This is a genomic window from Caproicibacter sp. BJN0012 (genome assembly GCF_035986805.1).
Taxonomy (GTDB): domain Bacteria; phylum Bacillota; class Clostridia; order Oscillospirales; family Acutalibacteraceae; genus Caproicibacter.
In genome coordinates, this window is sequence record NZ_CP142518.1 from 1 (window position 1) to 226056 (window position 226056).

Genomic DNA, 226056 nt, shown 5'->3' on the forward strand with positions numbered 1-226056 from the left:
TTGACAGAATCCGATGATGCCAAATGGGAAAAGAATGAAAATGAGGTACTGCAATCAATGGAATCGTTCACCGAGGTTTGGAACCTCGTCTGCGAGTACTGCAAAAGTAAAATAACGGAAATCGCATTTTCCACCTGGATCAGCAGGATTGAGCCCGTCACGCTCGATTTTACCGACGGGGTCGCGGTTCTGAGGGTGCCGAACGAACTGCACCGCCAGACGGTTCTCCATTATTATAACGCAATTCTGGAAGAAGCATTCAGGCAAATTTTCAGCCGCGAGATCCAGATCCGCGTCTGTGTCCCCGGAGAAATGGAAAGCGACGCAAAAAAGGAGGAACTGGCTGAGAACGAGGACAACTATGAATTCACCTTCGACACCTACATTGTGGGGCCGTCGAACAAATTCGCGCACGCGGCCTCCATGGCGGTCGCCAGCAAACCGGCCAGCCTGTACAATCCTCTTTTCATCTATGGAAACTCGGGTCTTGGAAAAACGCATCTGCTCTACGCGATCCGCAATGAGATCGGCAACACCAACCCCGCCATGAAGATCGTCTACATCAAAGGGGACGAATTCACCAACGAGCTGATTGAGGCCATCCGCCGGGGCACGACCGGCGAATTTCATCAGCGCTACCGGAAAGCGGACGTGCTTCTTGTAGACGACATCCAGTTTATCGCGGGCAAAGATTCCACGCAGGAAGAATTTTTTCACACCTTCAATACGCTTTACGAGGCGAAAAAACAGATCGTCCTGACCTCCGACCGGCCTCCGAAGGATATCAAGACTCTGGAGGAACGCCTTCTGACCCGGTTCGAATGGGGCCTGACCGCCGATATTCAGCCGCCGGATTTTGAAACGCGGATTGCCATTATTAAAAGAAAAGCGGAATTGCTGAAGATCACCCTGCCGGACAACGTCGTGGAATACATTGCGAACCGGCTGAAAAACAACATCCGCCAGCTGGAAGGCGCCGTCAAAAAAATGAAGGCGTACTCCCTTCTAAATGGGGAAACCATGAACATACAGACGGCTCAGGCCGCCATCAGCGACATCATCAACAACGACCAGCCCACCCCCTTCACCGTCGAGAAAATCATCGACGAAGTCGCGCGTACATTCGGGACAACCGGCGACGACATCCGTTCCTCCAAACGCAGCGCAAACATTTCCGGCGCCAGGCAGATGGCCATGTACGTCGTGCGGGAAATCACGCAGATGCCTATGACCTCAATCGGAAAGGAATTCGGAGGGCGTGACCACTCCACCGTCGTCTACGCAATCCAGCAGGTCGAGAAAAATATTTCCCGCGACGCTAAAATAAAGGCGACGGCAGAGGATATCATCAAAAACATCCGGGACCGTTGAATCGTGAAGAACCGATTCAACATTCCACAAAGCGGAGGAAAACTGTTCTTTTCCAAATTCAAAGTCCCTTCCGGATTTTAAACTTCTTTTCAACATTTCCCACAGAGTTTTCAACAGCATGTTAAATCCTCAAAAAAAATACATACTGTTAACAAATTTCCAACAGAAGAAAAAGAAAAACAAAAAGCTGAAAAAACCAGTATCCATGCGGATTTTCCAATAATTTCAACTTTTCAGCGCATACTACTCCTATTACTGAAAAAATCCATTTCTATCCATTCATATAAGGAAATGAGCGGTGAGATCATGAAAATAACCTGCGACAAGCAAAAGCTGAACGAAGCCGTGTTGAATATCCAAAGGGCGGTCTCCTCCAAATCTTCCATCCCTGCCCTGGAAGGAATTCTGATCCAGGCCAAGGACAACACCGTACAGCTCTGCGGCTACGATCTGGAGCTTGGCATCACAACTTACTTTGACTGCAATACCGAAGAAAACGGAAGCATCGTCCTGAGCGCCAGACTCCTCAGCGAAATCGTCCGCCGCCTCCCGGCGGCAACCGTCACCATCATGACGGATGAAAAACAAATGACAACCATCCAAAGCGGAGAAACCGAATACTCCATCGTCGGAATCCCCGCTCAGGAATACCCCGAACTCCCGGCCGTCGGCGGAGAAAACACCTTGAAAGTACAAAGCGGCATCCTGCGTAGCATGATTCGCCAAACCCTGTTCGCCGTGGCGGAAAACGACGCGAAACCAATCCACACCGGAACTCTGTTCGAACTGGAAACCGACTGCCTCCGGCTCGTTTCCGTCGACGGTTACCGGCTCGCCATCAGGGAAGAACCGATCAAATGCGAATCAAAAACAAATTTCGTCGTTCCGGGCAAGACACTCGGAGAAGTTTTAAAACTGCTTGGCGACGACGACAACGAAGTGGAACTTCAAATCGGCAGGCGCCACATTTTGTTCAGCATTCAAAACTACACAGTCATTTCACGGCTCCTGGAAGGCGAATTTCTCGATTATCGCGCCGCGGTGCCAAACGAATGCTCAACGGAGCTGAAGGTCTCGACGCAAAGTTTCATCAGCAGCGTGGAACGTGTTTCCCTTCTGATCACCGACCGGCTGAAAAGCCCGGTGCGGTGCATATTCGAAGAAAATGAGATCCGCGTTTCCTGCTCGACGGCAATCGGCCGCGCGAACGACAAACTCGATGCACAGATCACAGGCAGTTCGCTGGAAATGGGATTTAACAACCGCTTTCTTCTCGACGCGCTGCGCAACACGGAATGCGACGAGGTCCGTGTCCAGCTGAACGGACCTCTCAGTCCCATGCGGATTCTCCCCCGGGAAGGGAATGCGTTTTTGTTTCTCGTGCTTCCAGTCCGCCTGAAAAATACCGGAGAATGAAGGCTCGATAGGATGAAAGAAGAAAAGATCATCATACGGACGGAATTTATCCGGCTCGACTCTTTTCTAAAGCTGGCGGGAGCCTTTGAAACCGGCGGGCAGGCCAAATACGCCGTTCAAAGCGGTCAGGTGCTGGTAAACGGAGAGGTCTGCACCATGCGCGGGAAAAAAATGAGGCCCGGTGACCGCGCCCAGGTCGGGCAATCCGTTTATGAGGTATGCTCCCCGTGAAAGTTCAGCGGCTCTCATGGAAGAATTTCCGAAATCTCCCGGCCGGCGAATTTGATCCCTGCGGCGAAGTCAATGTGATTTTTGGGCAAAACGCGCAGGGAAAAACCAATCTCCTGGAAGCGATGTGGCTTTTTACCGGAGAGCGGTCTTTCCGCTCTGCGAAGGATGCCGAGCTGGTCCTCCGAGAAGAACCGTCGGCCCGGCTGAAGATGGATTTTTACAGTGAAGGGCGGGAGCAGACCGCGCAGATCACGGTGGCGGACGGCCGCCGCTCTGCGGAACTCAACGGTGTGCCGAAGGGAGCGTGTTCCGCCCTGACCGGAAAATTCTGTGCGGTCGTTTTTTCACCGGAACATCTTGCGCTGGTCCGCGGCGGCCCGGCCCTGCGCAGAAGCTTCGTCGATTCCGCTCTCTGCCAGATAAAACCGGGCTATGTGTCGCTTCTTTCCGGTTACAACCGCACGCTGTTCCAGCGCAATGCGCTGCTGAAAGATATTCCGCGCCACGCGGAGCTGATGGATACTCTGTCCATCTGGGACGACAGGCTCTGTCAGTTTGGGGAAAGGATCGTTCGCCAGAGGACGGCGTATCTCGACGCACTCGCCTCCCCCGCCGCCGGGTTCTATTCCGGAATCAGCGCGGACCGGGAAACCTTGTCGCTCCGCTATCTCAAAAGCGCGGATGATCTTCGGCAGACGCTCTCCGACAGCCGACGGGAAGACCTTTTGAACGGGCACACCGGAGCCGGTCCCCACAGGGACGACGTTGAAATTACCGTCGACGGGATGAGCGCGCGGGCCTACGCCTCTCAGGGACAGAAGCGCAGCGCCGTTCTCGCGCTGAAGCTGGCGGAGGCGGAACTGCTCAACCGCATGAACGGTGAAAGGCCGGTTGTTTTTCTCGACGATGTCATGAGCGAACTGGACTCTCAGCGGCAGGATTATCTTCTGAACCACCTTTCGGAATTTCAGGTTTTTCTGACATGCTGTGAACCCGGCGCGGCGCGGCTGATGAAAAGCGGAGCTCTGTTTCAGATGGAAAACGGCGTGCTTTCCGTCCGGCAACCGCTCTGAGACCGATCATTTTTCCAATGGGAAAGGAATCACGCCATGTATCTTCATTTAGGACAGGACACCGTAGTTCTCATGAAAAATATCATCGGAATTTTTGACATGGAGACATCGACGATTTCCAGAACAACGCGCGACACGCTCGCGGCGGCGCAGAAATCCGGAAATGTTGTGAATGTTTCGATGGAAATGCCGAAATCCTTCGTCCTTTGCAGAGAAGGGAATAAAACGACGTTCTATATTACGCAGATTTCATCTTCAACGCTGCTAAAACGAACCGGATTCACCGATGAAATTTCAAATCTTTAAAAAGGAGTCCACATGAAGAAGTTTCGAAAACCGCGCTGTCCTCACTGCGGGGATAAAATAGGTCTCGCAAACGCCTGGGTTTTGAAAACCCAGGGCGAATATCTCTGTCCCAAGTGCGGCGGTGTCTCTAATATCGTGCTGGACAGGCTTCTCTATTTGTTCGCGTTTCTCGCCATATTGGTCAGCGGCGTTTTTTTTACATTGGGGTTTGTCGGACTGCTGCCGCTGGATATCTGGCTGATTCTGTTGGTTCTGCTTCCGTTTCTGCTGTTTTATCTGATGTCTGTTTTTCTTGTGCGCCTGAGGAAACCCGCCGTGCGGAAACGTCCGGCTCCCCCCGGCACAGTCCACAAGCCGGACAGAAGAACGGGCGCCGCCGCGCATTGGCGCTAGAAAGAAGAAACCGAAATGCTGAAACTTCCCCTGTGCCCCTATTGCGGCGCGAGATTTCTCTATCCGGAGGTCAAAAAGTCGCGGAATAAAAAAAGCGGGGTCTGCCCGAACTGCGGTAAGACCTTCCGTATTTACAGCCGGACCGGCCGGGCTGTTTTGTACGCCCTATCCTCGTTTTTTTTGGTCGGGCTCGATTTTTTTCTGCTGACGATTCCCGCCATGAATTTGACGTTTCTTCTGGCAGTGACCGCGGCGGGGGTAGCGGGAATCAGGCTTCTGAATCCCTATACCGTCCGATACGGGCCGGATGCGTAGCGCCTTTTTCGCGTCTGCGGCGAACGTGGCTGAGAAATAAGGACGGCTGCCGTGCGTTAGAAAATTTTAAATGATACGATTTGTAGATCAACTGGAGGGTTCAACTTGGAGTTTGGCAAGGTCACACAGACGAACAGCGAATACGACGAAAGTGAAATACAGGTTCTGGAAGGACTGGAAGCCGTCCGGAAACGCCCCGGCATGTATATCGGCTCCACCGGGCCGCGCGGACTGCATCATCTGGTTTACGAGATTGTGGACAACGCGATCGACGAAGCTCTCGCGGGCTACTGCGACAAAATCGAAGTGGGAATCCTTCCCGGAGACGTGATCTGTGTCACCGATAATGGGCGCGGCATTCCTGTCGGCATCCATCACCAGGTCGGCATCCCGACCGTCACAGTTGTCTACACTATGCTGCACGCGGGCGGAAAATTCGGAGGAGGAGGATACAAGGTCTCCGGCGGGCTGCACGGCGTCGGCGCGAGCGTCGTCAACGCGCTTTCCGAGTGGCTGGAAGTTGAAGTTTTCAAGGACGGGGTCGTCTATTTTCAGCGGTTTGAGCGGGGCAAACCGGTCACGGAGCTGGAGCAGCGGGGAAAAACAGATAAAGTCGGCACTCGCGTCCGCTTTCAGGCGGACCCTGAAATTTTCAGGGAAACCACGGCTTATGATTATGAAACGCTGCAGACCCGGCTGAGGGAACAGGCGTTTTTAAACGCGGGGGTCCGCATTGTCCTGGCGGATGAACGGAACCCGGAGAACCGCCGCGAAGACGATTTTCACTACGAGGGCGGAATCAGCAGCTTTGTCGAATACATCAACAAAAAAAAAGCGGTCGAGGTCATCCATCCGGACGTCATTTATTTTTCCGCGATCGCACCGGATGAATCCGCGACGGCGGAAGTCGCCATGCAGTACAACGATTCTTACAACGAGCTGATGCTTTCGTTCGCGAACGATATCCACACGACCGACGGCGGTACGCACGAGGACGGCTTCCGCCGCGCCCTGACGCGCGTGATGAACGATTACGGACGGAAATTCAATATTTTAAAAGAGAGCGACAAGAACCTTTCCGGCGATGACTTCCGCGAAGGGCTTACCGTCATTATCAGCGTCAAGCTGCGGGAAGCTCAGTTCGAGGGCCAGACCAAGGCGCGCCTTGGCAACACCGAGATCGGGACGCTGGTCAACTCGATGGTTTCGGAAAAGCTGTCGGTTTATCTGGAAGAGAATCCCGCCGCGGCGCGCGCGATTTTCGACAAGGCGATGGCGGCTTCCCACGCGCGAGAAGCTGCGCGGAAGGCGCGCGACATGGTGCGGCGCAAGTCCGCGCTGGAGAACGCTTCCCTTCCCGGCAAACTGGCCGACTGCCAGAGCCGGAACCCGGATGAAACCGAGATCTACATCGTCGAAGGCGATTCGGCGGGCGGTTCCGCGAAGGGAGGGCGCGACCGCCGGTATCAGGCGATTCTTCCCCTTTGGGGAAAGATGCTGAATGTGGAAAAAGCCAGGCTAGACAAAGTTTACGGCAACGAAAAGCTGATGCCGATCGTCACCGCGCTCGGCTGCGGCATCGGTGAGGAATTCGACCTGAACAAACTGCGCTACGGCAAAATCATCATCATGGCCGATGCCGATGTCGACGGTTCCCACATCCGCACACTGCTTTTGACGTTCTTTTTCCGGTTTATGAAGCCGCTGGTGGAAGAGGGCCATGTCTACCTTGCGCAGCCGCCGCTTTACCGCCTGACCAAAACAAAAAAGCACTATTATGCCTACACGGACAAAGAACGCGACCAGCTGATGAAGGAATTCATCTCCGGATATGATATTCAGCGGTATAAAGGCCTGGGCGAAATGGACCCGGAACAGCTTTGGGAGACCACGATGAATCCGGAAACCCGGATGATGCTGCGTGTGGAGGTGGAGGACGCAGCCGCCGCGGATGAGGCGTTCACCATCCTGATGGGCGATAAGGTTGAGCCGCGCCGGGAATTTATCGAGCAGAACGCGAAATATGTACAGAACCTCGATGTCTGAGCAGGGCCGCGGGATTTCCCGCGCGGCGTGTCCCCTGTCAGGGGAATGCTGCGAAGCGGCAAAGGGTGCGGCCGCCCACAGCGAGAGCCGCGCCGGAAATTTATCGAGCAGAACGCAAAATATGTACAGAACCTCGATGTATGACACAAAGGTTCACGCAAGCTAAATGTGTGGATACGCGGAGCGTTGAAACGGCGGATGCCGCAGATGCCGCGATATCTGACAAAGTTTGCGGAAGCGCTGCGGTATTGTAAATTCTGAAGAGAAGATGAAATTTTTAGATTGATGCGTCCGACATGATATGTGAAACAGCGGATGTGCAGAAGGAGTTTAACAGAGATGACCAGCCGTTCTACTGAAAACGAAAAAAATTCCAAACCTCCGGAACCGGAAGATTCCGGACCTCCTCAGCCGGATTTTCAGGAATCCAAGCTGGTGCCGGATGAGAGCGAAGCCTATGAGGAACAGCAGACCGGAATCGAGCTTTCCTATGTTTTGAAGAAAGAGGAAGTCTATGAATGTCTGAGATACTCCAGCCGTCTGCACAGAAATCGAAAGACCTTCGTTCTGGCAATGTCCGGCTCGGCGGCTTTGGCGGTCCTCTTTCTGGCCGCCGGCGCCTTTACATACCGCGGTTTCTACTATTTCTGCGCGGCTCTGTGCGCGGCTGTTATCATTGTGCTCGGAGTTTTTCCTTACAGAAAAAACGTGCTCCGGGCGCGGGAGGCCGCAGACGGGAATACGGTCCGAATGACGGTTTATCCGGATCGGATCGAGGTTGACCAAGAGGGCGGACTGTGGGAGATTCCGATGGACGGAACCGCCGGATTTGTACAGATCAAGGATCTTTTTGTGCTGTATGCGGCGGAAAAGATGCTGATGATCCCCGTGCGCTGCATCAAACCCCGCATTCTGCCGGACGTTCAGGCCATGATCGTGGCGGGAACCAGACCGAAGAAGCTGAAATTGTAAACAGGCGGCGCACGCTGAGCGCCGGACGCAACAAAATTGCAGGAGGAAGCCCCTGAAATGGATGAAATAGAAGAAAATAACAGAATTGTCAATGTGGACCTTGAAAAGGAAATGAAGAAATCGTTTCTCGATTATTCCATGTCCGTCATTGTTTCCCGCGCTCTTCCGGATGTGCGCGACGGGCTCAAGCCGGTCCACAGAAGAATCCTCTACACCATGTTTCAAAACGGCCTGATGCCGGACCGGGCTTACCGGAAGTGCGCCGATACCGTCGGCTCCGTTTTGGGCAGCTACCACCCGCACGGCGACGCTTCGGTCTACGACGCGCTGGTCCGCCTGGCGCAGGATTTTTCCATGCGCTATATGCTGGTGGACGGCCACGGCAACTTCGGCTCCGTCGACGGGGACCCGCCCGCGGCTTACCGTTACACCGAAGCGCGCATGAGCAAGATCGCGCTGGAAATGCTTCAGGATATCGACAAGGAAACCGTCGATTTCCAGCCGAACTACGACGACCGCCTGAAAGAACCCGTCGTTTTGCCGAGCCATTTTCCGAATCTTCTGGTCAACGGCTCGACCGGCATCGCCGTCGGCATGGCGACCAACATCCCGCCGCACAACATGCGGGAGGTCATCGACGGCGTCTGCACCCTGATCGACAACCGCGGCGCGACGCTGGACGACCTGATGCAGAGCATCAAGGGCCCGGATTTCCCGACCGGCGGCATCATCATGGGCCGCAGCGGGATCCGCGCCGCCTATGGCACGGGCCGGGGCCGGATCATCGTGCGCGCCCGCGCGGAGATCGAGGAGGAAAAGAACGGCCGTTTCAACATCATCGTGACCGAACTGCCCTACCAGGTCAACAAGGCGAGGCTGATCGAATCCATCGCCGACCTGGTGAAGGAGAAGCGGATCGAGGGCATTTCCAATATCGAGGACCATTCCGACCGCGAGGGAATGCATATCGTCGTCACGGTCAAGCGCGACGCTTCCCCACAGATTGTTTTGAATCAGCTTTATTCCTTCACACAGATGCAGTCCACGTTCGGCGTGAACATGCTCGCGATCGTCGACGGCGAGCCGAAGACGCTGACGCTTCGGGAGCTGCTGCTCGAATACCTGAAATTCCAGGAGGACGTTGTCCGCAGGCGCACGCAGTTCGACCTGAGAAAGGCACAGGAGCGCGCCCATATTCTGGAGGGCCTCAAAATCGCGGTCGACAACATCGACGAGGTCATCCACATCATCCGATCCTCCAAAGCCATTCCGGAAGCGCGCGCCCGCCTGACCGAGCGCTTCGGCCTCGACGACGTGCAGACGCAGGCCATCGTTCAGATGCCGCTCGGCCGCCTGACCGGGCTCGAACGGCAGAAGCTGGAGGACGAGCTTGCCGCCCTGCTGGTTAAAATCACCGATTACGAGGATATTCTCGCACATGAGGAGCGCGTGCTCGCCATCGTCCGGGAGGAAGCCACCGCCGTGCGCGACAAATTCGGCGACGAGCGCCGCACGGAAATCGCGGCGGTCACGGGCGAGGTCGATATCGAGGACCTGATCCCCGATGAGGAATGCATGCTGACCATGACCAGCTTCGGCTATGTCAAGCGCCAGAAGACGGACATCTACCGCACGCAGCGGCGCGGCGGCCGCGGCGTTTCCGGCATGACGCGGCGCGAGGAAGACGCGGCGACGGATATGTTCGTGATCGGTTCGCACGATTATGTGATGTTCTTTACAAACCTCGGGCGCGTCTACCGCCTGAAATGCTATGAGATTCCGGAGGGAGCGAGAACCTCCAAGGGAATCAATATCGCGAACCTGCTGCCCATCGCGCAGGAGGAAAAGGTCACCTCGATGATCCGCGTGCCGGAATTCGACGAGGAGAGCTTCCTCGTCATGGTGACGAGGAACGGGATCATCAAGCGCACGGCGCTTTCCGCCTACGATACCGCGCGCAAGGGCGGCGTCATCGCGATCGACCTGGACGAGGGGGACGAGCTTTCCTGGGTCCGCATGACGAGCGGCGGGGACGATCTTCTTGTCGCGACAAAACAGGGCATGGCGATCCGGTTCAATGAGCAGGACGCCCGCGCCATGGGCCGCGCGACCCGCGGCGTCAAGGCGATTTCGCTCTCGGAGGGCGACTGCGTCGTCGGCATGGTGGTGCTGGTTCCAGGCACGCTGGTGCTGACGGTTTCCGAAACCGGATTCGGCCGCCTGTCCCCGGAAAGCGATTACCGGTCCCAGTTCCGCGGCGGCAAAGGGCTGCTGAACTACCACACGGAGCACTACGGAGATGTGGCGGCGATCCAATCGGCCGGCCTCAGCGACGATGTCATTCTGATTTCCTCCGACGGGATCATCATCCGCATTCTCGCGGAGTCGATCCGCCAGTGCCAGCGCCCGAGCAAGGGCGTCCTGCTGATGCGCCTGACCGAGGACAGCCGCGTCGTCACGGTGGCCTGCACCGCGCACGACGACGAGGAGGAAGCGGAAGAAGCTCTGGACGACGGAAGCGCGGACGAGGGTTCCGACGACGCTTCGGAGGAATCGGAAGAAGAGGGACAACCGGAAAACGGTCCGGAAGAGGAAAAATAAAGGAGGACCGCAGATGAAACACAATCTGCCCGTATCCATTTTCGCGGGGGCATTGGCGCTGGCTGTCCTGCTGCCGGGCTGCTCCCTGTTCCACAAATCCCAGCAGACTTCCGCGACGCCGGAAAGCTCGCCGTCTTCCCTGTCATCTTTCCCGGCTTCCTCCCTGCCCGATTCGTCGAGCGAAGACCCGGTCTCCGGGCACGTCGTAACACCCAACGAGCCGGCGGATTCCCAGCCGGGACGCGTGCTGACCATCACGACCGACAGCGAGGCGTTCAACCAGAAATTCGCGGGCAACCCGGTCGACAAAGCCTATATCAAAGAGTCGGACCAGGCTGTTTCCACCGTCGACATGGTCAACGTATCGCGGAAATACGCCGGGCTGTGGCAGAAAGAAATCGACCATGCGTGGAGCGGGCTTCAAAAGAAAATGAGCGCGGATTCCAGCGGCAAGCCCGCCGAGCTGAAAGCGGAACAGCAGAAGTGGGAGGACGGGAAAGACGCCGCGCTGAAAAAGATCACCAGCAGCGCTCTCTCCGCGGGAGGCAGCATGGCGGAGGTCAACGCGGCTTCTCAGGAGATGGACTTTTACCGCAGCCGCGCGGCGCAGCTCTACCGCGAGCTTTACAATTACGATAAAAATTATTCCTACGCTTTTACAGGCTGAGCGGCGTATCGCTGCATCTACGCCCCGCCGTTCAGAAAGGCAAAAATTTGTTTGCTTTGTTTGGCGGGACGGAGGTTTAATACTCCCGAAAGCTGAAGCCGGGAACGCCGTAGGCCCGGACCATCCGGTCAGGACGGCCCGCAGATTGGAACGGCAAAAATCCGCTTGTTTCGTTTTGCGGGACAGAGTGGAAATCCTCCCGGAAGCCAAAGCCGGGAACGCCGTAGGCGCGAAAGACACTGTGTGTCCGGCCTGAGGACAAGCATTTGTACTTTGTATTGTCTTGAAATAATTCAACGTATTGTTATAAAAAAATCGGGAGCGAAGCGCCGTTCAGGCTAAACGCTCCGTTCCCTGTTTTGCCGGCGGAATTTCTCACTGCGCCGGGTATGGTTGGGTTTTCTTTTGTCCGCATTCTTCTCTCACAAAATTCATTCCGCCGGCGGGCGGCGTGACGCCGCACCCAACGGCCCACCGGTCAGCTGACTGTGAAACGGTCGGCTGAGACGGGTGGGACGGAGGGAAGAAACTCCCGGCAAGCGGAAATCGCGTCCGCCGTTGGCACGTTCGTCCAATGGACCGGCGGGTCCGCGCAAGGGCTTTGCCTTTGGGAGATTCCCCAGACCGTCCTGCCAAACGAAGCCGAAACATTTCACTGTTCTGTATGGCAGGCCGTAGATGCAACGGTACGTTGCCCGCAAGGCAACAAAAAGCGCCGGTACGGAATTTGATCATTCCATACACCGGCGCACGCGCAAATACAGGAGGAAAAGGAGGATCGTCCTTCCCCCCTCTGTACAAAAACAGAAAAAGCAAGTATAATAGGTCCTGCAATGCGCGGTGAATTCCGTGGTATATGGAGGTTGGTTCTCCGTATGCAGGAGGCGGGTGCTTTCGACACCTTGCCTCTGCATTGCACTCTTTATTTACCTTGCAAATCTATTATAATCCTATATTTACCAAAATTCAACTAGTAATCTTTATCTTGATATTTTATGTTTAGGTTTAAGGCCCGGTCCTCTTAACCCAAAATTTATCTTAAGGCCGGATTCCTATGGGCCTATGGACCGGTTCCCCTTATCCCAAATCTCATCTAATTTTCTTTCTTTGTGCTCAGGCCGCGCGGGGACGCACAGCGTCTTACTCGCCTACGGCGGATCATGACTAAGGATAGTAGTCAGAAGCAGTCTTGCACTCACCTTTGGTTTTCACTCAGCGAACTCTGAGTGGAAAACATGCATGCAGGCTCAGCCTGCCCGAAAGGAAGCAAAGTACGGGTGGGGGCAGCGTGCCGCTGCATCTACGATTCACGTTCCCGGAGCGGCGAAAAACAGGGAAGCAACGATGCTTTTTCAGCCGTGTATGCCGTAGGCGCGTCCGGACCGGATGGTCCCCCTAACACCCCCCGGGAGCCGTCAAAAAGATTTTTTCTGTTCTTCTAACAACAGCTTTTCATGGACGACGGGGGCTGAAGAGCCGAAGCCACAGGGTATATAAAAGGAAGCCGAAAATTTTCAGTAAATGATTTTTTCTCACTCAGCTAAAAACCGGGAACGTTCAATGAGAAGAACTCGCCTGATAACAGAACCGTTTTGCATGACAGGTGCCGGGGGGTGTTGGGGGGAACGTTTAGGTGCCCCTCCCGTTGGGAAGTTGAAGTTCTTCGTCTTTGTTTTTCCTGATGCTTCGACCGGGGGACCAAAGTTGAGAGGTCAATTCAACAACTCTGTTTCTTCTTTTCAAGGCCGCGTAGCGTGTAAGACGCTTTGCGTCCGTCTGATTACGAAAGTACGGGCCCGCGCGGCCTGAGCGCAAAGAAAAAGGGATAGAAGAAATTTCGGTTAAGCGGCACTTGCCACAGGTAAAGAAAATAAGAGAAATTTAGTATTAAGAGTCGCCGGGCATCAGGCCCGAAAAAACAGACCCGCGCGGCCTGAGCGCAGAAATAAATAAATTGAACCAGAGTAACGCAGGTCAAAAACGTTTGAAATACATATAGAAATATGATTTTATAAAAATACTGTTTGTAAGGCTGGTACAAAATGAAACTGACCGAAAAGACACTGGATCAAAACTACATTTACCGCGGCAAAATCCTGGATCTCCATGTGGACAAAGCGGAGCTGATCAGCGGGCGCGTCGTAACGCGCGAATGTGTCGACCACCGAGGCGGCGTGAGCGTCGCGGCCCTGACGGATCAAAATGAAATGCTGTTTGTCCGACAGTACCGCTACCCCTACCATGAGGTGGTTCTGGAGGCCCCTGCCGGGAAGCTCGAAAAAGGAGAGGACCCTTTCGAGGCCGCAAAGCGCGAGCAGCGCGAGGAAACCGGGACAACCGGCAGGAACTACCTGGATCTCGGCAGGATGTACCCCTCCCCCGGCTACACCAACGAGGTGATCCACCTTTACGCCTGCCGCATCGAATCCAGCGGGGACCTGAGCCTCGACGAAGGGGAGTTTCTGGAAGTCAAAAAAATTCCTTTGAAGAAAGCCGCACAAATGGTGCTGGACGGCGAGATTCCGGACGCAAAAACCCAGGTGCTGATTTTGAAGACCATTCAAATGGTGAAAAACGGAAAAATATGATACAATATGTATTATAATTTTAGATATTGACGATAAGTTTATTTTCACATCGATCATTCGAAAGGTTTTCAACATTTTTTTCGCTTTCTGTTGAAAAAAATGCGGGAATTTCCGCCGGAAATCAAAAGGCCCGCCCTCCGCGTGACGCGAAAGGCAGGTCTGTGCCGCAGGCGCATTCCGGATAAAATGTCCGTTCAGCCGATCTGGTTCATCACAAGGCCAGTGATCAGCTTTGGATAAAAATAGGTGGATTTCTGAGGCATCTTTTCCCCTGCCGCGGCCACGTCGCGGATTTCCCGCACGCGCGTCGGGTTCAGGAGGAACGCGCACCGGCTTTCGCCTTTTTGCACGGAGGCGACGGCCTCCTCCATCGAGCGGGTGTAGGCGAGGTTTTTCTGGTTTGCCATGTTTTCCCGGTCGATGCCAAGCAGACGCTCCAGAATCAGCGAGTGCAGAACGGAGACGTCAAGCCCGCGGTATGCCTCGCTTTTTTCCGGCAGAAGCTCCGCCATGACGGAATTGTCCTTCAGGATCAGCAGGGTCCACTCCTCCCCGCCGCAGTAACAGGCGAACGCTTTTTTTCCCTGCCGGTACAGCGCGTCGAGGTTTGCGGAGATTTCGCCGAGCGGAGAACGCGGAATCACGTCGAAATAGGCTTTGCAGGCAGAAAGGAGGCGCTCCGCGCTGAATTCCGTCAGGCCGCGCACCATGCGGTGAGTCGGGAATACGACCAGCCCGTCGTTTTCCATGTCGACCAGCATCATCATGACATAGTCTTCGCCTCCGGCCGCTTCGCCCTGTCCGCGGAGGGCGTTGCGGTAGTTGAGGGCGGTTTCGTAGCGGTGATGTCCGTCCGCGATATAGAGCTTCCGGTCCGCGAAGTCTTCGCAGACCGCCCGGATGGCGACGGGATCGTTGACCAGCCACATCCGGTGGGTCACGCCGGCGCCGTCGCGGAACTCGTAGCGCGGCTCCCCGGAGGAAAGCGCGTCGATCCGGCCGCGGGTGGTTTGACTTTCGTCATTGTAAAGCGAATAGATCTGGCTGAAGTTGCAGCCCGTCGCGCTCATCAGGTTGAAACGGTCCTGTTTTGCCTTGGAAAGGGTTTCCTCGTGCGGAAGGATGATCCCCTTTGAAAATTCCTCCAGCCTGACAAGACAGACGATCCCCTTGATCTTTTTGGTTTGTCCATAGGCCGTGAATTCCTCTTCGTAAAGATACAGGCCGGGGTCGGTGTCGCGGCGGAGAATCCCGTCTGAAATCCAGCTTTTCAGGGTCTGTCCCGCCTCGGCGTAGGGGTCTTCCCCCTCCCTCGGCAGCTCCAGGCGGATGACGTTGTAGGGATTTTCCAGGAGAAGCGCCCGGCGTTCCTCCTCGCTGATGATGTCGTAGGGCGGGCAGGTCAGGGAGGAAACAGCGCCCGCTTTGTCCGCGAAGCGCAGGGCGCGGAAAGGTTTGATTTCAGCCATTGCAAAGTCTCCTTGCCATTTTATTTTTTATCGCATTACGACCGTTTTTGACAGCATACCACAGCGTCTTTCTTACCTATGGCGATCCCGGCTTTCGTTTTCGGGAGTTTCCGGTCTCTGTCCCGCCCGCCTCAATCGGCTTTTTACCGACTGCCGGCTGGCGGCCGGCCTGACCGGATGGTCCGTGCCTATGGCGATCCCGGCTTTCGTTTTCGGGAGTTTCCGGCCTCTGTCCCGCCCGTCTCAGCCGGCTTTTTACCGACTGCCGGCTGGTGCCGGCCTGACCGGATGGTCCGTGCCTATGGCGATCCCGGCTTTCGTTTTCGGGAGTTTCCGGTCTCTGTTCCGCCCGTCTCAGCCGGCTTTTTACCGACTGCCGGCTGGCGGGCCGGCCCGACCGGATGGTCCGGTAAGCTATAATGGGGCACATGCGAGTTACGCGCTGAAAATCAGATGCGTTCCAAGTCGTGGACGCCGTAGGCGCGAAGATGCAGCGGTACGCTGCCGGTATGCTGTTATTATACCGGAACGCCGTTTTGATGTCAAAGACGGAATGTTTATAAAAAAACAAGGAATAATTTAAAAAATGTTTACATTTCTCTAATTTCAGATTGCTAGAATGAAAAAGTACGTTTGATATGATGCAACAGGAGGGACATAATGATGATTGAGGTTCAAAACCTCACGAAACGCTACGGGGAGAACATAGCCCTGAGCAACATCAGTTTTTCCGTCGGGGAGAACACCGTCATCGGTTTTCTCGGCCCGAACGGCGCCGGAAAGTCGACGGCCATGAATATCATCACCGGTTACCTTTCCGCCAGCTCCGGCTCGGTCAAGGTGGGCGGGTTCGACACGGTGGACCAGCCGAACGAGGCAAAAAAGCTGATCGGCTACCTGCCGGAGATGCCGCCGCTTTATCCGGACATGACGGTAAGGGAATACCTGAATTTCGTCTATGAGCTGAAAAAAGTGACCCTGCCCCGGGAAAAGCACCTCCGTGAAATTTGCGCGCTGGTGAAAATTCTGGATGTCAGCAAGCGGCTGATCGGCAACCTTTCGAAAGGCTACCGGCAGCGCGTCGGCCTTGCCCAGGCCCTGATCGGAAACCCTCCTGTTCTGATACTGGACGAGCCGACCGTCGGACTGGACCCCAAGCAGATCATCGAAGTGAGGAACCTCATCAAGGGCCTCGGAAAGAACCACACTGTCATCCTCAGCTCTCACATCCTTCCGGAGATCCAGGCGGTCGCGGACCGCATTCTCGTCGTGAACCGCGGCAAGCTAGTCGCGGACGGAACGCCGTTTGAGCTGGAGCACAGCATGTCGGCGGAGCACCATCTTTCAGTCCGCATGGAAGGGGCGTCCGGGGAGATTGAGAAAGCCCTGAACGGCATGAAATTTGTGGAGGGCGTCCGGAATTTCGGCGAAAAGGAACCGGGCGTGTGGGAATATGAGATCTCAGTCAAGGAAGGCGAAGACCTGCGCAGGCCGCTGTTCGCGCTGGCGGCAAAGCGGAACTGGCCGGTGCTTTCCATGACGAGCTCCGACCTGTCGCTGGAGGACGTGTTCCTGCGGCTGACCGGCTCGGCCTATTTACAGGATAATCTGACGAAAGGCGGGGATGCGCAGTGAAGGCAATTGCAAAGAAGGAACTCAAATCTTATTTTCTGTCCCCCATCGGGTATGTGTTTGTCGGGGTCATTCTGCTCCTGTTCGGCTTTTATTACTATCAGGTGCTGCGCATCGGCTCTTCGTCCTATATCCCGCAGGTCTATTCGACGCTGTTCATCTGGAGCATGATGCTTCTGCCGATTCTGACCATGCGCAGCTTCAGCGACGAGATGCGCAACCACACGGACCAGGGATTGCTCACCGCGCCGGTCGGGGTGGGGGCCATCGTGTTCGGCAAATTTCTCGCCGCGTTCCTCGTGTTTGCCATTGCGATGCTGCTGAGCCTGATTCCAGTCGTGATCATCTCGTTTTTCGCCTCGCCGGACTGGGCGACCATCCTGGGGACCGTTTTCGGTTCGCTTCTGTACGGCGCGGCCATGATCGCGATCGGGATTTTTATTTCCTCGCTGACGCAGAGCCAGATTGTCGCGGCGGTCGCGACGTTCGGCGTTTCGATTTTTCTTCTGGTCATCAACCAGATGAGCAGTCTGGTCGCCAATACTTTTTTTTCCAGTCTGATTACGGGGATTTCGTTTGACAGCCGGTACCAGCCGTTTGCCAAAGGGATTTTAAATCTTTCGAGCATCGTGTTCTTTCTCAGCGTCATCGCGGTTTTCTGGTTTCTCACCGCGCGCAAGCTGGAAAGCAAAAGATGGGGTTAAGGGGGAGTTATTGAGATGAATCAGGAAAAAGACCCGCGCACGGGCGCGCTTCTCCCGGAGGAAGAAACCCCCGAAGGGAACACGAAGGCCGAAGGCGAACAGGCCGGGACCGAAAACCGGGAGGAAACCGCCGCGCCGCAGGGTGAAGAACAGGCCGCCGGGCAGAAGCCGGAGGCGGAGGAAAAAGCGGATGGCCCGGCGGAAGAATCAAAGAAAGAAAAGAAAAAGGCGGGAAAACCCAGGAAAGGCCATTCTGAATTCATGAAAAGCAGCAAATTCCGGCACGGCTCCATTTCCACGGCGTTCACGGCCGGGTTTCTCGTCGTGGTCGTTCTGGTCAATATCCTGGTCGGCATTCTCGGCCAGCGCTTCCCGTCCGTCAATTTGGACCTGACCAAGACCGGCTCGAACTCCCTTTCCGCCGAAGGGCTGAAAGTGGTGGATAAAGTGGATCTTCCGACCAATATCACGATCTGCGCAACACAGCAGCAGGTGGAGGGCGACCAGATCTATTCCGACCAGGGGATCCAGTACAGCCAGGTCGGCAGCCTCCTTTCAAAAATCGCGGAGCGCAACTCAAAAATCACGGTCCAGTATGTGGACCTCGATAAAAATCCGACCTTTGCCGCGGAATACCAGAGCGACAGTATCGCGGCCGGCGACGTGATCGTGAAAACGGACAAACGCTATCGGATTCTGGCCTACACCGATCTTTTCAATATCCAGTACTCCAGCGACTACACCTCTTCCCAGGTGTACTCCAATGTGGAGGGCGCGCTGGTCTCCGCGCTGAACGCGGTCATTTCCGACAAGCTGCCGACCGTGGCCTTCGACACGGGGCATTCGGAAAAGCAGGACATGTCCGCTTTTAAAAAGCTGCTGGACAACAACAGTTTTGAGACCAAGGATTTCAGCCTCCTGACAGACAAGATTCCGGACAATACGCAGATGATCGTTCTCGGCGAACCGGCCAAGGATTATACGGACGACGAGATCAAAAAGCTCTCCGATTTCCTCGGCAGCAAGACCCTTGCGGGGGACCGTTCCCTGATGGTGACGTTCGCGCCGAGCCAGGCGGAGATGCCGAAGCTTGCCACTTTCCTGGAGGAATGGGGAATCCAGGTCCCCGCTTCCGTGATTGTGGAATCGGATCAGTCGAAGTTCATTTCAAGCAATCCGATCTACATTCTTTCAGATATTCAAAGCAGTCTGCAGCTGAAACCGTCGAGCGACGGCAGTTCCCCGGACTACGGATATTTCATCACGCCGCAATCCAGCCCGGTCAAGCTGCTGTTTGAAACAAAGGGCGGCAAGACGACTTACCCGCTCGCGAAAAGCTCCGATTCCTGCTATCTGGTGGACAACAGCACGAAATCGACCGACAATCTGCCGAAGCAGTCCAGCAACACGGCCGCCCTTTCTCAGGAAACGGTAAAAAACGGCGATAAGGACTACAACGCCAGCGTGATCGCAATCGGCAGCTCCGCGCTCTTTACGGACGGCATCATCAATTCCAGCGCGTTCGGCAACGGCACCTACATGGTCGATCTTGCCAAATACGCGACGGGAACCTCCGATTCCTCTTCCGAAGTCCAGATCACCGCGAAGCCGCTGAACGCGACGGATATCACGGCGACGGCCCAGGTCAGCACCTTCCTCGGGCTCGGCGTATTCATGTTTCTGATTCCTCTGATCATCGTCGTCCTCGGCATCTGGGTCTATCATAAGAGGAGGCATCTGTAAGCATGAGGAGCAACATCAGAAACTTGATCATTGTCGCGGTCTGCATCGTCGTCCTCGGCGGCGCCCTCCTTACCCTGAAACTGACCGGAAACGACAAGGCGGCCTCCTCTTCCGCCTCATCCACGGCCAGCATCGAGCTTGTGTCGAAAAAAAGTGAAGATGTTGTTTCCATGAACGTGGTAAACGAAAAGGGAAGTTACACTCTCATCCCTGTCAAGACGCCGGCGGCGTCCGGAGCTTCTTCGGCTTCATCGGGAGATTCCGGGCCGGCCTACACCGTCAAGGAGCTCGGCGGCTGCCCGATCAATACCTCCGCGACGGAATCCGTCGTGAAAAACGGATTCAGCCTGGTCGCGAGCAAGAACCTCGGCACGGTCAGCAATCTGGAGGAGTTTGGACTGAAAGATCCGCAGGCGACCGTGAAGGTCCAGTTCCGGGACGGCAGCAGCTATGATTATAAGATCGGCAAGACGTCGGCCACGGATTCCTCCGCCTATTACATGTGCGGGCTGAATTCCGAAAATGTCTATATCGTCTCGGTCGATCAGGGGCTGCTGGAGGACGCGGGCTATTTCGTCAGCAAGGATATTCTCGCCATCACGAACTCCTCGGGGGAAAACAACTTCACCAAAATCGCGCTGAGCGGCGCGAACTACCCGCAGCCCGTCGCGTTTTCCGTTTATAAGACCGACCTGAGGATCTCTTCCCCTTCGGCTTACACCGCGGATTCCACCAAGCTTTCCAGTCTGAAAAGCGCTCTTGCCAGCCTGACGGCCGATTCGGTGGAAGCCGTCAATCCGGACGCGGCGGCGCTGAAAAAGTACGGGTTCGACAGCCCGACGGCGGTTGCGCAGTTTTCGGTCAACGGAGCGAATTATACCATCACCGCGGGGGCGAAAGACGGGGACGGCTATTATGTGATGCTGGGCGGGATCAACGTGGTTTACAAAGCCGCCTCTTCCGGCATCGAGGCCTGGGCGCTGCAGAGCCTGTATGATCTGAGAAGCAAAACGATCCTGGCGCCGGACGTTGAAACGGTCAAGTCACTGACGGTCACCGTGGGGAGCAGCAAAAATGTTCTGAACCTCACGCGGGCCAAGGACGAAAAGCAGTCCACCGAAGACACGACGTACTATACGTATAAAGTGACGGGCAACGCCGGAAAATCGCTGGATTACGACACGAATTACAAGAATTTCTTTACGAAGCTGACCGGTGTCTCCATTTTGCAGGAAGCGTCGGAAAAGCCGGCCGGCAGCCCGGTGCTGACGGTGCAGTACCAGTATTTCGACGGTTCCAGCGCGGATACCGTTGAATTCTACCAAAGCGGCAACCGCCGCTACACCGCCGTTTTAAACGGGCAGGTGTTCGGTATTGTCGCACAGGATGATATTGACGCGGTGACCGAAGATATTGCTGCGCTGGAGAACGGCAAGGCCGTCGGCTGAGAATTCATATGAAAGAGGACGGGCGAATCGCCCGTCCTCTTTCATGATTTTTTCGGTTTCGCTTGAAACGCCGCTGACCGGATGCTACAATCGGAGCAGAGAAACGAATGGGAAAGGAAATGAGATTTTCATTGAAAAAGAGCCGCCTCCTTCCGATCGTTTTCGGCAGTGCCGTGATGATCGCCGCCTGCTGCGCGGTTGCCGCCGCAAACGGAAGTTTTCCGTGGAACGCAATGAAATGGCAAACGGATTCGGGCGAGGCCGTCGAGGCGTATGTCAACGGGGAGCCGATCCTGAAAAAAACGCTTGACAAAGCGATTGGCGACACGAGAAAAATGGAAGAAATAACGGCGCGTCTTTTTCCGTCGAAACAAAAATCTTCAAAGAGTGAATCAGAGGTTCTAGACGACCTGATCAAAGCAAAAGTGCTGAAGCAGGAAGCGGAAAAAGAGGGAATCACCGTCACGGACAGGGACGCGCTGGATTCCCTGCGCGCGACGGACCGACAGATTCAGGACCTGATGGAAAACGGGTCGGAGGAGGAAAAGAAAAATGCGAAGGAGTCGTGGGATACACTGACTTCCGTCGCTTCCGCCCTCCATGAAAGCATGGACCAATATGAAAAGAATGCCGTGCCGACGGAGCGCAATATCCTGATCCAAAACAGGCTTTATCAAAAATACGTTGCCGGACATTCCAGCATGACCGAGACAAAACAGGAGATGTGGGACGGCCATGTTGCCGAACTGATGAAAAAAGCGGATGTGAAGCACAGGGACAGTCCCTAAAATGGATTTGGCGGAGGTTGAACCGATGAGTTTGTCATTTCATCTGACATCCCTTTATGTTTGCGTAAAAGATATGGAACGGGCGATCCGTTTTTATGAAATCCTGTTGGGGCAAAAGGTGACGAAAAAAGATCCGGTTTACAGTGTGTTTGACATCAACGGCTTCCGGTATGGATTATTTGCCAACGAAAAAAGGAACGAACAGCACAGTTGGGGAAACAGCTGTCTGCCCAGTCTGGAGGTAACCGACATGGATTTGGCTTTGAAAAGGCTGGAAGAGCTGCATTGCCCGATTGTCTTTGCACCGACGGTCATCGGAAAAAATCAAGTTCTGGAATTTCTGGACAGCGAGGGGAATCAGGTTGAGCTCACTTGTCCGTTTAACTAAAAAAGAAATAGAAAAAGCCGGCGTCCCTTGACAGGGATACCGGCTCATGTTATACTTTTATTTAGCACAATAATACATACTAATACAATATATAGTATAGCACAAGAGATACCAAATGTCAAGAACTATTTTAAAGGAAAGGAGAAATTTTTTTGGAGTTTCAGCTTTCCTCTTTTTTGAGGCCTTCGGCGCTGGACGATGCCCGGACGGCGGAAAATCTGCTCACATTAAATGAGGAAACGCAGGAATTCGGGCTTGAATTGTCGCGGGAGGACGCGCTGGCGCTGGCGGAAACGAGGCGAATCGCGCTGCAAGCGAGCGGGCGCGTGGAATTCGGTACCCCCGTGCTGGAAAAGATCATCCGGGCGTTCAGCCGGTCCCGCTATTTATACCAATACGATTATGCCCCGGCGCTGCACGAACTGCTCGAAGCGTTTTTTCTGCTGAAGAATGAGACCGAAGACCGCTTTTCGGACGATAACCTGGTGGATTTTCTGTTCGACTGCTTTGAATCCCGCTACCGTGGCTCGCTGGAGATGTTCCAGGGACCGGAGCTGGAACAGCTGCGCAGGCTCCTGCTGTTCGGCGCGGAAGAGGAGAAAGACGATTGGGACGGGGAGGACAAAGATGAATGAATCCTTTCTGGCCCGCGCGGGATTGAGCGCGGAGGAATCGGAACGATTTCGCGCCGGCCTGCTCTGGGCGCTGGCGGATCAGCTAAGCCGCTATACCGCCGGACAGAGCAGTTCCGTTCCGGAGGAAGCGGCCGAAAATGTCCTTGAATCCATGCTGTACTGCGTTTCCGTCGAGCTTTCCTTCCGGCCCGACCCAGCCGCCGCGCTGCGGGCTGTCCTCCCGGACGAGCTGTTCCGCTGCGGCTGCGAACGGGTCAAAGGCATGGTGTCCGACCTGAAGGTTTTGTACCGGGAAGTGCTGAAAACCAGAATTCCCACGGAACTGATCGTTTACAACGCCACGCTGGACGGGGCAGTCCCCGGATTTTTTAAAAGCTATGACCCGGAGTACGCGGCGCATGAAAACGGCGCGCTGACCGGATTCCCGGACTATCCCCTGCTTTGCGGCGACAAAAGCCGCGGCGGCGTCCTGTACATGAGCCATTACCTGGAAGAATTGCTGCGCGAGAACCGATTCTGCGCGCGGTACAAGAAAAATTACATCCGGGCCGTCCTGACGCTGCACGGGCAAAAACATCGGCTGGATTACCGTGAAATGATCGTCAATATCCCGGAGCTTCTTCTGGAGCGGGAACACGCCCCGAAGCCGTACCGGCTGCCGGAGGAGCAGGAATCCGTTACGGATTGAACAGCAGGCCCGCGAGATGATCGGTCCGTTTCCCGCCGAGACGAAGACCCTTGACGCAGTAATGGCAGTATGCGACAATCCGGTCGGTGGTGATTTTTTGGCAGTGCTCCTGCATCAGCCTATTCTGTTCCTCCTCCGGAAGCGGAATGAATTTTCCCTTTGCGTCCATAACGAATCGTTTCGGCGCCAGTTTCAGATTCCTTGCCGGAGAGGGCGCGTACAGGGAAACGCCGCAGAACTGCGTTTTTTCGTAATTTTCCTCCTGCTCCACAATCTCCACGTTCATTTTCCGAAGCAGAGCGCGGACCGCTTTCTGCTCGGCGAGGTTGTCGCGCGAACGCCAGCAATCCTGCACTGTCATTTTTTCATGCGAGTAATCCGGAAACGGGAATTCCTCGTCCTGTAAAATCAGCTCCCACAGGGAGAGCCGTTTCACCTGCGGCATTGTCTCCTGAAAGATGGCCGCGCAGTTGTGGCAGACATAGACCATTGTGTCGCCCTCGGAAAAATTCTGAAAATCCGGCGTCGCCCTCCAGCGGGGACGCAGCCATTCCGGCATCTGCGCCGTAAATTCCTCCAGCTTGTAGTTGGGGACGCAGCACCGTATGATTTCCATATGAAACCGCCGTTCTAAATACTCCTGGATTTTCTCGCTTAATTCCGGTTTCTCCCTGGTAAACACGCAGCTTGCCACATATTTGCAGTTCCCGATGTCCATCATTCTCATTCCTCCCGAATTTTTCAAAATTCTTTTACTATTTTATGATACATCTTTTTTGATCTATGATATAGTTCAAAATACTGATATTTACGATAAACATTAATTTATTATTGAAAATCATTAATATTCGTGCTATACTAAGACCAAATTGAGTGTGGAAGGTGTTTTCTATGAATCAAAACTTTCTGAAAATTGAAAAAAGCGGAAAGATCGTGTTGGCTGCGGTAAGAATCGTGCAGGCAATCATTGCCCTGTCCGTCGCCCTTTCCCTTCTCACTGCTGTTCTGCCCGGCACGTTCTTTGCTCCTCGGATGGACAGAACAGGCGGCTTCTGGATTATCACTTTCTCAAATGTGTTTACGAACGTTGTTTTCCTTGCCGTTTTGTTTTTAATGGGCCGGTTTTTACAGACCCTGAAAGACAAATCCCCTTTTGTGAGGGAGAACGTCAAAAAGCTGAAGCTCGCGTCCGGTTTGCTGATTGCGGTGGAACCGGTCCAATTCATTTTTCAATCGGTTTCCAACGCCGTTCGTCCGGCGGCCAACGGGCAGAAAGAGGTTTTGATTACGTCCTTCGGCGGAATCATTTTTGTTCTGGGCCTGGTCGTGTTTTGCCTCTCGCTTGTTTTTGAATACGGAATCGAGCTTCAAAAGCAATCCGACGAAACTTTGTGAGGGTGTGAAAATGGCGATTATTCTCAGGTTGGACCGGGTGATGGCGGATCGGAAAATCTCTTTAAAGGAACTGTCCGAAAAAGTGGGAATCGCAAATGTCAATCTGTCCAAAATGAAAACCGGTAAAATCAGCGCGATCCGTTTTTCAACGCTCAACGCGATTTGCAGGGCTTTGGATTGCCAGCCCGGGGAGATCCTGGAGTATCGGCGGGATGACTAGAGCTTGTTTGTAAATGGAAATAACGTGATTCGGCAAGTTCTCTGAACCCAAAGAACAGCTAAAATAACAAACGGGAAAACGCGTAAATAGCGTTTTCCCATTTGTTATAAACATGTTTAAAATTGCAATCAGTAGTTAACAGCCCTGCGCTCAAAATAAGCCTGGGGATGTTTGCAGGCCGGGCAAACCTTCGGGGCGGTTTTGCCCACATAAACATAACCGCAGTTGCGGCAGACCCATACGGTTTCTTCCGCGCACTGGAACACGAGGTTGTCTTTCAGGTTTGCGGTCAGTTTTGCGTAGCGTTCCTCGTGCGTCTTCTCGATGCCGGCAACCAGGCGCATCGTGGCGGCAATTTCCTTAAAGCCTTCCTCTTCCGCCGTGTCGGCGAAATTTTTGTACATGTCTGTCCATTCATAATGTTCCCCGGCGGCCGCGTCCAGCAGATTGTCCGCGGTCGGCTTGATCCCGCCGCCGTTCAGACACTTGAACCACAGCTTTGCGTGCTCTTTCTCATTGTTCGCGGTCTCCTCAAAAATTCCGGCGATCTGCTCATAGCCTTCCTTTTTTGCCTGAGACGCGTAAAAAGTATATTTGTTTCTTGCCTGTGATTCTCCGGCGAATGCCGCCAGCAGATTTTTTTCGGTTTTGCTTCCTTTGAGTTCCATGTGTATTTCCTCCTAATACTTTAAATTTAACCGGGCGAATCCGGTTCTTTTCTGATGTTGGCATTAGTATATCACGCCGTGAAAGAAAAATCAATACAATAATAGGAATTATTATTAATTTTTATGAAAAATCTTTTCTAGTGGAACCTGCATATTTGCCGCGCGGCCCGCCGTTCAGAGCGCTGTAGAACAATTTCGTTTGGCGGGAACGGAGGCTGAAAACTTTCCGTTCCGCCAAACCGGGTTCGATAATCGTCCAGCCGGGATGCGGCTCCGCCGGTCACGGTACACATTGAAGCGGAACAAAACCACGTCGCTGTCCCGGGCCGTTCGGCCTTTCGCGGCTCCGCCGGTCACGGCTTACACATTGAAGCGGAACAAAACCACGTCGCCGTCCTGCATGACGTATTCTTTTCCTTCACTTCTTACCAGTCCTTTTTCCTTTGCGGCGGCCATCGATCCGCAGGAGATCAGGGTGTCGTAGGAGACGACCTCGGCGCGGATGAAGCCGCGTTCAAAATCCGTATGGATTTTCCCGGCAGCCTGCGGAGCCAGGGTTCCCTTTTTGATCGTCCACGCGCGCACCTCCGGCTCTCCGGCGGTCAGAAAGGAGATAAGCCCCAACAGGGCGTAGCAGGCGCGGATGAGGCGGTCCAGGCCGGATTCGGACAGTCCCATGTCGGAGAGGAACAGCTCTTTTTCCTCCGGCTCCATGCCGCTGATCTGCGCTTCGGTTTCGGCGCAGATCGGCAGAACGCCCGCGTGCTCGTTTTCGGCGTGCTCCTTTACGACTTTGAAATACGGGTTCTGCTCGATTCCATCGGAAAAATCGCCCTCGCTCATGTTCGCGGCGTAGATGGTCTGCTTGTTGGAAAGCAGCGAAACAGAGGCGAGCAGCGCGGCCTCGTCCTCCGTGCACTCCACGGTCCGGGCGGCTTTCCCCTCGTTCAGAACGCCCTTGACCCTGCGGAAGAAGTCCAGCTCCGCCTGGTATTTTTTGTCGGCCTTGATCATTTTCTGCGTGCGCTCGATGCGCCGGTCCAGCACCTCAAGGTCGGAGAGGATCAGCTCCGTGTTGATGGTTTCGATGTCGCGTTTCGGGTCGATGCCGCCGTCCACATGGACGATATCGTCGTCCTCAAAGCAGCGCACCACATGGACGATGGCGTCGCATTCGCGGATATTTGCGAGGAATTTATTGCCGAGCCCTTCGCCTTTGGACGCCCCGCGAACCAATCCGGCGATGTCCACGAATTCGATGGTGGCGGGCGTGTATTTTTTCGGGTGGTACAGTTCGGCCAGCTTATCCAGCCGCTTGTCCGGAACGGCGACCACGCCGACGTTTGGCTCGATGGTGCAGAACGGATAGTTCGCGGCCTGTGCGCCCGCGTTCGTAATCGCGTTGAACAGCGTGCTTTTGCCGACGTTCGGCAGTCCGACGATTCCCAGTTTCATTGTGTATCCTCTCTCTTTTTCAGTCTTTTTTCACGGCGCAGATCAGGCCGTCCCCAATCGGCAGCAGCGTGCTGACAAGCTCCGGCGAGGCCGCGACCTGCCGGTCGAACTTCTCCATGGGAGCGACAAGATCCTGCCATTTTTCATCGAGGTCCATCGCGGGGAACAGCGCGTCGTCAGCGAGAAAAATGCCGCCCGGCGCCAGGACCCGGATGCACTCCGGCAACAGGCGGGAATACAGGCGTTTGTCCGCGTCCTGGAACACAAGGTCGAACGAGCCGGAGCCCAGCGCCGGAAGCAGGTAGAGCGCGTCGCCCTCCCGGACCGCGGCGACGGAATCGACTCCCGCCCGGCGAAAGTTTTCCCGCGCCTGTGCCGCGGCCTTCGGATCGTTTTCCAGCGTGATGATCCTGCCGCCGTATTCCCGCGCGGCCAGCGCCATATTTGTTGCGGAATACCCGATGCTCGTGCCGATTTCCAGAATCCGCTTCGGCTTCTTCATGGCCAGAACCAGCCGGAGAAAACGCGCGACGTCATCATCCACCACGGGAATAAAATCCTTCCATTCCGTCAGCCGGACGAATTCGTCTTTTGTCAGCGTCTCTTTCCGCCGGTAAAGGGATTCGATGAATTCACCTGCTTTTTCATCCATAATCCTGTCCCCTCTTTTCAACCATATTATAAAGCCTTGTGGAAAAAATCGCAACGTGCGGCGGTACCTTTTGTCCTCGGGCCGGACAGGGACGCACTTATGCGCTCGGGCCGCACAGGCCCTTCCTTTCGGCTCCGTCCGAAAGGAGGCAAAGTTCGCACGGGGGGCAGCGTACCGCTGCATCTACGCTTTCCTTTCCCGGAGCGGCGAAAAACAGGGAAGCAACAATGCTTTTTAAGCCGTGCATGCCGTAGGCGCGTCCGGACCGGATGGTCCCCCTGACCCCCCCAGGAGCCGTCAAGAAGTTTTTTCTGTTCTTCTAACAACAGCTTTTCATTGACGACGGGGGCTGAAAAGCTGAAGCCACAGGGTATTTACCTAAAAGCCGAAAATTTTCAGAAAATTACCTTTTCGCACGTAGCTAATAACTTGGAACGTCCAATGGGAAACTCTGGCTTAATAACAAAACTGTTCTTCATGACAGGTGCCGGGGGGCGTCGGGGGGGGACGTTTAGGTGCCCCTCCCGTTGGGAAGTTGAAGTTCCCCCCGACTCAGGCTTTGCGTACTTTCGTCTGATTACGAAAGTACGGGCCCGCGCGGCCGGAGCGCAAAAGAGAAAATAAGAAGAAATAACAGGTTAAGGGGAACCGGGCCTCAGGCCCGCAGAAATCCGGCCTGAGGACAGAAAGATAAATTAAGATGAATTTTGGGTTAGGGGCATTGGCCAAAAAATTTATAAACAAATATTAAAGAAAGATTTTTAGTTGAATTTTGGTAAATTAAGGATTATAATAGGACTTGTAAGGCACAATAAAAAGTGCAAAGCAGGGACAGGGTGCTGACACACCCCGCCCCCTGCATATGGAACGAGGGTCCATACACAGCGGTTTTTACCGCGCATTTGCAGGTATATTATACCTCTTTCCCCTTGTTTTGTACAGAGGGGGGGAAAGCCGGGGACGAAAAAACGGACCTGCTTTTCACGCGCGCCGGTGTATGGAATGAAAATTTCCGTACCGGTGCTTTTTTGTGCCCTGCAGGCAGCGTGCCGCTGCATCTTCAGCCTGCCGGACAGAACAGCGAAAATTCGCAGCTCGGTTTGGCAGGACGGTTCCGGGACTCTCCCGATGGAACATTGCGCATTTTCAAACCCCGGCTCCCAAAGCGTTGGGAGCCGCAGGCGCGAAAGACACTGTGTGTCCGGGCCGAAGGGAGCGGCGGCACGCCGCCGGGTTTCCTGTTTCCGGCCGGGGGCGGGGAGTGCAGAGCAGAACGCGTGAAAAGGAATTTACATTTTAAAGGCCGGTTAAAGGCCGGTCTTCCGCTTTGCCGAAGCCCCTGACGGGGAACGGTCCGGCGGGGGAAGACGGCGCGCACCATGCCGGTGCATTACAGTGTATGTGAGGAAGTTTACTTGATTCCCCGGTCCATCCCATGGCCCGCCCTCCGGAAAACAGGGGCCGCAGACCAAAGGCCGCGCGAATGCCGATGCATCCGCGCGGCCTGATTTTATTCCCATTTATCCGGTCGTGCCCACGGTGGACACACAGCGTCTTTCGCGGCTCCGCCGTCCACGCCTTTCGCCTTCGGGAATTTCTTCCCGCTGTCCCGCCTGTCTCAGCCGACCGATTCACCGTTTGCTGACCGGCGGGCCGTAGTCCGCGGCGACTCGCCGCCGCGCATGGTCAGGGAGATGCGCTGCTTTTTCACGTCGACCGACAGCACCCATACCTTGACGATATCCCCGACCTTCAGCACCTCCGAGGGATGCTTGATGAACCGGTCGCAGATCTGGGAAACGTGAACCAGCCCGTCCTGATGCACGCCGATGTCGATAAACGCGCCGAAGTCGATCACGTTGCGCACCGTCCCGGTCAGTTCCATGCCGGGTTTCAGATCCTCCAGCTTCATCACGTCGGTGCGGAGCAGAGGCTTCGGCAGCTCGTCGCGCGGGTCGCGGCCCGGGCGCTGCAGCTCCGCCACGATGTCGAGCAGCGTCGGCACGCCCACGCCGGTTTCGGCAGCGGCCTTTTCCCGGCCAATCCGCTCCACCTTTTCCGTGAGGCCGGGGAAACTGCCGCGCCTGATTTCCGCCGCGCTGTAGTCGCACAGCTTCAAAAGCGCCTTTGCCGCCGCGTAGGACTCCGGGTGCACGGCGGTGTGGTCGAGAAGGTCCTCGCTTTCCGGTACGCGCAGGAATCCGGCGCACTGCTCGAACGCCTTCGGGCCGAGCTTCGGCACTTTGAGCAGCTCTTTCCTGCTGCGGAACGCGCCGTTTTCCTCGCGGTACCCCACGATGTTTTTCGAAACCGCGGGCGTGATTCCGGCGATGTGTTCGAGGAGCGACGGGGAGGCCGTGTTCAGGTCGGCCCCGACCGAGTTGACGCAGTCCTCCACCACGCCGGAAAGCGCGGAATCCAGCATCTTTTTCGGCATGTCATGCTGGTACTGCCCCACGCCGACCGCCTTCGGGTCGATTTTGACCAGCTCCGCCAGCGGGTCCTGGAGCCGCCGCGCGATCGAGACCGCGCTGCGCAGCGTCACGTCGAACTCCGGGAATTCCTGCGCCGCCAGCTTGCTCGCCGAATACACCGACGCGCCCGCCTCGCTGACCACCATGTAGGAAACGCCCGCGTCCAGCTCGCGGATCACCCCGGCGGCGAATTCCTCCGTCTCGTGGGACGCGGTGCCGTTCCCGATCGCGATGACCTCCACATGATGTTTTAAGATCATCCGCCGCACGGTTTCCTTCGCCTCCTCCACCTTCGCCTGCGAGTGGGTCGGGTAGATTACCCCGGTGTCGAGCACGCGCCCGGTCGCGTCCACCACGGCGACCTTGCAGCCCGTGCGGTACCCCGGGTCGAGACCCATCGCGACCTTGCCGCGCACCGGCGGCTGCAGGAACAGCTGGCGCAGGTTGACCGCGAACACCCTGACCGCGGACTCGTCCGCCGCCTCCGTCAGGGAGTTCCGGATCTCCCGCTCGATGGACGGGAAGATCAGCCGGTCGTAGGCGTCTTCGCACGCGGCGCGGACCGCGCGGGCGCAGGGCGTGTCCCCCCTGACGCACTCGGAAAAGACGATGGACAGCCCCCGCGCCCGTTCCAGCTCGACGGACAGTTTCAGAAAGCCTTCCTTTTCCCCCCGGTCGGCTGCCAGCACGCGGTGCCCCGCGATTTTATTCACCGGCTCATGAAAATCATAATACGGCGCGTAAACGCTGTCTTCCTCCGGCTTTGCCGCCTTTGAAACCAAAATGCCGTGGGCCGACGCGACCACGCGCAGCCGGCGGCGGATCTCCGCGTTGTCGGAAACGCGCTCCGCGAGAATGTCGAGCGCGCCCGCAAGCGCGTCCTCCGGCGTTTCGACCCCTTTTTCGGGATTCACATAGGATTGGGCGAGAAGGACCGGTTCGCCCGGCCCCTGCTTTCCGATCTGTTCCGCGAGCGGCTCCAGCCCCTTTTCCTTCGCCACGGAGGCGCGCGTTTTGCGCTTGGGTCGGAACGGGCGGTAAATATCCTCGATCTCCGCCAGCGTCTCCGCCTTTTGCAGCTCCGCCGTCACTTCCGGGGTCAGAAGGCCCGTTTCCTCAATCAGCGTTTTGACTTCCTCCCGGCGCTTTTCCAGCGAGCGCAGGTAGTCGAGGCGCTCCGCGATCTCGCGCAGAACCTGGTCGTCCAGCGAGCCGTGCGCCTCCTTGCGGTAGCGCGCGATGAACGGAATCGTGTTTCCGGCGTCGATCAGCTCGACGACGTTTTTCACCTGCCATTCCTGTAAGTTGAACCGGCGGGTCAGTTCGGTGATCGGATCCATGGGAATCCCTCCAAAAATCATGAAATAGCCGTTCTTTTCGGACAGTGAATATGGTAAAATATAGAAAATCGATTTTCCCGCGCGGCGCCGGAAATCCGTCTTTGCGGGCACACGGCGGGAAAAAACGGAGGAGTCTGAGTATGACCATTACCCACGCGGCAATTTACACTCTGAACCTGGAAAGACTGAAAGACTTCTACTGCCGGTGGTTCGGCGGCGAGGCCGGGCCGGCGTATGAAAACCCTGAGAAAGGCTTTTCCTCCCGCTTTGTCCGTTTCGGGCAGGGCGCGGCGCTGGAACTGATGCACCGCACACACCTGAAAGAATCCGTGCGCGGCGAGTTTACCGCGGGCTACGCGCACCTCGCGTTTTCCGCCGAATCGGAAGAAGCGGTGGAAAATCTGACAAAAAAGATGCGGGCAGGCGGCGTTCCCGTGGTGAGCGGCCCCAGGCATACCGGCGACGGCTGCTTTGAAAGCTGCGTGCTGGACCCGGACGGAAACCGGGTGGAGATCACGGCGGAGCCCAAGGTTCAGGAAAAATAGGACGCGGCCTGTTTGAGCAGCAGGCACAGCCCGTAGATGACCGGCTGGTGGAACAGGTACAGCACAAGCGCGTGGCGCCCGAACCAGGAGAGAACGGGGACCTGCGAGCGGTAGGCGATTTCCGGGAATCTGCCCGCCCCGGCCAGCTTGCCGACAAAGGTCCCCGCCGCGAAAACGAAAATCCACGGCAGCATGGGGAAATAATCGGAGCTTTCAAAGCCGGGGCCGGGGAAGCCGAGCGGCGCGAGCCAGGCGGAAGCGTAGAGTCCCTCCGGCAGCGGTATGCCGAGGCCCCGGCCGCAGCCCAGGGTTCCGTACGGAACGCCGCGCGTCAGGAAATAAAGGGCAAAGCAGACGAGGACCGGGACCCACGAAAACCGGAAGCGGTCGGCATAAGGCTTGAGAAGGCCGAACAGGATCATGCACACCGCGAGGAAATGCAGCACGCCGAACGTGATGACGTCCTCCGGCAAAAAAATCCAGGTGACCAGCGTCACGCCGAGCGCGACGGCCAGCAGCTTTGTCCCGCGCGCTAAATTGGAATGCGTCAGGTTGGAGGCGATGCCGGAGATAAACAGGAACATCCCGGCGAAAAAGGGTTCCGCGGGCATGAAGAACCGGAAAAAATAAATCCCGACGTCGTTTCCGAACAGATACCCGAACGTGTAAAAGCCGTGGTAAAACACCATGCAGAACACGGCGAAACCGCGGAGCTCGTCCATTAAATAAATCCTGCCGCGCCCGTTCGGCGCGGCGCTTTTTTCCGGCATTTGGCCGCCTCCCCGTCTTAAAATTGAACCCGTGAAAAGGATGAAATCTTCCGCTGGATATGTTATAATGGCAGCGGAGACGGCCCGGAACAAGAGGCCGTGCGAAAGAATCGTATTATTATATCATGCATCAGGAGGGAATTACAATGCCGGACACCCGATTGACAAAGGAATTCACCGTTTCTCAGGAAATGCTCGCCTCGCGCATGGGCAGCGGGCTTCTGCCCGTATTGGCAACGCCGATTGTCGCGGCCTTTTTCGAAAACACGGCGATGGAGATCGCCGCGGGGTATCTCTCGGACGGCGAAACGACCGTCGGCTCGAAAATCACCGTGGAGCATCTGGCTCCGACGGCGCCTGGCTGCAAGGTCACGGTGACCGCCGAACTGGAAGAGCATGAAAAAAGGACGTTCCGGTTCCGTCTGGAAGCGCGCGACAACGCGGGAGTCGTCGCGACGGGGACGCATGTGCGCGTCAGCGTGGCGGGCGAGCGGTTTATGAAGAAGGCGGAAGAGCGGAAAAACACGGTGGCTCAATGAGCCTTCGCTGTGATCTGATCCTGTTCGACCTGGACGGCACACTGACGGACTCCGGGCCGGGGATCACCAACGGGCTGAGGGAAGCGTTCCGGCATGTCGGCTGGCCGGTCCCCGGGCCGCAGGTGCTGCGCCGGTTCATCGGTCCTCCGCTCCTCAACATGCTGAAGGAACTTTTTCCCCGGATGACGGAAAAGACGACCGCCGAGCTGATCGGCGACTACCGCAGATACTACGCGGAGCGGGGCGCCTTTGAAAACGAGGTATACCCCGGCATTTTCGATCTTCTGGACGAGCTGCGGCTGGGCGGGGCAAAGCTGGCGGTCGTGACCTCGAAGCCCGCGACCCCGACAAAGCGAATCCTGGATTATTTCGGCCTTTCGCCGCATTTTGATTATGTCTCGGCGGAGAGCGACTCCGACCGCGGCAGCGGCAAGGAGTTTCTGATCCGCCCCGCGCTGGAGCACTTCGGCGTTCCCGCGTCCCGCGCCGTCATGATCGGCGACACGAAATACGACGCGGCGGGCGCGCGCAGGGCGGGCACGAACTTTGTCGGGGTCCTGTACGGATTCGGCACGCGGGAGGAAATGGAGCGCGAGGGCGGGGAGCATTTTTCCAGAACGGTGGAAGACCTGCGCGGATTTCTGATTGACAAATAGCGGTTCCTGTTGTATGATGATTTTGAAAATTGAAAAGGGGTGCTGGGTATTTCCCGGCTGAGAGCAGGCGAAGCGACGCCTGAAACCCATAACCTGATCTGGATAATGCCAGCGTAGGAAAACGAAAATCACGCTCCGCGCAGGCCGCGGGGCGTTTTTTTGTTCTCCATAGCGGAATTCCGGACAAAATGGAGGGACAAAAGCAATGACAAATGAAAAGAGCAATTCCGGCATGAACGCCGCCAACCTGCGGCTGGTGGAAAGCGCGATCATGCTGGCGCTTGCAACGGTGCTGAGCCTGATCAAGGTGTACCAGATGCCGCTGGGCGGGTCGGTGACGCTGTGCAGCATGCTGCCGGTGCTGCTGATCGGCTACAAATACGGGTTCAAATGGGGGGTCCTTACGGGATTTACCTACGGCGTGATCCAGCTCCTGCTGGACGTCGCGGCGGTGATGTCCTGGGGCCTGACTCCCGTCGCGGTGGCGGCGTCGTTCGCATTCGACTACCTTCTCGCGTTCACCTGCCTGGGCCTTGCGGGCATCTACGGCAAGAGCTTCCCGAAATTCGTCGCGGGGATGTTCACGGCGGTCTTCCTGCGGTTTTTGAGCCATGTGATCTCCGGCGTGACGGCCTACGCCTCCTGGCTGCCGGACGAATGGCACGGCCACCTGTGGCTTTATTCCATCGCCTACAACGGCTCGTACGTTCTTCCCGACTTCGCCGTCTGCCTTGTGGTCGGCGCGCTGCTCTACAAGCCGCTCAGGCGTTTCCTCTGAGCGGCGTGCCGCCGCTCTCTTCAGCCTACCCCTGAAAACGGAGCAATTTTTCAGTTTTTCCGGGTAGGACTGTTCCGGGAATCTCCCGGCGGCGGGACGGAGGTTGGCAACTCTCCAAAACCAAAGCCGGGAACGCCGCAGGCGGGAAAGACGCTGTGCGTCCGCCGCAGGCGCGTCCCGACCGGAGGTCCGCCGCAGGCAAGAAAGACGCTGTGCGTCTTGACATTCTTCGCCTGCTGGGATAAAATAAAAACAAAGAAAGCCACGAAGGCTTTCGCCCATCGGTAAAATTTCAGTAAAATTTCATAATTGCAATCATAATGAAACCATGAAGGGAAACCGTATGAAACGGTCTTTTCACGGTTTCATTTTTTATTTTATCAGGAAAGAGTTGTGAATCATGAAAAAATCAATGACGGTAAACCTCACCGGCGCGGCGCTCTGCATCGCCCTCGGCCTGATTCTGCCGGTTCTGTTCCACATGGTGGGGGCCGGTTCGGTCTTTCTTCCCATGCACATTCCGGTTCTGCTCTGCGGCCTGCTGTTCGGCTGGCAGTACGGCGCCGTCTGCGGTTTGATCGTGCCGCTGCTTTCCTCCCTGCTGACCGGGATGCCGCCCATTTTCCCGACGGCGGCCGCCATGATGCTGGAGCTTTGCGCCTACGGCCTTCTGACCGGTCTGTTTTACAGAAAGATGCGCTGGAACGTGTACCCCGCATTAATCTGCGCCATGCTGGGCGGAAGAGTGGTTTCCGGCGCCGCGAACGCGGTTTTCCTGGGAATGGCGGATAAGCCCTACGGATTCGCCGCCTTCCTTTCCGCTTCGTTCGTGCAGGCCGTTCCGGGAATCATCATCCAGATCGTCTTTATCCCCGTGATCGTTCTGGCTCTGGAAAAGGCGAGCGTATTTAGAAGGGAAAGGGCTTAGTCGAATTGATGGAGACAGCATCTCAGACCGGGGAAATCAGGGAATTTTTCGACCGCTGCGCGGAGACATGGGACTGCCTGGACCGCGGCAGACCGGAAAAGATCGCGGCGATCGTGACATTGTCCGGAGTAAAAGAGGGCTCCCGCGTGGCGGATATCGCCTGCGGGACGGGGGTCCTGTTTCCTGAAATCCTGTCCAGGAATCCCGCGTTTCTTCTTGGAACGGACCTTTCGGAGAAAATGATCGGCCGGGCGCGCGCAAAGTTTTCCGACGGGCGGCTGCGCACGGTGGCCTCGGACTGCTTCGAGCTCCGCGAATCGGGGTTCGACACCATTCTGATTTACAACGCGTACCCCCATTTCCCCGACAAAAAGCGGCTCGCGGAAAAGATGGCCTCCATGCTGAGGAAGGGCGGAAGGCTGATGATCGCGCACGGAACGGGCCGGGCTGCCATCAACGGCCGCCACAACGGAAAGATGACCGGCCGCATTTCCTGGGAACTGCGGTCCGCGGAAGAAGAAGCCGCGGAATTTTCCGGGCTGTTTCAAATCGATATGACGGCAGACACGGAGGAAATCTATTTCTTTTCCGGTTTCAGAAAATAAAAGCGGCGAGTCGCCGCAGACTACGGCCCGCCGGTCAGCAAACGGTGAATCGGTCGGCTGAGACAGGCGGGACAGCGGGAAGAAACTCCCGTCGGCGTGCCGCCGCACCTACAGCCCGCCGGTCGGAACGGCAAAAAGCCGTTCGCTTTGTTTAGCGGGACGGAGGTTAGATACTCCCGAAAGCGAAAGGCGGCGAGTCGCCGCGGACTACGGCCCGCCGGTCAGCAAACGGTGAATCGGTCGGCTGAGACAGGCGGGACAGCGGGAAGAAACTCCCGTCGGCGTGCCGCCGCACCTACAGCCCGCCGGTCGGAACGGCAAAAAGCCGTTCGCTTTGTTTAGCGGGACGGAGGTTAGATACTCCCGAAAGCGAAAGGCGGCGAGTCGCCGCGGACTACGGCCCGCCGGTCAGCACACAGAAGAAGGCGGGCTGAGACAGGCGGGACGGAGATAAGAATCTCCCGAAGGCGAAAAGCGTGGACGGCGGAGCCGCGAAAGACACTGTGCGTCCTTGTCTGCCAAAAGGCAAATATTTTCATTTTGTATTATAATTGAGGAATACAACGGATTGTTAATAAAAATCGGGAACGGAGCGCCATCAGGTAAGGCGCTCCGTTCCCTGTTTTGCCGGCGGAATCTCTCTCACTGCGCCGGGATGGTCGGGTTTTCTTCTGTCCACATTCTTCTCTTCACACTTACCGGAATTCCGTCGGCGGGCGGCGTGACGCCGCGCAGCCGCCGAGGGGTTCAGCCTCGGCCGGGCGCGGCAATCGCCGCCCGCAAGGCAACAAAAAGCGCCGGTACGGAATTTGTCATTCCATACACCGGCGCGCGCGCAATCAGGTCAGGGGATCATCCTTCCCCCCTCTGTACAAAAACAGAAAAAGGAAGTATAATAGGTCCTGCAATGCGCGGTGAATTCCGTGGTATATGGAGGGTGGTTCTCCGTATGCAGGAGGCGGGTGCTCGTAACACCTTGCCTCTGCATTGCGTTTTTTATTTACCTTGCGATTCTATTATAATCCTTAATTTACCAAATTTCAACAGGTAATATTTGATTTGATATTTTATCGGTTTTTGAGTGCTTGGCGCCCGGGCCTCTTAACCCCAATTTTTTCTATTCTATCTTTTTGTCCTCAGGCCGGATTCCTGTGGGCCTATGGCCCGGTTCCCCTTAACCTTATTTTTTCTTTGGCCGGGGCGCGGGTGGCGATTATATGTTTGCCTTTAGCAAGTGCCTCTTAACCCAAAATTTCTTCTATTTTCTTTTTCTGTCCTCAGGCCGGACAGGCCCTTCCTTTCGGCTCCGGGTGAATTGTCAAGTGAAGTGCAACAGATAAGAAGAAATGACTTCAGCAGGAGTTTTCCAATTCAAACATTTACGCGGGCGGTCGTTGAGACGCTCCATGACAAATGCCACGGCTTCTGGGGTAAGTTCTGTAAAACGGGTTCCTCTGGGGAAAAACTGACGAATCAATCCGTTCGTATTTTCCACAGTTGGCTTCTGCCACGGAGAGGCTGGGCGAGTGTAATAATACAACGCTTCAAAGCGGCTCTCAAATTCACGGTGGCAGTTGAATTCGATCCCTCGATCCGACGTTACCGTGCGGAGCGGAACCTTTCCGCCTTCAAAGAAGAACTCAAAGCCCCGCATGACTTCTTCCCGTCTGATGTTGCGCAGGACGGCCAGGCAGCAGTATCGACTTTTTCGGTCGGTCACATTCAGCAAATAAACGCGTTTTGCTTGTCCGAACACGATCGTGTCAGCTTCCCAGTCTCCAAGTCTCTTTCTGCGTAGAACTTCTTTGCTTCTCTCCCGGATTTCCCGCGCCCCGGCCTTGTACCCACGAGTTTCTCCATGCTGACGGCCATAGTGACGCAGTTTCATCGTAAGTTGTACGGAACGTGGCAGCAAGTCCGCGCGTAGCGACCGATATATGCTGCTGTGCGAGATTTTCATGTCCCGGTCATCCGGATAGTCTAACCGGATTCTTCCGGCAATTTGTTCGGGCGACCATGACAATTCAAGCTTTTCGGATATGTAAGCTGTCAGACGTGGGTTTTGATACAGCCTCTTCCGGCGGCATTCCATTCGCCGTTCAAGGTACCGGGCCCGTGCCGGAACGCTAAGATATTTTTGTCCCGAACGGTTCCTCTTGATCTCCCGGCTGATTGTGCCCGGATCCCTTTGCAACCTGCGTGCAAGCTGCCTCATACTGATCCCGTTATTCCACAATTGGGCTATCAATGCGCGCTCTTTTGGTGTAAGATGGTGGTAGTCCATAAAAAGCCTCTCCTTCAGTGGTGTCTTTTCAACTCCTACTGTATCATGGATTTGGCTTTTTGTGGACTCTTTCTACCCTCCTGTTGCACTTGCTATTTTAATTCACCCTTGAACGAAAGGAGGGGCCTGCGCGGCCTGAGCGCAAGAGTAGAAGTAAGAAGAAATTAGGGTTAAGAGCCACCGAGCCTCAGGTCCGCAAAAGATCAGCCCGCGCGGCCTGAGCGCAAAGAAGAAAATAAGAAGAAATAAAAGGTTAAGAGCCACCGAGCCTCAGGCCCGCAAAAGATCAGCCCGCGGCCCGAGCGCAAGAGTAGAAGTAAGAAGAAATTAGGGTTAAGAGCCACCGAGCCTCAGGTCCGCAAAAGATCGGCCCGCGCGGCCCGAGCGCAAAGAAGGCTGAAGTCGTGACCGCCGTAGGCGCAAAAGACGCTGCGCGTCCGGCCTGAGCACAAAAAGAAAAAGGACCTTTGTCCCATATGATTCAGATAAGGAGAAAACAAATGCTGAAAATCGGCTGCCACCTTTCGGCGGCGAAAGGATACGCCTCGATGTGCCGCGACGCGCTCTCGATCGGCGCGAACACGTTCCAGTTCTTTACGCGCAACCCGCGCGGAGGCAGAGCCCGCGCGCTCGACCCGAAAGATGAAAATCAGTTCCTTCAGCTGATGCGGGAAAACAACATCGGTCCGGTCGTCGCGCACGCGCCGTACACCATGAACGTCTGCTCCGCCGACGAAAAGGTCCGCGCGTTCGGGTGTTCGGTGCTGGCGGACGATCTGGCGCGCATGGAGCGCCTACCCGGCAACTGCTATAATCTTCACCCCGGCAGCCACGGCGGGCAGGGCGCGGAGGAGGGTATCCGGATGATCGCCGGCGCGCTCAACGAAATTCTAACGCCGGAAATGCATACCACGGTTCTTCTTGAAACCATGGCCGGCAAGGGGAGCGAGGTCGGCCGCAGTTTCGAGGAACTGAGGGCGATTCTCGACCGGGTGGAGTGTTCGGAGCGGATCGGCGTTTGCCTCGACACCTGCCATATATTCGACGCGGGGTACGACATCGTCGGCGACCCGGACGGCGTGCTGGGGGAATTCGACCGCGCCGTCGGCCTTTCCCGGCTGCGGGCCGTTCATCTGAACGACAGCAAAAATCCCATCGGCAGCCGCAAGGACCGGCACGAGCGGATCGGCGAGGGGCGGATCGGCTTCGACGCCCTGCTCCGCTTCGCCCGCCATCCCGCCGTGCGGGATCTTCCGCTGATCCTGGAAACGCCGAACGACCTTTCAGGCCACGGAAGGGAAATCGCGGCAATTTCGGCGGCATGGAAAACCTCCGGAAATCCGTAAGGCAGCCGGGCCTGTTCCTGAATGGCATAAAAGACTAAGAAAGGCGGTATGCGGACCAAAAGGAATCTGTCAGCGTAAAGGCCACGCTCATCCCGTCCGAATTGTAGTAGAGGCTGACCACGTCCCCCTTTGTCAGGGAAACAACTCCGGTAAGGGTGACGGCGCTGCTCCCCAGGATGCCTCTGATCGACAGGGCCAGAACGCTGATATTGACAATCGGTAGTAATCCGCTGATCAGCTGGGCCGCGGCGGGGGAAGTCCTCCGGATGACGAAGAAAGGGTTGATGTCGTTTCCCAGCGAAATGGTGATGGCCGTGTTGGTGACATAATTTACCGTCGCCTGCATCGCGTAGAGGCCGGTGGCCGGAGCGGTATAATTCCCGCTGGCGGCGTTGAAGCTGGAACTGCTGAAATAGGGCGATGTGACGGTCCAGCCGGATAATACCGTGCTGGAAGAAACCGCGAACGAGGGCAGGGCGGCGGAGAAACCTTCGGCTGAAGCGTTCGGGCATGTGCAGGCCGGCTTAAAAAGTTGAAGCATAGGTCAAGTTCACTCCGTTTTTCAGAAATCAAGCCCGGCAAAAGGGTTCAATCTTATAGTATTCATCCCGCCGCCCGGGTTCCGCATAAACGCTCAAGGCCTCCGGATTTTTCCGGAGGCTTTTTTACGTTCTGTCCAGCAATTCCCGGATTTTGCCGATGATTTCCCCGTCTGTAGAATCATAATGCCCGCCGCCGCTTCCCTGTGCAGCAGCTCCGTGATACGGCGCTCCATGGCGTTTGCTTTTTGATTTGTTTCAGCCAGGTCAACCGCTTGGGGAAACGCCCGCAGAAACGATTCGGCCAGTTCGTCCCGCCTGCTCAGAAACAGCACGTCGCAGCCGTCGTAAGGAACAATTTCCATCCATGACCGCGCGCGGATTCAGCGGCACCGGCTCGTCCTGACAATAGCGCTGGCTCTCCCATTCCGGGAGCGGGTACCGCCGAAGCTCCTCAACCGGAATCTCCTTTGGGTAGGCGGAAAGGACCGCGGAAATAAAAGTCCTCTTTTCCCCGGCATGATTCCATATTAGCGTATTGTAGGGAAAAATAAAATCAAACGCATAAAACCTTCACATTTAAATATAAATAGTAAAAATTAAATAATTTAAGAATAAACTTAAAAATATTGATTTTAATATTGACATTATTAAGATTTGCCGCTATGATAAGACTGAAATAAAAAGCGGAGATGATCGAATGGAATACGCGGCGCCAACCAAATGCTCGGTCTGCGGGGCGGAGCTGCAGATCACGCGCCTGACCTGCCCGAACTGTTCGTCGGAAATTACGGGCGTTTTTTCTCCCTGCCGGTACTGTTCGCTGAACGAGCGGCAGAAGCTGTTTCTGGACACCTTTTTAAAGTGCCGCGGCAACATCAAAGAGGTGGAGCGGACGCTGTCCGTTTCATACCCGACGGTAAAGAACATGCTGGAAGAGCTGCTTGCGGCGCTTTTCCCCCAGGACCCGCCCGCCCCGGACCGTCCGGACCCGGAGGAAGTCCTCGATCTGCTGGAGCAGAAAAAGATCACGGCGGAGGAAGCGGCAAAGCTGCTTTCCGGAAAATAATCCTATCAAATTTTTCAGGAGGAATCCCCATGAACGGAAACGAGAAAACCCGCATCCTGAACCTGCTCCGCGACGGAGCGATCACGACGGAGGAAGCCGAGCGCCTGCTGGACGCGCTGGAGAGCCGCCGGGAGCCGGAGCCCGGACCGGAGCCGGTCGTTCTGAAGGACAGCCGCGGCCGCAAGCCGAAGAAGCTGCGGATTCTGGTCGACAACGCGGAGGCAAACAACGGAAAAGCGAAAGTCAACGTGAGCATCCCGATCTCCCTGATCCGGTCCCTGGGGCCGATCGCGCTTTCCAGCATTCCGAAGAAGACAAAGCAGGAGCTGGAAGAAAACGGCGTGGACGTCGCCTCCATCCTCTCACAGGTGGAGGAGCTGATCGAAAGCGGCGCGGATGAGGATTTCGTCAATGTCGACACCGGCGACGGAGAAGGAGAAGGTTCTTCGAAGGTCAGGATTTATGTCGAATAGGCCGGCGGTGCTGCTGTGGGTTTCGGTGAAAATCCGGAACGGCCCGGACAAACGGGGATTTTCGTTCGGCGTTCCGGTCCCGCTGTTCCTCCTGTTCCAGTGGACGGATATGGCGGAGGACGCGCTTACGCTCGCCCGTCTGTTCCCCGGCGCGCGGCGGTCCCTGGACCGGGTCCCGGTCTTCGATATTCTGCCCGCGCTCAGGCGGTTTGCCGAAGAGCTGTGCAGGACCGGACCGGAGGAGCTTGCCGACGTCGACGTGGAGGAACCCGGGGGGCGCCGGGTTCGGGTCAGGTGTTTCTTGAGATAAGCTGATGGAAAGTAGGAGCAATATGAGATTATTTGTCAAGTGGCTGGTCTGCGCGGTCTCGCTGTTTCTGGCCGCGAGGCTTTTTCCGGGAGGTTTCGTCCTTTGGGGCGGATGGGCGGCCATGATCGCCTGCGCCACCATTCTCTGGTTATTGAACATCTTTCTGCGGCCTGTGCTGCAGGTCCTGGCGCTGCCGTTCACCCTTGTGACCTTCGGGCTGTTCAGCCTTGTGGTCAACGGGATCGTGGTCGCGCTGGCGGCCGCGCTGATTCCCGGAATCGTCATTCGGGGTCTGGGAGTCTGCGTGTTTATCTCCCTTCTGGTTTCGGCAGGCAACCTGTTGTTTGCCCGGAGATCGCATTGGCGCGCTGATTAAGATACGGAAATACAATTGAATTTTTGAACGAAATAAACGTCGGCTGGGCGCTGAAAAATCAGACGTCCGGCGGACGCCGGGGATCTTTTACGCTTTTTTTCGCTGTCAATTTCGCCGTCCGCCGGCTTTCGGCGTCCGGCGCAAACTCTTTGGCGGGAAGCGCAAGGGGATTTTCGAGAAAGGAAGACAGTCAAGTGAAACATCGGGAAAAGATGTGGAACTCCAGCTTTTTGATCCTTTGGCAGGGACAGCTTGTCTCTACGGCGGGCGATGCGGTTTACAGCATTGCGCTGGGCTTCTGGGTGCTGGCCGCCACGGGCTCCACCGCGCTGATGGGAACGCTGATGGCGGCCTCCACGCTGCCCGGCGTGCTCGTCTCCCCGTTCGCGGGCGTTCTGATCGACCGCTCGCATAAAAAGAGGCTGTTTATTTTGATGGATATCCTTCGCGGAGCCTGCGTCCTGCTGCTCGCGGCCGCGGCCTGGCGCGGCCGCCTCGCCGTGTGGATGGTGTTCGCGGCGGGGGTCATCCTGAGCCTGTGCGGCGCGGTGTTCCAGCCCGGAATCCTGTCCTCCGTGCCGGATCTTGTTCCGAGGGAAAAGATCGCAAACGCCAATTCCGCCTTTTCCGTCGTGACCTCCGGCTCCAACCTGGCCGGCAGCGTCGCGGGCGGATTTCTGTATCAGGCGCTCGGCGCGCCCGCGCTGTTTCTGTTCGACGGGCTGTCCTTTCTGTTTTCGGGCGGCTCGCTGGGTTTTGTCGGCATTCCGGACGGCAGACGGACCGAAAAGGTCAGCTTCCTTGAAGATATGAGAGACGGCTTTCGCTATATTTGGAGGCAGCCCGGACTCCGGCTGATTCTGGCGGCCGCCGCGGTGTGCAATTTCTGCTCGTTCGTCGGCATCACGCTGATCCTTCCGCTCTGCCGCGCCACGCCCTTTCTCGGTTCCGGCGGATACGGCGTGGTGACGGGCAGCTTTATGAGCGGCACGATGCTCGGCTTCATCCTGTTTTCCGTGGTCGCGCTGAAACCGGGGATGATCGTGCCGGCCTACGTCGCGGGATGCCTTGTCAGCAATCTGGGCTTCATCGCCGGGATCAACCAGAATTCGCTGTTTCCCATGGTCGTGCTGGTTGCTTTGGGCGGCTTTGCCAATTCGCTGATCAATGTTCTCTTCATGACCGCCGTACAGAGCTCGACCGCGCAGGAGGTGCGCGGAAAGGTGATGTCTTTTATGGCGATGATGACGCAGGGGCTGACCCCGTTCGCAATGGCGCTGGGCGGGATGCTGGGCGAGGCGTTCCCGCTGCGCGCGGTGATTTCCGCCGCGTTTGCCGGTTCGCTGATTTTTCTGCTGTTCACCGCCTTCAGCCGGAACTGCCGGGAATATATGGCCGGGGACGGAGCCGCCGCGGTTCCCGGAGCGGAAGACAAGCCGGAGCCATAATTTTGAATCCTGATTTTCTTTTCCCCATGAATTTTCCTCCTTTTCTGACGTATCATAAAAATGAGGAAAATTTTGGGAATGGCGGTGGGCGCTTGAAAACCGTTTTGATTCACAGAAAACCGCGCACCCGGCGGGGGGAGACCCTGTTGGGCATTCTGGTTGTTGCGGCCGGGCTTGCCCTTTTCATCCTTTTGACGGCGGCGCTGTGCCGGCCGGTGACGGCTCTGCTCTCGAACCCGGGCCTCATGCGCGCCGCCGTCCAGCAAAAGGGCTTTTGGGGGGTTTTGATGTTTTTCGGCGTCGAAGTCCTTCAGGGGTTCCTGCCGATCCCTCTCGAGGTGACGACGGTCGCCGCCGGCTATATTTTCGGCCCGCTGGGCGGCTTTCTTCTGACTGCGGCCTCCGTGCTCTGCTCCACCGCGCTGGTCTTTTATCTCTCCAAGCTGTTCGGGGAGCGTTTCTTTCAGTTTTTGTTTCCGCGCGGGAAAAGCCCGTGGATTCTGCGGGACGAAAAAGCGCGCGGCTGGGCGACCTGGATCGTGTTTCTGGTGCCCGGCCTGCCGAAACGCCTGTTCATCTTTTCCGCCGCGCTGGTGCCTCAGAGATTTTCGGATTTTCTGGTGATCTCCACCCTGGCCCGCATGCCCGCGCTGCTGGTCTGCTCTTTCGGCGGGCATGCGCTCGGCAGCGGGAACTACGGCCGAGCGGTGCTGCTGCTCTGCGCCGTGGCGGTGCCGGCGGCTGCGGCGTTCCTCATTTACCGCCAGGCGACAGGGAGGAAGAATAGATAGAAAAGAATGAGTATGATAAAATACAAAGCGGAAAAAAGCCAGTAAAGAAATTGAATTCGTTGTGCGGTGCGGCCCTGCGATTTTCTTTCATAATATATTTCTAATATTTTGGTTAATGCCAAAACGAGCAGCCAAAGAAAAAGCATGAAAATCGCAAAATCTTTCAAGGCGGACCACTTCTTTCTGAAAAACTTTTCGTCTTTCCCGGTTCCGCGCAGCGGCTGCGGACCATTTTCCTATTTTTCCGTGTGCTGACTTCCACACCTGTTTTCCCGGTTTTTTGCGCTGCGGGGCGGCGGCATCAAAAACGGGAATCGATGAATGAGGTACTTTAACATGATAGCGGCCGCGTCGAGCGCCGCCACATACCAAAACTCCGGAGGCGGGACCAAAAGCGCGCAGCTGGTCATCGCGAGGATGTTGGATAAAATGAAAACGGCCGTGTGCTTTTCCGTGAAACGGAGGCCCTTTCCACCCAAACGGCCTCGCAAGCCAGAAGTAGAATCGCGGCGGCTTTTGCCATGATGACAGTTAAACCCGGATCGGCCCAGAAGATAGCCTGTTCACCTCATTTCAAATCCCACTAATATACCGATTGGACCCCCCGTTTTGTTACACATTTTTCTGAAAAATTTTATAAATTCAGGTCACCGTGCGGCCGCTTCGGCGGCGCTGCCGTTCCGCGCGCGGCCCGCCTGGAGAAAAGGCGCAAAACACGGAGACTTTTCGCCTTTAGCCGATAAAAGTGTTGACTTGAGTCGGAAACCATTTTATAATGAAAAACAATACATTCAAACGAAAGCAAGGGAGTGGTACGTTTGATCACCGGAGCCGAAATCATGGTCAGATGCCTTGAAAGCGAGCAGGTCGGGCTGGTATTCGGCTATCCGGGCGCGGCCATCTGCCCTTTTTACGATTCTCTGTCCCAGTCGAAGATCCGCCATATTCTGGTGCGGCAGGAGCAGAACGCCGCGCACGCCGCGAGCGGCTACGCCCGCGCCTGCGGGAAGCCGGGCGTGTGCGTGGCGACCTCCGGGCCCGGCGCGACGAACCTGATCACCGGGATCGCGACCGCGTACATGGACTCGATCCCGCTGATCGCGATCACCGGGCAGGTCAACCAATGGCTCTTGGGACGCGACGTGTTCCAGGAAGCGGACATCACCGGCGCGTGCGAATCGTTTACGAAGCACTCCTATCTGGTCAAGGACGTTTCCGATCTGCCGCGCGTGTTCAAGGAAGCGTTTCACATCGCTTCCACAGGAAGGCCCGGCCCGGTCCTGATCGATATCCCGACGGACGTGCAGACGGCTGAGATCGGGTCGTTCGACTATCCCCAGAAGGCGGAGATCGCCGGGTACAGGCCGCGCACGCAGGGTCACGCCGTGCAGGTCCGCCGCGCGGCGGAGGCGGTGCGCAAGTCGAAGCGGCCGCTGATCGTCTGCGGCGGCGGGGTCGTGAGCGCCGCCGCGCGGGAAGAGCTGATCTCGTTCGCGCAGGAAAATCAGATCCCGGTGGTTTCCACCATGATGGGCCTCGGCGTGATGCCGATGGACAGCCCGCTCTACTTCGGCATGATCGGCATGCACGGGCACGAAAACGCCAACCGCGCGATTCACGCGGCGGACTGCATCCTGCTCTGCGGGGCCAGGGTCGGGGACCGCGCGGTCAACGATCCGGAAAAAATCACGGAAAAATCCATGATTATCCACATCGACGTCGACCCGGCGGAAATCGGCAAGAACATGGATGTGGATATTCCGATCGTCGGGGACGTCCGCCTGGTGCTGAAAAGCCTTGCGCAGCAGATGGGCGCCGCGCCGGAGACCGGCGAGTGGGTGCGGCGGCTGGCGCGGGACAAGGCGGAGTTCGTCCCGCACGGCACGCCGCAGAACGGCACGGGCTTTGTGGAGCCGCGGTCGTTCTTCCGCGCGCTTTCCGCCATGATGCGGGAAAACGCGATCCTGATTTCCGACGTGGGCCAGAACCAGATCTGGGCGGCGTCCAGCTTCAACGTGAAGCTGGGGCGGTTCCTCACCTCCGGGGGGCTGGGAACCATGGGGTATTCCCTGCCGGCGGCCGTCGGGGCAAAGCTGGCCAAGCCGGACCGGCAGGTGGTCTGCATCTGCGGGGACGGGGCGTTCCAGATGTCGATGTGCGAGCTTGCGACGCTCTGCGAAAGCGGCGCGGAGGTCAAAATCGTTTTAATGCAGAATTCCCGCCTTGGGATGGTTTGGGAACTTCAGAACAGGTATTACGGGGGGCGCTGCCCCGCGACGGAACTTGAGGGCAACCCGGATTTTGTCGCGCTGGCGGGGGCCTACGGCATCCGGTCGGCGCTGGCGGACTCCAACGGTTCCGCCGAGCGCCTCGCCCGCGAAATGCTGGAAAGCAGAGGGCCGTTTCTGCTGGTGTGCCGGGTCGATCCCGGCGCGCCGACGCTGTGAGGGAGGGGAGCCGCATGAAACACACTCTTTCCGTTCTTGTGGAGAATCAGCCGGGCGTCCTTTCCCGCGTGGCGAGCCTTTTCGCGCGCCGGGGCTTCAACATCGACAGCCTCGCCGTCGGGACGACGCAGAACCCTAAGATCTCCCGCATGACCATCCTGGTCGACGGCGACGATCATCTCGTGGAGCAGGTGGAAAAGCAGCTGAACAAGCTGATCCCGGTCATCAAGGTGAAGGTTCTGGAGCCGGGGGCGTTCGTCAGCAGCGAACTGACGCTGGTCAAGGTCGCCTGCAAGCCCAAGCAGCACGCGGAGGTGCTCAACGTCGCGCGGCTGATGGGCGCGGACGTGATCGACGTGGCCGCCGCCTCCCTGACCCTGCGGTTCGCCGGCGACGAGGAGCGGAGCCGCACCCTGCTGGAGCTGCTGACGCCCTACGGCCTGCGCGAGGTCGTGCGCGCCGGGTCGATCGCAATCGAAAAAGGGTCCGGGGTATTAAAGAACAATAAGGAATAACAGCGGAACACCTATGCAAAGCCATTATTCTTTATTTAATAAATTTATAGCCGAAAGGCCAGGGGGAATGTAAAAATGCCAAAGATCTATTATGAATCCGACTGTGACATCAATCTGATGAAGGGAAAGACAGTCGCGATTATCGGCTATGGCAGCCAGGGCCACGCGCACGCGCTGAACCTGCACGACAGCGGAGTCGACGTCATCGTAGGCCTTTACGAAGGCAGCAAGAGCCGCGCGAAAGCGGAAGCCGCGGGGCTGAAGGTCCTCACTGTGCCGGAAGCGACCAAGGCCGCCGATATTATTATGATTCTGATTCCGGACGAGAGACAGGCCGACATGTATAAAAAGGACATCGAGCCTTATCTGACGGAGGGCAAGGCCCTCGCGTTCGCGCACGGCTTCAACATCCACTTTAAGCAGATCACGCCGCCGAAGAACATCGACGTGTTCATGATCGCCCCGAAGGGTCCGGGCCACACGGTCCGCAGCGAATACACGGCGGGCAAGGGCGTGCCGTGCCTGATCGCGGTGGAGCAGGACTACACCGGCCACGCGCACGACATCGGCCTGGCGTACGGCGCGGGACTCGGCGCGGCGCGGGCGGCCATCATGGAGACGACGTTCAAGATCGAGACGGAGACCGACCTGTTCGGCGAGCAGTGCGTGCTGTGCGGCGGCGTGACCGCCCTGATGAAGGCCGGGTTCGAGACGCTGGTCGAAGCGGGCTACGCGCCGGAAAACGCCTATTTCGAGTGTATCCATGAAATGAAGCTGATCGTAGACCTGATCTACCGCGGCGGGTTCTCGCTGATGCGCTACTCGATCTCCGACACGGCGGAATTCGGCGACTACGAGACCGGCAAGCGGCTCATCACGGACGAGACAAAGAAGGAAATGAAGAAGGTCCTCTCCGAAATCCAGGACGGCTCGTTCGCGTCCAAGTGGATCGCGGAAAACAAGAACGGACGCGCGCATTTCAGCGCCTGCCGCCGCATCGAGGCCGAGCATCAGCTTGAGTCCGTCGGCAAGGAGCTGCGCAAAATGTATTCTTGGAACAACGACCCGATCGACTGAGCAGCGTACCGCTGCATCTTCGGCCCGCTGGTCGGAATCTCCCGAAAGCGAAAGCCGGGAACGCCGTAGGCGCGAAAAGACACTATGTGTCCGCCGTAGGCGCGAAAGACACTATGTGTCCGCCGGGCGCGAAAGACGCTGTGCGTCCACGATTCAGATAGCCCGCCGAAGCGTATGCTGTGGGAATAAAATCAGGCCGCGCGGATGCATCAGCATTTGCGCGGCCTTCTGTCGGCGGCCCCCGTTTGGCGGACCATGGGATGGACCGGGGAATAGAGAACTTTCTTACATACACTGTGCCCAATGCACCGGCATGCCCGCGCCGCTCCCCTCGCCGGACTGTTCCCGTCAGGGCTTCGGCCAATGGAGGAAGGGCGCTCCGAATTTTAAACTTCTTTTCACGCTTCGCACTCGCTTTCCCGCCCGGCCCCGTTCCGGGCGGAGAAAGCCGGCCCGTTTCCCTCAAGGGGAAGAACCGCCGGCGGGCGGCGTGCCGCCGCTCCCTTCAGCCCGCCGATCGGAACGGCAGAAAACCGTTCGCTTTGTTTGGCGGGACAGAGGTTGGGAACTTCCGATAGGCGAAACCGCGTCCGCTCGTTGGCACGTTCGTCCGGAGAACCGGCGCGCACGCAAGGACTTTGCCTTTGGGAGACTCCCTGAACCGTCCTGCCAAACCAAGCCGCAAATTCTCGCCGGTTCTGTATGGCAGGCTGAAGATGCAACGGTGCGTTGCCCGCAGGGCACAAAAAAGCACCGGTACGGAAATTTTTCATTCCATACACCGGCGCGCGTGAAAAGCAGGTTGTTTTTCGCTCCCGCCTTTTTCCCCCCCTCTATACAAAAAGAAGAAAAAGAGGTATACTATTACCTGCAAATGCGCGGTTTTTACCGCTGTGTATGGAGGCTGCTTCTCCGTATGCAGGGGGCGGGGTGTTCCACCACCCTGTCCCTGCTTTGCACTTTTTATTGTGCTCTACGATTCCTATTATAATCCTGTATTTACCAAAATTCAACTATAAATCTCTTCATTGATCTTGTTTATGAATTTTTGTTGGTCCAAGGCCCGGAGCCCCTTAACCGAAATTTCTTCTATTATCTTTCTTTGTCCTCAGGCCGGACGGCCCCGTACTTTCGTAATCAGACGAAAGTACGCAAAGGCTGAGTCGGGGGGGACTTCAACTTCCCAACGGGAGGGGTACCTAAACGTCCCCCTGCACCCCGGCACCTGTCATGAAGTAACAACGAATTCTTACGCAAGTGCTTCCCATTGAACGATTCCCAATCTTACGCCGTATGTAAAAAGGTAACTTTTTGAAGAATTTCAGCTTTTAGGTAAATACTTTGTGGCTTTAATTTTTCAGCCCCCGTCGTCCATGAAAAGCTGTTGTTAGAAGAACAGAAAAAATCTTTTTGACGGCTCCTGGGGGGTTCAGGGGGACCATCCGGTCCGGACGCGCCTACGGCATGCACGGCTTAAAAAGCATTGTTGCTTCCCTGTTTTTCGCCGCTTCGGGAACGTAAATCGTAGATGCAGCGGTAGGCTGCCCCCCGTGCGAACTTTGCCTCCTTTCGTTCAAGGGTGAATTAAAATAGCAAGTGCAACAGGAGGGTAGAAAGAGTCCACAAAAAGCCAAATCCATGATACAGTAGGAGTTGAAAAGACACCACTGAAGGAGAGGCTTTTTATGGACTACCACCATCTTACACCAAAAGAGCGCGCATTGATAGCCCAATTGTGGAATAACGGGATCAGTATGAGGCAGCTTGCACGCAGGTTGCAAAGGGATCCGGGCACAATCAGCCGGGAGATCAAGAGGAACCGTTCGGGACAAAAATATCTTAGCGTTCCGGCACGGGCCCGGTACCTTGAACGGCGAATGGAATGCCGCCGGAAGAGGCTGTATCAAAACCCACGTCTGACAGCTTACATATCCGAAAAGCTTGAATTGTCATGGTCGCCCGAACAAATTGCCGGAAGAATCCGGTTAGACTATCCGGATGACCGGGACATGAAAATCTCGCACAGCAGCATATATCGGTGGCTACGCGCGGACTTGCTGCCACGTTCCGTACAACTTACGATGAAACTGCGTCACTATGGCCGTCAGCATGGAGAAACTCGTGGGTACAAGGCCGGGGCGCGGGAAATCCGGGAGAGAAGCAAAGAAGCTCTACGCAGAAAGAGACTTGGAGACTGGGAAGCTGACACGATCGGGTTCGGACAAGCAAAACGCGCTTATTTGCTGAATGTGACCGACCGAAAAAGTCGATACTGCTGCCTGGCCGTCCTGCGCAACATCAGACGGGAAGAAGTCATGCGGGGCTTTGAGTTCTTCTTTGAAGGCGGAAAGGTTCCGCTCCGCACGGTAACGTCGGATCGAGGGATCGAATTCAACTGCCACCGTGAATTTGAGAGCCGCTTTGAAGCGTTGTATTATTACACTCGCCCAGCCTCTCCGTGGCAGAAGCCAACTGTGGAAAATACGAACGGATTGATTCGTCAGTTTTTCCCCAGAGGAACCCGTTTTACAGAACTTACCCCAGAAGCCGTGGCATTTGTCATGGAGCGTCTCAACGACCGCCCGCGTAAATGTTTGAATTGGAAAACTCCTGCTGAAGTCATTTCTTCTTATCTGTTGCACTTCACTTGACAATTCACCCAAGACCGAAAGGAGGGGCCTGCGCGGCCTGAGCGCAAGAGTAGAAGTAAGAAGAAATTAGGGTTAAGAGCCACCGAGCCTCAGGTCCGCAAAAGATCGGCCCTGTCCGGCCTGAGCGCAAAAAATCCCTCGTCCGCCGCAGGCAGACAGGAAGCATCATAACCGGAAAACAGAAAGGACGGAAAATGAAGATGCAGGCTTTGGATCTGAACAAGCTCAATCAATTCTGCAAGAGAGAAATCGGCCGCTCCGGCGCGCGGGTCTCCCTGCTGGTCCACGACCTGACGGAGGGAAGGGACCTGATCTCCATCGAGGCCGGGCACCGGGTCGTTTCCGCCAGCACGATCAAGACGGCGATCATGCTCGCGGCTTTCCGGCTCGTTCTGGATGGAAAACTGAGCCTGTCGCAGACGGTCCGGGTCCCGGAGGAAGAGGTCCTTGACGACACCCTCGTGTTCGACGCCGGGATGCGGGAATGCTCGCTGGAAGAAATGATTACCTGGATGATCGTCAACAGTGACAACACCGCCACCAACGTTCTGATCGACGTTGTCGGAATGGAGGCGGTCAACGGCTTCTGCGCTTCGCTCGGGCTGAAATCGACCGGCCTTCAGCGTAAAATGCTGGATGGCGCCGCCGTCCGCTCCGGCCGGAACAACTACACCAGCGCCGCGGACCAGCTTCTCATCTACTCCGCCCTTTTCCGGGAGTCCATCCTCACACCGGGGCTGTGCGGGCTGGCGAAAAGCATCCTGCTGCGCCAGAGGGACTGCACCATGGCTCTGCGCTATCTCTGCGGCGGGGAATCCGTTTCCTTCGCGCACAAGACCGGCGGCCTCGACTTCCTGAGGCATGACGCGGGCATTTTCGATCTGCCCGGGCAAGCCTACTATTTCGGCTGTTTCGTGACCGGCTGCATGGAGGAATCGGACGAAAATCCGGTCGCGGAACGCCTGATCGGAACGCTGAGCAAAGCGGTTTACGAATCTTTCGCCGCGAAAAAATGTAATACAATGTAATTTTTATACTTGCTTTTAGGCACTATATAAATGTTCCCACATGATATTATTTATAATTATAGATTTACTTCGCAAGGAAGAGCAAGGGTGCTCGGCTGGCTGCCGGGCACCCTTTTGCTATCAAACGGGTTTTTACAGGAATGAAAAGGAGAGGTTACCTATGAAAAAGAGGAAAAGGCTTTTGGCGTTCCTCCTGTCGGCTGTCCTTCTGGCCGCGGCGGCGACGGGCTGCGGTCAGGCAAATTCCGGCGGAACGTCCTCATCCGCCTCCGGCGGCTCGGCTTCCTCCGCGAAGAGCGAGGCGGGCGACACGATTCTGTACGGGGCTTCCGCCGATCCGCGCGGACTGGACCCCGCGCTGGTCGACGACATCCAGTCGGTCAAGGTCATGAGCAACATCTACGAGGGTCTGCTCAAGTACAAAAGCGATTCCACCGACATCGAGCCCTGTCTGGCGACCTCCTGGGACGTCAGCGACGACGGGCTCACCTACACGTTCCATCTCCGCAAGGGAGTGAAGTTCCAGGACGGGACGGATTTCAACGCCGACGCGGTCGTGTTCAACATCGAGCGCCAGCTTCCCCCGAAGGTGGAAAAGGACATGGGCTACGCCTCCTTTGTCTACGGCTCCGTCAAGGACGTCAAGGCGGTCGACGAAAGCACGGTGCAGATCGGCATGAAGGAACCCTGCACGCCGTTCCTCCGGAATCTTGCCATGAATCTGGGGGCGCCGCTCGTCAGCCCGAAGGCGCTGCAGGACAGCAAGAACAATGTCAACGAAACTCCCTGCGGGACGGGTCCCTACAAATTTGTGAAATGGGATAAGGACCAGGATATCGTTCTGGTGCGGAACGACGATTATTGGGGCGGCAAAGCCAAATGCAAAAACGTGATTTTCAAGACCATCAAGGATAATTCCGCGCGCGTCGTCGCGCTGAACAACGGGGAAGTCGACATCATCGACGACTTCGACCACACGGTGGTGGACCAGATCACCGCTGCCGGAGACAAGGTGGAGAAAACTCCCGGCATGAACATCAACTACCTGATGTACAACTGCACCCGCGCGCCGTTCAACGACCCGAAGCTGCGGGCGGCGGTTTCGGCCGCGATCAATGTGCCGGAGCTGGTCCAAAGCCTGTATCAGGGGTATTCCGAGGCGGCGACCTCCATTCTCCCGACCTTCATGCCGGGCTATGACAAGAGCATCTCCCAGGTAGCCTACGATCCCGATTCGGCGAAAAAGACGCTTCAGGCGGCCGGAATCAAAAAGATCAGCATAACGACCTACTCCAGCGCCCGCCAGTACAATCCGGCGACCGGACAGACGCTCGCGGAGGCGGTCCAGGGGTATCTTTCCAAGATCGGGATCACCTGCACCATTGATTCCTACGACTGGACGACGTTCAAATCCAAGCAGGAGGAGGGCAATTTCGACATCTGCTTCGGCGGCTGGATCGGCGACAACGGCGACCCGGACAATTTCCTCAATCTGCTGTCCGACCAGGACCCGGGCATGAACGTCGCGCGCTACAACGACAAAACCTACACGGACCTGATCACAAAGGCGGTAAAGATGCCGGACGGGGCCGACCGGAACGCGGTCTATGTTCAGGCGCAGAAATATGCCGCGGAACAGGCGCCGTGGCTGCCGATCTCCCACGCGATGATCCTCTACGCGGTCAGCCCGAACGTGAAGGGGTTCAGTCTGCACATGACCGGCATGACGATGCTCGCGAACGTATCCAAGGGCTGAGCAGCGTACCGCTGCACCTACGGCCCGCCGGTCAAAACGGCAAAAATCCGTCTGCCTTGTTTGGCGGGACGGAGATTGGAATCTCCCGAAGCGAAAGCCGGGAACGCCGTAGGCGCGAAAAGACACTATGTGTCCGCCGCAGGCGCGAAAGACACTGTTCGTCCGGCCTGAGGACAAAAAGAGGAGCCGTCCCGCAGCGGGTCGGCTTCTCTTTGTATAAACAAAAAATAAAATTACACCTTGTTATGATTTCGCGGGCAGCCATGCCTTGACGGTGTCCTCGTTGTCGTTCATCCAGGCGCGGGCCGCTTCAAGCGGGTCACTGGCGTCCTCGACGGCGCCCATCAGATCGCCGAGCTGGTCGCTGGTCATCTTGAATTTCGTCAGAAATTCCGCGACTTCCGGCGCGTCCGTGTCAAGCCCTTTGCGGGAGAGCTTGTGGATGGACTCCGCGCTGCCGTAAACGCCTTTCGGGTCGTCGAGGAACTTCAGGTCCCACTTGGCGAACATCCAGTGGGGCTGCCAGCCCGTCACGACGATCGGCTGTTTCTGGTCGATGGCTTTTTTCAGCGCCGCCGTCATGGTCGGGCCGCTTCCCGGCATCAGCTTGTAGCCGAGGCCGTATTCCTTGATCGCCTTGTCGGTCGCCGTCATGATCCCCGCGCCGGAATCGATGCCGACGATGGTTCCGTCGAAATCCGATTTCGCATTGTTCAAGTCTTCGATGCTGTTGATTTTGACATAGGACGGGACGACAAGCCCGATTTTCGCGTTGTCGAAGCTGACTCCGTAATCCTTTAGCTCAGAGCCGTATTTCGCCATATAATCCTTGTGGGTGACCGGTAGCCAGCAGTCCAGGAAAACGTCGGTGCTGCCGTTCGCCAGCGAGGCGAACAGGGGCGCCACGTCCGTTTGGACCTGCTTGACCTCGTATCCCATTTTATCCACCAGGATCGCGTTCATCAGGTTCGTCATCGCGATTCCTTCGGACCAGTTCACATAGCCGATCTGAATCACCGGCTTCGACTTTCCGCCGCCGGAGGTTTTGCTTCCCGCCGCGGAGCTCTCCTCGCCGGGCTGCGAGCAACCGGCCAGCAAACCCAAGCATAGAATTCCCGTTAGGAAGACCGCTGCAATTGATTTTTTCATTTCAATCCCCTTTCTGTATTTTATATCTGAAACCCCAAAGGACGTTTTTTGATGAGGCTATTTCGCGTTGAGCTTTTTGGCATTGGACTTCCCAAGCCCCTGCGTGATGCGGTCCAGAACCATGGCGAGGATGACGACGGCCAGCCCGCCCTCGAATCCCTCGCCCACCTTGAGCTGGGTGATACCCTGCAGCACGATGATGCCGAGGCCTTCGGCGCCGATCATGGAGGAGATGACCACCATGGAGAGCGAGAGCATGATCGTCTGGTTCAGCCCCGCCAGGATGGTCGGCATGGCGAGCGGGATCTGCACCTTGAACAGCATCTGGTTCCCCGTGCAGCCGAAGGAGCGCGCCGCCTCGATCACGTCGCCCGGCACCTGCCGGATTCCCAGGTTGGTCAGCCGGACGGCGGGCGGCATGGCGAAGATCACGGTCGCGACCGCGCCCGGCACCACGCCGAGGTCGAAGAAATAGACCGCCGGGATCAGATACACGAAAGCCGGCATCGTCTGCATAAAGTCCAGAATCGGCCTGACGATGCGGTTGACCGTTTCGCTGCGCGACATCCAGATGCCAAGCGGGATCCCGATGACCAGCGCGATCAGCGTGGAAGTCACCACCAGCGCGAGCGTTTCCATGGTCTCCGTCCACAGGCCGATCGAAACGACGATCAGCAGGCCGGCGGCGGTAAAGATCGCGGTGCCGCGTCCCGCCAGGCGCCACGCGAGCAGCGCCAGGATCAGGATCATGACGTAAAACGGCAGCCAGCCGAACAGCGTTTCAAAAGAGGTGATGACCCAGAGCAGGACCATTTTGATTCCGCCGAAAAATCCGGCCCAGTTGGCCGTCATCCAGTCGATGGCCCTCTCCACCACGTCCCCGATCGGAAGTCTAATCATTTTCATTCTCCTCTCCGAGGATCCCCGAAAGAACGGATACTTTCATGATAATGCCCATTACCTTCCGTTCCCCGTCCACCACCACGATCGGGTATCTGGAATTGATGACCAGAGGAAGGAGCGCCTGGATGGATGTGTCCGGCGGAACGGTCGCTACATTCGTGTCGATGGCGCTCTTGATGCTCTCCGGGTCGTGGGCTCCCGATTTGAGCAGCTCCACCGCGTTGTCGATGGAAAGGATCCCCTTCAGGTGGCGCTCCCGGTCCACGACGAAAATGCTGGAGATGGAAGCCTCCCGCATCTTGCGCACCGCGACCCGGACTCCGTCCTTCGCGTAGGCGATCGGGTCCGGCCGCTTCATGATGGTGGAGGCGGTCACGACCTTGACGCGGTTGACGTCCTGCACAAATTCCCTGACATAGTCGTCGGCCGGGTTCGTGAGGATGTCCTCCGGGGTGCCGGTCTGCACGATGACGCCGTCCTTCATGATCGCGATCTTGTCCCCGAGCTTCAACGCCTCGTCGAGGTCGTGCGTGATGAAGATGATCGTCTTGTGCATCCTGGCCTGCAGCGCCAGCAGTTCGTCCTGCATCTCCTTTCGGATCAGCGGGTCCAGCGCGCTGAACGCCTCGTCCATCAAAAGGATGTCCGGGTCGTTCGCCAGGGCGCGCGCCAGGCCGACGCGCTGCTGCATGCCGCCGGAGAGCTGCGAGGGCATGCGGTCCTCGTGTCCCTCCAGGCCGACCAGGCGAAGCGCCTCAAGCGCCTTTTCCCGGCGCGTTTTCGAATCGACGCCCTGAATCTCCAGCCCGAATTCCACGTTGCTTTCCACCGTCCGGTGCGGCAGCAGCGCGAAATTCTGAAAGACCATCGCGACTTTTTTGCGGCGGATGTTCAGCAGCGCGTCCCTGCCGCAGTCCACGATGTTTTCGCCGTCGATCAGCACTTCTCCCGAAGTCGGGCGGATGAGCAGGTTCAGGCAGCGGATCAGCGTGGATTTTCCGCTCCCCGAAAGCCCCATGACAACAAAGATCTCTCCCTCTTCCACTTTGAAATTCGCGTTGTTCACGCCGACTCCATGCCCCGTTGACTTCAAAATTTCGGCTTTTCCCTTTCCGCCCTCCAGCATCGGAATAATCTTTTTGGGGTTGGAACCGAATATTTTATACAAATTTTTGACTTCAACTTTTGGCATTTTATCACTCCCTTTTTGAACAACTCAAGAACCGTGCGAATGAAACATACAACTCTATTATAGCTTGTAAGTTGCAGGGTGTCAACCTCAGCCCTTTTCTAATGTAAATATTTGGAAAATATTTTCGTGAATTATGAATTGCATCCTCGCTGGAGTTGAGGTAAAATGACTTTTGCAAGCCCGGATGACCGGGGGATGATGCGCATATGATAAGAGCAGGGTACCAAACAAAGTCCTGAGAGGGAATACTGGAGGGATTTTCATGTGGGATCGTTCGATTTTAAAATCAAACGCAAAGGTGGTGCTTCGGGGGCGGTACTGGACAGCGTTTTTGGTCACGCTCCTCTTTGCGGTGCTGGCCGAATGGCTGAACTGGGCAGACAGCGGTTTCCGGCGGCTGTTTGAATCTCAGGCCTGGCACGGCGGGGCGAGGCATCTGTTCCGCTGGTCCCCGCTGGAGGGGCTCGGAGGCTGGCTCTGCATATTCTATGTTATTTTTATCGTGCATCCGCTCCTGATCGGAGCCGCACGGTATTTTGTCCGCAATCATTTTGAGCCGGCCCGCACGGAGACCCTGTTCAGCGGTTTTCAGTGGAATTACGGGAACGGCGTTGGCGTCCTGTTCATCACGCGCCTTTTTATCATCCTGTGGACCTTTCTCTTCATCATTCCCGGCATTGTCAAACTGGTCCAGTACAGTATGGTTCCGTTTCTTCTTTCCGACAACCCCTCCCTGCCCGGCGAACGGGCGCGGGAGATCAGCCGCAGAATGACCGACGGGCAGAAGGGCGCCATTTTTGTGTTCTGGCTGTCGTTTCTCGGCTGGTTCCTGCTCGGGGCGCTTTGCTTCGGCGTGGGGATCCTGTTTATCCTGCCCTATTTCAGCGCGTCTCAGTCGGAGCTTTACCTGCTTCTGCGCGGCCGGGCGCTGGGCCTCGGCTTTGTCCGGCCGGAGGAGCTCTGCCTGGCTCAGTCGGCTTCCCGGCCCTGAATCCGCCTTGATAGAATTCCCTGATTTGCCGGTTTCATGCCGGGGGCAAAATGACGGACAAAAATAAGAAGAAAATGAGAAAAATCAAATTTTTCCTAAAAATCCCAGATTTACTGCCGATATACAATTATCAAGCAGTAAGGCAGGGTTGTCTATGGCGGTGGAAAATATCTCGTCGGTTGCCTCTTCGGGCAGCCTGGTCCCGGACTCCAGCCAGAGCTCAGAGCAGGACCGGATCACCGAACTCGTTCGGCTGGAGCAGGATGTCCAGAAGCTGAAATCCGACTATAAGGATAAAGCGAAAAACAACGGGATGTCGCAAATTGATATCAACAGCAAAATCAGAAGATATGAAAAGCTGATTGCGAAAATCGAGCAGGAAATCCGCCAGATCAAAAAAAGGGTCTCGTCGAAGCCGGTCGAAGTGAGGAAAAACGGCGAAGCCGCGGACGGCGCTTCCGGAAAGAGCGACAGTGCGGTCCTTTCAATGGCGGCCCTGAAAACGTCTTACCGGATGCTGTTCCCGGAGCCTTCCGGCGCGGAACAGCCTGAAGCGGAGCTGGCGGCGCAGACGAGAAACAATCTGGACCAGTTGGTTTAGCGTGAAAAATCCCCCGGCCTTTGGAAATTCCAAAAGCCGGGGGATTTTTTTCGGAAAAAGGTCACTGCCGCGTTTGTTCGTACAGCTCCTGAATCAGGCGGAGAATATTCTCGGCGGAGCGGGACTTGTCAAATCCCCTGCAAGAGGAACGCATGTCGCTCAGCTTCTGGCTGTCCGCCAACAGGGAGCGGATGGTCTCCCCGCAATCGTCGCCGTTTTCCAGCTTTACCGCCATATTGTGTGTCAGGAGAAAGTTGGCGTTGTCCTCCTCCTGGCCGGGGATCGCGTCGAAAACAGCCAGCGGTATGCCGCAGGCGAGCGCTTCCGATACGGTCAGTCCGCCGGGCTTGGTGATCAGCAGGTCCGAGGCGTGCATGTAATTTTCCACTTCGTCGGTGAAAAATACCAGCTTTGTCGGCTTCGGGCTCTCCGGAATCAGCTTTGCAAACTCCTCATGGAGCCTTCCGTTCCGCCCGGTGATGACGATGATCTGGAATTTCATGTCAAGCCGGACGATCTGCCGGTAAATTTTCAGAATATTGGTCACGCCGAAGCTCCCCGCCATCACCAGAATCGTGGGAAGAGCCTGGTCCAGCCCAATGCGTTTCAGAAAGGCCGCGTTATCCCCCTCCGAGAAAAAAACATTTTCCACCGGGATGCCGAACGGATAAATTTTTTCCTTCGGCACGCCCATGGCCTCCATTTCCGAGATCATGTCGCCGTTCGCGACCACGTAGGCGTCCACCCGGTCCGCGATCCAGGCGCGGTGAGGGCCGTAGTCGGTCATCAGGCAGATCAGCGGCGCGGTGACTGCTCCCGCCCATTTCAAATGCGAAATCATCTCGGTTGCGAACGGATGCGTCGAAATGATGACGTCCGGTCTTTTTTCCTCCAGAAGCGGAATGAGCTTCTGGCTGAAAACGCCGCTGAACCGCGACACCAGGCTGGACAGGAGGTTGTCCTCGTTGGTCCTGCGGTAAAGCTGGCCGAACACTTTCGGCGTTTTGGTCGCGAGAAAATGATATCCGTCGCAGACGGTCTTGTCCAGGACGCTGCTGATGCTTTTCAGCGCGTCGACCACATCGACCTCGCATCCGGAGGAATGCTCTGAAATATAAGCCTGAATGGCCCGGGAAGCGCGCACGTGCCCGCCGCCGGTGGCCGCTGTCAAAATTAATAGTTTCACGGAAACACCCCTGAATTTTATCTTATACGAAGCTTTCTTCGGGTTATACCAAGGTGATTATATCATATATTTGGAAAAGATGCCATTCTCAGCCCCGGAAGACGGGCGAAGGGCAAAACAAAACGGTAACAGGACTGTGACTTTACGAGCGGCCGCGCGGGGGCTATAATGGAATCGCGGCCGCATGCGGCCGAAAACAGGGGGTACGAAGATGATTGCGGAAAACAGGGCCGGGCATCCGGGAATATTCGGAAAAACCGGCCCGAAAGCCAAGGCGGCCGTCGCCGCCGCGCTGATCTTGCTGGTCGCCGCGGGCGCCGTGCTGGGGCAGAGAATTTACGCGGGATACCGGCACGCGAAGGAGATATCCGAAACGATCGATACGGACTCTTTTTATCCCGGCATCAAGGTGCAGGGGATCGATCTCGGCGGGAAGAGCATGAGCGAGGCAAAAACCGCCGTGGAGGCCGTCCTTCCGGCCGCTCAGCCGGTGGAGCTTCAGATCACGGACGGCAGCAGGTCCTGGGAACTGACCGAAAAGGACCTGAGCTTTCAATACAATACGGACGAAATCCTGAAAGAAGCATACTCATATGCCCGCAGCGGGGATCGGGAGCAGCGCCTTCAGCTTGTGCGCGGGCTGGAAGCTTCCCCGAAAACCTATTCCATCGCCGCGAAAATCGATGGAACCTCCCTGCGGACGGCGCTGGATAAAATCGCGGACCAGGCGGAATCCGCCCCGAAGGGTCCGAGCGTGACCTCATTCAACACGGGAACAAAACAGTTCTCCTTTGCCGACGGAACGGACGGCGTAACCGTCGACCGGGAAAAGCTGCTTGCCGATGCCCAGGCCGTCATCAGTTCCGGGGGAACGGGGACGGTCCGGCTTTCGACCGGGACCACCCCGTTCAGCGGGACGCTGGCGGACCTGAAACCCCACATGAAAAAGCTGGGCTCTTTCAGCACGGTCAGCAAAAATTCCGCGGACGGGACCTACAACATGACAAAAGCCCTGCTGTCGGCGAACGGCGTCTGCGTGCAGCCCGGCGCCGCGTTCTCCTTTTTCGGCACCGCGGGCCAGTGCGGCCAGGCGCAGGGATACCGGCCGGCCGGCGCGATCCTGAACGGAAAACTGATCCAGGAATACGGCGGCGGCATCTGCCAGGCTTCCACCACCATCTACGGCGCGGCGGTCCGCTCCGGAATGAAAATCACGGAGCGGCACAACCATTCCATGCCCTCCAGCTATTGTCCGATCGGGCAGGACGCCACCGTCAGCTACCCCGGCCTGGATTTCAAATTCGTGAACCCGACCAAATATCCGGTTTATCTGGTCACCTCGGTGAAGAACCGGGTTTTGACGGTTACTTTTTACGGCTATCAGCCGGACGATTACGATGCGATCGATGTCTCGTCAAAGGTGACCGAGACCATTCCGGCCCCGGCGAAGGGACAGTACGTGCCGGATTCTTCGCTGAAAAAGGGAGAGGTCAAGCTGACCTCCAAAGCGCGCACCGGGTACAAGGCGACGGCCCAGAGGATCTTCCGTAAAAACGGGACGGTCGTGAAAACGGAGGAGCTTCCCTCCTCCTATTACAAACCGCAGCCGGCCTACTATTCCTATGGGGAAGGGACCGACCTGGCCGGTACGGCCAAGCCGTCCTCCAAAGCCGCCGCCTCCCCGTCTTCCTCCAAACCGGCTTCCTCCGCGCCGCCGTCTTCAAAGCCTTCCTCCGCACCCGCATCCTCCGCGCCGGCTTCTTCCACGCCCGGCGCCGGGGCTGCTGTTCCGAACGACGACATCACAACGCAGGGCGAGCCGGCAGCGTGACGCTGCATCCACGCCCCGCCGCTTTTTCGCCCCATCGTTTCGGGAGAGTAAAATCCGGGCTTTGTTTGGCGGGACCGCGGGCGGACGATTCCAAAGGGGCTGAAACCGGGAACGCCGCAGGCGCGTCCCGGCCGGAGGTCCAAAAACAGCTTGACTTTTTCGCCGTAATCTGCAAAAATGAGGATGGCGGCACGCGTTGCGTTCCGGCCGTTTCCGTTGCTTTAAAAATTCACAACAGGCTCTGCCGCGGCCGCGGCAGACGCTGTCTTGGAAAGGAAGAACTGATTTGACTGAGACGCATACGCCGATAATCAGTGTTGTGATACCAGTTTACAATGTTGAAAAATATGTGGGCAAATGCCTGATTTCGCTGGAAGAACAAACTTTTCGGGATTTTGAGATCATCGCCGTCAACGACGGCTCTACGGATGCCTCTCCCGAAATTCTTCGCCATTTTGAAAGCAAATATGACAACATCACCGTCGTCGATCAGAAAAACGCCGGTATGTCCCTGGCAAGGAACGCCGGCATGGAAAAAGCGCGGGGGGAATACCTCACCTTTGTGGACAGCGACGATTACGTCGCGCCAACCTTTTTGGAAGAGCTTTACGAAGCCTGCGTGGACCACGATGCGGATATCGCCTGCTGCTACTATTATTACCATTTTATCGACAATGATTTCCTCTTTGAGTACCCTTTCCGGTGCAAGGGGGTCTTTAACCGCGCGAAAGCCATGAATAAGCTGCTGCGGGACGTTCAGATCCAGAGCCTGGTCTGGAACAAGCTGTACCGCCGCAGACTGTTTACGGATTACGGCATCACCTTCCCCTCCATGTGCTTCGAAGATATGGCGACCGCCAACAAGGTGTTCGCGCACGCGAACCGCGTCGTCGTTCTGGACCGGCCGCTTTACTATTATAACCAGCATTCCATGAGCACGCTCGCAACCATGAACGCGAACAAGATCAACGACTTTATCCGCGCGATCGCCATGGTCCGCATCTCCCTCGAGAAAAACGGGCTGTATGAAAAGTACAAAAAAAGTTATCTGGCCCTGACCAGAAAAACCTGCAACTGCTGCTATTTATATGTATTAAAAATGCATGGCGAGAAAAAATGTATGCGTGGGTGCATGACGAACATGCGGCGGATTTCAAAAGCGATGCGGACGTATACCTCCGATAAAACCAATTCCGCGGCGCTGTGCGATTTTTCGGAAGTGGTTGCCTCGCCTGAAACGCTGGAGGAAAACTACTCGGTCCGTTAAGCCCCTGCCGGAGACGGAAACGAGGTGAGCAATGGATGCCGACGGAGCGGAAGGCGGAAGAAAAGACCAGAACGCGGAAAATGTTTCAGGCGTTCCTTTTTGCGCTTACGCTGGGAATGCTGATTTATTTCTGCGTTTCCGGCAATAATCTGGCCGTCCTGATCCAAAGCCTGCCGACCATCAACCTGTTCTGGATCCTCTGCGCCGTTGCGAGCGTGGTCTTTAACTGGATGATGGACAGCCTGGTCCTTCACACGCTGATCTTTCATTCCTCCGGCGGCCGTTACGGCTTTGGAAGCGCGTTCCGGGTCAGCATGGTCGGGCAGTATTTCAATTCCGTCACTCCGTATGCGCTCGCCGGCCAGCCCATGCAGTTCATGGCCCTGGCGGGGCAGGGAATCCCGACCGGCGTGGCCGTTTCCACTCTCGTGAGGAAATTCCTGGTTTACCAGACTTCTTTGACGGTCTATTCCCTGGTGGTCATCCTGGTGAAATATCAGTTTTTCCGCAGCAAGATCCAGGGTTTCATGGCGCTGGCGTTCGTCGGGTTCCTGTATCAGGCGGCGGTGGTCATTGCGCTGGTCCTTTTTTCTTACAGCCCGGGGTTCACCACGAAGATCATCCATGGCGCCGTCTGGGTCCTGACAAAGATGCGAGTGGTCAAAAAGCCGGAGGAAACAGGAAAAAAAGTCAGGGATCAGCTTCAGTTTTTTCTGGAAAACAACCGTGCGATACAGGGAAAGCGCTCCCTTGGGATTAAAATCTACGTCTTTACGCTCCTCCAGCTGACGGCGCTTTTCCTGGTGCCTTTTTTTATTTATAAAGCGTTTCACAATCCCGGAGCGCCGGTATTCGATATGATCGCGGCGCAGAGCTTTGTCACCATGATCTCCGGCTACACGCCGCTGCCGGGCGCGGCGGGCGCGGCGGAGGGCAGCTTCCTTGTGCTCTTCCAGATGTTTTTCGCGCCGGAGGTCATCCAGCAGGCGATGCTGCTGTGGAGGCTGATCGCCTATTATTCCTGTATCGTGGTCGGGGCGTTTTTCGCGGCTCCGGAGCGCCGGGCCGGGAGGAAACCGGAACCGCTCGCCGGGAGGGAAGAACCGGGACCGCAGCCGGTGCCTGGAACCGGACATGCTGCAAACAGCGGAGGAATCAAACATGAATGACGGTTTTCTGAAAATAGCGGCGGTCACTCCGGAGATACGCGTGGCCGACTGCCGGTATAATCTGGAATCGGTGTGGAACCTGATGCGGGAATGCGAACGCGGCGGCGTCGCCGCCGCCGCGTTTCCGGAGCTTTGCCTGACGGGCTACACCTGCGGCGACCTGTTCCGCGACCGGACGCTGATCTCCGGAGCGGAAGCGGCCCTTGCGGAACTGCTGGCCCGCTCGGAGCGGCTTGATCTGCTCACGCTGGTCGGGCTCCCGGCCGCGGTGGGCCCGGACCTTTATAACTGCGCCGCGGTTTTCTGCCGCGGGGAGCTTCTCGGGATCGTGCCGAAGGAGAACATCCCGAATTACACCGAGTTTTACGAGGCGAGATATTTTACTCCAGGTAAAGATTTTCGACAGATCACATTCTGCGGAAAGGAGGTTCCCTTCGGGCCGGACCTCGTCTTCCGCTGCCGCGGCGCAGCCGGCCTCACGGTCGGCGCGGAAATCTGCGAGGACCTGTGGGTGCCGTGCCCGCCGTCGGTTCGCTTGGCGCAGAGCGGCGCTTCGGTGATCTTCAACCTTTCCGCCAGCGACGAGGTGATCGGCAAGGCCCCGTACCGCCGCGACCTGGTGCGGATGCAGTCCGGGCGGCTGGCTTGCGCCTACTGTTACGCGGACGCGGGGGAGGGGGAATCCTCGACCGACCTGATCTATACCGGGCACAGCATCATCGCAGAAAACGGGACGGTTCTGGCCGAGTCGGAGCAGTTTGCCACCGGCCTGACCACGGCGGACGTGGATTTGGAACGTTTATCGCAGGAACGGCTGCGCATGACGACCTGGCACGGAGAGGGACAAGCTCATGAGATTCCGTTTTCCCTCGACGTGCCGGAATTTAAAATGGAACGGAAATTTCCCGCGACGCCGTTCGTGCCGGGCGACGTGCGCGACCTTGCGGACCGCTGCGAGATGATTTTGAACCTGCAGGCCTGCGGGCTGAAGACCCGTCTCAGGCACACCGGGTCCAAGTGCGCCGTGATCGGCGTTTCCGGCGGGCTGGATTCCACGCTGGCCCTGCTGGTCACCGCGCGGGCGTTTGACCTGCTGAAGATGGACCGCCGCGGGATTCTGGCCGTGACGATGCCGGGCTTCGGCACCACGGGCCGCACGCGCGGCAACGCGCAGAGGCTTGCGGAATATCTGAACGCGAAATTTTTGGAGATCCCGATCGGGGACTCCGTTTCGAAACATTTCGCCGATATCGGCCACGACCCGGAAAACCGGGACGTCACCTATGAAAACGCGCAGGCGCGCGAGCGCACGCAGGTCCTGATGGACCTTGCGAACCAGTGCGGCGGGCTGGTCATCGGCACCGGGGACCTGTCGGAGCTGGCGCTCGGCTGGGCGACCTACAACGGGGACATCATGTCGATGTACGGGGTCAACTGCTCGGTCCCGAAGACGCTGGTGCGGCACCTGGTCCACCACGCGGCGGTGACGGGGCCGGAAGAGCTGCGCGCCCTTCTGGAAGACGTGCTGGACACGCCCGTCAGCCCGGAGCTGCTCCCGCCCGAGCAGAACGGCGAGATCGCCCAGAAGACGGAACACATCGTCGGTCCTTACGAACTGCACGATTTTTTCCTTTACTACATGATGCGCTTCGGGTTCTCTCCCGGAAAGATCTACCGCATGGCGCTTTCCGCGTTCGAAGGGCAGTACGACGGCCCGACGGTCAAAAAATGGCTGGGCGAGTTCTACCGCCGCTTTTTCACAAATCAGTTCAAGCGCTCCGCCCTGCCGGACGGGCCGAAGATCGGCTCCGTCTCGCTGTCGCAGCGCGGCGACTGGCGCATGCCGAGCGACGCTTCCGCGGCGCTTTGGATAAAGGAAATCGAGAAGCTATAAATGCAAAATCTTATTTTAGGATAGGAAAAAGGGAATCCGACGTCCAGATCGGATTCCCTTTTTTGTAAGGCTCCCGCGCCGCCGGCCGGGTGCTTACCACGCTTGAAAAGGAGAAAACGGAAATGAAATATAAAGCGGTGATCTTTGACCTGGACGGCACGCTGCTTGACTCCATGAAAGTCTGGGAACAGGTGGACAGGGATTTTCTGCTGCGGCGTGGTCTTCCGTTCACGCGGGACTATACCGAGGCGGTTTCCGCCATGAGCTTTGGGGAAGCGTCGCGCTACACCGTCGAGCGTTTCCGGCTTTCCGAGACCCCGGAGGAACTGATCCGCGAATGGAGCGCGATGGTCTCGGAGGAATACGCGCACCGCATCGCGCTCAAGCCCGGCGCGCGGGAGTGTCTGCGTTTTCTGCGGGCGCGCGGGATCGCACTGGGCGTTGCGACCGCCCTTTCGAAGGATCTGTACGGCCCGTCGCTGCGGAATAACGGCATTTACGGACTTTTCGGCGCGTTCGCTTCCGTGACGGAGACCGTGCGGGGAAAAGGATTTCCGGACGTCTATCTCCTTTGCGCCGAACGGCTCGGCGTTTCGCCCGGCTCCTGCCTTGTCTTTGAGGACGTGCTGCCGGGCCTAAGAGGGGCGAAAGCAGCCGGGATGGACGCGGTCGGCGTGTATGACGCCGGCTCCGGCCTCTCGGAGGAGGACGCGCGGTCCGTCGCGGACGGATACGTCAGAAGTCTTGCGGAGGTGACGGAGCCGGAGTTTTTCAATCGGTTTTTATAGATTTGATTTTGTCCGGCAAGCGGCTCTTAATCCTAATTTTTCTTTACCTGTGGCCCGGTGCCCCTTAACCTTTTTTCTATTCCTTTTTCTTTGCGCTCGGGCCGCGCGGGGACGCACAGCGTCTTTCGCGCCTACGGCGGTCGCGACTTCAGCCTTTTTTGCGATCAAGCCGGACAGGGCCGATCTTTTGCGGACCTGAGGCTCGGTGGCTCTTAACCCTAATTTCTTCTTACTTCTACTCTTGCGCTCAGGCCGCGCAGGCCCCTCCTTTCGGTCTTGGGTGAATTGTCAAGTGAAGTGCAACAGATAAGAAGAAATGACTTCAGCAGGAGTTTTCCAATTCAAACATTTACGCGGGCGGTCGTTGAGACGCTCCATGACAAATGCCACGGCTTCTGGGGTAAGTTCTGTAAAACGGGTTCCTCTGGGGAAAAACTGACGAATCAATCCGTTCGTATTTTCCACAGTTGGCTTCTGCCACGGAGAGGCTGGGCGAGTGTAATAATACAACGCTTCAAAGCGGCTCTCAAATTCACGGTGGCAGTTGAATTCGATCCCTCGATCCGACGTTACCGTGCGGAGCGGAACCTTTCCGCCTTCAAAGAAGAACTCAAAGCCCCGCATGACTTCTTCCCGTCTGATGTTGCGCAGGACGGCCAGGCAGCAGTATCGACTTTTTCGGTCGGTCACATTCAGCAAATAAGCGCGTTTTGCTTGTCCGAACCCGATCGTGTCAGCTTCCCAGTCTCCAAGTCTCTTTCTGCGTAGAGCTTCTTTGCTTCTCTCCCGGATTTCCCGCGCCCCGGCCTTGTACCCACGAGTTTCTCCATGCTGACGGCCATAGTGACGCAGTTTCATCGTAAGTTGTACGGAACGTGGCAGCAAGTCCGCGCGTAGCGACCGATATATGCTGCTGTGCGAGATTTTCATGTCCCGGTCATCCGGATAGTCTAACCGGATTCTTCCGGCAATTTGTTCGGGCGACCATGACAATTCAAGCTTTTCGGATATGTAAGCTGTCAGACGTGGGTTTTGATACAGCCTCTTCCGGCGGCATTCCATTCGCCGTTCAAGGTACCGGGCCCGTGCCGGAACGCTAAGATATTTTTGTCCCGAACGGTTCCTCTTGATCTCCCGGCTGATTGTGCCCGGATCCCTTTGCAACCTGCGTGCAAGCTGCCTCATACTGATCCCGTTATTCCACAATTGGGCTATCAATGCGCGCTCTTTTGGTGTAAGATGGTGGTAGTCCATAAAAAGCCTCTCCTTCAGTGGTGTCTTTTCAACTCCTACTGTATCATGGATTTGGCTTTTTGTGGACTCTTTCTACCCTCCTGTTGCACTTGCTATTTTAATTCACCGTTCTTCTAACAACAGCTTTTCATGGACGACGGGGGCTGAAAAATTAAAGCCACAAAGTATTTACCTAAAAGCTGAAATTCTTCAAAAAGTTACCTTTTTACATACGGCGTAAGATTGGGAATCGTTCAATGGGAAGCACTTGCGTAAGAATTCGTTGTTGCTTCATGACAGGTGCCGGGGTGCAGGGGGACGTTTAGGTGCCCCTCCCGGCGGGAAGTTGAAGTCCCCCTGCATAGTCTTTGCCGCCTTTCTGCTATATCAGAAAGGCGGGGCCTGTCCGGCCTGAGGACATAGAAAAAATGAATAGAAGAAATTTTGGGTTAAGAGGCACTTGCTAAAGGCAAACATATAATCGCCACCCGCGCCCCGGCCAAAGAAAAAATTGGGGTTAAGAGTCACCGGGCGCCAAGCACTCAAAAACCGAAATAATATCAAATCGAATATTACCTGTTGAATTTTGGTAAATTAAGGATTATAATAGATTTGCAAGGTAAATAAAAAACGCAATGCAGGGATGAAGTGTTGAGACCACTCCACCCCCTGCATACGGAGAACCACCCTCCATATACCACGGAATTCACCGCGCATTGCAGGACTTATTATACTTCCTTTTTCTGTTTTTGTACAGGGGAAGGAAGGAGAAACACTTCTTTTTCCTCCTGTATCTGCGCGCGCGCCGGTGTATGGAATGACAAATTCCGTACCGGCGCTTTTTGTTGCCTTGCGGGCGGCGTGACGCCGCTTCCTTCGGCCTGCCGGACAGAACGGCGAAAATTCGCGGCTCAGTTTGGCAGGACGGTCTGGGGAATCTCCCAAAGGCAAAGCCCTTGCGCGGACCCGCCGGTCCATTGGACGAACGTGCCAACGGCGGACGCGATTTCCGCTTGCCGGGAGTTTCTTCCCTCTGTCCCACCCGTCTCAGCTAATCATCTCGCTGTCTGCTGAACGGTGGGCCGTTGGATGCAACGTCATCGTTGCCCGCCGGCGGAATTCCGAATGTATGTGAAAGAAGTATGAACGCGGAAAGTCCAGCCCATACCCGGCGCAGTGAGAGAGATTCCGCCGGCAAAACAGGGAGCGGAGCGCCTGAACGGCGCTTCGCTCCCGATTTTTATCAACAATTTGTTGAATTATTCCTATGAAATACTCTGTGGCTTCAATTTCCGAGTCCCCGTCGTCAATGAAAAGCGGTGCCGGAAAGTTTTTCACTCTTTACATGAAAAGCGGGGAAAACTTTGAGGACGTTACGGCGTTCCCAAAGTTAGCTTTCGGGAGGTTCCAACTTCTGTCCCGCCAGACTAAGCAAACGGCTTTTTCCGTTCTGACTGGCGGGTCGAAGGGAGCGGCGACACGCCGCTTCCGCAAGACAACGCTTTCAATTTTTACCGTGATGAATGGCGGGGCGCGCGTGCAGGCTCAGCCTGCCGAAAGGCGGGCCGAAGATGCAGCGGTACGCTGCCTAGTCGGTGGGCCAGGCGTTGGCCGGGATTTCCGAAGAGGCCTTCGACTGCGCCTCCTCCACGCTGGAGGAAGCCGTCTGCGCCGGAGCCATGGTCAGGGCCCCGCTGTCGTTCCGCCCGAGGGTCGGCTCGTTGGCGCCGTAGTCGTTGCTGTCGAGCTGCCCGTCGAAGCCGGTCATAAAGCCGTCCAGCGCGGGCGTGCAGAGGTCTCCGCCGACCACACAGCCGCCGTAGATCAGCAGCGTGCCCCGCATGATCTCCTGCTCCGGGAAATTCGTGATCTCATACACCCACTGCTCGCAGGTTTTGCCCGCGTAGGAAGTGAGATCCAGTCCCTGCTCCTGCTGGATATTGTTGTACTTCGTATAAACATCGTCGAACGTCTGGGGAATCGTGACCTTGCCGTTGGCGATCGGCTGCGGCTTGACTTCCCACCCGAACTGCTTGAAAAAGGCGATCCTGTCCTCGTTGGTTGAAGCGGCAAGGCTGTATTTTTTGCCTCCGCTGTCGGCGGAAGGCCCGGAATGAAACAGCTTTACCGCGACGATGGCGGCGGTGACCACTACAAGGACCGCCGCCAGAACGGCGATCATCTTTCTTTTTTTCGTCTTGACAGAAATTACAAACATAAATCCGCCCCCTCAGGCAAATACATATGCCCGGGGAGCGGAAATCATGCGCGCTTTTCGGAAAGTCGCCGCCAAATAAAAATTTCGGAACGTCAGGCGTCCGCGGACTGCTCCGCCGACGCGGAGTCGATCACCTTCTGCGCGACCTGCGGCGGCGTCTCCTCATACCGCGCGAAGTCGAACGTGAACGAGCCGCGCCCCTGCGTCACCTGCCGGACGAAGGTGGTGAAGTCGTGCATTTCGGCCTGCGGCACCTCCGCCTCGATGGTCTGCGTGCCCTCGCCCGCCGGCTCCATGCCCAGCACGCGCCCGCGGCGCTTGTTGATCTCGCCCATCATGTCGCCCATGTTGTCGTCCGGCACGGTGCAGCGAAGCGTGCCGATCGGCTCCAGCAGAACGGGGGAGGCCTTCGGCATCCCGGTCTTGTACGCGAGCGCCGCCGCCATCTTGAACGACATTTCGGAGGAGTCCACCGGATGGTACGAGCCGTCGTACAGCGTCGCCCTCAGGCCGACCACCGGATACCCCGCGAGCGGGCCCCGGTCGATGCATTCGCGCAGGCCCTTTTCCACCGCCGGGTAAAAGCCCCTCGGCACCGCGCCGCCGACGACGCGCTCCCCGAATTCCAGCCCGTCGGCCTCGCACGGCTCAAATTCGATCCACACGTCGCCATACTGTCCGTGGCCTCCGGTCTGCTTCTTGTACTTGCCCTGCACCTGCACCTTTTTGCGGATGGTTTCGCGGTAGGCGACGCGCGGCGTCTCCAGCTTGATCTCCACGCCGAACTTCTTCTTCAGCTTGGAGGCGAGAACGTCCAGATGCTGCTCGCCCATGCCGGAGACGATCATCTGGTGCGTCTCGGCGTTGGTCGCGAAACGGATGGTCGGGTCCTCCTCGGTCAGGCGGAGGATGCCCTGCGCCACCTTGTCCTCTTCTCCCTTGGCTTTGGGCAGAACCGCCATCGAGAGCGACGGCGAAGGGTAGACGACCGGCTCCAGTTTCACCCTGCGCTCCGGCGAGCAGAGCGTGTCTCCGGTTTTCGCGGAAAGCTTCGGCACCGCGCCGATGTCCCCCGCCGCAAGGTACGGCACGTCCTCCTGCTTCTTCCCGCGGACAAGGATCGTTTTGCCCACGCGCTCCGCCTGGCCGGTCGTCATGTTGACCAGCCCGGCGTCGGAGGAGATCCTGCCGGAAATCACCTTGAGGTACGACAGCTTGCCGACGAACGGGTCCGCGACGGTTTTAAAGACGACCGCCGCCGGCTGGGCGTTCTCATCCGCCGCCAGCTCGACCGGGTCCCCGTTTTCATCCGTCCCGGTTTCGCCGCTCTTTTCCGCGGCGCTGGGCGCCAGCCAGACAAGGCCGTTCAAAAGCTGGTCGATCCCGTTGAGCAGCACCGCGTCCCCGCAGAACACGGGGGAAACCGCCCCGGACTTGACCCCCTTGCTGATGCCGACGATAACTTCCTCCGGCGTGAAGCTCTCGCCGGAAAAGTATTTGTCGAACATGTCGTCGCCGGTTTCCGCAACGGCCTCGTAGATCGCCGTGCGCAGCCCCTCCAGGCGGCTGCCCATATCCGGCATCTTTACTTCCACCGCTTTCCCGTCATGGTATTCGTAAGCCTTGTACTCCAGCACGTTGACGTAGACGTTCGCCTTTCCGTTCTGGATGTACGGCACGACCACAGGGCAGACCGACGGGCCGAAATACGCTTTCAGGGTCTCGAACACCTTGTAGAAATCCGCGCTTTCGTCGCACAGGCCGTTGACGAAAAAGATTTTGGAAAGCCCTCGCGCGTCCGCGGCGGCGGCCGCCTTTTCGGTTCCGACCGCGATGCCGTCCTTGCCGGAAACGGCGACCAGCATGCAGTCGGCCGCGCGGACCGCCTCGCACAGCCCGCCCTCAAAGTCGAACAGGCCGGGCGCGTCCAGCAGATTGATTTTATCGTTCTTCCACTCGAGCGGAGCCACTGAAGTCAACACGGACGTTTTCCGCCTGATCTCCTCAGGATCGGAATCGCATACGGTATTTCCCTCACCAACCTTTCCCAAGCGGTCGGTGGCGCCGGAAAGATACAGCATCGCCTCGGCGATACTGGTTTTTCCCGCGCCGCCGTGCCCCGCAAGCGCAATGTTCAGAATATGCTTCGCCTCATATTGTTTCACTAATAGCAGCTCCTTTCAGGGGTTGAGAATCCAATTGAAAGCAACATCCAATTGACCAACCGAATTTATGATAATTATAGCGTGTTGCCATAAAAAATACAATGCCGGCGAAAGATTTTGTCTGCTTTGTAAAGCACTTTTCCGCGCCGGAATATTGATCGGAGCCGGATCGAAAAGGCCGTTCTCCGCGTAAAAAAGGGGGCCGCCCCTCCGAACGGGCGGCCCCCTGCGCGCTTTCGCGCTTTTTCCGGTCGTTTGAAGCTCCTGTTCCCTACAGTGTGACGGTAAGGCCGTCGTAGGCAAAAGAAACATCCGGGTATCTGCTTTCCAGGGCGGAATAATCGTCGAGCGATTTCCCCCAGGCCTCTTCGATATGTGTAATCACCAGCCGCTTTGCCCTGATTTTTTCCCTGATGCTCCGGGCATCCTCGAAGCTGTACAGTTCTTCCCGCAGCGGGTGGTCCTTCGCAATCTGTTTTCCGTTTTTAAGCGTGTCGCCTACGAAGGTGTTTCCAAGGATCAGCACATCCGCATCGTACAAAAGCGGCTCGTCGGGAAACGGCAGGCAGTCGCACGGGGCGTAAACCAGCTTTTTACGGTCCGATTCGATGACGAAAACCGTGACCGCCTTCTCCTTCGGCACCTTCACGAAAGAAATTTTGACACCGCCCTGTTCGAAACATCCGGCAATTTCCTGCTCGGCGATGAGATTCATGCTCTGATAGTAGCCAAAGAACGAGCCGTATTTGCTGGAAATGGCGTTGATATCCTTCATGACGTCGGGAGACGCGGCGATCCTCAATGGATTTTGCGGCTTGACGCCGTCGTAATAATCCAGCCACTCCAGCCGGAGCTGTTCTATCACGCGCATCCCGAGCGTATGGTCCGGGTCGCAGTGACTGTACGCAATCGTATTCACTTCTTTGATATCCGCATGATTCAGCGCCGCGCTGATGTCCTCCGGCGTATCGAACAGCAGGCCGATGTCCTCCAGATACAGGCTGCATCCGCATCTCGCGTAAGGAAATCCCTTTTCCCGCGCCTCCCTGCACACGGGGCACTGGCACAACGGCTTTGGAGTGCACACGCACCCGCCGGAACCGGTGACGACGAATTTCATTTTTTCACCGCTTTCAATATTTTCCCTTTTTTTCATTGAATTTTGGTAAATTGAGGATTATAATAGAAATTGTAGAGCACAATAAAAAGTGCAAAGCAGGGACAGGGTGCTCGAACACCCCGCCCCCTGCATATGGAACGAGGGTCCATACACAGCGGTGAAAACCGCGCATTTGCAGGTAACAGTATACCTCTTTTTCCCTTTTTTGTACAGAGGGGGGGAAAGGCGGGGGCGAAAAAATGACCTGCTTTTCACGCGCGCCGGTGTATGGAATGAGAATTTCCGTACCGGTGCTTTTTTGTGCCCTGCGAGCGGCTTTCCTGTTTCCGGGCCGGGGGCGGGGAGTGCAAAGCGAGCAGAACGCGTGAAAAGGAGTAATAAAATAAGCGCCGGTTTTCCGCTTCGCCGAAGCCCTTAACGGGGAACGGTCCGGCGAGAGGGGAACGGCGCGGACATGCCGGTGCGGTGGGCACAGTGTATGCAGAGAGGTCCTCTCGATTCCCCGGTCCATCCCATGGTCCGTCGTTTGGAAAAACAGGGCCGCAGACAAAGGGCCGCGCGAATGCCGACGCATCCGCGCGGCCTGATTTTATTCCCGCGGCAGATGCTTCCGGCAAGCCGACCCGGCCGGACGGTCCGGACACATAGTGTCTTTTCGCGCCTATGGCGGACACATAGTGTCTTTTCGCGCCTATGGCGTTCCCGACTTTAGCTTTCGGGAGTATTTAACCTCCGTCCCGCCCGTTTCACCGATTGCCGAAAGGCGGGCCGACCTGACCGGATGGTCCGGCGGTACGCTGCAATATGCGAAAGAAGGAAAACAGGATGGATTCGGAATCCTTTTATCAGCGGGTCTGCCGCATCGTGTCGGAAATCCCGGCGGGCAGGGTGATGACCTATGGGCAGGTTGCCTTTTACGCGGGGAAACCGCGCGCGGCGCGGCTGGTGGGGCATGCCCTGCACGCCGCCCCTCCGGGACTGCCCTGTCACCGGGTCGTCAGGCGGAGCGGCGAGCTCGCGCCGGAGCATGTGTTCGGCGGGCCTGAGTCACAGCGCGCCCTGCTGGAGCGGGAGGGCGTCGCGTTTCTGCCCGGCGGGCGCATCGACATGGAAAAGCATTTGTGGCGGGACTGAAAGTGTTTTGTGAAACGGCCGCCCGGAAAGATTCCGGACGGCCGTTTTATGATTCAAAACTTTCAGCGGTTCGCCGCCTGAACGGCCGTGATGGCCACCACGCCGACGATGTCCTCGGCCTTGCACCCGCGGGACAGGTCGTTGACCGGGCTGGCGATGCCCTGCAGGATCGGGCCGTAGGCGTCCGCCTTCGCGAGGCGCTCAACCATCTTGTAGCAGATGTTGCCGGCGTTCAGGTCCGGGAAAACAAGCACGTTCGCGTGGCCCGCGACCTTGCTGCCCGGCGCCTTCGACTGGCCGACGGAGGGAACCAGCGCGGCGTCCGCCTGCAGTTCGCCGTCCAGCATCAGGTCCGGGGCTTTTTCCTTGGCGAGCTTTGTCGCCTCCACGACCTTGTCGACCAGAGCGTCCTTGCCGCTGCCGTAGCTGGAGAACGAAAGCATCGCGACCTTCGGCTCCGCGCCGACCAGGGACTGGAACGACTTCGCGGAAGCGATGGCGATCTCGGAAAGCTCGTCCGCGTTCGGGTTGATGTTCAGGCCGCAGTCCGCGAAGATGAACGTGCCGTTTTCGCCGTATTCGCAGTTCGGCACGTTGATGAGAAAGAAGCCGGAGACCATCTTCGCGTCCTTCGCCGTGCGGATGATCTGCAGCGCCGGGCGGAGCGTGTTCGCGGTGGAGTGGCACGCGCCGGAGACCATGCCGTCCGCGACGCCCTTTTTGACCAGCATCACGCCGAAATAGGTCGCGTCCTCCATCGTTTCGGAGGCTTTTTCCGGGGTCATGCCCTTGGCCTTGCGCATCTCGTAAAACGTGTTGGCGTAATCGTCGTGCAGATCGGTGTTTTTCGGGTCGATGATCTTCGCGCCCGAAAGGTCCAGGCCGTCCGCGGCCCTTTTGACCTCCTGTTCGTTTCCGAGCAGGATCACGTTCGCGATTTTGCGCCGGATGACCTCTGCGGCCGCCGCGACGACGCGCGGGTCGGTCCCTTCCGCAAGGACGATCGTCTTTTTATCGCTGATTGCTTTTTCAATCATTTTGTCCATAAAACTCATAATTGCTGACATCCTCTTTTCATCAGGTATAAATGTAACGTCCCATGGAGGGACACATACTAATTGTTATTATACCTCCGTTGCGTGAGGAAAAAAAGGAAAGTTATCTTTTTAACAGGCAGAAGTAAATATTCCTTGACAATTTAAATTGACATTATATAATTATTATAAGCAATAATAAAATAAAAGGAGAGATAAATAATGAAAAGGATAAAAAAAATAGCAGTATGTTTTTTAATTTCTTTGCTTGTCTTTTCTCAGATGGCAGGTATGACGACACCAGCATCGGCTCATACAGTTGTACCCAAGACAAGTGCAAGCCAGTTGTTTAATTATTCGCCCTACCATGTTGTTAAGGCTTTGATCAATCGCTTTGAAGAACATACGAAAAACAAAAGAAAAAGTACTTATGACAAACATACAAAACCCAGACCGGGTAGAAACTCAGAAAAGAAGAAACAGAAAAGCAATTGGAAACCGAGATGGATGTGATTTATGAAATATAAAATAGAAGAAACCAAAGAAAAGCTGAAAACTGCGGCAGACAGAAAAGACCTGGTGGAATTGTATACGCGCAGCGAGGATTCCTTTTCCGCCGGCATCGTCGTAGCACTGGATCAGGAAGGATTCGTTCTGAGGGAAATGGACAGCCAGGGCAGATGGTGCGGCTATTGCTTTTTTAGACTGGGGGCGGTTCGGAATGTTGAAACGGCTACGGATTATCTGAAAAAATTAGAGTGCTATCTTGACTATTGGGAAGGCAGGGGATTGTCCCAAAGCGACGCTCCGAAGCAGGAACCGCCGTTCGATCCCGAACGGAATACGCTGATTGACTTGCTGACCGGGCAATGCCTGAAAAAGCATATCATTACCGTGGGGTACTGCGAAGAGGAGAATTTGGATACCGGATATGTTTTGGCATTGACGGATCGGCTGCTTTCTCTGAAAACAGTCGACGTTTCCAGCGGCGGCTTTCTGGATGCCATAAGAAAACCGCTCGACGAAATTTCCATGATCGAGTTCGAAAGTATTGATAATATCTTGCTGGAATTTGCAAACCGAAAGCTCTTTTCAAATAAATAATTTTATGAGGCCCCGCAGCCGTCCGCGGGGCCTTTTTGCCTAAAACTTCAGGGAATGGAAACAAAAATTGATTCGGATTTTATATTGATAAAAGATATACAATCAATTATAATGAGAAGCATATGCAAGTCCTGCGAGGAAAGATTTTCAGGGGATGCAGAACCGAAAGGAGCACCGATATGAATTATTCCGCAGAAGTGGAAAAGATGTGTGTGGTAACCAAAGGGCCGAAGCACGGCCCCGCGCCCATCCCGGAGGAAGGGAAATGGGTCAAGGCGTATGAGATCAAAGACCTGTCCGGCCTGACGCACGGCGTGGGCTGGTGCGCGCCGCAGCAGGGCGCCTGCAAGCTGACGCTGAATGTGAAGGACGGCATTGTGCAGGAGGCTCTGGTGGAAACCATCGGCTGCTCCGGCATGACGCATTCCGCCGCGATGGCCGCGGAGATCCTGCCCGGCAAGACCCTGCTCGAATGCCTGAACACCGACCTCGTGTGCGACGCGATCAACGTCGCGATGCGCGAGCTGTTCAAGCAGCTTGCCTACGGCCGCAGCCAGACGGCGTTTTCCGAGGACGGCCTGCCCGTCGGCGCGGGGCTTGAAGACCTGGGGAAGGGTCTGCGCTCGCAGGTCGGCACCATGTACGGCACGCTTCCGAAGGGCGTGCGCTACCTGGAAATGACGGAGGGCTATGTGACCAGGCTCGCCCTGGACGAGAACAGCGAGGTCATCGGCTACCAGTTTGTCCGCCTCGGCAAAATGATGGAAGACATCCGCCACGGAGTCAGCCCGGACGAAGCCTATAAAAAGAATATCGGCCAGTACGGACGCTTCGACGGCGCGGTGAAATACATAGATCCGCGCGAAGAATGAGACCAGTGAGGAGGACAAACGAAATGGCTAACGAGGTAAAATTCGAGAACAAAGAGAGAAGAATGGCCAAAATCGAGAAGTGTCTTGCCGAGTACGGGATTGCCGGTCTCGAGGAAGCGCGCGATCTTTGCCTGTCGAAGGGAATCGACGTGGAGAAAATCGTCAAGGGCGTTCAGCAGATCGCGTTCGACAACGCGGTTTGGGCCTATACGCTCGGCTGCGCCATCGGCCTGAAAACCGGCGTGAAAAGCGCCGCGGAGGCCGCCGAAAAGATCGGCGTCGGGCTGGAGTCGTTCACGGTTCCCGGCTCCGTCGCGGAACAGCGCAAAGTCGGCCTCGGCCACGGCAATCTGGGCGCGATGCTTCTGCGCGACGAGACGAAGTGCTTCTGCTTCCTCGCCGGGCACGAATCCTTCGCGGCGGCGGAAGGCGCGATCGGCATCGCCCGTTCCGCGAACTCCGCCCGCAAAGAGCCGCTGCGCGTCATCCTGAACGGCCTCGGTAAGGACGCGGCGTACATCATTTCCCGCATCAACGGCTTTACCTATGTGAAGACGCAGTTCGACTACTTCAGCGACAAGCTCACCGTGGTGGAAACGCGCGCGTTCTCCGACGGCGAACGGGCGGATGTGAAATGCTACGGCGCGGACGACGTGCGCGAGGGCGTCGCGATCATGCAATTGGAGGGCGTGGACGTCTCGATCACCGGCAATTCCACCAACCCGGTCCGCTTCCAGCACCTGGTCGCGGGCACCTATAAAAAATGGGCTTTGGAAAACGGCAAAAAATATTTCTCGGTCGCTTCCGGCGGCGGCACGGGCCGCACGCTGCATCCGGACAACATGGGCGCGGGCCCCGCTTCCTACGGCCTGACCGACTCGCTCGGCCGCCTGCACGGCGACGCCCAGTTCGCTGGTTCCTCCTCCGTGCCGGCCCACGTGGAGATGATGGGCCTGATCGGCATGGGCAACAACCCGATGGTCGGCGCAACGGTCGCCTGCGCGGTCGCCGTCTACCAGGCGGCAGACTGAGTCTGCACGCACGCGCCTACGGCGGTCTCGGCCGCAACGACATGAACTTCCGGGAACATCGTCCGTCTTTGGCCCGCTCCACTTTAGCCCGGAGAAGATTTCGGCGGGACAGGACGGGGGAAACTCCCGGCAGCGTGACGCTGCTGTCGCCGTTCGGCGCTTTTGCCGTACCGTAGAAAAAGCGTCCCAGTGCGAGAGGTTCAGCTAAACAGGCCGCGCGATCACAGTCGTGGCTGCCGTAGGCAAGTGAGGCGTCTTGCGCCCGCCGCGGAGCGAGTTGCATCGGTAGGGGCCCCCGGTTCGCGGAGCGGCATACAGTTCCGGCACGGCGGGTGCAAAGGCCCGTTTGGCCCGGAGGAAATTTTGGCGGGACGGTTCAAAGCCGCTCCCGCTAATTTTATATTTTTTGGATTCAGGTTAAAGTTTGCGCGAAGGTTCCCCGCTTCAGTTTACAGGTTCCTGCCGCCAATGCGCGCAAGGCGGAAACCTGGAGCTGGAAACTCCCGCTCATCTTTTGAGAGGTGAAAAGAAAATGGATCAGGCAATGGAATATTTAACGAAGGACCCGGTTCTGCACGCGGACATGCTCGGGTGCGTCCGGCGCGGCAGCGCGCGCGTCCTGGCGGCTTCCGGCTCCGGGGTCCTTCTCTATGACCGGGACAGCGGAACGCACATGCTCAGCGCGGAGGATGGGGAAACGGCCCGGCGGATGCTCTCGGGACTGGGCGCTTCGGAACTGTTCGTGGCGCATCAGGAATGCTGCGCCGCGGCGGCGGAGGAAAAATTCGGCCTGTGCCACCGCATGCCGGTCTGCAACGCCGCATATCTTCAAAAGGAGCCGATTCAGGAAAGCGCAAGTCCCGCCCTGATCCGGCGGCTGGACGAAGGCTTTCTGCCCTTTGTCAGGGAGCATTATCAGAATGTTTCCGAAGACGGATATCTTCTCGGCCGGCTGAGGGCCGGCGTGATGTTCGGCGCGTTTGTGGAGGGCGAACCCGCGGGCTTTATCGGGATGCATGAAGAGGGCTCGATGGGGCTGCTGGAGGTTTTGCCCCGCTTCCGGCGGCGGGGGATCGCCGTGATGCTGGAGACGTTTCTGGCCAACCGCCTGCTGAAGGGCGGGGCGGTTCCCTACGCGCAGATCAAGGCGGGAAACGAGGTTTCCGTCGCGCTGCACCGCAGGCTGGGCTTTCGCATGTCGGATTATTCCATCTGCTGGCTGATGCGGTAGAGGACAAAAAAATTACAAAAAGTAAACAGGGAATAACACTTTTGTCATTCCCGAATTTTCCTCTTTTACGGACGGCGCGATTGGAGTATAATAGAAAAAGATCGTGACGGTGAACGCAAGGCAGGAAAGGAAACGGTTCGCGTATGCAGCCTATCAGTGAAAAAGTATTGCGCCGGAGAAGAAGACGCAGAAAGCTTTTTCTGTGGCGGGCCGCCGTATGTCTGTGCTTTCTTTCCCTGCTGGTCGCGGCGGCGGAGGGAACCACCGCGGTGATAAAGGACTTTGCGGGTTCCGGCCGTCCTGCTTCGGCGGTGCCGGGCGCTTCTTCCGCTCCGCCGCCCGCTTCTTCCCGCGCCCTGCCCTCTTCTTCCGCATTCCCCGCATCGTCGCAGCCGGCCCCGTCTTCAAAAGCGCCTGACGATCCGCCGTCCGCGGCGGAGGCGCCCTCTTCGGGAACCGGGCTGCCCGTTTCGGCCCCGGCACCGGAGGGCTGGTTTTCGGACGCGCTGTTCATCGGCGACAGCCGCACGGAGGGCCTGAGAAACTATGACGGACTTCCGGGCGCGACGTACTACGCCGTCAAGGGCCTGATGGTCAACACGGTCTACACCAAAGATGAAATCGAAGAAAAAGGAAAAAAAGAGACCGTGATGCAGGCGCAGGCGAAGCATCCGTTCGGCAAAATCTATATTATGCTCGGCGTCAACGAGCTTGGCTGGTCCAGCATGCAGACGTTTGTCTCCGACTATAAAAAAATGGTGGCGGACCTGAAAAAAGACCATCCGAAGGCGCGGATCTATCTCCAGGCGATCTTTCCGGTATCCGCGCGGAAATCGGCGGAAAGTTCCATCTATAATAACAATAAAATCGTCTCTTACAATCAGGCGATTCAAAAGATCGCGAAACAGGAAAACGTCGTCTTTCTGGATGCGGCACAGGCGATCTCAGCCGGCGGCGTCCTGCCGGAGGAAGCCTCGATGGACGGAGTCCATTTGAATTCCGAGTACTGTGCCAAATGGTGCGATTATCTGAAAACGCATACGGAGTGAATACGGGGGAACGGGAATGAAAAAGAGAATTCTCTGCGCTGCGGCGGCGCTGCTGCTGTTGCTGCCGGGCTGCCACGGCGGCGGAAGCACAAAGGCGGCGGATGTGCAGAAAGTGGCGGAAGAACTGATTTCCTCCGTCAAGTTCAAGGATCAGATGTCCGAACTGAATCAGGACATGGCAGTCAAGCTCTACGGGATCGATTCCGGCGACTTGGTCAAGGCCGCCGTTTACGAAAGCACGGGTGCGACGGCGGAGGAAGTCGCCGCGTTCGAGGCGAAGGACGAGCAGGCGGCCGGCCGGGTCAAGGAGAAGGCGGAGCAGCGCATCGAGGATCAGAAGGCGGGCTTTCAGGACTATCAGCCCGCCGAGATGGCGAAGCTGAAGGAACCGGTGCTGGAAGAAAAGGGAAAATATGTGATTCTGTGCGTTTCAGATGAAAACGAAACCGCGAAGAAGACGATCGACGGTTTCTTTTCGTGATGCCCCGGCGGATCTTGCTCTCCGGCTGATTTACTGGAAAGAAAAGATTTTTGATACAGAAAGCCTCCTTTTGTTTGCTCCATGCAGGATAGACCTGCTGCATGGAAAACAAAAGGAGGCTTTGTTTTAAACGCCATACGGAATGAATTCGGGCCGTTCAGGACCGTCCGTGAAAGCATCCGCACCGGGCAAAAGCTCAGTCGAAGCATTGGCCCTTTGAATAATAGGCCGCTCTATGAGCCCATCGGTCCGTGCAGACTTTATATCTGCTGACATAAACAATTCTTTCATTCTCCGTGTAGTTGACGCGTTTGATGTCAAGAATCGGATATCCGTTCGGAATCTCCATTTCCTTTGCAATCCGGCTGTCTGCAACGGAGGCGCGGATTTCTTCTTCCGCTTTGTATAAAGAAATTTGAAAGTCTGCTTCCAGAACTTCGCTGATGAGAAAAAAGTCTGTTGCACGCTTGAATTTCTCTATGTTGAAAGAATCTTTCAGATAGTTGTCTATTAAAAAAATAGGGGCGTTTTTAAAATAGCGCAGACGATGGATGTGGATGACCTGTTGATCGCCGTCCAGCGCAAAAGTCCGCCGGATATCATCGTCCGGCTTCTCAAGCCGAATGTAGAGCACTTTGCTGCTGATGAAGTCGAAATCACGTTCCATGTCGGAGGCAAAACCGCTTGAAAACAGCCAGTGGCTCTGTTTCTTTCTGTCGCAGACAAAGGTTCCCCGCCCCTGGCGCCGGTCCAAAAACGCCTCGTGTTCAAGCATGGAAAGCGCCTGTCTGACGGGGGCGCGGCTTGTGCGATAAAGCTTTTCAAGCTCCGCTTCAGCGGGCAGCTGATCTCCCGGCTTCAGTTTTCCCTGGAGAATCTGGTCTTTGATGTCCTGATAAATGCAATGATAAAGAGAATTTGTCTTCATATCTATTCCCAAGCGCGAGACGACCTCTGGGGTGTAATCTGCTCAGGTCCCCTCCCTCTTTACAACGGATTGTTTATATATTTATAGTATTTATATTCTATAATATCTTAATAATTGCATTTTGTCAAGATTCAGTCCGACCGTAAGGCTGATCTGATGGTTTTCCCTTAAACAAAGTAAGTTTCTTATGCCTGCGGAAAAATCTTTCCGGCTCGGTTTAAAAAAACGTCGTTTTATCTGCCGGTCATGATGCGCAGGATCACCTGGTCCGTCTCACGCATGCCGTCCCTTCCAACCCGGCCGACATTCCGAATGGTATTTTCCACGTTATTTGCTACGATTCCATCTCCGTTAACAAACTGTTTCTCGTTTCGATACATCTCGAATCCCAGCAATCCTGCTTCCACCGCAGTGGAAATCTTGGCGGCGCAGGAGGATTTGGCTCCGTCGCAGATGATTCCGGAAACAATCGCCAGGGCGTTGACCAGAGTGTGTGCGACGGCATCGTAGTCACCGGTTTCCAGCCATGCGATGGCTGCGCCGGCTCCGCAGCCGGCGCTTACGGCTCCGCAGAAAGCACTGAGCCGCCCGATGCTGCTTTTCTGGTGGATGGTAATCAGATTGCTGACCACCAAAGCGCGCAGAGTTTCCTCGTGCGTATGGCTCTTGTTTTCCGCGTAGACAATAACGGGCACCGAAGCGGCAATGCCCTGATTCCCGCTGCCCGAACAGATGACGACCGGCATTTCGCATCCGCTCATGCGGGCGTCGGAACCGGCGGCAGCGGCGGCGCGGCAGCGGATGTTCAGGCTGTCGTCCCTGGATTGGAGTAATACCCGGCCGATACAGGCTCCCCAGTTATGGGTCAGCCCTTCCTTGGAGATGGCCATATTGTAACGTATCTGCTCTTCCAAAATGTCCCGCACGCAGTCCAGTTCCACGGTGGCGGCGTAATCCAGAATCTTTTTTACATTGAGGCAGGAGCGATCCGTCAAACCGCTGTCCGTGTCCTTGTCCTGAAGCTCGTCTTTTTTTAAGATGGCACCGTCTTTTTCTACCAGCACGATATTGGTATGATAATCCACAATGCGCAAACGAACGTAGCCGGAACCCTTGAACAAAGTCAGGCCGATGTCGAATGTGGGGCCGGATTTCGTAGCCTTCACATCAATGGGACAGCCTTGCAGAAAAGCCGCGATCCGTTCCTTCTGCTCCGCCGTTACGCGGGAAAGCACCTGCAGCTGCCGCGTTTCATCTCCCGCGACGATACCGGCCGCCACCGCGGCCCCGATCCCTTTGAGTCCGCCGGTATTTGGCACGATGACGCTTTTTACGTTTTTAATGATGTTGCCACTGACCAGCACTTCCACGCGGTCCGGCAATCCACCCAGGACGGAGCGGGCTTTTGCCGCGCCGTAGGCAAGAGCGATCGGCTCCGTGCAGCCCATAGCCGGCACCAATTCCTCGTGAAGAATCTGCGTGTAGGCCTGATAACAAGGATCTGTCTTCTCCATTCTCATTCTCCATCTTTAAGTTGCGCCGCAAAGACACGGCGCTTCATTTTTCGCGCTCTTCCTGGCCGTTCAATTCAACCCGGATGACGCAGCAGTCGTCGCCGTCCATCGTATTCCGGTCATGGAAGCATTTATAACCCTTCCCGTACGCCTTGTATTTTTCCTGATCGATCTGACAGTACCTTTTGCCCAGACGGACGCCGTCGGGACCTAATTTTTTCCACGCCTCCGCCATGGGGCAATAGGTAATTTTGCTGATTTTTCCCTCCGGCTTATCGGCGGGCATCTCCATGGGAACAAATTTCCATCCCATTGAGGGAAGGTCTTTTCCATACTTAAAGTTTTTCAGCGTTGGCTTGAGGCCCTGCTGTTTAAGGTTCTCCATTACGGATTCGGCCGCAAGCTGTCCGTATTTCTCAATGGCGCTGCGGATCAGCGTTTCCGCCGTCTCCTTGGGCAGCGCATCCTCCAGCGTTTTTGCAAATGCATAATGAAGGAAAGCCAGCCTTTCCGCCATGATCAGAACATTCTCCACGGCCTTTTCCCCGGACACCTGTTCTTCGACCATAATTTCATCTTCCTTAAATTCAATCTATCGTTTTTCCTCATGACCGGACAGCTTGTCGAAAAGCACGCATAAGCTGCGGACGGCTTTCTGAAAATCGCTGATGTAAAAATGCTCGTTGGGAGAATGGGAGCCGTTCTCCGGGCGCCCCCACCCCAAAATCAGCATGGACGGGATTTTCAGTGTGTTTTTAATTTCGCTGATGATATGAATGGTACCGCCCGAACGAATAAAGGCGGGGGCAACACCGAAACCCTCTTCGATGGATTCCGCCGCCAGGCGGACGTTGGGATCGTCGATCTCCGCAAGGACGGGCATGGCTCCGAACAGGTAGCGGACATCGGCTTTTACGCCTGCGGGCAGATGACCGGCGACAAAATCCTTGAAACATTGAAAAATAAGATCAGGCTGCTGGTCCGGCACCAGCCTGGCGCTGATTTTGGCGGAGGCCCGGGCCGGTATCACGGTTTTGGAACCCTCCCCGGTAAAGCCGCTCCACATCCCGTTGATATCCAGTGTAGGCCGGATGCTTTTTCGTTCCATTGCCGAATAGCCGCGTTCGCCGGACAGTTTTGTCATTCCAAGGCTTTTCGCAACGGCCGCCTCGTCATAATTCAGCTGTTCCATCGCGCGCCGCTCCTGCTCGGCGACCGGACGGACGTCCTCGTAAAAGCCGGGAACAAGGATTTTTCCGCTGCCGCTGTCCTTCAGTTTTGCCAGAAGATCCGACAGAACTTCGGCGGCATTCAGGGCGATTCCGCCAAACAGCCCGGAGTGCAGGTCCTTCGCCATGGTCTGAAGCGTGATTTCAAAGGATACAATTCCGCGGAATCCACAGGTGACCGCGGGGATATCTTTCGAGAGCATCGAACTGTCTGAAACGAGAAAAATATCACTGTGAAGCTGGTCTTTTTTTTGATTGAGAAAATGCATCAGGCTTTTGCTGCCGATCTCCTCTTCTCCTTCCGCCAGAACGATAAGGTTCAGCGGAATGACACCGCGGATGCGTTTGTATGTCTCCAATGCTTTCAGGTAGGTGTAGAATTGCCCCTTGTCATCGTTGGCCCCTCTCGCGTAAATGGCGCCGTCCCGGAGAGTCGGCTCAAAGGGCGGGCTTTTCCATTCGTCGAGAGGATCCTCCGGCTGCACGTCGTAATGGCCGTAGATCAGAAGGGTCGGCGCCGACCGGCTGTACTCTTGTCTTGCCATCACAATCGGGCTGCCGCCGGCGAAGTGAATGCCGCCGCGGAAATCAAGCGCGCGCAGCTTTTCCAGTATCCACTCGGCGGACTCTTCCATTGCGCGGCCTCTGCCGGAATCCGAGCTTACTCCCGGAATGCGCAGAAAATCACAGAGTTCTTCCACATAGCGGCCGGAACAGCGGTCAATATCTTCAAAAAATTCCGTGTGATTCGTTTTGTCCATTTGTCGTACCTCATACGTTTCAGCAGCAATGAATATGGTTGGCTGAGAAGGAAAAGGGGAGTGATTCCGTCAAACCACTCCTCCCGTTCCGCTCCGACAGAGCCTATTTGCCCTGAAGATATTTGTTGGCCCAGCCGTAATGGCCGATCAGCTTATCAAGCGTCCAGTACTCCTGGGAGTTGTAGCAGAAAGCGAAGGGCTTGAACTTTTCAATCATGACCTTATCCTTGTCGTCCAGAATCTCTTCGTCGATATGGGTGGCGACAACTTCGGCGAGAAAAATATCATGCGAGCCGAGCGCGACGACATGTCTGACGATACACTCCATATTGACGGGGCATTCTTTAATCATGGGCGCTTTGACGATGGAGGAAGGCTGCGGGGTCAGCTGGGCAAGTTCCCATTTGTTGACGTTCCTGGCGCTGCGTATTCCGCAGATATCGGTTTCTTTCGCCAGGTTTTCCCCGGGAATATTGACCACAAATTCACCGGTTTCCTTCAGCATGGGGTAGGAATAACGGGAGTCTCGGACGGAAATGGACACCATGGGAGGGTTGGCGTTGATGATGCCGCCGTAGGAGATCGTAATGATATTGGCTTCGCCTGCTTTGTTCGCACAGGTTACCATGAACGCGGGAATGGGAGAAACAGCCGTGGCTGCGCCGATATTTTTCTTTGCCATAAGGATACCCCTTTCAAAATCAGATTCAATTTCTGCCGGTATTCAGTCGGGTCTGCTTACTTGCAGGGTTCGCCGTTTACGACCCAGACGCGGGACTTGGAATCCCAGATAGCGATGCCCCCCATCAGGCCCCAGCAGGTCTCCGGAATGTGGATGAAAGTGATGTAAAGCCGCAGGGGATCGATTCCGAACTCCTCCTGCATAATCTTGGTCATGGCGGCGCATACATCGTTGTTGGTTTTGTGGTCGATGCCGTTCATGCTGCGAACGTCGATAAATCCGAATGGCTCATTGGAATTTCCCATCGCGCCGTCTACTTTTTGAAGGGTGACCATCACCGCTTCTTCGTTTTTGTGCGCAACCTCAACCATTACCTTGTTGAATTTGCGAAGTACGGCCTCCTTTGTGCTTTCGGAATAGTCGACATTTGTCTGAATGAATACACCTGGCATACTCATTTCCTCCTAATTATAAATTTTTATGTAGTTTTTAATTGGTTTCAAGTACCGCTTCCTGTTTCGGCTTGGTGAGCAGGCTCACCACAATCAAAGCGGCGACCGAAACGGGAATGGCGATCAGGGAAGAATCCAGCCCGTTCCCAATCGTGTTTTTCAGGAATAGCTCCCAGACGAGGGCGCAGGTGCCGCCCAGCGCAATGGAAGTGACGGCGCCGGCGGGCGTCGCGCGCTTCCAGAGCAGTGCGGCGACCAGGGACGGGGAGATGGCGGCGGCGTAAACGGTATAAGCGTACATAATAATGCTGAGAATGTCCGTAAACTTTGCGATCAGCAGATAGGCCACAAGACCGATCAGGACCACGACCAGCCTCAGGCGGATCATATTCTGCCTGTCCGTCTTCGGCTTCTTAATAAAGTAAGGGACAAGCACGTCGGCGTCCAAGGTCGTCGCGGAGGAAAGCAGATAAGAATCTCCGGTCGTCATCAGGAACGCCACGCAGGCTGAAAGCAGCAGGCCGCCGACGCCGAAGGGCAGCAGATTCATCGCGACCATCATCAGAGCCGTGTCCGGCTTGATGTCCTTCAGGTAAGGAATCGCGTAGGATTCGATCAAAACGACACAAGTACCGAGAATCAGGCAGCCGATGATCATCAGGCCGGCGGATTTCTTTGCGGTTTTTCTGTCCTTGGAAGCCGCAAAACGGATGAACAGATTCTGGTCGCCCATTGCCAGGACACTGGTGGCGATGAGAACGCCCCACGAGCTTGCAGCATTGTTCTGAGCGCCGGCCAGGGTGAAATAGCTGTCGGGGATCTGGGCGGTGAGACCGGCAAAGCCGCCGCTTTTCATCAGCAGGCAGGGGATCGCCAGCATGAAGGACAAGAAAATGAAAAAGGCGCTGATCGAATCGGTGTAGGCGACGGAGGTAAGGCCTCCGGACACGCAGAGGATCACGATGACGACAGCCGCGATCGCCGTGCCGACGGGGACGGGAATGCCGGTCGTGATATTCAGAATATAACCGGCGCCTTTGAATTGATAGGAAGCGGTGCCGATGTAGGAGAGAACAATAAAGACAGCCGCCAGAATGCCCGCCACTTTATTGTACCGCTTGGTGAACAGCCCGGCGACGGACGTTTCCTCCGTGGCCCTGATTCTGCCCGCCAGAAAGAACACGACGATGAGACCGATGGGAGTCGCGTACTGATAGATCAGTCCTGGGATGATGCCGCGGGAATACACGATATTAGCGCACCCGGTAATACTTCCTCCGCCAAACCAGGTGGCGATCAGGGTGCCGAGAACGATGACAAGGGGCAGGCTTTTGCCGGCGTTTGCGAAGTCCTTGCTTTCTTTCACCTTTTTCTTCGTGATGTAAAGTCCATAAATAACAACCACCGCAAGGTAAGCAAAGATGAACCATAAATAGCGCAATTTTATCCCTCCAACTTAACTTCGATACATCACATCATTCACACCAGTGACAGTCCTTTTCTTTTATGTTTCCGTTGTCTCGAGAAATTATAGCAAGCGACGTTCCGCCGTTCGCAAAGGCCCTGCCTGCGTTTCGCAGTACGCCGGACTGCGGTCACCGCTCTGTACGGCAGCGGCGGAATCCAGGACAACCACACCTCCCTTTAAAAATTTTACGGGGCGACTTGTTCAACAAAAACCGGTCAATGGGTAAACATGTGTGACAGGCTGCAGATAAAGTGCATATCATTATTGTTGTCATAATGTATATGTCTTTATAAAGACTGTTGACAATATAACCTAATTTTTTCACGTTGTCAAGACAATTTTTATACTTCCGTTAAATATCAGGATTTGAACGGCTCTGAGTTTGCATTATCGTGTTTATTCCAGTATTCTTGAATCAGCGCGACCAGTCCGCGCATTTGCGGAGTGACCCACTTGTTTTTATGATAGAAGACATGGACGTAAAAGGGCAGCGAAAAATCTTTTACAGGCAGAATGGAAAGGTTACTTTGCAGAAACGGCGATTGGAGCAGATACTCCGGAAGAAAGGAAATCCCCAACCCCTGCTGCACCAGATTTGCAATAATCTGCGAACTTCCCGTTTGTATGCTGTAAATGATGTTTTTATGGCAGCGAGCGGCAATCCGGTTCAGCTCCTGCTGTAAAAACGTATTTTCTCCGGTGAGGATCATGGGGTAATCAAAAACCGCTTCCAGCGCAACGGAGCGACCGTTGGCAAGGGGATGGCCGGGCGAGGAGAAAAACACCGCGTTTTCCTGATGACTCGCAGCGCAGACACAGTCGCCGGCGCCGGTGTTTTCCCCCATTGTCATGATGATGTCCACTTCATTGTGGCGGAGCAGATCCACCAACTGCGCCGTAACGGCGGGAATGATCTTGACGGATACTTTGGGAAAACGGGCACAGTACTCTTTGATAATGTTTAAAAGGAGCGAATTGATGATGGATTCCACAATGCCGATCCGGAGCGTCCCCCTGAGCAAACGGGTGTCATCGTTTCCCAAATTTTGAATTTGAGCTTCAATCTTCAGAATTTCCTTGGCATACGCTTTCATTTGCTGCCCATAAGGCGTTAGTATGACGCGCTTTCCGATCCGCTCAAACAAAGGGAACCCCACTTCCCTCTCCAACTGCTGTATCTGCATCGTTACCGTAGACTGCGCATACCCCAGCTCGTCCGCCGCCTTTGTAAAACTTTCCAGTTCTGCGATGCGCAGAAAACTGTGCAGAAACCGAAATTCCATAAGCTCCATCTCCCATCGGAAAAATTGAACGATACAATTAAATCTATCAATTTTACATTAGGATGTCAATAGTTTATAATAACACATATGAATATACGAATATATTAAAGTCAAAGCAAGCCAATCACAGAGAAAAAGGACGGGATCGTTTTGAAAATCATCACGGTAAACAAGGCATGGTGTAAAAAGTGCGGAATCTGTATCGCGTTCTGCCCCAAACAGGTTCTGGAAAAAGACGGGGATGGATATCCGGAGCCAACCCGTTCGGAAGAATGCATCGGCTGCAGGCTTTGTGAAATGCGCTGCCCGGATTTTGCGATGGCAGTAAAGATGGAGGGTTGAACAATGGGAAAGCTCAGATTCATGCAGGGAAACGAGGCCATGACAGAGGGAGCCATCGCCGCCGGAGCAAGGTTTTACGCGGGATATCCCATCACGCCTTCGACCGAGGTCGCAGAAACATCCGCTGCGCGCCTGCCCCGGGCCGGAGGCCTGTACATTCAGATGGAGGACGAGCTCGGCAGCATGGCGGCGCTGATCGGCGCCGTTTGCGCGGGGAAAAAGGCTTATACGGCCACCAGCGGTCCGGGCCTGTCCCTGATGTCCGAAAATCTCGGCGTCGCCGTGATGGGAGAAATCCCCTGCGTCGTCATCGATGTTCAGCGGTCCGGACCCAGCACGGGCATGGCGACGAAGCCCGCTCAGGGAGACGTCATGCAGGCGAGGTGGGGAACGCACGGTGACCATTCCGTGATTGCGCTTGCGCCTTCCTCCGTACAGGACTGCTTCGACCTTATGATTACGGCGTTCAATTATGCGGAGACCTACAGAACGCCGGTCATTTTCCTGGCGGACGAAATCATCGGGCACTTGAAGGAGCGGGTAATGCTCCGGGATCCGGACGAAATCCGGGTTGTTGAACGCACCGGCCCCGCCTGCGCTCCGGAGAAGTACCTCCCGTACGACCATTCTAACGGGCTGGCTCCTCTGGCATCCTACGGCGGCAAATATGTCTTTAAGGTGAACGGCAGCATGCACGACGAAGCGGGGCGCCCATGCACCAGCCCCCGGAACGCGGACCGCGTCATCCGCCACCTGAGCGAGAAGATCGAGAGCCATGCGGAGGAGCTGACCATCACGAGGGAGTTTCGTATGGATGACGCCGAGTATGTGGTCGTCGCCTACGGAGGCACGGTCCGCGCCGCGCTTTCCGCAATGGAGAAAGCCCGCGCGCGGGGAATCCGTGCGGGTGTCCTGCAATTGGTCACGGTATGGCCGGCTGCGGAAAAGGAAATCGGGAGCGCCATGCTCCGGGCAAAGGCGGTCATTGTGCCGGAGCTGAATCTGGGGCAGTACATCGACGTGATACGCCTGCGGAACAGCCGCGGTATCCCCGTGGTCGGCGTGAATCGCGTGGATGGCCGCCCGATCGAGCCGGCGGACATTACAGCAAAAATAGAGGAGGTCTCAGAATCATGCTGCAGGACTATTTGCTGAAAGAAAAAATGCCCCATTTCTGGTGTTCCGGCTGCGGAAACGGGATTGTTCTCCAGTCCCTTCTGCGAAACGTTGACAAGCAGAAGTGGAGCAGGGAAAACACGGTCGTTGTCACCGGAATCGGCTGCTGGGGCAAAGCGGACGATTATGTAAGGACCAACACGTTTCACGGCACTCACGGCCGTGCGCTGGCCTTTGCCACCGGGATCAAGCTGGCGAACCCCGGCCTGAATGTGATCGCCCTGATGGGGGACGGAGACGGCATCACCATCGGCGGCAACCATTTGATCCATGCAGCGCGGCGGAATGCCGACGTGACCGCCATCATGGTAAACAACCTCAATTATGGAATGACCGGAGGCCAGTATTCCGGTACGACACCCAAACACGCGATTACGAAAACTTCCCCGTACGGGCACGTGGAAAAAGGCTTTGACGTGTGCGGGGTCGTCAGGGCGGCGGGGGCCCCCTTTGTGGCCCGCGGCACGGTTTTCGATGTGGTTCAGCTCAATCGGCTGGTAGAGCTGGCGCTGCTTCACCGGGGATTCTCGTTTGTCGAGGTGATCTCTCCCTGCCCGACGCATTTCGGCCGGTCCAACAGAATGCCTTCCGCTCCGGCCATGATGCAGTGGATCAAGGACCGCACGGTGCCAGCCGCCAAAGCACAGGCCATGTCCCGGGAGGATCTCTGCGGAAAATTCGTCACGGGCGTCTTTGAGGACCGCGAACAGGAAGATTACAGCACCGCCTATCAGCGCGTGATCGACGGTCTGAAGGGGGAAAAATAATGGGGAAACAAACTGAGATCACGATCAGCGGCGTCGGCGGACAGGGAATGATTCTCTGCGGCACGCTGATTGCCGAAACCGCCGTCCTGCAGGAACAGAAAATGGCGACGCTCACTTCGGATTACGGAGTGGAAACACGCGGCACCTTTTCCAAATCGGATGTCATTATCAGCGATCGGGAGATCTTTTTTCCGGACGTCACGGAACCCGACCTGGTCGTCTGCCTGGCCCAGGTTGCTTATGAACGCTATTCCGGCAAGATCGGCGAAAAAGCAATCCTTCTCTATGATTCCGACAGCATTGTGCCCCACCCGGAGCAGGCCGCCCGGGAAAGGGGGATCGCTGTTTCCTCCCTCGCGAGGGAAACGGGCAATCCTGCAACCGCGAACATCCTGACCATGGGACTGATCGCCGGTTTTACCGGGGCCGTTTCTTCCGAGGGGGCCAAACAATCCCTGAAGGAATTTTTCGGACGGAAGGGAGAGAAGGTTCTCCTTCTTAACTATAAAGCGTTTGACACCGGGTATGCGCTGGGGCGGAACCTGAAATAGCATTTTCTGCGGGGCTGCCCGCCGGCAGAAATCCGGAACCTTGAAACAGGAAAGGAAGACACCGATGCTGAATCGCATCTCAAAGGTCATGTCCGCGGAAGAGGCCGTGGCGTCGTTCCTCCGGGACGGCGATTGCCTTGCGGTCGGCGGATTCGTCACAAACCGCCGACCGTACGCGCTGGTCCGGGAGGTGATACGCCAGAAAAAGCGGAATCTTTACGTGGAGGGAGGGCCGTCCGGCGGCGACATCGACATGCTGATCGGGGCGGGCTGCGTGGAGATCATCATGGTCTCCTACATCGCCAATTCCGGCTATACCCAGGTCTGCCGCCGCTTCCGCGATGCCGTGGAACACGGGAAAATCCTTTTTGAAGATTATTCCATGGACGTTCAAACCATTATCTATCACGGCGCGGCGCTGGGGCTGTCCTACATACCCGTTAAGAATATGCTCGGCTCCGATCTGGCGGAAAAATGGGGAATTTCCCGCGAGGAACGAAAAAAGCACCCCAAGCTGCCGGGTGAGAAATTTGTCGTTCAGGAGGACCCCTTCCACCCGGGGAGCAAACTGTGCTGCGTCCCGACGCCTGAAATCGACGTGGCACTGATCCACGCTCAGCTGGCCAGCCCGGACGGCACCGTGCGCATCGTCGGCGCGCCTTTTCAGGATGCCGACATCGCCATGGCGGCCAAACACACGATCGTATCCTGCGAACAGCTTGTGAGCAATGAGGAGATCCGCCGCCACCCGGAGAGGAACACCTTAACGGGCCTTTGCGTGGATGCCGTCGTGGAGGCCCCGGCGGGCGCCCACCCTTCCCAGTGCTTCGGCTGCTATGACTACGACAGTCAATTCTATCTTGACTATGATCGGGCCAGCCGTTCCCAGGAGGATTTTGATTCGTTTATTCGGGAATATGTGGAAGACTGCCCCGCGCACCAGGACTATTTGGACAAGCTGGGTGCCGGCCGTCTGATCAATCTGCGCGTCAAGCCCGGCCTTGGCTATGTGCCGGGCCTCAAGCGACGCTGAGTAGGGGGGCTTTTTTCATGAACTGGACACCGAAACAAATGATGGCCGTGGCTCTGGCCCGCCAAATTGAAGACGGAAAGACATATATCATCGGAACAGGGCTTCCTCTGATCGGCGGCGCCCTGGCAAAAAACACCAGCGCGCCCAATGCCCACCTGATTTTTGAAACCGCACTTTTTGAGGGCAGCCCTCAGGAAGTTCCCACCAGCGTGTCCGACCTGCGCATCAATTACCAGGCTTCCGTCCTGTGGCCGCAGTACCGCTATTTCGGATTTCAGATTCTGGCCGCCCGGCGCGGGAAGATTGCCGCCGGGTTTCTCGGCGGCGCCCAGATCGACCCCTACGGCAACCTGAATTCCACCTGCATCGGGGATTACCCGCATCCGCAGACGCGCTTCACCGGATCCGGAGGCGCAAACGGGATCGCCACTTACTGCGACACGGTCATCGTGATGAAACATCAGAAGCGCCGCTTTGTGGAACACGTGGATTACATCACCAGCCCCGGGTGGGGCGACGGGCCCGGCGGCAGGGCCGAAGCCGGTCTGGATTCCGGCCGCGGTCCCCGCGCGGTGATTACGGATCTGGGGGTCTTGCGGTTCGACGCGGTCTCCAGACGGATGTATCTGTCGGAGTGTTTTCCCGGCGTTGTTCCTGAGAAAGTTCAGGAAAACACCGGCTTTGAGCTGGATGTTTCCCGCGCCGTTGAGGCGGTCCCGCCTTCCGAAAAAATTTTGGAAATTCTGATCCATCAGGTAGATCCCCTGCGGATCATGATTTGACGCCGGTAAGGAGGCAACCAGAATGAACCTTCTGCATTTTGCAGGCGCCGCAGCCGTGCTGCTGCTGATTACCGCTGTTGGAGTCTATTCCGGCAGGAAAGTCAAAAGCGCCGCCGATTTCGCCACCGGAGGCTGTTCCGCGGGGACCGGCATCGTCGCCGGTTCTCTGGTCGGCACGCTTGTGGGCGGCGCGTCAACGATCGGAACGGCGCAGCTTGCTTTCACTTATGGTTTCTCCGCATGGTGGTTTACCCTGGGCGGAGGGATCGGGCTTCTGCTTCTGGCCCTGTTTTTTGCGAAACCGCTTTACAACAGTAAAATCACCACACTTCCGCAGATCTTTACCAGGGAGTACGGGCGGAGAACGGCAACGGTTTCCACGGTCCTCATATCGGTCGGAACGTTTCTGAGCATCGTTTCACAGCTTTTATCCGGCGTTGCGCTGGTCACTTCAGTCAGTTCCGTCAACGCCCTTGCCGCCGCCGCGGTGATTGTTCTCCTCATGCTTGCCTATGTGGTCTTTGGAGGCGTTTGGGGAGCCGGGCTGGTTGGGATCGTTAAGACGATCCTGCTGTACGTCACCACAATCGTCTGCGGCGCCGTCGCTTTAAAACTCGCCGGGGGGCTGGATTCCCTTCGGTCGTCCCTTCGCCCGGAACAATATTTTAACCTGTTTGCCAGAGGCGTCTGGAAGGACGGCGGAGCCGGGTTATCCATGGTGTTCGGCATACTGACCACCCAGTCCTATGTTCAGTCGCTGGTTTCCGCAAAGAGCGCCCGAGTCGCCAAATCCGGCGCGCTGCTGGCCGGGGTCCTGACTCCCGTCATTGGCGTTGCGGGCATCTTCGTCGGCATGTATATGCGCATTGCCGCCCCCGATATCGTGCCGGCGTCCGCCATGCCTGCCTTTGTGCTGCGCTGCCTGCCCCCCCTTTTGGGCGGCGTCGTGCTGGCGACGCTGCTGGTGGCTTTGGTCGGCACCGGCGCGGGCCTTGCCCTGGGGCTGAGCTCCATGATCTGCAATGATATTTATAAGGTTTATATGAATCGCAACGCGGCGGACAACGTGCTGCTGCGAATTTCCCGGACCGTTATTTTTGCGATTTTGGGAGGCGCGTTTCTTTTTACATTTGGAAATATGGGCTCTCTTATCCTGAATTGGAGCTTCCTGTCGATGGGCCTGCGAGGGGCCGTGGCTTTTGCCCCCCTGCTTTTTGCGCTCTTCTTTCCCGGACGCGTCAAAGGCACCGCCGCGCTGGCTGCGGTGATTGCGGGCCCTATCTGCATTTTGGCGGGAGAGTTTGTTCTGCCGGAGCAGATTGATCCCCTTTTCTTAGGAATCGGCGTCTCTCTGTGCATCATGCTGTTTCAGATGCGGCCCCGCGCGGAGCAGGAGAAGGTAAAAACGGAAGACAAAGGTTGACCGTATTCTTTTTCAGACAAGGCTTGCCGCCTCCTTTCAGAATGCCGTTTTGCGACGCTGTTCTGTCCGGAGCACACAGGCCTTGTTTTTTTGCCCATTCGCGGTTCTTTGCGACTTAAGGGCAGCGGCGGGCAACGCGGACAAAGAAAAAGGCGGAAGCTGCGAAAAGCAGCCCCGCCCAATTCAGCCGGTCTTGTTCCGCCGTTCTTTCCGGCGAGCGAATCAGATTTTATTTGCGCAGCCGAGAACCGCAGTAATCTTGTGTTCGACCATGCCCTTGATTGCATCGCGCGCAGGTCCGAGATACTGGCGCGGGTCGAAGTGGTCCGGGTGCTCCGCGAAATACTTGCGCACGGTTGCCGTCATGGCAAGGCGGAGGTCGGAGTCGATGTTGATTTTACATACGGCCATAGTCGCGGCCTTGCGGAGCATGTCTTCCGGGATGCCGATCGCGTCCGGCATCTTGCCGCCGTACTGGTTGATCATCTGAACGAATTCCGGAATCACGCTGGAAGCGCCGTGCAGAACGATCGGGAATCCGGGCAGGCGTCTGGAAACCTCCTCCAGAATGTCGAAGCGGAGCTGGGGCTTCTGGCCCGGCTTGAACTTGTACGCGCCGTGGCTTGTTCCGATCGCGATGGCCAGAGAATCGACGCCGGTGCTTTTTACGAAATCCTGCACCTGGTCCGGGTCGGTGTACTGCGCCTTGTCGTCCGCGACGCTGACCGCGTCCTCAATACCGGCGAGCCTGCCGAGTTCGGCTTCCACGGTCACATTGTATTTGTGGGCGTAAGCGACCACTTTCCTGGTCTCCTCCACATTCTCCTCATAGTGCTTGGAGGAGCCGTCGAACATGACGCTGGTGAAACCGCCGTCGATGCAGTCCTTGCAGACCTCATAGGATGGGCCGTGGTCCAGGTGCAGCGCGACCGGCAGCTCCGGGTGTTCGACGACCGCCGCCTCCACCAGCTTGACCAGATAGGTATGGGTCGCGTATTTCCGCGCACCCGCAGATGCCTGCAGGATCACGGGGGCCTTCAGTTCCGCGCAGGCCTCGGTGATTCCCTGCACGATCTCCATATTGTTGACGTTGAAGGCGCCGATCGCATACCCGCCACCGTATGCTTTCTGAAACATTTCCTTTGTGTTGACCAAAGACATCGGCATTCACTCCTAGAAGTTTATTTTGCCTTTATTATAAACCATTGCGGGGTAAAATGAAATATCGAAAACCCATAGTCCTGACGAAAATGCATCAGTTTCCGAAACTTTAAAATAATTCCGGGTGATTTCTGCTGTAATGAAAAATGTACTGCTGCGCAATGCCCGCGTATTCCCCAAAATCTTCCGCTTTCCGGCCGGGAAACAGCGTTTTCATCGCCCGCTTCATCCAGACGTCCATCGGGAACGCCTCCAGGCGGTGCAGTCCGTAAAGCAGGGCGCAGTCCGCGACCTTTGGCCCGATCCCGGGGAGCTCCGTCAGCTCGCGGCGCGCGTCGGAAAGCGGGAGGCGCCTCAGGCGGCCGAAATCCAGCTTCCCTTCCGCCGCTCTGCGCGCCGCATGGAGGAGATACTCCGCGCGGTATCCGCATCCGAGCGCGCGCAGGTCCCGCTCCGAAAGACGTGCGAGAGCCTCCGGGCGGGGAAACGCGGGGAACGGGCCGGAGGGCTCCCCGTAAGCCCGGCAGAGGCGGGCGACAAGCCCCTTGATCCGTTTGATGTTGTTGCACTGGGAAAGCAGGAACGAACACAGGGCCTCCCACGGGTCCTGGTTCAGGATTCTCAGGTCCGGCGCATAGCGCGCCGCTTCCGCCAGAATCGGGTCCAGCGCGCCGAGCCGCTCCCGGATCGCCTCATAATCCCGGCCCATGTCGAAATAAGAAGTCCAGAAAGGGTCCGCCAGCACGCTTTCCCAGCTTTCCGCCGTGAGGTGCGCGCACCGGTCCCCCGCGGCCCCCTGCCACGAGCCGTCGGGCAGGCGCTCCCATCGGAAACACTGCCCGCAGTCCAGCGTCTGACCCAGCGTGTCCAGATTCATGAGCTTTTCTCCTCCTTTCCTTTTCATTCGCCGCGTATTCCGCCATTGACCGCAAAGCCGTATAAAAATGGAACCGGCCCGCAAGCACGGTTCAATGTTCTCCCAGGCGTCGGAAGCTCTGCTTCCGCTTACGCCGTGAGGTTATTATAACATGCGCCGCGGGCCTCTTCAACCTCCGGAGGAATACGGACGGTTATCGCCGGATGGTCCGGCCGGGGTTTACATAAACTTTTATGCATGTTTATGAATTCACCGTTTCCACAATGGATCTGACTGACTTATTAACATTTTCAACAGAGTTTTCCACACTTTGTTCGCACATATTATGTCAACCAGTGTAAATACGCGGGGTATAAACGGCTTAAGAACGGCTTTCCTCCCTGCCTCCCGGATTGTATATTCTGTATTGATAAATAAAACTTCTGGTAATTTTCTGCTGAATCCTGTAAAATATGGTATAATAACCTCACAGTGTAAACGGGAGCGGAGCTTCCGACGCCTGGGAGAACATCGAACCATGATTGCGGGCCGGCTGAGTTTTCTGCGGCTCTGCGGTTCATGATATCATAACGAATATCAGTACAGTCTGCCATTCGGGATTGGAGAGGTGCAAATGAAAAACGGCGGAGAAGGCCAGGGGGACAGCGGCGTAATCGCCGGAAGGAATGCCGTCGCGGAGGCCCTGCGCAGCGGCAGGGCGATCGACAGGCTCTGCCTCGCGCGGGGAGAACGCTCCGGTTCCGTCGTCGCGCTGATTGCGAAGGCGAAGCAGCGCGGCATCCCTGTCAAGGAGATCGACCCGAAGAAGCTGGATTTTATGTGCGGGGGCGCGGTCCATCAGGGCGTGGCGGCCGTCGCGGCCGCGAAGGAGTACTCGACGGTCGACGAGATGTTCCGGCTGGCGCAGGAACGCGGGGAGCCGCCGTTCCTGATCGTGGCCGACGGACTGGAGGACCCGCACAACCTGGGCGCCGTCCTTCGCGTCGCGGAATGCGCGGGCGCGCACGGGGTGATTCTGCCTGCGAGGCGGAGCGTGGGGCTGACGTGGGCCGTCGGGAAATCGAGCGCCGGGGCGGTGGAATATGTTCCGGTCGCGCGGGTGGCAAACCTGGCCAGCGCGCTGGAGGATCTGAAAAGGCGCGGGGTGTGGATCTATGCCGCCGATCTGGATGGCGAACCCTGGTGCGGGGTGGATTATTCCGGACCCGTCGCCGTGGTGATCGGCTCGGAAGGGACCGGGGTCGGGCGCCTGGTCAAAGAAAAATCGGATTTTGTAATATCCCTGCCGATCAGGGGTAAGATAAATTCGCTTAATGCTTCTGTCGCGTGCGGTGTGATTTGCTATGAGATCGCCCGGCAGCGGCTTGGAATTAAGACAAAATAACACGGGAGAGCGGATCGAATGAACGACAACGGAAAAACTCCGCGAAATGATTATTCGGTCGAAGAAATCCTAGCGGAGGCACGCATCATCAAGGACCGTGAAACCGTCCCCCCAGAAAGTGAAACCGCCCCTGAGAAAAGTCCCGCGCCCACGGCGCCGCACGGCAGCGAGGAAATTCTGCGCGGAGCCCGCCGTGCGCTGAACATGGAGGCGGGTTCCGAGGAGGACCCCGGGGAGACCGGCCCACAGGAGCCGGAACCGGAAAAGGAACGGAAGAAACATTGGTTTTCGCTGTTTGGGCGCCGGAAAAAGAGCGAGGAGTTCCGCGAGGAGGACGACCTTTACTATGGTCTTCAGCTTCGCCCGCTGGAGGAATACCGGAAGGAATACGAAAAAACGATCCGTCCGGAGGGCTCCGAAAATCCGGAAAGCGGAGAAGAAGCGAAAGAGGACGGACCGAAGTTTTCCTATCTGTTCGACGGCAGCGAGGGGGACGGCGAACCGGGAATCGGCGAAACCTTCGACCGCATCCACCGGGAACGCCACGAGCGGCTGGAAAAAATCATGCGGCAGGCGGGTCTCGACCCGGAGGAGATCCTGCCGCAGGAGGAACCCGCAAATCCGCCCGAAGTCCCGCCGCCCGCGCCGTCAGGTCCGGAGATCCCTCAGCCGGAGGCCCCGGAACGCCCCGCGGTGACCCCAGGCCCGCGCCGGGAGCCGGAAGTGCGGCCCCCGGTGACACGGCCCGTTCCGGAGCCGCCCGTCCCGCCTGAGGTTACCACGGAGGAAGACCAGGAGGAAGGGGAAGAATCACAGGCCGATTCCGCTCCGGAAAAGAGCGGCCCCGCCAAAGCGGAGGAAACGCCGCCGGTTCCCGTAAAGGAGCCGGTGAAAACGCCGCCGGAGGCCAAGCAGGAACGGCGCGTCCCCCCGCCCCGGACCGAGCCGTCCGACACACCGAGACCGCAGTACCGCGCCGGCGGCGCGCCCGTGCATGTCATCCTGCCCCGCGGACTGAAAGAGATTCTGGAAACGGAGGCGGCGGAGTACCCGATGCCGGAACCGCCCGGTCCGATTCCGTTCCCAAAAAGGGAAAGCGGGCCGATCCCCGAACCGGAGGAGGAGTCAGGACAGACCCCGAAAAAACCGGAGCCTGAGCCGGAGCTTGCGGCCGGAGACCCGGAACGGCAGGAGAACCGTACTGAGCCTGAACCGCCGGCCGGCGAAAACCCGCCGGAACCTGAGGAACCGCCCGCGCCGCCGCGCGGAGCCAGGCACCGGTTCCGCCTGTTCGGCGCGGAGGAACCGGAGGAATCGTTCGCCGAAGAGCCCCCTGAGCAGGAGGAGCTGGACGATTACACGGACCCGTCCGACGCACCCTCCGTCCGGCACGATCTTCTCAAAAACGTCACGCGGCTCTCGCTCCGCCTGGCAGTCACGGGGATCACGTCCCTGATTCTGCTTCTGGTCGGAATCGTGGCCGAGCATCCGGCGGTCCTTCCGCCGGATTTACATACGATTCTGGACGGGCCGTCCTACCCGTTCATCCAGCTTGTCTTTCTGATCGTCGCGGCGGGATTCAGTTTTCCAACATTCTGGAACGGGATCAAAGGGCTGACCTCGTTTCAGGCAAACGGGGATTCGGCCGCGGCCGTGGCGGTCCTGGCCGCTCTGGTTCAAAATGTCGTGCTGCTGGTTCTCGGGGTTCCCGGAGGGATCCACCTGTACTCTCCCCTTGCAGCCTTCGCCCTGTTCCTCAACGCCGCGGGCAAGTTCAGCATGGCGCGGCGCATGTTCGAAAACTTCCGGTATCTTTGCACCAAAGACCGGAAGTACGCCGTGCGCCTCTACGGCGACTACAACACTTCCCTGCGCCTTGCCAAGGACTGCGTGCTCGGAGAGCCGCACATCGCCTATCAGTCTGAAGCGGCATTCCTGCGCAGCTTCCTGCGGATTTCCTACACGCCGGACCCGGCGGACCACATTTCGCAGGTCCTGGCCCCCGCCGGGTTCCTTCTCAGCCTGGCGCTGTGCGCCGCGGCCGCGTTTCTCACGTCCGGCGGCGCGGTTTCGGCCATCACGGTTCTGGCCGCTTCCTGCTGCGTCTGCGTCCCGTTCACCAACATGCTGTGCGTCAACCTGCCGGTTTCCCGGCTGTGCGGAATTGCCCGCCGCAGCGGCTCGATGGTGGCGGGCTGGTCGGCGATCGACCGCTTCAGCGCCGCTAACGCCGTGATGCTGGACGCGCAGGACCTGTTCCCGCGCGGAACGGTGATTTTGAACGGCATCCGCACCTTCGCGGGGCAGCGCATCGACGAGGCGATCATGGACGCCGCCGCGCTGATGGGCACGGTCGGCGGCCCGCTTTCCGACCTGTTCGACCAGATCATCAAAAGCCGCCGGGAAATCCTGCCGAAAATCGGCGAACCCGTTTACGAGGACGGGAAGGGCGTGAGCGGAACCGTCTCCGGCCGGCAGATCCTGATCGGTACGAATGAACTGATGCGCGCGCACGGAATCGAGCCTCCGTCCCGCGACTATGAGAAAAAATACATCCAAAGCGGAAAAAGGCTGGTTTACCTGGCCTCCGGCGGATGTCTGGTCGCCATGTTCATCATCGACTACACTTCCGATCTGCGGCGCTCCCAGGCGCTGCGGCGGATGGAACGCAACGGGATCAGCCTGATCGTCCGCACCAGCGACCCGAACATCACGCCGCGTTTTCTGGCCGAATGCTTCGGCCTGTACGAGCAGGAAATCTCCGTTCTGCCGGAGCAGCTCGGCAAGGTCTACACCGGTCTTATCTCCGCAGAGCCCGACCGCGCGGACGCGATGATCGCCACAAAAGGGCGCGCCTTCGCGATGCTCCGCCTGCTGACCGGATGCATCCGCCAGCGCGCGAACATTTCCGTCGCCGTCGCGCTGCAGGCCGCGGCGGTCGCACTCGGCTTCGCGCTCGTGGCGTTCCTGTCGCTCACCTCCGGCCTCCAGCACCTCAGCCTGACCGCGCTCGCGATCTACGAGGCCTTCTGGACCGCCGCCATCCTGCTTGTCCCCCGCATCCGCCGCCCCTGACCATCCGGCCGGGGACCATCCGGTCGGGACGGTCCGCCAGTCAGAACGGAAAAAGCCGTTTGCTTAGTCTGGCGGGACAGAAGTTGGAATCTCCCGAAAGCGAAAGCCGGGAACGCCGTAGGCGCGAAAAGAAAGGGCGGAAAACTTTCCGGGTTACGGGGTTGTCCCGGATTTCAACATACTGCAACTCTTCAGGCTATGGCCACAGAATAGAAACCGGTAGGGCAAGAAAAGATCATTGCGTTCACGTCCAGCACAAAGTTAAATATCTGCGATTTGTATTATGATTAAAAAATATAACAGATTGTTGATAAAAATCGGGAGCGGAGCGCCATTCGGGCTGGACGCTCCGCTCCCTTTTTTGCCGGCGGAATCTCTCTCACTGCGCCGGGTATGGGCTGGACAGGCCCGATCTTTTTGCGGGCCTAGGGCCCGGTGGCTCTTAACCGATCATTTCTTCTTGTTTTTTCATTTGCGCTCCGGCCGCGCGGGGACGCACAGCGTCTTACTCGCCTACGGCGGATCATGACTAAGGATAGTAGTCAGAAGCAGTCTTGCACTCACCTTTGGTTTTCACTCAGCAAACTCTGAGTGGAAAACACGCATGCATGCTCAGCCTGCCCGAAAGGAAGCAAAGTACGGGTGGGGGGCAGCGTACCGCTGCATCTACGCTTTCCTTTCCCGGAGCGGCGAAAAAACAGGGAAGCAACGATGTTTTCTCAGCCGGGTATGCCGTAGGCACGTCCGGACCGGATGGTCCCCCTAACACCCCTCGGGAGCCGTCAAGAAGATTTTTTCTGTTCTTCTAACAACTGCTTTTCATTGACGACGGGGGCTGAAAAATTAAAGCCACAGAGTATTTACCTAAAAGCTGAAAATTTTCAGAAAATTACCTTTTTATATACGGCGTAAGATTGGGAATCGTTCAATGGGAAGCTCTGGCTTGATAACAAAACTGTTCTTCATGACAGGTGCCGGGGTGCAGGGGGACGTTTAGGTGCCCCTCCCGACGGGAAGTTGAAGTCCCCCTGCATAGTCTTTGCCGCCTTTCTGCTATATCAGAAAGGCGGGGCCTGTCCGGCCTGAGGACAGAAAAAGAAAATAGAAGAAATAAAAGGTTAAGAGCCACCGGGCCTTAGGCCCGCAGAGACCCGGCCCGCGCGGCCTGAGCGCAGAAGAGAAAATCAGAAGAAATAAAGGCTTAAGAGCCACCGGGCCTCAGGCCCGCAAAAATACAGGCCCGCACGGCCTGAGCGCAATAACAAAATAAGAAAGCGGATCCGGAACACAAGATTCCGAATCCGCCCTTTTTGGCACACGATCAGATTCCCGGAGGACGATTTTTCAGGCTGAGCTTTTTGACCACGCAGCCCCGCTCCGTTCTGCGCGTTTCTGCCGCGCGTATCCCGGACCGCGGGACGCCTGAGCAGGTCCGTCTCTGACCGCTTCGCCGGACAGACGGGAGGGGTTCCCTCGGCGAAGCCATGCGGGCGCCGGAGAATGATTCACAGCGCCCCCAGTCTTATTTTATTCCGAGGGGCCCCCTTTCGTGCGCGATTCCGGCGCTTTCCAGAGGCCGCAGGATAAGTTATTTCATATTTCTATGAACGTAAATGCTAAGCGCCTGAAACAGCTTCCATCCAACGGAGATCAGCGTCATATAGGCGAGTATTCTCAAAAGAGACTCAATCACATTCAAAGCCGGCATCCAGGTGAGGTATTCCATCGGATTTTCCCCCTTTTACCGTGTATCGCACGGAAAGCACACCGATTGCCCGATCAAACGGTTTTTCCGGGGCGGCCGCAGCGGATCTGACGATTAAAAATTGATTTTGTTTTCCAGGTAGGCGGTCAGGCCGTCGATGGCGATGCGCTCCTGCTTCATGGTGTCGCGGTCGCGCACGGTCACGCAGCCGTCCTTTTCACTGTCGAAGTCGAAGGTGATGCAGAACGGGGTGCCGATTTCATCCTGCCGGCGGTAGCGCTTGCCGATGGAGCCGGTATCGTCGTAATCGATCATGAACCGCTTGGCAAGTTCGGTGTAAACCTCCTGCGCGCGGCCGTTCAGCTTTTTGCTCAGGGGAAGCACGGCGGCCTTATAGGGCGCGAGCGCCGGGTGCAGATGCATCACAACGCGGGTGTCTCCGCCTTCCAGCGTTTCTTCGTCATAGGCGTCGCATAGGAACGCGAGCGCCACGCGGTCCGCGCCGAGCGACGGCTCGATGACGTAGGGGATGTAGTGCTCCTTCGATTCCGGATCGAAGAATTCCAGGCTCTTGCCGGAGTGCTCCTGGTGGCGGGACAGGTCGTAGTTGGTGCGGTCCGCGATGCCCCAGAGCTCGCCCCAGCCGAACGGGAAGAGGTATTCGATGTCTGTCGTCGCCTTGGAATAAAACGAGAGCTCCTCCTTTTCATGGTCCCGCAGGCGGATATTCTGCTCCGTCATGCCGAGGTCCATGAGCCACTTTTCGCAGAAATCCTTCCAGAAATGGAACCAGTCGAGGTCGGTGTCCGGCTTGCAGAAAAATTCCAGCTCCATCTGCTCAAACTCGCGCGTGCGGAACGTGAAGTTGCCGGGCGTGATCTCGTTGCGGAAGCTCTTGCCGATCTGCGCGATGCCGAACGGGATTTTTCTTCTGGTGGTGCGCTGCACGTTCGCAAAGTTGACGAAAATGCCCTGCGCCGTTTCCGGGCGCAGGTAGATTTCATTTTTCGCGTCCTCCGTCACGCCCTGAAAGGTTTTGAACATCAGGTTGAACTGGCGGATATCCGTGAAATTTTCGCTGCCGCAGACCGGGCACTTGATGTGGTGTTCGCGGATGAAGTCCATCATCTTCTGGTTGCTCCAGCCGTCTGCGCTCTCGCCGGTAAAATCTTCGATCAGCTTGTCGGCGCGGTGGCGCGCCTTGCAGTCGCGGCAGTCCATCAGCGGATCGGAAAACCCGCCCACATGGCCGGAGGCGACCCAGACCTCCGGGTTCATCAGAATGGCGGAATCCAGGCCGACGTTGTAGGGGCTTTCCTGAACGAATTTTTTCCTCCACGCGGCTTTGACGTTGTTCTTGAATTCCACGCCGAGCGGGCCGTAGTCCCACGTGTTGGAAAGTCCGCCGTAGATTTCGGAACCCGAATAGACAAATCCGCGGTTCTTGCACAGGGCGACAATCTGGTCCATCGTTTTTTCAGTTGCTTGCATGCTGTTTCCTCCAGATCCGGCGGGACGCTGGCTGCGCCCCCCGATTATTTTTTGCGGAATATGACGAGTTTGCTTAAAACATAGTTGATCGCGATGACGATTACATTGTCCACCGCTTTCGCGGCAAGGCTGTTCCACGCGAGAATGTCGATGAAAAGCCACATACAGGCGTAGTCCACGCCGAGCGAAAGAAGGCGCGCCGCCACAAAGCCGAGCAGCTCCCGCCAGAAGACGTCCGCCTGAAAGCTGCTGCTGCGGAACACCCACAGTTTATTGTTGATGAACGCGAACGCGACGGCGAGGACCCACGCCAGCGCGTTCGCGGCCTGCCACGGCCAGCGCAGGGCGCTGTAGCAGAACTCGAAAACGGCGATATTGAGAACGGTGGTCAGAACGCCGAAAACCAGGTACAGGATCATCTCCGGGCTGGTCAGAAAGCGCCACAATTTGAGCAGACGTTTCATTGATGCCTCCATACGGGAACAAGTAGTTATAGTTTACCATTCCCATCGGTTTCTTTCAACCGAAATACAATATTTTCAGCCGGAGCTTCCGATCTTCGGCCGGATATGACGCATATCGGCACGCCGGGGCGGAAATCCGGAAAAAACTGGACGGCTCCCACAAATTGACAGTGCCGCGAACAAAAAGTATAATGAGGACAGATGATTTCATATGCTTGGAGATAAAGGAGAGGTACATAATATGGAAAAAAAGAATCTGCGGAAAACCGAGGGCCTTCCGTTTACGCTCGGCATGGCGGCCGGCGTTGTTCTGCTGCTGGAAACCATTCTTTCGTTCAGCCTGAGTCCGATCATCACCAAAGTGACGGTAGACTACATGTCTGCCAAAATGAACATCAGCGCGGCGGCGTCCTCGGGCAGCTCGATCGGCGGGACGGTCGGCGCCGTCGTATCGTTCCTGGTCATGCCGGGTATTTTCCTTCTTCTTCTTTTCCTGGGCAGAAACAAGGAAAAGAGGGGCAGTACCTTCGCGGTGGTCTGGATTGTCATCGCGGTGCTCAGCATCGTTTCCAGTGTGGCTTCCCTGATGATTTTTCAGAACGGGGAACTGCAGAAGCAGATCGTCGAGGCCGTGAACACGGTGATGCCCGGCGGATACTGGATCGAAAACGGCCTCGCCCTGATCGGCCACCTGCTGATCATCGCTTCGTGCGTCGTATTCTGGAAACGCCTTCACGAGCCGCCGGTATCGGAGGTTCCGGGACCATTCGGCCAGGACGCATAGCGCCTTTCGGGAGTATTTACTCTCCGTCCCGCCCGTCTCAGCCGGCCTTTTACTGTTTTGCAAACGGCGATTTGCCGCCGAGCCAGCCGCGGGCTTCCCAGTACTCCCGGTCGAGCGGGATGTCCGCTCCGTTTTTGTGCATCATCCGGCTGATGAAAAAGAAAAAACGAGTAAAGAGATATGGCGCGCTGTCTCCCTTTCGGACGGCGCGCCAGAATTTTTCGGCGCTGCGGTCGAGCTGGCGGGCGTATTTTTCCTGCTTTTTAGGGGGCATTTCATCCCAGCTCAGCGCGAAAATGCGAAAACCTTTCTGATACACCCGGTTGATTCCCCAGTATTTTAAACTGGTTGCAATCGGCTTCATGGCGGATTTCGTCCCCGCGCCCGCGGCGGTGGAGATCAGGAATGCCTTTTTGTGGAAGAATCCCGGCTTTGGACGGTGATTGATGAACAGGAACGGATAGTGGTCCAGAAAATTTTTCATCCCGCCGGAGGCCGACATCACATAGACCGGCGTCGTCAGGACCAGAGCGTCCGACGCGAGCATGGAGTCGAGGATCGGCTTTGTGTAGGAAACATGGGGGCATCCCTCTTCGCCGCGCGTGACACAGGCGGCGCAGCCGTGGCAGAATTCCGGAAGGTCCTGCGGAAGAAAAAATTCGCGCGCTTCGATTGGCCCGCGCTTTTTCAGCGCTTCCAGAAACAACTGAGCGGCCCGGTAGGTATTCCCCCTGCGCGGGCTGCCGTGGATCACCGTGAGTTTCATTCGAGGCACTTCCTTTCGTTTTGCCGTTCCGGGAGAACGGCCGGGTAGTCCGGGAGATTCCGACTTCTGTCCCGCCGGTCCATCCGGACGGGACGCGGACGCACAGTGTCTTTTCGCGCCTACGGCGGTCGCGACTTCAGCCTTTTTTGCGATCAAGCCGGACAGGGCCGATCTTTTGCGGACCTGAGGCCCGGTGCCCCTTAACCTTTTATTTCTTCTGATTTTCTCTTCTGCGCTCCGGCCGCGCAGGCCCCTCCTTTCGGTCTTGAACGAAAGGAGGCAAAGTTCGCACGGGGGGATTTTCAACTCCCGTAGGGAGGGTTCCAGAGAAAATCCCCCCTGAACCCCCCGGGAGCCGTCAAAAAGATTTTTTCTGTTCTTCTAACAACAGCTTTTCATGGACGACGGGGGCTGAAAAATTAAAGCCACAAAGTATTTACCTAAAAGCTGAAATTCTTCAAAAAGTTACCTTTTTACATACGGCGTAAGATTGGGAATCGTTCAATGGGAAGCACTTGCGTAAGAATTCGTTGTTGCTTCATGACAGGTGCCGGGGTGCAGGGGGACGTTTAGGTGCCCCTCCCGACGGGAAGTTGAAGTCCCCCTGCATAGTCTTTGCCGCCTTTCTGCTATATCAGAAAGGCGGGGCCCGCGCGGCCTGAGCGCAAAGAAGAAAATAAGAAGAAATGATCGGTTAAGGGGAACCGGGCCATAGGCCCACAGGAATCCGGCCTGAGGACATAGAAAAAATGAATAGAAGAAATTTTGGGTTAAGAGGCTCCGGGCGCCAAGCACTCAAAAACCGATAAAATATGAAATCGAATATTACCTGTTGAATTTTGGTAAATTAAGGATTATAATAGAATCGCAAGGTAAATAAAAGGTGCAATGCAGAGGCAGGGTGTACCACCACCCGCCTCCTGCATACGGAGACTCAGGCTCTCCATACACAACGGAATTCACCGCGCATTGCAGGACTTATTATACTTCCTTTTTCTGTTTTTGTACAGGGGAAGGAAGTATAAACACTTCTTTTTCCTCCTGTATCTGCGCGCGCGCCGGTGTATGGAATGACAACAAATTCCGTACCGGCGCTTTTTGTTGCCTTGCGGGCGGCGTGACGCCGCTTCCTTCGGCCTGCCGGACAGAACGGCGAAAATTCGCGGCTCAGTTTGGCAGGACGGTCTGGGGAATCTCCCAAAGGCAAAGCCCTTGCGCGGACCCGCCGGTCCATTGGACGAACGTGCCAACGGCGGACGCGATTTCCGCTTGCCGGGAGTTTCTTCCCTCTGTCCCACCCATCTCAGCTAATCATCTCGCTGTCTGCTGAACGGTGGGCCGTTGGATGCAACGTCATCGTTGCCCGCCGGCGGAATTCCGAATGTATGTGAAAGAAGTATGAACGCGGAAAGTCCAGCCCATACCCGGCGCAGTGAGAGAGATTCCGCCGGCAAAACAGGGAGCGGAGCGTCCAGCCCGATTGGCGCTCCGCTCCCGATTTTTATCAACAATCTATTATATTTTTTAATCATAATACAAATCGCGGATATTTAACTTTGTGCTGGACGTGAACGCAACGATCTTTTCTTGCCCTACCGGCTTCTATTCTGTGGCCATAGCCTGAAGAGTTGCAGTATGTTGAAATCCGGGACAACCCCGTAACCCGGAAAGTTTTCCGCCCGTTCTTTTCGCTTTCGGGAGATTCTAACTTCTGCCCCGCCAGACTAAGCAAACGGCTTTTTCCGTTCTGACTGGCGGACCGTCCCGACCGGATGGTCTCCGGCCGGATGGTCCGAAAGAAACTGGTCCCGGAGGTACCGCTTTCCGGTTTCCGTGCGGAAAATCCGTTCCATGGCCGCGCGGGCCGTTTCCGGCGAACTGCCGTCCTCGTAGAGATTGACCAGAAAATCCGCCTCGACCAGAATCTGGTAATCCATGCCGGAAATCCCGTTGTAGGTGTGGTGATGCCCGATCAGAAAACATACCCGGTCGATAAACCCGCCGGGAAGTCCGAGCGGCTCCAAAATCCGCCTCGCGACGGGAGGCCCTTCCAGCTCCTGGTACCGGCCCGCGCTGGAGCCGTATTTCCGCTCGCTTTCATGGATGCCGATGTCGTGCAGCACCGCCGCGGTTTCCAGGATGTCCCGCTCCGCGCGGGGAATGCCCTCCTCTTCGGCAATCGCTTTGGAAAAAGCGTAAACCTTCAGCGCGTGCTGAATCCGTTTCGGATCGCCCGCGTCACAGCGGAGCAAAGCCGTGATGATTTTAGAAATCGGAACCTCCATGAAGATATCCTCCTTGTCTTTCCGCCGGCTCCGCTATCCCCTGCTCTTCACCCAGCAGCCGGGGGCCAGAACCACCAGAACCGGCAGGATTTCCAGCCGTCCGAGAATCATGCTGAAGGAAAAGACCAGCTTGCTGAACGGGGAGAAACCGGAAAAATTGCCCAGCGGCCCCACCAGCCCGAGACCAGGCCCGATATTCCCGAGCGTGGCGGCGACGGCCGTAAAGGAAGTGACCAGGTCCTTGCCGTCCGGCAGGATCAGAAAGAGCGCGCAGGTAAAAACGGCGATGTAAAGGAAGAAAAAGGACAGAATGGAAGAAATCGTCTCCTCTTCCATAGCCCGCCCATTCAGCCTGACCCGGTAAATCGAGTGGGGATGGATAATTTTGGCGACCTCGCGCCGGGCGATCTTGAAGAGGACGACGATGCGCACTGATTTGATCGCGCCGCCGGTCGAGCCGGAGCACGGACCCAGGAACATCAGCAGGACAAGAATCGCCTGGCTGAAAAAGGGCCAGGTGGCGAAATCGGTGGAACTGAACCCCGTCGTCGTGATGACGGAGCTGACCTGGAAAAACGACTGCCGCAGGGCCTCCGGCACCGGGACGGGCATGCTCCGGCAGAGGTTCAGGGCAATCAGGGCGGTGGAAACCGCGACGGTGCCGAAATAAAACCGGAGTTCTTCGTCGTGCAGCACCGCGCGGAAATTTTTATGGATCAAAAAATAATAAAGCGTAAAGTTGACGCCGAACAGCAGCATGAATACGGCGATGACCAATTCCAGATACGGGCTGTGATAGGCGGCGACGCTGAGATTCTTGTTGGAAAAGCCGCCGGTTCCCGCCGTGCCGAACGTGTGGATCAGCGAATCGAACAGCGGCATGCGGCCGATCCGCAGGAACAGGATTTCAACGACCGTCATGACGCAGTAGATCGCATACAGGATCCTGGCCGCGTGGTCCATGCGCGGAACCAGCTTTTCAGGGGTGGGGCCGGGGGATTCCGCTTTCAGAATGGAAATCGCGCCGTTTGAACCGATTCTGCCGTTCGGATTCAGTGCCAGCATCAGAACCAGAACGCCCATGCCGCCCATCCAGTGGGTGAAGCTGCGCCAGAACAGGATGCCGTTCGGCAGGCCCTCCACCTTCTGCAAAATACTGGCGCCCGTCGTAGTGAAGCCGGAGACCGCCTCGAAAAAAGCGTCCACGGGTGAGGGGATCGCCCCGCTGATCACAAACGGCAGCGCGCCGAAAATGGAGATCAGCAGCCAGCCGATCGCCACGATCGCAAATCCGTCCCGCCCGTACATCCGCTTCTGCCGCACGGGGCAGAGGGACATCACGCCGCCGGCAAGCGTGAGAAGGATGATGGAAAAAAGGAAAGAAGGGGCGTCTCCCTGCTTGTAGTAAGTCGCGATCAGCAGCGGGGGCACCATGCAGCCGGCCTCGACCCAGAGAAGATATCCCAGATATCTGCAGATCAGTGGACAGTTCAATTCGGGACCTCCTCTGTGAGAATCAGCTCGTTGAGGTCGGCGAATTTCCGGTCCTTGGCCAGGACGATGACATTGTCGCCGGAGCAGAGCACATCGTCGCCGTGGGGGATGACGATCTCGTTCCCGTGCACGATCGCCGCGATCAGGGTCCCCGGCTGCATATGCAGGTCACGAAGCGGCACGTTCAAAAAGGAGGTGGAGCCGTCCGCGATGAACTCGGCCGCCTCCGCGTTGCCCCCGCAGATGCGGTACAGCGTGTTGACGGGGTTGCCCTGCGCGTTTGTCAGCCCGCGCACATACCGGAGAATCAGGTCCGTCGTGATCTGCCGCGGATTGACCACGCTGTCGATTCCCATCTTCTGGACGAGTTCGGGGTGGCTCAGCCGGGTGATCTTCGCAATGACCTTCCCGACGCCGTGCTGCTTCGCCAGAAGCGCCGCGATCAGGTTGTCCTCGTCCCGTCCCGTGGCTGCGATCAGCGCGCCCATGTCCTCAAGGTTCTCGGAAAGGAGCAGCGCGTCGTCGGAGCCGTCGCCGCAGATGATCAGCGACTGCGAAAGCAGCTCGGAAAGCTCCATGCACCGCTCCTTCCGGATCTCGATGATCTTGACCCGGATCCTGGCCTCTTCCAGCGAGCGGGCCAGATAATAGGAAAGGCGGCCTCCGCCCAGGATCATCACGTTCTTGATTTTCTGCGCCGGCATTCCGATCTGCCGGCAGAATTCAAAGACGTTCGAAGGCTTGCCCACCAGATAGACCGTATCGCCCGCAAGGATGCGGAACGAGCCGTCCGGAATGAAGACGCCTCCCTCCCGCATCACCGCGCCGACCAAGATCGGCGTGGGGAAATGGGCCGCGGTTTCCTTCAGCGTCAGGCCTGCGAGGGGCATCTGGCCGGTGACTTTCAGCTCGACCAGCTCCACCTTTCCCCTGGCGAACGGCTCCACGTTCACGGCGGGTGGGAACTGCAAAATCCGCGCGATTTCCTCCGCGGCGGCCTGCTCCGGATTGATGACCATGTCCAGGTCCAGGTCGGCGCGGAGCATGGAGATCTCCCCCGCGTATTCCGGGTCGCGGATGCGGGCGACGGTCTGCTGGACGCCGAGCTTTTTGGCGGTCAGGCAGCACAGCATGTTCAGCTCGTCGCTCGATGTGGCGGCAATGAGCAGGTCGCTTTCCCGCACGCCCGCTTCCAGCAGGGTGCGCACGCTCGCCCCGTTTCCACGGATGCAGAGCACGTCAAGGTCGTCGCCGGCTTTCTGCAGCGGTCCGGCACACTTGTCCACGACGGTCACGTCGTGGCTTTCCTGCGACAAAGTCTCCGCAAGCGTGTAGCCGACCTTCCCGCAGCCGACGATAATGATTTTCATAAGTAGACTCCCGTCCCCTCAAATACGGTCTGAAGTCATGACCGTTTTTCCCCATTGTAAAAAAACTTACTGTGCGTGCGCACCGAGCGTGCGCTGAAGCTCTATTTCACCGTTCCTGTCGCACACCGCGACGATTTCGTCGTTCGCGCGGAACGCCGTCAGGCCGTTTGGAATCATCAGGCTTTCCTTTCTCACGATGGAAATGATCAGCGAACCGGACGGAAGCGTCAGATCTTTCAGCATGACGCCGTCCAGCGCCGTATCGTCCGGAAGGGTGAGGGCGATGATGGAGGCCCGCCCCCTGTTCAGGGTCGCCAGCAGATGCGCCTGGGCGCTGTCGACTTCCTGTTCGATCAGATTGGTGATGATTTCCGTGCTGCTTACGGCAATGTCCGGGCCGAGCTTCCGCAGCGCGTCCAGGTTGCGCGGATCGTTGTTCCGCGCGATGACCTTCTTGATCTTGAATTCCTTTTTGGCAAGCTGGGAGGCGACGAGGTTGTCCTGGTCGCTTCCCGTGACGGCGATGAAGCAGTCCGCCCCGTCCGCGCCGGCCTCCTCCAGGGCTTCCAGCTCGGTCCCGTCGCCGAAGATGACCTCGGCGTCGAGCGAATTGGCAAGGCGGGTGCATTTCGCCTTATCCTTTTCGATCAGCTTGACGTCATACTTGCGCTCCATCAGGTTGCGCGCGATCTGGTGGCCCAGCTTGCCGCCCCCGACAATGATAACTTTCATGCACAGAACCCTCCTGCGGTCAGTCGATCACGGACGTGAGGACGACGCGGTCGCCCTCGGAAAGAGTGATGTCTTCCGTCTTCCGGCACAGCGCCATCCGGCCGTCGGCGCTGATCACGCCGAAAACCTGTTCCCCGCTGTTCCTGGGCACGTCGGACAGCTTCATGCCGGCGTGCGCGCGGTCCACCTCCTTGGAATGAAACGTGACGGTGGAGGTGCCGAGTGTCACGGTCCTCGGCTCCCACGGCAGCGTCAGCGCGGTTGCCATGGCGTCCCCCGCCAGGTTGGTCGGGCATACCGTCTTTAGGCCGAAGCGTTTGAAAATATTTTCGCGCAGGGGGTCCGAAATGCGCGCCACAACATTTTCAATCCCGAAAAATTCACGCGCCATCTGCGAAACCGTGATGTTCAGGTTGTCGTCCGGCGTAACCACCGCCATGGCATCGCAGCCCTCCACGCCGGCGCTGCGGAGGACCTTGCTGTCCATCGGCATTCCGACAACGGTGATGCCTCCGAACTCTTTTTTCAGATTGTGAAAGGAATCCGGGTCCGAGTCCACAACGGTGACGTCATGGCCCTGCTCATCCAGGATACCGGCAAGCCGTGAGCCAAGGCGTCCGCAGCCGATCACGAGTACGTTCACTTTCGTTCCCTCCTGCTGTTCCGATGTCTATTTTTTTGAAAAGCCGCTGCCGCCGGCCAAATGATCCGAAAGAAGAAAAAACAATCGGTGGATATGAACACAGGCGGGTTATAAAAACCCGCCTGTGTTTATTTTGGCCCGCCCGGAGGGATTTACCGGCAGTCTTACCGCCGACGGCTGGCGGCACAGCCGCGGCGCCGCTCCTCGCTGAAATTGTGCCGCAGGCACAATTCCCGGACGCTCGGACCCTTTCGGGTTCGAATCCCTCTGGGGGATTTGTGAAAAACGTTGGCCCGCCCGGAGGGATTTACCGGCGGTCTCACCGCCGACGGCTGGCGGCACAGCCGCGGCGCCGCTCCTCGCTGAAATTGTGCCGCAGGCACAATTCCCGGACGCTCGGACCCTTTCGGGTTCGAATCCCTCTGGGAGATTTGTGAAAAACGTTGGCCCGCCCGGAGGGATTCGAACCCCCGGCCTTCAGAATCGGAATCTGCTGCTATATCCGGACTTAGCTACGGGCGGATAACTACTGTATTATAGCACAGATGCGGCAAAAGTCAAATGCCAAAAAAAGAAAAGAAACCGCATCTTCAATTTTTCCTGTTTCCCCGCCCCAAATCTGTATTATAATAGAAAAAATCAAGGCAAAAACCGGAAAGGGGCATCATATGAAATATTTTGACCTGCACTGCGACACCGCGTCGGAGTGCTGCAAAAAAGGGCTTGGGCTTTCCTACAACGGGCTGCACATCAGCCTCGAAAAAACGGAGCGGTTCGAGCGGTGGGCTCAGGTGTTCGCGGTCTGGATCAGCGACGACCTGCGGGGGGAGGCCGCTTTCCGCTATTTTCAGGAGGTCACCGCGGATTTTAAACGGAAACTTTCCGCGGAGAAGGGGAAGGCGCCCGTTTTCTGCGTGGATGGGCCGGAACTGGAAAAGGCGGATTCCGCCGGGAAGAATATGGCACTGCTCTCCATTGAGGGCGGCGCCGCGCTGGGCGGCGAGCTTTCGCATCTGAACGAGGCATGGGAAACGGGCGTGCGCCTGATGACCCTGACCTGGAACGGACCGAACGAGCTCGGTGACGGCTGCATGACGCCAGGAGCCGACGGCCTGGCCCGATTCGGGAAAGAAGTCGTGAAACAGATGGGCGAGCTCGGCATGGTGGTCGACGTGTCCCATCTGTCGGAAAAAGGGTTTTGGGACGTCGCCCGGCTGGCGAAAGGCCCGTTTGTCGCGACGCACTCCGACTCGAAGGCGGTCGAGGACCACCCGCGCAACCTGACGGACGATCAGTTTCGTGAAATCGCGCAGCGCGGCGGTCTGGTCGGGCTGAATCTGTACGCGCCGTTTGTCGGCGGCGAAGGCTCGATCGACGGCCTGCTGCGGCACGCGGAGCATTTCCTGGAGCTTGGCGGCGAGGGGACCGTCGCGGTCGGCGCGGATTTCGACGGCTGCAAGCTCCGGGCCGAAATCCAGGGAGTCGGGGACATGGGACTGCTTTACGACGCGATGCGCGCGCGGTTTGGTGAAGAAATCGCGGACGGCATTTTTTTCCGCAACGCGTACCGGTTTTTCACGGCAGCGTACCGCTGAACCGATGCTCCATCCGGAACGCGGGGAAGGCTGAGTTTGGCGGGAGAGCTGAGGCGGACGCCTCCCGGTGACAAGGAAGCCTGACGCGTGTGATACGTAGGGCCTGCCAGGGCGCGCGGGAAAGCGAACCGATAATCTCCATCAGCTGTGTCCGACACAGCCACTTCCGGTCCGGAGGACTGATGTCGTCAGGCGTTCCGCTCTTTGGCGAACTCCTCAAACACGTCCGCGGCAAGCATCACGGTATCGAGGCACCGGGTCTCTTCCTTCTTGTACTTTTGGGTGAGCGCCGAGCATTCCGTGTCTCCCAGCGTTTCGGTGAATTTTTCCACCAGTGCGGCACACTGCTCTTTAAAACCGGGCGTCGCGTGCGCGCGCTCCCCAACGCTCATCTTTCCGAGGGCGGCGATGCAGGCGCAGAGCGCCCCGCAGGTTTTTCCGCAGCCCAGCCCCGCGCCGAAGCCGGCGACCAGCTTGAACGCTTCTTCCGGAAGGTCCAGATGGTATTCGTCGTCAATGGCGTGCAGGGTCGTTTCCGCGCAGTTGTTGTCTTTTACTAGGTAATAATCGCGAACTCTGTCTCGAAGCATGGTATCATCCTCTTTATTTTTATTAAGTGAGCCGCCGTGGCGGACGCATAGCGTCTTTTGCGCCTACGGCGTTCACGGCTTTCGCTTTCGGGAGGTTCCTTCTGTCCCGCCAGACTAAGCAAACGGCTTTTTCCGTTCTGACTGGCGGGCCGTCCCGACCGGATGGTCCGCTCCTAAGGCGGACACACAGTGTCTTTCGCGCCTATGGCGTTCCCGGCTTTAGCTTTCGGGAGGTTCCCGCCAAACAAAGCAGACGGCTTTTTCCGTTCTGACTGGCGGGCCGAAGACGCAGCGTCACGCTGCCGAACGGCGGAAGGGTCAGAACGCCGCGCGCGTCCGGGATGCTGCCGAACACCGGCTCCGCGGCGCTCCATTCGGGCGGTACCACCACCTGGCGCTCCTCCGGGGCGCGATTGACCGCGCAGAGCAGCGAATCTCCTCCGCCGGAGCGGATGTAGCAGAGCACGTCGCCGGAGGCCGCGACCGGAATCAGTTTCCCGTCCTTCAGGCACTCGCACCGCGCGCGCAGCCTTCCGAGTGCCCGGTACCAATCCGTCAGTTCCTCGTCCTGCCGCCCCCACGGGAACGGGGCGCGGTTGAACGGGTCCGCGTAGCCCTCCATCCCGGCTTCATCCCCATAATAAAGGCACGGAACACCCGGCAGGGTGTATTGAAGCAGCGACGCGCAGCGCAGCAGGGCCAGCCCCCGGCGGCGCTGTTCCGGAGAAAGCCGCGCCGCGCTCTGCCATTCGCGTCCCCGGCCCCGGCGCGGCTCCCCGGCCAGCACGGTCAGCGCGCGTTCCGTGTCGTGCGTTCCGATGTTGTTCATCAGGACCCGCACCACCTGCGGCGGATAGTTCTCCAGCACCGAGAGAATCGTCTCCATTGCCGCCGCCGCATCCCCGCCGGTCAGAAAGCTGAGGATCGCGTTGCGGAACGGGTAGTTCATCACGCTGTCGAGCTGCTTCCCCAACAGGTATTGCCGCCGTTTTCCGTAGGCGACCTTGTTGGAGGCGTCCTCCCAGACCTCGCCCGCGATCAGCGCGTCCGGTTTCTCCGCTTTCGCGGCGGCGCGCAGGGCTTCCAGAAACCCATCCGGCAGTTCGTCGGCCACGTCGAGCCGCCACCCCGCGGCTCCGGCCCGCAGCCAGCGGCGGATGATCCCGTTTTCCCCGCAGATATATTCTCTGTACTCCGGGTTCCCTTCCTCAACGTTCGGCAGAGTGGGGAAGTTCCACCAGCAGGCGTATTCATCGGGCCAGTTTTTAAAGGAATACCACGGATAATACGGAGATTCTTTCGATTGATACGCGCCCGGCCCGGAGTAGCGCCCTTCCCGGTTGAAATAGATGCTGTCGCTGCCCGTGTGGTTGAACACGCCGTCGAGCAGCACGCGGATGCCAAGCTCCGCCGCCGCCCCGCACAGCGCGCGGAAATCGTCCCCGTTCCCCAGCAGGGGGTCTGTTTTCGTATAGTCCGCCGTGTTGTACCGGTGGTTCGAGTGCGCCTCGAAGATCGGATTGAGGTACAGGCAGGTCACGCCGAGGGATTTTAAATACGGCAGCTTTTCCCGGATGCCCGCGAGGTCGCCGCCGAAATAGTCGGAGTTCGTGATCTTCCCTCTCGTGTCCGGCCGCCAGTCCGGCGTTTCGTCCCAGTCTCCGTGCAGCTTCCGGTCCGCCGGAACGCCGTCTTTTTTCTGCCCGGAGGAAAAAAATCGGTCCGGAAAAATCTGGTACAGCACCCCGCCAGCCAGCCAGTCCGGCGTCGCGAACTCTTTCCCGCAGACCGTCAGCTGCCACCGCGCGCCGCCGTCGAACCCGGCTTCGCCGCCCGGCCCGCGCGTCAGGCGGCGGGGCCCGCACGGCGTTTCCAGTTTAAAATCATAGAAATAGACGCCCGGCTCCTCGGCGGGGAAATGGCATTCCCACCATTCCGCCGCGTCCCCGTTCATGCCGCACCAGAACAGGCCGAACACCTGCTCCGGCCCGCCCGCGCCGTTCCGGACGATCAGATTTACGCCGGAGCAGCCAAGATTGCGCGGCAGCGTGATCTTAAAATGCACGCGGGTCCCGGCGGGCACCGCCCCCACCGGATCGCGGTAGATCGAGTTGCGGGAATTGAACATCGCGCATTCCCCCCGGTCCCTTAATTGACGCGTTTTCCGTGCGGGTCCGGAGCGGGCGACGCATGCCAGATCCCCTCCGCATATTCGCGGATCGCCCGGTCGGCTGAAAAGATTCCCGCCTGCGCCGTGTTAATCAGGCACATTCTCCGCCATTTCGCCGTGTCGAGATAGAGCTGCTCCGACCTAAGCCGCGCTTTTTCAAAGGAAGCGAAATCCGCCAGAACCATATAGGGGTCGGAGGAAAGCAGCGAATCCGCGATGTCCCGGAACGAAACGCCGCAGAATCCCGCGTCCATCGCGGCAAGGGCGGCTTTCAGCTCCGGGTTGTGGTCCGCGATGGCGCGCGGCTGGTAGCCGGCCTGTTTCAGTCCCTGCGCCTCCCCGGCATTCATGCCGAACAGGATCATGTTGTCATCTCCGACCGCTTCGCGGATTTCGATGTTCGCGCCATCCAGCGTGCCGAGCGTGACCGCGCCGTTGATCATGAATTTCATGTTGCCGGTCCCGCTGGCCTCCGTCCCCGCGAGCGAAATCTGTTCGCTGAGGTCCGCCGCCGGCATCAGAAGCTCCGCGAGCGTCACGCGGTAATCCTCCAGATAGATGACCTTCATCTTTTGGTTGACGCGCTCGTCGGCGTCGATCGTTTTGCCCAGATCAATGATAAAGCGGATGATCTGTTTTGCAAAGTAATATCCGGGCGCGGCCTTCGCGCCGAACAGATAGGTCCGCGGCGTGAACTCCATTTCGGGGTTCTCGCGCAGGCGCAGGTAGTCGGTCAGAATCTGCAGAGCGTTCAGGTGCTGGCGCTTGTATTCGTGCAGCCTTTTCACCTGCACGTCGAAAATCGAGTCCGGGTCGAGATCGACGCCATTTTCCCGTTTGACGTACCGGGCGAGCCGGAGCTTGTTCTCCCGTTTGACCGCCGCCATTTTTTCCAGCGCCGCCGGGTCGTTCTGATAGTTCATCAGGTTTTGGAGCTCGGAAGCGTCTCGCACGAAGCCGTCCCCGATCAACTCGGTCAGGAGCGCGGCCAGGCCCGGATTCGCCTGGCAGAGCCAGCGCCGGTGCGCGATCCCGTTGGTCACGTTCGTAAATTTTTCCGGCATTTCCGTATAAAAATCGTGGAACACGCGGTCCTTCAGGATTTCGGAGTGCAGCTTCGAAACTCCGTTGACGCTGTGGCAGGAAACCACGGCCAGATTCGCCATTTTAACGAATCCGTCGTTCCACGGGGCCATGCGGCCCACCTTGTAGCCGTCCACGCCCCGGTTGTGCATCCCGGCGCAGAAGCGGCGGTTGATTTCCTCCACGATCTGGTAGATGCGGGGCAGGCGCATGCGGAACAGGTCGATTCCCCAGCACTCGAGCGCCTCCGCCATCACCGTGTGGTTCGTGTAGGCGAAGACTTCCCGCACGATGTCCCACGCGGCGTCCCAGCCGTAGCCGCACTCGTCCAGCATGACGCGCATCATCTCGGGAATCGCCAGCACCGGATGCGTGTCGTTCAGGTGGATTGCGGCGCAGTCGGGCAGGTTGTCGAGCGTCCGGTTCTGGAACAGATGGTGCCGGATAATGTCCTGCACGGCGGCCGAAACCAGGAAATACTGCTGCGAAAGCCGGAGGCTTTTTCCCTCCGGATGGTTGTCGTCCGGGTAGAGCACCTTCGTGATGCTCTCCGCCGTCGCCTTCTGCTCGACGGCGCGCAGGTAATCCCCGCCGTTGAACAGATTCATGTCGAAATCCTCGCTGGTCGCCGACCACAGCCGAAGCCGGCTGACGCCCCGGCCGTCCATTCCCGGAACATAAAGGTCGCTCGGCACGGCCGTGACCTTCGTGTAATTCTTGTGGTTCACCACATGAAACCCGTTGTTCCAGTAGTCTTCGATCTTCCCGTTGAAATGGACCTCCACGCTTTTTTCCGGCTCGCTCCGGAGCCAGATCTTGCCGCCCGGAAGCCAGAAGTCCGGCAGCTCCGTCTGCCAGCCGTCCACCAGCTTCTGCCGGAAGATGCCGTACTCGTAGCGCAGGGAATACCCCGTCGCCGGGTATCCGAGCGTCGCCAGCGCGTCCAGGAAACAGGCCGCGAGACGGCCCAGCCCCCCGTTTCCGAGGCCCGCGTCCGGCTCCTGCTCGTAGAGCGCGTCGAGCTTGAGTCCCAGCCCGGAAAGCGCCTGCCGGTAATCCTCCTCGATTCCCAGATTGAAAAGGCAGTTTTTCAGCGAACGCCCCAGAAGGAACTCCATGCAAAGATAGTAGATGTGTTTGGTCCCCGCTTTCTCGGCTCCCCTGATAAATTCGCTGCGCCCCTTCTCCATCAGGTCGCGCACGCACAGCGCCGCGGCCTTGTAGCACTGCTCGTCGGTGGCGTTCTTCAGGCTGACCCCGAACACCAGCTCCAGCATGCTGCAGATGGACTCCTGTATCTTTTTGACCGGCTGCCTGTAAATCATCGGAACGGCCCCCCGATTTCATCAAATTTATTTCTGTCTATGATACACCAATATTACCGCTTTTTCAAGTGCAGCAACGCATCTTCACAGCGTTCTTTGAAACTGCCCGTTTTTCCCTATATGACGCGGTTTTCAGGCAATTTTCAAATTTTATTTCAATGCGCTTACTAAAGAACATTTTTCAGCGGAATTTATACACTTTCACTAAAAAATGAAATTTGCTCCGCCTGTTGTTTTCCCCGTGGGAAAAGGCCTTATAAAAAGTCGGAATATCCCTTTCATATTATAGCGAAATAGATTATAATAAGCTATATAAAAAACGCGGCTTTCACGAAAGGGAATGAATGATTTGAGCAAAAACAGGATCAAACTGAATATCTGCGGCTGTGAATGCGTCGTCAGTTCCGAGGACAGCGAGGGGTACATGCGCTCCGTCGGCGAAAAGGTCCAGAAGACCATCGAGGCGATGCTGGACCGGAACGAGCGCATCTCCATCACCATGGCCGCGATCTCCGCCGCGTTAAGCTACTGTGACGACGCCAACAAGGCGGCGGACGCGGCGGAAAATCTCCGCACGCAGATCAAGGATTATCTGGAGGATTCCTCCCATGCCCGCCTGGAGGCGGAGGAATCCCGCAGGGAAATCGAGCGCCTGAAGCGCGAGATCCAGACGCTGCGCGCCCGGCTCTCCGCCGCGGGCGAAACGCCGCCGGAGGGCGCTTCCCCGGAAAAAGCGCCGCCGATCGCTCCGGGGGCGGACGTGCCCCGCCCGCAGACGGGCAGCTTTTCCCGCGTGACCCCCCAGGCGGACGGCCCGGACCCCGAGGGATTCATGAGCTTTTTCGAAAAGAAAACCGATGAGCCATAAGATTGAGATTCTCGCTCCGGCCGGTTCGCCGGAAAGCCTGACGGCAGCCGTCCGCGCGGGGGCGGATGCCGTTTATCTGGGCGGGGCCCAGTTTTCCGCACGGGCGGGCGCAAAGAATTTTTCACAGGAAGAACTGCGGCAGGCCGTGCAATATTGTCACGCGCGTGACGTGAAAGTATACCTCGCGGTCAACACGCTGCTGCTGGACGATGAGCTCCCCGCGGCGCTTGATTTCGTGCGCTTTGCCTGCTCCCTTCCGGTGGACGCGCTTCTGGTGCAGGACATGGGCCTCGCCTCGCGCCTTCTCCGGCACGCGCCGGGCTTAAGGCTGCACGCTTCCACCCAGACCGGCGTCCACACGCCCGCGGGGACAAAAGCGCTGTACGATCTCGGCTTTCAGCGGGTCGTTTTAGCCCGCGAACTCTCCCTGGAAGAAATCTCGGAGATCCACCGCTCCTGCCCGATCGAACTGGAAACTTTTGTCCACGGCGCCCTGTGCATGTCGGTCAGCGGGCAGTGCTATTTCAGCTCCGTGCTCGGTTCCCGCAGTGGAAACCGGGGCATGTGCGCGCAGCCCTGCCGCCTGCCGTTTTCGGCGCCGGGGGGAACGGGGCACGACCTGAGCCTCAAGGACCTTTCCATGATCCCGCGGCTTTCGGAGCTCTCCGGGGCGGGCGCGGTCTGCGCAAAGATCGAGGGCAGGCTCAAACGGCCGGAATACGTCGCCGCCGCCACCGCCGCCTGCCGTTTCGCGGCGGACGGGAAGGAAATCCCTTCGGGGCTTCTGAAAAATCTCGGCGCGGTTTTTTCGCGTTCCGGCTTTACCACCGGCTATCCGGACGCAAAGCGCGGCCGGGCCATGTTCGGCGTGCGCTCGAAGGAAGACGCGGCCGCGGCGACCGGGGAGGTTCTTTCCGGGCTGAAGAATCTTTATTCCAGGGAATTTATAAAAATTCCCGTTGATTTTACGCTGAAAATCAAATATAATAAGCCGATGCAGTTGACCGCCGCCGACCGGAACGGCATGGAATTCACCGTTTGCGGGGCGGTACCCGAACGCGCGGAACACCGTGCGCTCGATGGGAAACGATGCGAAGATCAGCTTTCCAAAACAGGCGGAACACCGTTTTACGCGGACCGCGTCGCCGTGGACCTGGACGATGGGCTGACGGCGCCTGTTTCCGAACTGAACCGCATGCGGCGCGAAGCTCTGGAAACCCTGCTGGAACGCCGCGCCGACCGCCCCGGAATTCCGTGGACGGACTGCGGCGATCCCGGTTTTGCGCCCCACCGTGCGGGGCCGTTCCGGTTCCGGGCGCGGTTTTCCCGCGCGGAACTGCCCGAAAACGCCAAAAAGCTGGAACTTTGCTACATCCCTTATCATACGGAACCTCACCGTATCGCGCGGCTGCTCGAAGAGGGATTCCAGGCGGCGGCGGAACTGCCCCGAGGCTTGTTCGGCATGGAGAGCGCCGTTCGGCGAAGCCTGGAAAACGCGAAGGCCGCCGGCGTCACGGACGTCTGGGCCGGCACGCCCGACGGGGTCCGGCTCGCGCTGGACTGCGGTTTTACGGTTCACGGCGGGTTTTCCCTGAACATCACAAATACCCCCGCGCTGGAATTCTACCGGTCGATGGGCGTGGCCGACGCGGAGCTTTCTTACGAACTGACGCTGCGGCAGGCGGCGCGCATCGGCGGCTCCGTGCCGCGCGGGCTGTTCCTTTACGGCAGGCTTCCGCTGATGCTCTGCCGGAACTGCCCGGCCGCGAATTCGCCGAAGGGCTGTCTTGCCTGTAAATCGTCGCCGGAGCTGACCGACCGCCGCGGCGTGAAATTCCCGGTGCAATGTTACGGCGCGTGCAGCGAGGTGCTCAACTCCGTCCCGCTGTCGCTTGCCGGCCGCATGGGCGATGTGGAAAACGTTGATTTCGGCCTGCTCCGCTTTTCGACGGAAGACACACGGGAAACAGAGCGGATCATCGATGAAATTTTAAACGGAACCGAAAAAAATGCGGAGCCGAACTCCTTTACGCGCGGACTTTACTACCGCGGCTTCGCCGCCCGGCGGGAGGACTCATGAAAATCAAGATCAAAAAAATCAGGGAAAACGCGTTGCTGCCGACGCGCGGCAGCAACGGGGCGGCCGGTCTGGACCTGTACGCCTGCATCGACGAGCCGGTCCTGATCGAGCCGCGCGGGCTGTACCGCATCCCGACGGGCGTGGCGATCGCGCTGCCCGGCCCCGAAACGGTCGGCCTGATTTTCGCGCGCAGCGGGCTCGGCGTCCGGCACGGCGTTTCGCTGCCCAACGCCGTCGGCGTCATCGACAGCGACTACCGGGGCGAATTGATCGTAGGCATCGGCAACACGGGGGAAACTTCCTATCTTCTTTCCCCGGGAGAACGGTTCGCGCAGCTGGTCGTCATGCCCGTCTTTCAGGTGGAACTGCTTGAAACGGACGACCTGGGCGAAACGGTCCGGGGAGCGGGCGCTTTCGGGTCGACCGGAAGATACGGCGATTCTACATAGAGTTTACCTGATGCAAGCTCCCCGCCGGACCAGAAATATTTCCAGGCTGATTCCCTCCGTTGGCCTGAGACAAAATTTTCCGGAGATATTTTTTATATGAAAAAGGGCATTCTAAAAACGCTTCTGTTGATCGTTCTGCTTGTCCTTGCGGTTGTTCTTGGAAAAGCTGTTTCGGACGCGGCGGCCGGCGTGCGTTTTCTTTCCTTTCTGAGCGCCGGGGCCAGCTTCGGGATTTCCACCGTAAACGTCGATCTCTCCATTCTCCGCTTTACCTTCGGAATGACCGTGGATCTGCACGTCGCCCAGGCTCTTCTGCTGATCGCCGCAATTTTAGGGTATAACAGAATACACTGAAAGAAGAATTCATCAAAGAGATAGGAGTTTTCTTTACCATGTTACTGCTAGCGTCTTCATCGCCGCGCCGCAGCGAGCTGCTGAAAATGGCCGGTTATGAATTTACCGTTGTGCCGGCCAACGTGAGCGAAACCTTCCTGCACGGAACGCCTCCCATGCAGATTGTGGAGCAGCTTTCCGCGCGCAAGGCGCAGGCCGTTGCAAAACAGCATCCGGAAGCCGTCATTCTGGCGGCCGACACCGTTGTTGTGTTCAAGGGCAGGATTCTGGGAAAACCGAAGGACGCGGAGGCGGCGAAGGCCATGCTGAAACTTCTTTCCGCCAACGTACATCAGGTCTACACCGGCTACACCGTCATCAGCGGCAAAAAGCTCATCAACGGCCACGAGTGCACCTCGGTGGAGTTCTACACGCTGTCTCAGGCGGAAATCGACGCTTATGTCGAGACGGAGGAGCCGTTCGACAAGGCCGGGGCCTACGGGATCCAGGGCCGGGGCGCTCTTTTTGTCAAGCGCATCAACGGCGATTATTACAATATCGTCGGCCTGCCGATCGCCAAAATCCACCGGATCCTCGCCGGCCTTCAGGAAAAAGCCGAGCAGCCTTCCTGACGCGCGGAATTCTGAATTAAAGGTTGAGAATCTCCGGCATTCGGGTTATAATAAGAAAAGATCGGATCATTCGGAACCGGCCGCGGCCCGGATGCGTTGAAAGGGGAAAAACAGATGTTTTCAAAAGATATAGGAATCGACCTGGGCACCGCCAACACCCTGGTCTTTATGAAGGGAAAAGGAATCGTCATGCGCGAGCCGTCCGTCGTTGCCGTGGACGTCCGCTCCGACACCGTTCTGGCGGTCGGCCAGCAGGCCAAGGAGATGATCGGCCGCACGCCGGGTTCCATCGTGGCCGTCCGCCCGATGAAGGACGGCGTGATCGCAGACTTTGACATCACGGCGACGATGCTCAAGCATTTTATCCGCAAAGCGGTGAAAGCGAACGCTTTTTCCAAGCCGCATATCATCATCTGCATCCCTTCCGGCGTAACGGAGGTCGAGCGCCGCGCCGTGGAAGATGCCGCGCGCCAGGCCGGAGCGAACAACGTCGAGCTGATCGAGGAACCGATGGCCGCCGCGATCGGCGCAGGGCTGCCCGTCTCCGAGCCGACCGGCAACCTGGTCGTGGATATCGGCGGAGGCACGGCGGAGGTCGCCGTCATCTCGCTGGGGGATATCGTCACCTCCGTTTCGGTCCGCTGCGCGGGGGACAAGTTCGACGAATCCATTATTTCCTATGTGAAGAAGAAGTACAACCTTCTCATCGGCGAGCGCACCGCCGAGGAAATCAAGATCAAGATCGGCTCCGCGTTCCCGACCGAGGACAATGAGGGCTCTTCCGTCGAGATCAAAGGGCGCAACCTGGTGGACGGCCTGCCGAAAAACGTGACCATCAGCGCCGGGGAAGTGCGGGAGGCCCTGAGTGATCCGCTGGCCCTGATCGTCGACGCGATCAAGAGCACGCTGGAAAAGACCCCGCCGGAGCTTTCGGCGGACATCATTGACCACGGCATCATGCTGACCGGCGGCGGCGCGCTGCTGCGCGGGCTGGACCGGCTGGTGGAGCAGGAAACCGGAATGCCCGTTCACGTGGCGGAAAATCCCCTGGACTGCGTGGTCAACGGCACCGGGAAACGGTTGGAGGTCAACATGCCGTCCTCCTACTACAAAGAAAATAAAAAGCACTGAATTTTACAGAGTGTAAAACCCCCTCCAGCATAGCCGGAGGGGGTTTTTTTACGGCTTCACCGCGCGGGTGGCGAGATAGGTCGGCGCAAAATCCTGCAACCGCCCATTGCCCGGCAGGTCGCGGTCCTCATAGAGGTTGGTCAGGCGAAATCCGGCTTTCAGCTGGCCTCCGACCTGCTCCTCCATCGTGTGGCTGAACTGCAGCCCGTCGTCGTTTTTCATCAGTTCCTCGTAAAGAGCCGGATTTTTCAGCGGATTGAACGGCAGCGGATTTTCCACCACCAGACGGTCGTAGTCGTTGAAAAGGAAATTGAGGCCGTTGTCCATCCCGGCGAGAAGGACCCCGCCGGGTTTCAGCACCCGGAAGCATTCGTCCCACACGGGCTGGACCTCCTCGATATAGCAGTTGGAAACCGGATGGAAAATCAGGTCGAAGCTCCCGTCGTGGAAAGGGAGCGGCTTTGTCATGTCTCCTCTGACGATTTTGACCTGATAGTTTTCGCGCTCCGCGACTATCCGCTCGCTTTCCAACTGCCGGGCGGAGTTGTCGAAAATCGTGCATTCGGCCCCAAGCGCCGTGAAAATCGGCATCTGCTGCCCGCCCCCGCTGGCAAGACCCAAAATCTTCAGTCCCGGAAACGGCGGAAACCAATCTTTCGGAACCGGCCTGACCGGCGTAAGCAACACATCCCATTCGCCCTGCCTGGCCCGCAGGAATTCTTCGCGGGAAACCGGGATGCTCCATTGATTCCCTTCCTCTGCCCAGCGATCCCATGTTTCCGAATTGACCTTTGTATAATTTTCTCTTTGCTTCATGATTCTCTCCTTTGCAGCCGGCTGAATCCCGGCTCAGTCCAGCAGTTCCCGCAGCATGCGGGGGTACCGGTTCAAAAATTCCTTCGTCACCCGGAAGTTGTCCGTTTCCTCATATGCGCGCCGATGAATCCCGTCGGCGGAAAGCTCGTAGATGACGCTGTCCGGGTAAGCGGTCAGGATCGGCGAATGCGTCGCGATGACGAGCTGGGATTCCTGTTTGACCAGCTCGTCGATCCGGCAGAGCATCGCGAGCTGCCGCCGGGGCGAGAGCGCGGCTTCCGGCTCGTCGAAGATGTAAAGCCCGTGCCCGCCGAGGCGGTTCATCAGCAGCGCGAAAAAGCTCTCCCCATGTGATTTTTCGTGCAATGAGCCGCCGTAGCTGTATTTGATCTTCGGCCCCCTGCCGCCCTCGTCCAACTGCTCAATATTGGTCGCAACGTTGTAAAAGCTTTCGGCCCGCAGAAAATACCCGTCGCGCGGATGCCGGACGCCCTTGTACAGGGTAAGATAATCGCAAAGCTCCGAGTGGGAGCTGTACGTCTCAAAATTGAAGTTCCGGCTGCCGCCTTCCGGGTTGAAACCGCAGCAAATGGCGATCGCCTCGGTCAGCGTCGATTTTCCCGTGCCGTTTTCCCCGACCAGGAACGTGACGCTCCCGTGCAGCGGCAGCTCCGAAAGGGCGCGGACCGCCGGGACGGAAAACGGGTACCGGTCAAAATCCGTCACCCGGTCCCGCCGCAGCGCGACGGCGTTGATATACTGCTCCCGCATTGTGCCCTCCTTCCGGCGCGCCGGCCTCTCAGTACAGCGTCTTTGGGTCCATCTGCTCCGTTCGGAGCTCCAGAAGTGTTTTCAGGTCCTCTGAAAATTCCTTCGGCGTCTGCGTCTCTTTCTGCTCCAGTTCTTCCAGGACCTCCAGCCGGAACGCCTCCGCGCCGAACTCGTCCCAATCCCTTTGAAGCTTCAGGCTCAGCCCGCTTCCGGTTTTTTGGGCGAATTCAAACCGGTTTTGGAAGCCGCGCAGATCCGGCGCGGCGGTCAGCAGGACTTTCCCGTTTTTTGTGTTCCGGATCCCACAGATCCCGCCGATCTTTTTGCGTTCCCGGTATTCGCTGATTCGTTCCTTTTTCTCCTGCTTTTCCATGTATTTCTCCGTTTCCGCGGCGGAGCGCCGCCGCAGTTATTTTTATCTTATCACAGGCGGACTTGGTTTGCAAATTCCCCATTCGGGAACTTAAATTGAAAATCTGGGAAAATTTGTTGTTATGAGGATACTAAGATGTGAATTCTCGGTCGACTATTTTTGAGGAGCGTCTATGGTCAAATTTTTTAAGGTTCTGGGCTGGGCTGTGGTTCTCGGCAGCATTCTGCTCTTTCTCCTCGCGATAAAGGACCTGACCTTTTTCCAATTCCTTGGCATGGTGCTGGGGCTTTCCCTGGGGCTTGCTTTCCTCGCGGTCGGCGACCTGATGGAGCGGGTGTCCGATCTGGAATCACGTCTTGATCCGCCGCCGATGGAACCGGAAGAAGAGGACATTCAAAAAGTTGTCTGTCCGAACTGTTACAAGAAATACGGCCTGGATTTTCCCAAATGCCCGGACTGCGGAACCCAAAACAGCCTTTGGTAGATTTTCTTTCCGGCCATGATCTTGACAAAAGACGACGTTCCGGGGTATGATTGCTTTAGAAATTTAAGATGGGAGTTGAAAGGATGCGCCATTTTTCCCGCTGATTACAGTTCGCCAATCGGTTGGACGGCCTGATTCCAGGCTGTCTTTGTCGCCGTGCGGCTGCGGGAGAATCTGCGCATCCGAAAGCTCCTTTTTTTCGGGAGCTCCATCCGCCGGCAAACGCCGGCGGATGGAGTCCTTTCGTTGCAAAGGGCCGCGGGGAGTGAGGTTTCCCGCGGCCCCTGCGCATTTTCGGGAGGATTCCATGTCTCTGATTCAAATTTCAAACCTTACTTTTTCCTATGATGGAAGCCCGGAGCCCATTTTTCAAAACGCATCGTTCGATTTCGATACCGACTGGAAGCTCGGGCTGATCGGGCGGAACGGGAAGGGCAAGACCACCCTGCTGAACCTCTTGATGGGAAAATACGAATACCGCGGAACCATTTCCTCCGGCATTGCATTCGACTATTTCCCGTTTTCGGTTCCGGACGAATCGAAAAGCGCCTTGGAGCTGATTCGCGGGATGGTCCCGGGCTGCGAGGACTGGCGCGCTCAGCGGGAGCTGTCCCTTCTGGACGTTTCGGAGGATGCCTCCGGACGGCCCTTTTCCACCCTGAGCAGGGGGGAGCGCACCAAAGTGCTGCTGGCCGCTCTGTTTTTAAGGGAAAACCGCTTTCTGCTGATCGACGAACCGACCAGCCACCTCGATCTGGAAGCCCGCGGGCGCACGGCCCGCTATCTGCGCGGAAAGCGCGGATTTTTGCTGGTTTCGCATGACAGGGCGTTTCTGGACGGCTGCGTGGACCATATTCTTTCGATCAATCGCAAAACCATCGAGCTGGAAAAGGGAAACTGCTCGTCCTTCCTGGAAAACAAGCGCCGCCGGGACGAGTTCGAACTGGCCGAGCACCAAAAGCTGGAGCAAACGGCCAGGCGCCTGTCCGAAGCCGCCGCTCGGACGTCGGGCTGGTCGGACCGCGTGGAGCAGACCAAATACGGCACGAAGAATTCCGGCCTGCGGCCCGACCGGGGTTACATCGGTCACAAGTCCGCCAAAATGATGAAGCGCGCCAAAACGATCCAGGCAAGGCGCGAACAGGCGGCGCGGGAGCAGTCCGCGCTTCTGAAAGATCTCGACACGGCGGAGGACCTGAAAATCCATCCCCTGTCTCCTCCGAAAAGCACCTTGCTGGAGGCGCGGGACCTCTGCCTGTATTATGGAGGCCGCAAAGTCTGCGGCCCGGTTTCGTTCCGCCTGAACGCGGGCGGCCGGCTGTTTCTGCGCGGGCGCAACGGCTGCGGAAAATCCAGTGTTTTGAAGCTGCTGACCGGGCAGCCGGTCGACCACACCGGCAGCCTGTGGATTGGGCCGTGGCTGACCGTTTCCCATGTGCCGCAGGAAGCCGATTTTTTAAGCGGCGGGCTCATGGAATACGCCGAATCGCGCGGCATCGACAAAACCCTGCTCTTTTCCATCCTGCGCAAGCTGGATTTTTCGCGCGGGCTGTTCGAGCGCGACATGGCCGGGTACAGCGAGGGACAGAAAAAGAAGGTGCTTCTCGCCGCCAGCCTGTGCGAGCCCGCGCACCTTTACGTCTGGGACGAGCCGCTCAACTATATCGATCTGCTTTCGCGCATGCAGCTTGAGGAAATGATCTTATCCGCCTCCCCGACCATGCTTCTGGTCGAGCATGACCGCGCGTTCCAGGAAGCGGTTGCGACAGGCTTTGCCGATCTCTGAAAACACCGCGCGGCCTCTCCCGGCGGAACCCGGGGCTCCATTTAAAAAATGGAGCTTCTTTTTTTATGCCCGGACCCAGTAACAGGAGCCGTCTTTTTTGCGGTCGAGGAAGCCGTACTCGATCAATTCCCTGCGAACCGTGACGTAATCGGCGCAAATCCTTTGCAGCAAACGGTTGACCTCTTTTTCAGTGTATCCCCGTCCCGGCGCAAACAGCGCCGCGATCTGCCGCAGCACCACAAGCTTTTTCTTCTCCTTTGCCGGGAATTCCTTCAGATGCCCCGCTTCATCGAAATACGCGCGCCGGATTCTTTCGCTTTCCTCCTCGGTCACCGCGTACCGCAAATCGACCATCGCGGCGCTTTTGGGCACGGGGAGCAGCCGCCCCGCCCCCTCCTCTGCGGCGTTTTGCTCCACAAGCCGGTGAATCGCGAGGAAAACCTTTGCCTGGTTTGCCTTTTCCCGCAGCTTAAACCGATGGTTCCTCACGGTCGATTCGCTGCAACCGATTTCTTTCGCCGTTTCTCGGTCGGAACGCCTCTGATACGCGCTGATCAGGTACTCCTTCTGGACCTCGCTCAGACCGGTGCAGCGTTTGTCAAGGCCGACCAGGTAATCAAACGCCGAACCGTGTTCGGCGGCAATATGTTTTTCAATATACTTTCTCGCCTCATAAAAGGCGCAGTTATCCTGATACACCGCCCCGTCCTCGAATCGCTCCCCGCAGATCAGGCAGATGTAAAATCCGTCCCGCAGCGCATATCCGCGCGCGATTTCTTCGACCGACGCGCTCCAGAACAGTTCCGAAAGTTCCATTTCCGTCCCCTTCTTTTTTGATATCATATCACGATTTTACAAATATGTAAACAATTTTTAATTTCGTCTACACATTGACAAACAAATTTTCAATGTGTATGATGCTTTTATTGTCTGCAAGGGTGGGAACCGAATGGGCCGTTGGAAAAAACGCCGGAATTACCTGCTTTTTTTACAGGGTCAGTTCGTCTCGTCGGCGGGGGACGCCCTGTATGAAATCGCGCTGGGATTCTTTCTTCTGCGAACGTACCGCTCCAGCGCGCTGATGGCAATGATAGTCGCCGTCTCCGCCGTTCCCGGACTGCTCGCCGCGCCGTTCGCCGGCGTGGTGATCGACCGGATGGATCAGAAGCGGATTCTCGTTTTTGCGGATCTTCTTCGCGGGGCCTCCATGACCGCAACGGCGGCATGGACCTGCCTTGGCCATCCTCCTCTGTGGGTGTTCTGCGTAACGGGGGCGATTCTCAGCATCGGCGGCGCGTTCTTTACTCCCTGCGTCAAATCGCTGATTCCCCGCATCGTGGAGCGGACCGGCTGATGCGGGCGAACTCGGCCCTGAATGTCGCCCAGAACCTCACGCAGACCGCCGGAAACTCGTTGGGAGGATTTTTGTATCGGTTCAGCGGCGCGGGAGGAATGTTTCTGATGAATGGGATTTCCTATCTCTTCTCAGGATTTTTGTCCCTTTTCCTGAAGGTCAGAAATCCGCCGGAAAACAAAAAGGCGGGTTCCGAACCGCTTTCCTTTTGGAAAGATCTGAAAAGCGGAATCGGATACACCGCGAAATTCACAGGCTTAAAAGATCTGATTCTCATGGCCTTTATTCTTAATTTCTTTGCAAGCGGTTCCTTTCTCCTGCTTCAGCCGTTGTTTCTCAGCACGCCGGGATTCGGAATTCAGAGATATGGAATCGCGGCGGGCGCAATCAGCGCGGGCAACCTGATGGGAATGCTGTTCACCTCCGTTTTCCGGATTCCATCCGGGAAACAGATGACCCTCTTTCTTGCGGCGGCCGCGGCGACACGGTCCTGAACGCGCTGTTCCCGTTTGCCGGGCCCGGAGCCGGCCTGATTCTTCCATGTGCCGCCGGATTTGGGAACTCCGTCGTCAATGTGTTGATTCTGACCGCCGTCCAGCGAAGCGTTTCGGAAAAGATGCGGGGAAAAGTGTTTTCCCTTATTTCCATGGGCGCCCATGGGATCGCCCCTATGGGAATTGCCGCCGCCGGGGCCGCCGCCGAAATTTTTCCTATCAAATACCTGATTTTTACCTGCAATTTCATCAATCTGCTTTGTTTTTCTTTCTTCGCGTTCCAAAAGCCGTTCCGAGACCTGATCAATTCCGGGACGCGCCGCGAATGACTCCGCCCCGGCGCGCCCAGACGAGGTACAGGACCAGCCCCGCCGCGCAGAAAGCGGAGCCGAGAGCGAACGCGCGGCTCAGGCCGGAGCCGGCCGCCTTCCCGAGCGCCGCGCTGACGGGAGCGGAAAAGCCGTCGGCCGCCATCGAATAAATGCTCAAAACCGCCGCGCGCGCGAAGGCAGCTGCGCTCTGGCGGTTCTGGACTGTCATTGCCGCCGGGGCGAGCAGCGCGGCGGCGGCATTCAAAGCCGCGACGCAAAAAGTCGAAAGCGCCGCATTCCGGGTGACCGATAAAACGGCGCATGAGGCAGCGGCAAGCAGGAAAAGCGCGGAGGTAAACGCCGTTTCGCCGATCCGGGCGGAAATCCGATGGGAAAACACGGCGGAGAGCGCCGCCCCCTGCACCGCGAGATAGCACAGGCCCATCGCTTCGACCGCGATCCCGCACTCCCGATACTGCAATTGGCTCAGAAAGACCGCCGCCGTCTGCACCGTCTGGGTCAGCAGCGCGCACGCGGCCAGATAGAGCAGGAACCGCAGGGCATTCCGGCCTTCCGACCGCAGCAGCCGCGCCGCCCGTGAGAACGGGACCGGCTCCGCGCGCGGCCCCCCGGCCTCCGGAAGAAGAAACGAAAGGGCGGCGGCAATTCCGTAGGTTCCCGCCGTCAGCCCGGCGGAACGGCTCAGATCCCCGCCGATCCCGAATGTAAACACCAGCGCGGCAATCACGATTCCCAGGGCCGTGAAAGCGTGATAAAGGCTGAACGCCGCCGCGCTGCGTTCCCTGCCGGCGCAGGCGTAAAGGTAGGCCGAATCGCACCCGGACAGCCCCGCGCACACAACGGCGAGAACCGCCCGCTCCAGCAGAAACAGCGCAAAGCTGTCCGCCCGCCAGAATACCAGCTTGGAAAGAAAATACAGAAGGTTGCAGATCAGGATGGTCCTCCGGTACCCGGTCCGCTCGGCCAGAAATCCCATCGGGAGTTCGAGCGCGATCATCAGCAGCAGGGAGACGCTCTCGATCAGCGTGATCTGGAACACGCTCAGCCCGCGTTCCACCCGGTACAGGCCCGCCGCGGGCGCGTAAAACACCATGCCCTGCAAAAGGACAATGACATAATAAATCTGATATTTAGTTTTAAACAAAAAAATCCTCCTGACTGTTTTTTGCATCGGAACAAGGCCCGCTGTCTGCGGGCCGGGACATGCAAAAAAACAATCAGGTTGGATTTCTCATGGCGGTTCTCCCGTTACAGATTTTATACTGGTTCCATGATATGATTTTCCGCGCGGAAAGTCAAGAGCGGACCCGCCGCCTTGCTTCCGCCCCGTTTTTCGTGTAGAATGAGAATCGAATGAAAATCCGAAAAACGAAAGGGGGATTCCATTGAAAAAAGCAGGATTTTTTATGCTTTTGATGACGATCTTCTGCCTGACGGCCGCGGCGGGGTGCGCCTCCGGCGCCTCCGCTCCTCCGGGCCGGACGAATGCCGCCTCGCCGTCCTCCGGGACGGAATACGCCGCCGCGGACGCCGCGGGCCTGGAGAACGGGGCACAGAAAGCCTCTGCCAGGTCCGCCGCCGAAAGCAGGCCGGCTTCCGACTCCCGCAAGGTGATCAGGAGCGCGGATCTGGACCTTCAGACCACCCGTTACGATGAGGCCAACGAGAAGCTGGGGACTCTGGCCGCGTCGTTCGGCGGGTACATCGAGAGCTCCACGGTCCAGGGGGACGCCTCCGGCAGCGGAGCGCTGCGAAGCGCCTCCTTCACCGTGCGGGTGCCGTCGGACCGGCTGGACGAGTTCCTGACCGGAGCCGGGAACCTCGGCAGCGTGGTCCGCAAGAGCGTCGCCGGGCAGGACGTGACGCAGAATTATTTTGATTCCGAAACGCGGCTGAAAACGCTGCGCGCGGAGCAGGACCGGATCCTGGAGCTGATGGGAAAAGCCGAAAAGATCGACGATGTCCTTGCGATTGAAAAGCGCCTGACGGAGGTGCAGAACGAGATCGAACAGCTCACCGGGCAGCTCAAGCAGTGGGATTCCCTCATCAGCCTGTCCACCGTAACCGTTGCGGTCAAGGAGGTCGCGGCGATCACCGCGCCTCCGGCGAAGGGCCTGGGCGGACAGGTCGGTTCCATCTTCCGCGCCTCGCTGCGCGCGCTTGGGGAGGCGTGCCGTTATCTTGTCCTCGCCGTCACGGCGGCCCTTCCGTTTCTGGCGGTTGCGGCCGTCATCGGCGCCGCAGTGCTCTTCTTCCGCCGGAAAATCAAAAAGGGCCGGAGCACCCTCCCCGGCGGACCCGGCAAAGAAGAATCCGGCAAGCCGGACGCGAAGTAGCCGCCTCTCCCGGCCTGCCGGGCGAAACCTAATACCAGACCAGGAACAGAAAAGCCAGCACGCCGGCGCACAGCGACAGCAGAAACAGCAGCAGGGCCGTGACCGCCTGGAGCAGGGTTTCCCGCTCCCCGCCGCGCACGGCGGCCAGAAGGCCGAGAAACGACAGCAGAATCGTGACTCCCGCCAGGATGCTCATGTGTTTTCCTCCCTCCGCGCCGCCGGTTACTAAAATCTACGGCGGGGCGGGGAAAACTATTCCCCGCGGACAAAATAAGAGCGCGCTTTTTCGGAAGAAATCAATCCGTCCTCCGAAGCGGCGCGCTTTTCTGCCGTTATTTCTTTACAAATTCCATATCCACCAGGGTGTCGTAGGAATAGCTCCCGGTATAAATGCCGGTCTTTAAAAGCATATCCATGTCGGTCGTGACGGCCTGCTTGCTGATGATCCCGTCCGGGCTCCACAGATTATCCTGGTAGGCGCGGTCGAGGGAAGCCTGAATTTCAGCATCGGAAAGAGTCGGGAATTCCAGCTTCAGCACTTTTTTCGCCGTATCGTGGTCGTCCTGGACGACTTTGAGGGCCTTTTTCATCGCGCTCACGAACTTCTGCACGGTCTCCGGGTCCTTTTCGATGGTCGATTTCTTCACGCTGAGCACGGAGTAAGAGAAATCGCCGAGGTCGGTGAACTTGTAGAAGGGCTCCTCCCAGATTCCCTTGGAAATTCCCTCGCAGATCTGCGGCTCCGCGCCGTTGCCGATATCCCCGTTGCCGTTCTGCAGCATGGAGACCACCGTGGCGGCGTCGGCATTCTCAACCAGGCGCACATCCTTCTCGGGGTCCAGCCCCAGATTGATCAGCAGATAGCGTGTCAGAAGGTTCGGACTCCCGCCGTGACGGCCCGCGACAATGCTTTTTCCTTTCAGAAACTCTTTCAGGTCCGCATTGTTCCCGCTCTTGGGGGCCGTTCCCTCTTTGGAGAACAGATACACGTTCGCACGGTTGACGCAGTTGCATACCGCGGTGACCGGGTCGGAATTGTTCTTGTTGCCCAGCGCGATGGAATCGACTCCGGCGATCACGCCCCAGGCGTCGCCGCTGACGACGGCCGTCACATGGTTGCCGCCGGTCGCCTGGATCACCCTGACGTCCAGTCCCTGTTCCTTAAAATATCCTTCGTGCTGCGCGACATACAGCGGCAGGTAGCCGCTCAGATGCACGGGCTCCGCGATGACGAGCTTTTTCAGCTGCGCCGCCTGGGAATCCGTCTGCGCCGGGGAGGCTGCCGAACAGCCCGTTAGCAGCACAACCGCAAGGCCGGCCGCGGCCGCGAGCAGTTTTCTGCCCGCGGAAGAGATCCACCTGTTTTTCATCTTGTTTTCCCTCCAAAAAAGATTTATGAGGAAATGATCGCCAGTCGTTTGGACAACCATTTTTCCAGAAGAATGACTCCCCAATACATCAGCATGGAGAGAACGGAAAGGACGAACACGCCCACCCAGACCAGGTTGATATCGAGAATCGTGCCCGCGTAGATGATCATGCGGCCCACGCCCTGTTCGGAGGAGATGAACTCGCCGACGATGGAGCCTGCCAGAGCCAGCGCGATGTTGATCCGCAGGCTGGAGATGATCCACGGCATCGACCACGGCACGACGACCTTTGAAAAGACCTGCCGCCGCTTCGCGCCGAGGGACACCATCAGCGTTTCCAGCGCGGGGTCCACGCTCTTGACCCCGCCGTAGGCGGAAATCGCGCTGGTCACCACGGTCATCAGAAAGGCGAGCACGGCCTTGGAAAAGAAGCCGATGCCGAACAGGATGACCAGAACGGGGCCGAGCGCCAGCTTCGGCAGCGCGTTCAGGATGATGAGAAAAGGCTCGCTGATCCCGGCGTAGGTTTTCGACCACCAGAACGACAGGCCCAGCAGGGCGCCGGTCAGCGTGCCGGCGACAAAACCGATGATTGTGGAGCCGGAGGTGTAGACAATATCGCGCAGCAGCGTACCCTGGGTCATCTGTACCCACGCCGTCTGGAGGATCGCGCTCGGGCAGCTCCAGTAATAGGAGTCCAGCCAGCCGATGCGGGTAAAGAATTCCCACCCGGCGAACAGAAGGACACCCACCAGAATTCTTCCGGCGAGCACCCGCCGCCTGCGCTTTTTTTCCTCTGTTTCCCCGTCGTAGGATTCGATCAGGCGCGCCGTCTTCTCTTCTTCCCGCAAAGGTTCGCCGTCCGCCGCACGGCGAACCGCGCAACAGGTTTCCTGATTGATGACAGCCATTTTTTTCACTCCCGTCCCTATGAAATTTCCTCCGCCCGAGCCTGCCCGGCGGAGAGCAGCTCCAGCAGATGATGTTTCAGTTCCATAAACCGCGGGGTCGTCAGATCCTCCGGCTTTCTCGGGCGTGCGATCGGCACCTCGATTTTCGCCAGCACCCGCCCCGGTCTCTGCGAAAAGACATAAATATCATCGGAGAGGTAGACGGCTTCGTCGATATCGTGCGTGACAAAAAGGATCGTCTTCCCGAAATCCTGCCAGATCTCAAGCAGCCAGTTCTGCATCGAAAGCCTGGTCTGGGCGTCCAGCGCGCCGAACGGTTCATCCAGCAGCAGGATATCGCGGTCATACAGCAGCGTGCGCAGCAGCGCCGCCCGCTGCCGCATTCCGCCCGAGAGTTCGTTCGGGTAATGGCTGTCAAAGCCCCCCAGCCCGTATTTTTCCATCAGGGGAAGGGCCCGCTCCACGGCCTGCGCGCGCGGCACGCCGCGGATCTCTAGCCCAAGGATAATGTTGTCCAGAATGGTTCGCCAGGGCAGCAGGAGGTCTTTCTGCAGCATATAGCCGACTGTTCCGGCCTTTCCTACAATACTCCGCCCGTCGACGGTGACGTCCCCCGCGGTCGGCGGCATCAGCCCGGCGATAATATGAAACAGGGTCGACTTTCCGCAGCCGGACGGGCCGATGATGCTCGCGAAACGCCCTTCCTGAACGGCCAGGTCCGTTTCCGCCAGGGCGGCCACGTTTGTTCCGTTTTTGCGAAAAATTTTGCTGACCCCGGTCACTTCGATTTTACAGGGTTCGCGCATTCAAAACTCTTCCTTTCTTGAACTGATTCGGCCCGCCCCGGGCAGACCCCGGGCAGGCTTTCGCGCCGGCTCTTTTTCTCAAAGCTCCGGCAGTTCATTCAGACAGGCATCTACATCGCGGTCAAGGCATAGGATCGTGCCGGAGAATTCCGACGCCGCGTCATAGTCCTTGAAAACGGCGATTACATTCAGATGAAACCGTTTTTCTATTGCTGTTTTAATTTCCTTTTTAAAAACCTGCGTCAGCAGGTGATCCATATAGTCCGTTGTGCCGGAATGTTTGTCGTCCAGAAGCTTTAGAGCGGGAATTCGGGTGTTCAGGGACAGAATGATGATTTTGCTGCCGGCAAACTCGACATTCTGCTGCCTTACGCCGGTATTGAAAATCTGCCTGTTGACACTGTTGTATACTTTCAGAATTTCCTGCTTGAAAGTACCGGCGACCATGGCGCGCCCCCTTTTCCTTTTGTAACCAAGAAGATCCCCGCCGGCAAGCCGGCGTTGTTTTCCAACGCAAAGAAAGGATTTTCTTCCCGCGGTCCGTGAGAAGGCATCTCGCGGGAATATCTTCGTTTCCTGCCCTCTTTCGGACGCAAAACGTCCCCGGCGCCGGCGCCGAGGACGCCCCCTGGCGCAAACGCTTTTTCAATGATCGTCAATCGCCATGAAATTCTTGATACAAAGAAAGACGCTTTAAGTGCTCCTTAAAGCGTCTTTTCTCTCAGCGTTCCAATCGCTGCGTTTCCTGATTCTTTCACATCTGATACCATAATAGATCAATCCGGGAAAATTGACACCGGTTCAATAAAAACAATCAAAAGAAAAGCGCCGTCCCCGGAAGGCTCAGGCGCTGATCCGCGGACGCAGAACATTGGTCAGCCCAAGGTTTTCCACCCGTTCTCTGATGCGCTGCGGGTCGGCGGAATCCAGCCCGAGCGTCTTCATCCGCTCGTACAGTACGGAACCGGAAAACGTGTATTTCCTGGAGAGCCCCTGCTCGGAGCCCATCTGCTCCCGGACGAAGGCGATGGCCTCGCCGCAGGCGAGAACCCGCGGCAGAACCCGCGGCGCCTCTCCGGACGCCGTCCTCGCGGCGTTGACCCCGGCGAGCGACCCCGTGACGATCGCCTCCGTGTGGCCGACGAGCAACCCCGCTTTTTCCCCCGCGCAGAACAGATTTTTCATTCCGCGTACCAGAAGAGAATCGTCGCGCGGCGCCATCGCCAGAAAGCGCACCGAATTCCCGCGGCCGCCCGCGCAAGGGTCGAGAAAGCTCGCGTTTTCAAAGCCGGGCACCCGCCGCAGCCTGTGAAGATCGAAGAACGGGGCCATCAGCTTTGCGTGGCCCGTGTCGAGCAGAATCAGATTTTCGCGGTACTCCGGCAGCGCGTACTGCTGACACGCTTTTTTCGCGAGGTGGTCCTCAACAAGCTCCTTCGGGAGAGGGACAATCACGACCCCCGCCGCTTCCAGGCGCTCCACGATGGAGGGCGCGAGAGACTCTTTCAGCAGCTTGCAGGCGCCGCTCATCGCGCCCGTCCCGCCCTCGGCGTTTTTCCCCTGAATCTCCGGCACGCCGGCAAGCGCCGTCAGGCTGACCCGCCCGCCGAAGCTCGGGCATCGCAGGACGCACATCGCGCAGCCGTTGCCGTATTGCGCGCAGTTGCCCGGCGGCCCGGCGGAGCCGGTCGCGTCGACGAACACATCGCCTTCAAAGACCCTTCCCCTGTCGTCCGTCACGCTGCGCAAGGTCCCTTCCGCCGCTTCCGCCTTCCGCACGCGCGCCTGATACTCGACCTGAACGCCGATTTCGCTCAGATACCGTTCGACCGCGGCCGGCGTCCTGGTTACATCGTACAGGCTCGCATGCCTGTGCCCCGGAAAATCGACGTCACGGTGCCGGGCATAGTCGTCCGTGATGCGGAACAGCTCTCCGGCTCCGAACGCGGCGCACTCCTCCTGCGCCGTGAAACGCCCGTTGTTGCGCATGATCCCGCCGACCAGGCCCGTGCCGAGCAGCAGATCCGTCCGCTCCAGCAAAACCGTCTCCATCCCGCATTTTACCGCGGATACCGCCGCGGCGCAGCCGGCCCAGCCGCCCCCGGCGATCACCGCCCGTCTCTTCTGTCCCATACCGGCATCTCCTTTCGAAAACTCCACAGCCCGAAGGAAAGAACCTCCCCGCGGCCGCCTCGATATTATCATGCGCAGCCGCGCTCCGGAGATACTCTGACAGTACATTTTCGGCCAAGCGTGCCAAAAAGCCGGCCCCCGCGGGGCCGGCCGGTAGGAAGTTACTGTGTTTCTCCCTTGTCTTCCAGAAGCTTTACGCTGACTTCCTTTGTGGCGCCGGCTTTGCCGCCGCCCGCGGTTTCGGAAAGGGAGGTGGAATAAATTTTCATCTTGATCGTGTCGCCGGGCTTATGCCGGTTCAGGACCGCGTACAGGCCGTCCATATCGGTGATTTTCGTCCCGTCCGCTTCCGTGATGATGTCGCCCTGGACGGCGCCGCTGTTTTTCAGGGAGCTGTCGGAATCAATGCCGACGATCAGCACGCCCTGCGGATATCCGTAAAGCTGCGTGTAGAGCTCCTCAACCGTCTTGGCCTTGACGCCCAGCCGGGTGCGGCCGGACACATAGCCGTGGGCGACCAGGTCATCGATGATGGTCTTGGCCCGGCTGACAGGAATCGCAAAGCCCATGCCCTCGTAGCCCGTCGCGACGATTTTGTTGGAATTGATGCCGACGACCTGCCCGTACAGATTCACCAGCGGCCCGCCGGAGTTGCCGGGGTTGATCGCCGCGTCCGTCTGGATATAGGTCATGCCGTTGTCGCTGTGCTCCTCGATCGAGCGGTCCAGCGCCGAGATATATCCGCCGGTCAGGGAGCCGGCGAAGCTCATTCCGCCGGGATTGCCGATCGCGATGACCTGGTCGCCCACCTGCATGCCGTCCACGGTGCCGAACGTCGCCGGGGAAAGCCCCGTCGCGTTGATTTTCAGCACCGCCAGGTCGGAGGTCTTGTCGTATCCTACGACCTTTGCCTCGTAACCTTTGTTGTTATGCAGGATCACCTTGACGGGGTAGCTCTTGGAATAGTTGATCACGTGCGCGTTGGTGAGGATATAGCCGTCCGAAGAGGCGATAATGCCGGTTCCTTCGCTGGTGCCGCTCTGCTGGATCGTCGTCTGAACGCCGACCACGCTCTGAATCACCCGCTTGTAAACCTCCGTCGCGGTCAGCTCGCCGCCGGACGGATGCGGCTGCACCGCGATCCCGCCTGCATTCGGATTGGTTCCGTCGCCCTCCACGCCGCCGATGAGGCTGCCGGAGGAAGAGGGGGAGGAAGAAATACCGCCCTGTTCTCCCGAAGCGGAGGAGGAAGCTGAATTTTCGCTGCTTGCGGCCGCCGGATTCTGATTTGAGATCCGGTATCCGTAAACGGCGGTCCCGACGATCAGTCCGACGACCAGCACGCCCAGCACCCAGAAAAGCGCCTTCAGGCCGGTCCCCATTTTTTTGGGCGGCACGGGCGGCTGGCTCGGTTGGCCGTACTGCCCGCCGCCGGAATAATTCCAGTACGACTGGCCGTAGGGATTGTCGTACTGCGCGCCTCCCGGCTGGCTCCCGTTTTGATTTCCGTAGCCGCCGTAATTCTGCTGCTGTCCGTAGGGGGCGCCGTAAGGAGAGCCGTAGGGCGCTCCATACGGCCCGTAGCCGTTCCCCCCGTAAGGGGGCGTTCCGTACTGCCCATAGGGGGGAACCGGCGGCTGTCCGGGAGCCTGCCCCGGATTTTGTCCCTGCTGCGCGGACTCCGGCGGCTTTTCCCCCTGAGGCGGCGGCGCGCTCTGTCCGGAGGGCTCTCCTTCGGGCGGAGCCGGTTGCCGGGGTTCCTCCTCTGGCTCTTCCGGAGGAGGAGCCGAAGCTTCACCGTCCTCCGCTTTTCCGTCCTCCGCGGCGTCCTGCGGCGCCGATTCCTGTTTTGCCTCGTCCTGCTGACGGTCTCCGTATTCCCATGGGTCTTTTTCACTGTTTGGATCAAAGCCGTTGTCGTTCATAAAAAAGCCCTTTCATTTCTTTTTCGGTTCTTCCTTCGGTTCCTCGCCGCGGGTTTCCACCAGATGGCGCTGGTCTTCGCGGGGTTTTTCGATCCGCCTGGGGAGCCAGAATTCAAACCGGCAGTTTTCATGCCAGACGCTTTGGGCGGTGATCTCGCCGCCGTGCAGCCGGATGATGGTCTTCACAATGTACAGGCCCAGCCCCATGCCCTTTTTGTCCTGGCTTCGGGACTTGTCGGTCTTGTAAAAACGCTCGAACACCATCGGCAGTTCATCCGGAGAGATTCCGTCGCCGCTGTTTTCAACGGAAACGGTCGTCCGGTCCGTTTCCTGACGGATGCCGATTTCGATATAGCCGCCCTCATTTGTAAATTTTACGGCGTTGTCGATCAGATTATACACGACCTGATGAATCATGTCGGGGTCGCCGTCCACGAACAGGCTTTCGGCGTTTTCCAGCCCCCGGACTTCGATCTTTTTATCCTCGATCGCCTTTTCAAACGACAGCATCGCGGAGAGCACGGTGCCCATCAGGTCGAACCGCGCCGGCCGCAGCCTCAGCTCGCCGCTGTCGATGCGGGAAAGGTCCAGCATGGTCCGCACCAGGCGCGAAAGGCGCTTGACCTCCTGCGAAACGATGCGGAGGTACTGGTTCTGTTTTTCCGGAGGAATGGTTCCGTCCAGAATGCCGTCGATAAATCCGGCGATCGTCGTCATCGGCGTCTTCAGCTCATGGGACACATTCGCGATAAAATCGCGCCGCACGTGTTCCACCGACGCGAGAGAATCCGCCATGTTGTTGAACGCCACCGAAAGCTGGCCGATCTCGTCCTGGCTCGCGACCGGCACGCGCACGGAAAAATTTCCTTCCCCGAAGCACCGCGCGGCGGCGGCCATGTTTCGCAGCGGCTGCACCAGCTTGTAAGAAAACAGCCAGATCACGCAGAAGGAGATCGCAAACGCCGCAAGCGCGGCGAAGATGATCATCTTCAGAACGTCCAGCCGGAATGCGTTGAATGATTTCACGCTGTAGGCCGCGAACACCGCGCCGATCTGCACGGGAGTTCCGCTCACCGTGACGGAAATCGGCACTCCGACGATATAATATTTCTGGTTGTAAAAGCCGTTCATCGTCCCTTGCTCGGAATAGCCGCCGCTCAGCGCCTTCTGCATGATCTCCGAGCTGACCCGTTTGGTGGAGTCCACGTTTCCGCCGCTGCCGTAAGCCGCCAGCAGGGTCTGCCCGTTCAGCTTGGTGACGAAAATGTCCGCGTCGATATTCTCCGCAAACGCAAGGATAAAGGTCTGCATCCTCACCCCGTCCACCTGATACTCGTTTCGGTTGACCGTGATCACGCTGTCGGCCGCGATCCGGGCGACGCTTTCCGCGTTTTTCCGGAGAAGATTCTGGTTTTCCGTCTTCCAGTAGCTTGAAATCGCGATCAGCAGAACGAAGCTGAGCAGAAAGAAGCTGATAAGGATGACCAGGGAAGTGATCCTCAGGTATTTTTTAAAAAGGGTTTTCTGCATTGCATCCCCCCGGAGGCGGTTCTCCGGTTATTCTTTCACCTCGAATTTATAACCGACGCCCCAGACTGTTTTCAGCTCCCACTGGTCCGAAACGCCCTCCAGCTTTTCGCGCAGACGCTTGACATGCACGTCCACCGTCCGGCTGTCCCCGTAGTAATCGAACCCCCAGACCTCGTCGAGAAGCTGGTCGCGCGTAAACACGCGGTTCGGATTGCTGGCCAGATGATAAATCAGCTCCATCTCCTTCGGCGGCGTGTCCACCTGAACGCCGTTGACCTTCAGCTCATAGTTGGTCAGGTTGATGGAGAGCTTGTCGTATTTGACCTCTTTCACGGCCTCGCCGCCGTTTTTGCCCAGCCGGCGCAGAACGGCCTTGATGCGGGCCACGACCTCCTTCGCCTCGAACGGCTTGACCACGTAATCGTCCGCGCCGAGCTCCAGGCCCAGCACTTTATCGAACACTTCGCCCTTCGCGGTCAGCATGATGATGGGGCACTGCGATTTTTTCCGGATTTCCCGGCAGACCTGCCAGCCGTCCAGCTCCGGAAGCATGATGTCCAGCAGAATCAGGTCCGGGTTTTCCTTATCAAACTCATCCAGCGCCTTTCTGCCGTTGTCCGCCAGCACCACGTCGTATCCCTCTTTTTCCAGGTACAGCCGCAGCAGCTCGCAGATATTCTGGTCGTCGTCCACCACAAGAATTTTTCCCGCCGCCATTTTGATCTCCCTTCCTCACTCCGCCTGTATCAGGCCTTGTATTAAAAATCAAGAGTCTTGTCCCTATCCGCCGGAATTGCGTCCGGACGCGCCCGGCAATTCTGTGCAGGCACGCCAGGGTTTCATATAATTTGATTATAATAGATTTGGGAATGAAATTATGAATATATTTTAAAAGTTTTTCGCGTAAAATGCAAAATAAACGCGGCAGCAGGACCTGCGCCGCGCTATTTTGAACCGATCCGGAAAGAGGGCAAAGAGACATCATCCGGAAGCGAGTTTTTGGAACAGGCGCCGGGAAGCGTTCCAGTAGGCGTCTTTTTTCCCATCGACCGCGGTGTCCCTGTAAACCCGCAGGGACAGGCCCAGCCTTTCCATCAGGTTTTCTCCCTCCGCCGTCCGGTAGGACAGCCCCGCCAGAGCTTTCAGCCCGGAAAGGGGAATTCGCATCCCTCCGGGACCGCTTTCGCCCGCTTCCGGCGTACTGCCGTCCGTCCTGGCGAACATTCCCAGCTTGCTCTGCTGCTGAGAAAATGAATCCGCGTCGGTCAGGAACAGCATGCAGTCTCCCGCAGAGAGATCCGCTTCCAGCTTGACCTGGTTGGCGGCCTGAATCCCGGAGCCGCCGTTTTCCGCGCCGGCCGCGTAGCTGTCGATCTGCACGGTCACGCGGCCGTCTCCGTTTAAATCCTCGCCGCACTTTGCAATGTTTTTTTCCAGCAGGCCGACGGCTTCCTGCGGAAAACCGTTGGCCGTGACCAGCCCGATTTCATAATCGGCCCCGGGGCGCGTCAGGTCCCGCGCCAGAAAAATCAGGAAAACCGCCGCCGCAAGCAGAACCAGCGCGTGCCATTTGTGGTAATACCAGAAGTTTTCCCATTTTTTCCTCGGAGTATCCGGTGTTGGACTCTGCGGCTCCGGATATTCCCCGTCTCCATGAATCAGGAGGCCCTCCCGTGCCATCGGAACGTCAGTCCTCCCGCGGTTTCATCGTCGGGAACAGCAGAACGTCGCGGATGGAGGCGCTGTCCGTCAGCAGCATCACAAGGCGGTCGATGCCCATTCCCATTCCCCCGGTCGGCGGCATGCCGTATTCCATCGCCGTCAGGAAATCCTCGTCGATCACGTCGGTCTCCTCCTCGCCGGAGGCGCGAAGCTCCGCCTGGTGCACAAAACGGCCGCGCTGGTCGATCGGGTCGTTCAGCTCCGAATAGGCGTTGGCGAATTCGCAGCGGTTGATAAACAGCTCGAAGCGCTCCACGAGCTCCGGCGTGCCGCGCTTGCGCTTCGTCAGCGGGGAAACCTCCACCGGATAATCGTAGATGAACGTCGGCTGGACGAGCTTATCCTCGGCGGTCGCCTCGAAGGCCTTCGCCATGATGTCGCCCCATTTGTCGGCGGGACCCAGCTCCAGATGGAGCTGCCCCGCGGCCTCGCGCGCCTTTTCGTCGTCGCCCTTGAACGAGAGGAAATCAATCCCCGCGTATTTCTGAATCGCGTCGTTCATCGAAAGGCGGGCGAACTCCCCTGAAAGGTCGATTTCCTCGCCCTGCCAGGTGACATGCTCGGTGCCGCAGGCCTTCCTGGCGCATTCCTGGACCAGCAGCTCGGTGCGGTCCATCATGCCGTGGTAATCGGTATAGGCCTCGTACAGCTCCAGGCTGGTGTACTCCGGATTGTGCTTCACGTCCATGCCCTCGTTGCGGAAGCAGCGGCCGATTTCATACACCCGCTCCATGCCGCCGACGATGAGGCGCTTTAGGTGCAGCTCCGTCGCGATGCGAAGGTACATGTCCATGTCGAGGGTGTTGTGGTGGGTAACGAACGGGCGGGCCGCCGCGCCGCCCGCGACGGTGTTCAGAACAGGCGTCTCGACTTCCACATAGCCCAGGCCGTCGAGCACGTCGCGGATGGCGCGGATGATGGCGCTGCGCTTTAAGAACGTATCCCTGACTTCCGGATTCATGATCAGGTCGAGATACCTCTGGCGGTACCGCAGGTCCGTGTCCTTCAGGCCGTGGAATTTTTCCGGCAGGGGCAGAAGCGATTTGGAAAGAAGCCGTATTTCCTTCGCATGGACGGAAATCTCCCCCCGGCGGGTCTTGAACACATACCCCCTGACGCTGATAATATCGCCGACATCCCAGAAATTTTTCAGGTCGGTGTAGCTTTCCTCTCCGACCTGGTCGATCTTCATGTAGACCTGGATCCGGCCGCTGCGGTCGGAAAGGTCCATAAACCCGGCCTTGCCCATATCGCGCCATCCTACAATCCGGCCCGCGATGCAGACATCCTTGTTCTCCAGCTCCGAAAAGCGGTCCCGGATCTCCTGCGCCGAACAGTCGTGGGGGCAGGTGGTGATGTGAAAGGGGTCCTTGCCCGCTTTCTGCAGCGCGGTCAGCTTTTCCCTCCGGATCTCCGCCTCGCTTCTGTTCTCCGGATTTTCCGCATTTCCTGTCAGTTCCATTGTGCCGTCGCTCATGTTCATTCTCCTAAATATTTTAGTGATGAGGAATTTCCCGCCGCGCCGTTTCAGTGCGGGTCCGGCGGGCCGGAATGGAAAAAGGGCAGGAAAGCCTCCCGGCCGTTCCTGCCCGCAGTTTTCACTTGGATATGGCTAGAATCTCATATTCCATGACTCCGGCGGGCACTTCCACCGTGACTTTATCGCCAATCCCGTGATCCAGGAGGGCCCTGCCCACCACGGACTCATCCGAAATGCAGCCGTTGACCGGGTCCGCCTCATTGGAGCCGACCATCCGGTAATTGACCACATTGCTGCCGCCGGTCTTCGGATTTACGACGCGCAGCTCCACCTTTGAACCGATGTGCACGTTCTCGCCGCTCAGTTCGCTTTCGTCGATCACGCGGACATTCTTCATCATCACTTCGATGTCCGCGATGCGGGCCTCGACGATTGCCTGTTCGTTTTTTGCCTCATCGTATTCGCTGTTTTCGGACAAATCGCCGAACGAAAGGGCGACCTTGATTTTTTCAGCGACCTCTTTCCGTTTGACGCTTTTCAGCTCTTCAAGCTCACTTTCCAGCTTGTCAAGGCCCTCTTTTGTCAGGATCACCTGTTTGACCATTTTATTACCACCCTTTTCTCCTGGACATTAAAATCAGATATTTGCGGCCTTGCCTGTAACCTCGTTACAAACAGGGCCGAAACAGAATAATTCCATTATAGTAAGGCGAACCCGTTCTGTCAACAAAATCCGGGGCGAATCCGAGGGCCCCACCGCTCAATCGGCGCCGGCGCCGGAAGCCGGCACCGAGGATGCCGAGGACGCCGAAGACGCGGAACCGGAAACGCCGGGCGCCCGCTGCACCGCGGCGCCCTGCCGGATCAGCGCGGTCACGCCCGCCTGAATCTGCGGGTCCTCTGCAAACGGAAGCTGATTGCGCGTGAGAAGGCCCGCCTGCGCGTCGGTCAGGCTCTTTCCGATATCAGGCTCGATGCCGGTCCCCTGGAACGCCGCGCCTCCGACGGTAAGGTAATCCGCGACGGAAAGGATCATCGCGGAGCCGTCGGAAAGCGGCACCGCCTCGTCCTTTGTGCCGTATCCGGCCGTCTTCTCCCCGACGAGCATCCCCTTTTTGAAGTCCCTGATGTCCGCCGCGAAAATTTCCGCCGCGCCGTAGGTGCTGCCGTTCATCACGACGCTGACCGGCAGATCGACCTCTCCGGTTTTGGAGGCGTACTCCACCGTGACCTTCCCGCTTTTGTCCCGGCTGCTGACCGTATTTCCCGCGGGCAGAAGAAGATCCAGAACCTTTGCCGCGGAATCGACGCTGCCGCCCGGATTGTTGCGCAGATCCACGATGATGCCGCACGCTTTCCCGCCGATCAGCTTGTTCAGCGCAGCGCTGAAATTCGTCGGCGTATCCTCCGTGAATTCGGAGACTTTCAGATACGCGGCGTTTCCGTTGATCATGGAATAGGTGATGGTCCGGTCGGTATATTCCGCCCGCGTCACCGTAAACGTGAGGCTCTGCGACGCCGCGCCGGAAGAGGCGGAGGAAGCGGAGCCTGTCTGAGCGCCCGGACGAAGGACTCCCAGCGCCACCTTGGTCCCCGCCGTGCCGTCCAGTTTGTTCAGCGCGTCGCCGTAGGTGATGCGGACAACTTCCTTCCCGTCCATCGAGACGATCACGTCGCCCCTTTTGAGTCCCGACGCTTCCGCCGGAGAATTCGGCAGCACTTCCGTCACTTCCATGTTCCCGTCCTCATCCTGCACGGTCCTGATCCCGACGCCGATGCTTTTCGCGCTGTTCGCCGCCAGATATTCCTTGTACTTCTGCGCGGAAAGATACTGCGCGTGGGAGTCTCCCAGCCCCGCGACATAACCGGCGCAGATGCCGTCCGTCAAAGCGGACTCGTCGATGGCGCCGATGAAATCCTGTCTCGCCTTCTGGTCGATTTCGCTCAGCTTCTGATACATGGCCTGGCGCTCGTTGATGTCGGCCACCTTCGAATTGAAGCTGTCCATCGCGTAGACGTAAGTGAGCGAAACCGTGACGGCCGCCGTGACGGCCGCAATCGACACCGCCGCGCCCAGCGAGAATTTTTTGCCCATTGCCTTCAGTCCTTATCGATTACTTGGAAAACCAGTTCAGCGGGTTTTTCGCAACGCCGTTGACGCGGATCTCAAAATGGCAGTGAGGTCCGCTTGAGTCCCCGGTGGAACCGACATATCCGATCGTCTGTCCCTTCGTCACCTGCTGGCCCTTGCTGACCGCCACGCGGCTCATATGCCCGTACAGCGTGGAGTATCCGCCGCCGTGGTCGATGGCGACCACGTTGCCGTACCCGCCGTACCCCGTTCCATAGTTGCCGTAGCCCGCCTGCATCACTTTGCCGGAATCCGCCGCGACGATCTGCGCGCCGTAAATGCCGGAGCGGGAAATGTCGATTCCTTTGTGGACCGTGCCCCACCTGGGCCCGAATCCGCTCGTGATACTGGTGCAGCTCGGCACCGGCCACATGAAGTTGCCCGTGCTGACGTAGCCGCCGCTGCCGCCCGTGCCGCCGCCTTTTGACGCATAGTACTCCGCGTACCACGCGTCAATCGCTTTGGAGGCTTCGTCCTCCTGCTTGGCAAGCGCTTTGCTCTGCGCTTGTGCGGCCGACTGGTCCGCCGCGATGTCGGCCAGGGCGCTGTTCGCCTCGTTGACGTAGCTCGTCAGTTCGGTCTGCTTCTGGTCGTATTCCTTCTTGTTCGCCGCCACGGCGTCCCGGTTCTTTTCAATGTCCGTTTTCTGGTCCGAAACGGACTGCATTTCCTCTTTCAGCCGGTCGATCAGCTCCGTGTCGTGCTGGGTGATTGCCTGCAGAATCTCCGTCTTGTCGGCGAGGTCCATAACGCTTTTCGCGTTCAGGATAATTTCCATGGTGGACGCGTCGCCCGTCAGGTAAATCGCGTACAGGCGTTCCTTGAGCTTGTCGAAGTCCGTGTCGATCTCCTTCTGCTTTTGGGCAATCTGGCTTTCTTTTTCTTTGATATCGCTGTTCAGGCCGGCAATCTGGTCGTTCAGATTGTCAATTTGTTCCTCCACAGTGTTAATTTGCGACGTCAGAGCGTCTTTATACTGCTGTTTTTTCGTTTCATCGTTTTTCAGGCTCTTGATCTGCGCGTCCACCTGCGCTTTTTTCTGTTTCAGACCGCTTTGCTTTTTCTGCAGGTCGCTCAGTGTGGAAGCCTGGGCCGGCTGGACTGCCGGAACGGAAAACAGAAGCAGAAACGCCGCCAGAACCGCGGCGAGAATCCTCACGGCCTTGTTACCACTCAACGATTTCGCCTCCCTCTCTTTTCAGGTATTTTCCGATTGAGATCGCCCCGCCGACCGCGCCGAACAGGGAGCCGGCAAGCAGGAACAGCAGCGTGATCTTCCACTGTATCGCCCCGATGGAGAGCGGCGAAAACAGCGTGATGGAAGTCAGCGTGCCGGTCAGCTTGTCGTAGAGAAGACGCAGGATCAGGCTCCCGAAAAGACCCGAGAGCAGGCCGATGATGATCCCCTCCACCACGAACGGCACGCGCACGAACCAGTTGGTCGCGCCCACCGATTTCATGATGCTGATCTCCAGCCTGCGGGAGAACATGGTCACGCGGATGGTGTTGGAGATGATGAACAGCGAAACCAGGCTGAGGAGCAGAATGATCCAGAAGCCGACCGTCGTGACCAGACGGTGCAGGCTGGTCAGCTTCGCCGCAATGTCGGAATAGTCGTTGATGGAGGAGACTCCGTCGATCTTCCTGATCTGCGCCACGGTATCCTTATATTTGGAGAGATCCCTGAACGAAACCTGGAACGCGTCGGGCAGGGGGTTGTCCTTCCCGGTCATATCCTTTAACAGGGAGGAATCCTTTTCCCCCAGCATCCCCATGACCTGCTTGAGCGCGTTGTCCTTCGACACAAACTGGCAGCTTTTGATGTTGTCCAGCTTTTTGATCTGCTCGCCGGCCTTGAGGGACGCCAGAACGGGAAGGTCCTTGTCCATGTAGATCTTCACCGAATTGTTTCCCTCCACGGCCGCCATCGCGGTGCTGATGTTCAGGGAGAACAAAATCGCGGCGCCCGTTAAAAGCAGGCAGGAAACCAGAACGCCGACCGAAGCGAGGGACATGGTCCGGTTGCTCCAGATGTTCCGCACGCCCTCGCGAAACAGGTAGCGGATATTATTGATCATGGCGCGCCTCCCAGTTGCAGCTGTCCGCAACAACGGAGCCGCCGTGTATTTCAATGACCCTGCGCCCGAAGCGCTTGACCAGGGAATGCTCGTGCGTCACCATCAGGATCGTGGTGCCGCGCTTGTTGATTTCGCTGAACAGGTCGACGATTTCAAACGAAAGCGCCGGGTCGATGTTCCCGGTGGGCTCGTCCGCGATGAGAAGGCGCGGCGAATTGATCAGCGCGCGCGCCAGGCCCACGCGCTGCTGCTCCCCTCCGGAAAGCTCGCGCGGGTGGCAGTCCGCCTTGTCCTGCAGATTCACAAGGCCGAGTATGTAAGGGACGCGCCTCCGGATATCCCGGCTGGAAGCTCCGACGACGTGCATGGCAAACGCCACGTTTTCGTAAACCGTCATTTTCTGAATCAGCCTGAAATCCTGGAACACCATCCCCATCCTGCGCCGCAGGTACGGCACGTCGCCCCGTTTCAGCTCGGAAAGCTTCTGCTCTCCCACGGTGATCTCACCCTCGCTGGGCCGCTCCTCGCAGGTAATCAGTTTTAGAAACGTGCTCTTCCCCGCGCCGGACGACCCCACGATAAAAACGAACTCCCCGTCGTCCACGCGGAGGCTGACGTCCTTCAGGGCTTTCGTGCCGTTGGAATAGATTTTGCTCACGTTCTGAAAATCAATCAATTCCATCTCTCCATATTCTTAAATCCCATTATCTTTCCTGTTATGACCATTTTCCGAGCGTAAAAAACACAGCCCATTGGTACGTTTACATAATACCAACGGGCCTCAAAAATATTATTCCAATATAAAAATATTTTGTAATATTTTTGTAATTTTTTATATTGTCAAAATTTAACGGGATCGGAGGAAAGATATTTTTTCACCATCAGCGCCACCTTGAAAATAATGGCGTCCTCGAATTCCCGCAGGTCCAGGCCTGTGATTTTCTTGATTTTTTCCAGGCGGTACACCAGGGTGTTGCGGTGGACGAACAGTTTGCGCGAGGTTTCTGAAACATTCAGGTTGTTTTCAAAGAACCGCTGAATGGTGAACAGCGTCTCATGGTCCAGCGAGTCGATGGAGCCGCGCTTGAAAACCTCCTTTAAAAACGCCTCGCACAGCGTGGTGGGCAGCTGGTAAATCAGACGGGCGATGCCGAGGTTGTCGTAGCTGACGATCAGGCGCTCCGTGTCGAACACCTTTCCGACTTCCAGCGCGACCTGCGCCTCCTTGAACGAGCGGGCGAGATCCTTGATGCCGGTCACGATGGTCCCGATGCCGACGACGCAGTGGGTGTAGAACTCGCTGCTGAGCGTGTCGACGATCGAGCCCGCGAGCTTATCCAGGTCCTTCATCTCGATGCCGGGCTTGATCTCCTTGACGAGCGCGATGTCGGTTTCATTGATATTGATGACGAAATCCTTGTTCTTGTCGGGGAAGAGGTTCTGGATCACGTCGAACGCGGAGATATCCGACTTGTTCGTGATCTTGATGAGCATGCACACGCGGCTGACATCCGAATTGAAGCGGAGCTCCCTCGCCTTCAGATAGATGTCGCCGGGCAGGATATTGTCCAGGATGACGTTTTTGATAAAGTTGCTGCGGTCGTATTTTTCGTCGTAATACTGTTTGATGCTGCTGAGCGAAATCGCGAGCAGCGACGCATACCTGCCGGCCTCCGGGTCGCTGCCGGAAACAAAGACCGCGTATTCCGGGCGCGGGCGGTTGCCGAAGGACCGATAGGTGTAGCCGTTGATGACAAAAGTGCCGGGAGCGGTGAGCGCCTCCGCGGTCACGCTGTCGTTGACCTCGCCGATCCGCCCGAGCTCGCTGCACGCGATGATGACGGAAGTCTCGTCGATCACTCCGATGGTGCGGTCGACCGCGTCCTTCATTTGGTGAATGACTCCCTGAAACAGCCTGTTAGACATGGTATCCCCTCATTTCCAGATCTGTCTGATCTATCTGAACTTTTCTCTTTCAAATAAGTAAATCTATCATCATTTTACACAAAGACGAATAAGATTTCAACCGTATCTTTCATATTATGGGAAAAAAAGCTGTGAAATATCGTTATAACCGTAAAAAATATTGCTGACGGCGGCTGAAATTTTCGCCAACGGATAAAAAAACGGGCCGTACAGACGCCGAATGCGCCCGTGCGGCCCGCCGGTTGCGGAAAATCAGTTCAGGATTGCCTTTTCCGTTTCCTTGTCAAACAGATGGATCTTGTTCAGTTCAAACGCGGTCTTGATCCGGTCCCCGGATTTCGCCGTCGAGGAGGGGTCGACCCTGGCGGTGAGGCTCACTCCCTCGCAGTTTAAGTACAGGTAGGTCTCCGCGCCCATCAGCTCGGTAACCTCCACGTCGGCCTCCACGATGCCGTCGGTCGCCTTTTTCAAAAATTCCGGTTCGTCATGCACGTTCTCGGGGCGGATGCCCAAAACGACCTGCTTGCCGACGTAGTCTTTCAGCACGTCGTCCCTGTTCTTGTCCGCCGGAATCGGGACGCTGTACCCGCCGAACCGGAACGCGTATCCCGAACCGGTTTTCTCGACGGTCCCGTCGAGAAAGTTCATCTGCGGCGAGCCCATGAACCCGGCGACGAACTGGTTGACCGGGTAATCGTACAGATTCTGCGGCGTGTCCACCTGCTGGATGAATCCGTCCTTCATCACGACGATCCGGTCGCCCATCGTCATGGCCTCCGTCTGGTCGTGCGTGACGTAGATGAACGTCGTGCCCAGCCGTTTGTGCAGCTTTGCGATCTCCGTCCTCATCTGGGCGCGCAGCTTCGCGTCCAGGTTGGAGAGAGGCTCGTCCAGCAGAAAGACCTTCGGGTCGCGCACGATGGCGCGGCCCAGCGCGACGCGCTGGCGCTGGCCGCCGGAGAGCGCCTTCGGCTTGCGGTCCAGCAGGTGGGAAATGTCCAGGTTCCGGGCGGCTTCCTCCACCCGGCGCTTGATTTCGTCCTTCGGGATCTTGCGGAGCTTCAGGCCGAACGCCATGTTGTCGAACACCGTCATGTGCGGGTAGAGCGCGTAGTTCTGGAACACCATCGCGATGTCGCGGTCCTTCGGCGCCACGTCGTTCGAGAGGGCGTCCCCGATGTAGAGCTCGCCCTTCGTGATTTCCTCCAGCCCCGCGATCATCCGCAGCGTGGTCGATTTTCCGCAGCCGGAGGGACCGACCAGAATCACGAACTCCTTGTCTTTGATCTCAAGGCTGAAATCCGTGACCGCGGTGACATTCCCGCTGTAAACTTTATAGACATTTTTAAGCGTTACGCTTGCCATGTGCACAACCTCCTGATTCATCCGTTCCTTCGCCGGCCTTACGAAGAACAATCCGTTTTTTCCTGTTGAAGCCATCATAACAGAAGCGGGAATGGATGAACAAGGTCCTTTTTACCCAAAGTTTCTTTTTTCGCTTTATGGAAATCCGATAAAACACAAATTGCAAGGCGCTTTTTCGTCTATTTTGTCTGCGGGGAACTAAAAAAAGCGGGGCGATTTTCGTCTATTTTATCCATGGCGCTGTGCGAAACACCAGCGCGGCTTCTTCCGCTTCCAGTTCCCTGGCCGCGCCTTCGGCTAGCTCCGGGTCGAGCGCGAGGCCGCCGATGCGCACCCGCCGCAGCGAGAGCACGCGGTTTCCGCAGGCCAGGAACATCCGCTTGACCTGGTGGAATTTTCCTTCCCGCAGGCCCGCCAGGACCAAAGGGGTTTCCCCTTCCCGCAGAACCGAAAGCCCGGCGGACAGGCAGACCGTGCCGTCCGCCAGCGCCACGCCCCGGCGGAACCGGAGGACGTCCGCTTCCGAAACGGGAGATTCCAGAACGGCCTCGTACCATTTCGTCACATGGCTTTTCGGCGAAAGCATCCGGTGCGCGAACCCGCCGTCGTCGGTCAGGATCAGAAGCCCGCGGGTATCCTTGTCCAGCCGGCCGGCGGGAAACAGGCCGCGGCGGCGCAGGCCGGGTGGCAGCAGATCCACGACCGTGCGGGCGCGCGGGTCGCGCGACGCCGACAGCACGCCGTCCGGTTTGTTCATCATCAGATAGACATGCCTTTTGAAGTTCAGGACCTGACTGTCCACCGCGATGACGTCCGCCTCCGGGTCGGCCTTCCATTCGGGCCGCCTTACCTCCGTTCCGCCCACGGAGACCCGTCCCGCGCGGATCAGCGCGCCGACCTCCTTCCGGCTCCCCAGGTTCTGCGAGGCCAGGATCTTATCCAGGCGTTCTTTTCCCATCCGCCGTCCCACCTTCCGATGGGACCAGTATATCCGTTCCCCCGGAAAAGATCAAGGGCGGCGAGTCGCCGCCGACTTCGGCCCGCCGGTCAGCACGCGGAAGAAGGCGGGCTGAGACGGGCGGGACGGAGGCAGGAAATTCCCGAAAACTAAAGCCGGGAACGCCGTAGGCGCGTCCCGTCCGGAGGGACTGCGCTCGGGCCGCGCGGGGCCTATTCCTCCCGGACCCATGGCCGGGTGCCCCTTAACCGAAATTTCTTCTTGTTTTTTCATTTGCGCTCAGGCCGCGCAGGCCCCTCCTTTCGTTCAAGGGTGAATTAAAATAGCAAGTGCAACAGGAGGGTAGAAAGAGTCCACAAAAAGCCAAATCCATGATACAGTAGGAGTTGAAAAGACACCACTGAAGGAGAGGCTTTTTATGGACTACCACCATCTTACACCAAAAGAGCGCGCATTGATAGCCCAATTGTGGAATAACGGGATCAGTATGAGGCAGCTTGCACGCAGGTTGCAAAGGGATCCGGGCACAATCAGCCGGGAGATCAAGAGGAACCGTTCGGGACAAAAATATCTTAGCGTTCCGGCACGGGCCCGGTACCTTGAACGGCGAATGGAATGCCGCCGGAAGAGGCTGTATCAAAACCCACGTCTGACAGCTTACATATCCGAAAAGCTTGAATTGTCATGGTCGCCCGAACAAATTGCCGGAAGAATCCGGTTAGACTATCCGGATGACCGGGACATGAAAATCTCGCACAGCAGCATATATCGGTGGCTACGCGCGGACTTGCTGCCACGTTCCGTACAACTTACGATGAAACTGCGTCACTATGGCCGTCAGCATGGAGAAACTCGTGGGTACAAGGCCGGGGCGCGGGAAATCCGGGAGAGAAGCAAAGAAGCTCTACGCAGAAAGAGACTTGGAGACTGGGAAGCTGACACGATCGGGTTCGGACAAGCAAAACGCGCTTATTTGCTGAATGTGACCGACCGAAAAAGTCGATACTGCTGCCTGGCCGTCCTGCGCAACATCAGACGGGAAGAAGTCATGCGGGGCTTTGAGTTCTTCTTTGAAGGCGGAAAGGTTCCGCTCCGCACGGTAACGTCGGATCGAGGGATCGAATTCAACTGCCACCGTGAATTTGAGAGCCGCTTTGAAGCGTTGTATTATTACACTCGCCCAGCCTCTCCGTGGCAGAAGCCAACTGTGGAAAATACGAACGGATTGATTCGTCAGTTTTTCCCCAGAGGAACCCGTTTTACAGAACTTACCCCAGAAGCCGTGGCATTTGTCATGGAGCGTCTCAACGACCGCCCGCGTAAATGTTTGAATTGGAAAACTCCTGCTGAAGTCATTTCTTCTTATCTGTTGCACTTCACTTGACAATTCACCTATATCAGAAAGGCGGGGCCCGTGCGAGTAGGTTAAGGGGTACCGGGCCGTAAATGCGGCGGACCATTGGGGCGATGCCGAATGGAAGGTCGGATGCGCCGGAAGGAATGGTTAGACCTGTTTGCCGCCGATGAGGAACTTCACGGGAATCGTCCGCATGAGGCTCCCGCGTTCGTGGAAATATTCCAAATGCGCGGGGATCAATCCACTTTTCTGTTTTTACGGGTCGTAATGTCAAAAATGACTGCAAGGACAAGGATCGCCCCTTTGATAATGTACTGGTAGGAAATACCGATGCCCATCAGGTTCATGCCGTTCATCAGCGAAGACATGACAAGGGCGCCCACGATGGAGCCCGTCACCTTACCGACACCGCCGTCCGCTGATACGCCGCCCACATAGGCCGCGGCAATGGCGTCCATTTCAAACGCCGTGCCTGCTGTCGGGGTTGCGGATTTCGACCTCGCGGTGAACAGAATGCCGGCCAGGGCCGCAAGCAGGCCCATTGACGCGAACACCAGGAACGTCACCTTTTTCACATTGACGCCGGCAAGCTCTGCGGCCTGCGCGTTGCCCCCTACGCCGTAAATGTGACGTCCAAGCGGCGTTTTATTTAGGATGAAGCTGTAAATGGCTACGACGACCGCCACAACGACCAGTGTCCATGAAATGCCCTTGAATCCGGCCAGAATATAGTCAATGTATCCGATAATCAGAGAAATAAAGATCAGCTTGATTACAAACATGGGTACGGACAGGACCTGAAAATGATACTGGAGCTGATTATTGCGCGTCTTGATCTGCGAGAAGATATAAAAAATAATCGTTAACACGCCGATCAGTATCGTCAGGATGTGCAGGCCGTTCACTGTGCCGATGTCCGGGATAAACCCATTTCCAAGCGCGTTGTAGCCTTCGTCCGATACAATGATCGTCCCGGTGCCTTCCGTGACCCACAGCAGAAGCCCCCGGAATGCAAGCATGCCCGCAAGCGTGACCACAAAAGACGGAACGCCGACTTTCGCCACCAGAAAACCCCCGAACATACCGATCACAAGGCCGAGCAGAAGCGAAAGCACAATCGACAGCCATGCCGGAACGTGGGCCTGCGTCATCAAAATAGCGGAAATGGCGCCGATGAAGCCGCACAGGAACCCGACGGAGATATCGATGTGTCGGATGATCAGGATGAGCGTCATTCCAACGGCAAGAACGGCGATGTAGCCGGTCTGGTTGATCCAGTTGCTGATGTTTCTCGGTGAAATGAAGTCGCCGCCCGTGCTGACGCTGAAGATGACGATAATGGCGGCCAGGGCGATATACATTCCGTAATCACGGATGTTTTTCTTTAGCAGCGTTTTTGTCTCGGTCCAAAGATTCATATTCTCTCGCTCCTAACTGACCGTAGCCATTGTCATGATTTTTTCTTCCGTCGCTTCCCCGGTCGGAAGTTCCCCGGTGATCCTGCCTTCGGACATCACGTAAATGCGGTCGCTCATGCCGAGAATCTCGGGGAGTTCGGAAGATATCATAAGGATGCTCATGCCGTTTGCCACAAGTCGGTTCATAATGGTGTAAATTTCATATTTGGCGCCCACGTCGATGCCGCGGGTCGGCTCATCCAGAATCAGGGTATGCGGATCGATGAACAGGCATTTGCTCAGCGAAACCTTCTGCTGGTTCCCGCCGCTTAAATTACCGACCACCTGATCCACGGACGGCGCCTTGATATTGATCGATTTCATATACCCGTTGGCGGAGATTACTTCCTCGTTTTCATTGATGATTCCTTTTCTGCATATTTTTTTAAGATTGGACATGACGATGTTCTGCTTTATGTCCTGAATCAGAATCAGACCGTTCGCCTTCCGATCCTCCGTCATATACGCGAGCCCGCCACGAATCGCTTTTGCCGGATGATGGTAGCTCACTTTTTCTCCGTTGATGAACATGTCGCCCGACACCTTGTACCCGCGTGGATTCCCGAACACGCTCAGCGCGAATTCGGTGCGGCCCGCGCCCATCAGCCCCGCGATGCCGACGATCTCGCCCTTTCGCACATTCAGGCCGACATGGTGAAGAATCTCCCTGCCGGCAGCGGGGTCGTACGCCGACCAGTCCTTTACTTCAAAACTGACTTCGCCGATTGTACGCTGCTCCTTGGGAGGATAAACGTTGTCGATCTCCCGCCCTACCATATGGCGGATGATCACATTTTCCGGAACCTTCTGTTTTGTCGCATCCATGGAGCAAATGGTTTTGCCGTCGCGCAGTATTGTGATGCTGTCGGCGATTTCAGATATTTCCTTTAGCTTGTGGGATATCATGATGCAGGTGACCCCCTGCGTTTTCAATTTTCTCAGCAGGTCCAGCAAATGTGCGCTGTCGGCTTCCGTCAGGGCGGCCGTAGGCTCGTCGAGAATCAGCAGCTTTATGTCCTTGCTGAGCGCCTTCGCGATCTCAATGAGCTGCCGCGTGCCGACGCCGAAGTCCTTGACTTTTGCGACAGGATTCGCGCCGCACCCTACCTTCTCCAGTATTTCCCTGGCGTCGATGATGGTCTTGTTCCAGTCCACCGTCTTCCCGTTCATGATCTCATGGCCGAAATAGATATTTTCGTAAACAGTCAGCTCGGGAATCAGCGCAAGCTCCTGATAGATGATGGCGACGCCGGCTTTCTCGCTGTCGGCGATATTTGTGAAATGCTGCTCCGCGCCGTTCAGGATGATCTGTCCACTGTAAGTGCCATAAGGATAGACCCCCGAGAGAACTTTCATCAAGGTGGACTTTCCGGCTCCGTTTTCGCCCACAAGGCAGTGGATTTCTCCCTTCCTTACCTGGAAGTTGACCCGGTCCAGAGCTTTGACCCCCGGGAATTCCTTTGTGATATCCTTCATTTCAAGTATGTAATCACCCATACGCAAAATCTCCCTTAATATGCTGTAAAAACAGATGGGACACTGGATCTTTGTCACCAGTATCCCATCTGCTTTTTGTCACGTTACTTCAGGTTGGTGAAATCGGAAGCCTGATAGTATCCGGAGTCGATAATGGCACTCTTCACATTTTTGGAATCCACGACCTGAACGTCTGTCTGTTTTGCCTTGACGTCGACCATTTTATTGTTGTATGTTCCTGTTGTCTCGGGAGTTTTGCCTTGGAGGATGGAAATCGCCATCGCAATGGAGTCCTTGACGAGAATGCGTACATCCTTGAACACGGTCATGGACTGTTTGCCGTCGATGATATACTGGATCGACGCCTTTTCGGCGTCCTGCCCGGTGATCTTATAGCTTGTCACCGCCGTGTCCGCCGCGAACACATCCGAAATGGAGCGCGCCGTGCCGTCGTTTGGCGCAAGGATATAAACGTTGCCCTTGTCGGCCGCCTTCGCCGCCGTCAGATGAGCTTCGGCCTTATTCTTCGCTTCGTTGAAATCCCAGTTAGTGGTGACCTGTGCGATGATCTTGCTTTCCTCGTCGCGGGTCAAGGTCGCTTTGGACTGAAGATTGACGGCTTCGCTGGAGTTCTTGATGACGAACGTCCCGTCCGCAATCTTCGGCTGAAGAACGTCCCATGCGCCCTCAAAGAAAAGGAACGCGTTGTTGTCGGTCGCGGCTCCGGTGTAGAGATACAGCGGATTGCCTTTTCCGGCCGCATTGTCGATCAGATACTGTCCCTGCGCCTTGCCGACCGAAATGCTGTCGAATGTGACGTAATAGTCGACCGATTTCGTATCCGTGATGAGTCTGTCGTAGGAAATGACGGTGATGCCTTCCTCTTTGGCTTCGTCAACCGCCGCCGCCGCTGCTGCCGCATCCTGCGGGCAGATGATCAGCACCTTGATACCCTTGGCCATCAGTGCTTCTACATTTTCCTTTTCCTTTGCGGAAGAACCCTGGCTGAATAGAACTTCAATGGAATAATTGGATTCCTTCAGCGCGTCCCTGAATCTTGTTTCATCCTGCACCCACCTTGGTTCGTCCTTTGTAGGAAGGATAATGCCCACATCGATTCCGCCCGATTTTGCCGCGCCGCCCGAGGACTGGGCCTCCCCGGACGAGGCCGGCGCGACGTCGGCCGGTTTTGATTCGCAGGCCGTTAGCCCCGCGATCAGCATGACCGATAACAGTACAGCAAAAAACCTTTTCAAATTTTCAATCCACCTTCCAATTTCATTTCGATAGCAATGCACATAAATCACAGGACCGTTTGCTATCTTTTTGTGATATTCATCATACTATTGAAAGGCTTCGTTTACAATGAACCGGATTGCTGTGTATCATTCTTATATTGCCGAGTTCTGCGATCCACCCGGTTGAAGCAGCGTTTTATTGCCGCAATAATAAAAAGGAGCCTCTGTGAACAAACAGTTCACAGAGGCCAAAGGCAGTCCCCGCAGTGCGGAAAAAAGCGGGACTCCTGTGTGGTGAAGCTTATTTCGAGGAGACCTCAGGCGTGCGGTATACGTCCTCTCTGAGATGGAAGCCGTCCCTGATTACCGTTTCGTCGATATTACCCTTTGTCACCCCGACTACGTCGATCATGAGAAAAGGGACATTGTAGGTTCCGTCGCTTATGGTGCGGCTGTAGGAAAGCTTTTCCCCGTCGGCGAGAAGCTTGCAGGTTTTTACCGCCTGATCCACCAGCTTTTCGATCGGCTTGTAGACGGTGAGATGCTGCGTCCCGTCCACGATGCGCTGACAGGCGGCCAGGTCGGCGTCCTCCCCTACGACCAGCACCTTTTTGGCAAGCTTCGCTTCTGAAAGGGCGTCGATGGCGCCCCATGCGAGGGAGTCGTTGCCCGCGATGATCGCCTTGATCTGGTCCGGATGCTGCCTGAGCTGGTCGGAAACGAAGCTGTAGGCTCCTTCTCTGCGCCAGTCCTCCACCCATGTTTCCGCGACGATCCGGATCTTCCCGGCCTGAATCGGCCCGTTCAGCACGCTCATGCAGCCGTCGTGGGACATGGAGGTGTTGTTGTCGTCCTTTGACCCGTTTATTAGAAGATATCCGCCCTCGGGAACAGCTTTGACCAGCGAGCCTGCCTGCAATTCGCCGACCTTCACGGTGTCGAATGAAACATAGACGTCGGCATTGGCGTTCCTGACGAGCCGGTCGTACGCGATCACGGGGATTCCGGCCTTTTTGGCTTCCTGAACGCACGCCGCCGCGTCATCGCGGTCCTGCGGCGCGATGACCAGAACGTCGATCTTCTTCCGAATCATGTCCTGCACTTGTTCCCGCTGCATGGCGGCGTCGTTGTTAGCGTTGGAAACAATGACGTCCAGTCCCTCCTGTTTCGCTTTTGCGGAGAAGATATCGCGGTCCCGGAGCCATCGGTCTTCCTTGAGCGTTGCCATGGAGAATCCAACCAGTATTCTGTGACCTCCGCCCTCCGAGGACTCCGGAGCCTGCTTTGCGCCGCATCCCGTGCAGACCGCTCCGAGCACGACGGCAAGCAGCGCCGCCACCAGCCCGCCTTTACGCCGTTTGAAAGGTTTTGCTGTCACAAGACTCACTTCCCATAATGTTCTTTATACTCGCTTGCCGTGACGCCGACAATCTTTTTGAACAGTTTTGAAAAATAATTGGGATCGGCATACCCTACCTGTTTGGCGGCGTCCTTGACGGACGCATCCGTGGACGCTAAAATGTGTTTCGCCTTTTCAATGCGGATCCTGATCAACTTATCAATAAAATTTACGCCTGTTTCCTCCTTGTAAAAATGGCTGAAATAATAGGGGCTCAAGTTGACTTCTCTTGAAATTCCACCCAGCGTGACCTCGCTCTCGTAATGCGACTCCATGTAGGAATCGGCCTTCCGAATAATGTCGTTCGCCCTTTTCTTTTTCCCTGAGGCGATTTCATTCACCGCCCCTGCAATAAAGCGGCTGCAGATATGACAAAGCTCCGTCTGGCTGCATGCGGCGGCCGCCTCCCCGAGTGCGGCGGGGTAGTCCCGGATCCAGTTTCCCCACTTCCGGTCGAATCCAACGATCAGTGAGATGCAGTTGTTTTTCAGTTCATCGAAATCGGGCATGACGTCCGCGCACATCCGGTCGAAAATATTGGAAAAAGCGAACAGGGCCCCTCCCGCGTCGCCTTCATCCGCCTTGGTGCAGACCGCCTGAACAAGCTGCTGCGCGTAATAGTTCCCCGTGCCCTTCTTTTCCTCCAATATGTCCTCGTAATGCAGGATGGGGATTTCGCTTTTCAGCCGCGAAAGATACTCCAGCGCGCAAAGCGCCTGCCGATAGGATTCGCGCGCCCCCCGAACGTCCGGACAGTACCCCCCGATTCCGGCGGATAAACCCAGTTTCAGTTTCTGCGCCTGATGGAGAAAACGCCGCGCCGTTTCCACCGCCGCGAGCTTCTGCTCAAACCCAGGGGAATGTTCGTCCAGCACGTAAACGATCAGGCGGTTAAGCATAAGTGGCCCCACGACACACACACATACATTTTTCAGAATGTCGCGGTAGTTTTGATAAAACTTCTGGCTTTGTACTCCGATTCCGATTCTGTTCTGCACTTCACCCCCGTCCGTTTCCCCGAACTGGACGGCGAGAACATAGCCGCCCGTCCTTTCAAACCCAAAAAGCCGGCAGTACTTTTGAAGGTCTTCCTCGGAACCGTCCAGCATGCAGATGGAACTGATGAATCCCGTTTCCAGCACGGGGATCACCATTTCAAATTTTTCTTTCAGTTCCAGCTCCCGCTTGACCTTGTCGCGGCGCTCGTCGATCCGGTGGACCACCTTTTCCAGCGTTTGCACCAGCTTTTCCTCTTTTACCGGCTTTAGGAGATATTCGTCCACGTTCAGCGCGACGGCTTCCACCGCGTAGTTGAAATAGTCGAAGGCTGAAATGATGATGAAGTGGACCGCCGGGTTTTCTCTGCGGATATGCTTCATGGCGTCCAGTCCGTTGATGCCCGGCATGTTGATGTCCATAATTACTATATCGGGGTGAAGGCTGTCTGATTTTTCAACGGCGGCCCGTCCGGAGCCGGCCGTACCCACGACTTCAAGCCTGTCGAGATCGTTTCGGATTATGTACTCGACGGATTTCACCGCGATCGGTTCGTCGTCAACGATCAGCACCCGGTACATTTTCGCCACTCCCTTCGTAATTCAGCGGCAGGACCAGAATGAATTTTGTCAGACCGCCCGCGCAATCGATCCACATGACGTCACGCCTGTCAAAGAAAAGCCGCAGCCTTTTCAGCACGTTGTCGAGTCCGATCCCCGTCGTGTGCCCCCGCTCATGGGGCCTGTCGTCGCCGGTATCTTCGGGGGATCCGTTCAGAATGGATTCGATCTGCTCCGGCGGCAGGCCGCTCCCGCTGTCGCAGACCTCAATATGGGCAAGCTTTCCCTCCTTCCATGCTCTCAGCCGGATGGTGCCGCCTTCTTCCATTTTGCTGATGCCGTGAATATAGGCGTTTTCAACGAGCGGCTGCAAAGTCATCCGGGGAACAACGAGTCCCATCAGCTCCGAATCCGTTTCGTCGGCCTCGAGCGAAAACCGGATCGTGTCGCCGAAGCGCATCTGCAAAAGATACATATAGGACACGACGTTGTCGATTTCCTGCTTCAGCGTGGCGTTGGAGTCCAGCCCGTTCAAGTTATAGCGGAAAATATCGGCCGCGTTTTCAAGGTAGGTGCAGGTAGCCCTGTCTCCCTGGAGCATGGCGATCTTTGCCCCTATGTTGATTGTGTTGAAAATAAAATGAGGGTTTACCTGCGACTGGAGCGCCAGAAGCTCCGACTCGTGCAGCGCGTTTTTCATTTTCAGGTTATTCAGCTTCTCTTCACTCAGCGTGCGTTCCAGGCGCCTTTTCTCCTGGATCTGGTCGACATATTCCCTGATGCTGACCACCATGGAGGCGAACACACTGTACAGCGTATGGATTTCTCCGCTGGTCCTGTCCGGCTGGATGGCAATGTCAAAATCGCCGTCCGCAATCCTCTGGGCGTATCCGGCAAGCCTTGTGATGGGTTTGGTCACCTCGAAACTGAACAGAATGATCATGGCGATGACGAATCCCATGACGCACGCGATTAAGATATCGTTGAGCAGAGACGTGTTTTGCTGCCGGACGCTGATCTCCTCAAACTTTTCCGAACTGTCGATGACGTCGCGGCTCATGATCTCTTCCATATAGACCGTGATGTAGTCGCTTTCCTTTACGATTTCCTCATAATCGGCCGTGTAGGCGGAGATATTTCTTCCTCTTTTTTCGTTTATGGCAGCTTCAGCTTTATCAAGGTAGTTCAAAATCATATTTGCTACGTTTTTGATTTTAATCCCCCGCTCCGTGTAGGAAACCTCCGAAAGCAGTTCGGCGGCGTTTTCGTTGAGGGAGGAACTGTCGTTGTAAAATGCGATGAGACTGTCCGAACTGCTGGTGGAAAGATAAATTTCAATATCGTTCTGAACCTTTTCCAGTCTGCTGTAGGCCACTGTGAGCTCCAGATTCTTTTTCAGCATCTGGTTCGTGTCCCCCATCAGGATCTGGGAGGAAAGGTAGGCGAAAAGGCTGGCGAGCATGATGGTGGAAACGGCAAGCAGGAAAAAGGCCATTAGTTTCGTGCGGTATTTCATCCCGCCGAATGACGGCCTCGTTTTAATTTTCATCATTAGCCACCTGATACCGGTCGACATTTGCCGCATCGATGGAAAACAGATCCGTATTCAGGCTGTCGGAGATATGGTTCCCTTTCAGAATCGAGTTGAGCTGCTGAACGCAATTATAGCCGATATGGTAGGCGTCCGGGCAGACGGAACCATAAATGACACCACGTCCGATGTAATTCAAAGTCTGGGGCATGGCCCCATAGCCGATGACTGAAACGTCTCCCACGCGGTTCTCGTCGACCAGTACCTGAGCAATGCCGGGCGTGCTGCGCTCGTCCGTGCAGAGAATCAGGTTGATTTTCGGGTCCTGTGTCAGAATGGTACTCATCAGTTTTTCCGTTTCGAACATGCCGGAATCCAGCGCATATATTTTCTGAACCTGAATTCCCTTGTTTTTGGAGAAAACGTCCATCATGCCCTGCAGCTTCAGGTTTTTATACTGGCTGCTTTCCTTGCTTCCGCTGCCGTTCACAATGATCGCCGCGTTCCCTTTGCCGCCGCAGGCCTTTACGCCCATCTCGCCCTCGCGGAAGCCGATGTCGTAGCTGCTGGAACCCACCGTGGGAACTTCGGGAATAAAGAAGTGGTCGTTCTCGAAAGTAAGTATGGCAATTTTTTTCTGCCGCGCTTCCGAGGCAAGGGCGGATGTCTTTTCAATATCCTCCGCCTGAAGCGCGATTCCGTCAACATTGGAGAGGAGAGCTTTCTCAAGAGTTTTCACCGAGGTGTCTTCATTGTTCTGGGCGACATCTACGAATTCAACATACACATTCAATTTTTTTCCGGCATCGGAAGCTCCTTTTTTAAACGTCGTCCAAAAATGCTCATTTGTGCTCTGCGTCACAAGCTGAACGTGGTAAGCGGGTTTGCCCACAGGCTCCTGCCCGTTTGTCCGGCTGCGTCCGGTGTCGTAAAGACCGTACAGCATAGCGGAAATCATGATCAGCACGATGACCAGAGACGCAAAAATGCCTTTCATGCGATTTCATCTCCATCGGAAGGAAATTACGTTTTTAAGAGGTTTCCTCCCAGGCCTTTCGGGCCGGGGCAGCGTCAAATCCTATATTAGAATAATAGCATTTCTTAGTAGAATATAATTCCTTCTATGAACGATATTTGCCTCTCCAATTTATTATTACCAATTAATGGATATAAACGGAATACCCTGAAGGTCATTGTCAATGACAAGCCATTGCATTTTTCCCTGTCGGGCTGCCTGGCCGCCGGTCTTCCATATCCGAATAACGGACCCGAAAGAGGGAATATCGTGTCTTCCGAAGGGGCGGTGCGGGTATCAGACAGCAGAATTCGCGCCACGTTTTCAAAGGTATCCCAGAGGAAGCGGAGCAGGCAGCTTCTGAGCAAGGGGGTGCTGAAATGGCGAGAAAAAGTAGAATCTATGCACAGCCTCTTAATGCAGCGCTGCCAAACCGTGTTTACAAAAGTCTGTATGTGCGCCTTTCCGTTATGGACAGCGGCAAGTTGGACAGCGATATGCTGCAAAATCAGAAAAGCCCCCTGCGCGCTTATATGGCGGGCAACAGAGTTTTCTCTTTACGAGGTCTATATTGACAACGGAGAAACCGGGGTAAGCTTTCCCTGTTCGAGTGACGCACTGATCCTTGGACATGCTCTGGGTCGTGGCCGCCGGAGGCGCAAAAGGCGCTTTGTGTCCGGGCCATAGATGCGGGCGATGCCGCTACCAGAACATGCAGAGCCGTTCCAGATTCGCGTAAAAGGCCGGGTCGGTGTAATAGATCGTGTTCCTCTCGTTGCCGAAAATCACCGCGGTCCCCACAAGAATGGTGAGAATCAGGCTGGCGCAGGACAGCGCGTAAGAAGGGGAGCGGCCCCCCGCCGCCGGGGAGGACCGGGCGCATTCCCGGTTGAGATCCAGAATGACAAGCAGCGAAAGCGCCGACAGCAGCGGCGAAAAGTCCGTGACATAGCGGATATCCATGCCGGAAACGGAGTAATTCAGCACGGCGATTCCGAGCGAGAGCAGAAGGACCGTCCAAAAAAACAGCCGCGCGTCGCTTCTTTCCCGGTAGACCGGGGAGCGGCGCATCCCGAAAATCCACCACAGGCTGGGAAAACTCATCATGCCGAGCATCACGATATGCAGTTTATACGAGGAGTAATAATTGAACTGCCTGTCAACAACGTGGAGAAACGGAAACCTGGGGTCAAGGCTGGGAAACTGCAAGAAGTAATGGTAGACGGCGGGGATGAGGTTCAGGATGCTGAAGCGGTTGCAGCTCATGTTGTCGATGGTAAGCTGATACGTCGTGCCGAATTCGAACGGCGAGCCGAACCGCAGAAAATTGTATTCCATGAGCGCCAGCGCGCCGCAGAGGACCGGCAGGGCGAACGCGCCGAGCCGCAGCAGCCGGCGCGAAATCCGTCCCTCTCCGTGCAGCAGCTCCTTCAGGAGCGCCGGCAGGACCAGCACGATGGACAGGGCGGCGACCGGCCTGCTTCCCACGGCGAGGACATAGGCGATGCCGCCGAGAAACAGAAGGAACGCCCGCAGTCCCGCCCGGCTCTCTCGGTCCGACCGGAAGATCAGGAAAAGAAAGGCGCACAGAAACAGCATTTCGGACAGATAGGCGATGTAATAAAAGTCCGCTGAAATCTGGAGCATGAACAGCATGCTGGAAAAAACGGCCGCCGCCGTCCCAAGCAGAAATAAGAGAAGATTGATTTTTTTGCAGTACCGCAGCGCGAGTTCGCGCAGCAGCAGAAAGAGGAACGGGATGGCCCAAAGCGCCAGAATGGCACCGGCCTGCGAATCCGCCGGCAAAGAGTGAAACAGAAAATAATAAGGATAGTAAACGGTGAAGAGGGGCGTCAAGCCGAAATACGAGTAGTATTTTCCATTATAATAGGAACGGTCCCAGCTGAACGAGACGCCATCCGCCACACGGGCGCTGTAATCATAGGGATTTTTCATTGCCCCCAGCTTCGGGTCGACGCTCAGATCCAGGTTCAGCTGCCCCTTCTGGAACGCGTCGAATTGCTGGATATAGCAGCCGTAGGCTTCCGGGGCCCCCCGCAGCGGGTACGAAATCTCCTTTCCCGCGCCGGCGGCGTTGCAGAGGGCAACCGACACAAAGCACAGAAGGACCGCCAGCCAGACAATGATCCGATTGTGGGTATGGGAGGTCCGATCGTAGAAAACCGTCCAGGCTTTTTTCCGGATGATGCACAAGGTTCCGACCGCCAGCAGGGAAAGCAGCAGAAAACGGCCCCAGGAAAAGAAGAAACCCGGCTGGTTGACCGAGATTCCCTGAATGCGCAGGCCGGCGCAGCTGTCGTCGAAGACGAAGCGGACCGAATCCAGTTTTCCGGCGGAGTAGACCGGAAGGACCGTGGTCCGGGCGGAATCGGCGCTGAAGTCGTAGGTGCCGCAATGGTAAAAGTCGGCGGCCATGTTCTCGTCGCGGAGTTCCACTTTCACGATGCAGACTTTTCCGTTGTCCTTCGCCTGAATCCGGAAGCAGCAGGTCGTTCGGCCGACCCCGTCAAAGGTCACGGACCCGCCGTTGTCTCCAATGGAGATTTCCCCTCCGGAAAAGGAGGCCCCGTTTTCCAGTTTGGCGCCGTCGAGGGGGAGGGATCCCGCGGACATATTTTTTACGGAAGGAACGAAACTTAAATAATTGAAAACAAAGAGTTCACAGAAAAGGCAAAGGGCAACAAGGATGCAGGCGGTTTTCATGATGGAATAGAGTTCTCTTCCAGAGAAGAATTCCCCCATCTGCCGCAGCATCCAGACACAGAGGACGGACGCGCAGAACAGAGCGGCTTCTAAAAAGAGGATCGGCCATCCGGTTCTGAGAAAGGCGTCCGGGGTGGATTCCGCCCTGCCGATGAAATTACCGGTCAGAAACAGGATGGCAAAGCACAGGAGCGCCGAGAGGCCGCACATCACGGCATAATTCCGTTTCCCGAAGGAAAAAACCGATTCCCGGTGCCGCATTCCGAACAGGAGGAAGCCCGGAGCGAAAGTGCCGGCCGCCAGCAGGGCGGAGAGGAGCAGCAGCTGAGTCAAGTTTTATCCCCCGTTTCGTGTTTTTGCGGAAAGCCCGTGGCCTGTCCCAAAAGCCGGACGGCTTCTTTTCGCCCTTTTCCGGCAGGGAGGATCAGATAATCCATCCCGGCGTTTTCCGCCGCCTTTCCGTCCCGGTCGAACCGGTCCCCCGCCATCAGGCAGTCCGAGGGAGAAAGTTCATTTTTGCCCAGAATTGCCCGCAGCCCGGCGGGGTCGGGCTTCAGCCGCCGGATTTCCGGGTCCGCGGCGCAGTAACAGCCGTCCGCTGAAAGCCGGAGGGCTTTCAGCTTTTCCGCCGCGGGGTAGTCGGAATAAATGAAAACAAGAATTCCCCGGCCGCGGAGTTCGGGGATCAGCTTTTGCAGCCGCCGGTCCCGGCAGGCATAGAGATGGGAGAGCGGGGCCTTGAGCATCCACGTTTCGACGGTACGCCGGACGGCGTCTTCGGGGAGGTGTAATCTCCGCGCGACGGCGGAGTACTGCTCCGTTTCCCAATCTCCCGAAAAACATTCCGTTTCGCGGTTTTTCCGGTAACCGGAGAGAATTTTGCAGTCGCGAAGCCCTTCCCGTCCGTGCCGCAGGCAGTGCCGAAGCAGCTCGGCGGCCATGAAAAGGCGGAGCGCCCGCTGATGATAGAGTGTGCCGTCCATGTCGAAAATAACCGCCCGATAGGGCCTCCCTTTGGAAGTGAGGCTCTTTTTTATCCGCATCAGCTTACCTCGATCAGGCTGTCGCTCAGGAAAACGCTGAGCTGTGGAATATTGACGAACAGCAGGACTACCACCAAAACGAGAAAACAGACCAGGTACAGCATCAAAAATTTTTCACGGAACAGTTTTTCCGGCTTCTGTGCCGCAGAGTCCTTTTTCAGCCCGATGGAAAAATAGAGACAGAACAAACCGCACAGAAACGGGACCGCCAGAAGCAGCTCAATCCGGTACTTGACCAGAAAGACGCCGAGAAAAAACACCGAGAACATCGCGTAAAAAAAAGAAGAGATCAGCAGCGACTTCTCCGAATAGTGCAGAAAGGATTTCCGGTATTTTCCGGCCAGGGCAGGGTCGGCGATCATCCTGTATTCGGAAAAGCGCTTGACCGCCATTAAAAAAGCCCCGCCGAACCAGAACCCGAGTATGATGCTGACGGGCGGGTAATACCGGTCTGTGATGATAAACCACCCGAGGTAAAACCGAAGCGCGTTATTGACCGATTCGGTGAGGACGTCCAGGTAAGGCAGGTCCTTCAGTCTCAGCGGGCGCACATTGTAGAGGAGGCCCATCGCGAGAAGCACGAGCTCCGCCGTCAGAAAACAGCGGTTGATCCGGGCGGAAAGCAGGAGCCCGCCCGCGCAGAGAAGACAATACTCCAGAAGTAAAAACCTGACGCTCATCTGTTCCGTGACGAAGGGCCGGAATTTTTTCGTCGGGTGAAACCGGTCGAAATCGGCGTCCAGCCATTCGTTGATGACGTAGTTTGCGGAAGCGATGAGGCAGGTCGCCGCAAGACCGATCAGCAGAGGAGCGGCTTTTTCCCAGGGCATATGCTGGGAGGTTAGAAAAAACGCGAAAAAAGAACCCGGCAGCAAAAAGAGGTTTTTGATCCAGTGGTCGGGCCGTGCGATCTTAATATAATTTCTCAGTTCGGAAGGTCGATGCGTTTCCTGCATGAAATCAGATTCCATTCTCCGTTAAATTGATTGACCGGCTGATAGTGACCTCCGGGGCGGCTTCTCCGCCGTCCGTGCCCGGAGGCTTCGATTCCCCGGATCATCTTCCGTCTCATATCAGATTTTAATACTTCTTTTCCTTTCTTTCAACTAAAAGTATCATGAGTATTTTGCCGGCGCGCCGGAATCGGTCCCCGATCCCAGTGCGCCGGCGGGAGAGTTACGGAAAAAAGGGAACGGCCCGCCTCAGGCGGGCCGTTCCCTTTATATAGGAAGATATGTAAAGAATCTTATAATTGAATGAAGTGCAAGTCAGAATCTGGAAAAATAGGAGGATGAATCGCCGTCGCGGTTTCCCGCCGCCGCAAGGCGGATCGAAAGGCGCGTTTCCAAAAGCCGCAAACACGCCCTCCTGCCGCTCTTTTATGATTGCAGGGGCAAATTCACACGACGCTGAACAGCAGTTCTCCATAGGTCGGGTACGGCAGGTAACCGGAGCCGATCAGCGGCTCGACCTGGTCCGCGACGGCGCGGGTCTCGGACATCTGGGCGAATACGGTGTTGCGGAAGTATTCCGCCTCGTCCAGAGCATCCTTAAATTCCCGATCCGTGCTGGCGGCGGCTTCAAGAGCCTCCGTCTTCCTGTACAGGTCGGTGACCAGCGGAGCGAGTTTTTCCAAAAGTCCCTTTTCGAATCCGCAGCACAGATCCGGAGAAAGCTGTTTTTTGCTGTTTGCCGTTTCGCTCAGGTCTTTCATGTAGGCGGCGGCGGCGGGGAGAAGGTCCTTGCGGATCATGTCGGCCATGGCGAGCGCCTCGATGCTGACCTGTTTATAATAGTTCTCAAGCTGGATCTCATAGCGGGAGTAAACCTCCGTTTTCGTGAGGACGCCGTGCTTTTCAAACATCGCGACATTTTCGGGCTTAATATAGTACGGCAGCGCTTCCACGGTGGAGTGCAGGTTCAGAAGGCCGCGCTTTGCGGCTTCGTCGACCCATTCGGGCGCGTAGTTGTTGCCGTTGAAAATGATGCGTTTGTGCTTTTTAATGACTTCCTGGATCAGGGCGTTCAGTTCCGCTTTGAAATCGGACGCCTTTTCCAGACGGTCCGCGAAGCAGCACAGCGTATCCGCAATGATGGTGTTGAGCATCATGTTTGGGCAGGCGATGGAATCGGAAGAGCCGACCATGCGGAATTCAAACTTGTTGCCGGTGAAGGCGAACGGGGAGGTGCGGTTGCGGTCGGTCGTGTCCTTCGGGATTTTCGGCAGCACGTCGGTGCCGATCTCCATGAAGACGCGGTTCTTTTTGCCGCAGGGAGCGCCGCTTTCAATCGCGTTCAGGATCTCTTCCAGGTCCTCGCCGACAAACATCGAAACGATGGCGGGAGGCGCTTCATTTGCACCCAGGCGGTGGTCGTTGGCCGCGCTGGCGACGCTGATCCGCAGAAGGTCCTGGTGCTCGTCGACCGCCTTGATGACGGCGGCGAGGAAAAGCAGGAACTGCGCGTTTTCGCTGGGCGTTTCTCCCGGTTCCAGCAGATTTTCGCCCTTGTCGGTGGACATGCTCCAGTTGTTGTGCTTGCCGTTGCCGTTGATGCCGGCGAAGGGCTTTTCATGCAGCAGGCAGGTCAGGCCGTGCCGGATGGCGACCTTTTTCATCAGTTCCATCACAAGCTGGTTGTGGTCCGTCGCGACGTTGCTGGAGGTGAAGATCGGCGCCAGTTCGTGCTGAGAAGGCGCAACCTCGTTATGTTCAGTTTTCGCCAGGATGCCGAGCTTCCACAGCTCCTCGTTCAGGTCCGCCATGAAGGAGGCCACGCGGGGCTTGAGCGCCCCGAAGTAGTGGTCGTCGAGCTCCTGCCCCTTCGGAGGCTTTGCCCCGATCAGCGTTCTGCCGGTGTAGATCAGGTCTTTTCTTTTTTCGTACAGCGCCTTGTCGATCAGGAAGTATTCCTGTTCCGGGCCGACCGTGGTGGTCACGCGGGTCGCCTCGGTGTTGCCGAACAGCCGCAGGATGCGCAGGGCCTGTTTGTTCACGGCATCCATTGAACGGAGCAGCGGGGTTTTCTTGTCCAGGGCCTCTCCTCCGTAAGAATAAAAGGCGGTGGGGATGCAGAGGGAACTTTCCTTGACAAAGGCGTCGCTGGTCGGGTCCCAGGCGGTGTAGCCCCTCGCTTCAAACGTAGCTCTCAGCCCGCCGGACGGAAAGCTGGAAGCGTCCGGCTCGCCCTTGATCAGTTCCTTGCCGGAAAATTCCATGATGACCTTTTCCCCGTCCGTGGGAGAAATAAAGCTGTCGTGCTTCTCCGCGGTGATGCCGGTCATCGGCTGGAACCAGTGGGTGAAGTGGGTCGCGCCTTTTTCCAATGCCCATTCCTTCATGGCGTTTGCCACCACGTCGGCCACTCTCGGGTCAAGCGTTTTGCCCTTTTCCCTTGTCTCCTTAAGAGCCTTATATGCCGATTTTGGAAGCCTAGCTTGCATTACGGTGTCGTTGAACACCATGCTTCCGAACAATTCCGGAACATTGCCCATCAGAAATCCACTCCCTATATAAAATACGTTGACAATGAAAAAAGATGCTGTGGGGGCACTTACAGAAAGCCCCAACAACATCCTCGTTGTATATTCCTATTATATGGCGGTCAGGGCAAAAAGTCAATCTTTAATTGCCGGCAAATGCAAAAAGGAAAGAAAAAAAAGTCGGAAAGCGTCATTCAACCTCTTCTTATGAATTTTGGATAACAAATTCCGCCATTTCGGTAAAAATCTCAGAAACACTTGACTTTATCGGATAAACATTATATCATGGGAAAACGTACAAAAGTAAAGTATTTTTAAAAATAAGTTTATATTATTAACAAAACCCTCCGTTTTCAAATTCAGACCAAAAGGCAAAAGAAAACGGTAAGTCTGTTTCCTGCAGGGAGGCTGAAGGAAAAATGCAAAATGAGGGGCAAATCAGAATTCCGTCCGGATGCGCGATCACGGGCGTGATTTCAAAAAGCGGCGAACGGTTCAGCGGCGAAACGGCCATCCGGTCCATCGAGCCGATGCATGACCGCTCAAACGGGCTGGGCGGCGGCTTCGCGGCCTACGGGATCTATCCGCAGAATCGCGATCTTTACGCGTTCCACGTCTTTTACGACAGCGCGCGCGCCAAAGACGAGTGCGAGGAAATTTTTCAGTCCAGCTTCGACGTGTCCGTCGCCGAAAAAATACCGACCCGCAAAATTCCGCAGATCACGGATGAACCGGCCGTCTGGCGCTACTTCGGCCTTCCGTACGACAAGCTGCTGCAGAGCACAGGCCTTGACGAGCGCGAATTCGTCGCGCGCTTTGTCATGAAGATCAACACGCAGATCACAGGGGCCTATGTGTTCAGCAGCGGGAAGAACATGGGCGTGTTCAAGGCGGTCGGCTTCCCGGAGGACGTGGGCCGCTACTACCGGCTGGAGGATTACGAGGGCTACTGCTGGACGGCGCACGGCCGCTACCCGACGAACACGCCGGGCTGGTGGGGCGGCGCTCACCCGTTCAGCCTGCTGGATTACACGGTGGTACATAACGGGGAGATTTCCTCCTACGACGCGAACCGGCGGTGGATCGAGATGTTCGGCTACCGCTGCACGCTGCTGACCGACACGGAGGTCATCACCTACATTATCGATTATCTGAACCGGCGTCAGGGAATGAGCCTGACTGAGACCGCCGACGTGATCGCCGCGCCGTTCTGGAGCGAGATCGACCGGATGAGCCCGGAGGAGCAGAAGCGCTACACCTATCTGCGGAATGTGTTTTCCGGCCTTTTGATCACCGGCCCGTTCTCGATCCTGCTCGGTTTTACCGGCGGCATGATGGCCTTGAACGACCGCCTGAAGCTGCGCAGCATGGTGGTCGGCGAAAAGGGCGACCGCGTGTACGTCGCGAGCGAGGAATGCGCGATCCGCACGGTGGAGCCGGAGCCGGACCGCCTGTGGTCCCCGCGCGGCGGGGAGCCGGTCGTCATCCGGGTCAACGAGGGGGTGCGGGTTTAATGGCGATCAACTATAAAATCCCGGAATACGACGTTCTGCGCGACCCGCAGCGCTGCATTGCCTGCCGTGTCTGCGAGCGCCAGTGCGCGAACGAGGTGCATTCCTTCGACCCGGATTCCGGAACGATGAAGAGCGACGAAAGCAAATGCGTCAACTGTCACCGCTGCGTCGCGCTCTGCCCGACGCATGCGCTGAAAATCGTCAAAAACCCGGACACGTTCCGCCTGAACGCCTACTGGGGGCAGAGCGACATCAGCGAAATTTACGCCCAAGCGGAAACCGGCGGCATGCTGCTTTCCTCCATGGGCAACCCGAAGCCCTATCCGATCTACTGGGATAAAATGCTGATTAACGCCTCCCAGGTGACGAATCCCTCCATCGACCCGCTGCGCGAACCGATGGAGACCCGGACCTTCCTCGGCAAAAAGCCGGACCGCGTCGAGCGCGGTCCGGACGGTAAGATCAAAACCGACGGCCTGCCTCCCCAGCTCAAGCTGGAAGTTCCGATCCTGTTTTCCGCCATGAGCTACGGTTCCATCAGCTACAACGCGCACGAGAGCCTCGCGCGGGCGGCGCGGGCGCTGGGGACTTTTTACAATACCGGAGAGGGCGGGCTGCACGAGGACTTTTACGAGTACGGCCCGAACACGATCGTGCAGGTCGCGTCCGGCCGGTTCGGGGTGCATCCGGACTACCTGAAGGCCGGCGCGGCGATTGAGATCAAAATCGGCCAGGGAGCGAAGCCCGGCATCGGCGGGCATCTGACGGGGGCCAAGATCACGGACGCCGTTTCCAAGACCCGAATGATCCCCAAGGGGACCGACGCGATTTCCCCCGCGCCGCATCATGACATTTATTCCATTGAAGATCTGCGCCAGCTGGTTTATTCGCTGAAAGAGGCGACCGAATATCAAAAGCCGGTAATTGTCAAGATCGCGGCGGTACACAACGTCGCCGCCATCGCGAGCGGCATCGCGCGCAGCGGCGCGGACATCATCGCGATCGACGGGTTCCGCGGCGGCACCGGCGCGGCGCCGACCCGCATCCGCGACAATGTCGGCATCCCGATCGAGCTGGCGCTGGCGGCGGTGGACGAGCGCCTGCGGCAGGAGAAAATCCGCAGCAATGTGTCTTTGATCGTCGCCGGCGGCATTCGGAATTCGGCGGACGTGGTCAAGGCCATCGCGCTCGGGGCGGACGCGGTCTATATCGCGACCCCGGCGCTGATCGCGCTCGGCTGCCACCTTTGCCGCACCTGTCAGGTCGGCAAGTGCAACTGGGGCATCGCGACCCAGCGCCCCGACCTGGTGAAAAGGCTGAATCCGGAGATCGGTTATCAGCGCCTTGTGAATCTGGTTTCAGCGTGGCAGCATGAAATCATGGAAATGATGGGCGGCATGGGTATTAACTCGATCGAGTCGATGCGGGGAAACCGCCTGATGCTGCGCGGCGTGGGACTGAACGACAGAGAGCTTGAGATCCTTGGAATCAAGCACGCGGGGGAATGAGCGATGAAACGGGTTTATGTAAACGAAGAATGGTGCCTGGGGTGCCATCTGTGCGAATACAACTGCGCGTTCGCCGCGACCGGCGAACGCGATATGGCGAAGGCGCTCAAAGGGATGGAAATCCACCCGAAGATCCAGATCGAGGGGGACAATCGGATCAGCTTTGCGGTTTCCTGCCGTCACTGCGACGATCCGATCTGCATGAAAAGCTGCATCGCGGGCGCAATTTCCCGAAGGGACGGCGTGATCCACGTGGACAAAGACAAGTGCGTCGGATGTTTTACCTGCATCCTGGTCTGCCCCTATGGGGCGGTGCTGCCCGCCCCGGACGGGCACGCGGTCCGGAAATGCGAGCTCTGCACCGACAACGCGTGCGGGGAGCCCGCCTGTGTCGCGGGCTGCCCCAACGGCGCCATCGTCTTTGAAGAGAGGTGAACCGAATGAAATATGTGATAATCGGAAATTCCACCGCGGCCGTCGGCTGCGTCGAGGGAATCCGTTCCGTCGATCAGGAGGGGCCGATTACGGTGATTTCCGACGAGCCGTATCCCGCCTACTCCCGCCCGCTGATTTCCTATCTGCTGCAGGGGAGCACGACGGAGGAGAAGATGAGGACCCGCCCCGCCGATTTCTATGAGAAGAACGGCGTGACGCTCCTGTCCGGAAAAAAGGCGGTCCGGATCGACGACGCCCGGAAGACGGTCGGACTGGAGAGCGGGGAATCGCTCCCTTACGACCGGCTGCTGATCGCGGCCGGCTCCCGGCCGTTTATCCCGCCGATGGCGGGGCTGGACCGGGTGGAAAAGAAATTCACCTTTATGAAGCTGGACGACGCGAAGGCGCTGGAAGCGGCCCTGACCCCGGAAAGCCGCGTGCTGATCGTGGGCGCCGGGCTGATCGGCCTCAAGTGCGCGGAGGGCATCCGAGGGCGGGCCGGTTCCATCACGGTTGTCGATCTCGCGGACCGAATCCTGCCGAGTATCCTTGACGAAACGGGCTCGAAGATGATGCAGGAGCAGATCGAATCGAACGGAATCGGCTTCCTGCTCGGAGACAGCGTCGCGGAGTTTGGGAAAGACCGGGCGCATCTGAAAAGCGGGAAAACGGTGGAGTTCGACCTTCTTGTCGTCGCCGTCGGCGTGAGGCCGAATACGGAGCTTGCCTCACAGGCGGGCTGCGAGGTCGGCCGGGGCATCGCCGTCGACGAGCGTTCCGCAACCAGTGTGCCGGACATTTACGCGGCGGGGGACTGCTGCGAATGCCGCGACATCACGACCGGGCAGCGGCGCGTCCTGGCCATCCTGCCGAACGCCTACCTGCAGGGGGAGGCGGCCGGAGTGAATATGGCCGGCGGCGAAAAGAGCTTTGCGAATGCCGTGCCGATGAACGCAATCGGCTTCTTCGGGCTCCACGTCCTCACGGCGGGCAGCTACGACGGGGAAGAAATCGTGGAAACCAAACCGGGCGTTTACAAAAAGCTGGTGGTGAAGGACAATCTGCTGAAAGGATTTATCCTGATCGGAGAAATCGCCAGGGCCGGAATTTACACATCCCTGATCCGGGAACAGACTCCGCTCGATACCGTCGATTTTGATCTTCTCAAACAGAAACCGCAGTTGATGGCGTTTACGGCCCGGCGCCGGGCGGAGAAACTCGGAGGTGCGAAATGAACCGGATTGACGCGGACGGAAGGGATTTTCGGGCGCTGAACGAGGAGATCCGCGCGGCGGCGGACCCGGACATCCTGGTTGAAAACTGCATGGGGCAGCGTTATATCGGCGCGGGAATGAGCGGGAAGAATCTGACGATCCGCGGAATTCCAGGCAATGCGATGGGATGCTATCTGAACGGGAGTTCCATTCATGTCTGCGGCAACGCGCAGGATCAGACCGGCGACACCATGAACGCGGGGACCATCGTGATCGACGGCTCCTGCGGCGATGCGACGGGCTATTCGATGCGCGGAGGAAAGATTCTGGTGCGCGGCAATGCGGGGTACCGCGTCGGCATCCATATGAAGGCCTATCGGGAGCAGAAGCCGCTGATCGTGATCGGCGGGGAGACCGGGAGTTTTCTCGGGGAGTACCAGGCCGGCGGAACCATCATCGTGCTGGGGATCGGCTCCAAAAGGAAAGCGCCGGTCGGAAACCTCTGCGGGACGGGGATGCACGGCGGGAAGATGTTTCTGCGCTGCGAGGAACTTCCCGCGGACCTTCCCCCTCAGGTGGCGGCGGCTCCGGCCACGGCGGCGGACCTTGAGGAGATCGGCGCATATCTGGACGAATTCTGCGCGGCGTTTTCGGTTGACAAACAGAGCTTGTTCGGCCGTCCGTTCTTCGTGCTGAGCCCGAATTCCAATAACCCCTATCAAAACCTTTACACGTTTAATTAATTTCAGACAAAGGCGGCGCGGCCCCGGAATCTTCCGGGGCCGCGCCGCCTTTGCCGTTCGTTCAGGAATTCTGCGCGTTCTTGATCCCCGCGAAATGAGCCGCGATCACGCGGTCGCACCAGGCGTCGAACTCCGGGTCCGGCACCTGCATCTCCGGGTGGGAAAGATAATATTCCACGCTGCTGCGGACGCCGTCCGCAAACCGGATGCCGGCCGAAAAGCCGGGCACCAGGCGTTTGATTTTGGAGTTGTCGAACACGGCGCAGTACGCCTTGTCGCCCAGCAGTTTGCCGAGCAGCTCCGGGTCGAACGCCGCGAGAAAATCCGATGGGATGTGGACCAGGTTCGGCTTGACGCCGAGCGCCGTGCCGATCGACTCCAGCGCGTCGTTCCAGGTGATCGCCTCGTCGCTGGTGATGTGGACCGCCTCTCCGATCGCGTGCGGATTGCCCAGAAGCCCGCAGAACCCCTTTGCGAAGTCGTCCGCGTGCGTAAACGTCCAAAGAGTCAGCCCGTCGCCGTGCACGATGACCGGCTTTCCTAAACGAATGCGCGAAAGCACCTGCCAGCCGCCCTTGCCGCCGAAAAAGGGCAGAGGGACTTTCCTGTCGCAATAAGTGTGGCTGGGACGCACGATGGTGACGGGAAAGCCATGGGACCGGTATGCCGTTGTGAAAAGCTCCTCGCAGGCGATTTTGTCCCGCGAATAGCGCCAGAACGGATTGCGCAGCGGCGTGCTTTCCGTGATGGGATACCGCACCGGCGGTTTCTGATAGGCACTGGCCGAGCTGATAAACAGGAACTGCCGGGTTTTCCCGGTGAAAAGGGAGATGTCCCGCATCGCCTGCTCCGGCTTCAGAACGGTGAAGTCCGCGACGGCGTCGAAGATTCTGCCGGAGAGCAGCCGCTCCATTTCCTCTTCGTCCGAAATATCCGCTTTCAGCAGTTCCGCGCCCGAGGGCGCGAGTTCCGGATGGCTGCCGCGCGTCAGCAGCGTCACCTGATCCCCGCGCGCCGCGGCGAGAGAGGCCGCCGAAGCGCTGATGACGCCGGTTCCGCCGATAAACAATACTTTCATCTTGCACACTCCTGTTTCCTGTATTATAATATAATAACATCGAAGGCTGCCGTCCCGGACATCCGGGAGGAAAGCGGTTTGTATATTTGCCCGTAAGGCTGCATAAAAATAAACAATTCTCAAGAATCGAAGAAAGGAAGTGACCGCGATGCTGAAAAATTTATCCTTTTTGAACATGCTGGTCTGGAATCTTGTCATTGCAGGGCTTTGGCATCTGGTCGTATTCCTGATCTGCATCAGAATGCCGAAATCCGCTTTTGACCCGGAAAAGGGGCGCTACGCGCCGAAACAGTGGGAACACGGCGGCCGCTGGTATCGGGATACACTGAAAATTCAGTTCTGGAAAGACAGGGTTCCCCAGCATATCGGGAAAAACGGATTTTCCAAGCAGCATTTGACGGAAATGTCGATCGACTATCTGGATGAATTCATCGTGGAGACCTGCAGGGGGGAGTGGATGCATCTGAAAAACTGCATCTGCGCCGTTGTCACGCTGCTCATCAACCCGCTGCTGGTCGGGATCGTCATGTCCTTTCTGATTATGCTGGCGAACGCCCCGTTTGCGGCCGTTCAGCGCTACAATCGTTTCCGTCTGCTGATCCTCCGGAAAAGACGCCTGCGGGACATCCGGTCTTCCCAGATGGAGCAGAACGCCGTCACCGCCTGATCCGAAACATTTTGTATTCTGTAAAACAGCCATGCCGTTTGCGGTACGGCTGTTTTTTGACTGCTGCCGGGGAAGGAAAATCCGATGAAAAAAATCCGTCTTCCCATTCTAGCCTGCCTGTGCTGGCTGCTGGCACGATTTCCGACGGTTCCTGCGTCCGCAGACTCCGCCGCCTACTTTTCCTATTCGATGAACCCCGTGTCCGCATCGGGAGAAGAACTGGTGCGCCTGGACGTGGCTGCCTACAAAACGGAAGAGACGGCGGCGGGGTTTCGGCTGAAGATACAATATGACGAGGACAAGCTCGATTATGTCAGCACCGAGACATCCGGCGCGGTCAAGAGCGGCACGATGCAGACAAACGGAGGTTCCGGCCTGGTCAGCAGCGTCTATGTCTGCAATACGGAAAACGGATACGCCCCCAAACTTTCCGGCACGGTCGCGTCCTTTGTGTTTCAGGTGGAGGCGGGTGCGAAGGCGGGAAACACGGCCCTGACCGTTTCGGCGGACCAGGTCTGCGATTATGATGGAGATTCCCTGGACGCGGACCAGGCGGAAACGAAGCTGAGCCTGAAGATTCTGCCTTCCCTTTCCTCAAAAGCCGCCCTGACCTCGCTTACCCCTTCGGCCGGAAAGCTCGAGCCGGATTTTTCGCCTTCGGTCCGCAGCTATTCTCTGGCGGTCGGCAGCGAGGTCAGCACCGTGGAGCTTCGGCCCGCCGCGGCGGACGGAGGAAAGGCCTCTGTCAGCCGGAAAACACTCAACGGGGCGGGAAAGGAGACGCAGATTGCCATCACGGTCACATCCGAGGACCGGTCGCAGACTGCGCAGTATCTGGTTACGGTCCAGCGTGCCGCAAAGGGAGACGGCGCCGTATCCGCAACGGGAGGAAAAGGGGGAGTCGAGAGCCCTGGCGCAGGCGGGGACCGCAAAAAGCCGGTATCGCTCCCGGAAGATGCGGGCGAAGTTCAAAACCAGGACGGCCCGGGCTCGCAGGTCCGGCCGCCGGAGGCGGAACAAGCCGCGGATTCGCCGCAGGCCGCTGCGGAAGCGCCGGGGAACGGGGAACAGAAATCTTCCGGGGACAGAACGCTGGTTCTGGTCGGAGACCGGATGCCCTCCTTTTTCACCGGGATGCTGGCCGCGGCCCTCTGCATCACGGTCGGCATTGCGATCAGCCTTTGGCTGCCGATCCGGCGGCAGCACTGAGACTCAGGCCTTGCCTGATAAATAAAAAACGCCGGATAGACAAATTCCTTCATTTTTCACACGAGGCCTAGGTCTTTTTTGTGAACTCCGTGTGGCAGACCGGGCAGGTGATCACGATTTTCCCCTTGCCTTTCGGCACACGCAAGGTGTTCTTGCAGCTTGGGCACCGGAAATACCGGTGCGTTTTTTTATCGTTCATCCGGTACAGGGTCCTGCCCCGCCAGCCTTCAAACCGGCCGGAAGCCGTGCGGAACCAATGGGTGATCCGGCCCCAGTACTTTAAAAACACGGCGTTTTCCTGATAACGGCGGGAAGTATTTCTGGAAAAGATCCGGAAAATTCCCCAGACCAGAAGCGCGAGAGCCAGAAAAGAAAGAATCGGCAGCCCGAGCAGTCTGGCCAGAAAAACCAGCACAAGATAAATCACAATCAGCCCGAGGCCGAGCTGGTCGGAGCCGTACCGCCCCGCCATCATCCGGCTGTACCAATAAGAGAAGCGCATAAGCCAGTTCAAACTTTCACATCCTTTCGCCGTGGAATTTCTATCATTATCATAGCATAGAAGCCCCGGAAAGAATTGAATAAACTGTAAAAACAAAGCTGCCGCGTCTCCTTTGCGGCAGCCTGAAACTTTATTGGATCACAACCGCAGTACCTTTCGGAATATGATCGTAAATCCATTTGGCGTTCTCCGTTTCCAGCCGGATGCATCCGTGGGACGCCGGGGTTCCGAGCTTCGCGGCCTCCTGCGGCTCCATGTCCTCGTTTTCATCGAACGGAAGGCTGTGGAACAGATAGGTCTTGTAAAAACGGGTCCAGTAATAGGCGCCTTCCTTTACCGCGGGATTGTAGAAGGATTCTCCGCGGTCGGTCACGGTAAAGGTCCCGGTCGGCGTTTCGCTGCCCTCCTCGCCGGAGGAACAGGCGAATTCCTTGACCAGCCGGTCCTTTGCATCCAGTACGCGGACTTTCTGGTCCTTCAGCGACACGTCGATTTTCAGCGGCTTTTGCGCTTGCTCCAGGGAAACGGCCGGGGTTTCCGGACCGCTGGAAGCGGGAGGCGCGGATTCCCGGCTCTGCGCGGGTGCGGACGACGCCGGAGAGGAGGATGCGTCAGCCTGGGAGGACGGCGGCGCGGAGGACTCCGGTTCGGCCGCCTTTGCAAACATGTCAAATTTCAGCCATTCGACGGCAACGGACATTCCCTCGCTGAACTGATCCGGCTTCAGCGAGGCGTAAGTCGCGCCCGCGCCCACGAAAAGAATCAGGGCAACGAGAAGAATGTGTTTCAGCGGTCCTTTTCCGCGTTCCTTCATCGGGAATCGGCACGTCCTTTCCTTTTTCGTCAGAATCCCGCCGCGTCCGGCGGCAAGTTCGAATTTCACTTCTTTTATTTATATTATAAAACCACGGACGCGGTTTTCCAACGTCCGTGAAAGAATTCATAATAATTTTACATATAGAGAAAAAATCGGACTGTTTTCGTTCGTTTACGACGGATTTGCGACCACGCCGAGAAAGAGGGGAAGGTCCGTCGAAGTGTCAACCACGGCGATGACGAACGGCCGGTCAAACTGCAGGACATGATCGGGCCGCGAGGATCCGGCCATGCCGACGGAGGTCACGGCTCCGGCTTTCAGACCCTTTTCGTCGGCCTGGATGAATGTTTTCTGCAGGACCGAATTGATAAACAGCTTGCCGCTTGGCGAACTGCCCATCGCCGAGAAATCCGCTTTCGCCGAATCGAACGCGTCGGAAAGGCCGAGCGATTTCAGCGCGTCGTTCAGGCCCAGCGTGCAGTCGAATTTGAATTTCGGCAGCGACGCCGAAGCAAATGCCTGCCCTCCGGAGCGCATCAGGCTCAGAAAGCTCTCTCCCGTCAGGCCCTTGAGATATTCATTCAGCGCCGTCCCGTTTTTTGGCAGGATCGCCGCGAAGGCGTAGCGCGGGTCCTTCAGCTGCTTGAGGATTCCCTCCGCCGCGCCGTCGCTCAGGTACGTTTCCATCGACCCCATCATTTTGGCGGTTTTGTCTCCGCCCGGCGCGTGAAACGTGTCGTCGGTGCATCCGTTATAAGCGTGTTCCCAGTCCTGCTCCAGATAGAGCGCGTTCATGAGAAACATCATGTCCGAGGGGTCGATCTTTTCGACCATTTTCTTGATGTTCCCGTCCGTGCTTTTGCTGACCCAGCCGTTGATCTTTCCGACGGAGGCGGGGTCCTCAAAGTCGAGCCGGAATGCATCCGAGCCGAAATAATCCGCGTTGGCCTGTAAAAACGGCTTTTCGACGGTCAGGCTTTTGTCCCGGTACCAGATCGAGTTGGCAAGCAGAAGCTTTCCTTCCGAGACGGATTTGAGGGCATTCTGCTCCGAAGCGAAATTTCGGTTCAGCGCCGAAAGATCCATTCCGCCGCCGAGCAGGGCCTCGAACTGGGAGAGCGTGTCTCCCTTTGCGCCGTTTGCCGTCATGCCGAGCGCGAGCGCGGCGGAAGCGGGCGAAACGAGGGAGTTTTTGTCGGCGGCGGCCGTCTTTTGAAAAAGTTTCACCGCGAAATCTGCCTGTGCCGAGACAAAATCGGAATCCGGTTTTGTCGGGATTTCCCGCTTTTGCGCGCTGATTCCCTCCATCAGGTTTTCCTTCGCCTCCACGGTGACGGTCGCCGGCTTCAGAAGCGGAGAAAAAGCCAGAACGCAGACAAGCGCGGCGGCCAGCGCGCCGGTGATCATCCAGCGTTTTTTTCGCGGTCGCCCTCCCGCCTGTTCCATCCGGCCGGCGGTTTCCCGCGTCCATTCTTCGGAAACATGGATGCGATTGCATTCTTCCCGGTATTTTTCCCTGTTATTCATCGTCAAAACCTCCTGTCAGCAGGTCTTTCAGCGCGGCGCGCGCCCGGTGCAGCCAGGAGGAAACCGTGTTTTCCCTCCTGCGCAGGATATGCGCGATTTCCCCGACGCTCAGACCCTCGTAATAATGAAGATAGATCACGTTCCGGTAGGGAACCGGCAGGCACAGGACCGCTTCCATCACTTCGGAGCCCCTCGCTTCGCCCGGCGGGTCCTCCGAAAGCGGGACCGCCCTCCGCTGCGCCGACCTGAGAAAATCCCGGCACTGGTTGACGGTCACCCGGATCATCCAGGCCTTTTCATGCTCCGGCGAAACGAATGCGCGGCGCGCGGTGATCCGTTTTAAAAACACCTCCTGTGCGATGTCTTCGGCGTCGGCCCTCGATCCGACATTGTGCAGGGCGATTCGCAGCACCATGCCGGAATACCGCTTCAGGAGTTCCTCCGCGCGAGTCTCTGCAGCCTCCATTCCTTTCTCCCCTTTCATTGATAATACGACGCGGAAGCCGGTTTTCTTGCGCCGCTGAAAAATTTTTTTGTTTTTCGTCCGGCCGTAAAAGCGGCCGGGCCCAGAGTTTAGAAATTATTTTCAGTTCGTTCATATTTAGGCTTGCAACGGGGCATCCCTATGGTATAAAATAAAGGGGTAAAAACAAGTGCGAACAACGAACGCAATTGATTTGGGCAAGGAAGTCCGACACGCTGTGCCGGCTTTTTTTGGCTTTATTTGAAATTTTGCCGCCGGGAGGTATGCGGAGTGGGCCATTACAGCAAAGAGGATATCTACAGGCTGGTGGAAGAAAACGACGTCACGTTCATCCGTCTGCAGTTTACGGACATCACGGGAATGATGAAGAACGTCGCCATCACAAAGAGCCAGTTGGAAAAGGCGCTGGATAACCAGTGCGTTTTCGACGGCTCTTCCCTGGACGGATTTGCGCGCGACGCGGAAGCGGACATGTGCCTGCATCCGGACCGCGACACGTTTACCATGCTTCCCTGGCGGCCGACCCACGACGGAGTGGCCCGCCTGATCTGCGACGTCTATTCCCCCGAAGGGGAGCCCTATGACGGGGACCCCAGGCAAATCCTGAAAAAGGAAATGAAAAAGGCCGCGGAGCTTGGGCTGGAATTCAACGTCGGCCCGGAATGTGAATTTTTTCTGTTTGAAATGGACGACTACGGCAGGCCGACCACGCAGACGCGCGACACCGCGGGTTATTTTGACCTCGGCCCGATCGACATCGGCGGCGACATCCGGCGCGAGATCTGCCTGACTCTGGAGAACATGGGCTTTGAGCTGGAGGCGTCCCACCACGAGGCGGCGGTCGGCCAGCACGAGATCGACTTTAAATACGACACCGCGCTCAAGACGGCGGACAACATCATGACGTTTAAGATGGCGGTCAAATCGATCGCGAAAGCCTCCGGCGGCTACGCCACTTTCATGCCGAAGCCGCGCTCGGACGTGAGCGGCTCCGGCATGCACCTTCACATGTCGCTGATGAGCGGCGGAAGGAACCTGTTCGACGGGCCGGACGATCCCTCGGAAAACGGGCTGAGCGAAACGGCATACCGGTTTATGGCCGGCCTTCTGGCCCATGCCGGGGCGCTGACGGCCGTGTGCAACCCGACCGTCAATTCGTACAAGCGGCTGGCCTCCGGCTATGAGGCGCCCGTGCACATCACGTGGTCCTGCCGCAACCGCAGCCCGCTGGTCCGCATTCCCTCCGCCAGGGGGAGGGGCTCCCGCATCGAATTCCGTTCCCCGGACCCGTCCGCCAACCCGTACCTGACGCTGGCGTGCTGCCTTGCGGCAGGGCTGGACGGCATTGAGAAAAAATTGACGCCGCCTCCCGCCACGGACCGCGACCTCTTCGATCTGCCCGACAGTACCGTTGCGGAAATGGGCATCGGGACGCTTCCGCTCAGCCTGATGGACGCGGCGGAGGAACTGAAAAAAGACCCGGTCGTCTCCGACGTTCTGGGGGAACACGCGCTGCGGAACTTCCTGCTGGACAAAAAGCGCGAGTGGGGCCGCTACACGCGCGCCGTCACCGACTGGGAAATCGAAAATTATCTTCAGAAATACTGATGACGCGCGGTGCCTTTTCACGGTTTCGCTGATTCCGCACGCTTTGCCCCGGTTAATACGCCGCTGCATTCATCCCGGCTATAGGGGCTCTGACCGCTCTCCCGCCAAACATGTCTTCCGGTTTCATTCCGGGCTGAATGGCGGGGCTTTTTTTATCCGGTCTTGAATTCGGCTGCGCTGCGCGTTAAAATAGGAGCATCATTGACACGGAAGGAAACGGATATGAGGGAACAAAAAAACATCCTTGCCGTACACGATATCTCCTGCGTCGGAAAATGTTCCCTGACGGTGGCGCTGCCGATCCTCTCCGCCGCGGGCTGCACGGTCAGCGTCCTTCCGACGGCGGTTCTGTCCACGCATACGGGGGGCTTTGCCGGGTTTACGTTCCGGGACCTGACCGGGGACCTTCCGGGCATTCTGGAACACTGGAAATCGCTCGGGCTCCGGTTCGACGCGATCTACACCGGCTACCTCGGCTCGTTTGAGCAGCTCCGGCTGGTCTCCCGGGTGGTCGCCGAATTCCGCGCGCCGGGCGCACCCGTCTGCGTCGATCCCGTCATGGCGGACGGCGGACGCCTGTATGCTTCCTTCGGACCGGATTTTCCGCAGGGGATGGCCGCCCTGTGCCGGAAGGCGGACCTGATCCTGCCGAACCGGACGGAGGCGGCGCTGCTGCTGGACGAGCCCTACCGGGACGGGACGCAGGAGCGGGCGGAGACGGAACAAACGCTGCGCCGGCTTTCGGCGCTCGGCCCTCGCCGCGTGGTGATGACCGGGGTCTCGTTTTCCCCGGAAAAAACGGGCTGTGCCTTTTACGACCGGGAAACAGATCGGGCCGGATACGCGTTCTCGCGGAAAATCGAGGGCTTTTACCACGGCACGGGCGATGTGTTCGCCAGCGCGATGATCGGCGCGCTGATGAACGGCCTGCCCCTGGAAGAGGCGGCGCGCGCGGCCGTGGATTTCACGCAGGGCGCGATCGCCCGCACCCATCTTGCCGGAACGGACGTCCGGTTCGGCGTGAATTTTGAGGAAGGCCTCCCCGCCTATGCGCGGATGATGAGTCAGGCCTGCCCGGAGGAATGAACCATGAAAAAGAATCCGTCTAAAATCGACATTATTAAAACGGTGATGAAGGACGTGGAAGAAGACGTCGGAAATGAGGAAATGATCCACCTGATCCTTCAGCGGCAGTTTTCCAAAAACACCGACAAAAGGGTGAACGAACAGCTGACCTTCGGGCAGCGGGCGGCGGACGCGATCGCGCGCTTTGCCGGGAGCTGGACCTTTATCCTGATTTTTACCGCCGTCATTCTGGTCTGGGTCGGCGCCAACGTCTATTTTCTCGCGAACCCCTACGACCCGTATCCATTCATCCTGCTCAACCTGGTGCTTTCCTGCATCGCCGCGGTGCAGGCCCCGCTCATTATGATGAGCCAGAACCGCCAGGAGGAAAAAGACCGGCAGCGCGCGGAAAACGACTATATCGTCAACCTGAAAAGCGAGATCATCGTCGAGGACCTTCACCGCAAAATCGACGAGCTGCTGAAAAACCAGAAGAAAATCCTGAACGGGGAAAAATCCGGACAGAAACAGACACAGAGCGCAAAAAAGAAAGGCGACGGGGATGAAGCATAAAATCCGCACGGAAGCGTTTGACCTGATGCAGTATTTTTACTCTTCGGCGCACGATCCGCTGATCCGGGCGCTGATCCGGTTTTCGGGGCGGCTGGACCCGGACGTGCTGCGGCGCGCCGTCGATCTTTCGGCGTCCTCCGTGCCGCAGATCCGCTGCGTGTTTTCGGCGGAGTCGCGCGGCTGGGAGGACCGGGGCTTTTCCGCGAACCGGATCGTCCGCGTGACGGAGGCCGGAGAGAAGAATGCGGCGGAACGCCTGCTGCTGGATACGATCAAGCTGGATTCGGAGCCGCAGCTGAAAATTCACCTGGTCCGCGGGCCGGGATCGGATACGCTCTGCGTCATTTTAAGCCATTTGGCCGCCGACGGCACGGGTTTTAAACAGTACCTGTACCTTCTGGCGTCGCTGTACCGCCGCTGTGCGGAAACCCCCGGGACCATCGTGCCGCCGGAACCGCTGGACCGGGGCGTCGGGCAGATCTTCCGCGGGATGGGCCTGACGGAGCGCCTCCGGATCCTGCGCGCCCCTATGGATTGCCGGAAGCAGGAAAAAGAAATGTATCTTCCGACCGAGGAGGAGCAGGGGGAGCCGGTCACCGTGCTGCGCCGCGCCGGCGGCGAGCTGTTTTCCGCTTTAAAACAGTACGCGAAAAAGGCGGGGGTCACCGTCAACGACGTTCTGCTGACCGCCTACGGCCGTGCGCATTTCTCGCTGACGGGATGCGCGGACCTTGAGATTCCCTGCCCGGTGGACCTGCGCAAATACCTGCCGGACGGCGCGCGCTGCGGAATCTGCAACCTGACCGGCAATTATGTTTGCCGCGTTTCCCCGGAAAAGGGAGAACTGTTCCGGGAAACGCTGAAAAGAGTCGCAGCCCAGATGTCTGGGCAGAAAGGGAGCAGGAACTGCCTGAAGGGCCCGATGCTTCTGGATTTTCTGTTTACCGTTCTGCCCTATCCGGCAAGGAAAAAGGTCTTTGACCGGAATTTTTCCATTCCGGTGATCTCCTTTACCAATCTGGGCGTTCTGGACGGGAAGCGGCTGGACTTCGGGAATGGAAAAATCGAGGACGCTTATCTGACGACGGCGGTCAAGCACCCGCCGAGCTTCCAGATTTCGGTCTCCACGCTCGGCAATTGCTGCACGCTGGGCAGCAGCCTGTACGCGACGGAAAAGAACCGCAGCGTCGCCGAGCGCTTCCTCGACGGGATGATTTCGGAATTGGAGCTGGCCGTCTCGGAAAATCCGCATAAAGCCCCGCCAAAGAGCCAGAATAATGCCGGAGGTGGTTCCCGTGCCAAAGGACAGCCAGCCGGACGGCAAAAAAAGCCGGCTTCGGAAAGCAAACGGGCAGACTCCCGTCACAAGGGAGAACAAAAATCAAAACAGGAGCGAAAAAAAGCAATCCGTTAAAAACAACGACGTTTGAAAGGGGAGCCGAGATGGCGAAAGCGGGAATGCGGCGCCCCGATTCCGGGGAGCCGACGCAGAGCAGCAAAAAGGCCCATATGCCGAAGAATACACATCCCGTGCCGGAACTGCAGGGCAGGGAAAAGCACGGGGAAAAGCGCGCGCGGCCAACGGAGTAAGGTGCGGTTTGGCCGGCGTTCCAGGGGGAAAAGCGGAGCCGCTTTTCCCCCTCTGCGCATCAGGGCGCATGGGCCGCCAAAACAAACGGATCCCGCACTCTCCCCTTGACAGAGCGGCCCGTATTTTCATGCTGGACCGGAGAGCTTCCGCGCTGTCGGCGGGAGTGTCCCCGGTCTCTCCCGCCCGGCGAAGCGAACGGCATTCCCATGCGGACCGGGAACCGGAGCTCCCGAACTGTCAGCGGGAGTGTCCCTAAACTCTCCCGCCAAACGGAGCAAATGATGCTATTCTTGCTGACAGGCGGGGCGTGCCTGCAGGCTCAGCCCGCCTGTCAGGGACGGATGTAGGCGTATCCCTCCTCCTGGCGGAGCGCCAGCTCCACCACGCCGGAAGGAACCGTTTGAGCCAGAGGAAGCAGATCGCCGGGTTCTATGTTCAGGCCGCGCATCGCGTTGCGGCAGCCCGCGAATCGGACCCCGGACCGGGCAAGCTCTTCCATGCGCTCCGTAAGCTCCGCCTGGGCAGCCGCCTGGGCGGTCAGCTGGCGGACGGCTTCGGAATTCGCCAGGATTTCGATTTCGAAGAGGACATGCTCCGCGCGCGCGTACTTCATCATGCTTTCCGCGTTGGAGAGGACCATCGGCCAGCGGCCGGATTCATCCACGTGAAAAATCACTTTTGGCATTTTTATCGCATCCCTTTCCTGTTTTTACCACTATAATACAAAGCCCGGAATTTTGCAAACACGGAAAGAAGCAATGTCCAGGGAACTTTTTGCCGGTTTTATGCTATAATAAGACGAAAAACAGAGAAACGACTGAATCGGGGGCGCCGCTATGGGCGAAATCGTAACCATCTATCGGATCAATTGCTTTTCCGCTCCGGAACCGGAATGGGAAGGCGAAAGCTGTTCCCTCCTGCCGTGGGGGGACCCGCCCGGCCTTCGCGGACAGGACGACGGAGGGCGGGAGTACGTCCTGCCGGAGCGTTACGCCGAGGGGATCGCCCCGGGCGGGAGCCCGGCGGTGTTCAGCGAGGAGGGCGTTCTGTGCGAACTGATGCTCCACAACGGCCGCCCGCTTCTGATTGACGGGGAAAAGCGCCGCGCCTGGCTGCTGGAGCCGGTCAGGAAAATCGCGTCTTACCGCCAGATGTCGGGCATGACGCTCTCCGAGCTTGCCGAGCGCATTTCCGTCGAACCGAAGCTCCTCTACGAGTGGGAGAATCTCGAGCGGGAGCCGGATGAGGAGGCCCTTTCCAGAATCGCGTCGATTCTGGGCTGCAAACCGTCGGATTTGCGTTAAAAATTTCTTTTGGCGCTTGCAAAGCGGAGTATTTTCGTCTATAATATAAATGCACATCAAATTAGTATACATTAAGGGCAAATGCCCTTTTCGTCGAACAAAACCGGAGAGGTGGAAAAATCAGTGCAGCTATTGGAAATCAGGGATCTGACGGTCAGCGTGGAGGGAAACCGGATTCTCCGCGGGCTGAATCTTGCCGTTGGCAAGGGGGAGGTTCATGTTCTGATGGGACCGAACGGCGCGGGGAAGTCCACGCTGGTCAACACCGTCATGGGGCACCCGCAGTACCACGTGGACGGCGGCTCGATCCTGTTTGAAGGAAAAGATATTACGAACGAGCCAGCGAACGAAAGGGCGAAAGCCGGAATTTTCCTGTCCTTTCAGAATCCGGAGGAGGTTCCGGGCATCTCGCTGGAAAATTTCATGCGGACCTCGCGCTTTGCCGTCACGGGCAAGCCGGTGAAGCTGTTCGCCTATAAAAAAGAACTGGCGCAGAAGATGGAGGAACTCGGCATGGACGACGAATATGCCTCCCGGTACCTCAACGTCGGCTTTTCCGGCGGGGAAAAGAAAAAGTCGGAGATCCTTCAGATGCTGATGCTGAACCCCAGGCTCGCGATTCTGGACGAAACGGATTCCGGCCTGGACGTGGACGCGGTCAAGATCGTTTCGCAGGGTGTGAAAAAGTTCCGGACAGGCGAAAACTCCCTGCTCATCATCACACATAACACCAAGATACTGGATTACCTGCCGGTGGACGCCGTGCACGTCCTGATGGACGGCAGAATCGTGCGGACGGGCGACCGGACGCTGATCGACCGGATCAACGCTTCGGGCTTCCAGGGCCTCGCGGCCCCCGCCGTCTGAGAACGCGGAGGGAAATAAAGTTGAACGCACTGCATAAAAGAAAAACACAGGTGGAGGACATCGACCGCACCGTCTACGACATCCGCGACAGGGTCGATCCCTCCTACCAGGTCGGACAGGGCCTGACGGCGAAGATCGTCAATGAGATTTCCGCCGCGAAGAACGATCCGGAGTGGATGCGCCTGTTCCGCTTAAAGTCGCTTCAGGTTTACAACCGCCTGCAGCTTCCTGGATGGGGCCCGCCGCTGGACGGGCTGAACATGGACGAGATCGTCACCTACATCCGCCCGAACACCGGGATGAAGGCCAAATGGAACGAGGTGCCGGACGATATCAAAAATACGTTCGAGCGCCTCGGAATTCCGGAGGCGGAGCGGAAATCGCTCGCGGGCGTCGGGGCGCAGTACGACTCGGAGGTCGTGTATCACAACGTGCGCGAGGAAGTAAGCCGTCAGGGCGTTGTCTACACCGACATGGAAAGCGCCATCCGCGACCCGGAATACGGTCCGATGGTCCGCAAGCATTTTATGAAGCTGGTTCCACCGGAGGACCACAAGTTCGCGGCGCTGCACGGCGCGGTCTGGTCGGGGGGATCGTTCGTCTACGTTCCGCCGGGCGTGAACGTGGAGATCCCGCTGCAGTCCTATTTCCGGCTGAACGCGCCGGGCGCGGGCCAGTTCGAGCACACGCTGATTCTCGTCAGCGAGGGCGCGAGCCTGCACTTCATCGAGGGCTGCTCCGCGCCGAAGTACAACGTCGCCAACCTGCACGCCGGGTGCGTGGAGCTGTTCGTCGGCAAAAACGCGCGCCTGCGCTACTCGACGATCGAGAACTGGTCAAAAAACATGTATAATCTGAACACCAAGCGCGCGGTGGTCGAGGAGGGCGGAACGATCGAGTGGGTGTCCGGCTCGTTCGGCTCCCACGTATCCTACCTGTACCCGATGAGCATCTTAAAGGGAGAGGGCTCCCGTATGGAGTTTACCGGCATCACGTTCGCCGGAAAAGGCCAGTCGCTCGACACCGGCGCGAAGGTGGTCCACGCCGCGCCGCACACCTATTCGAGCATCAATACCAAGTCGATCTCGAAGGACGGCGGCCGGTGCACCTACCGCAGCGCGGTCAATATCCTTCCGAACGCATACGGGTGCAAGTCGTCCGTCTCCTGCGAATCCCTGATGCTGGACGACCGCTCCCGCTCCGACACGATCCCCGTCATGGACATCCGCAACGACGACGTGGACGTTGGGCACGAGGCCAAGATCGGCCGCATCAGCGACGACGCGATCTTTTATCTGATGAGCCGCGGCATCTCCGAAGAGGATGCCAAGGCGATGATCGTGACCGGCTTTGCGGAGCCGATTGCGAAGGAGCTTCCGGTGGAGTACGCCGTCGAGATGAACAACCTGATTAAGCTGGAAATGGAGGGCTCCATCGGCTGACGGCCGGTGAAAGGGATGTTACCATGAATCTTACACTTGCAAAAGTCAATTCCCTGCCGGTCCCCACCTGGTTCCGGCTGGGAATCAACGATACGCAGCTTTCAGAGACGATCCCGGAGGTTCACCCTTACGAAGGGGAATATCTCTCTGCGGAGCGGCCTGAAAACGTTGAAATATCCTTTGATCCGTTCCCTGCGCCTGATCTTTCGACCGGCATGGGCGACGGGGCCAGAAATTTTACGGAGGACAACCGCACCTGCGGCGTCACCGTCCGGGTGCCGGACGGCGTAAAGGCGGGAAAGCCGGTTTTCCTTACGTTTCATCTGGACGAAACGAACCCGTCTGTTCTGGACGTCAACACCGTGATCGCCGGAGAGGGCAGCGAGGTGACCGTCGTAATGAGCTATGAGTCGCGGTCGGACTTTTTCGGCTTTCACGGCGGACTGACCCGGCTTTACGCCGAAAAAAACGCGGTGATCCGGCTGATTCAGGTGCAGATGCTCGGCGACGGGTGCCTGCACTATGACGACGTCGGCGCGCAGTGCGGCGAAAACGGGGAAGTCAGCGTGATTCAGGCGGAACTCGGCGGAAAAAATGCCGCTGCCGGGCTGAAAGCCGTCCTGAAAGGCAGAAAGAGCCGGCTGAATCTGGACACCATTTATTTCGGCGACCGCGGCCGTTCGATCGATATCAACTATGTGGCGCAGCACGTCGGAAGCGCCTCGCGCAGCGAGATCCACGCGAGCGGCGCGCTGCTGGACGAAAGCCGCAAGACGTTCCGGGGGACCATCGACTTTCTGAAGGGCGCGAAACGCGCGGTCGGGCACGAGAGCGAGTACAGCCTGCTGTTCAGCCCGAAGGTGGTCAACCGTTCCGCCCCGCTGATCCTGTGCGCGGAAGAGGACGTGGAGGGCCAGCACGCGGCATCCGCCGGAAAAATTGATTCCAACCGGCTGTTTTACCTGATGTCCCGCGGCCTGAGCGAGCTGGAAGCGAGAAAACTGCTGATCGAGGCGCAGTTCCGCCCGGTGACCGACCGGATCCCGGACCCCGCGCTGCGGAGCGCGGTTTCAGATTATGTGAAAGTGAGGCTGGAAGCCATTGAACCCGTATCTGAATGATTTTCCCATATTAAATGAAAAACGGGACGGCAAACGGCTTGTCTATCTGGACAACGCCGCGACTACCCAGAAGCCGCTTTCCGTGATCCGCGCCGTGGACGAATACTACCGTAGCTCCAACGCGAATCCGCACCGCGGCCTTTACGGGCTGAGCATCCGCGCGACAAAGATGTACGAGGATTCCCGCGCCGCGGTTCGTGAATTCATCAACGCGGAAAAAGACTGCGAGGTTCTGTTTACCCGCAACGCTTCGGAATCCCTGAACCTTGTGGCATACAGCTACGGGATGAATTTTATTAAAGAGGGCGACGAAATCGCCCTGCCGGTCTCCGAGCATCACAGCAATCTGCTGCCGTGGCAGATGGTGGCGAGAGCGAAAGGCGCAAAGCTCGTCTATCTGTACCCGGATAAAAACGGGCGCCTGACGGAACAGGAGCTTGACAAGATCGGACCGAAAACCGCGCTGGTGGCGGCTGCACACGTTTCAAACGTGCTTGGCACGGTGTATCCCGTGGAGGAAATCGTCCGCAGGGCGCATAAAGCCGGGGCAGTGGTCGTTCTCGACTGCGCGCAGAGCATCCCGCACTACCCGGTCGACGTAAGAAAGCTCGGCGTGGATTTCGCCGCGTTTTCCGGGCACAAGATGCTGGCCCCGATGGGAATCGGCGTGCTGTACGGAAAAGAGGAGCTGCTGAACAAAATGCCGCCGTTCCTGACCGGCGGCGAGATGATCGAGTACGTCAGCGAGCAGGACGCGACGTTCGCGCCGCTGCCGCAGAAATTTGAAGCGGGGACTCAGAACGTCGGCGGGGCGGTCGGGCTGGCCGCCGCGATCGATTATATCAATCAAGTGGGGTACGATACGATCATCAAAACCGAAGAGGAGCTTTTGGCCTATGCGCTCGACGGTTTGGCGAAAATCCCGCACTTAACGGTTTACGGCGACGCAAAAGCGGGCGAGCAGCGCTGCGGCGTGATCTCGTTCAACGTGGACGGCGTCCACCCCCACGACGTCTCCTCCATCCTGGATTCCGACGGCGTGGCGATCCGGGCCGGGCACCACTGCGCGCAGCCGCTGATGAAGTACCTCGGCGTGAATGCGACCTGCCGCGCGAGCCTGTATTTTTACAACACGAAAGAAGACATCGACGTTCTCCTTGAAGGCCTGAAAAAAGTCAGGGGGTGGCTCGGACTTGGGGATTGAGAACATCTACACCCAGATCCTGACGGAGCACAACAATTCGAACCGCAACAAGCACCACATCGAAAGCCCGACGGCGGTGCTCAAGGGGGTCAATCCGAGCTGCGGGGACGAGATCGAACTGGAGCTGCGGGAAAAGGACGGGGTCATCGAGGACGCCGCGTTTACGGGCGTCGGATGTGCGATCTCCCAGGCGTCGGCCTCCATCATGATCGACCTGATCAAGGGCCAGACCAAGGAAGAGGCGCTGCGGCTGGCAAACCTTTTTTTCGGCATGATCAAGGGGGAAGTGAGCGACGAGTCGCAGCTGGAAGACCTCGACGAGGCCATCGCCCTAAAGGACATCTCCCACATGCCCGCGCGGGTAAAGTGCGCCGTGCTGGGGTGGCACACGCTGGAAAACGCGATCCGCGGGGAAAAAGGATCCGATTAAAAAACAGAAGCGGAAGAAATCCGCTTCTGTTTTTTCATCCGTGCAGGGCTTTCGGGTTCCAGTGCCGGATCCGGTATAAATTGGTCCGTCTTTTAAAGATCGAGGCGAGATAAAGGAACGGGACGCCGAGCTTGATCAGAAGGGCCAGCCCGATTCTCCGAAGTCCGTACTGGACGCCGAAGATTTTGCCGATGCGGAAAGAGGAAAAAAAGCTGTAGAACCGGCGGACGGCGTGAAAAAACTCCTTTTGAAGTCCCCATGGGGTGAGCCGTTTCGGCAGAAACGTCACGTTCATCATGTCGAAAAGGGACCAGTCCTTTGTGAGGATGCGTCCCTCGCGCTCATATTGCTCGAATACCTTTGTGCCGGGAAACGGAGTCAGAACCGCCGGCTGAAGCTGGTACGCGTTGATTTTCCTGGCAAAGTCGACGCTGTGCCGCATCTCTTCCCTTCCGTCCGTGTCGATCCCGAGGACGATGCTGGCGATCAGGCGGATTTTATGCCGGGACAGAGCGGCCGCGCACTGTTCGATGTCCGCGATGCTCTGCCGCTTGTTGATCTCGTTCAGGGAATCCTGGTTCAGCGACTCGATTCCGACCAGCGCGCGGGTCAGGTGGGCCCTCTGGAGCAGGTCCAGCATTTCCTCGTCGTTCGCCATGTCCGTTCTTCCGAAGAAAAAGGTTTCTTTGAACACGAGGTCTTCCGCAATCATCCTGCGGCAGATTTCCTTGGCCCGCTCCTTGTTTGCCGTAAAGTTGTCGTCTTCAAAATTCATGTACCGGAACCCGAGCTTTTTGTAATATTTCAGCTCGCCGATCACGCTTTCAACGCTTCGCTCCCGATAGGGACGGAACATGCGCGAGGTGGTGCAGAACGAGCAGCAGAACGGACAGCCTCTGGTCGACAGGACGTTGGCGCATTCGCATTTCGTTTTCAGAAGGGAGTAGTCCGGATAAGGGGCCTCATCCAGATTTTTCAGGCAGGGCGAGCGGACGATCCGGTCCGTGATCTTTCCTTCGATCACGTCCAGGATCACTTTTTCCCCTTCTCCGACGATCACCTGGTCCGCGTGCAGGGCAGCCTCCTCCGGCAGTACGGAGGCGTGCATCCCTCCGATCAGCACACGGGCACTCGTCTCCCGGCGGATGCGGTCCGCCAGCAGATAGGCCCGCGGCGCGGTCGACGTCATGGTCGAAAGGCAGACGACGTCGGCATTCTGAAAGACGGAAAAATCCACGTCCTGATAAAGCTCTTCCCAGACGGAAACGTCGTGCCCCGCGTCTTTCAGGATGCGGCCGAGCACCAGCGGGCCGGTGATGGAATTGGAATGGCCGTACAGCGAGTTCCCCATCCTGTAAAACGCCGACCGCCTGACGTCGCCGGCGGGAGTTAAAAACACAACCCTCATTTTTAAGCTTCTTTCCTTAAAGCTGCAGAAAATCAAATCTGTTTTTTCATATCATAACAGACAGTTTAGTGCCTCGTGAAAACATTGTCAACCTACAAAAACGCAGGAGTGACTAAAACAGCACAATCTGTCATGAACGGCGGGGACGAACATCCGGCGACAAAAAGAAGCAGGAAAAATCCTGCTTCTGCTTTTTATGGGTGTTTTACTTTCAGTTTAGAGATGAGATTACAAAAGAAATCCAGAAGTTTTGAAAAAATGTTCTTAAGGAATTCACATCGAAGAAGGAGATTTGTATAGATTTTTGTCAGGATCATAACACCGGCTAAATTAATTGCGACGCCGATCGTGATACGGATGAAATCCTTGACTTTTTTCACGCTTCAGATTTCCATCGTCCCGACCAGACTCTTCATGGCGTCGATCGTCCGGGCCATCAGGTCGTCCAGGCTCCAGCCGAGCAGGTCCGCGCCCTGCTGGATGACGTCCCGGGAGCATCCCGCGGCGAAGGCCGGGGTCTTGAATTTTTTCTTTAACGATTTGAGCTGCATATCCGAGACGCTTTTGGAGGGGTGCATCAGGGCGACGGCGCCGATCAGCCCGGTCAGCTCGTCGGTGGCGAACAGGATTTTTTCCATGATATGCTCCGGTTTGACGTCGACCGTCAGGCCGTAGCCGTGGCTTGCGACGGCGTGGATCAGCTTTTCGTCGATTCCCCGTTCCCGCATGATTTCCTGCTCTTTGATGCAGTGCTGCTCCGGGTACTGCTCGAAATCAAGGTCGTGCAAAAGCCCGGCCACTTTCCAGAACTCCACGTTTTCAGGGTCGTACTCCTGCGCGAAATACCCCATGACGCCGGATACGACTTTCCCGTGGTGCAGGTGAAACGGGTCCTTATTGTATTCTTCCAGAAGCGTCTGCGCTTCTTCCAGATTCGGTATTTTTCCCATTTTTAACCTCCGATTTCCAATTTTCCGGCAATAATCCAATTATTTTACTCTCTATCCTATCCGGTCTTCCCCGATTTGTCAAGGGCAGACTGAGCCTGCGCGCACGCCCCGCCGTTTGGCACCATGCGAACCGCAGGTTTGGTCTGGCGGGAGAGTAGGAAGAGGCTCCCGGAATCGTTCTGCTCCGCAAAGCTGAAATCGTGGGCAGCGTGACGCTGCGTCTTCGGCCCGCCGGTCAGAACGGTAAAAATCCGTTTGTTTTGTTTGGGGCGGGACGGAGGCTGGCATCTCCCGACAACGAAAGCTGGAAACGCCGCAGGCGCGTCCTGGCAGGAGGACCTTGCCGACGAATATGGATTCTGCTATACTGAAGAAAAGAATCCGGAAAGCGGTGAAGAACATGTCAGAAAAGAAAAAGCCCCCGCAGGCGGCACCCGGCGGTGAGAAATCCTGTTTCGTTTACGACACGGAAATCGGCCCCCTTACGATTGCGTCCGACGGGGAGGCAATCACCATCGTGCATTTTGGGGCAGAACCGCGCGCGGCGCTCCGGCGCACGGAACTGACCGACCGCGCCGCCGCGGAGATCGCGGATTATCTGTCCGGAAAAAGGACCCGGTTCGATCTTCCGTTAAAGCCCGAAGGAACGGCTTTTCAGAAGCGAGTCTGGAACGCCTTATTGGACATCCCTTACGGGGAGACAAGGAGCTACCGCCAGATCGCGGAGCGGGCCGGCAGCCCGAAGGCTTTTCGCGCCGTGGGCATGGCAAACAATCAAAACCCGGTCGCCATCCTGATCCCCTGTCACCGCGTGATCGGGTCGGACGGCTCGCTGGTCGGGTATGCCGCGGGGCTTGAGATCAAAAAGCGTCTGCTGGCGCTGGAACAGACTCACGCGGAAGACCTTCCGGCCGCACCGGGAGGTCGGGGGGATGGCGGCCCGCTTCCCTATCGCCGCCGCGTGCAGTATTATGAAACGGACCAGATGGGGATCGTCCATCACTCCAACTATATCCGCTGGATGGAGGAAGCCCGCCTGGATTATCTGGAGCAGCTCGGCTGGGGATATCAAAAGCTGGAGAGCGGCGGCCTGACGATTCCCGTGACGGAGGTGTCCTGCTCCTATCGGAGTCCGGTGCGGTTCGGGGAAACGGTGCGGATCGACGTCCGGGTTTCCGCCTATCAGGGCGTCAGGCTGGCGCTGGAATACCGCATCACGGATCCGGAAACCGGAAAGTTTCGGGCCGCAGGCAGAAGCGGGCATTGTTTCTGCAACCGGGACGGCAGGCCGATCCGGCTGAAAAAGTTCAGCGAGGCGCTCGACCGCCTTCTTTCGAAGCTGTCCCGCGGGGAGGAGAAATGACGTCCGCGTTTTCTCCCGTGCGCCGGAATGAAACAGCGCCGGAATCCGGGCGGCTGCCGCAGCGCTCCCGGTTCAGTGACGGATAGCAATATTGCAGAATCGTTTGAAGGCGCCGGCGCGCCTTTTTCAGATGCCTGGACACCGTGGACGGCGACAGCCCCAGCTCCGCCGCGATTTCACTCACGTTTTTCCCTTCGCCGTAACACAGGCGGACGCACTGCATCTGCCGCGCGGTCAGCTCCCCCTGTGCCGCCAGCATCATGGTCCGCAGCATCCGCCTGTGCTGCCCCCCGTCGTCCAGGCCCTGCCTGTCCGGATTCAGCCTGTCCCCGAACAGATCGAGACTTAAATTGGATCCCCGCCTCATTCACGGTCTCCCCTTTCCAGCAGGTGTTCTCCCGTGTGGTGCAGTTCCAGATACATTTCTCCAAGCATGGAGGTCCGCCGGAGCAGCAGGACGGCGTCTTCCCCGGCAGCGTCTTTCAGCTGCTTCCGCAGGGGGCGCAGACGATCCTTGAGCCGCTGCGCCTCAAGCAGATATTCCCTTCCCCATTCGCAGTAATTCATAAAGCTCCTTTCTGTGCACGAAATGTGTAGCTGTTGGATCGTAAATTACGCCGATTGAAATATACCGGCGTTGTTGATTCCTATCATATCATGGGGGAATAGGGATTTCAATCATTTTTAGAACATTTGTTCTTAAATTCAAAGCAAAGGGCCATTCCTGGGACTCAGGCGTCCGGGTTATCCAAAAGCCCTTGAAATAACACGATATGTGTGCTATAATACGGAGCCAAAGGAGTGGTCCCAATTGCTGAATGAAAAGATCCGGCAGCTTCGGCGCGAGCGGGGCATGACCCAGAAAGAGCTGGCCCGGCGCCTCGGCGTTTCCCCGTCGGCCGTCGGCATGTACGAGCAGGGCCGGCGCGCGCCGGACAGCGCGCTTTTGCCGCGCCTTGCGTCGGTGTTGGAGTGCACTACCGACGAACTGCTGGGAACGGGATATTCCGGCGATGTTGGGGACGTCATCGACAGCTTTGCGCGCACGCTGGAACGACAGCCGGGGCTGATGTTCAACGGCGCGCCCATCAGCCGCAGCGACCGGGAGAAGCTCGCGAATGCCATCCGTGTCGCCGCCGCTCTGTCTTCGCCGGAAAAGCACGCCGCGGGGAGGTAAAAATGAACGGGATAGAAAAGCTGGCGCACCGCATCACCAAGCGGTTCGGGAGCAGTTCGCCTTTCTGCCTTTGCGACTGCATGGGCGTCCAGGTCCGCCGGCTGGACCTGCCGGAACGGGTGCGCGGGTTCTGTTTTCGCACGGAAGCCGGTCAGCCGATCATCGTTTTGCAGGAGACCCTTTCCAAGACGGAAAGCGGATATTGCTGCGCGCACGAGCTGGGGCATCTTCTTCTTCACCCCGGGTTGAACGCGCAGGTCGTCTCCGACCTGACAAATCTGTGCGCCCCGCGCTATGAGAGGGAAGCGGATCTTTTCGCGGCCTGTCTCCTGATTGATCCGAATTTTGAAGAGTGGAGCCAGACGTACAATCCGCTGACGCAGGAGCAGATTGCCAGGCTGTCCGGCCTTCCCCGCAGGGTGGTCGGCCTCCGTTTTGAAAAATAAACGGATTCGATGAAGTCTATGTTCAAGCGCGGGAAACGGATGATATCAGAGCGGGCGGGGAGGGAAGCTGCTATGAAAAAAATCCTACCGGTGCTCCTGGCGGCGTTTCTGCTGCTGTGCACCGGTTGCAAAACAGCGTCGAAACCGGAACCGGACAGGATCGCTGGCGTCTGGAAGGATTCTTACGGCCTGACGGAATACCGGTTTAACCAAAACGGAACCATGAAGATCGAAGCGCTGAATTTCGGATCCTTTAAAGGGACCTACAGCATTCAGGGCTCGCAGATCACGATGCAGTACAAGATCGTGGTAAAGAATGTCAAGGAAACCTATGATTATCGAATCGACGGGGACACCCTCTATTTGGACGATCAGGCGTTTAAGCGAAAAAAATAGGACCCAGCCTGACGACAAGGCCGCGCGGACGCAAAAGTGCTTTGCAGTCTGCAAAGCACTCCGAAGCCTTTTATTTTCTCAGTTCCCGGAAAAAATCGGTGAGTAAAGCGGAACATTCCGCCTCCAGCACTCCGCCGCGCAGTTCCGGCCTGTGATTGTACGGAAGTTCGAAAAGATTGACGACCGACCCGCAGGAGCCGGCCTTTGGGTCGTGTGCCCCGAACACGACGCGGCGCAGCCGCGCATTGACTGCGGCTCCCGCGCACATGGGGCACGGCTCCAGCGTGACGAACAGCTCGCACTGCCACAGCCGCCATCCGCCCAGCGCGCGGCAGGCCCCGCCGATCGCTTCCAGCTCCGCGTGGCAAAGGGCGTTTTTTCCGGCTTCCCGGCGGTTTCTTCCCGCCGCGACGATCACGCCTTCCCGCACGACAACGGCGCCGACCGGGACCTCCCCCTCGGCGCCCGCTTCCCGTGCCAGCCGGATGGCCTCGCTCATAAAATCCTCATCGCTCCGCATATACTTTACGTACCTGCAAGGACATATACCGAAGTGACCACGGCGTAGATCGTGACCATGATGACGCCCGGGTTGGAAAACATCGCGCCCAGCTTCTGGGAAAAGCGGAGCGGTGAAGCGGGGCCGCCGAAGCTGAAAAAGCGCTTGTCCCGGAACAGCAGATAAAGAAGGGAAAGCAGGCCGAGCGCAAGCAGGACAACTGCCCTTTTGTCTCCCACCGCCACGGCTTCCGCCTCGCCCCGGTACCGCTCGACCATCTGGATGGCAACCGCCGAGGCGTTGTTGACCGCGTGGACCAGGATGGCCGGAAGGAGGGAGTTGGTCCGGATCACGACGAATCCCAGAACAAGGCCGCACAGGAATGCGAAGACCGTCTGGGCCAGATTCCCGTGGTAGAGGCCGAACAGCGCCGCCGAAGCCACCACCGCGAATCCATCCCCGAAGCGGCGGAGCCCCTGCAGGATCATGCCGCGGAACATCATTTCCTCCACCATGGGAGGAATGACGACGACGCTCAGCACATAGAGGGCCAGCACGGCGGGATCGTCGTTCAGAGGCATGTCCGGAATCGTTCCGCTGAATCCCATGGCCTGTTCCAGGCTGACGATCATACTGGCCGGGAAATTGGCGAACATGCAGCCGGCGCTTCCCAGAAACACGCAGGCCAGGGTTTTGACCGCGCCCGCCCTTTCGAACGGGAGTCCCGCGGCGAGCGGAATCCTGCGCACGGCAAAATAGAACAGCACGGGGACGGAAATCCCCACCGCATAGCCCAAAGCGGAGATCAGGTAGTACAGTACGGGATTCAGCCCGCCGAAACTCGCGAAGGCGGGCTGATAGGGCTGCAGCATGCGAAAATAAAGGACGCCGCCGGTCGAAAGGACCGTGAGAAACACGGTCCCCAGAAACGCGGTCCAGCCGAGACGGTTGGCCTCCCTGCGGATCTGCCTCTTTTCTTCCTGCACGGCCAAATAATATCGCGGGTCCCCATAGAGCCCGAACGGGCCGTACGGCGCATCATATCTCATAGAAAATCTCCCAAGGTATTTGTATTAATCCGAAGAAAAAACATTTCCCCGGATCTGTATCTGGATCTTCATTATATCACAAAGCCCGGATAATATCATTATGGGCATGTGAACTTTCATTCTCCCTCATCGAAATTTCATCCTGAAATTTTTGCCAAGAGCCCATTCTGCGGTATAATGATAGTATCCGCCGATCAAGGGAGGAAATGCTTTGGATGTAGAGGAGATAAAAAAGCTGGACAAGCGTATCCTGGAAATACAGAATCCGTTTGGAAATGGCTTCCCCGCGCTGAGAAAGGTTTTCGAAGAGACTGCGGAGAAAAATCAGTGCCCCGTGGCAGACGTTGTCCGGCGCTACCTGATCTGGAAATGGAGAAAATGAGGGCGGATAATTGCCGGAGCGGCCGGCCGCATGGGCGGAGGCTCCGGTTTCAGAATGGAGACAGTGCGTACAGCGCGGTGAGGGCAGTTTAAATGCAGAAGGCCGCAACCCTCTGGGGTTGCGGCCTTCTGTTTGGCGTCCCCGAGGCGATTTGAACGCCTGGCCTTCCGCTTAGGAGGCGGACGCTCTATCCAGCTGAGCTACGGAGACAGAAAGAATTGCCAGTCTGCCTGTTTTCACCGAAACCGCAGACGCAAATCTCAATTATTATAAAACAGGCGGGCCGTTTTGTCAATGGCCGCCTGAGAAGTATCTTTCAAAATTAGTCCTGTGCGGAAAAAATCCCCGGCAAAACGCTGCCGGGGAAAATGTTTTGTTTCTAGCTGGTCCGTTTGACCGCGTCGGAGGAAAACATCTTTTTCAGCGTCGCCGGATCCGCAACTCCCGTGACCGTCATCCCGTTCAGGTACTGAAAATCCTTCACGGCCTGAGCGGTGGCCTCGGCGTAAAGCCCGGTGGGCTTGACGAACATATATCCCAGTTGCTCCAGGCGGTTCTGCATTTTCAGCACATCGTCGCTCTGCGTTCCGCTTTTCAGCGTCTGGTTCAGATTCAGATCCGTGCCGACCTGTGAAGCGGCAGAGGAGGACGGGGAAGACGAATCGGACGGTTCGGAAGACGAGACGCCCTGAAGCAGCTCCGGATGCACCGTCCCGGCCATAAAGCTGACCGCCTGGATCAGTTCCTCCCCCTGCAGGGTCATCATACCGGGATCCATCTCGTAGACCCGCTTCTCCTTGACCGCCGTCAGCTTGCCGTATTCCGCCGAAGCCTCCAGCTCCGCCTTGACGCCTTTCGCGCAGAAGATGTATTTCGGGTCGGCCGTCAGAAGGTCGGAAACCTTAAAGGTTCCGTCCTTTCCGCCGGAAGCGGAATTCGTCAGGCCGGCAGCCTCGACCAGATGCCCGGCGAGCATGTCGCCGGTGGCCGCGCTTCCCTTGGCGTCGTACAGATAGGCTGCGGTGACGGGAGTGTCGCTTTCGGGAATCGCGCGGGTAATGTCGTCGATGGTCTGGTAGATTCCGTCTGCGGTGTCCTTTCCCTGCTGATACCCTGTGCGCGCGCCCTTGAGGACGGAACCGACGTTGGAGTAAAGCCGTTCCAGGTCTTCCCGGCTTGTGGCGCCGCCCAGGGTCAGGACCGTCAGCCCCGCCTTTTCCATTGCCGACTTCTGTGATTCGGTCAGGGCATCCGCAAAGACGACGTCGGCCCCGAGGTCGTGGATTTTCTGCGCGTCGTCCGCCGTCACGACCGGCAGGACGGACAGGTCGCTCTGCGAGCAATCCGCGCTTCGTGCCTTCAGGCTGGCCTCGTATCCGACGGATAGAATCACGGAGGCAATGCTCGGCGAAAGAACCGCCGCCCCGGCGGGTTCCTTCTTGATGACCACGTCTCCGATTTTGGCGGGGTAGTCCTTGTCCCCGGCGCCGGAGGCAACATCGCTTGCGTGGCTGCAACCGGACAGGGAGGATATCGCAAGCATCGCGGTCAGGAATACGGCCAACAGTCTTTTTCCCATTTCTGACTCCTTTTCTTGTCTTAAGTTCACTCCGGCGCCCTGCCGCTGCGGATGCGCGCCTCAGCGGCGCGGATATACTGCTTCGCGCAGCGGGGCGAGCGCCCTCCGCGGCCGATCGCCCAGCGCTCGGCCCCCTCCTCAAGTTCTCTCATGTGGTTCCCAAGACCTCTGCGTTCCGCCAGAAGACGGACAATATCCAGGTATTCGTCCTTGCCGGGAAGGCTGAACCGGATGGAGAGGCCGAACCGGTCCGCCAGCGAAAGGCTCTCCTGAATGGTGTCCCCCCGGTGGATCTCGTCGCCCTCCCGGTCTGAAAATGTCTCCCGAAGCAGATGCCTGCGGTTCGAAGTCGCGTAGATCAGCGTGTTTTCCGGCCTTGCCGCAAGGCCCCCCTCCAGAACCGCTTTCAGAGAGGCGTAGGTTTCATCCTGCCGTGAAAACGACAGGTCGTCGATGAAGATGATGAACTTCATCGGCAGCTCCGCGATGCGGTCCGCCAGGACCGGAAAATCCGGCAGGGATTCCTTCGGCATTTCGATCATCCTCAGGCCTTTGGAATAATATGCGTTCAGGATCGCTTTGACGGTGGAAGACTTGCCCGTTCCCCGGTCGCCGTACAGCAGGCAGTTGTTCGCGGGGAGGCCCCGCAGGAACGCCAGTGTGTTGTCGATCGCCTCTCCGCGCTGCAGCTCGTAGCCCGTCAGCTCGGAAAGAGAGGTCGGGTCGGGGTGCAGCACGGGATGCAGCTCCCCGCCGCGCCAGATAAACGCCCGGAACCGCGCGTAAACGCCGCACCCGTTTTCACGGTGAAACCGGGCTGCCCGGTCCGCAAGCGGTCCGGAGCCGCCCCGAAGCGCGGCGGGCAGGTCTCCCGTTTCCCAGCGCGGCAGCCTCAGCGCGGGCAGATCGTCCGCGAAGCCGCACCCGGCGAGCAGCTGCTCCGGGGTGACGGACGCCGCCTGGAAAATGACGTCCAGGTCGCGCCCGGCCGCGGCATTCAGGACCTGAGGAATCTCCGCGCCGCGCGCCGCGGCCAGGGAAAATGCATTTTCGTCGCACAGGATTTCCTGCGCCAGGCAGCCGAGCAGGCCGCCGCTTCCGCCCTGCCCGCACAGGGCGGAAAAAAAGGCGCCCCACGCTTGTGCGAACGGTTCGCAGGAAAGGCCCGCCGCGTTCAGCAGGCGGCAGAGCGCGCGCGGCACCGGGCGTTCCAGAATTCCGCGGTATACGGAAAGGGAAGCCATGGAAAGCGCAAGGTTTCTGATCTGATTCATGGGGGCAACATCCTTTACCCGATCGGGACAGGCAGATTACAATCTGTAAAATCGGTTGATTTTTCATCTATTTTACGCTGTTTTGTCGCCGGCTGTCAAGTTCGCGGGGAGAAATCCTGGTTGCGGACAGCTCTCAAAGACATTATAATGGAAACAGATTCCATGGAAACCTGAAGAGAGGTATAAAATGAAACGAGTAAATCCCTTGTTTCCCGCGCTTCTTTTCCTCGCGGCCGCAGTTCTGTTCGGCGGCTGTTCGCATGGTCCGGACGCCGGCGTGCTCCTGCGCGAGGCGGAATCGAACGCGGACTCGATCCGGAGCTGTGACGCCGGCGTTGGTCAGGAACTGGTTTTTACGGCGGACGGCGCCCAGCACGCCGTTTCTTCTTCGAATCAAATCACTTATGCGGCGGAGCCGTTCGCGTTAAAATCGGTTCAGCAGACCCGGAACGACGGCGCGGACAGCACCGGCGAAACCTACACGGTGACCGAAGACGGGAAGCTCTGGTTTTACTGCAGGCCGAACGGCACGTGGCAGAAGACCGGCGCGGGGAATCTCGACACCTCCCCCGCCGCCCAGGTGGACATTCTCCGGATGCTGAACAGCGCCGAGGATCAGAAATACGTGCGGGAAACGACGATGGATTCCCGAAAGGTACATAAAATCGAGCTGAGGCTCAGCGGCGAAATCCTGCGCCCGGCGGTGGAAACGATCGCGGCCGTCACGGGGATGTCGGACGGCTCCGGGACGGTGGTCCAGACCCTTCTCAACAGCGCTCCGGATCTGTACGGGTACTGTTATATTGACGCCGGCACAGGGCAGCTTGTGAAAATCGAGGCCGACCTGACCGACGCGGCCAACCAGATTTTTCAGAAAATCGACGGAAGCAGCGTTTCCGTTCATGTAGTAAAATGCGAACTGTCGGGAAATATTTCCGACATTGGCTCCGCATCCTCCGTCGTGCTTCCGGACGGCGCGAAGAACGCCGCATCCGTTCAGGCCTATGGCTGACGATTTCCCTCTATGTGTGAATTCCCTTTCCTTTGTCCAAAAGCCTCCCGGCGCTGAATGAAAGCGCCGGGAGGTCTTTGTGTGGGAGAATATAGGTACGCAGCTGATAATTTCAGCGTAATAATGATAAAAAATAGAACCGCGGAGGGATGCCGATCAGCATGGAATTCCTGCCTGTTTCACATTGTAACGATCAGGTTGAACGGCCCCGGACCATGTGCTATAATATGGCATATTGAAACAGCTTTTATGCCGATTAAGGATGTTGATGCTATGTCAAGAATTAAAATGACCGTTATTGCACCCTATGAGGGACTCAAAGGGTTGGTCCTCACACTGTCAGGCCAATATCCTCAGTTTGATATTCAGGTCGTGGTCGCAAATCTTTGGCAGGGCGTTCAGGCCGCGGAAGCCCTCCATGTCAGCGGCGCCGATATCATCCTTTCCCGCGGAGGCACGGCGGAACTGATTGAACGGCATGTATCCGTCCCCGTTATCAGCATCGATATTTCCGGATATGATTACATCCGAATGATCACCTTGGCGAGCGGCTTTTCCGGGAAATCCGCCATGGTCGGTTTCCGCAGTATTACCGAAGGGGCACAATCCATCAAAAAGCTGATGGATAATCCGATCGATATTTTCACCATTGCTGATTCGGAGGAATTGTCGGCCCTGCTGGACCGGTTAAAGAGGGAAAATTACCAGGTTATCCTCGGGGACGTGGTCACCTCGGAGGAAGCGCACAAAATGGGGTTCACCTCGGTTTTGCTTACCTCCGGGGAGGAGAGTGTGAGAAAAGCCTTTTCGGAGGCGGAGCGGGTTTATCGGTACCTTCAAAAGGTCAGGTTGGATAATATCCTTGAAAAGCAAGTCCTGGCAAACGTTCCGATGTATTATGCGGTACTGGACCGGGACGGCGGCGCCCTGTTCCAAAAGCTGCCCGCCGATCAGTCGGATGCCATCCTGAAAAGACTGGCCGACGAAGCGGGGAACGTATTTCAGAACGAATCGAAACGTCAATCGCTTTTTCAGCTGGACGATAAGGTCTGGTCCATATCTGAAAATCAAATCCGCGATGGAAATGGAAGAACGTATGCGGCGTTTTATTTGTCCCTGTGCCCCGTTGAAATGAAAACGGTTCCGGGCCTGGCGATTTCGTCCCCGAAGACGCCCTCTGATTTTTCGATCTCCACTTTTGGCAGAAACAGCAACTACCTGAAAGGCACCTATGAAAAAGTGAAGGAATACACCGGACTTCACGTGCCGGTCCTGATTGTCGGAGAAATCGGAACGGGCAAGGATGCGCTGGCGGAGCTGATCCGCTTTGTCGGAGCGGAGGCTTCCCCGTTCCTCACATTGGATGGTGAAACCGCGAACTCCGCCAGCCTGATGAATTTTCAAAAAATTCTGAGGACAAACGATTCTGCGGCGGTCTATCTGCGGCAGCCCTGTCTGCTTAGCCTGGATAACCAGCGGCTTCTCCTCTCGATCCTCAGTGACCCTGGCTTTTTTGAAAGACATCTGGTTGTTTCGTCGTTTTGTGAACTGCCGGAATCGCTGGTCTCCTCGGACAGGCTGCTGGAGGCGCTGGGCAGGTTGCTCGGCAAATACCGCATTCGTCTTCCCAGCCTGCGGGAACGCCCCGGGGATATGAGAGATCTTGTCAGCAACTATATGAATGAAGCTAATTTTCAATTCGGAAAGCAGGTTGTGGCAATCGAAGACGAGGCGCTTCGATTGCTTGTAAAATTCAATTGGACCACAAATCTGGAACAGCTTCGCCGGGTAACGGATCAGTTGGTCCTTCTGGCGGATGAACCGACAATCCGGTCTGGCGTGGTTGCCCGCGTGCTCGGGGAGGAAAGCGATTTGAATCAGCCCCGCGAAGATATTCCGATTGCGGGCAAATCGCTGGATGATCTCGTGGACGAAATCATCCAGCGCGTGATCCGAGAGGAAAAGGGGAATATGGCAAGGGTCTCCTCCCGGCTCGGAATCAGCCGTTCCACGGTTTGGAGGCATATGAAAAAACAGAAATAAAAGTCTTTCGATCCGGCCGACAGCCGGCTGAAGGGCCGCGGCGGCAATCGTGAACGTTACGGGTGCGGGCGGCGCGGCCGGGATATGATTTTCCGGACATACCGAAATCTTCGCGCATTACACAACACCCTTTCCTGCGGGATGCTGATGGCAGAGCGCAGATTCGGGCATTTTCGTTTCTTGCAAGGTCCCCGATATGTTCAAATTCGTATCTTCCAAGGGAATATTAGCAAGTTTTGTCAAATAGCCATATTATGTACTGAATCCAAGAAAGGGGGAGACGAATCGATGTGTTGCTGGAACTGTGGCCGCTGGGGATCCTGCGGCCGCTGGGGCTGCTGCAGCCGTTGGGGGTGTGGCTGGCGCAACCGTGGCCGTTGGTGCAGGCGTAATTGGTTCTGACCTTTAAAAGATACGGGGGACGGCCTGCAAGGGCCGTCCCGAATGCTGGCAAGGATTTTTGCCCTGACAGGGACTGCACTTTCCCGTGAACGTCTCGGCACGCTGACCGCGCATTCGGATCGTCCGCAGACGGGCTGAGGACGGAAAGTTTCGCGTGGCTCCCAGTACTTTTTGTGAAAAAAGGCCGGGCGCGAAGAAAAGTCGCGCCGGCCTTTTTCGGCAGCCGCTTTGGACCGAATTCCTATTTGTCGAATTGAGGATTGAACGCGTAGAAATTCTTGGAGTCCAGGCTGTCGGTTACAATTCGCAGACCTTCGCCGAAACGCTGATAGTGAACGACCTCGCGCTCGCGCAGGAAGCGGATCGCGTCGCGCACGTCGGGATCGTCGTTGCAGTAGCGAAGAATATTGTCGTAGGTCAGACGGGCTTTCTGCTCCGCCGCCAGGTCCTCGTTGAGATCGGCGATCGAGTCGCCGGTGGAATCAAAGGTCGCCGCGCTGAATGGCACACCGGAGGCGTCCACCGGATAGATGCCGGTGGTGTGGTCGATGAAATAAGCATCAAACCCCGCTTTTTTGATCTGCTCCGGGGTTTGGTTGCGCGTCAGCTGGTAGACAATGGTTCCGACCATTTCAAGATGCGCCAGCTCTTCGGTGCCGACATCGGTAAGAATCGCTTTCAGTTCCGGGTTCGGCATGGAGTAGCGCTGGCTCAGATACCGCAGGGATGCCCCCATTTCTCCATGCGGCCCGCCGAATGGCTCCGTGTGATGTGTTTTTACCGGTAATAAAGACTGATGCGGTTCCGACCGCGGTCAAATACGATCTTTCGGATCAGGGAGCGCAGCAAGGCGTTTTTCTGTTCCGGCGTGAAATCATTTCCGCGCAGCAGAAGGATCAAATCCCGCCTTTGGCTCCGCTGCTCCGGCGCCGCGTCCGCCGGCCGGTTCAGCCGGGATTCCAGATTTCGGCAGGCGAGTTCGGTCTCCCTGTATTCCTTCGTGTACCCGGCAAGCGGTTCCACGCCGTTCAGATATGCTTCCCGCAGCCTGGAAAGGCGCCCGCGCTCTCTGTCGAGCCGGTGCTTTATCAGCACGCGCTCTTCCCCCTCATCCGAGGAAAAGGCTGAAATCCGCAGCGAGGTCACCTGCAGGTCGTTTGCAAGCATTGCCGTGACCATGGCTTCCAGCTTTCGCATGGAGATGCTGTGTGAGACCCTGCACGACCCGTGGGAATATCCACAGCACTGCATGCTGCCGGAGGAGGACGGAACCAGCAGCGAACCGCAGCTGGAACAGTGCACAAGCCCCCGCAGCATGCACGCGGGGGCGCTCCTGCGAAGGGCCGTCCCGGGCCGGAAGCGGCTCTGGGCCGCGCTCCAGAGTTCCGCCGGCACAATTGCCTCGTGGGAATCCCCTGTAAGAAGGGTTTCGGCTCCGGAGGAGCCGCGTCCCAGCGTCCCCTCCGGGTTCCACCTCAGCGCGCCGCGGTAAACGGGATTTTTCAGGATGTAGCGCACGGCCCTCGCTTCCCAGCGCCCTCCGCGCCGGGTCCGGATGCCCGCTGCGTTGAGTTTTTCCGCAATTTCGAGCGGCGGGGTCCCGCGAAGAAAATCGGCGTAGATCAGCCGGACCGCGGCGGCCTCGTCCGGCACCGTCACAAAGCGTTTCTCCTTCATCCGGTATCCGAACGGCGGGGCGGTGACCGGCTCTCCGCGCGAAATTTTTTCCCTCATGCCGCGGCGGACCTCCTCGGCAAGGTTGACGCTGTAATATTCGTCCATTGCCTCGATCATCGCCTCCACCAGAATGGAGGTCTTGTCGTCGCCGAGCGGTTCGCTGACCGACACGACGTCGATTCCCAGGCGGCGCAGCAGTGTCTTATAGAGGACGCTGTCCGCCCGGCTGCGGGCGAACCGGCTGAATTTCCAGAGCAGAACGCAGTCAAACGGCCGGGGGCGGCGTTTCGCCTCGGCGATCATGCGCTGGAACTCCGTTCGCTTTGCCGCGCCCCGGCCGCTCACGCCGTCCTCTTCCCGGAAAATATACTTCTCCGGAAGCAGATAACCGTTCTTCCGGGCGTAGTCCCGGATGCATTCGAGCTGGCTGTCCGGGCTGTACTCCATCTGATCGCTGGTCGAAACGCGGATATAGGCGGCGGCGGTTTTCATGAAAATCATCCTTCCGGCGGGAAAATCAGGGATAGGACGAACCCTGTGCCCCATACCATGGAAGCGGGGGTGGGCGCATGGGAAAGAAGCCGTTCCGGTTTACGGGCGAGAGCTATTCGGCGGATGGTTCCGGAACATATCATTTGAGGCGGGAAACAATGTTTGAGTCCGCCAGCGATTCGGAAGGAGATGAGTTCCGGGAAGTGTCCTCCCGTGAGGTCATGTCCCGGGAGGAGCAGCTCCGTCAGGACACAGAACGTCTCGGGAGAGCGGAGAGAGAATTTGCCGGGCACCCCTGAACGGGAGAAGCGGCCCGGACGCCAGTCTCATGCCCGGGCACCGGCAATGTGCAGGTAACGGATCCGGGAGAAGAAGTAGCCGTCCAGCGGTTTCAGGTAAACGTCGTAGGTATGTGCGGCGACGTAGATAGCGCCGTTTTCGACCGCGACCACAACGGGCGTATGATAAAAATGGTCGCCGCTGCCCAGCTGCACCAGGTCGCCGGGCTGAATGCCCGAGGCGTCGGTTTCCACGGCAAAGGGGCCGGTTCCGGTGTTGTTCCCGATGAGGAATTGGTACAGGAACCCGACTCCGCTCCAGGAAGCCGTGCGGTCGCCCGGGCTGTTGTAGTACCAGCCCACGTCTTTTGTATAGTTCATAACGCCGCATCCGGCGAAGACGCACTGGGAGGCGAAATTGGTGCAGTCTCCGCCCATCCCGTCGAAGCTGTAAAAGCGCGGGTTCCGGCTCAGGGCCCATTGTTTTGCGTAAGCGGCAACCTTCTCGCGGTCGTAGGAAATTTTTTTCAGCAACTGAATCCCTCCGATTCTTCGGCAACGCTTTTTTCAATCCTATGCCGCATCAAACGGAAAGTTTCCTGTCATACCCGGAGACCATGCGGCCCTCCATATTGCGATATGATCAGTTTTGCAAGCGCCGGGTTCGGAGTTGTAATTTTTACGGGGTACTGCAGTCTTTTCTCATAAATCCACATTTATTTTTCCTCCTCGTTTAGTTCCCAGGGCCACGGTTCCGCAATCCAGGCCCAACGGTTGGTGTTCTGGGTGGTTTCGTTGATCGGCCCGTAGGCCGCCTCGTATTTCGCCACAAGATCATCCGTGATTTTCCGGTATTCCTCCATCTTCGCGGCCGCGGTGCAGTCGCCCGGATGGGTATCGAGGTAGATGTGAAGTTCCCACATCGCAAACTGATTTGCGTTGATTTTGCGCATCAGATCTTGGCGTTCGTTCATTTTTTCATCCCTCCGCCCAAAAATGGTTTATTCAATTCGGGAAAAATTGTTCCGTAATCCAACCCCCGCTCAGCGGGATAGGTCGTATCGAACTGCTGGAATGGAACATATGCCATCGCGTATGGGGTTTCGTCCGGGAAACGCGTCCGGTTCTTCGTGCATCCCTGACCGCTGACAAAATTATTTGCTTTCATGGTCTGTGCCGGGGACACCATGCTGTTCATTTGATTCTGCATGCCGCTGTCCTTGGAGGTGGCCGGGGACACCATGCTGTTCATTTGATTCTGCATGCCGCTGTCCTTGGAGGCGGCCGGGGACACCATGCTGTTCATTTGATTCTGCGTGCCGCTGTCCTTGGAGGTGGCCGGAGACACCATGCTGTTCATTTGATTCTGCGTACCGCTGTCCTTAGAGGTGGCCGGGGATACCATGCTGTTCATTTGATTCTGCATGCCGCTGTCCTTGGAGGTGGCCGGGGACACCATGCTGTTCATTTTGTTCTGCATGCCGCTGTTCGAAGAGGTGGCCGGGGACACCATGCTGTTCATTTTGTTCTGCATACCGCTGTTCGAAGAGGTGGCCGGGGATACCATGCTGTTCATTTGATTCTGCATGCCGCTGTTTGTGGAGGTAGCCGGGGACACCACGCTGTTCATTTTGTTCTGCATGCCGCTGTTCGAAGAGGTGGCCGGGGATACCATGCTGTTCATTTGATTCTGCATGCCGCTGTTTGTGGAGGTGGCCGGGGACACCATGCTGTTCATTTTGTTCTGCATGCCGCTGTTTGTGGAGGTGGCCGGGGACACCATGCTGTTCATTTGATTCTGCATGCCGCTGTTTGTGGAGGTGGCCGGGGACACCATGCTGTTCATTTGATTCTGCATGCCGCTGTTCGAAGAGGTGGCCGTGGACACCATGCTGTTCATTTTGTCCTGCATGCCGCTGTTTGTGGAGGTGGCCGGGGACACCGCCCTGTCCGATTTGGGGTTCCACCCGCTTGAGTATTCGGAGACAACTCCGCTGTTGCTGCCGGTAACTGCCGGGGACACGGCTCCGCCCGATTTGGGATTCCGGCCGCTCGAGTATTCGGAAACCACCCCGCCGTTGCTGCCATACGTTTTTACGGTGTTGGCTTTCCCCGCCGCTTCCGGTGCGTTCTGGGCACTGTTATTATATTCTGACATCACATTATTTGAAGCTTTTCCATGGTCTAGCATAATGTTTCTCCTTTCGCGAAACTGGATGTTTCTTATCACATATTATGCAAAAGACAAAAGACGGTGAAGCGTAGAGAAATAAAACTGTCACAGGCTGGCGTTTTTTGCCAAATTTGAAAAATACAGTTAAAATCGGCCTTAAAAAATAAATTCCGAGACCGCAGGTAAGGAAAGGATTTCGATTCGACTTGTATAATCGGGCAGGATGTTATAAAATATATAAGTTATAGTCGGAAAAACGATGGATTATGGAGTTAAAGTATGGCGGAAAAAAAGAAAAAGTTCGGAAAGAATCTTTTTGTGGCAATCACCCTGATCCTTTCCATCAGCATCCTGCTGTATTTTCTGTTTACCATGGGCGGGGGGATCGAGACACTGGCTCGCATCTCGAAAACGCTTCGCCGTTCCTGGCTGCTCGCCGCAGTGCTGGCCGCGGTTTCCTGCTGGCTGCTGGAAGGCTATGAAATCAATTTGCTCTGCCGGCACCTGAAAAGCGGGTGGAGGTTTTCTGATTCCTTTTCGACGGGTATGATCGGTTTCCTTTACAGCGCGGTGACCCCGTTTGCCACCGGGGGCCAGCCAATGCAGATGTACACGCTCAGCAATATGGGGATGGACACCGGCATGGCCGGTTCCGTCGTCGCGGTGAAAACCCTGATTTATCAGGTCGTAATGGTTCTGTACGCGCTTTTGATGGTTGCGCTGAAGCTCCACTATTTTCAAACCAGCGTGACCAACTTTGCGTTTCTGACCGTGATCGGCCTTTTTACCAACTGCATTTTCATCGCGGTGGTGGTTCTGTTCATCGTCAGCGAAAAAACGACGGACCGGATCCTCCGTTCCTCGCTTTCCCTGCTGCACCGGATGAAGCTGTGCCGCCACCCGGAGGAGCGCTATCGGAAAATTCACAGCCAGCTTCAGGTGTTTCACGACGCTTCCAAGCTGATGGGGAATTCCGCGCCGCTTTACCTGAGCGTCATGGTTTCCACGGTGCTGCAGATCACGCTGAACAGCCTGATTCCGTTTTTTATTTACCGCAGCTTTAACATGCATGGGGCTTCTGTCACCACCATGGTCGCCGCTCAGGTTTTCGTGGCGATGGTTTCCGCGTTTGTGCCGCTTCCGGGCGGCTCCGGCGGAGCGGAAAGCAGCTTTTATCTGTTCTTCAGCCTTTATTTCGGGGCGACGGCGATTTTCCCCGCCATTCTGCTCTGGCGCATCATCACCTACTACGCGAATATTGTATTCGGGGGAGTTTTTGCTTACCTTGGGAGCAGAATGCAAAGGATGAAGCGTTTTCAATAAATTAACCGTTGACAAAGAGGAAAAGGGATGTTATACTGTGACTGTACTAACATTAATAATACAGTAGGTACAGCGAGGTGATCAGGATGTTCGTGCTGGATTATAAAAGCAGGCTGCCAATCTATGAGCAGCTCTACAGGTCCATTACGCGGATGGCCGCTCTCGGCGCGATGGAGCAGGGGGAAGCCCTGCCGAGCGTCCGGGCGCTTGCTCAGGAGCTCGGCGTAAATCCCAACACGGTACAGAAAGCGTATCAGATGCTGGAGCGGGACGGAATCATTTTTTCGGTGCAGGGCAAGGGGTCGTTTCTGGCAGGAGACGAGTCCGCCGTCAGGCTCAGAAAGGAACTGGCGTTGGGAAAAGTGCGCGACGCGGCGGCGGAAGCGGCCGCCTGCGGAGTGGCAAAAGAAGAAATTCTGGCGCAGATATCCGGCGCTTATGAGGGAAGGGAGGATCGCCATGATTGAGGTCGACAATCTGACAAAGGAATTCGGCGACAAAACCGCGCTGGATGGAGTGACGTTCACCATCGGCGGCGGCTCCGTTTTTGGGCTGGTCGGTTCCAACGGCGCGGGGAAATCCACGTTTCTGCGCACCTGCGCGGGCATTTATTTCCCGGACGGGGGGAAAATCCTGGTGGACGGCGGGGAACCGTTTGAACATTCGGAGGTCAAGTCCAAGATCTGTTTTATCCCGGATTACCCCTATTTTCTGCCGCAGGCCACGCTGACCGATATGGCAAAATTTTACGCGGGAATCTATCCGAAATGGGACGGGAAACGCTTTGAGGATCTCTGCAAGCTGTTCCCAGTCGGCAAAAAAGAGCGTATTTCCAACTTTTCCAAGGGAATGCAGCGCCAGGCCGCGCTGATCTGCGCGTTTTCGGCGCACCCGGAGTATCTTCTGATGGATGAAATTTTCGACGGCCTGGACCCGGTGATGCGGCAGCTGCTGAAAAAGCTGATTTCCGAGGAGGTTTCCGGGCACGGGATGACCGTGATCATCGCGTCGCACAATCTGCGCGAACTGGAAGACCTGTGCGACCATGTGGGACTGTTTCACAAGGGCGGAATCCTGTTCGAGAAGGACATCGACGCGCTGCGGCTCGGCGTGAGCAAGGTCCAGGCGGCGTTCCGCCCGATGCCGGACAAAAGCGCGTTTGAGCCGCTTGAGATCCTTCAGTGGGGAACGCACGGCTCGCTTTTGAATCTTGTGGTGCGCGGCGGACAGGAAGAAACGATGAAAAAACTGGAATCTTTGCATCCTCTTTTCGCGGAAGCGCTCCCGCTGACGCTGGAGGAGGTCTTTATCAGTGAAATGGAGGTGGCCGGCTATGACATCAACAACATCCTCTCCTGACGCATTCGCTCAGTTTCGCCAGACCTATTTCTGGTCGCTGAGAAAGAACTTCGGCATGGCGGCCCTTCTCGCGCTGCTTCTGTTTCTGGCAAATCCGCTGATTCTGCTGGTCACCCTGCCGGGCGAAGCGGATTCCCTGGCGCGGCAGGCCGGGTTGTCGCAGGCGGAGAGACTGGAAGACCTTTCGCGGAGCTATACCAGCGTGGCCAGCAGCGTGGCTCCGGTTCTCGCGGCGGCGATCGTCCTGCTGTTCTGCGCCATCCTCTGTATCAGCCTGTTCGGCTACATGCAGAAAAAGCGCAGCGTGGACCTTTTCCACGCGCTGCCGGTCAGCCGGGAATCCCTGCTGCTCGGCCGTTGGTGCGCGGGCCTGACCATTCTGTCTGTGCCTGTGATTCTCGATTTTCTTTCCCTGTGGATCATCGGCGCGGCCTACGGCGTTTCGGTGATGCCGGGGTATCAGACGCCGCTTGCGCTGATGCTGTGGGTTTTGCTGATGGGAGCGGCGGCGTTCACCTTCTGCATGTTCATGATGATCTGCACCGGCACGACGCTGGACGCGGTGCTTTCGGCCCTCGGCATTAACGCCGGTTATCCGCTTCTGATCTTCTGTGTCTACAAAATTGCCGGGATGCTGCTGCCCGGCTTTCCCGGAGACGCTTTTCAGCATCTGGCCGTCCTGACCGCCTTCGCACCGTTCGCCGCGGCGTTTGCCGCCGTGATGAAGCTTCAGTCCCTCTGGTTCCTGGTCTGGTGGCTCGCCATGACGGGGCTGCTGCTGAGCGGTTCCGTCCTGCTGTATCACAGGAGAAGAAGTGAGTCGGCGGAGGACAACTTCGCGTTCCCGCTGCCGAAACTTTTGGTCCGATTCCTGGTGACGGCGGTCGGAGGACTCGGGTTCGGCCTGTTCCTTTGCGGCACTGCGAACGCGAATACAAACTTTTTCATCGGCGTGATCTTCGGCTCTCTCGCGGCGCATGTGATCGTCGAGGCGCTTTATTCCCGCGGGTTCCACAGAATGAAAGGGAGCTTTGCGTGGTACGGCGTTTTTGCCGTTGCGTTTGTCGCTTTCTACGGGGTGCTGTGCACCGGGCTGTTCGGTTACGACACGCGGGTACCCGATGCTTCCCAGGTGGAAAGCATCGGAATCAATTCGGACAGCTACTGGACCGGGTCCGGCAGCCAGCTGGTTTACAATGAAAACTTCCGCAACCGGATCTATACATTGTCTCCAGCCATCCGTCAGGAGGAAAACATCAAGACGGTGGTCGGGATTCATCAGGATCTGATCCGGCAGTACCGCTCCGGGTCTGTCTATACCCTGAAGAAAAACATGGGCAACAGCCTGACGCTCTCCTATCGGATGAAAGACGGGAGCGTCTTCACAAGAAGCTACCGGAGCTATTCCGATCAGATGAATCTGGAGAAAATACTGGCTCCCGCCTATAGCAAGCTGAACGGCATGCGGGAATTTGTGGAGACCAGCGACCTGATCTTCTATCTGTCACCGGAAAACATTAAAAATGTCGAAGTTTATACCGGCAAGGTGGAAAGCAAAACTTTTGTGCCCGATGTGGAAAAAGCGAAGCAGTTTCAGGAAGCAATCCTTCAGGATTTTCTTGACGGAAAGATTAACCGCAGCTATGAATCGCCACAGCCGTCGGAATACCTCAATATCGGCGTGGATTACCGAGAAAATTTTGAACCGGGCGAAAAGCTGAAGGCGCTGCTCGGCGGATACGAGGGAAAAGTCAACCTTAACGGCGGGAACTATGTCTTTTCAGATGAAAGCTCGGCCACTTGGAAGCTCCTGAAGCAGTGGGGCTGGGCCTGAAAATTTTAAGAGTACAACGATATGCATCATAAAACTAACCGAAAGGACCGCGGGCATTTGCCCGCGGTCCTTTCGGTTTAAAAATTTTATAAATGAAATGCGTATTGAACCCCAAGCGAGGTCAGGGACAGGACAGCCCAGCAGGCCGCTCCGAGCAGGATCGGCTTTACGCCGCTGCGGATCAGCTTGATCAGATTGGTGTTCAGCCCAATAGCCGCCATCGCCATGACGATCATGAACTTCCCCGCCTTGGAAAGGAATCCGCAGAGAATCGCGGGAAGGGGCAGAAAGGTGTAAGCGACGGAAGCGGCGGCAAAGCCAAGCACGAACCAGGGGAAAATTTTTTTAAGATCGTAGCTGCCTTTGCCGGAGGCCGCACTTTTGCGGGAGGTGTAAAAGGCAAGCGCCAGCGTGACCGGAACGATCATCAGCGTGCGGGTCAGTTTGACGATGACCGCCAGATTGCCGGCTGCGTTGCTGAAGGAGTAGCCCGCCGCGACGACGGACGAGGTATCGTTGACCGCGGTTCCCGCCCACAGGCCGAAGCTGTGGTCGCTCATGCCCATCAGATGCCCGAGAAACGGGAACAGGAAAGCGGCGATTACATTGAACAAAAAAATGGTGGAAATGGAGTGAGCTACATCTTCGTCTTCGGCGCCGATCACGGGCGCGGTGGCTGCAATGGCGGAGCCGCCGCAAATCGCCGTGCCGACTCCGATCAGCGTCTTCGTATTGCCGTCCAGCTTCAGCGCTTTGCCGCAGAAAAAAGCGGTGGAAAAGGCGGCGGTCAGCGTAAACGCCATCAGGATCAAAGTCTGGCCGCCGACCTGGAACACGTGAAACAGGTTCATTTCAAAGCCGAGAAGTATGATCGAGTACTGGAGCAGTTTTTTGGATGTGTAGCGGACTCCCTCATCAAACAGGACGGGCCTTTTCCAGAAGGCCAGCAGAAGGCCGAACAGAATTCCGAACACAGGGCTTCCGACGACGGGAAATGCCGTCCCAAGCAGCCAGGCGGGAATCGCTATGACGACCGTCAGAACGATGCCGGGAATGGCAGCGGCTAATTTTTTCAAACAGTCCTCTCCTTTCTTTTCTTTCATCATACCCCTTGATTTATGATAAGTAAAATATTAATATCTGATTATATCAATAAGTGAAAGGTTGTGGAAGTTTGACACTTCGTCATTTTAAAATTTTTATTGCCGTCTGTGACAGAATGAATATGACTTCCGCCGCAAAAGCCCTGTTCGTGTCGCAGTCCGCCGTCAGCCAGGCAATTTCGGAGTTGGAAAAATTCTATGGGGTCCGCCTGTTTGACAGGCTGTCGAAAAAACTGTATCTGACCCCGGAGGGAGAAATGCTGCTCGGTTATGCTCGCCAGATGCTGCGCATGAACGAAGAAATTGAAACGAGCATGAGGACCATGGCCGGCAGCGGAATCGTGCGCGTCGGCGTGAGCGTCACGGTGGGGTCGACCATTCTGCCGGAGCTTGTGCGTCGGTATCAGGAGGCCAATCCCGCGGTGGAGGTAGAAGTGTATGAGGATAACACGGACCGGATAGAAAAAAGGATCTTGCGCGATACCACAGATATCGGCCTTGTCGAAGGCGAGATCAGGTCGCCGGACCTTTGCAGCCGCCCGTTTCTGGAGGACGAGCTGGTCCTGATCTGCGGGGCGCGGCACCGCTTCGCGCGGCTTTCCTCGGTCGGGCCGGAGGAACTGGAGCGGGAACCGTTTATCATCCGGGAGGAAGGCAGCGGGACGAGAAAAACGTTTGAGGACGGCATGAAGGCGGGAGGATTTTCTTTCCGGACGGCATGGACCTGCAACAATACGGACACCATCAAGGCGGCGGTCGCCGCGGGACTGGGAGTCTCCGTTATTTCACGCCGCACGGTTGAGGAAGAGGTGAAAACCGGTGTTCTCTGCGCGAGGAGGGTCGATGGAATCCGGTTTACCAGGCAGTTCAAAGTCGTTGTGCATAAAAATAAATTTCTGACTGAACCGATGGGGAAGATGATCAGCCATTGCCTGTCCACGGAAAAATGGCAGAAATAAAAAACGCCCGGTAAGCACGCAGCATACCGGGCATCAGCATTTGATTTCAGGGTTTGATCTGAGCCGCAACCTGTTCGGCGTACTCCCGCGCGGAGGAAAGGTCCTCCGGCGTCGGCATGAAGTTTACCCTCAATCCGTCGCCGACAAATTTGAATTTCAGATGTTCCAGCCGGCTTTTCATCATCGGAACGGCCTCGCCGCTCCAGCCGTAGGATCCGAATGCGCCCGCCGGTTTCCCGCGGGTATTGATCGGATCGATGCTCGCCAGCACATCCCATACGATTTTCGGGGCGTCCCGGTTAATGGTGCAGGAACCCACCAAAAGGGCGTCCGCCCGGTTGACAAGCTCCGCGGATTTTTCAAACGGCTCAAAAACAATGTCGACCAGCCGCACGTCGAGCGATTCATTTTTGCGCAGCTCTTCTGCGGCCGCACAGGCGAGCCTGCCCGTGTAGCCATAGGCGGACGCATATAAAATCCCGACAATTTTTTTCTCCCGGGGCGCGGGCGTGCTCCACCTGCGGTAAAGCTCTTTGCATTTCCGGATGTTGTCCGTCAGGCACGGCCCATGGCTGGTGCAGACCAGCTCGACGGGGAGCCCCTCGATTTTGTCGAGCCCCGCGAGGACGTTCTGCCCGAACGGTGCCATAATGCATTTGTAATAATTTTCAAATTCATCCCAGTATTGCTGCGGATAATGGACCGACGAGTCCTTCAGGGTCGGCTCACAGTAATGGCATCCCAGAAAATCGCAGGTGAACAGCACTTTCTCGGACGGCATCCAGGTGAACATGGTATCCGGCCAGTGCAGCAGCGGAGCGACGATGAATTCCAGTTCCCGTCCGCCAAGGTCCAGTTTGTCCCCCTGCTTGACAACTACGCTTTGAAATTCCCGGTTCATGATCGCGGTGAGGTTTTTCTTCGCAGAAAAAGTGGAATAGACGACGATGTTGGGATTCAGGTCCAGAAGTCTAGCGATGGAGCCGGAATGATCTGGCTCCGTGTGATTTACAATCAGGTAATCGATTTTTGAAATTTCCACTATGCTCTGAATGTTTTCAAGGTATTCATCGAAGAAAGATTCGAGAACCGTATCGACCAGAATGTTCTTTTCGCCGGTAATCAGGTAGGCGTTGTAGCTTGTTCCGTATTCGGCATGCATAATAATGTCGAAAACACGCATGCCCGGATTTAAAACGCCCACGGAATAGACGCTTTCCGTTAATTTCTTGACGCTCATAACAGCAGCAGACTTCTTTCCTCAGTCTTCAGGTTCAAACATGTCTTTTCCCGCTCCGCATTCCGGGCATGTCCAATCGTCCGGCAGGTTTTCAAACGCGGTTCCGGGTTTTACGCCATGCTCTGGGTCGCCATTCGCCGGGTCATATACATAACCGCACGCGGTGCAAACATATTTTTTCATTTTGCCACTCCTTACGTCAGTATCTTTTTTAAACATTATAAATGAGTGAATCTGTTTTGTCAATCGGAGCAGCTGCCATACGCCAGGTCCTCAAGAATTTCGCAAAGATTTTCAGGAAAAACTTTACAGCGACGGAGCTGGCTTGCGAGGTCCAGAACCTTGAAGAGATTTCTTGAGACGAAAAGCCCTACAAAGTCGTCTTCCGAACGGATGATTTTAATTCCATATCCTTTCCTGCGATCCCCATATACATAATACTTCAGGCAGATACCCGGGATATCTGCGCACCCCACAAATCTGAACATGCACCACCATCCTCTCTGTGAATATTGATCACCTTTTACCTGATTATGGTAATATGATAATTCACATAAAGGAGATTATCAAGCGAAAAAGCTCTAATTTTGGTGCCAAAATAAGAAATACGCAAGATATATCGTTTTTTTACAAAAGTAAAATGGATATTGTGTACAGGAATTAAAGTTAAATTTTACAATTTGTATAAATAAATGACAATAAATGCGCATAATACGCCAAGTAATGAACCGAGAATCGTGTCGGAAGGATAATGCACAAAGAGAAAGACCCTGGAAAAAGCAATTAACAGCGCAAGAATCAAAGCGGCCGTGCCGAACCGGCTGCTGAAAAGCCAGATGACGGTCGCGGCTGCGAAAGAAGAAGCCGAATGCCCGGACGGGCACGAATAGCCGCCCGGGGTGTGAATCAGCAGGCGCGCGCCTGGGCTTCGCACAAACGGCCTGGGCCTGCCGATGATCGGCTTTAAAATCTGACTGATGATATGCGCCAGCACCATGGAAAAAAACAGCATGAACGCAAAGCTGCGGGTATGCCTGTTGTACCCCAGAAGAATCGCGGCGGCCAACCAGACTGCGCCGGCATTGCCGATCCTGGAGAGCAGCGGAAAAATAAGATCGGTGATTCGGTTATGGCAGTGAGTTTGAACATATCTGATGATTCTGACATCCATTCCTGTTCCTCCGGTCAGAGTTGTTCAGTGATTATTATACCATATTTTCCGCGGCTTGCGAATATACTTATATAAAAAACAGGAGATGATACGGATTGGAATGGCAGAGCCTGACAAAAGAAGACTGTGCGGAAAAACTGAAAACCAGCCTGCGGAAAGGTCTCACGCCGCCGCAGGCGGCCGAGCGGCTGCGCGAGTATGGAAACAACGAGCTGACCCGGCCGAAAAGGAAAAGCCTGTTCCTCCGCTTTGTGGCTCAGCTTTCCGATTTTATGGTGATCATCCTGCTCATTGCGGCGGGCGTTTCGTTTGTGACCTCCTGGCTCCAGCGGGACAGCGACTATATCGACGCGATTATCATCCTGATTATTGTCGCGGTCGACGCGGTGACGGGGCTGATCCAGGAAAGCCGGGCGGAACGGGCGATCGAGGCGCTCCAAAGGCTTTCCAGCCCGAAGGCCCGCGTCATCCGGTCGGGAAAGGAATTCGAAATCCCGGCGGAGGAGCTGGTCCCCGGCGACCTTGTCGCGGTGGAAACGGGCGACCTGGTGCCCGCGGATCTCCGCCTGACCGAATCGGTGGACCTGAAGGCGGAGGAAAGCGCGCTGACCGGGGAGAGCCTCCCCGGGGAAAAGGACGCCGATTCCGTATATCCGGCCGGAACGCCGCTGGGCGACCGGCATAATTTTTTGTATTCCACCAGTTCCGTCACCGCCGGCCGCGGGCGCGGGATCGTCGTGGAGACCGGCATGAGCACGCAGGTCGGCAGGATCGCGCACATGATCGGCCGGGAGGCCGCGCCGCAGACTCCGCTCCAGAAAAAGCTGGCGCAGACGGGCCGCATGCTGGGCGCGGGCGCGCTCGTCATCTGCCTTGTGATCTTTATCATGGGGCTGATCCAGAAAATAGACCCGCTGGAGATGTTCCTGATCGCCATCAGCCTTGCCGTCGCCGCAATCCCGGAGGGGCTGCCCGCGGTCGTCACCGTCACGCTTGCCGTCGGAGTCCGGCGCATGGCGGCGAAACGGGCGATCGTCCGGCGAATGCCGGCGGTGGAGACGCTCGGCAGCGCAAGC

219 protein-coding genes, 2 tRNA genes, 3 pseudogenes and 1 riboswitch (1 of these 225 only partly in view) are annotated in these 226056 nt (G+C 57.2%); of the genes and pseudogenes, 115 read left to right on the forward strand and 109 right to left on the reverse strand.

The window, feature by feature from the left end:
* Positions 1–57 precede the first annotated feature (57 nt).
* From dnaA to VA597_RS00060, 12 genes are all read left to right on the forward strand, one after another.
* Positions 58–1371 carry a chromosomal replication initiator protein DnaA gene (dnaA, locus tag VA597_RS00005; RefSeq protein ID WP_128741023.1) on the forward strand — a complete coding sequence of 438 codons (1314 nt, stop codon included), beginning with the start codon at positions 58–60 and terminating at the stop codon, positions 1369–1371.
* A gap of 306 nt (positions 1372–1677) precedes the next feature.
* Positions 1678–2787 (forward strand): DNA polymerase III subunit beta, encoded by a 1110-nt coding sequence (dnaN, locus tag VA597_RS00010; protein ID WP_128741024.1) that lies wholly within the window; start codon positions 1678–1680, stop codon positions 2785–2787.
* Positions 2788–2799: 12 nt separating this feature from the next.
* On the forward strand, positions 2800–3018 hold the full coding sequence (locus VA597_RS00015) for an RNA-binding S4 domain-containing protein (protein ID WP_128741025.1): 219 nt from the start codon (positions 2800–2802) through the stop codon (positions 3016–3018).
* Positions 3015–4091, forward strand: a complete 1077-nt coding sequence (recF, locus tag VA597_RS00020; RefSeq protein ID WP_128741026.1) for a DNA replication/repair protein RecF — start codon at positions 3015–3017, stop codon at positions 4089–4091. Before VA597_RS00015 ends, recF begins: the two co-directional genes overlap by 4 nt.
* A gap of 36 nt (positions 4092–4127) precedes the next feature.
* Positions 4128–4397, forward strand: coding sequence for an extracellular matrix regulator RemB (gene remB, locus VA597_RS00025; RefSeq protein WP_128741027.1), 270 nt, complete (start codon positions 4128–4130; stop codon positions 4395–4397).
* A gap of 12 nt (positions 4398–4409) precedes the next feature.
* The gene (locus VA597_RS00030; RefSeq protein WP_128741028.1) at positions 4410–4790 is read left to right on the forward strand and encodes a hypothetical protein; all 381 of its coding nucleotides are present in this window, start codon (positions 4410–4412) and stop codon (positions 4788–4790) included.
* A gap of 15 nt (positions 4791–4805) precedes the next feature.
* Positions 4806–5105 carry a hypothetical protein gene (locus VA597_RS00035; protein ID WP_128741029.1) on the forward strand — a complete coding sequence of 100 codons (300 nt, stop codon included), beginning with the start codon at positions 4806–4808 and terminating at the stop codon, positions 5103–5105.
* A 105-nt stretch (positions 5106–5210) separates the two neighbouring features.
* Positions 5211–7151, forward strand: coding sequence for a DNA topoisomerase (ATP-hydrolyzing) subunit B (gene gyrB / locus VA597_RS00040; protein ID WP_128741030.1), 1941 nt, complete (start codon positions 5211–5213; stop codon positions 7149–7151).
* Positions 7152–7490: 339 nt separating this feature from the next.
* On the forward strand, positions 7491–8123 hold the full coding sequence (locus tag VA597_RS00045) for a hypothetical protein (RefSeq protein ID WP_128741031.1): 633 nt from the start codon (positions 7491–7493) through the stop codon (positions 8121–8123).
* A gap of 57 nt (positions 8124–8180) precedes the next feature.
* Positions 8181–10724, forward strand: a complete 2544-nt coding sequence (gyrA, locus tag VA597_RS00050; protein ID WP_128741032.1) for a DNA gyrase subunit A — start codon at positions 8181–8183, stop codon at positions 10722–10724.
* A 13-nt stretch (positions 10725–10737) separates the two neighbouring features.
* Complete coding sequence (locus VA597_RS00055) at positions 10738–11391, forward strand: lysozyme inhibitor LprI family protein (protein ID WP_128741033.1); 654 nt, start codon at positions 10738–10740, stop codon at positions 11389–11391.
* Positions 11392–13433: 2042 nt separating this feature from the next.
* Positions 13434–13979 carry an NUDIX hydrolase gene (locus VA597_RS00060; RefSeq protein ID WP_128741034.1) on the forward strand — a complete coding sequence of 182 codons (546 nt, stop codon included), beginning with the start codon at positions 13434–13436 and terminating at the stop codon, positions 13977–13979.
* A gap of 194 nt (positions 13980–14173) precedes the next feature.
* Here the strand turns inward: VA597_RS00060 and VA597_RS00065 are convergent, their stop codons facing one another.
* Positions 14174–15448 (reverse strand): DUF1015 domain-containing protein, encoded by a 1275-nt coding sequence (locus VA597_RS00065; protein ID WP_128741035.1) that lies wholly within the window; start codon positions 15446–15448, stop codon positions 14174–14176.
* A gap of 660 nt (positions 15449–16108) precedes the next feature.
* Between VA597_RS00065 and VA597_RS00070 the strand changes: the two genes are divergently transcribed.
* The 8 genes from VA597_RS00070 (at position 16109) to VA597_RS00105 (ending at position 23474) form a co-directional block, all read left to right on the forward strand.
* Positions 16109–17083, forward strand: a complete 975-nt coding sequence (locus VA597_RS00070) for an ABC transporter ATP-binding protein (RefSeq protein ID WP_243112564.1) — start codon at positions 16109–16111, stop codon at positions 17081–17083.
* Positions 17080–17784, forward strand: coding sequence for an ABC transporter permease (locus VA597_RS00075; protein ID WP_128741036.1), 705 nt, complete (start codon positions 17080–17082; stop codon positions 17782–17784). Before VA597_RS00070 ends, VA597_RS00075 begins: the two co-directional genes overlap by 4 nt.
* Before the next feature lie 15 nt (positions 17785–17799).
* The gene (locus VA597_RS00080; protein ID WP_128741037.1) at positions 17800–19527 is read left to right on the forward strand and encodes a Gldg family protein; all 1728 of its coding nucleotides are present in this window, start codon (positions 17800–17802) and stop codon (positions 19525–19527) included.
* Between the two features lie 2 nt (positions 19528–19529).
* The gene (locus VA597_RS00085) at positions 19530–20975 is read left to right on the forward strand and encodes a DUF4340 domain-containing protein (protein WP_128741038.1); all 1446 of its coding nucleotides are present in this window, start codon (positions 19530–19532) and stop codon (positions 20973–20975) included.
* Between the two features lie 107 nt (positions 20976–21082).
* Positions 21083–21763, forward strand: a complete 681-nt coding sequence (locus tag VA597_RS00090) for a SurA N-terminal domain-containing protein (RefSeq protein ID WP_326974920.1) — start codon at positions 21083–21085, stop codon at positions 21761–21763.
* Between the two features lie 25 nt (positions 21764–21788).
* Entirely contained in the window at positions 21789–22151 is a 363-nt protein-coding gene (locus VA597_RS00095) for a VOC family protein (RefSeq protein ID WP_128741040.1), read from the forward strand.
* A gap of 152 nt (positions 22152–22303) precedes the next feature.
* A complete protein-coding gene (locus VA597_RS00100) occupies positions 22304–22786 on the forward strand; it encodes a DUF6323 family protein (protein ID WP_128741041.1) in 483 nt (160 codons plus the stop codon).
* Positions 22779–23474: a DUF6179 domain-containing protein gene (locus tag VA597_RS00105; RefSeq protein ID WP_128741042.1), complete on the forward strand. Its 696-nt coding sequence runs from the start codon at positions 22779–22781 to the stop codon at positions 23472–23474. The genes VA597_RS00100 and VA597_RS00105 overlap by 8 nt, the downstream gene beginning before the upstream one ends.
* Here the strand turns inward: VA597_RS00105 and VA597_RS00110 are convergent.
* On the reverse strand, positions 23464–24195 hold the full coding sequence (locus tag VA597_RS00110) for a hypothetical protein (protein ID WP_243112565.1): 732 nt from the start codon (positions 24193–24195) through the stop codon (positions 23464–23466). The genes VA597_RS00105 and VA597_RS00110 overlap by 11 nt on opposite strands.
* Positions 24196–24365: 170 nt before the next feature.
* On the opposite strand from VA597_RS00110, the gene VA597_RS00115 reads away from it, so the two are divergent.
* Positions 24366–24869 carry a DUF2975 domain-containing protein gene (locus VA597_RS00115; RefSeq protein WP_326974921.1) on the forward strand — a complete coding sequence of 168 codons (504 nt, stop codon included), beginning with the start codon at positions 24366–24368 and terminating at the stop codon, positions 24867–24869.
* Between the two features lie 10 nt (positions 24870–24879).
* On the forward strand, positions 24880–25089 hold the full coding sequence (locus tag VA597_RS00120; RefSeq protein WP_128741044.1) for a helix-turn-helix domain-containing protein: 210 nt from the start codon (positions 24880–24882) through the stop codon (positions 25087–25089).
* A gap of 128 nt (positions 25090–25217) precedes the next feature.
* Here VA597_RS00120 and rbr read toward each other — a convergent pair whose 3' ends face one another.
* The 5 genes from rbr to VA597_RS00145 all read right to left on the reverse strand — a co-directional run bounded on the left by rbr (position 25218) and on the right by VA597_RS00145 (position 31678).
* On the reverse strand, positions 25218–25757 hold the full coding sequence (gene rbr, locus VA597_RS00125; RefSeq protein WP_128741045.1) for a rubrerythrin: 540 nt from the start codon (positions 25755–25757) through the stop codon (positions 25218–25220).
* A gap of 360 nt (positions 25758–26117) precedes the next feature.
* The gene (gene ychF / locus VA597_RS00130; protein WP_128741046.1) at positions 26118–27212 is read right to left on the reverse strand and encodes a redox-regulated ATPase YchF; all 1095 of its coding nucleotides are present in this window, start codon (positions 27210–27212) and stop codon (positions 26118–26120) included.
* 19 nt (positions 27213–27231) lie between these two features.
* Positions 27232–27864 carry an O-methyltransferase gene (locus VA597_RS00135; RefSeq protein WP_128741047.1) on the reverse strand — a complete coding sequence of 211 codons (633 nt, stop codon included), beginning with the start codon at positions 27862–27864 and terminating at the stop codon, positions 27232–27234.
* 97 nt (positions 27865–27961) lie between these two features.
* Entirely contained in the window at positions 27962–28165 is a 204-nt protein-coding gene (locus tag VA597_RS00140) for a hypothetical protein (protein WP_326974922.1), read from the reverse strand.
* A gap of 1317 nt (positions 28166–29482) precedes the next feature.
* On the reverse strand, positions 29483–31678 hold the full coding sequence (locus tag VA597_RS00145; protein WP_128741048.1) for a Tex family protein: 2196 nt from the start codon (positions 31676–31678) through the stop codon (positions 29483–29485).
* Positions 31679–31818: 140 nt separating this feature from the next.
* On the opposite strand from VA597_RS00145, the gene VA597_RS00150 reads away from it, so the two are divergent.
* On the forward strand, positions 31819–32223 hold the full coding sequence (locus VA597_RS00150; protein WP_128741049.1) for a VOC family protein: 405 nt from the start codon (positions 31819–31821) through the stop codon (positions 32221–32223).
* Here VA597_RS00150 and VA597_RS00155 read toward each other — a convergent pair.
* Entirely contained in the window at positions 32211–32993 is a 783-nt protein-coding gene (locus tag VA597_RS00155) for a heparan-alpha-glucosaminide N-acetyltransferase (RefSeq protein WP_128741050.1), read from the reverse strand. The two genes, VA597_RS00150 and VA597_RS00155, sit on opposite strands and share 13 nt — an antisense overlap.
* Before the next feature lie 146 nt (positions 32994–33139).
* Between VA597_RS00155 and VA597_RS00160 the strand changes: the two genes are divergently transcribed.
* The 3 genes from VA597_RS00160 (at position 33140) to VA597_RS00170 (ending at position 34966) form a co-directional block, all read left to right on the forward strand.
* Positions 33140–33532: a thioesterase family protein gene (locus VA597_RS00160; protein WP_128741051.1), complete on the forward strand. Its 393-nt coding sequence runs from the start codon at positions 33140–33142 to the stop codon at positions 33530–33532.
* Positions 33529–34188 carry an HAD-IA family hydrolase gene (locus tag VA597_RS00165; RefSeq protein ID WP_128741052.1) on the forward strand — a complete coding sequence of 220 codons (660 nt, stop codon included), beginning with the start codon at positions 33529–33531 and terminating at the stop codon, positions 34186–34188. Before VA597_RS00160 ends, VA597_RS00165 begins: the two co-directional genes overlap by 4 nt.
* 25 nt (positions 34189–34213) lie before the next feature.
* Positions 34214–34325, forward strand: a riboswitch (TPP riboswitch).
* Between the two features lie 68 nt (positions 34326–34393).
* A complete protein-coding gene (locus tag VA597_RS00170) occupies positions 34394–34966 on the forward strand; it encodes an energy-coupled thiamine transporter ThiT (RefSeq protein ID WP_128741053.1) in 573 nt (190 codons plus the stop codon).
* A gap of 50 nt (positions 34967–35016) precedes the next feature.
* Here the strand turns inward: VA597_RS00170 and VA597_RS00175 are convergent, their stop codons facing one another.
* Positions 35017–35232 (reverse strand): hypothetical protein, encoded by a 216-nt coding sequence (locus VA597_RS00175; protein WP_326974923.1) that lies wholly within the window; start codon positions 35230–35232, stop codon positions 35017–35019.
* 134 nt (positions 35233–35366) lie between these two features.
* Here VA597_RS00175 and VA597_RS00180 point away from each other — a divergent pair, with 134 nt between their 5' ends.
* Complete coding sequence (locus VA597_RS00180; protein WP_128741054.1) at positions 35367–35894, forward strand: ECF transporter S component; 528 nt, start codon at positions 35367–35369, stop codon at positions 35892–35894.
* Between the two features lie 8 nt (positions 35895–35902).
* Positions 35903–36499, forward strand: a complete 597-nt coding sequence (locus tag VA597_RS00185; RefSeq protein WP_243112716.1) for a class I SAM-dependent methyltransferase — start codon at positions 35903–35905, stop codon at positions 36497–36499.
* 1318 nt (positions 36500–37817) lie between these two features.
* Here VA597_RS00185 and VA597_RS00190 read toward each other — a convergent pair.
* The gene (locus tag VA597_RS00190; RefSeq protein ID WP_128741056.1) at positions 37818–38783 is read right to left on the reverse strand and encodes an IS30 family transposase; all 966 of its coding nucleotides are present in this window, start codon (positions 38781–38783) and stop codon (positions 37818–37820) included.
* A 500-nt stretch (positions 38784–39283) separates the two neighbouring features.
* Here VA597_RS00190 and VA597_RS00195 point away from each other — a divergent pair, with 500 nt between their 5' ends.
* Complete coding sequence (locus VA597_RS00195) at positions 39284–40129, forward strand: deoxyribonuclease IV (RefSeq protein WP_128741057.1); 846 nt, start codon at positions 39284–39286, stop codon at positions 40127–40129.
* Between the two features lie 34 nt (positions 40130–40163).
* On the opposite strand, the gene VA597_RS00200 is transcribed toward VA597_RS00195, so the two are convergent.
* Together VA597_RS00200 and VA597_RS00205 are read right to left on the reverse strand one after the other, a co-directional pair.
* Positions 40164–40670 carry a hypothetical protein gene (locus tag VA597_RS00200; RefSeq protein WP_128741058.1) on the reverse strand — a complete coding sequence of 169 codons (507 nt, stop codon included), beginning with the start codon at positions 40668–40670 and terminating at the stop codon, positions 40164–40166.
* Between the two features lie 93 nt (positions 40671–40763).
* Entirely contained in the window at positions 40764–41033 is a 270-nt protein-coding gene (locus tag VA597_RS00205; RefSeq protein WP_128741059.1) for a hypothetical protein, read from the reverse strand.
* A gap of 335 nt (positions 41034–41368) precedes the next feature.
* Here VA597_RS00205 and VA597_RS00210 point away from each other — a divergent pair, with 335 nt between their 5' ends.
* The 9 genes from VA597_RS00210 (at position 41369) to ilvC (ending at position 49174) form a co-directional block, all read left to right on the forward strand.
* Positions 41369–41737 carry a DUF2089 domain-containing protein gene (locus VA597_RS00210; protein ID WP_128741060.1) on the forward strand — a complete coding sequence of 123 codons (369 nt, stop codon included), beginning with the start codon at positions 41369–41371 and terminating at the stop codon, positions 41735–41737.
* A 29-nt stretch (positions 41738–41766) separates the two neighbouring features.
* Positions 41767–42210, forward strand: coding sequence for an SHOCT-like domain-containing protein (locus VA597_RS00215; protein ID WP_128741061.1), 444 nt, complete (start codon positions 41767–41769; stop codon positions 42208–42210).
* Positions 42200–42520, forward strand: a complete 321-nt coding sequence (locus VA597_RS00220; protein ID WP_128741062.1) for a hypothetical protein — start codon at positions 42200–42202, stop codon at positions 42518–42520. The genes VA597_RS00215 and VA597_RS00220 overlap by 11 nt, the downstream gene beginning before the upstream one ends.
* A gap of 22 nt (positions 42521–42542) precedes the next feature.
* Positions 42543–42896: a phage holin family protein gene (locus VA597_RS00225; protein WP_164918891.1), complete on the forward strand. Its 354-nt coding sequence runs from the start codon at positions 42543–42545 to the stop codon at positions 42894–42896.
* Between the two features lie 194 nt (positions 42897–43090).
* Complete coding sequence (locus tag VA597_RS00230; protein WP_128741064.1) at positions 43091–44344, forward strand: MFS transporter; 1254 nt, start codon at positions 43091–43093, stop codon at positions 44342–44344.
* Between the two features lie 104 nt (positions 44345–44448).
* The gene (locus VA597_RS00235) at positions 44449–45135 is read left to right on the forward strand and encodes a TVP38/TMEM64 family protein (RefSeq protein WP_326974924.1); all 687 of its coding nucleotides are present in this window, start codon (positions 44449–44451) and stop codon (positions 45133–45135) included.
* 818 nt (positions 45136–45953) lie between these two features.
* Complete coding sequence (gene ilvB / locus VA597_RS00240) at positions 45954–47582, forward strand: biosynthetic-type acetolactate synthase large subunit (RefSeq protein ID WP_128741066.1); 1629 nt, start codon at positions 45954–45956, stop codon at positions 47580–47582.
* A gap of 14 nt (positions 47583–47596) precedes the next feature.
* Positions 47597–48097, forward strand: a complete 501-nt coding sequence (ilvN, locus tag VA597_RS00245; protein ID WP_128741067.1) for an acetolactate synthase small subunit — start codon at positions 47597–47599, stop codon at positions 48095–48097.
* Positions 48098–48172: 75 nt separating this feature from the next.
* Positions 48173–49174, forward strand: coding sequence for a ketol-acid reductoisomerase (ilvC, locus tag VA597_RS00250; protein ID WP_128741068.1), 1002 nt, complete (start codon positions 48173–48175; stop codon positions 49172–49174).
* Positions 49175–49572: 398 nt separating this feature from the next.
* Here ilvC and VA597_RS00255 read toward each other — a convergent pair whose 3' ends face one another.
* A complete protein-coding gene (locus tag VA597_RS00255; protein ID WP_326974925.1) occupies positions 49573–49803 on the reverse strand; it encodes a hypothetical protein in 231 nt (76 codons plus the stop codon).
* 1056 nt (positions 49804–50859) lie between these two features.
* Here VA597_RS00255 and VA597_RS00260 point away from each other — a divergent pair.
* The 3 genes from VA597_RS00260 (at position 50860) to VA597_RS00270 (ending at position 54609) form a co-directional block, all read left to right on the forward strand.
* On the forward strand, positions 50860–51825 hold the full coding sequence (locus VA597_RS00260) for an IS30 family transposase (protein ID WP_128741069.1): 966 nt from the start codon (positions 50860–50862) through the stop codon (positions 51823–51825).
* Positions 51826–52019: 194 nt separating this feature from the next.
* Positions 52020–52853, forward strand: a complete 834-nt coding sequence (locus VA597_RS00265) for a serine hydrolase (protein WP_128741070.1) — start codon at positions 52020–52022, stop codon at positions 52851–52853.
* A 160-nt stretch (positions 52854–53013) separates the two neighbouring features.
* Positions 53014–54609, forward strand: a complete 1596-nt coding sequence (locus tag VA597_RS00270; RefSeq protein ID WP_128741071.1) for an ABC transporter substrate-binding protein — start codon at positions 53014–53016, stop codon at positions 54607–54609.
* A gap of 243 nt (positions 54610–54852) precedes the next feature.
* Here VA597_RS00270 and VA597_RS00275 read toward each other — a convergent pair whose 3' ends face one another.
* From VA597_RS00275 to VA597_RS00285, 3 genes are read right to left on the reverse strand one after another with little or no spacing between them, the layout of a single operon-like run.
* Positions 54853–55758 carry a glycine betaine ABC transporter substrate-binding protein gene (locus VA597_RS00275; RefSeq protein ID WP_128741072.1) on the reverse strand — a complete coding sequence of 302 codons (906 nt, stop codon included), beginning with the start codon at positions 55756–55758 and terminating at the stop codon, positions 54853–54855.
* 57 nt (positions 55759–55815) lie between these two features.
* Positions 55816–56658, reverse strand: coding sequence for an ABC transporter permease (locus VA597_RS00280; RefSeq protein ID WP_128741073.1), 843 nt, complete (start codon positions 56656–56658; stop codon positions 55816–55818).
* Complete coding sequence (locus VA597_RS00285; RefSeq protein ID WP_128741074.1) at positions 56651–57853, reverse strand: quaternary amine ABC transporter ATP-binding protein; 1203 nt, start codon at positions 57851–57853, stop codon at positions 56651–56653. The genes VA597_RS00280 and VA597_RS00285 overlap by 8 nt, the downstream gene beginning before the upstream one ends.
* Before the next feature lie 262 nt (positions 57854–58115).
* On the opposite strand from VA597_RS00285, the gene VA597_RS00290 reads away from it, so the two are divergent.
* Positions 58116–58844, forward strand: a complete 729-nt coding sequence (locus VA597_RS00290; RefSeq protein ID WP_326974926.1) for a DUF975 family protein — start codon at positions 58116–58118, stop codon at positions 58842–58844.
* A gap of 154 nt (positions 58845–58998) precedes the next feature.
* Positions 58999–59445 carry a hypothetical protein gene (locus VA597_RS00295; protein ID WP_128741076.1) on the forward strand — a complete coding sequence of 149 codons (447 nt, stop codon included), beginning with the start codon at positions 58999–59001 and terminating at the stop codon, positions 59443–59445.
* Between the two features lie 61 nt (positions 59446–59506).
* Here VA597_RS00295 and VA597_RS00300 read toward each other — a convergent pair whose 3' ends face one another.
* Positions 59507–60631, reverse strand: coding sequence for an MGDG synthase family glycosyltransferase (locus VA597_RS00300; RefSeq protein ID WP_128741077.1), 1125 nt, complete (start codon positions 60629–60631; stop codon positions 59507–59509).
* A 211-nt stretch (positions 60632–60842) separates the two neighbouring features.
* On the opposite strand from VA597_RS00300, the gene VA597_RS00305 reads away from it, so the two are divergent.
* The 6 genes from VA597_RS00305 (at position 60843) to VA597_RS00330 (ending at position 67580) form a co-directional block, all read left to right on the forward strand.
* Entirely contained in the window at positions 60843–62462 is a 1620-nt protein-coding gene (locus tag VA597_RS00305) for a VanW family protein (RefSeq protein WP_164918893.1), read from the forward strand.
* Between the two features lie 65 nt (positions 62463–62527).
* Entirely contained in the window at positions 62528–62752 is a 225-nt protein-coding gene (locus tag VA597_RS00310) for a hypothetical protein (RefSeq protein ID WP_326974927.1), read from the forward strand.
* Positions 62749–63729: a glycosyltransferase gene (locus VA597_RS00315; protein ID WP_128741079.1), complete on the forward strand. Its 981-nt coding sequence runs from the start codon at positions 62749–62751 to the stop codon at positions 63727–63729. The genes VA597_RS00310 and VA597_RS00315 overlap by 4 nt, the downstream gene beginning before the upstream one ends.
* A 35-nt stretch (positions 63730–63764) precedes the next feature.
* Complete coding sequence (locus VA597_RS00320; RefSeq protein ID WP_128741080.1) at positions 63765–64898, forward strand: lysylphosphatidylglycerol synthase transmembrane domain-containing protein; 1134 nt, start codon at positions 63765–63767, stop codon at positions 64896–64898.
* A complete protein-coding gene (locus VA597_RS00325) occupies positions 64891–66792 on the forward strand; it encodes an NAD(+) synthase (RefSeq protein ID WP_128741081.1) in 1902 nt (633 codons plus the stop codon). The genes VA597_RS00320 and VA597_RS00325 overlap by 8 nt, the downstream gene beginning before the upstream one ends.
* A 122-nt stretch (positions 66793–66914) precedes the next feature.
* Positions 66915–67580, forward strand: coding sequence for an HAD family hydrolase (locus VA597_RS00330; protein ID WP_128741082.1), 666 nt, complete (start codon positions 66915–66917; stop codon positions 67578–67580).
* A 288-nt stretch (positions 67581–67868) separates the two neighbouring features.
* Here the strand turns inward: VA597_RS00330 and VA597_RS00335 are convergent, their stop codons facing one another.
* The 4 genes from VA597_RS00335 to VA597_RS00350 all read right to left on the reverse strand — a co-directional run bounded on the left by VA597_RS00335 (position 67869) and on the right by VA597_RS00350 (position 74352).
* A complete protein-coding gene (locus VA597_RS00335) occupies positions 67869–68834 on the reverse strand; it encodes an IS30 family transposase (protein ID WP_128741414.1) in 966 nt (321 codons plus the stop codon).
* Between the two features lie 1567 nt (positions 68835–70401).
* A complete protein-coding gene (locus tag VA597_RS00340) occupies positions 70402–71031 on the reverse strand; it encodes a DUF4830 domain-containing protein (RefSeq protein ID WP_128741083.1) in 630 nt (209 codons plus the stop codon).
* Between the two features lie 92 nt (positions 71032–71123).
* On the reverse strand, positions 71124–73196 hold the full coding sequence (locus tag VA597_RS00345; RefSeq protein WP_128741084.1) for an elongation factor G: 2073 nt from the start codon (positions 73194–73196) through the stop codon (positions 71124–71126).
* A 271-nt stretch (positions 73197–73467) separates the two neighbouring features.
* A complete protein-coding gene (locus tag VA597_RS00350) occupies positions 73468–74352 on the reverse strand; it encodes an MBL fold metallo-hydrolase (RefSeq protein WP_326974928.1) in 885 nt (294 codons plus the stop codon).
* Positions 74353–75141: 789 nt separating this feature from the next.
* Here VA597_RS00350 and VA597_RS00355 point away from each other — a divergent pair.
* The gene (locus tag VA597_RS00355) at positions 75142–75450 is read left to right on the forward strand and encodes an MGMT family protein (protein ID WP_128741086.1); all 309 of its coding nucleotides are present in this window, start codon (positions 75142–75144) and stop codon (positions 75448–75450) included.
* A 62-nt stretch (positions 75451–75512) separates the two neighbouring features.
* On the opposite strand, the gene pta is transcribed toward VA597_RS00355, so the two are convergent.
* Positions 75513–76517 carry a phosphate acetyltransferase gene (gene pta / locus VA597_RS00360; RefSeq protein ID WP_128741087.1) on the reverse strand — a complete coding sequence of 335 codons (1005 nt, stop codon included), beginning with the start codon at positions 76515–76517 and terminating at the stop codon, positions 75513–75515.
* Between the two features lie 189 nt (positions 76518–76706).
* On the opposite strand from pta, the gene VA597_RS00365 reads away from it, so the two are divergent.
* The 4 genes from VA597_RS00365 (at position 76707) to VA597_RS00380 (ending at position 79491) form a co-directional block, all read left to right on the forward strand.
* Positions 76707–76997, forward strand: a complete 291-nt coding sequence (locus VA597_RS00365) for a hypothetical protein (protein ID WP_128741088.1) — start codon at positions 76707–76709, stop codon at positions 76995–76997.
* A 3-nt stretch (positions 76998–77000) separates the two neighbouring features.
* Positions 77001–77588: a hypothetical protein gene (locus VA597_RS00370; protein WP_128741089.1), complete on the forward strand. Its 588-nt coding sequence runs from the start codon at positions 77001–77003 to the stop codon at positions 77586–77588.
* A 179-nt stretch (positions 77589–77767) separates the two neighbouring features.
* Positions 77768–78460 (forward strand): iron-sulfur cluster assembly scaffold protein, encoded by a 693-nt coding sequence (locus VA597_RS00375; protein ID WP_128741090.1) that lies wholly within the window; start codon positions 77768–77770, stop codon positions 78458–78460.
* Positions 78461–78483: 23 nt separating this feature from the next.
* Positions 78484–79491 (forward strand): GGGtGRT protein, encoded by a 1008-nt coding sequence (locus VA597_RS00380; RefSeq protein ID WP_128741091.1) that lies wholly within the window; start codon positions 78484–78486, stop codon positions 79489–79491.
* Between the two features lie 16 nt (positions 79492–79507).
* On the opposite strand, the gene VA597_RS00385 is transcribed toward VA597_RS00380, so the two are convergent.
* Positions 79508–79774: a hypothetical protein gene (locus VA597_RS00385; protein ID WP_128741092.1), complete on the reverse strand. Its 267-nt coding sequence runs from the start codon at positions 79772–79774 to the stop codon at positions 79508–79510.
* A 261-nt stretch (positions 79775–80035) separates the two neighbouring features.
* Here VA597_RS00385 and VA597_RS00390 point away from each other — a divergent pair, with 261 nt between their 5' ends.
* The 3 genes from VA597_RS00390 (at position 80036) to VA597_RS00400 (ending at position 82252) form a co-directional block, all read left to right on the forward strand.
* Positions 80036–80722 carry a GNAT family N-acetyltransferase gene (locus VA597_RS00390; RefSeq protein WP_326974929.1) on the forward strand — a complete coding sequence of 229 codons (687 nt, stop codon included), beginning with the start codon at positions 80036–80038 and terminating at the stop codon, positions 80720–80722.
* Between the two features lie 143 nt (positions 80723–80865).
* A complete protein-coding gene (locus tag VA597_RS00395; protein WP_128741094.1) occupies positions 80866–81771 on the forward strand; it encodes a GDSL-type esterase/lipase family protein in 906 nt (301 codons plus the stop codon).
* A gap of 16 nt (positions 81772–81787) precedes the next feature.
* Entirely contained in the window at positions 81788–82252 is a 465-nt protein-coding gene (locus VA597_RS00400; RefSeq protein ID WP_128741095.1) for a DUF4358 domain-containing protein, read from the forward strand.
* 196 nt (positions 82253–82448) lie between these two features.
* Here the strand turns inward: VA597_RS00400 and VA597_RS00405 are convergent, their stop codons facing one another.
* The 8 genes from VA597_RS00405 to VA597_RS00440 all read right to left on the reverse strand — a co-directional run bounded on the left by VA597_RS00405 (position 82449) and on the right by VA597_RS00440 (position 90569).
* On the reverse strand, positions 82449–83180 hold the full coding sequence (locus VA597_RS00405; protein ID WP_128741096.1) for a GntR family transcriptional regulator: 732 nt from the start codon (positions 83178–83180) through the stop codon (positions 82449–82451).
* Positions 83181–83413: 233 nt separating this feature from the next.
* Positions 83414–84700: an L-cysteine desulfidase family protein gene (locus VA597_RS00410; protein WP_442861465.1), complete on the reverse strand. Its 1287-nt coding sequence runs from the start codon at positions 84698–84700 to the stop codon at positions 83414–83416.
* A 37-nt stretch (positions 84701–84737) separates the two neighbouring features.
* Positions 84738–85262, reverse strand: coding sequence for an L-2-amino-thiazoline-4-carboxylic acid hydrolase (locus VA597_RS00415; protein WP_128741098.1), 525 nt, complete (start codon positions 85260–85262; stop codon positions 84738–84740).
* Between the two features lie 24 nt (positions 85263–85286).
* Entirely contained in the window at positions 85287–86684 is a 1398-nt protein-coding gene (locus VA597_RS00420; RefSeq protein WP_128741099.1) for a dipeptidase, read from the reverse strand.
* A gap of 103 nt (positions 86685–86787) precedes the next feature.
* Positions 86788–87366 carry a flavin reductase family protein gene (locus VA597_RS00425; RefSeq protein WP_128741100.1) on the reverse strand — a complete coding sequence of 193 codons (579 nt, stop codon included), beginning with the start codon at positions 87364–87366 and terminating at the stop codon, positions 86788–86790.
* 56 nt (positions 87367–87422) lie between these two features.
* A complete protein-coding gene (locus VA597_RS00430) occupies positions 87423–87818 on the reverse strand; it encodes a phenylpyruvate tautomerase MIF-related protein (protein ID WP_164918894.1) in 396 nt (131 codons plus the stop codon).
* A 37-nt stretch (positions 87819–87855) separates the two neighbouring features.
* A complete protein-coding gene (locus VA597_RS00435) occupies positions 87856–89259 on the reverse strand; it encodes a sodium:solute symporter family protein (RefSeq protein ID WP_164918895.1) in 1404 nt (467 codons plus the stop codon).
* A 386-nt stretch (positions 89260–89645) separates the two neighbouring features.
* The gene (locus VA597_RS00440; RefSeq protein WP_128741103.1) at positions 89646–90569 is read right to left on the reverse strand and encodes a LysR family transcriptional regulator; all 924 of its coding nucleotides are present in this window, start codon (positions 90567–90569) and stop codon (positions 89646–89648) included.
* A gap of 150 nt (positions 90570–90719) precedes the next feature.
* Between VA597_RS00440 and VA597_RS00445 the strand changes: the two genes are divergently transcribed.
* The 7 genes from VA597_RS00445 to VA597_RS00475 all read left to right on the forward strand — a co-directional run bounded on the left by VA597_RS00445 (position 90720) and on the right by VA597_RS00475 (position 96643).
* Complete coding sequence (locus VA597_RS00445; RefSeq protein WP_128741104.1) at positions 90720–90911, forward strand: 4Fe-4S dicluster domain-containing protein; 192 nt, start codon at positions 90720–90722, stop codon at positions 90909–90911.
* A gap of 3 nt (positions 90912–90914) precedes the next feature.
* On the forward strand, positions 90915–92066 hold the full coding sequence (locus tag VA597_RS00450) for a 2-oxoacid:acceptor oxidoreductase subunit alpha (RefSeq protein WP_128741105.1): 1152 nt from the start codon (positions 90915–90917) through the stop codon (positions 92064–92066).
* Positions 92045–92854 carry a thiamine pyrophosphate-dependent enzyme gene (locus tag VA597_RS00455; RefSeq protein ID WP_128741106.1) on the forward strand — a complete coding sequence of 270 codons (810 nt, stop codon included), beginning with the start codon at positions 92045–92047 and terminating at the stop codon, positions 92852–92854. The genes VA597_RS00450 and VA597_RS00455 overlap by 22 nt, the downstream gene beginning before the upstream one ends.
* Entirely contained in the window at positions 92854–93405 is a 552-nt protein-coding gene (locus tag VA597_RS00460; RefSeq protein ID WP_128741107.1) for a 2-oxoacid:acceptor oxidoreductase family protein, read from the forward strand. Before VA597_RS00455 ends, VA597_RS00460 begins: the two co-directional genes overlap by 1 nt.
* A gap of 64 nt (positions 93406–93469) precedes the next feature.
* Positions 93470–94438, forward strand: a complete 969-nt coding sequence (locus VA597_RS00465; protein WP_243112568.1) for a CoA transferase subunit A — start codon at positions 93470–93472, stop codon at positions 94436–94438.
* Positions 94439–94455: 17 nt separating this feature from the next.
* Positions 94456–95220 (forward strand): CoA-transferase subunit beta, encoded by a 765-nt coding sequence (locus tag VA597_RS00470; protein WP_128741108.1) that lies wholly within the window; start codon positions 94456–94458, stop codon positions 95218–95220.
* 22 nt (positions 95221–95242) lie between these two features.
* A complete protein-coding gene (locus VA597_RS00475; RefSeq protein ID WP_128741109.1) occupies positions 95243–96643 on the forward strand; it encodes a sodium:solute symporter family protein in 1401 nt (466 codons plus the stop codon).
* Between the two features lie 222 nt (positions 96644–96865).
* Here VA597_RS00475 and fba read toward each other — a convergent pair whose 3' ends face one another.
* A complete protein-coding gene (gene fba, locus VA597_RS00480; RefSeq protein WP_128741110.1) occupies positions 96866–97804 on the reverse strand; it encodes a class II fructose-1,6-bisphosphate aldolase in 939 nt (312 codons plus the stop codon).
* Positions 97805–97913: 109 nt separating this feature from the next.
* A complete protein-coding gene (locus VA597_RS00485) occupies positions 97914–98708 on the reverse strand; it encodes a DNA-3-methyladenine glycosylase family protein (RefSeq protein WP_128741111.1) in 795 nt (264 codons plus the stop codon).
* A 586-nt stretch (positions 98709–99294) separates the two neighbouring features.
* Between VA597_RS00485 and rlmB the strand changes: the two genes are divergently transcribed.
* The 3 genes from rlmB (at position 99295) to VA597_RS00500 (ending at position 104582) form a co-directional block, all read left to right on the forward strand.
* Entirely contained in the window at positions 99295–100065 is a 771-nt protein-coding gene (rlmB, locus tag VA597_RS00490; protein ID WP_128741112.1) for a 23S rRNA (guanosine(2251)-2'-O)-methyltransferase RlmB, read from the forward strand.
* 18 nt (positions 100066–100083) lie between these two features.
* Complete coding sequence (locus VA597_RS00495) at positions 100084–103140, forward strand: hypothetical protein (RefSeq protein ID WP_128741113.1); 3057 nt, start codon at positions 100084–100086, stop codon at positions 103138–103140.
* A 1310-nt stretch (positions 103141–104450) separates the two neighbouring features.
* Positions 104451–104582, forward strand: coding sequence for a hypothetical protein (locus tag VA597_RS00500; protein ID WP_326974930.1), 132 nt, complete (start codon positions 104451–104453; stop codon positions 104580–104582).
* A 146-nt stretch (positions 104583–104728) separates the two neighbouring features.
* Here the strand turns inward: VA597_RS00500 and VA597_RS00505 are convergent, their stop codons facing one another.
* The 3 genes from VA597_RS00505 to VA597_RS00515 all read right to left on the reverse strand — a co-directional run bounded on the left by VA597_RS00505 (position 104729) and on the right by VA597_RS00515 (position 106800).
* Positions 104729–104866 (reverse strand): hypothetical protein, encoded by a 138-nt coding sequence (locus tag VA597_RS00505; RefSeq protein ID WP_164918896.1) that lies wholly within the window; start codon positions 104864–104866, stop codon positions 104729–104731.
* A 93-nt stretch (positions 104867–104959) separates the two neighbouring features.
* Entirely contained in the window at positions 104960–106336 is a 1377-nt protein-coding gene (locus VA597_RS00510) for a glycine--tRNA ligase (protein WP_128741114.1), read from the reverse strand.
* Between the two features lie 44 nt (positions 106337–106380).
* Positions 106381–106800, reverse strand: a complete 420-nt coding sequence (locus VA597_RS00515; protein WP_326974931.1) for a GtrA family protein — start codon at positions 106798–106800, stop codon at positions 106381–106383.
* 241 nt (positions 106801–107041) lie between these two features.
* Between VA597_RS00515 and VA597_RS00520 the strand changes: the two genes are divergently transcribed.
* Positions 107042–107584 carry a hypothetical protein gene (locus VA597_RS00520; protein ID WP_128741116.1) on the forward strand — a complete coding sequence of 181 codons (543 nt, stop codon included), beginning with the start codon at positions 107042–107044 and terminating at the stop codon, positions 107582–107584.
* 49 nt (positions 107585–107633) lie between these two features.
* Here VA597_RS00520 and VA597_RS00525 read toward each other — a convergent pair whose 3' ends face one another.
* The 7 genes from VA597_RS00525 to VA597_RS00555 form a co-directional block, all read right to left on the reverse strand.
* Positions 107634–108350, reverse strand: coding sequence for a flavodoxin family protein (locus VA597_RS00525; protein WP_128741117.1), 717 nt, complete (start codon positions 108348–108350; stop codon positions 107634–107636).
* Between the two features lie 1724 nt (positions 108351–110074).
* Positions 110075–110635 (reverse strand): HD domain-containing protein, encoded by a 561-nt coding sequence (locus tag VA597_RS00530; RefSeq protein WP_128741118.1) that lies wholly within the window; start codon positions 110633–110635, stop codon positions 110075–110077.
* Positions 110636–110668: 33 nt separating this feature from the next.
* Positions 110669–112129: a TrkH family potassium uptake protein gene (locus tag VA597_RS00535; RefSeq protein WP_128741119.1), complete on the reverse strand. Its 1461-nt coding sequence runs from the start codon at positions 112127–112129 to the stop codon at positions 110669–110671.
* Entirely contained in the window at positions 112126–113499 is a 1374-nt protein-coding gene (gene trkA, locus VA597_RS00540) for a Trk system potassium transporter TrkA (RefSeq protein WP_128741120.1), read from the reverse strand. The genes VA597_RS00535 and trkA overlap by 4 nt, the downstream gene beginning before the upstream one ends.
* 66 nt (positions 113500–113565) lie before the next feature.
* The gene (locus VA597_RS00545; RefSeq protein WP_128741121.1) at positions 113566–114231 is read right to left on the reverse strand and encodes a potassium channel family protein; all 666 of its coding nucleotides are present in this window, start codon (positions 114229–114231) and stop codon (positions 113566–113568) included.
* 19 nt (positions 114232–114250) lie between these two features.
* Positions 114251–114874, reverse strand: coding sequence for a potassium channel family protein (locus VA597_RS00550; RefSeq protein WP_128741122.1), 624 nt, complete (start codon positions 114872–114874; stop codon positions 114251–114253).
* A gap of 444 nt (positions 114875–115318) precedes the next feature.
* A tRNA-Arg gene (locus VA597_RS00555) sits at positions 115319–115396 on the reverse strand.
* Between the two features lie 146 nt (positions 115397–115542).
* On the opposite strand from VA597_RS00555, the gene VA597_RS00560 reads away from it, so the two are divergent.
* A complete protein-coding gene (locus VA597_RS00560; RefSeq protein WP_164918897.1) occupies positions 115543–116469 on the forward strand; it encodes a dipeptidase in 927 nt (308 codons plus the stop codon).
* A 188-nt stretch (positions 116470–116657) separates the two neighbouring features.
* Here the strand turns inward: VA597_RS00560 and VA597_RS00565 are convergent, their stop codons facing one another.
* The 3 genes from VA597_RS00565 to VA597_RS00575 all read right to left on the reverse strand — a co-directional run bounded on the left by VA597_RS00565 (position 116658) and on the right by VA597_RS00575 (position 121637).
* Entirely contained in the window at positions 116658–117059 is a 402-nt protein-coding gene (locus tag VA597_RS00565) for a C-GCAxxG-C-C family (seleno)protein (protein ID WP_128741124.1), read from the reverse strand.
* A 202-nt stretch (positions 117060–117261) separates the two neighbouring features.
* The gene (locus tag VA597_RS00570; RefSeq protein WP_128741125.1) at positions 117262–119187 is read right to left on the reverse strand and encodes a glycoside hydrolase family 13 protein; all 1926 of its coding nucleotides are present in this window, start codon (positions 119185–119187) and stop codon (positions 117262–117264) included.
* A gap of 20 nt (positions 119188–119207) precedes the next feature.
* Positions 119208–121637, reverse strand: a complete 2430-nt coding sequence (locus tag VA597_RS00575) for a glycogen/starch/alpha-glucan phosphorylase (protein ID WP_128741126.1) — start codon at positions 121635–121637, stop codon at positions 119208–119210.
* A gap of 349 nt (positions 121638–121986) precedes the next feature.
* Between VA597_RS00575 and zapA the strand changes: the two genes are divergently transcribed.
* The 6 genes from zapA (at position 121987) to VA597_RS00605 (ending at position 127130) form a co-directional block, all read left to right on the forward strand.
* Positions 121987–122505: a cell division protein ZapA gene (gene zapA / locus VA597_RS00580; RefSeq protein WP_205703182.1), complete on the forward strand. Its 519-nt coding sequence runs from the start codon at positions 121987–121989 to the stop codon at positions 122503–122505.
* Positions 122495–124585, forward strand: coding sequence for a U32 family peptidase (locus VA597_RS00585; protein ID WP_243112569.1), 2091 nt, complete (start codon positions 122495–122497; stop codon positions 124583–124585). The genes zapA and VA597_RS00585 overlap by 11 nt, the downstream gene beginning before the upstream one ends.
* A complete protein-coding gene (gene dut / locus VA597_RS00590) occupies positions 124582–125034 on the forward strand; it encodes a dUTP diphosphatase (RefSeq protein WP_128741127.1) in 453 nt (150 codons plus the stop codon). The genes VA597_RS00585 and dut overlap by 4 nt, the downstream gene beginning before the upstream one ends.
* A gap of 96 nt (positions 125035–125130) precedes the next feature.
* Positions 125131–125388, forward strand: a complete 258-nt coding sequence (locus tag VA597_RS00595; protein ID WP_128741128.1) for a DUF4321 domain-containing protein — start codon at positions 125131–125133, stop codon at positions 125386–125388.
* A gap of 38 nt (positions 125389–125426) precedes the next feature.
* Positions 125427–125999, forward strand: coding sequence for a Maf family protein (locus VA597_RS00600; RefSeq protein WP_128741129.1), 573 nt, complete (start codon positions 125427–125429; stop codon positions 125997–125999).
* A gap of 114 nt (positions 126000–126113) precedes the next feature.
* On the forward strand, positions 126114–127130 hold the full coding sequence (locus tag VA597_RS00605) for a rod shape-determining protein (protein WP_128741130.1): 1017 nt from the start codon (positions 126114–126116) through the stop codon (positions 127128–127130).
* A 48-nt stretch (positions 127131–127178) separates the two neighbouring features.
* Here the strand turns inward: VA597_RS00605 and VA597_RS00610 are convergent, their stop codons facing one another.
* From VA597_RS00610 to VA597_RS00620, 3 genes are read right to left on the reverse strand one after another with little or no spacing between them, the layout of a single operon-like run.
* Positions 127179–127946 (reverse strand): class I SAM-dependent methyltransferase, encoded by a 768-nt coding sequence (locus VA597_RS00610; protein ID WP_128741131.1) that lies wholly within the window; start codon positions 127944–127946, stop codon positions 127179–127181.
* Between the two features lie 33 nt (positions 127947–127979).
* The gene (locus VA597_RS00615; protein ID WP_128741132.1) at positions 127980–128717 is read right to left on the reverse strand and encodes an AAA family ATPase; all 738 of its coding nucleotides are present in this window, start codon (positions 128715–128717) and stop codon (positions 127980–127982) included.
* 28 nt (positions 128718–128745) lie between these two features.
* Positions 128746–129090 (reverse strand): GIY-YIG nuclease family protein, encoded by a 345-nt coding sequence (locus VA597_RS00620; protein WP_128741133.1) that lies wholly within the window; start codon positions 129088–129090, stop codon positions 128746–128748.
* A gap of 172 nt (positions 129091–129262) precedes the next feature.
* Here VA597_RS00620 and VA597_RS00625 point away from each other — a divergent pair, with 172 nt between their 5' ends.
* Both VA597_RS00625 and abc-f read left to right on the forward strand, forming a co-directional pair.
* Positions 129263–129574, forward strand: coding sequence for a hypothetical protein (locus tag VA597_RS00625; protein WP_128741134.1), 312 nt, complete (start codon positions 129263–129265; stop codon positions 129572–129574).
* A 307-nt stretch (positions 129575–129881) separates the two neighbouring features.
* The gene (gene abc-f / locus VA597_RS00630) at positions 129882–131360 is read left to right on the forward strand and encodes a ribosomal protection-like ABC-F family protein (RefSeq protein ID WP_128741135.1); all 1479 of its coding nucleotides are present in this window, start codon (positions 129882–129884) and stop codon (positions 131358–131360) included.
* Positions 131361–131423: 63 nt separating this feature from the next.
* Here abc-f and VA597_RS00635 read toward each other — a convergent pair whose 3' ends face one another.
* Entirely contained in the window at positions 131424–132176 is a 753-nt protein-coding gene (locus tag VA597_RS00635; RefSeq protein WP_128741136.1) for a DUF2087 domain-containing protein, read from the reverse strand.
* 141 nt (positions 132177–132317) lie between these two features.
* Between VA597_RS00635 and VA597_RS00640 the strand changes: the two are divergent.
* Positions 132318–133205, forward strand: a pseudogene (locus VA597_RS00640) (MFS transporter); the annotation flags it as partial.
* An 83-nt stretch (positions 133206–133288) separates the two neighbouring features.
* The gene (locus VA597_RS00645; RefSeq protein WP_128741139.1) at positions 133289–133537 is read left to right on the forward strand and encodes a hypothetical protein; all 249 of its coding nucleotides are present in this window, start codon (positions 133289–133291) and stop codon (positions 133535–133537) included.
* Here VA597_RS00645 and VA597_RS00650 read toward each other — a convergent pair.
* Positions 133512–134684, reverse strand: a complete 1173-nt coding sequence (locus VA597_RS00650) for an MFS transporter (protein ID WP_164918899.1) — start codon at positions 134682–134684, stop codon at positions 133512–133514. The genes VA597_RS00645 and VA597_RS00650 overlap by 26 nt on opposite strands.
* Positions 134685–134925: 241 nt before the next feature.
* On the opposite strand from VA597_RS00650, the gene VA597_RS00655 reads away from it, so the two are divergent.
* Positions 134926–135876, forward strand: coding sequence for a DUF4349 domain-containing protein (locus VA597_RS00655; protein ID WP_128741141.1), 951 nt, complete (start codon positions 134926–134928; stop codon positions 135874–135876).
* A 28-nt stretch (positions 135877–135904) separates the two neighbouring features.
* Here VA597_RS00655 and VA597_RS00660 read toward each other — a convergent pair whose 3' ends face one another.
* The 20 genes from VA597_RS00660 to VA597_RS00755 all read right to left on the reverse strand — a co-directional run bounded on the left by VA597_RS00660 (position 135905) and on the right by VA597_RS00755 (position 156484).
* Entirely contained in the window at positions 135905–136072 is a 168-nt protein-coding gene (locus VA597_RS00660; protein ID WP_164918900.1) for a hypothetical protein, read from the reverse strand.
* Positions 136073–136208: 136 nt separating this feature from the next.
* On the reverse strand, positions 136209–137246 hold the full coding sequence (locus VA597_RS00665) for an ABC transporter substrate-binding protein (RefSeq protein WP_128741142.1): 1038 nt from the start codon (positions 137244–137246) through the stop codon (positions 136209–136211).
* Between the two features lie 23 nt (positions 137247–137269).
* Positions 137270–138157 (reverse strand): ABC transporter permease, encoded by an 888-nt coding sequence (locus VA597_RS00670; RefSeq protein WP_128741143.1) that lies wholly within the window; start codon positions 138155–138157, stop codon positions 137270–137272.
* A 17-nt stretch (positions 138158–138174) separates the two neighbouring features.
* Positions 138175–138963, reverse strand: a complete 789-nt coding sequence (locus tag VA597_RS00675) for an ABC transporter ATP-binding protein (RefSeq protein ID WP_128741144.1) — start codon at positions 138961–138963, stop codon at positions 138175–138177.
* Positions 138964–139041: 78 nt separating this feature from the next.
* Positions 139042–139410 carry a Na-translocating system protein MpsC family protein gene (locus tag VA597_RS00680; protein WP_128741145.1) on the reverse strand — a complete coding sequence of 123 codons (369 nt, stop codon included), beginning with the start codon at positions 139408–139410 and terminating at the stop codon, positions 139042–139044.
* A gap of 396 nt (positions 139411–139806) precedes the next feature.
* Positions 139807–141096: an FAD-dependent oxidoreductase gene (locus tag VA597_RS00685; RefSeq protein ID WP_128741146.1), complete on the reverse strand. Its 1290-nt coding sequence runs from the start codon at positions 141094–141096 to the stop codon at positions 139807–139809.
* A gap of 161 nt (positions 141097–141257) precedes the next feature.
* Positions 141258–143021 (reverse strand): trypsin-like peptidase domain-containing protein, encoded by a 1764-nt coding sequence (locus VA597_RS00690; protein ID WP_128741147.1) that lies wholly within the window; start codon positions 143019–143021, stop codon positions 141258–141260.
* Between the two features lie 12 nt (positions 143022–143033).
* A complete protein-coding gene (locus tag VA597_RS00695; protein WP_128741148.1) occupies positions 143034–144551 on the reverse strand; it encodes a sensor histidine kinase in 1518 nt (505 codons plus the stop codon).
* A gap of 27 nt (positions 144552–144578) precedes the next feature.
* Positions 144579–145268 (reverse strand): response regulator transcription factor, encoded by a 690-nt coding sequence (locus tag VA597_RS00700; RefSeq protein ID WP_128741149.1) that lies wholly within the window; start codon positions 145266–145268, stop codon positions 144579–144581.
* A 264-nt stretch (positions 145269–145532) separates the two neighbouring features.
* Positions 145533–146231 carry a hypothetical protein gene (locus VA597_RS00705; protein ID WP_128741150.1) on the reverse strand — a complete coding sequence of 233 codons (699 nt, stop codon included), beginning with the start codon at positions 146229–146231 and terminating at the stop codon, positions 145533–145535.
* Between the two features lie 7 nt (positions 146232–146238).
* Complete coding sequence (lysS, locus tag VA597_RS00710; RefSeq protein ID WP_128741151.1) at positions 146239–147750, reverse strand: lysine--tRNA ligase; 1512 nt, start codon at positions 147748–147750, stop codon at positions 146239–146241.
* Positions 147751–147871: 121 nt separating this feature from the next.
* Positions 147872–148357 (reverse strand): transcription elongation factor GreA, encoded by a 486-nt coding sequence (gene greA / locus VA597_RS00715; protein ID WP_128741152.1) that lies wholly within the window; start codon positions 148355–148357, stop codon positions 147872–147874.
* 156 nt (positions 148358–148513) lie between these two features.
* Positions 148514–149848, reverse strand: a complete 1335-nt coding sequence (locus VA597_RS00720; protein WP_326974932.1) for a S41 family peptidase — start codon at positions 149846–149848, stop codon at positions 148514–148516.
* A gap of 19 nt (positions 149849–149867) precedes the next feature.
* Positions 149868–151061: a murein hydrolase activator EnvC family protein gene (locus VA597_RS00725; protein WP_128741154.1), complete on the reverse strand. Its 1194-nt coding sequence runs from the start codon at positions 151059–151061 to the stop codon at positions 149868–149870.
* On the reverse strand, positions 151051–151962 hold the full coding sequence (gene ftsX, locus VA597_RS00730; protein ID WP_128741155.1) for a permease-like cell division protein FtsX: 912 nt from the start codon (positions 151960–151962) through the stop codon (positions 151051–151053). Before ftsX ends, VA597_RS00725 begins: the two co-directional genes overlap by 11 nt.
* Complete coding sequence (gene ftsE / locus VA597_RS00735) at positions 151952–152638, reverse strand: cell division ATP-binding protein FtsE (RefSeq protein WP_128741156.1); 687 nt, start codon at positions 152636–152638, stop codon at positions 151952–151954. Before ftsE ends, ftsX begins: the two co-directional genes overlap by 11 nt.
* Positions 152639–152802: 164 nt before the next feature.
* Positions 152803–153888, reverse strand: coding sequence for a PucR family transcriptional regulator (locus VA597_RS00740; RefSeq protein ID WP_128741157.1), 1086 nt, complete (start codon positions 153886–153888; stop codon positions 152803–152805).
* A 252-nt stretch (positions 153889–154140) separates the two neighbouring features.
* Positions 154141–155253: an ABC transporter ATP-binding protein gene (locus VA597_RS00745; RefSeq protein ID WP_128741158.1), complete on the reverse strand. Its 1113-nt coding sequence runs from the start codon at positions 155251–155253 to the stop codon at positions 154141–154143.
* Between the two features lie 223 nt (positions 155254–155476).
* Positions 155477–156211, reverse strand: coding sequence for a pseudouridine synthase (locus VA597_RS00750; protein WP_128741159.1), 735 nt, complete (start codon positions 156209–156211; stop codon positions 155477–155479).
* A 51-nt stretch (positions 156212–156262) separates the two neighbouring features.
* Positions 156263–156484, reverse strand: coding sequence for a hypothetical protein (locus tag VA597_RS00755; RefSeq protein WP_326974934.1), 222 nt, complete (start codon positions 156482–156484; stop codon positions 156263–156265).
* A gap of 145 nt (positions 156485–156629) precedes the next feature.
* Between VA597_RS00755 and VA597_RS00760 the strand changes: the two genes are divergently transcribed.
* The gene (locus VA597_RS00760; protein WP_128741069.1) at positions 156630–157595 is read left to right on the forward strand and encodes an IS30 family transposase; all 966 of its coding nucleotides are present in this window, start codon (positions 156630–156632) and stop codon (positions 157593–157595) included.
* Between the two features lie 209 nt (positions 157596–157804).
* Here the strand turns inward: VA597_RS00760 and VA597_RS00765 are convergent, their stop codons facing one another.
* The 7 genes from VA597_RS00765 to VA597_RS00795 form a co-directional block, all read right to left on the reverse strand.
* The gene (locus tag VA597_RS00765) at positions 157805–158986 is read right to left on the reverse strand and encodes a sugar ABC transporter permease (RefSeq protein ID WP_128741160.1); all 1182 of its coding nucleotides are present in this window, start codon (positions 158984–158986) and stop codon (positions 157805–157807) included.
* A 12-nt stretch (positions 158987–158998) separates the two neighbouring features.
* Positions 158999–160522: a sugar ABC transporter ATP-binding protein gene (locus VA597_RS00770; RefSeq protein WP_128741161.1), complete on the reverse strand. Its 1524-nt coding sequence runs from the start codon at positions 160520–160522 to the stop codon at positions 158999–159001.
* An 83-nt stretch (positions 160523–160605) separates the two neighbouring features.
* The gene (locus tag VA597_RS00775) at positions 160606–161757 is read right to left on the reverse strand and encodes a sugar ABC transporter substrate-binding protein (RefSeq protein WP_243112570.1); all 1152 of its coding nucleotides are present in this window, start codon (positions 161755–161757) and stop codon (positions 160606–160608) included.
* A gap of 283 nt (positions 161758–162040) precedes the next feature.
* Positions 162041–163117 (reverse strand): sugar ABC transporter substrate-binding protein, encoded by a 1077-nt coding sequence (locus tag VA597_RS00780; protein ID WP_128741162.1) that lies wholly within the window; start codon positions 163115–163117, stop codon positions 162041–162043.
* A gap of 5 nt (positions 163118–163122) precedes the next feature.
* On the reverse strand, positions 163123–164715 hold the full coding sequence (locus VA597_RS00785) for a response regulator (RefSeq protein WP_128741163.1): 1593 nt from the start codon (positions 164713–164715) through the stop codon (positions 163123–163125).
* Complete coding sequence (locus VA597_RS00790; RefSeq protein WP_326974935.1) at positions 164693–166246, reverse strand: sensor histidine kinase; 1554 nt, start codon at positions 166244–166246, stop codon at positions 164693–164695. Before VA597_RS00790 ends, VA597_RS00785 begins: the two co-directional genes overlap by 23 nt.
* Positions 166233–167222 (reverse strand): sugar ABC transporter substrate-binding protein, encoded by a 990-nt coding sequence (locus tag VA597_RS00795; protein WP_128741165.1) that lies wholly within the window; start codon positions 167220–167222, stop codon positions 166233–166235. The genes VA597_RS00790 and VA597_RS00795 overlap by 14 nt, the downstream gene beginning before the upstream one ends.
* Before the next feature lie 398 nt (positions 167223–167620).
* On the opposite strand from VA597_RS00795, the gene VA597_RS00800 reads away from it, so the two are divergent.
* Positions 167621–167815 (forward strand): hypothetical protein, encoded by a 195-nt coding sequence (locus tag VA597_RS00800; protein ID WP_128741166.1) that lies wholly within the window; start codon positions 167621–167623, stop codon positions 167813–167815.
* A 127-nt stretch (positions 167816–167942) separates the two neighbouring features.
* On the opposite strand, the gene VA597_RS00805 is transcribed toward VA597_RS00800, so the two are convergent.
* The 5 genes from VA597_RS00805 to VA597_RS00825 all read right to left on the reverse strand — a co-directional run bounded on the left by VA597_RS00805 (position 167943) and on the right by VA597_RS00825 (position 174500).
* Complete coding sequence (locus VA597_RS00805; RefSeq protein ID WP_128741167.1) at positions 167943–170297, reverse strand: hypothetical protein; 2355 nt, start codon at positions 170295–170297, stop codon at positions 167943–167945.
* Entirely contained in the window at positions 170294–171007 is a 714-nt protein-coding gene (locus VA597_RS00810) for an HAD family hydrolase (protein ID WP_128741168.1), read from the reverse strand. Before VA597_RS00810 ends, VA597_RS00805 begins: the two co-directional genes overlap by 4 nt.
* Positions 171007–171963 carry a UbiA prenyltransferase family protein gene (locus VA597_RS00815; RefSeq protein WP_326974936.1) on the reverse strand — a complete coding sequence of 319 codons (957 nt, stop codon included), beginning with the start codon at positions 171961–171963 and terminating at the stop codon, positions 171007–171009. Before VA597_RS00815 ends, VA597_RS00810 begins: the two co-directional genes overlap by 1 nt.
* A complete protein-coding gene (locus VA597_RS00820) occupies positions 171933–172079 on the reverse strand; it encodes a hypothetical protein (protein ID WP_326974937.1) in 147 nt (48 codons plus the stop codon). The genes VA597_RS00815 and VA597_RS00820 overlap by 31 nt, the downstream gene beginning before the upstream one ends.
* 327 nt (positions 172080–172406) lie before the next feature.
* A complete protein-coding gene (locus VA597_RS00825; protein ID WP_128741170.1) occupies positions 172407–174500 on the reverse strand; it encodes a glutamine synthetase III family protein in 2094 nt (697 codons plus the stop codon).
* Between the two features lie 407 nt (positions 174501–174907).
* Between VA597_RS00825 and VA597_RS00830 the strand changes: the two genes are divergently transcribed.
* From VA597_RS00830 to VA597_RS00850, 5 genes are read left to right on the forward strand one after another with little or no spacing between them, the layout of a single operon-like run.
* The gene (locus VA597_RS00830; RefSeq protein WP_128741171.1) at positions 174908–176002 is read left to right on the forward strand and encodes a class II glutamine amidotransferase; all 1095 of its coding nucleotides are present in this window, start codon (positions 174908–174910) and stop codon (positions 176000–176002) included.
* Positions 176002–177510, forward strand: a complete 1509-nt coding sequence (locus VA597_RS00835) for a glutamate synthase-related protein (RefSeq protein ID WP_128741172.1) — start codon at positions 176002–176004, stop codon at positions 177508–177510. Before VA597_RS00830 ends, VA597_RS00835 begins: the two co-directional genes overlap by 1 nt.
* A gap of 3 nt (positions 177511–177513) precedes the next feature.
* Positions 177514–177945 carry a 4Fe-4S dicluster domain-containing protein gene (locus VA597_RS00840; protein ID WP_128741173.1) on the forward strand — a complete coding sequence of 144 codons (432 nt, stop codon included), beginning with the start codon at positions 177514–177516 and terminating at the stop codon, positions 177943–177945.
* 5 nt (positions 177946–177950) lie between these two features.
* Positions 177951–179180, forward strand: a complete 1230-nt coding sequence (locus VA597_RS00845) for an NAD(P)/FAD-dependent oxidoreductase (RefSeq protein WP_128741174.1) — start codon at positions 177951–177953, stop codon at positions 179178–179180.
* Complete coding sequence (locus VA597_RS00850; protein WP_128741175.1) at positions 179177–179902, forward strand: glutamate synthase; 726 nt, start codon at positions 179177–179179, stop codon at positions 179900–179902. Before VA597_RS00845 ends, VA597_RS00850 begins: the two co-directional genes overlap by 4 nt.
* 61 nt (positions 179903–179963) lie before the next feature.
* On the opposite strand, the gene VA597_RS00855 is transcribed toward VA597_RS00850, so the two are convergent.
* A complete protein-coding gene (locus VA597_RS00855) occupies positions 179964–180980 on the reverse strand; it encodes an SDR family oxidoreductase (protein ID WP_128741176.1) in 1017 nt (338 codons plus the stop codon).
* A gap of 148 nt (positions 180981–181128) precedes the next feature.
* Here VA597_RS00855 and VA597_RS00860 point away from each other — a divergent pair, with 148 nt between their 5' ends.
* Together VA597_RS00860 and VA597_RS00865 are read left to right on the forward strand one after the other, a co-directional pair.
* The gene (locus VA597_RS00860) at positions 181129–181647 is read left to right on the forward strand and encodes a hypothetical protein (protein ID WP_128741177.1); all 519 of its coding nucleotides are present in this window, start codon (positions 181129–181131) and stop codon (positions 181645–181647) included.
* Positions 181648–181731: 84 nt separating this feature from the next.
* Positions 181732–182856 carry a cadherin-like beta sandwich domain-containing protein gene (locus tag VA597_RS00865; protein WP_128741178.1) on the forward strand — a complete coding sequence of 375 codons (1125 nt, stop codon included), beginning with the start codon at positions 181732–181734 and terminating at the stop codon, positions 182854–182856.
* Positions 182857–182923: 67 nt separating this feature from the next.
* Here VA597_RS00865 and VA597_RS00870 read toward each other — a convergent pair whose 3' ends face one another.
* The 4 genes from VA597_RS00870 to VA597_RS00885 form a co-directional block, all read right to left on the reverse strand.
* The gene (locus VA597_RS00870) at positions 182924–183358 is read right to left on the reverse strand and encodes a hypothetical protein (RefSeq protein ID WP_128744186.1); all 435 of its coding nucleotides are present in this window, start codon (positions 183356–183358) and stop codon (positions 182924–182926) included.
* A gap of 130 nt (positions 183359–183488) precedes the next feature.
* Complete coding sequence (locus VA597_RS00875) at positions 183489–184241, reverse strand: L,D-transpeptidase (protein ID WP_326974938.1); 753 nt, start codon at positions 184239–184241, stop codon at positions 183489–183491.
* A 105-nt stretch (positions 184242–184346) separates the two neighbouring features.
* Entirely contained in the window at positions 184347–185702 is a 1356-nt protein-coding gene (locus VA597_RS00880) for a serpin family protein (RefSeq protein WP_128741179.1), read from the reverse strand.
* Positions 185695–186168: an RNA polymerase sigma factor gene (locus tag VA597_RS00885; protein ID WP_128741180.1), complete on the reverse strand. Its 474-nt coding sequence runs from the start codon at positions 186166–186168 to the stop codon at positions 185695–185697. Before VA597_RS00885 ends, VA597_RS00880 begins: the two co-directional genes overlap by 8 nt.
* 288 nt (positions 186169–186456) lie before the next feature.
* Between VA597_RS00885 and VA597_RS00890 the strand changes: the two genes are divergently transcribed.
* The 6 genes from VA597_RS00890 (at position 186457) to VA597_RS00915 (ending at position 191279) form a co-directional block, all read left to right on the forward strand.
* Complete coding sequence (locus tag VA597_RS00890; protein WP_128741181.1) at positions 186457–187794, forward strand: glutamine synthetase family protein; 1338 nt, start codon at positions 186457–186459, stop codon at positions 187792–187794.
* A gap of 222 nt (positions 187795–188016) precedes the next feature.
* Positions 188017–188880, forward strand: coding sequence for a pyridoxamine kinase (locus tag VA597_RS00895; RefSeq protein ID WP_128741182.1), 864 nt, complete (start codon positions 188017–188019; stop codon positions 188878–188880).
* 3 nt (positions 188881–188883) lie between these two features.
* Positions 188884–189432: a DUF1003 domain-containing protein gene (locus VA597_RS00900; protein ID WP_128741183.1), complete on the forward strand. Its 549-nt coding sequence runs from the start codon at positions 188884–188886 to the stop codon at positions 189430–189432.
* A complete protein-coding gene (locus VA597_RS00905) occupies positions 189422–190846 on the forward strand; it encodes a hypothetical protein (RefSeq protein ID WP_128741184.1) in 1425 nt (474 codons plus the stop codon). Before VA597_RS00900 ends, VA597_RS00905 begins: the two co-directional genes overlap by 11 nt.
* A 29-nt stretch (positions 190847–190875) precedes the next feature.
* On the forward strand, positions 190876–191022 hold the full coding sequence (locus tag VA597_RS00910; protein WP_164918903.1) for a hypothetical protein: 147 nt from the start codon (positions 190876–190878) through the stop codon (positions 191020–191022).
* A 128-nt stretch (positions 191023–191150) separates the two neighbouring features.
* Positions 191151–191279 carry a hypothetical protein gene (locus tag VA597_RS00915; RefSeq protein WP_326974939.1) on the forward strand — a complete coding sequence of 43 codons (129 nt, stop codon included), beginning with the start codon at positions 191151–191153 and terminating at the stop codon, positions 191277–191279.
* 75 nt (positions 191280–191354) lie between these two features.
* Here VA597_RS00915 and VA597_RS00920 read toward each other — a convergent pair whose 3' ends face one another.
* On the reverse strand, positions 191355–191708 hold the full coding sequence (locus tag VA597_RS00920; RefSeq protein ID WP_128741185.1) for a DsrE family protein: 354 nt from the start codon (positions 191706–191708) through the stop codon (positions 191355–191357).
* A gap of 151 nt (positions 191709–191859) precedes the next feature.
* Between VA597_RS00920 and VA597_RS00925 the strand changes: the two genes are divergently transcribed.
* From VA597_RS00925 to sufU, 6 genes are all read left to right on the forward strand, one after another.
* Complete coding sequence (locus VA597_RS00925; protein ID WP_128741186.1) at positions 191860–192327, forward strand: helix-turn-helix domain-containing protein; 468 nt, start codon at positions 191860–191862, stop codon at positions 192325–192327.
* An 81-nt stretch (positions 192328–192408) separates the two neighbouring features.
* The gene (gene sufC, locus VA597_RS00930) at positions 192409–193194 is read left to right on the forward strand and encodes a Fe-S cluster assembly ATPase SufC (RefSeq protein ID WP_128741187.1); all 786 of its coding nucleotides are present in this window, start codon (positions 192409–192411) and stop codon (positions 193192–193194) included.
* A gap of 29 nt (positions 193195–193223) precedes the next feature.
* Entirely contained in the window at positions 193224–194636 is a 1413-nt protein-coding gene (gene sufB / locus VA597_RS00935; protein WP_128744188.1) for a Fe-S cluster assembly protein SufB, read from the forward strand.
* 23 nt (positions 194637–194659) lie between these two features.
* Positions 194660–195757 (forward strand): SufB/SufD family protein, encoded by a 1098-nt coding sequence (locus VA597_RS00940; protein ID WP_128741188.1) that lies wholly within the window; start codon positions 194660–194662, stop codon positions 195755–195757.
* The gene (locus VA597_RS00945) at positions 195738–196961 is read left to right on the forward strand and encodes a cysteine desulfurase (RefSeq protein WP_128741189.1); all 1224 of its coding nucleotides are present in this window, start codon (positions 195738–195740) and stop codon (positions 196959–196961) included. The genes VA597_RS00940 and VA597_RS00945 overlap by 20 nt, the downstream gene beginning before the upstream one ends.
* Entirely contained in the window at positions 196951–197391 is a 441-nt protein-coding gene (gene sufU / locus VA597_RS00950) for a Fe-S cluster assembly sulfur transfer protein SufU (RefSeq protein ID WP_128741190.1), read from the forward strand. Before VA597_RS00945 ends, sufU begins: the two co-directional genes overlap by 11 nt.
* Positions 197392–197425: 34 nt before the next feature.
* Here sufU and VA597_RS00955 read toward each other — a convergent pair whose 3' ends face one another.
* Together VA597_RS00955 and VA597_RS00960 are read right to left on the reverse strand one after the other, a co-directional pair.
* Positions 197426–198799, reverse strand: coding sequence for a B12-binding domain-containing radical SAM protein (locus tag VA597_RS00955; protein ID WP_128741191.1), 1374 nt, complete (start codon positions 198797–198799; stop codon positions 197426–197428).
* Between the two features lie 383 nt (positions 198800–199182).
* Positions 199183–199749, reverse strand: a complete 567-nt coding sequence (locus VA597_RS00960) for an HDIG domain-containing metalloprotein (protein WP_128741192.1) — start codon at positions 199747–199749, stop codon at positions 199183–199185.
* Between the two features lie 400 nt (positions 199750–200149).
* On the opposite strand from VA597_RS00960, the gene VA597_RS00965 reads away from it, so the two are divergent.
* Entirely contained in the window at positions 200150–201112 is a 963-nt protein-coding gene (locus VA597_RS00965) for a YbgC/FadM family acyl-CoA thioesterase (protein WP_326974940.1), read from the forward strand.
* Here VA597_RS00965 and VA597_RS00970 read toward each other — a convergent pair.
* Together VA597_RS00970 and VA597_RS00975 are read right to left on the reverse strand one after the other, a co-directional pair.
* Entirely contained in the window at positions 201057–201479 is a 423-nt protein-coding gene (locus tag VA597_RS00970) for a sigma-70 family RNA polymerase sigma factor (protein WP_128741193.1), read from the reverse strand. The two genes, VA597_RS00965 and VA597_RS00970, sit on opposite strands and share 56 nt — an antisense overlap.
* Entirely contained in the window at positions 201476–201679 is a 204-nt protein-coding gene (locus tag VA597_RS00975) for a hypothetical protein (protein ID WP_128741194.1), read from the reverse strand. Before VA597_RS00975 ends, VA597_RS00970 begins: the two co-directional genes overlap by 4 nt.
* 244 nt (positions 201680–201923) lie before the next feature.
* On the opposite strand from VA597_RS00975, the gene VA597_RS00980 reads away from it, so the two are divergent.
* The 3 genes from VA597_RS00980 to VA597_RS00990 all read left to right on the forward strand — a co-directional run bounded on the left by VA597_RS00980 (position 201924) and on the right by VA597_RS00990 (position 203131).
* Positions 201924–202289 carry a helix-turn-helix domain-containing protein gene (locus tag VA597_RS00980; protein ID WP_128741195.1) on the forward strand — a complete coding sequence of 122 codons (366 nt, stop codon included), beginning with the start codon at positions 201924–201926 and terminating at the stop codon, positions 202287–202289.
* 2 nt (positions 202290–202291) lie between these two features.
* The gene (locus VA597_RS00985) at positions 202292–202735 is read left to right on the forward strand and encodes an ImmA/IrrE family metallo-endopeptidase (protein WP_128741196.1); all 444 of its coding nucleotides are present in this window, start codon (positions 202292–202294) and stop codon (positions 202733–202735) included.
* Between the two features lie 72 nt (positions 202736–202807).
* A complete protein-coding gene (locus VA597_RS00990) occupies positions 202808–203131 on the forward strand; it encodes a DUF5640 domain-containing protein (protein ID WP_128741197.1) in 324 nt (107 codons plus the stop codon).
* Positions 203132–203201: 70 nt separating this feature from the next.
* Here VA597_RS00990 and VA597_RS00995 read toward each other — a convergent pair whose 3' ends face one another.
* Complete coding sequence (locus tag VA597_RS00995) at positions 203202–203651, reverse strand: nucleoside deaminase (protein ID WP_128741198.1); 450 nt, start codon at positions 203649–203651, stop codon at positions 203202–203204.
* Between the two features lie 5 nt (positions 203652–203656).
* Positions 203657–204679: a CPBP family intramembrane glutamic endopeptidase gene (locus VA597_RS01000; RefSeq protein WP_128741199.1), complete on the reverse strand. Its 1023-nt coding sequence runs from the start codon at positions 204677–204679 to the stop codon at positions 203657–203659.
* Between the two features lie 211 nt (positions 204680–204890).
* Between VA597_RS01000 and VA597_RS01005 the strand changes: the two genes are divergently transcribed.
* Positions 204891–205061 carry a hypothetical protein gene (locus VA597_RS01005; protein ID WP_164918904.1) on the forward strand — a complete coding sequence of 57 codons (171 nt, stop codon included), beginning with the start codon at positions 204891–204893 and terminating at the stop codon, positions 205059–205061.
* Between the two features lie 133 nt (positions 205062–205194).
* Here VA597_RS01005 and VA597_RS01010 read toward each other — a convergent pair.
* The 3 genes from VA597_RS01010 to VA597_RS01020 form a co-directional block, all read right to left on the reverse strand.
* Positions 205195–205271: transfer RNA gene (locus VA597_RS01010), tRNA-Arg, on the reverse strand.
* Between the two features lie 169 nt (positions 205272–205440).
* Positions 205441–206640 (reverse strand): peptidoglycan-binding protein, encoded by a 1200-nt coding sequence (locus VA597_RS01015; RefSeq protein ID WP_128741200.1) that lies wholly within the window; start codon positions 206638–206640, stop codon positions 205441–205443.
* A 26-nt stretch (positions 206641–206666) separates the two neighbouring features.
* On the reverse strand, positions 206667–207914 hold the full coding sequence (locus tag VA597_RS01020; RefSeq protein ID WP_243112573.1) for an ATP-binding protein: 1248 nt from the start codon (positions 207912–207914) through the stop codon (positions 206667–206669).
* 187 nt (positions 207915–208101) lie between these two features.
* Here VA597_RS01020 and VA597_RS01025 point away from each other — a divergent pair, with 187 nt between their 5' ends.
* The gene (locus VA597_RS01025; RefSeq protein WP_128741201.1) at positions 208102–208926 is read left to right on the forward strand and encodes a hypothetical protein; all 825 of its coding nucleotides are present in this window, start codon (positions 208102–208104) and stop codon (positions 208924–208926) included.
* Between the two features lie 273 nt (positions 208927–209199).
* Positions 209200–210969 carry a sigma-54-dependent transcriptional regulator gene (locus VA597_RS01030; protein ID WP_164918905.1) on the forward strand — a complete coding sequence of 590 codons (1770 nt, stop codon included), beginning with the start codon at positions 209200–209202 and terminating at the stop codon, positions 210967–210969.
* A 643-nt stretch (positions 210970–211612) separates the two neighbouring features.
* Here VA597_RS01030 and VA597_RS01035 read toward each other — a convergent pair.
* Positions 211613–212128 (reverse strand): annotated as a pseudogene (locus tag VA597_RS01035) (manganese catalase family protein); the annotation flags it as partial.
* Between the two features lie 20 nt (positions 212129–212148).
* The gene (locus tag VA597_RS01040; RefSeq protein WP_164918906.1) at positions 212149–213540 is read right to left on the reverse strand and encodes a recombinase family protein; all 1392 of its coding nucleotides are present in this window, start codon (positions 213538–213540) and stop codon (positions 212149–212151) included.
* Between the two features lie 77 nt (positions 213541–213617).
* Here VA597_RS01040 and VA597_RS01045 point away from each other — a divergent pair, with 77 nt between their 5' ends.
* Positions 213618–213839, forward strand: coding sequence for a hypothetical protein (locus tag VA597_RS01045; RefSeq protein ID WP_128741205.1), 222 nt, complete (start codon positions 213618–213620; stop codon positions 213837–213839).
* A 27-nt stretch (positions 213840–213866) separates the two neighbouring features.
* On the opposite strand, the gene VA597_RS01050 is transcribed toward VA597_RS01045, so the two are convergent.
* The 4 genes and pseudogenes from VA597_RS01050 to VA597_RS01065 form a co-directional block, all read right to left on the reverse strand.
* Complete coding sequence (locus tag VA597_RS01050; RefSeq protein WP_128741206.1) at positions 213867–214352, reverse strand: amidase domain-containing protein; 486 nt, start codon at positions 214350–214352, stop codon at positions 213867–213869.
* Between the two features lie 80 nt (positions 214353–214432).
* Positions 214433–214534, reverse strand: a pseudogene (locus VA597_RS01055) (manganese catalase family protein); the annotation flags it as partial.
* Positions 214535–214792: a spore coat protein CotJB gene (locus VA597_RS01060; RefSeq protein ID WP_128741208.1), complete on the reverse strand. Its 258-nt coding sequence runs from the start codon at positions 214790–214792 to the stop codon at positions 214535–214537.
* Entirely contained in the window at positions 214789–215976 is a 1188-nt protein-coding gene (locus VA597_RS01065; RefSeq protein ID WP_326974941.1) for a spore coat associated protein CotJA, read from the reverse strand. Before VA597_RS01065 ends, VA597_RS01060 begins: the two co-directional genes overlap by 4 nt.
* A 294-nt stretch (positions 215977–216270) precedes the next feature.
* On the opposite strand from VA597_RS01065, the gene VA597_RS01070 reads away from it, so the two are divergent.
* From VA597_RS01070 to VA597_RS01085, 4 genes are all read left to right on the forward strand, one after another.
* The gene (locus tag VA597_RS01070) at positions 216271–217314 is read left to right on the forward strand and encodes a lysylphosphatidylglycerol synthase transmembrane domain-containing protein (RefSeq protein WP_128741209.1); all 1044 of its coding nucleotides are present in this window, start codon (positions 216271–216273) and stop codon (positions 217312–217314) included.
* Positions 217315–217400: 86 nt separating this feature from the next.
* On the forward strand, positions 217401–217781 hold the full coding sequence (locus tag VA597_RS01075) for a GntR family transcriptional regulator (RefSeq protein ID WP_128741210.1): 381 nt from the start codon (positions 217401–217403) through the stop codon (positions 217779–217781).
* A complete protein-coding gene (locus VA597_RS01080) occupies positions 217774–218673 on the forward strand; it encodes an ABC transporter ATP-binding protein (protein WP_128741211.1) in 900 nt (299 codons plus the stop codon). Before VA597_RS01075 ends, VA597_RS01080 begins: the two co-directional genes overlap by 8 nt.
* Entirely contained in the window at positions 218648–220507 is a 1860-nt protein-coding gene (locus tag VA597_RS01085; RefSeq protein WP_128741212.1) for an ABC transporter permease, read from the forward strand. Before VA597_RS01080 ends, VA597_RS01085 begins: the two co-directional genes overlap by 26 nt.
* A gap of 86 nt (positions 220508–220593) precedes the next feature.
* Here VA597_RS01085 and VA597_RS01090 read toward each other — a convergent pair whose 3' ends face one another.
* Positions 220594–221583 (reverse strand): YeiH family protein, encoded by a 990-nt coding sequence (locus VA597_RS01090; protein WP_243112575.1) that lies wholly within the window; start codon positions 221581–221583, stop codon positions 220594–220596.
* 98 nt (positions 221584–221681) lie between these two features.
* Between VA597_RS01090 and VA597_RS01095 the strand changes: the two genes are divergently transcribed.
* The gene (locus VA597_RS01095) at positions 221682–222569 is read left to right on the forward strand and encodes a LysR family transcriptional regulator (RefSeq protein ID WP_128741213.1); all 888 of its coding nucleotides are present in this window, start codon (positions 221682–221684) and stop codon (positions 222567–222569) included.
* A 46-nt stretch (positions 222570–222615) separates the two neighbouring features.
* Here the strand turns inward: VA597_RS01095 and VA597_RS01100 are convergent, their stop codons facing one another.
* The 4 genes from VA597_RS01100 to VA597_RS01115 all read right to left on the reverse strand — a co-directional run bounded on the left by VA597_RS01100 (position 222616) and on the right by VA597_RS01115 (position 224980).
* Positions 222616–223809, reverse strand: coding sequence for an FprA family A-type flavoprotein (locus VA597_RS01100; RefSeq protein WP_128741214.1), 1194 nt, complete (start codon positions 223807–223809; stop codon positions 222616–222618).
* A 21-nt stretch (positions 223810–223830) separates the two neighbouring features.
* On the reverse strand, positions 223831–223992 hold the full coding sequence (rd, locus tag VA597_RS01105; RefSeq protein ID WP_128741215.1) for a rubredoxin: 162 nt from the start codon (positions 223990–223992) through the stop codon (positions 223831–223833).
* 59 nt (positions 223993–224051) lie between these two features.
* Positions 224052–224297, reverse strand: a complete 246-nt coding sequence (locus tag VA597_RS01110) for a DUF6514 family protein (RefSeq protein ID WP_128741216.1) — start codon at positions 224295–224297, stop codon at positions 224052–224054.
* A 185-nt stretch (positions 224298–224482) separates the two neighbouring features.
* On the reverse strand, positions 224483–224980 hold the full coding sequence (locus VA597_RS01115) for a phosphatase PAP2 family protein (protein WP_128741217.1): 498 nt from the start codon (positions 224978–224980) through the stop codon (positions 224483–224485).
* A gap of 95 nt (positions 224981–225075) precedes the next feature.
* Between VA597_RS01115 and VA597_RS01120 the strand changes: the two genes are divergently transcribed.
* A protein-coding gene (locus VA597_RS01120; protein ID WP_243112576.1) for a calcium-translocating P-type ATPase, PMCA-type crosses the window boundary here: on the forward strand, positions 225076–226056 show its beginning. Its footprint extends 1641 nt past the window's final position; only the first 981 of its 2622 coding nucleotides appear in the window; the start codon lies at positions 225076–225078; its stop codon lies off the right edge, out of view.

What these genes read in the sequence shown, in the direction of transcription:
- dnaA (WP_128741023.1), top strand. Translation starts at nt 58, where the DNA reads ATGGAATCGTTCACCGAGGTTTGGAACCTCGTCTGCGAGTACTGCAAA.
- dnaN (WP_128741024.1), top strand. Translation starts at nt 1,678, where the DNA reads ATGAAAATAACCTGCGACAAGCAAAAGCTGAACGAAGCCGTGTTGAAT.
- VA597_RS00015 (WP_128741025.1), top strand. Translation starts at nt 2,800, where the DNA reads ATGAAAGAAGAAAAGATCATCATACGGACGGAATTTATCCGGCTCGAC.
- remB (WP_128741027.1), top strand. Translation starts at nt 4,128, where the DNA reads ATGTATCTTCATTTAGGACAGGACACCGTAGTTCTCATGAAAAATATC.
- VA597_RS00030 (WP_128741028.1), top strand. Translation starts at nt 4,410, where the DNA reads ATGAAGAAGTTTCGAAAACCGCGCTGTCCTCACTGCGGGGATAAAATA.
- VA597_RS00035 (WP_128741029.1), top strand. Translation starts at nt 4,806, where the DNA reads ATGCTGAAACTTCCCCTGTGCCCCTATTGCGGCGCGAGATTTCTCTAT.
- VA597_RS00045 (WP_128741031.1), top strand. Translation starts at nt 7,491, where the DNA reads ATGACCAGCCGTTCTACTGAAAACGAAAAAAATTCCAAACCTCCGGAA.
- gyrA (WP_128741032.1), top strand. Translation starts at nt 8,181, where the DNA reads ATGGATGAAATAGAAGAAAATAACAGAATTGTCAATGTGGACCTTGAA.
- VA597_RS00055 (WP_128741033.1), top strand. Translation starts at nt 10,738, where the DNA reads ATGAAACACAATCTGCCCGTATCCATTTTCGCGGGGGCATTGGCGCTG.
- VA597_RS00060 (WP_128741034.1), top strand. Translation starts at nt 13,434, where the DNA reads ATGAAACTGACCGAAAAGACACTGGATCAAAACTACATTTACCGCGGC.
- VA597_RS00065 (WP_128741035.1), bottom strand. Translation starts at nt 15,448, where the DNA reads ATGGCTGAAATCAAACCTTTCCGCGCCCTGCGCTTCGCGGACAAAGCG.
- VA597_RS00070 (WP_243112564.1), top strand. Translation starts at nt 16,109, where the DNA reads ATGATGATTGAGGTTCAAAACCTCACGAAACGCTACGGGGAGAACATA.
- VA597_RS00080 (WP_128741037.1), top strand. Translation starts at nt 17,800, where the DNA reads ATGAATCAGGAAAAAGACCCGCGCACGGGCGCGCTTCTCCCGGAGGAA.
- VA597_RS00085 (WP_128741038.1), top strand. Translation starts at nt 19,530, where the DNA reads ATGAGGAGCAACATCAGAAACTTGATCATTGTCGCGGTCTGCATCGTC.
- VA597_RS00090 (WP_326974920.1), top strand. Translation starts at nt 21,083, where the DNA reads ATGGGAAAGGAAATGAGATTTTCATTGAAAAAGAGCCGCCTCCTTCCG.
- VA597_RS00095 (WP_128741040.1), top strand. Translation starts at nt 21,789, where the DNA reads ATGAGTTTGTCATTTCATCTGACATCCCTTTATGTTTGCGTAAAAGAT.
- VA597_RS00105 (WP_128741042.1), top strand. Translation starts at nt 22,779, where the DNA reads ATGAATGAATCCTTTCTGGCCCGCGCGGGATTGAGCGCGGAGGAATCG.
- VA597_RS00110 (WP_243112565.1), bottom strand. Translation starts at nt 24,195, where the DNA reads ATGATGGACATCGGGAACTGCAAATATGTGGCAAGCTGCGTGTTTACC.
- VA597_RS00115 (WP_326974921.1), top strand. Translation starts at nt 24,366, where the DNA reads ATGAATCAAAACTTTCTGAAAATTGAAAAAAGCGGAAAGATCGTGTTG.
- VA597_RS00120 (WP_128741044.1), top strand. Translation starts at nt 24,880, where the DNA reads ATGGCGATTATTCTCAGGTTGGACCGGGTGATGGCGGATCGGAAAATC.
- rbr (WP_128741045.1), bottom strand. Translation starts at nt 25,757, where the DNA reads ATGGAACTCAAAGGAAGCAAAACCGAAAAAAATCTGCTGGCGGCATTC.
- ychF (WP_128741046.1), bottom strand. Translation starts at nt 27,212, where the DNA reads ATGAAACTGGGAATCGTCGGACTGCCGAACGTCGGCAAAAGCACGCTG.
- VA597_RS00135 (WP_128741047.1), bottom strand. Translation starts at nt 27,864, where the DNA reads ATGGATGAAAAAGCAGGTGAATTCATCGAATCCCTTTACCGGCGGAAA.
- VA597_RS00145 (WP_128741048.1), bottom strand. Translation starts at nt 31,678, where the DNA reads ATGGATCCGATCACCGAACTGACCCGCCGGTTCAACTTACAGGAATGG.
- VA597_RS00150 (WP_128741049.1), top strand. Translation starts at nt 31,819, where the DNA reads ATGACCATTACCCACGCGGCAATTTACACTCTGAACCTGGAAAGACTG.
- VA597_RS00155 (WP_128741050.1), bottom strand. Translation starts at nt 32,993, where the DNA reads ATGCCGGAAAAAAGCGCCGCGCCGAACGGGCGCGGCAGGATTTATTTA.
- VA597_RS00160 (WP_128741051.1), top strand. Translation starts at nt 33,140, where the DNA reads ATGCCGGACACCCGATTGACAAAGGAATTCACCGTTTCTCAGGAAATG.
- VA597_RS00165 (WP_128741052.1), top strand. Translation starts at nt 33,529, where the DNA reads ATGAGCCTTCGCTGTGATCTGATCCTGTTCGACCTGGACGGCACACTG.
- VA597_RS00170 (WP_128741053.1), top strand. Translation starts at nt 34,394, where the DNA reads ATGACAAATGAAAAGAGCAATTCCGGCATGAACGCCGCCAACCTGCGG.
- VA597_RS00180 (WP_128741054.1), top strand. Translation starts at nt 35,367, where the DNA reads ATGAAAAAATCAATGACGGTAAACCTCACCGGCGCGGCGCTCTGCATC.
- VA597_RS00185 (WP_243112716.1), top strand. Translation starts at nt 35,903, where the DNA reads ATGGAGACAGCATCTCAGACCGGGGAAATCAGGGAATTTTTCGACCGC.
- VA597_RS00190 (WP_128741056.1), bottom strand. Translation starts at nt 38,783, where the DNA reads ATGGACTACCACCATCTTACACCAAAAGAGCGCGCATTGATAGCCCAA.
- VA597_RS00195 (WP_128741057.1), top strand. Translation starts at nt 39,284, where the DNA reads ATGCTGAAAATCGGCTGCCACCTTTCGGCGGCGAAAGGATACGCCTCG.
- VA597_RS00200 (WP_128741058.1), bottom strand. Translation starts at nt 40,670, where the DNA reads ATGCTTCAACTTTTTAAGCCGGCCTGCACATGCCCGAACGCTTCAGCC.
- VA597_RS00205 (WP_128741059.1), bottom strand. Translation starts at nt 41,033, where the DNA reads ATGGAAATTGTTCCTTACGACGGCTGCGACGTGCTGTTTCTGAGCAGG.
- VA597_RS00210 (WP_128741060.1), top strand. Translation starts at nt 41,369, where the DNA reads ATGGAATACGCGGCGCCAACCAAATGCTCGGTCTGCGGGGCGGAGCTG.
- VA597_RS00215 (WP_128741061.1), top strand. Translation starts at nt 41,767, where the DNA reads ATGAACGGAAACGAGAAAACCCGCATCCTGAACCTGCTCCGCGACGGA.
- VA597_RS00220 (WP_128741062.1), top strand. Translation starts at nt 42,200, where the DNA reads ATGTCGAATAGGCCGGCGGTGCTGCTGTGGGTTTCGGTGAAAATCCGG.
- VA597_RS00225 (WP_164918891.1), top strand. Translation starts at nt 42,543, where the DNA reads ATGAGATTATTTGTCAAGTGGCTGGTCTGCGCGGTCTCGCTGTTTCTG.
- ilvN (WP_128741067.1), top strand. Translation starts at nt 47,597, where the DNA reads ATGAAACACACTCTTTCCGTTCTTGTGGAGAATCAGCCGGGCGTCCTT.
- ilvC (WP_128741068.1), top strand. Translation starts at nt 48,173, where the DNA reads ATGCCAAAGATCTATTATGAATCCGACTGTGACATCAATCTGATGAAG.
- VA597_RS00260 (WP_128741069.1), top strand. Translation starts at nt 50,860, where the DNA reads ATGGACTACCACCATCTTACACCAAAAGAGCGCGCATTGATAGCCCAA.
- VA597_RS00265 (WP_128741070.1), top strand. Translation starts at nt 52,020, where the DNA reads ATGAAGATGCAGGCTTTGGATCTGAACAAGCTCAATCAATTCTGCAAG.
- VA597_RS00270 (WP_128741071.1), top strand. Translation starts at nt 53,014, where the DNA reads ATGAAAAAGAGGAAAAGGCTTTTGGCGTTCCTCCTGTCGGCTGTCCTT.
- VA597_RS00275 (WP_128741072.1), bottom strand. Translation starts at nt 55,758, where the DNA reads ATGAAAAAATCAATTGCAGCGGTCTTCCTAACGGGAATTCTATGCTTG.
- VA597_RS00280 (WP_128741073.1), bottom strand. Translation starts at nt 56,658, where the DNA reads ATGATTAGACTTCCGATCGGGGACGTGGTGGAGAGGGCCATCGACTGG.
- VA597_RS00285 (WP_128741074.1), bottom strand. Translation starts at nt 57,853, where the DNA reads ATGCCAAAAGTTGAAGTCAAAAATTTGTATAAAATATTCGGTTCCAAC.
- VA597_RS00290 (WP_326974926.1), top strand. Translation starts at nt 58,116, where the DNA reads ATGTGGGATCGTTCGATTTTAAAATCAAACGCAAAGGTGGTGCTTCGG.
- VA597_RS00295 (WP_128741076.1), top strand. Translation starts at nt 58,999, where the DNA reads ATGGCGGTGGAAAATATCTCGTCGGTTGCCTCTTCGGGCAGCCTGGTC.
- VA597_RS00305 (WP_164918893.1), top strand. Translation starts at nt 60,843, where the DNA reads ATGATTGCGGAAAACAGGGCCGGGCATCCGGGAATATTCGGAAAAACC.
- VA597_RS00320 (WP_128741080.1), top strand. Translation starts at nt 63,765, where the DNA reads ATGCCGACGGAGCGGAAGGCGGAAGAAAAGACCAGAACGCGGAAAATG.
- VA597_RS00325 (WP_128741081.1), top strand. Translation starts at nt 64,891, where the DNA reads ATGAATGACGGTTTTCTGAAAATAGCGGCGGTCACTCCGGAGATACGC.
- VA597_RS00330 (WP_128741082.1), top strand. Translation starts at nt 66,915, where the DNA reads ATGAAATATAAAGCGGTGATCTTTGACCTGGACGGCACGCTGCTTGAC.
- VA597_RS00335 (WP_128741414.1), bottom strand. Translation starts at nt 68,834, where the DNA reads ATGGACTACCACCATCTTACACCAAAAGAGCGCGCATTGATAGCCCAA.
- VA597_RS00340 (WP_128741083.1), bottom strand. Translation starts at nt 71,031, where the DNA reads ATGTTTGTAATTTCTGTCAAGACGAAAAAAAGAAAGATGATCGCCGTT.
- VA597_RS00350 (WP_326974928.1), bottom strand. Translation starts at nt 74,352, where the DNA reads ATGAAAAAAAGGGAAAATATTGAAAGCGGTGAAAAAATGAAATTCGTC.
- VA597_RS00355 (WP_128741086.1), top strand. Translation starts at nt 75,142, where the DNA reads ATGGATTCGGAATCCTTTTATCAGCGGGTCTGCCGCATCGTGTCGGAA.
- pta (WP_128741087.1), bottom strand. Translation starts at nt 76,517, where the DNA reads ATGTCAGCAATTATGAGTTTTATGGACAAAATGATTGAAAAAGCAATC.
- VA597_RS00365 (WP_128741088.1), top strand. Translation starts at nt 76,707, where the DNA reads ATGAAAAGGATAAAAAAAATAGCAGTATGTTTTTTAATTTCTTTGCTT.
- VA597_RS00370 (WP_128741089.1), top strand. Translation starts at nt 77,001, where the DNA reads ATGAAATATAAAATAGAAGAAACCAAAGAAAAGCTGAAAACTGCGGCA.
- VA597_RS00375 (WP_128741090.1), top strand. Translation starts at nt 77,768, where the DNA reads ATGAATTATTCCGCAGAAGTGGAAAAGATGTGTGTGGTAACCAAAGGG.
- VA597_RS00380 (WP_128741091.1), top strand. Translation starts at nt 78,484, where the DNA reads ATGGCTAACGAGGTAAAATTCGAGAACAAAGAGAGAAGAATGGCCAAA.
- VA597_RS00385 (WP_128741092.1), bottom strand. Translation starts at nt 79,774, where the DNA reads ATGCAACTCGCTCCGCGGCGGGCGCAAGACGCCTCACTTGCCTACGGC.
- VA597_RS00390 (WP_326974929.1), top strand. Translation starts at nt 80,036, where the DNA reads ATGGAATATTTAACGAAGGACCCGGTTCTGCACGCGGACATGCTCGGG.
- VA597_RS00395 (WP_128741094.1), top strand. Translation starts at nt 80,866, where the DNA reads ATGCAGCCTATCAGTGAAAAAGTATTGCGCCGGAGAAGAAGACGCAGA.
- VA597_RS00400 (WP_128741095.1), top strand. Translation starts at nt 81,788, where the DNA reads ATGAAAAAGAGAATTCTCTGCGCTGCGGCGGCGCTGCTGCTGTTGCTG.
- VA597_RS00405 (WP_128741096.1), bottom strand. Translation starts at nt 83,180, where the DNA reads ATGAAGACAAATTCTCTTTATCATTGCATTTATCAGGACATCAAAGAC.
- VA597_RS00410 (WP_442861465.1), bottom strand. Translation starts at nt 84,700, where the DNA reads ATGAGAATGGAGAAGACAGATCCTTGTTATCAGGCCTACACGCAGATT.
- VA597_RS00415 (WP_128741098.1), bottom strand. Translation starts at nt 85,262, where the DNA reads ATGGTCGAAGAACAGGTGTCCGGGGAAAAGGCCGTGGAGAATGTTCTG.
- VA597_RS00420 (WP_128741099.1), bottom strand. Translation starts at nt 86,684, where the DNA reads ATGGACAAAACGAATCACACGGAATTTTTTGAAGATATTGACCGCTGT.
- VA597_RS00425 (WP_128741100.1), bottom strand. Translation starts at nt 87,366, where the DNA reads ATGGCAAAGAAAAATATCGGCGCAGCCACGGCTGTTTCTCCCATTCCC.
- VA597_RS00430 (WP_164918894.1), bottom strand. Translation starts at nt 87,818, where the DNA reads ATGCCAGGTGTATTCATTCAGACAAATGTCGACTATTCCGAAAGCACA.
- VA597_RS00440 (WP_128741103.1), bottom strand. Translation starts at nt 90,569, where the DNA reads ATGGAATTTCGGTTTCTGCACAGTTTTCTGCGCATCGCAGAACTGGAA.
- VA597_RS00450 (WP_128741105.1), top strand. Translation starts at nt 90,915, where the DNA reads ATGGGAAAGCTCAGATTCATGCAGGGAAACGAGGCCATGACAGAGGGA.
- VA597_RS00455 (WP_128741106.1), top strand. Translation starts at nt 92,045, where the DNA reads ATGCTGCAGGACTATTTGCTGAAAGAAAAAATGCCCCATTTCTGGTGT.
- VA597_RS00460 (WP_128741107.1), top strand. Translation starts at nt 92,854, where the DNA reads ATGGGGAAACAAACTGAGATCACGATCAGCGGCGTCGGCGGACAGGGA.
- VA597_RS00465 (WP_243112568.1), top strand. Translation starts at nt 93,470, where the DNA reads ATGCTGAATCGCATCTCAAAGGTCATGTCCGCGGAAGAGGCCGTGGCG.
- VA597_RS00470 (WP_128741108.1), top strand. Translation starts at nt 94,456, where the DNA reads ATGAACTGGACACCGAAACAAATGATGGCCGTGGCTCTGGCCCGCCAA.
- VA597_RS00475 (WP_128741109.1), top strand. Translation starts at nt 95,243, where the DNA reads ATGAACCTTCTGCATTTTGCAGGCGCCGCAGCCGTGCTGCTGCTGATT.
- fba (WP_128741110.1), bottom strand. Translation starts at nt 97,804, where the DNA reads ATGTCTTTGGTCAACACAAAGGAAATGTTTCAGAAAGCATACGGTGGC.
- VA597_RS00485 (WP_128741111.1), bottom strand. Translation starts at nt 98,708, where the DNA reads ATGAAAAGGAAAGGAGGAGAAAAGCTCATGAATCTGGACACGCTGGGT.
- rlmB (WP_128741112.1), top strand. Translation starts at nt 99,295, where the DNA reads ATGAAAAACGGCGGAGAAGGCCAGGGGGACAGCGGCGTAATCGCCGGA.
- VA597_RS00495 (WP_128741113.1), top strand. Translation starts at nt 100,084, where the DNA reads ATGAACGACAACGGAAAAACTCCGCGAAATGATTATTCGGTCGAAGAA.
- VA597_RS00505 (WP_164918896.1), bottom strand. Translation starts at nt 104,866, where the DNA reads ATGGAATACCTCACCTGGATGCCGGCTTTGAATGTGATTGAGTCTCTT.
- VA597_RS00510 (WP_128741114.1), bottom strand. Translation starts at nt 106,336, where the DNA reads ATGCAAGCAACTGAAAAAACGATGGACCAGATTGTCGCCCTGTGCAAG.
- VA597_RS00515 (WP_326974931.1), bottom strand. Translation starts at nt 106,800, where the DNA reads ATGAAACGTCTGCTCAAATTGTGGCGCTTTCTGACCAGCCCGGAGATG.
- VA597_RS00520 (WP_128741116.1), top strand. Translation starts at nt 107,042, where the DNA reads ATGGAAAAAAAGAATCTGCGGAAAACCGAGGGCCTTCCGTTTACGCTC.
- VA597_RS00525 (WP_128741117.1), bottom strand. Translation starts at nt 108,350, where the DNA reads ATGAAACTCACGGTGATCCACGGCAGCCCGCGCAGGGGGAATACCTAC.
- VA597_RS00530 (WP_128741118.1), bottom strand. Translation starts at nt 110,635, where the DNA reads ATGGAGGTTCCGATTTCTAAAATCATCACGGCTTTGCTCCGCTGTGAC.
- trkA (WP_128741120.1), bottom strand. Translation starts at nt 113,499, where the DNA reads ATGAAAATCATTATCGTCGGCTGCGGGAAGGTCGGCTACACGCTTGCG.
- VA597_RS00545 (WP_128741121.1), bottom strand. Translation starts at nt 114,231, where the DNA reads ATGAAAGTTATCATTGTCGGGGGCGGCAAGCTGGGCCACCAGATCGCG.
- VA597_RS00560 (WP_164918897.1), top strand. Translation starts at nt 115,543, where the DNA reads ATGAAATATTTTGACCTGCACTGCGACACCGCGTCGGAGTGCTGCAAA.
- VA597_RS00565 (WP_128741124.1), bottom strand. Translation starts at nt 117,059, where the DNA reads ATGCTTCGAGACAGAGTTCGCGATTATTACCTAGTAAAAGACAACAAC.
- VA597_RS00570 (WP_128741125.1), bottom strand. Translation starts at nt 119,187, where the DNA reads ATGTTCAATTCCCGCAACTCGATCTACCGCGATCCGGTGGGGGCGGTG.
- VA597_RS00575 (WP_128741126.1), bottom strand. Translation starts at nt 121,637, where the DNA reads ATGATTTACAGGCAGCCGGTCAAAAAGATACAGGAGTCCATCTGCAGC.
- VA597_RS00585 (WP_243112569.1), top strand. Translation starts at nt 122,495, where the DNA reads ATGAGCCATAAGATTGAGATTCTCGCTCCGGCCGGTTCGCCGGAAAGC.
- dut (WP_128741127.1), top strand. Translation starts at nt 124,582, where the DNA reads ATGAAAATCAAGATCAAAAAAATCAGGGAAAACGCGTTGCTGCCGACG.
- VA597_RS00595 (WP_128741128.1), top strand. Translation starts at nt 125,131, where the DNA reads ATGAAAAAGGGCATTCTAAAAACGCTTCTGTTGATCGTTCTGCTTGTC.
- VA597_RS00600 (WP_128741129.1), top strand. Translation starts at nt 125,427, where the DNA reads ATGTTACTGCTAGCGTCTTCATCGCCGCGCCGCAGCGAGCTGCTGAAA.
- VA597_RS00605 (WP_128741130.1), top strand. Translation starts at nt 126,114, where the DNA reads ATGTTTTCAAAAGATATAGGAATCGACCTGGGCACCGCCAACACCCTG.
- VA597_RS00610 (WP_128741131.1), bottom strand. Translation starts at nt 127,946, where the DNA reads ATGAAGCAAAGAGAAAATTATACAAAGGTCAATTCGGAAACATGGGAT.
- VA597_RS00615 (WP_128741132.1), bottom strand. Translation starts at nt 128,717, where the DNA reads ATGCGGGAGCAGTATATCAACGCCGTCGCGCTGCGGCGGGACCGGGTG.
- VA597_RS00620 (WP_128741133.1), bottom strand. Translation starts at nt 129,090, where the DNA reads ATGGAAAAGCAGGAGAAAAAGGAACGAATCAGCGAATACCGGGAACGC.
- VA597_RS00625 (WP_128741134.1), top strand. Translation starts at nt 129,263, where the DNA reads ATGGTCAAATTTTTTAAGGTTCTGGGCTGGGCTGTGGTTCTCGGCAGC.
- abc-f (WP_128741135.1), top strand. Translation starts at nt 129,882, where the DNA reads ATGTCTCTGATTCAAATTTCAAACCTTACTTTTTCCTATGATGGAAGC.
- VA597_RS00635 (WP_128741136.1), bottom strand. Translation starts at nt 132,176, where the DNA reads ATGGAACTTTCGGAACTGTTCTGGAGCGCGTCGGTCGAAGAAATCGCG.
- VA597_RS00660 (WP_164918900.1), bottom strand. Translation starts at nt 136,072, where the DNA reads ATGAGCATCCTGGCGGGAGTCACGATTCTGCTGTCGTTTCTCGGCCTT.
- VA597_RS00665 (WP_128741142.1), bottom strand. Translation starts at nt 137,246, where the DNA reads ATGAAAAACAGGTGGATCTCTTCCGCGGGCAGAAAACTGCTCGCGGCC.
- VA597_RS00670 (WP_128741143.1), bottom strand. Translation starts at nt 138,157, where the DNA reads ATGGCTGTCATCAATCAGGAAACCTGTTGCGCGGTTCGCCGTGCGGCG.
- VA597_RS00675 (WP_128741144.1), bottom strand. Translation starts at nt 138,963, where the DNA reads ATGCGCGAACCCTGTAAAATCGAAGTGACCGGGGTCAGCAAAATTTTT.
- VA597_RS00680 (WP_128741145.1), bottom strand. Translation starts at nt 139,410, where the DNA reads ATGGTCGCCGGTACTTTCAAGCAGGAAATTCTGAAAGTATACAACAGT.
- VA597_RS00685 (WP_128741146.1), bottom strand. Translation starts at nt 141,096, where the DNA reads ATGGGACAGAAGAGACGGGCGGTGATCGCCGGGGGCGGCTGGGCCGGC.
- VA597_RS00690 (WP_128741147.1), bottom strand. Translation starts at nt 143,021, where the DNA reads ATGAACGACAACGGCTTTGATCCAAACAGTGAAAAAGACCCATGGGAA.
- VA597_RS00695 (WP_128741148.1), bottom strand. Translation starts at nt 144,551, where the DNA reads ATGCAGAAAACCCTTTTTAAAAAATACCTGAGGATCACTTCCCTGGTC.
- VA597_RS00700 (WP_128741149.1), bottom strand. Translation starts at nt 145,268, where the DNA reads ATGGCGGCGGGAAAAATTCTTGTGGTGGACGACGACCAGAATATCTGC.
- VA597_RS00705 (WP_128741150.1), bottom strand. Translation starts at nt 146,231, where the DNA reads ATGGCACGGGAGGGCCTCCTGATTCATGGAGACGGGGAATATCCGGAG.
- lysS (WP_128741151.1), bottom strand. Translation starts at nt 147,750, where the DNA reads ATGAGCGACGGCACAATGGAACTGACAGGAAATGCGGAAAATCCGGAG.
- greA (WP_128741152.1), bottom strand. Translation starts at nt 148,357, where the DNA reads ATGGTCAAACAGGTGATCCTGACAAAAGAGGGCCTTGACAAGCTGGAA.
- VA597_RS00720 (WP_326974932.1), bottom strand. Translation starts at nt 149,848, where the DNA reads ATGGGCAAAAAATTCTCGCTGGGCGCGGCGGTGTCGATTGCGGCCGTC.
- ftsX (WP_128741155.1), bottom strand. Translation starts at nt 151,962, where the DNA reads ATGATCAATAATATCCGCTACCTGTTTCGCGAGGGCGTGCGGAACATC.
- VA597_RS00740 (WP_128741157.1), bottom strand. Translation starts at nt 153,888, where the DNA reads ATGTCTAACAGGCTGTTTCAGGGAGTCATTCACCAAATGAAGGACGCG.
- VA597_RS00745 (WP_128741158.1), bottom strand. Translation starts at nt 155,253, where the DNA reads ATGGCAAGCGTAACGCTTAAAAATGTCTATAAAGTTTACAGCGGGAAT.
- VA597_RS00750 (WP_128741159.1), bottom strand. Translation starts at nt 156,211, where the DNA reads ATGGGAAAAGAACGCCTGGATAAGATCCTGGCCTCGCAGAACCTGGGG.
- VA597_RS00755 (WP_326974934.1), bottom strand. Translation starts at nt 156,484, where the DNA reads ATGAAAAAACAAGAAGAAATTTCGGTTAAGGGGCACCCGGCCATGGGT.
- VA597_RS00760 (WP_128741069.1), top strand. Translation starts at nt 156,630, where the DNA reads ATGGACTACCACCATCTTACACCAAAAGAGCGCGCATTGATAGCCCAA.
- VA597_RS00765 (WP_128741160.1), bottom strand. Translation starts at nt 158,986, where the DNA reads ATGAATCTTTGGACCGAGACAAAAACGCTGCTAAAGAAAAACATCCGT.
- VA597_RS00770 (WP_128741161.1), bottom strand. Translation starts at nt 160,522, where the DNA reads ATGGGTGATTACATACTTGAAATGAAGGATATCACAAAGGAATTCCCG.
- VA597_RS00785 (WP_128741163.1), bottom strand. Translation starts at nt 164,715, where the DNA reads ATGTACCGGGTGCTGATCGTTGACGACGAACCGATCGCGGTGAAATCC.
- VA597_RS00790 (WP_326974935.1), bottom strand. Translation starts at nt 166,246, where the DNA reads ATGATGAAAATTAAAACGAGGCCGTCATTCGGCGGGATGAAATACCGC.
- VA597_RS00795 (WP_128741165.1), bottom strand. Translation starts at nt 167,222, where the DNA reads ATGAAAGGCATTTTTGCGTCTCTGGTCATCGTGCTGATCATGATTTCC.
- VA597_RS00800 (WP_128741166.1), top strand. Translation starts at nt 167,621, where the DNA reads ATGGCGAGAAAAAGTAGAATCTATGCACAGCCTCTTAATGCAGCGCTG.
- VA597_RS00810 (WP_128741168.1), bottom strand. Translation starts at nt 171,007, where the DNA reads ATGCGGATAAAAAAGAGCCTCACTTCCAAAGGGAGGCCCTATCGGGCG.
- VA597_RS00815 (WP_326974936.1), bottom strand. Translation starts at nt 171,963, where the DNA reads ATGCAGGAAACGCATCGACCTTCCGAACTGAGAAATTATATTAAGATC.
- VA597_RS00820 (WP_326974937.1), bottom strand. Translation starts at nt 172,079, where the DNA reads ATGAGACGGAAGATGATCCGGGGAATCGAAGCCTCCGGGCACGGACGG.
- VA597_RS00825 (WP_128741170.1), bottom strand. Translation starts at nt 174,500, where the DNA reads ATGGGCAATGTTCCGGAATTGTTCGGAAGCATGGTGTTCAACGACACC.
- VA597_RS00830 (WP_128741171.1), top strand. Translation starts at nt 174,908, where the DNA reads ATGCAAAATGAGGGGCAAATCAGAATTCCGTCCGGATGCGCGATCACG.
- VA597_RS00835 (WP_128741172.1), top strand. Translation starts at nt 176,002, where the DNA reads ATGGCGATCAACTATAAAATCCCGGAATACGACGTTCTGCGCGACCCG.
- VA597_RS00840 (WP_128741173.1), top strand. Translation starts at nt 177,514, where the DNA reads ATGAAACGGGTTTATGTAAACGAAGAATGGTGCCTGGGGTGCCATCTG.
- VA597_RS00845 (WP_128741174.1), top strand. Translation starts at nt 177,951, where the DNA reads ATGAAATATGTGATAATCGGAAATTCCACCGCGGCCGTCGGCTGCGTC.
- VA597_RS00850 (WP_128741175.1), top strand. Translation starts at nt 179,177, where the DNA reads ATGAACCGGATTGACGCGGACGGAAGGGATTTTCGGGCGCTGAACGAG.
- VA597_RS00855 (WP_128741176.1), bottom strand. Translation starts at nt 180,980, where the DNA reads ATGAAAGTATTGTTTATCGGCGGAACCGGCGTCATCAGCGCTTCGGCG.
- VA597_RS00860 (WP_128741177.1), top strand. Translation starts at nt 181,129, where the DNA reads ATGCTGAAAAATTTATCCTTTTTGAACATGCTGGTCTGGAATCTTGTC.
- VA597_RS00865 (WP_128741178.1), top strand. Translation starts at nt 181,732, where the DNA reads ATGAAAAAAATCCGTCTTCCCATTCTAGCCTGCCTGTGCTGGCTGCTG.
- VA597_RS00870 (WP_128744186.1), bottom strand. Translation starts at nt 183,358, where the DNA reads ATGCGCTTCTCTTATTGGTACAGCCGGATGATGGCGGGGCGGTACGGC.
- VA597_RS00880 (WP_128741179.1), bottom strand. Translation starts at nt 185,702, where the DNA reads ATGAATAACAGGGAAAAATACCGGGAAGAATGCAATCGCATCCATGTT.
- VA597_RS00885 (WP_128741180.1), bottom strand. Translation starts at nt 186,168, where the DNA reads ATGGAGGCTGCAGAGACTCGCGCGGAGGAACTCCTGAAGCGGTATTCC.
- VA597_RS00895 (WP_128741182.1), top strand. Translation starts at nt 188,017, where the DNA reads ATGAGGGAACAAAAAAACATCCTTGCCGTACACGATATCTCCTGCGTC.
- VA597_RS00900 (WP_128741183.1), top strand. Translation starts at nt 188,884, where the DNA reads ATGAAAAAGAATCCGTCTAAAATCGACATTATTAAAACGGTGATGAAG.
- VA597_RS00905 (WP_128741184.1), top strand. Translation starts at nt 189,422, where the DNA reads ATGAAGCATAAAATCCGCACGGAAGCGTTTGACCTGATGCAGTATTTT.
- VA597_RS00910 (WP_164918903.1), top strand. Translation starts at nt 190,876, where the DNA reads ATGGCGAAAGCGGGAATGCGGCGCCCCGATTCCGGGGAGCCGACGCAG.
- VA597_RS00915 (WP_326974939.1), top strand. Translation starts at nt 191,151, where the DNA reads ATGCTGGACCGGAGAGCTTCCGCGCTGTCGGCGGGAGTGTCCCCGGTC.
- VA597_RS00920 (WP_128741185.1), bottom strand. Translation starts at nt 191,708, where the DNA reads ATGCCAAAAGTGATTTTTCACGTGGATGAATCCGGCCGCTGGCCGATG.
- VA597_RS00925 (WP_128741186.1), top strand. Translation starts at nt 191,860, where the DNA reads ATGGGCGAAATCGTAACCATCTATCGGATCAATTGCTTTTCCGCTCCG.
- sufC (WP_128741187.1), top strand. Translation starts at nt 192,409, where the DNA reads ATGCCCTTTTCGTCGAACAAAACCGGAGAGGTGGAAAAATCAGTGCAG.
- VA597_RS00940 (WP_128741188.1), top strand. Translation starts at nt 194,660, where the DNA reads ATGAATCTTACACTTGCAAAAGTCAATTCCCTGCCGGTCCCCACCTGG.
- VA597_RS00955 (WP_128741191.1), bottom strand. Translation starts at nt 198,799, where the DNA reads ATGAGGGTTGTGTTTTTAACTCCCGCCGGCGACGTCAGGCGGTCGGCG.
- VA597_RS00960 (WP_128741192.1), bottom strand. Translation starts at nt 199,749, where the DNA reads ATGGGAAAAATACCGAATCTGGAAGAAGCGCAGACGCTTCTGGAAGAA.
- VA597_RS00965 (WP_326974940.1), top strand. Translation starts at nt 200,150, where the DNA reads ATGTCAGAAAAGAAAAAGCCCCCGCAGGCGGCACCCGGCGGTGAGAAA.
- VA597_RS00970 (WP_128741193.1), bottom strand. Translation starts at nt 201,479, where the DNA reads ATGAGGCGGGGATCCAATTTAAGTCTCGATCTGTTCGGGGACAGGCTG.
- VA597_RS00975 (WP_128741194.1), bottom strand. Translation starts at nt 201,679, where the DNA reads ATGAATTACTGCGAATGGGGAAGGGAATATCTGCTTGAGGCGCAGCGG.
- VA597_RS00985 (WP_128741196.1), top strand. Translation starts at nt 202,292, where the DNA reads ATGAACGGGATAGAAAAGCTGGCGCACCGCATCACCAAGCGGTTCGGG.
- VA597_RS00990 (WP_128741197.1), top strand. Translation starts at nt 202,808, where the DNA reads ATGAAAAAAATCCTACCGGTGCTCCTGGCGGCGTTTCTGCTGCTGTGC.
- VA597_RS00995 (WP_128741198.1), bottom strand. Translation starts at nt 203,651, where the DNA reads ATGCGGAGCGATGAGGATTTTATGAGCGAGGCCATCCGGCTGGCACGG.
- VA597_RS01000 (WP_128741199.1), bottom strand. Translation starts at nt 204,679, where the DNA reads ATGAGATATGATGCGCCGTACGGCCCGTTCGGGCTCTATGGGGACCCG.
- VA597_RS01015 (WP_128741200.1), bottom strand. Translation starts at nt 206,640, where the DNA reads ATGGGAAAAAGACTGTTGGCCGTATTCCTGACCGCGATGCTTGCGATA.
- VA597_RS01020 (WP_243112573.1), bottom strand. Translation starts at nt 207,914, where the DNA reads ATGAATCAGATCAGAAACCTTGCGCTTTCCATGGCTTCCCTTTCCGTA.
- VA597_RS01025 (WP_128741201.1), top strand. Translation starts at nt 208,102, where the DNA reads ATGAAACGAGTAAATCCCTTGTTTCCCGCGCTTCTTTTCCTCGCGGCC.
- VA597_RS01030 (WP_164918905.1), top strand. Translation starts at nt 209,200, where the DNA reads ATGTCAAGAATTAAAATGACCGTTATTGCACCCTATGAGGGACTCAAA.
- VA597_RS01040 (WP_164918906.1), bottom strand. Translation starts at nt 213,540, where the DNA reads ATGAAAACCGCCGCCGCCTATATCCGCGTTTCGACCAGCGATCAGATG.
- VA597_RS01045 (WP_128741205.1), top strand. Translation starts at nt 213,618, where the DNA reads ATGGGAAAGAAGCCGTTCCGGTTTACGGGCGAGAGCTATTCGGCGGAT.
- VA597_RS01060 (WP_128741208.1), bottom strand. Translation starts at nt 214,792, where the DNA reads ATGAACGAACGCCAAGATCTGATGCGCAAAATCAACGCAAATCAGTTT.
- VA597_RS01065 (WP_326974941.1), bottom strand. Translation starts at nt 215,976, where the DNA reads ATGTCAGAATATAATAACAGTGCCCAGAACGCACCGGAAGCGGCGGGG.
- VA597_RS01070 (WP_128741209.1), top strand. Translation starts at nt 216,271, where the DNA reads ATGGCGGAAAAAAAGAAAAAGTTCGGAAAGAATCTTTTTGTGGCAATC.
- VA597_RS01075 (WP_128741210.1), top strand. Translation starts at nt 217,401, where the DNA reads ATGTTCGTGCTGGATTATAAAAGCAGGCTGCCAATCTATGAGCAGCTC.
- VA597_RS01080 (WP_128741211.1), top strand. Translation starts at nt 217,774, where the DNA reads ATGATTGAGGTCGACAATCTGACAAAGGAATTCGGCGACAAAACCGCG.
- VA597_RS01085 (WP_128741212.1), top strand. Translation starts at nt 218,648, where the DNA reads ATGACATCAACAACATCCTCTCCTGACGCATTCGCTCAGTTTCGCCAG.
- VA597_RS01100 (WP_128741214.1), bottom strand. Translation starts at nt 223,809, where the DNA reads ATGAGCGTCAAGAAATTAACGGAAAGCGTCTATTCCGTGGGCGTTTTA.
- rd (WP_128741215.1), bottom strand. Translation starts at nt 223,992, where the DNA reads ATGAAAAAATATGTTTGCACCGCGTGCGGTTATGTATATGACCCGGCG.
- VA597_RS01110 (WP_128741216.1), bottom strand. Translation starts at nt 224,297, where the DNA reads ATGTTCAGATTTGTGGGGTGCGCAGATATCCCGGGTATCTGCCTGAAG.
- VA597_RS01115 (WP_128741217.1), bottom strand. Translation starts at nt 224,980, where the DNA reads ATGGATGTCAGAATCATCAGATATGTTCAAACTCACTGCCATAACCGA.